Raw genomic sequence first — 183857 nt, 5'->3', positions numbered from 1 at the left:
GGGTGGCAACGCCGTCGCGGTGCTGGGTGATGCCAGCAGCACCGGCGCTGTGACCTCGTCGTCGCCCGCGCCTGCCACCCCCGGCGACGTCACCTCCGGCGAGGACTCCGTGGGCGGTGGTAACCAGGTCGGCCTTCCGGTCACCGCCCCCGTGACCATCGGCGGCACCGCGGTGTCGGTGGTCGGTGACGCCACGACCGAGGGCTCGACGACGGGACCCGGGGGCTCCACCCCGATGACTCCGACGGAACCGACGGTCCCGGGGGCTCCCACGGACCCGACCGTCCCGTCAGGGCCGACCAGTCCCACGGACCCATCCGACCCGGTCACTCCGTCCGACCCGACGCCGGGCCGTGACGACTCGGCCACGACGCCGAGCCGGGGCGGTGCAGCGACACGAGCTCCGCTCGCAACCGCCGCGAACTCGTCGATGGGCGAGCTGGCCCAGACGGGCACGGATGCGGCACTGCTGCTCGCCGCCGGCATGGCGCTCCTCGCGCTGGGCAGCCTGCTCCTCGCCGGGGCGGGCCGACGTCGGGCGGTCCTCGCCTGACGACGCGGGACTGGTGGGACGGCCACTGACCGTGGCCGACCTCGCCGGGGCCGGTGCCTCCCGCACCGGTCCCGGCTGTCCCCTGCCCGAAGCGACTCGGGCCTCAGCCCATGGTCTTCTGTCCGTCGAGGGCCTCGCGGATGATGTCGGCGTGGCCGGAGTGCTGGGCCGTCTCGGCGATGATGTGGAGGAAAGACCGGCGGGCGCTGCGTACGGCGCCGGGCTCGAACCACGGGGCCTTCGGGAGCGGTTGGGTGGCGTCGAGGTCGGGCAGCGTCTCGACGAGCGCGTCGGTGCGGGCGGCCACCTGTTCGTAGCCCGCGAGAAGCCCTGACAACGTCTCCGTCTCGGTCATCCGGTGCGAGTCCATGAAGGCCTTGACCTCCGGTGGCGGGTTGGTCCAGTCGACGCTGCCCCAGTCGATGTCGGGTGTCTCGCGAGGGCCCTCGACGATGAACCTCGCCCACTCGTCCTCGGTGGCCGCGACGTGCTTGATGAGGCCTCCGAGGGTCAGCTCGCTCACCGTCGTGCGTTCGCGGGCCTGGTCGTCGGTGATGTCCTGGACGGTGAACCTCAGGAACCGTCGGTGCTGTCGGAGGGACTCGAGGAGGTCGGAACGTTCAGTGTCCATGACCGGACGCTACCGGCGAGCGGCGACGTCGTCACGGGACGACGACACGGGTGAAGGGAGCTGGGGAGGAAGAGCAGGATCGCCCCGGCGACGCACCGGGGCTCGAGGTCGTCGTCGGCTGACCCGGAGTCAGTGCTGGGCCAGGTCGACGACGTCGCCGATGACGACGACCGCCGGTGACTCGACCCGCCGGAAGAGTGCGGTGTCGGCGATGTCGTCGAGCGTGCCGATCGTGACCCGCTGGTCGGGGAGGAAGCCCCGCTCGATGATCGCGACCGGGCAGGTGCCGGGGCGACCGTGGGCCATGAGGATGTCGGCGGTGGAGCGCAGCGTCGACACCCCCATGAGCAGGACGAGCGTGTGGTCGGTCCCCGGCGGCAGCGTCGGGATCTGCTCGTGCCCGGACACGACGGTGAACGCCTTGGCGACGCCGCGGTGGGTGAGCGGGATGCCGGCCGCGGCGGGCACCGCGACGGCACTCGTCACGCCCGGGACGACCTCGCACGGTATGCCGTGTGCCTCGCACGCGAGGCGCTCCTCGCCTCCGCGACCGAGGACGTATGGGTCCCCTCCCTTGAGCCGGACCACGCCGTGGCCGCGGGCGGCCTCCTCGACGAGGATCTCGTTGATCCGGTGCTGGGGGACGGGGTGGTGGCCGGGGGTCTTGCCCACGTCGATGACGCGCACCGACTCGGGCAGGCGCGCGACGACGCCGCGGGGCGCCAGCCGGTCGATGACGACGACGTCGGCGGACGCGAGGAGCTCGTGACCGCGGGTCGTGAGCAGCCCGTCGGCGCCGGGTCCGCCCCCGACGAGGGCCACCCAGCCGGTGTCGCGTGCACGGTGCGACCGGAGGTCGAGGCCGCCCGTCCGCAGGGCGAGGTCGATGCCGTCGCGCACGGTGTCGGCGAGGGTCGTGTCGGCACCCGCGTCGACGGCGACCGTGACAGTGCCGTCAAGGGTGTCGACACGGGTGAGAGCGGGGAGGCGTGCTGCTCCCGCGCCCGCGTCGTGGCCGTCGACGCACCAGATCCGCAGGGCGTCGGCCTCGCCGCGGACCGCGGCGTCGACCAGCGGGTCACCGGTGGCGGTGTGGACCAGCCAGGCGCCGTCGAGGTCGCCGGGTCCGTCGTGGTCGCGCCGGACCCAGGTCAGCCGTTCGGGGTGCTCGGCGAGGAGGTCCTGCACCTCTTCGCAGACCCAGGGGGAGACGACGCGGACGTCGGCGCCCTCGTGGAGGAACGAGCGGAGCGGGCCGGCCGTGACCGGGCCGCCGCCGAACGCGACGACGAGTCGGCCGGTGAGGTCGAGGACGACGGGCAGGCTGCCCGGTGCAGTCGTCAGATGTCCCATGCCTCGTCGCCTTCGGGAGTGGTCGGCGCATCGGCGGCCGTGGGGAGGGTGGCGCCGACCATGCCGGCGGCCACGGTGCGGCCGTCGTGCGCGTCGATGAGGAGGAACGAGCCGCCACGGCGTGACGTGGCGTAGTCCTCGACCGGGACCGGAGAGGCCAGGCGGAGGGACACGAGCCCGATGTCGTTGAGCGACAGCGCTTCTGACGGGACGGCGTGCAGGTCGTCGAGGTCGAGCGACCCGTTGATCGTGCGCACCGCGGTCTGCACCGTGCGCGACCCGTGCTTGAGGAGGTAGCGCTGACCCGGACGCAGCGGCGCGTCGCCGAGCCAGCACACGACGGCCTCGAGGTCCTGCGTGGGCACGGGGGCGTCGGCCGCTGCGGCGATGACGTCACCGCGCGAGATGTCGACCTCGTCGGCGAGGCGCAGGGTCACCGATTGCGGTGCGAACGCCTCGTCGAGGCTCCGCTCACCGAGGTCGATGCCGGTGACCGTCGATCGGGTCCCGGAGGGGAGCACGACGACCTCGTCGCCGAGGCGCACGACGCCCGAGGCGACCTGGCCGGCATACCCCCGGTAGTCGCGGTGAGCCTCGTCGCGCGCGGCGCCCTGCGGGCGGATGACGAGCTGGACCGGCATGCGGAAGGCCTCGTGCGCGGGGTCGTCCGACGGGGGGATCTCCTCGAGGAGCTCGAGGAGGGTGGGCCCGGCATACCAAGAGGTGCGCGTGGAGCGTTCGGCGACGTTGTCGCCGTCGAGGGCGCTCACCGGGATCGCGGTGGCCTCCTCGACGCCGAGCTCGCGTGCGACCTGCTGGACCTCGGCGTTGACCCGCTCGAAGACCTCCTGCGAGAAGTCGACGAGGTCGATCTTGTTGACCGCGACGACGACGTGGGGGACGCGCAGGAGTGCGGTGACGGCGAGGTGGCGGCGGGTCTGCTCGAGGACGCCCTTGCGCGCGTCGACGAGGAGCACGACGACGTCGGCGGTGCTCGAGCCGGTCACGGTGTTGCGGGTGTACTGCACGTGGCCCGGGCAGTCGGCCAGGACGAACGAGCGTCGGGCCGTGGCGAAGTAGCGGTAGGCCACGTCGATGGTGATGCCCTGCTCGCGCTCGGCGCGCAGGCCGTCGGTGAGGAGCGCGAGATCGGCTGCGGTGAGCCCGCGTTCACGCGAGACACGCTCGACGGCGGCGAGCTGGTCCGAGAGGACCGACTTCGTGTCGTGGAGCAGGCGCCCGACGAGCGTGGACTTGCCGTCGTCGACGGAGCCGGCGGTGGCGAGGCGGAGGAGGGTTCCCGTGGCTGGAACTGCGGTGGCAGGAACTGCGGTGGCGGACGGTGCCATCAGAAATAGCCTTCCTTCTTGCGGTCCTCCATGGCGGCCTCGGAGATCCGGTCGTCGGCGCGGGTGGCGCCGCGTTCGGTGAGGGTCGAGGCGGCCACCTCGAGCACGATCTCGGCGTTGCTGCGGGCGGGCGACTCGACCGCGCCGGTGCACGACATGTCGCCGACGGTCCGGTAGCGCACGAGGCGCGTCTCGACCGTCTCGTCGTCGCGCGGCTGGCTGCAGGGCCCGACGGCGAGCCACATGCCGTCGCGCTGGAAGACCTCGCGCTCGTGGGCGTAGTAGAGCGAGGCCAGGGGGATGTCCTCGCGCTCGATGTAGCTCCAGACGTCGAGCTCGGTCCAGTTGCTGATGGGGAAGGCGCGCACGTGCTCGCCCGGGCGGTGCCGCGGGTTGTAGAGGTTCCAGAGCTCGGGGCGCTGGTTCTTGGGGTCCCACTGGCCGAACTCGTCACGCAGCGACACGATCCGCTCCTTGGCGCGGGCCTTCTCCTCGTCGCGCCGGCCACCGCCGAAGACGCCGTCGAAGCGGTGCTCGTTGATCGCGTCGAGTAGCGGCTGGGTCTGCAAGGCGTTGCGCAGCCCGTCGGCGCGCTCCCGCAGGCGCCCGTCGTCGAGGTAGTCCTGGACGCTGGCGACCTCGAGCCGGAGACCGAGGCGCTCGACGGTGGCGTCGCGGTACTCGAGGACCTCGGGGAAGTTGTGGCCCGTGTCGACGTGGAGCACGGGGAAGGGGATCGGCGCCGGCCAGAAGGCCTTGGTCGCGAGGTGGAGCATGACGACCGAGTCCTTGCCGCCGCTGAACAGCAGGACGGGACGCTCGAGCTCGCCGACGACCTCACGGATGATGAGGATGGCCTCGGCCTCGAGCGCGTCGAGCTGGCTCAGGGTGTGCGCGTCGTCGGAGACGGCGGGCGTCGCCAGGCGGTCGGTGAGGGAGGCGCTCATGTGTGGATCCCGCATTCGGTCTTGGACAGGCCCGACCAGCGGCCGGCGCGAGGGTCCTCGCCGGGGGCGACCCGACGGGTGCACGGCTCGCAGCCGATCGACGGGTAGCCGTCGGAGAGAAGGAGGTTGACGGGGACGCCGTGCTCGATGGCGTAGTCGGTGACGTCGTCCAGCGACCAGGTGACGAGGGGGTTGACCTTGACGAGGCCATGCTTCTCGTCGAACGTCACCAGGGGCGTGTGGGTGCGGGTCGGCGCCTCGTCGCGACGCACGCCGGTGACCCACGCCTCGTAGCCGCCGAGGGTGCGGGCGAGGGGCTCCATCTTGCGCATCGCGCAGCACAGCGCCGGGTCGCGGTCGTGGAGGCGCGGGCCGTACTTCGCGTCCTGCTCGGCGACGGTGAGCTCGGGCAGGACATCGACGACGGTGACGTCGAGCTCGTCGGCGACGCGGGCGCGAGTGCCGAGGGTGTCGGCGAAGTGGTAGCCGGTCTCGAGGAAGAGGACGTCGACGCCCGGCGCGTGCTGCGAGACGAGGTGCGGGAGAACGCCTTCGGCCATGCTGCACGCGACGGCCAAGGTGCCGGGGAAGGTCTCGGCGGCCCACTTCGCCACGGCGACGGCGTCAGTGTCGTCCAGCGCCGCGCCCTCGAGTGCGAGCGCCCGGAGCTCCTCCTCGCTGCGCCTGGTGCCGGCTCGGGTCAGGGTGCTCATGTCAGCTCCTCGTCGTCGACGCGATGGGCCCAGGTGGCGAAGGACTCGCTGTCGACCCGCTGCTCGAGGAAGCGGCGGGTGATGCGCTCGACGTAGTCGGCAAGGTCGGTCGCGAGCACCCGGAGGCCACGGACCGTGCGCCCCAGACCGGCCTCGTCACGCTCGGTGGAGGCGAGGCCACCACCGAGGTGGACCTGGAAGCCGGGCACGTTCGCGCCGGCGTCGTCGGTGGTGATGAGGCCCTTGAGGCCGATGTCGGCGGTCTGGATGCGGGCGCACGAGTTCGGGCACCCGTTGACGTGCAGCGAGATCGGGGTGTCGAGCTCGATGCCCGCGAGACGCTCCTCGAGCTCGGCGATGACGGCCGTCGCGGTGTCCTTGGTGTCGACGATCGCGAGCTTGCAGTACTCGATGCCGGTGCAGGCCATCGTCGACCGGCGGAACGGGCTGGGCGTCGCGGTGAGCCCGAGCTCCTCGATGCCGGCGACGAGCTCGTCGACGCCGTCCTGCGGGACGCCGAGGATGACGAGCTTCTGGTGCGCGGTGAGCCGCACGCCGTCACCGCCGACGCGTTCGACGAGGTCGCCGAGACGGGTGAGGATGGTGCCGCTGATCCGGCCGACGACCGGGGCCGCACCGACGTAGAAGCGTCCGTCCTTCTGGGGGTGCACGCCGACGTGGTCACCCGGACCCCTGGCCGGCGCGGGTGCCGGGCCGTCGGGCAGGGCGCGACCGAGGTACTCGGTCTCCAGGACGTGGCGGAACTTCTCGGGGCCCCACTCGGCGAGGAGGAACTTGAGGCGGGCCTTGGTGCGCATCCGGCGGTAGCCGTAGTCGCGGAAGATCGAGATGACGCCGTGCCACACGTCGGGCGCGTCGGCCTCGGAGACGAAGACGCCGAGACGCTCGGCGAGGCGCGGGGCGGTCGAGAGCGCGCCACCGACCCAGAGGTCGAAGCCAGGGCCGAGCTCGGGGTGGACGACACCGACGAGCGAGATGTCGTTGATCTCGTGGACGACGTCGAGGCTCGGGTGCCCGGTGATCGCGGTCTTGAACTTGCGGGGCAGGTTGGACAGCTCGGTGTCGCCCAGCCAGCGCGACGTGATCTCGCGGATGACCGGGGTCGGGTCGATGATCTCGTCGGCGGCGACGCCGGCGACCGGGCTGCCGAGGAACCCGCGGGGGGTGTCGCCACAGGCCTCGGTCGTCTGGAGCCCGACGGCCTCGAGCCGGCGCCACACCTCGGGCACGCTCTCGATCGCGATCCAGTGGTACTGGACGTTCTGCCGGTCGCTGATGTCGGCGCTCTCACGCGCGAAGTCCGTGGAGATGCCGCCGAGGGCGCGCAGCTGTGCGGGGGAGAGGACCTGTCCGTCGGTACGCACCCGGAGCATGAAGAACTTGTCCTCGAGCTCGTGCGGCTCGAGCTGGGCGGTACGCCCGCCGTCGATGCCCGGCTTGCGCTGCGTGTAGAGGCCCCACCAGCGGAACCGGCCGTGCAGGTCGTCGCCGGGGATGGAGTCGAACCCCTCGACGGCGTAGGTCTGCTCGATCCGCTCACGGACGTTGAGACCGTTGTCCTCAGCCTTGAACGCCTCGTTGGGGTTGAGCGGCTCCTGGCCGTCGACGGCCCACTGGCCGTGCGACCGGCCGGTGCGTGGCGGCCGCAGTGCGCGACTGCCGGAGGCGACGCTCGTCATGGTTCCTCGATCCTCATTGGGTGCCAATGCTGATGGGAAGCATAAGAGCGGGTTATGGCTTGCGGTGAGGGTGGTCCACGATGTGACCCGCCCCGGACAGGTCCCCGCAGGGGATATCATCGAACACATGTTCGACCCATCGGCGCCGCCACCGTTGCGCCGTGCGGCGAGCCCGGGAGCACCCGGCGGGACGCGCCGACCCGGTCCGCCCGGGTGGCCCGACCGGGTGCCGCCTCCCGAGGCGCCCGGCTGGCAGGTGCCTGCGGTCGGGTGGCTGCTCGACCACTGTCCTTCGGACTACCGCATGTATGCCGTGTGGCGCCGTCACCCGATCGCCCTCGCCTGGGTGACCACGCACCACCTGGACGCGCAGCTGGGAGGGATGCGGACGGCATACCGGGGTCTTCGGGTGGACCTCGCCGAGCATGTCGACCCCGAGGGGATCGCGGCCTCGCTGGCGGCGCTCGAGGCCGAGGGGGCGCGGCTGCTCGCGGCGCGCCGGGCCGCCGGGCTGCTGCTCGAGGCGATGCAGGGGCACACCTTCGTCCCACGGCTCTGAGTCGATCTTGACCGAGGTATACGTTGAGTAAGAAGTTGTCCAAGTCCCTTCCGTGACGACGGAGCGAGCGGTTGTGATGAGGAGGTTGTGCCGCATCGCGCGGCGCTCTCGACACGACAAGGACCTCCTCATGCGTCGATCGCTCACCGCCCTCGCCTGCCTCGCCGCAGGCTCCGCAGCCCTGGCCACCGCAGTCCCCGCGGCCACCGCCCGCCCGGCCGACCCCGTGGGTCCGCTCCGCCAGCTCGACGTCTCCGCCGTCGGGGCCCGCGCCGAGCAGGCCCTGCGCGCGGCACCGGGTCTCGTCCGGCTCTCGTCCGGCGAGGACCTCGTCGCCACGAAGGCCGTCGGTGAGCGTTCGGGTGCGAGCCACGTCCGGATGGACCGCACCTACCGCGGCCTGCCCGTCCTCGGCGGTGACCTCGTCGCCCACCTCGGCGCCGACGGCGCCGTCGACTCGGTGAGCCAGACGCTGAAGGCTCCGGTGAGCATCTCGACGACACCCGGCATCAGCGCCGCGAAGGCCCGCACCGCGACCCGCGCCACGCCGCCCGCCGGCGTCTCCCTCGACAAGGCGGCGCCCACGCTGGCGGTCGACGCGACCGACGGCACGCCGCGCCTCGTCTGGGACGTGCGCAGCAGCGGGGTCCGCGCGAGCGGCACGCCGAGCCGGCTCCACACCTGGGTCGACGCCACGACCGGCCGGGTCGTCGGTGAGGCCGACGAGATCCACGAGGCCGACGGCAGCGGTGCCTCCCTCTACAGCGGCACGGTGACCATCCAGACGACCCAGTCGGGCTCGACCTTCCAGCTCAAGGACACGACGCGCGGCAGCTCGCAGGTCACCGACATGGCCAACAAGACCGACAGCGCCTTCTGCACCGTCGCCGGCATCGGCTGCTCCGCCGGCACGCTCTTCACCGACGCCGACAACGTCTGGGGCAACGGCACCAACGCCAACCGCCAGAGCGCGGCCGTCGACGCGGCATACGGGCAGGCTCGCACGTGGGACTACTTCAAGAACGCCCACGGCCGCAACGGCATCTGGAACACCGGGAAGGGCTCGCCGAGCCGCGTGCACTACGGCTCGAACTACGTCAACGCCTTCTGGGACGGCAAGCAGATGACCTACGGCGACGGTGACGGCACCTCGTTCGGTCCGCTCGTCTCGCTCGACGTCGCCGGCCACGAGATGAGCCACGGCGTCACCGAGAACTCCGCGAACCTCACCTACTCCAAGGAGTCGGGCGGTCTCAACGAGTCCACGAGCGACATTTTCGGCTCGATGGTCGAGTTCAGCGCCAACAACGCGAGCGACCCGGGCGACTACCTCATCGGTGAGGAGTTCGACCTCGCCAAGGGCCTCGGGTTCCGTCGCATGGACAACCCGAGCTCGGACGGCAAGTCGGTCAACTGCTGGAGCTCGTCGGTCGCGAACCTCGACGTGCACTACTCCTCGGGCGTCGGCAACCACTTCTTCTACCTGCTCGCCGAGGGCTCGGGCGCCAAGACGATCGGCGGGGTCGCGCACAGCTCGACGACCTGCAACGGTTCGACCGTCACCGGCATCGGCCGGGACGCGGCGGCGAAGATCTGGTACCGCGCGCTCACCGTCTACATGACCTCCTCGACGAACTACTCCGGCGCGCGTGCGGCGACCATCAAGGCGGCGGGCGACCTCTACGGCGCCTCGTCGACCCAGGCCGCGACGGTCGCCGCCGCATGGGACGCCGTGTCGGTGAAGTAGGCCCCTGCCGGCCCTGAGGCAGGCGGCGCACGGACCCCACATCTCGACGCGAGGTGTGGGGTTCGTGTGCGTCTGGTGAGAGTGTGTGGGGAGGAGCCGACCGTGCCCGGCGCGCCGCGCGCGAGCACCTAGACTCTTGCGGATGGACATCGGCACCGAGAGGGAGAGCGCGTGAGCGTGTTGGAGCGCATCCAGGGACCTGACGACCTCAAGGCCCTGACCCGACCCGAGCTGGACACCCTGGCCCGGGAGATCAGGACCTTCCTCGTCGACGAGGTCTCCCGCACCGGCGGTCACCTCGGCCCCAACCTCGGTGTCGTCGAGCTGACGATCGCGATCCACCGGGTGTTCTCCAGCCCGCGCGACGCCGTCGTCTTCGACACCGGCCACCAGTCCTACGTCCACAAGCTCCTCACCGGGCGCCACGACTTCTCCGGGCTGCGCAAGCAGGGCGGCCTGTCGGGCTACCCGAGCCGCGCCGAGTCCGAGCACGACGTCGTCGAGAGCTCGCACGCGTCGAGCTCGCTGTCGTGGGCCCACGGCATCGCCGCCGGACGCGTCGTCGCGGGGGAGCGCGACCGCCACACCATCGCCGTCATCGGTGACGGTGCGCTCACCGGGGGCATGGCCTGGGAGGCCATCAACAACATCGCCGCCGAGCGCGACCTGCCCCTCGTCATCGTCGTCAACGACAACGAGCGCTCCTACGCCCCGACCCGTGGCGGCCTCGCCGACCACCTCGCGACGCTGCGCACGACCCGCGGCTACGAGCGGTTCCTCGACTGGGGCAAGTCGACGCTGCACCGCACGCCCGTCGTCGGGGGAGCGATGTACGAGACGCTCCACGGCGTCAAGAAGGGGATCAAGGACATCGTCGCGCCGCAGGGTCTCTTCGAGGACCTCGGCCTCAAGTACATCGGTCCGGTCGACGGCCACGACGAGGCCGCGCTCGAGCAGGCGCTCCGCCGGGCCCGGTCCTTCGACGGGCCGGTCCTCGTCCACGTCATCACCCAGAAGGGCAAGGGCTACGACCCGGCCGTCAACGACGAGAGCGACCAGTTCCACGCCGTCGGCGTCATCAACCCCGAGACCGGCCTGCCGCTCGAGATCTCGGGCCGCAGCTGGACCGACGAGTTCAGCGATGCCCTCGTCCAGCTGGGGGAGGAGCGCGAGGACGTCGTCGCCATCACGGCCGCGATGATGATCCCCGTCGGGCTCGACGCCTTCGCGAAGCGCTTCCCCAAGCGCACGTTCGACGTCGGCATCGCCGAGCAGCACGCGACGACGATGGCCGCAGGACTCGCGTATGCCGGCCTGCACCCTGTCGTGGCGATCTATGCCACGTTCCTCAACCGGGCCTTCGACCAGCTCTTGATGGACTGCGCGCTGCACAAGGCCGGGGTGACGTTCGTGCTCGACCGCTCCGGTGTCACCGGCCCCGATGGCGCATCGCACCACGGCATGTGGGACATGTCGCTCGTGGGCGTCGTGCCGGGTCTGCACCTGGCGGCACCGCGTGACGGGCAGCAGATCCCTCTGGCCCTGCGTGCTGCCGTCGACATCTCCGATGCCCCGTCCGTGATCCGCTTCCCGAAGGGGTCGGCGGGTGACGCGATCGCCGCGGTCCGGTCGGTGGGTGGCGTCGACGTGCTGGCCGAGCCGGACGACGGTTCCGTCGACCTGCTGCTCGTCGGAGTCGGGTCGATGGCGGCGACGGCGCTGACCGTGGCCGACAAGCTCGGTGCCGAAGGGTTCCGCGTTCGGGTCGTCGACCCGGTGTGGGCGCTGCCCGTGAACCCGGTGCTCGGCGAGCTGGCCGACGCGGCCGGTCGGGTCGCCGTCGTCGAGGACAACTCGGTGTCCGGTGGAGTCGGGTCGCACGTCGTGCAGTCATTGCGCGACACCGGTTCCGACGTCCCCGTCGACCTGTTCGGTCTGCCGCGCGAGTTCCTCGACCACGGTTCGCGCGGGCAGGTGCTCGACCGTGTCGGGCTCACGCCCGAGGCCATTGCAGAGAAGCTCCACGACACGCTGCGCTGACGCTGGCCGGCGGCTCTCGTCGCGGGTCCGGTGGATCCGGACGTGCGTCGCCGAGCGAGGCGGTCCCGTGGCGCCTAGGCTCGCAGCCACGACATCGAGGGGGACGTCATGCCAGGACCAGAGAAGCGACTGCCGGGGCAGTCGAACGCCGACTACGAGCGACCGCGCCGCGATCCCAACGCCGAATTCCTCGGCACTCATGCGGTGTCGGGGGGCGGCGACCCGAGCCAGGTGATGCGCGTCGCCCAGCTCATCCTCGACTGGTTCGGACGTCGCAAGCGCTGAAGCGGATGATCCGCATTCGGCATGTCGCCCGACGGACAGCCGTAGCCTTGGAGTGACGACGCCACACGGCGTCAGGACCGGAGGTCGCCATGGCTGCTCCCTCACCTGCTGCACCGCCCCGCTTGGGGATGATGTGCGGGCTGGACCTCGACGAGCACCCGACCCATCCGGTCCGCGACCATCTGCAGGCGGCAGTGGTGCTGGTGCTCTTCGTCGCGGTCACGCTCCTCCTGCGTCCCTGAGCTGAACCTTGCCCGGACTCGGCGCGACTCTCGCGTCGGCTCCGGCAGTCGAATGCTGGGACTCGACCAATCGGGTGCACGCCTCGGTAGCCTCGGCCCATGGGCGAGACGTGGAGCATGCTCGACGACGAGCGCACCCTCGACGGAACCGAAGCCGCGGCTCTCGTCTCCGCACACGTCGACGGTGGCCGGCTGACGACGTACTTCCAGAGTGACCGCGGGCGGCTCCTGACCGTCGTGTCCAACGGCGTCCGCGCGATGGTCGTGCTGATGGATGGTGCGGGAGATGCCGGCGAGCACGCCGTGTCGCCGGGTGCGGCCGGCTCCAGCGACGGGTACGTCCTCGAGAACGGACAGGTGGACACCTACGAGGACTCGGACACCATCCCTCTTGCCGATGCCGTCGCAGCAGTGCGCTCGATCATCGACGACGGAGGGCCGCCCTCAGGCGCGTCGTGGAGCGTCGACCGATGATCGTCGGGACGTGGCCTGACCCGACTCCGGTCCAGGTCCCGGCGCGCGGGTGCACCAAGGCCTAACGTGGCCTCGTGAGACGCACCCGGATCCATCTGGCCGTGGCCGGAGCGCTCCTTCTCGTGGGCCTGCTGGTGCCTCTGCCGGCGGGTGCGCAGTGGCCCGCCCACCTGCTTGTGGGCTGGGTCGTGGGCGCCCTCGCCTTCTGCGTCCCCGTGCTCCGCATGGCCTTCCGCCTCGACGCGTCGGCGACGGCCGGGGCGCTCGAGGGCGCCGAGGGTGGGCGCACCGAGACCGATGTCATCGTGGTCATCGCCGCCCTCGCGAGCCTGGGGGCTGTGGGGCTCATGCTGCTCGGTGACGGCAGCGGGGGCCCTGCCTCGAGTCGCGGGTTCGAAGGGCTCCTCAGCGTCCTCGCCGTGGCTGCGGGCTGGTTGGCCCTGCACACGACCTACGTCCTGCGCTACGCCCGCCACTACCTGGTCAACGAGCCCGGCTGTATCGACTTCAACTCCGACGACCCGCCGCGCCTCTCCGACTTCGCATACCTGTCGTTCACCCTCGGGATGACCTACCAGGTCTCGGACACCGCGCTCAAGACCCCCGAGGTGCGACGCCTCGTGCTGCGGCACACCCTGCTCTCCTACCTGTTCGGCACCGTGATCGTCGCCGCCACCATCAACCTCGTGGTCGGACTCGCCAGCGCGAACTGACTGCCTGCCGCTAACCGGCCGTCACGAGTGGCCCGATGTCGGCTCACTCATTCCCGTTCCCCGTCCTCGATGAGGTGGGCGAACTCGTCCAGCACGCTCTCGACGTCGTATGCCGTGTAGCTGGGCCGTCGGTCCCTCTGGATACGCCCGAGGTCGTCCGGCACCTGCCAGGGAACCGCGGATGGGTCGCAGCGCGCCTCGGCCGCGCGGTAGGACTCCATCATCGGAACCGGGTTGGCTGGATGGAACCAGCCGACCTGGTTCGGCCGACACCAGGTCCCGTCGTCGGCGCGGAACCGGTGCCGACCGCTGATGACGGTGCGCAGCCGGTCACCAACGTTGCGCGGGTCGGACGCGTACAACCCGGCCTTCCAGCGCTGGAGCACCAGGTCGGCAAGATCGAACTCCTCTGAGTCGAGCTGCGCGCGGCCTGCGGACGTCGGCAGGAACGTCTCGGGTTGGCAGGTCCAGAAGATCAGCTGAGCCGTGGCGCGGGTGCAGGCAGTCTGCGATGCGACCCATTTCAGCAGCCAGGTGCCATCAGCCCAGTTCCAGTCCCGGACCACGCAGTACAGGAAGTCGGCGTCCTTCGTCGTCAAGAGGTCGAACAGGTCTTGTCGACTCGGTCGCTCGGCGGAACTGGACAATGGATGGATCCTCTCTCGGGGCTGGAGTATGCCGCCCCACGAAGCTCTCGCGGGAGAAATCGCGAGGCCAACTTCAGAAGCTCCGGGGCAGAGCCGGAGGACTGTCGGGCCCTTATCCGACGGGGACCGGAGAGGGCATCGCCTGCCGTTGCTGCCGCGTCCAGTGCCTGACGGCCGGAACGAGCATCACGCCCGACTGGACCAGGTAAGACACAAACAGCAAGGCGACTCGAGCCACGTCCACCGCACCGCCTGACCGCCATGGTGCTCCGAGAAGCACCCCGGTTCCGATGACGGAGACAACAAGGAAGATGCGGCGCGCCACGTCACCGCCCCGATACACGCGATAAAGCAGAAACAGCGAGATACCGCCCCAGAAGGCATGCTGAAATCCTTGCTCAGCGGAGTAGACCGTGAGTGCCTCCTGAACCATCACGGCGACGACGGCCAGCAACAGCCAGGTCCGTATGGAGGTGCTCGTACTCATGCCGGTGAGAGTAGCGATCACCCGCCCGCTCAGGTATCGCATGAGGAGGCGGCGGTGCCCAGGAATCGTGGAAGGTCGGCGATCGTGAGGTCGTGGGAGGCGAGCAAGTCATTGACCTCGATGGTTGGGGCGACCCATTGAGACGCGCCCTCAGAGGTGCATCCTGACTCTCGGAAGGCCACCCGCAAGTCGAGCAGTTCCTCCGCACCTGGCTCTAGCGACGAAGAGATCTCGGAGACGGCGTCGACTTCGTCGTTTCCAAGAACTGCCACATCCCCGATGTGCGTCACCTGGAAGCTCGAACCGGCACCGGGCCCGCTGACCGGGACCGTGACCTGGTGGAGCGTCACCTCTCGATGACCGTGGTTCATCACCTTGATCGTGAGGGTGCACACGAATTTGTCGGTCATCGGAATGGCCGCCTCCTCCAGGTTGCTCTCCGGATCAGTGACCGTGGTCACCTCGGTGCCCTCGCAGTGCGGGATGCCGGTGGATGCGCTCACCCGCAGAGTGGCCTGATGTCCGACCCACCAGATGGCGGCCGGCGTCAGTGTGAGTAGCGCTACGCCGCAGACGGCAAGTCTGCGGAGAGTGCGGGGAGGCGACGGATCGATCACAGCGGCATCCTGCCTTGACGCCCTGAGATGGATGCCAGTCCTGAAGCCATGGCCATACCTCCCCTTGCCCCGGCACGACCACATGGCCTCGCCGACTCACATGACTGAACAGAAGTATGTCGACGGTTCGGCGCCTTGACCGCATATTTCCTCAATGCGTGCCGATGACAGTTACGCCGCGCGGCAGGAGCTCGCATTGATGGGTCATTCTTCTCCAATGACGCTTGAGAGGCTCGTGACTCTCGGGGGGGTGCTGACTGAGGAGGTCGAAGCGCCCGACTACGCCGGTGAGGTGATCGGGCCGACGTTGCTCACCATCAGCGATCGCATTCAGCCGGAGATGCCTCGGCCCGATCCGTGGCGAGGCGACTGGTTCTAAACGCGCTCCCATCCGGCGAATCGGTCAATCAATGGACGGCCCGCCCGCATGTGCAACAAACCTTTGACCGTCAACGACTGAGGGGAGTACGTTGACCCGATCAGGCAGCCTCTTGACGTTTTGAGGTCGGGGGACAGCAACGCAGAGACTTCCGTCAGGAGAAATCAATGCACTTCTTCCGCGCGCGCAGAGTTGGCCTCATGACCTCATCCTTGGTGGCATTCGGGGTCGTGGTCACTGCAACTCCGGCCTTTGCCGCGAGCAGCTTCACCGGCTCCTATTTTGCACCGTCAGGCAAATGGGGTGGTGGGGGTGCGTTCAACACCAACAGCAACTACTGGAACATCACAGATGCCAAGGATGGCTATCACGTGGTGGCAAAGCTTCAATGGTCCCAGGCAGGTTCGGGCTTCTACACCTACTCGACCAAGACCATCAGCGACGGTGGCTCTGGGTCTTGGTACTCTCCGGAGCCTGAGGGTCGGGCTACAGGTCGGATCGAAGTGTGTTTCTACAACAGCAGTTGGAACCGCGTGGGCAGCTGCGACTACGGAATTTCAACCCGCATTTGATTCGCGGACTGCGCTGCACAGCGTTGTGACGGGCTCGTCGCGAACAGGCGGCAGGTCTTTGTTCGACCACGTCCTCGAACGTTGACACGGCAAGCCGCCGCTGCAATTGAGCACCAACAACCCAACCGCGCCACTGAGCGGCCGTCGGGCACCTCACCGTGAGCCTCGACGCAGGCAGGGAGGCGAGACACACACCTCTGGTTGGGATGTGGGGCCGGGACCCATGAGCGCAGGGGAGTGGGCGGCATACGGTGCTCGCCGGGGGCGGCGCCCGAGCCGGCCCGGGACGCGGAGGTGAGCCAGTGCGAGTCGACCCGGCCTTCACCGTGGAGGTGGACACCGGCACCCTGGCGGTGCACGACCTGACCCCGGGCGCCTCCCGCGCCGACGTGCCGGTCGTCCTCGCGCTGCACGGGGTCACGGCCAACGGCCTCGCCTGGCAGGCCCTGGCCGATGAGCTCGTCCGCCGGCACGGCGTCGGCAGCATCCGTGTCCTCGCACCCGACCTGCGCGGTCGCGCCGCGAGCAGCGGTGTGCCGGGCCCCTATGGCATCGCCGCGCACGCCGCAGACACCTCCGCCATTGCCTCGGCCTTCGGCGGCCACCCCGTCCTCGTCGGACATTCGATGGGTGCGTTCGTCGCCGCCTCGGCTGCCGCCAAGGACCCTGAGCGCTACCGCGGGCTCGTCCTCGTCGACGGTGGCCTCGGCTTCCCCGCCCCCGCCAGTCGTGACGTCGACGCCGCGCTCACCGCGGTCATCGGGCCGGCCATGACGCGGTTGTCGATGGTGTTCGACTCACCCGACGACCACCTCGCGTTCTGGCGACGTCACCCCGCGGTCGGGCCGCTGCTCGCCGGGCCGGGTGGGCTGTGGCTGCGCCGATACCTCGACCACGACCTCGTCGAGTCCCGCGACGGGTGGCACTCGAGCTGTGTGCTCGACGCCGTCCGGGCCGACGGGCGCGACGTCCTCGCCGACCCCGGCACGCTCTCGGCCGTCCACCGCGCGGTCGAGCAGGGAGTCGACACCGAGCTGCTCTGGGCGCAGCGCGGCCTCCTCGACGAACCCCAAGGCCTCTACGACCCGGCCCGCCTGCGCGCGCTCCAGCTCCCGACAGGGCTGCGGACGACGCCGGTCCCGGACTCGAACCACTACTCGGTCATCCTCGAGGCGTCCGCCATCACGTGCCTCGCGGACGCCGTCGACCGTCAGCTCGCGACGAGGTGACGCAGCCGCAGCGCGAGCTGCAGCTCGAGCGCCCGCTCGGGTGACTGCCAGCCGTCGCCGACGAGCCGCGTGATCCGCTCGAGCCGTTGGGCGACGGTGTTGGTGTGCACGTGCAGGCTCGTCGCCGCGTGCCGTGGGCTGGAGCCGGCGAGGAAGTACGCCTCGAGCGTCCCGACCAGGTCGGTGCCGCGCGCGTCGTCGTAGTCGACGAGCGACCCGAGCACCGAGTCGACGTATGCCGTGACCTCGGGTCGGGTGCCCACGATGAGTCCCGCGAACCCCAGGTCCGCAGCGGACGCGCCGTCGCCGCGACGGCCCAGCGCGACGAGGGCCTCGGCCGTCCGCACCGCCTCGGTGTGAGCCGCCGCGAGACCGGCGAGGACCGCTCCGTCGGACTCGACCACGGGTCCTGCCGCACCGACCGTCACGGAGTGGCTGCGGGAGAGTCGAGTCGCGAGCTCGCCTGCGAGAGAGCCGGGTTCGTCACCAGCGACGAGGGTGATGACGTGACCGTCAACCTCACCGACGAGCGCCTGACCTCCAAGGGCCGCGTTGACCGCGAGGACGAGGGAGCGGGCAGGTCCGCCGTCGTCGCGCCTCACGGCGAGCAGGCAGGTGGGCTCACGCAGGTCGAGGCCGGCCGAGCGTGCAGCCGGCACGAGGACACCGGCGTCGCCGTGCCCACCGACCAGGCCGGCCACGAGGTCGGTGCGCTGCTGCTGACGGGCCTCGGCGCGGTTGCGCTCACCGAGCAGCACGAGCGCCGTGACGACCGCGGCCCGCTCGACGGTCCGCTCGTCGGAGTCGTCCATCGTCGAGACGTCGCCGATGGCGAGGTAGCCGATGGGCTCGCCCGTCGCGGTGATGCCGATCGCCCAGACGTCGCCGTCGAGACGGGAGAGACGCACCCCGTCGGCGCGTTCGACGACCTCGGCGGCCAGCGCGTGCAGCGCGTCACCGGTCGGGGGAGTCTCGCCGGCCACGCTGCGCGGCACCCCGTCGTCGTCGAGCAGCAGGGCCCATCCGCCGAGGAGCTGGGAGAGCGACTGCGTGAGGTCGTCGACGCCGCCACCCTCGAGGACGATCTCGGCGAAGCGGTCGTGGGCCGCGGCAGCACGCTCGATCCCCGCGGCATACCGGCTCACGCTCTCGGTCGCCTCGGAGAGCGCGGCGAGCGTGCGCGAGGACTCCTCGACGGCACGCACCTGGACGATGGTCACCGCCGCGAGCGCCGCGAGCGAGCCGAGGAGGGCCACCTCGTCGTGGGTGAAGGGCCGCGGCGTGCGGTTCGAGGCGAAGAGCACGCCGACGAACTCGTCCTTGACGATGAGCGGAGTGCCGCAGATGGCGACGAGCCCCTCGTCGCCGACGGCGCCGTCGATCGAGTGCGTGTGCTTGAACCGGGCGTCGTCGAAGTAGTCGGCGGTCCAGTACGGCTTGCGCGACTGCGCGACGAGACCACCGAGCCCGGCGCCGAAGTCGAGCCGGACGACCTGGAACTGGGCGGACACCGAGCCGGCGGTGGCCCGCATGTAGGTGTCCTCGTGGGCGGGGTCGTAGAGCGTGAGGTAGGCGACGTCGGTGCCCATGAGCGCCCGGGCCCGGCGCACGATCGCGTCGAGCACGACAGAGGGGTCGCTCATCGACGCGAGCTCGCCGGCGGTGTCGACGAGGGCGGCGAGCTGCTGCTCGCGGCGACGCTGGACGTCGAAGGCGCCGGCGATCCGCAGGGCCAGGTCGCGGGCGTGCGGGTCCACGTCGAGGGCGGCGAGGTCGGCCGCCGAGGCTCCTCCGGCGAGCAGCTCGAGCAGGCGGGTTCCTGCATCCACGTCGTCGTGCATGTCGCCGATCCTAGGGGCCCGTTGCGCACGGTGCATGGTGCGGCGAGCCATGACCCTGGCAAGACAGTGGTGGGGGACCCCATGCGGTCGGCACGAGCCCCGCCCTAGGGTGATGCCTCACCGCCTGCAGAACTTCTGCGGTGCGGAGCACAAGGAGGTGCTGGTGAGTCCACGCGCATCGACGTCCGCGTCTACGACGGCGACGGCCGTGTCCACGTCCGGGACGACCATGCTCAGGACGGTCGACCTCACGAAGGACTTCCGCGGGTTCACCGCCGTCAACGCGGTCAACCTCGACGTCGCCGAGGGCATGATCCACGCCCTCGTCGGCCCCAACGGCGCCGGCAAGACGACGCTGTTCAACCTCCTCACCGGCTTCCTCTCGCCGACCTCCGGCCAGATCCTGCTGCGCGGCGACGACATCGCCGGCAAGCAGCCCGAGCAGATCGCCCACATGGGCGTCGCCCGCTCGTTCCAGATCACGAGCCTGTTCGAGCAGATGACGCTCCTCGAGCACCTCGAGCTGGCCCTGGCCTCGCCGACCGGCCTCGGCTACCGGTTCTGGTCCTCGCGCAAGCAGCTCAGCCGCTTCAAGGCGCGGGGCATGGAGCTCCTCGACGAGGTCGGCCTCGCCGACCGCAGCGGCGTCACCGCCGGCTCGCTCGCCTACGGGCAGAAGCGCGCCCTCGAGATCTCGCTCGCCCTGGCCAACGACCCCAGCCTGCTGCTCCTCGACGAGCCGACCGCCGGCATGGGGCTCGAGGACGTCGACCGCACCATCGCCCTGGTCAAGAAGGCGTCGCAGGGACGGACCGTCGTCTTCGTCGACCACAACATGCACGTCGTCGGCTCGCTGGCCGACAGCGTCACCGTGCTCCAGTCCGGCGAGGTGCTCGCCGAGGGCACCTACGACGAGGTCAGGAACGACGAGCGGGTCATCACGGCATACCTCGGGGACGCGGGAGGCGACCATGGCTGAGCAGACGACCACGACGACCACGACGTCGTCGGCGACCACGACCGCACCCCTGCTCACGGTCGAGAAGCTCTCGGCCTTCCACGGTGAGGCCCAGGCCCTGCGCGACGTCTCGCTCGACGTCGCACCCGGAGAGGTCGTCACCCTCGTCGGCCGCAACGGCGCCGGCAAGACGACGCTGCTGCGCTCGATCATGGGCCTGCACAGGAACGTCCGTGGCTCGGTGACCTTCGACGGCGCCACCCTCGACGGCAGGTCCGCCGACAAGCGCGCCCGCGCCGGCCTCGGCTGGGTGCCCGACGACCGCGGCATCTACGCCACCCTCACCGTCGCCGAGAACCTCAGCCTCCCGCCCGTCGTCGACAAGGACGCCGCGTGGAGCCTGGACCGGATCTACGAGCACTTCCCGGTGCTGCGCGAGCGACGCGACTTCCCCGGGACCAAGCTCTCCGGCGGTGAGCAGCAGATGCTCGCCATGGCCCGGCCGCTGCGGGCGGGCTCGCGCCTGCTCCTGCTCGACGAGCCGAGCGAGGGCCTCGCCCCCGTCATCGTCAACAAGATCGGCGAGATCATCCGCGACATCAAGAGCCAGGGCGTGGCGGTGCTGCTCGTCGAGCAGAACGTCAGCTTCGCGGGCACCGTGGCCGACCGCCACAACCTGCTCGCCCAGGGGGAGATCGTCGAGAGCCTCCCCAACGACGAGTTCCGCTCCCGCACCAAGGAGCTGCTCCAGCACCTCGGTATGTAGCCCCGAGTCCGCGCACCTCCGCGCACCTTCACGCAGCTGCGCATCCGCGCACCAGCTCACACCACACCCCGCGGCGCCGTACCCCTGCGGCAGGCCGCACCACACGACAACCGCACGACAACACAGACCGCCGGGCACGGCATACACACCCCAGGAGGGGAACATGCGACACACCAGAATGACCACCCTCGCGGCCATGGTGGCCGGCTCCGGTCTCCTGCTCACCGCCTGCGGCAGCGCCGGCGGCGGCCCGTCCACGGCCAGCGGCAAGATCAGCGACGACAAGATCGTCCTCGCCGTGCTCAACGACCAGTCCGGTGTCTACAAGGACCTCTCCGGCCCCAACTCGGTCGAGGCCGTGAAGATGGCCGTCGAGGACTGGAAGGCCAAGCACAAGGACGACGCGGTCTCCAAGAACATCGAGGTCGTCACCGCCGACCACCAGAACAAGCCCGACATCGCCAACACCAAGGCGCAGGAGCTGTACGACCGCCAGAAGGCCGACATCATCCTCGACGTCCCGACCTCGTCCGCGGCCCTCGCCGTCGCGACGCAGGCCAAGACGAAGAAGAAGGTCTACATCAACATCGGTGCCGGCACGACCGCCCTCACCGGTGCGCAGTGCAACAAGTACACGTTCCACTGGGCCTACGACACCTACATGCTCGCGCACGGCACCGGCGCCACTCTCACCAAGAACGGTGGCAAGAACTGGAACGTCGTCTACCCCGACTACGCCTTCGGCCAGGACATGACCAAGTCGTTCGACGGCCAGGTCACCGCCGCCGGCGGCACCGTCGGCCAGAAGATCCCGACGCCGTTCCCGAACGACAACTTCGCCACCTACATCACCAAGGCCGCGACGGGGAACCCGAACGTCATCGGCACCATGCACGCCGGTGGTGACCTCATCAACTTCGTCAAGCAGTACAACCAGGCCGGCATCAGCGACCAGATCAAGCTCGCCGTGGGCCTCATGTTCATCACCGACATCCACAGCCTCGGCGCCGACCAGTTCAAGGGCGTGACCTTCACCGACGCCTGGTACTGGAACTTCGACGAGCAGAACCGCAAGTGGGCCGACAAGTTCCAGGAGAAGACGAAGACCCGTCCGTCGTTCGCGCACGCCGCGAACTACTCGGCGGCCTTCAACTACCTCGAGGCCGTCCAGGAGGCCGGCTCCGACACCGGTGACGACGTCGTCGCCAAGCTCGAGGGCAAGAAGATCAACGACGTCTTCCTGCGCAACGGCGAGGTCCGCAAGGGCGACCACCGCGTCATCCACGACGTCTACCTCGCCGAGGTCAAGCCGCAGTCCGAGGTCAAGGAGGAGTGGGACTACGAGAAGATCGTCGCCACCATCCCCGCAGCGGAGGCCTTCAAGCCGGAGGCGGAGTCCGGCTGCTCCATGTGAGCCACGGACTCCACCGAACCGGAACTCCTAGAGGTCATCAGAGGTAGGCGATGAGTGCATTCATCCAGTACACGCTGCAGGGTCTGGCGACGGGCGGTTTCTACGCCCTCGCCGCCCTGGGGCTGGCCGTCATCTTCGGCGTCATGGGGGTGGTCAACTTCAGCCACGGCGCCATGTACATGCTCGGTGCCGTCGGTTCGGCCGTGCTCCTCGACGTCGCCGACGTGCCGTTCTGGGGTGCGCTCGTCATCGTGCCCATCCTGCTGTTCCTCTTCGGGATCCTCGTCGAGCGACTGCTCGTGCGATGGCTCCTCGGGCTCGACCCGCTCTACAACTTCCTCCTGACGTTCGGCCTCACGCTGCTCATCGTCGACCTGGTCAAGCGCCGCTACGGCGTCTCCGGGCTGCCGTACCAGCTGCCGGCCGGGCTCGAGGGGCGGATCAACCTGGGCGGGTTGAGCCTGTCGAGCTACCAGCTGTTCGCGGCGTTCTTCTCGGTGGTGCTCTGCGTGGCCGTGTGGCTGCTGCTCACGAAGACGCGGATCGGCATGATCGTGCGCGCCTCCACCGAGGACGCCGAGCGCACCCGTGCCCTCGGCATCAACGTGGGGCGCTGGGTCACGCCGGTGTTCGGCTTCGGCATCGCCCTGGCCGGTGTGGCGGGGGTCCTCGCGGCTCCGTTCCGCGCCATCACCGCCGACATGGGCAGCAACTTCATCATCATCCTGTTCGCCGTCGTCGTCATCGGCGGGCTCGGCTCGATCCTCGGCGCGGTCGTCGCCGGGTTCCTCGTCGGGCTCGTCGAGGCGTACGGCCAGGCCTACGCACCGTCCTTCGCGCAGGTCCTCATCTTCGTCCTCATGGCAGCGGTCGTCCTCGTCCGCCCGGCGGGACTCTTCGGCCGCGAGGAGGCCTCATGAGCGCCCAGCTCACCGACACCACGCGCGTCGAGACCGCGGCGTCGGCAGCACCCGACCGCAAGCTCAACCCGTTCGTGCGGGCCGGGCTGCTCGTCCTCGCGCTGCTCGTCGTGCTCGCCCTGCCCTGGTACATCTACCCGCCGGTGGCGATGGACATCCTCGCGTGGGGCCTGTTCGCCATCTCGGTCGACCTGCTCCTCGGCTTCACCGGCCTGCTGAGCTTCGGCCACGCAGCCTTCTGGGGCACGTCGGCCTACGTCACCGGTCTCATCGCGATCCGGCTGGGCCTGCCCTTCCCGGTCGCCGTCCTCGGTGGCGCCCTCGTCGCCATGCTGCTCGCCATCCCGACCGGCTACCTCGCGGTGCGGCGCACGGGCATCTACTTCGCGATGGTCACGCTGGCCTTCGCACAGATGCTCTTCTTCCTCGCCAACCAGGCGCGGGACATCACCGGCGGCGAGAACGGCCTCCAGGGCATCCCGAAGTCGTTCTTCGGGATCGAGCTCGTCGAGACCGACCCGTTCTACTTCTACTACGCCGCACTGCCGCTCATCCTGCTCGGGGCCTTCGCGGCCTGGCGCACGGTGTCGTCGCCGTTCGGCCGCGTCCTGCTCGCCATCCGTGACAACCCTGCGCGCGCCCGTGCCCTCGGCTACGACGTCGAGCGCTACAAGATCATGGTGTTCGTCATCTCCGCGGGCATCGCGGGACTGGCCGGCGGCGTCTTCTCGGTGAGCCACGGCTTCGCGTCGCTGCAGGAGCTCATCTGGCAGACGTCCGGCAAGGTCGTGCTCATCACCGTCCTCGGTGGTATCGGCACGCTCTGGGGTGGGCCGCTCGGCGCCGCCGTCGTCGTCCTCCTCGAGGACCAGCTCGCGTCGTCGGGCTTCAACGGCATCGGCATCATCACCGGCACGATCTTCGTGCTCATCGTCCTGCTCTTCCGCAAGGGCATCTGGGGCACGGGCGCCGACCTCATCGCCCGGCTGCGCGCCAGCCGCACGTCCTCGGGTCGACGCGATGCTTGACGGTCGCACCGCCCTCGTCACGGGGGCCGGCAGCGGCATCGGCGCGGCGGTCGTCGAGCGGTTCGCCTCCTCCGGGGCGAAGGTCCACGCCGTCGACATCGACGGTGCGGCGCTCGACGAGCTGGTCGCGCGCGTCGGCAGCGACCGCGTCATCCCGTGGGTGGTCGACCTGTCCGACCTCGGCGCGCACGAGCAGCTGCCCACCGACGTCGACGTCCTCGTCAACAACGCGGGCATCCAGCACGTCGCACCCGTCCACGAGTTCCCGGTCGAGGAGTTCGAGCGGATCCACCGGATCATGCTGCTCTCACCGTTCCGGCTCGTGCGTGCCTGCCTTCCTCACATGTATGCCGGGGGCTGGGGTCGCGTCGTCAACGTCTCGTCAGTGCACGGGCTGCGCGCGAGTGCCTACAAGGCGGCCTATGTCGCCGCCAAGCACGGCCTCGAGGGGCTGAGCAAGGTCGTGGCGCTGGAGTCCGGCGACAAGGGCGTCACGAGCAACTGCATCAACCCGGCCTACGTGCGTACCCCGCTCGTCGAGAAGCAGGTGGCCGACCAGGCCGCGGCACACGGCATACCGGAGTCCGACGTGCTCGAGAAGGTCATGCTCACGCCGGTCGCCGTCAAGCGGCTCATCGAGCCGGACGAGGTCGCCGACCTCGCCGCGTTCCTCTGCGGCCCGTCATCGGACTCGATCACGGGCAGCTCGTTCACGATGGACGGCGGCTGGACCGCGCACTGAGCCCGGTCAGGCGCGGCGGCGGCTCGACGTCACGGTGAACTTGCTCGTGCGCTGGACCTGCCGGGTCGAGCCGATGACCCTGTCGAGGATCGGGCGGTAGCCCAGCGACGAGTTCCAGACGCACCACAGCTCGCCACGCGGCTCGAGGGCGCGGGCGGCGTCGGTGAACAGCCGCTCGGCGAGCCCGGTGTGGACGGCGGCGCCGATGTGGAACGGCGGGTTGAGGACGATGAGCCGGGCCGAGGCCGAGGCGACCGTCTCGAGCCCGTCGGCACGCAGGGCCTCGACCCGGTCGCCCACCCCGTTGGCGGCCGCGGTCTCGCGGGTCGACGCCACCGCGGCGGCGGACTGGTCGGTGGCCAGGACGTGCAGACCCGGCCGGGCCAGGGCGAGCGCCGCGGCGACGACGCCGGTGCCGCTGGCCAGGTCGATGGCGCGCTCGGCCTGCGGCATCGACGGGATCTGCTCGAGGAGCAGGCGGGTGCCGATGTCGATGCCGGTCCCCGCGAACACGCCGCCGTGGGCGACGACGGTCAGGCCGGCGTCGTCGTGACGCTCACGGCGCGGCCAGGTCAGGGCCACACCCTCGCGCGGAGCGGAGGCGTGCAGCACCCGCGACTTCTGCCGGGCCAGGCTCGCCTGCACCTGCTGGAACGACTGTGCGAGAACGTCGTTCATCGCCCGTGTCATGTGCTTGACGCGACCACCGGCGACGACGCGGACCTCCGGGTCGGCGTGCGCCGCGACGAGCTGGGCGATCTCGTCGAGCTCGTCGAGCGAGCGGGGGAGCTGCAGCAGGACGAGCCGCGCCCCCGCGACCAGGGAGGCGTCGAGACGGTGGTGGGCGAACGGCATACCGGATCCGTCGTGGCCGAGACCACGACGCTGGGCGTTCGCGACGAGCGCACGCTCGCCCAGGACGCCGTCCTGGTGCACGCGCACCCGCGAGGCGCCGCGCTCGAGCGCTCCGAGCGTCAGCGCCCCGTGGGTGTCGCCGATGACGACGACGTCGTCGGGCCCGCCGGGCAGCGGACCGGCCTCGTCGAGGACGAGGCGGTCGGTCGCGTCCCACGCCTGGAGGTTGCTCGCCTCGACGTCGGGCCAGCGGCGCAGGTCGCTGAAGTCGATCTCGGTGGAGTCGCTCAACGCGGGGTCAGATGTCGCGGAAGATCTCGATGGTGGCGCCCAGGGCGTTGAGACGCTCGGCGAGGTCTTCGTAGCCGCGGTTGATGACATAGACGTTGCGCAGCACCGAGGTGCCGTTGGCGGCGAGCATCGCGAGGAGCACGACGACACCGGGGCGCAGCGCCGGCGGGCACATGACCTCGGCCGGACGCCACTTGGCGGTGCGGCCGGTGATCATGACGCGGTGCGGGTCGAGCAGCTGGACCTGGGCGCCGACCTTGGTGAGCTCGGTGAGGTAGATCGCACGGTTCTCGTAGACCCAGTCGTGGATCATCGTCGTGCCCTCGGCGCACGCCGCGATGAGCGCGAAGAACGGCAGGTTGTCGATGTTGAGGCCGGGGAAGGGCATCGGCGCGATCTTGTCGATCGGGGCCGTGAGCTGGCTCGGCAGGATCGTGATGTCGGCCAGCCGGGTGTGGCCGTTCTTGGCGAGGTACTCGTCGGAGAGCTCGTACTGCAGACCCATGCCGTCGAGGGTCGCGAGCTCGATCTCGAGGAACTCGATCGGCGCGCGCTCGATGGTGATCGAGGACTCCGTGACGACGGCCGCGGCGATGAGGCTCATGGCCTCGATCGGGTCCTCGCTGGGGGAGTAGTCGACGTCGACGTCGATCGACTCGCACCCGGTGACGGTGAGCGTCGTCGTGCCGATGCCCTGCACGTCGACGCCGAGGCGCTGGAGGAAGAAGCAGACGTCCTGGACCATGTAGTTCGACGAGGCGTTGCGGATCACCGTGGTGCCCGGGTGGAGGGCGGCGGCGAAGAGGACGTTCTCGGTGACGGTGTCGCCACGCTCGGTGAGGACGATGGCCTTCTCGGGGCGCGTGTTCTTGTCGACCTTGGCCTCGTAGAAGCCGTGCGTCGCGGCGACGTCGAGGCCGAACGACTGGAGGGTCATGAGGTGCGGCTCGACCGTGCGGGTGCCGAGGTCGCAGCCACCGGCGTAGGGCAGCGAGAACGAGTCGAACTGGTGCAGCAGCGGGCCGAGGAACATGATGACCGTGCGGGTGCGACGGGCCGCGGCCACGTCGATCGACGCGAGGTCGAGGGTCGCCGGCGGGATGATCTCGAGGTCGCTCGTGCCCTCGAGCCAGCGGACCTTGACGCCCATCGAGGTGAGCACCTCGATGATCCGGTTGACCTCCTCGATGCGCGCGAGGTTGCGCAGCGTCGTGCGGCCCTTGTTGAGCAGGGCGGCGCAGAGGAGGCCGACGGCGGCGTTCTTGGAGGTCTTGACGGGGATCGAGCCGGACAGCTTGGCGCCGCCGACGATCCGCAGGTGCTGGGGGCCGCTGTGGCCGAGGGAGACGAACTCGCTGCCGAGGGTCTCGCCGACGCGGGCGAGCATCTCGAGGCTGAGGTTCTGGCGTCCCTGCTCGATGCGGGCGACCGCGCTCTGGCTCGTGCCGAGCTTGTCGGCGAGCTCGTGCTGGGTGAGGCCCTGGTGGCGCCGGGCGTCCCGGATGAGGGTCCCGATTCGAGTGAGGTAGCTGGACTCAGTCATGCAATCCAGCGTATGTCAGATATGAGATAACGCAAGCCAGAGGGGCCTGTCGGAGGTGGGCGGACGGCATACCAGCAGGTCAGGTATGCCGTCCGCCCACCTCGCGTCGTCAGGCCGGGACGCTGGCCACTCCGGCCGGCAGGAGGCGTCGCCCGAGCACCTTCTCGGAGATGCCCTCACGGTCGAGCAGGGGGGTGATGCCACCGTTCCAGAACTGGAAGCCGGCACCCGTGATGAGCGCGAGGTCGATGTCCATCGGAGCCTGCGCCACGCCCTCCTGGAGCATGAGCCCGACCTCCTCGGCGAGGACCGACAGGATCCGCTCGCGGACCTCGGCGACGTCGAGCTCGACGGGGTTCTCGGGGGCGATGTGGGCCGCCTCGACCTCGGGGTCGACGACCGGGCGGCCGTCGACGAGCTGGTAGTAGCCCGGCTTGCCCATCTCGACGATCTTCCGCAGGTTCGGCGAGACGTGGAAGCGGTCACCGAAGGCCCCGTGCAGCGTCTCGCTGTTGTGCAGCGCGATGGCCGGGCCCACGAGGCCGAGCAGCACGAACGGCGGCATCGGCGCGAGACCGGCCACCGCCTTCTCGGCGACGGGCACGGGCGTGCCCTCGTCGACGATCCGGCTGAACTCGCCCATGAAGCGGCCCAGGAGACGGTTGACGATGAACGACGCCGAGTCCTTGACGAGGATCGTCGTCTTCTTCAGGCCCTTGCCGGTGGCGAACGCCGTGGCGAGCGCCGCGTCGTCGGTCCGCTCGCCGGGGATGATCTCGAGCAGCGGCATGACGGCGACGGGGTTGAAGAAGTGCAGGCCGACGACGCGCTCGGGGTGCTGGAGGTCGGCCGCCATCTCGGTGATCGACAGCGAGCTCGTGTTGGAGGCGAGGACGCACTCGGGCGAGACGACGGCCTCGACCTCGGCCCACACCTGCTTCTTGACCGACATCTCCTCGAAGACGGCCTCGATGACGAGGTCGGCGTCGGCGAAGCCGTCCTTGGAGGTCGAGCCGGTGACGAGCCCGGTGAGGTGGTTGGCTCGGTCCCGCCCGATCTTGCCGGCCTCGAGGCTCTTGGCGATCTCGCCGTGGACCCAGGAGACGCCCTTGGCCACGCGCTCCTCGTCGAGGTCGGTCATGACGACCGGCACCCTGAGGTTGCGGGCGAAGAGCAGGGCGAGCTGGCTGGCCATGAGGCCGGCGCCGACGACGCCCACCTTGGTGACCTTGCGGGCCAGGGCCTTGTCGGGTGCGCCGGCGGGGCGCTTGGCGCGCTTCTGCACGAGGTCGAACGAGTAGAGCCCGGCGCGCAGCTCGTCGCTCATGAGGAGGTCGGCCAGCGCCTCGTCCTCGGCGGCGAAGGCCTCGTCACGGGTGGCGGTGCGCGCCGCCTCGACGAGCGCGAGGGCGCGCAGAGGGCCGGGGGAGCGGCCGGCGGTCTTGGCCAGGACGAGTCCCTTGGCCGCCTTGAGGGCCGCTGCCCACTCGGCCTCGTCGCGCGAGACCTCGGGGCGCTCGACGGTGGTCTCACCGGAGATGACGCGGGCGGCCCACGCGATCGACTCCTCGAGGAAGTCGGCCGGCTCGAGGAGCACGTCACCGAGACCCAGCTTCGCGGCGGCGGGGCCCGAGAGCATGCGGTTGGTGTTCATCGGGTTCTCGATGATGACCTTGAGCGCGTTGGCGGGGCCGACGAGGTTGGGGAGCAGGTAGCACCCACCCCAGCCCGGCACGAGCCCGAGGAACGTCTCGGGCAGGGCGATGGCCGGGACGCCGGCGCTGATCGTCCGGTAGTCGCAGGAGAGCGCGACCTCGACGCCGCCCCCCATGGCGGCACCGTTGACGAACGCGAACGTCGGGACGGGCAGGTCCATGATCGCGGCGAACGCGGCGTGGCCGGCCCGGGCGATCTCCAGCGCCTGGTCGCGGCTGCTCACCGTGGGGACGCCGGAGAGGTCGGCGCCGACGGCGAAGATGAACGGCTTGCCGGTGATGCCGACCGCCTGGATCTCGCCGGCCTCGGCGCGCTGGCGGAGGGTGTCGACGGCGGCGTGGAGGCCGGCGATGCCCTCGGGGCCGAAGGTGTTGGGCTTGGTGTGGTCGAAGCCGTTGTCGAGCGTGATGAGGGCGAGGATCCCGGCGTCTCCGGCGAGGGCGACGTCCTGGACGAGGGCGCGGGTGACGACCTCGCCCCGCGGTGCGCGCTCGGCGGACGCCGGTGCGTCGAGAGTGGTGGTGTCGGCCATGTCAGGCGTCCTTCCCGTAGTCGGCGTGGTGCGGGTTCTCCCAGATGACGGAGCCACCCATGCCGATGCCGATGCACATCGCGGTGAGCCCGTAGCGGACCTCCGGGTGCTCCTCGAACTGGCGCGCGAGCTGGGTCATGAGGCGCACGCCGGAGGAGGCGAGTGGGTGGCCGGTGGCGATGGCGCCGCCGTACTCGTTGACGCGCGGGTCGTCGTCGGCGATGCCGAAGTGGTCGAGGAAGGCGAGCACCTGCACGGCGAACGCCTCGTTGAGCTCGAACAGCCCGATGTCCTCGATGGTGAGCCCGGCCTTGGCCAGGGCCTTCTCGGTGGCGGGGACCGGGCCGATGCCCATGACCTCGGGCTCCACGCCGACGAAGCCGTAGGTCACGAGTCGCATCTTCACCGGGAGGCCGAGCTCCTCGGCGGCGGTCTCGGAGGCGAGGATGCACGCGGTCGCGCCGTCGTTGAGACCCGCGGCGTTGCCCGCGGTCACGGCGCCGTGCGGACGGAACGGGGTCTTGAGCCCGGCGAGCTCCTCGACGGTGGTGCCGGGGCGCGGCGGCTCGTCCTTGGTGGCCAGACCGGCGCCGCGCTCGGAGTGGCGGGTCGCCATCGGCACGAGGTCGGGTTGGATCTTGCCCGCCTCGTAGGCCTTCGCGAGCTTGGTCTGGCTGCCCACGGCATACGCGTCGGAACGCTCCTTGGTGAGCTGCGGGAACCGGTCGTGGAGGTTCTCGGCGGTGTTGCCCATCGAGAGCGCGGACTGGTCGACGAGCTTCTCGGCGAGGAGGCGCGGGTTGGGGTCGATGCCCTCACCCATGGGGTGGCGGCCCATGTGCTCGACGCCGCCGGCGATGGCGATGTCGTAGGCGCCGAAGCCGATCGAGCTCGCGACGTTGGTCACCGCGGTCATCGCGCCGGCGCACATGCGGTCGACGGAGTAGCCCGGGGTCGTGTTGGGCAGGCCGGAGAGCAGGGCGGCGAGGCGGCCGAGCGTGAGGCCCTGGTCGCCGGTCTGGGTGGTCGCGGCGATGGCGACCTCCTCGACGCGGTCCTTGGGGAGCTGGGGGTTCCTGTTGAGCAGCTCGCGGATGCAGCGGATGACGAGGTCGTCGGCGCGGGTCTGGGCGTACATGCCCTTCTCGCCGGCTTTGCCGAACGGCGTACGCACGCCGTCGACGAAGACGACCTCATTCAGGGTGCGGGGCACGGTGGGGCCTCTCTGGTCGGAGATGTCGGTGGTGCTCCGCTCAGGCTACTAAGCGCCCGCTTAGTCGGGTATGCCGGTCGGCCGTGAGAGCCGTCACCTCACGGGTCCGGGCCACGTGCGTCTGCGACTTCGGTTGCTAGAGCCACCACTTCCGCAGACGCAGCCAGGCCGGTGCGCGACTGATTGCCCGTGTGGGACACCTCGCAGGCGCTCGGCGTCCCACACGGGCAATCAGTCGCGGCGTCAGTCGGCGTCGGGGTGGGCCTCGACGGCCCGGGCGAGCATCGGCGCGACGATGTCGGCCTGCCACTGGCGCACACCGAGCCCGAGCAGGGCCTCGGTGAAGCCGTCGGCGTCCGGCGTGGTCGGCGGTCGCCACAGGACCCGGCGCAGGGGGTCGGGCGAGCAGACGTTCTCGACGGGGATCTCGTGCTGCTCGGCGTATGCCGTGAGCTCGGCTCGCGCGTCCGTCAGCCGGGCCGCGGCCACCGGGTCCTTGTCGGCCCAAGAGCGTGCGGGCGGCGGGCCGTCGGAGCGCAGGGTGCGCTGAGGCAGGTCGGCCTCGTCGATGGCCTCGGCGCGCTTGACAGCTGCGACCCACTGGCGGCCGTAGCGGTTGATGGCGCGGTGACCGCTCGGCAGGTCCGACACCGAGGTCGGCGCGGCGGCGGCGATCGAGATGAGCCCGGCGTCGGGCAGCACCCGGCCGGGCGAGGTGTCGCGGTCCTGGGCGATGTCGTCGCGGGTGAACCAGAGCTCGCGCACGACGGCGATGCCGCGGCGGCTGCGGATGGTGTTCATGCCGCTGGTGCGCCGCCAGGGGTCGACCTTCTCGGTCGGCTTCCACGACAGCAGCGACTCGAACTCCTGACGTGCCCACTCGGACTTGTCCTGACGGGCGAGGTCGACACCCATGAGGTTGCGCAGCTCGGTGAGGACCTCGACGTCGAGCGCGGCGTAGCGCAGCCACGGCTCGGGCAGGGGGCGGGTCGACCAGTCGACGGCCGAGTGCTCCTTGGCCAGGGCGAGACCAAGGTAGTGCTCGACCACGGCGGCGAGCCCGACGCGGGGGAGGCCGAGCAGGCGTGCGGCGAGCTCGGTGTCGAAGAGCTGGCGCGGGCGCAGGCCCACCTCGGCGAGGCAGGCGAGGTCCTGGGTCGCGGCGTGCAGGATCCACTCGGCGCGTCCGATCGCGTCGTCGAGCGGGCTGAGGTCGGGGCAGGCGATGGGGTCGATGAGCCATGTGCCCGAGCCCTCGCGCCGCACCTGGACGAGGTAGGCGCGCTGGCCGTAGCGGTAGCCCGACGCGCGCTCGGCGTCGACGGCGACGGGACCCTCACCGGCGGCGATGGCGGCGGCCGCCTCGCTCAGGCCGCGCTCGGTCTCGACGACGTGGGGCACACCCTCGGCCGGCTCGTCGAGCGGGATCGGCGGCGGGGACTGGGGAGCAGGCGGCTGCGCCTCGGCGTCGGTCGCGTCGACGACGTCGGACGCGTCGACGACGTCGGACGAGCCCGTGTCGTCGGGCCCGGTGGAGTCGGGGCCCATCAGCGCCGGGGCCCGGGGAGGGCCACGACACCCTCGGGCAGCGGGGGGAGACCCGCGATCGTGCAGAGGAGGTCTGACCACGCCAGCAGGTGGGTGCCGGCGTCGGGACCGATCGGGGTCCACGACGCGCGGACCTCCATCTCGACGCTGGCCGGGCGGTCGGACAGCCCGGCGAAGCTCTGGCTCACGACCCGCGTCACGGTGCCGGCCTCGGCCGTCGCCTCGACCCCGCGACCCGCGAGGGCGTCGACGAGCCAGGTCCAGCCCACCTCACCGAGGAGGGGGTCGGCGGCGAGCTCCGGCTCGAGCTCGGCGCGGGCGAACGTCACCGCGCGCCACTCGCCACCCCACGGCTCGGGCGCCGACGGGTCGTGCAGGAGGACGAACCGACCGGATGCGAGCTCCTCGTCGTCGCCGGCGGAGCCGAGCACGTCGGCGGTGAGCGCGACGGCATACGGAGCGATGCGCTGGGGTGCGGGCACCTCGGTGATCCGGACCTCCGGACGCAGCCGGACGTGCCTCAGGGCCTCGAGCGCCGCGGTGAACTCCGGGGACTCGCGGCCGGGAAGGGAGCGGGTTGCCACCCCATGAGGGTATGCCGGGAGGCCGGGTTTCGCGGGGAAGGCCACGCCGACGTGGGCCTAGGCTGCGTTGGTGCTCTCCCTCCTCGCCCTCGCGTCCTCGGCGGTGTGGGGCACGTCGGACTTCTTCGGCGGGCTCGTCGCGAAGCGGCTGCCGGCGATCGCCGTGGTCGGTGTGACGCAGGGGCTGGCGTTCGTCCTGCTGTCGACGATCGTGCTCGTCCGCCTCGGGCTGGGTCACCCGCCGGAGTGGGGGGCGTGGTTGGGCTGGGCGATGCTCGCCGGCACCGCGGGCGCGAGTGGGCTCGTCGCGTTCTACACCGCGCTCGCCAGCGGGACCATGGGTGTCGTCGCGCCCATCGCCTCGATGGGCGTCGTCGTCCCCGTCGTGCTCGGTGTCGCGTCGGGGGAGACCCCCACGCCGTGGGTGTGGCTCGGCATCCTCGTCGCGGTCGTCGGCATCGTCCTGGCCTCGGGACCCGAGCTGTCCGGGGCCGTGTCCCCGAGGCCGGTGCTGCTCGCCGGTGTCGCGGCGGTCTGCTTCGGCACCGCGCTGTTCTCCCTGGACCGTGCCGCGCGTGAGTCCCTGCTCATGGCGCTCTGGGGGATGCGCGCCACCTCGGTGACGATGTTCGTCATCGCCGCGCTCCTGCTGCGGTCCGTCGGTGGCACGTCTCGACGCGACCTCCCGCAGCTCGCCCTCATCGGCTTCGCGGACCTGCTCGCGAACGCCCTCTTCGCCACCGCGTCGTCGCGTGGACAGGTGAGCATCGCGGCGGTGCTCGGCTCGCTCTACCCGGTCGCGACGATCCTGCTCGCCCGGCTCGTGCTGGGGGAGCGGTTGCGCCGGATCCAACAGGTCGGTGTGCTCTGCGCGCTCGCGGGCGCCGCCGTGATCTCCCTCTGACCCCTTCTGTCCCCCCACTGATTGCCCTAGGGCGAGGGCCCATGTGGGGTGTCGCCTCGTCGTGGGGCCATCAGTCGGGGTGATGTGTGGGGTGACGCCTCGCCGTGGGGCAATCAGACGGGGCGATGTGTGGGGTGACGCCTCGTCGTGGGGCAATCAGTCGGGATTCGGGGGGCCGGCGCGCGGATGAGAGACTGCGGCCGTGATCGCCGACAGCCCGCTCGTCCTTGCCGCCACCCGCCAGCCCGTCCCGCACACCCCCGTGTGGTTCATGCGCCAGGCCGGTCGCTCGCTGCCCGAGTACCGCGAGCTGCGCGAGGGCACGGACATGCTCGACGCCTGCCGCACGCCCGACCTCGTCACCGAGATCACGCTCCAGCCGGTGCGGCGCCACAAGGTCGACGCCGCGATCTTCTTCAGCGACATCGTCGTGCCGGTCGCAGCGGTGGGCGTCGACCTCAGCATCGTCCCCGGCACCGGCCCGGTCGTCGCCGAGCCCTTCCGGACCCGCGCCGACCTCGACCGGCTGCCCGACCTCACGCCGGACATGATCCCGGACATCACCGAGTCGGTCCGGCGTCTCGTCGGCGAGCTCGGCAGCACCCCGCTCATCGGCTTCGCGGGCGCGCCCTTCACCCTCGCGTCCTACCTCGTCGAGGGCGGCCCCTCCAAGACGCACGAGCGGACCAAGGCGCTCATGCACGGCGACCCGCAGTTGTGGAACGACCTGTGCGAGCGGCTCGCCCAGATCTCCGGCGCCTTCCTGCGCGTCCAGGTCGAGGCCGGGGCCAGCGCCGTCCAGCTCTTCGACTCCTGGGTGGGCGCGCTCCCGCGAGCCGACTACACGGCATACGTGCAGAAGCACTCGACCGCAGCGCTCGCGGCGGTGGCCGACCTCGGTGTGCCGCGCATCCACTTCGGTGTCGGCACCGGCGAGCTGCTCGACCTCATGGGCGAGGCCGGCGCGGACGTCGTGGGCGTGGACTACCGCGTCTCGCTCACCGATGCCGTCGCCCGCCTCGGTGACGCGTATGCCGTGCAGGGCAACCTCGACCCGGCTCTCCTCGGTGCCCCGTGGGAGGTCCTCGAGGCCCGGGTGCGCGCCATCGTCGACGAGGGTCGCAACGCGCCCGGGCACATCTTCAACCTCGGCCACGGCGTGCCGCCGCACGCCGACCCCGACGTCCTCACGAGGATCGTCGAGGTCGTGCACGAGCACTCAGCCCGCTGACGCGGGAGGCATCGGGCCGGCGGGGCCGGCCGGTGCGACGGGTGCGACGAGCGGGGCCGGGTGCGTCCGGCGACGGCGCACCCACCAGATGACGGGCACGAGCACGAGAGCGATCGCGACCCCGAAGGGCAGGACGGCGCCGACGACCGTGGCGAGGACGGCGGCCGAGGTGACGAAGGCCTTCCAGCCCGACCGCAGTCCGGACAGGAACCCGCCTGCCGCGACCGGCTCGTAGTCGTCGGTCGACAGCGTGATCGAGATCGGCGACATCGACACCGAGTCCTTGAGGCTGTCGAGCTGCGCGGTGAGCGAGTCGAGCTCGGCCTGGCGCTGCGAGAGCTCGTTCTCGAGGGCGACGAGGTCGTTGACGCTGGACGCCTTGGCGAGCAGGTCGCGGATGCGCGCCACGCTCGCCGTCATCGAGGTCACGCGCGCCTGGGTGTCGACGTAGGTCCCCGTAACGTCCTCGCTCGAGCTGTTGCGGAACTGGACGTCGCCGACCTTCTCGATGAGCGAGATCGTCGCCTCGAGCGAGCTCGCCGGGACGCTGATCGTGATGGCGCCGGAGGTGTCGCCGTGCTCACCGGAGTACAGCTCCTCGGTGACGACGACGCCGCTCTGCTGGGCGGCGATCGAGCGGATCCGCTCGGCCGCACCCGGGAGCGAGCCGACCTTGAGCTGGAGGTGGGCGCGACGGACGAGCTTCTGCCCGGCGCTCGCCCGGGCGGACTCGGGGGAGACGGCGCCGACCGCTCGGTCCCCGTCGGCCGGCTTGGCGGCGGAGTCCTGCGCGGCACTGCTGCCGCTGTCGCCGCCGCTGGTGTCGTTGCCGCCGCCGCCACACGCGGACAGGGCGCCGAGGGCGAGGAGCCCGGCGAGGGCCACGCCGACGACGCGGCGAGCGGGGTGCTGTCCTCGAGTGCTCATGGTGGCTCTCTCTTCCTCCGGGCTGCCCCGGCACGGCGGTGTGCCTGTCGAGAGTGAGACTCCTCCCGGGCGGTCACCGGTTCCGCTCATCCGGGTCACGATGTGGTGACGGCCGGTGAGAGAGTGGCGAGGTGACCCCAGAGAGCAGCACCGGCCCCACGGTCCGCACCGTCGTCGTCATCGGGGGAGGTGTCGCCGGGCTCACCGCCGCGCGCGACCTGCTCGTCCGCCGACCGGGCACCCGCGTCGTCGTCCTCGACGCGTCCGACCGGGTCGGCGGCAAGCTGCGCCGCGAGTCGGTCGGCGGCCACCTCGTCGACGTCGGCGCCGAGGCCATGCTCGCCGTGCGCCACGAGGCGGTCGACCTGCTGGCCGAGCTCGCCGACCCCTCCGACGTCGTGAGCCCGACGACCACGTCGGCCCGCGTGTGGTCGCGGGGGGCGCTGCATGCGTTGCCACGCACCCGGATCGGCGTGCCCTACGCGGACTCCGACGTCTTGGGCCTGCTCACCGACGAGGAGGCCGCGCGGATGCGGGCGGAGTCTCCGGCGCCCGAGGTCGGCAGCGACATCTCGGTGGGCGACTACGTCGCCTCTCGCCTCGGTGACGCGGTCGTCGACCGTCTCGTCGAGCCGCTCCTCGGCGGTGTGTATGCCGGCCGGTCCCGTGAGCTGTCCCTGCGCGCGACGATGCCCGCGGTCTGGGCCACGGCCACGGCGGGAGGCTCCCTGCTGGCGTCCCCGCCTGTGGACCCGCAGGCCGGTGCGACGCGCCCGCCGTTCGTCGGGCTGCGCGGGGGAGTCGGGCGGCTGCCCGAGCTCCTCGCCGCGGACGTCGAGCGCCGGGGTGGGGTCATCGAGTCCGGGGTCGTCGCACGCGGCATCGAGCGCACCCCCGACGGCTGGTCGGTCCTCACCGGCCCGACGACCCAGCCACGTCTCGTCGAGGCGGACGCCGTGGTGGTAGCGGTCCCGCCGCCCGCGGCCGCCCGGCTGCTCGGTCCGGTGGCGCCCGGTGCGGCCTCCGTGGTGGGTGGCATCGAGATGGCGTCCGTCGCGGTCATCACGCTGGCCGTCCCCGCGGCCCAGGTGGCGTCGTGGCCGGGCTCGGGCTTCCTCGTCCCCCCGGTCGACGGCCGGGGCATCAAGGCCAGCACCTTCAGCTCGGCCAAGTGGGGCTGGCTCGCTGCGGAAGGTGCGGACACGGCATACGTGAGGGCGTCCGTCGGGCGAGCGGGCGAGAACGCGACACTCCAGCGCGACGACACCGACCTCGTCGCCCTCGCCGCCCTCGAGATCGCCGAGGCCGTCGGCGCACCTCCGCTCACCGTCGTCGACAGCCACGTCCAGCGGTGGGGTGGCGGGCTGCCGCAGTACACCGTCGGGCACGTCGACCGGGTCGCGCGCGTGCGTGCCGCCCTCGCCGAGGTGCCGGGGATCGAGGTGGCGGGCGCGGCCTACGACGGCGTCGGTATCCCGGCCGTCATCGCGTCGGCCCGGCTCGCCGCGGACGCGACCGCCACCCACCTCGAACGCCCCGCGGGTCGAGCGGGAGAATGACCCCATGAGCACCCCGACCGGTCGTCCCGCCCCGAGCAAGCCCAGCCCCGCGCGGATGCGCGAGATCAACGAGTCGATCCGCTACACGATGTGGTCGGTCTTCGAGGTCACCGAGCGGCTCGGCGACGGCGACCGTGCGGCGATGACCGCCGAGGTCGAGGAGCTCGTCGCCGAGCTCGAGTCGCGCGACGTCGTCGTGCGCGGGTTCTACGACGTCGCCGGGCTGCGCGGCGACGCCGACCTCATGGTGTGGTGGCACGCGGAGCGCATCGAGGACCTCCAGGACGCCTACCACCGGCTGCTGCGCACCGAGTTCGGCGGACACCTGTCGTCGGTGTGGTCCAACGCGGCGCTGCACCGCCCGGCGGAGTTCAACAAGAGCCACGTGCCGGCGTTCCTCGCCGGTGAGGAGCCGCGCGACTACGTCTGCGTCTACCCGTTCGTGCGGTCCTACGAGTGGTACCTCCTCGAGGACGCCGAGCGTCGAGACATGCTGCGCGAGCACGGCCAGATGGCGCGCGACTACCCCGACGTCCGGGCCAACACCATCTCGTCGTTCGCGCTCGGCGACTACGAGTGGATCCTCGCGTTCGAGGCCGACGAGCTGCACCGCATCGTCGACCTCATGCGCGACCTGCGGCCCTCCCGGGCGCGGTTGCACGTGCGCGAGGAGGTCCCGTTCTTCACGGGTCCGCGCGTCGAGGTTGCGGACCTCATCACCCGCCAGCGCTGAGTCCCGGCCCGCCGGGGGCGGGGCGGCGCGACCGGCACGACCGGCGCAGAACGTGACGAGGGCCGCACCCATGGGTGCGCCCCTCGTCATGCTGTGCGCCGCTCACCGCGACGGCTGGTGGGTCAGGCCTGGTCGGTCTCGCCCTCCGCGGGGCGCAGCGTGAGCGCGATGCTGTTCATGCAGAACCGCTGGTCGGTCGGGGTGTCGTAGCCCTCGCCCTCGAAGACGTGGCCGAGGTGGCTGCCGCAGGTGGCGCAGCGGACCTCGGTGCGCGGACGGCCGGGGAGCGACGCGTCCTCGAGGAACTGGACCGAGTCGCCGGCGAGCGGTGAGTAGAAGGACGGCCAGCCGCAGTGGCTGTCGAACTTGGTCTCCGAGGTGAACAGCTTGGCGCCACAGGCGCGGCACGAGTAGACGCCCTCGGTCTTGGCGTCGGTGTACTCGCCCGTGTAGGGGCGTTCGGTTCCGGCCTGGCGCAGGACGGCGTACTCCTCCGGGCTGAGCTCGGAGCGCCACTCCTCGTCGGACTTGGTGACGGCATACGTGTGGTTGGTGGACTCCATGTCATGAGCAAACCACGAGAGCGCCGGGATCGTTCCCGGGGGCTCGTCGTCCGGGCGCGCGAGGCCACGATGTCGTGGCGGCTCACTAGGGTGTGGCCATGACGGGCGCGACGACGATCGAGATCGACGGACCCGAGGGCACCCGGGAGGTCCGGCTCTCCAGCCCGGACCGGCTCATGTGGCCCGGTGAGGGGATCACCAAGGGCGACCTCGCGGCATACGTCGTGGCTGTGGGGGACCCGCTGGTCCGCGCGATCGGCGACCGGCCGGTGACGCTGCAACGGTTCCCGGAGGGGATCGACGGCGAGGAGTTCTACCAGAAGAACCCACCGAAGGGGATGCCCGACTGGATCCGTACGGTCTCGTGCCGCTACCCCTCGGGGAGGCGGCACGCGCAGCTCGTCGTCGACGAGGTCGCGGCGGCGGTGTGGGCCGTGCAGATGAACACCGTCACCTTCCACCCGTGGCCCGTGCGGACGGCCGACAACGACAACCCCGACGAGCTGCGGATCGACCTCGACCCCCAGCCCGGGCGCGGCTTCCCGGACGCCGTCGAGGCCGCTCTCGCGCTGCGCGAGGTGCTGGCGGAGCTCGGGCTCACCGGCTGGGCCAAGACCTCGGGCAACCGCGGCGTGCACGTCTTCGCGCGGGTGAGGCCGACGCACGAGTTCCTCGACGTCCGGCACGGTGTCATCGGCATCGCCCGTGAGCTCGAGCGGCGCCTGCCCGACCTCGTCACGACGTCGTGGTGGAAGGAGGAGCGCGGCGAGCGGGTGTTCGTCGACTTCAACCAGGCCTGCCGCGACCGCACCATCGCGTCGGCCTACAGCCCCCGGCCGTTGCCGGGCGCGCCGGTGTCGATGCCGGTCACCTGGGACGAGCTCGCGTCGGTCTCGCCGTCGGACTTCACCGTGCTCACGGTCCCCGGGATCCTCGCCGACCGTGGCGACGCGTGGGCCGACATGGGGGAGAGCGTCGGTGACATCGCCCCGGCGCTCGCGCTGTGGGACGCCGACGTCGAGCGCGGCCTCGGCGAGCTGAACTTCCCGCCGGACTACCCGAAGATGCCCGGCGAGCCGCCGCGGGTGCAGCCGAGCAAGCGCCGCACCGACCGCGCCGACGAGGACTACATGAAGCCCAAGGCCGAGCGCGACGCGGAGGTGCGCGAGCAGTGGGGGATGCCGGTCGTGCCGCCGATCCCGCCCATGCTCGCCAAGCCGTCGAAGAAGCTCGTCGAGGGCGAGGTGAGCTACGAGCCCAAGTGGGACGGCTTCCGGTCGATCATCTACCGCTCCGGCGACCAGGTCGAGATCGGCAGCCGCAACGAGAAGCCGATGACCCGCTACTTCCCCGACGTCGTCGAGGCGGTGCTCGCCAACTTCCCCGACAAGTGCGTCGTCGACGGCGAGATCATCCTCGTGCGGCCCGGTGAGGACCGGCTCGACTTCGACCTGCTCCAGCAGCGCATCCACCCGGCGGCCTCGCGCGTCAAGAAGCTCGCGGCCGAGACGCCGGCGAGCTTCGTGGCCTTCGACCTGTTGGCGCTGGGGGAGCGTGACCTCATGGGCGAGCCGTTCGAGGTGCGACGTGCCGAGCTCGAGAAGGCGTTCGCCGAGGTCGAGGCGCCGATCCACCTGACCCGGGCCACGCGGGATCCCGTCGAGGCGCGGGAGTGGTTCGAGCAGTTCGAGGGCGCCGGGCTCGACGGCGTCATGGTCAAGCCGCTCGACGGCACCTACGAGCCCGACAAGCGCACCATGCACAAGTTCAAGCACGAGCGCACCGCCGACTGCGTCGTCGCCGGCTACCGCACCCACAAGAGCGGCGACGACCTCATCGGCTCGCTGCTCCTCGGGCTCTACGACGACGAGGGCACGCTCGCGAGCGTCGGTGTCATCGGCGCGTTCCCGATGGCGCGGCGCAAGGAGCTCTTCGAGGAGCTCCAGCCGCTCGTCACCGACTTCGACGAGCACCCGTGGGCGTGGGCCAAGCAGGAGGAGGGCAACCGGACCCCGCAGAACGCCGCCGGCTCCCGCTGGGCGGCGGGCAAGGACCTGTCGTTCACCCCGCTGCGTCCCGAGCGGGTCGTCGAGGTGCGCTACGACCACATGGAGGGCGTGCGTTTCCGGCACACCGCGCAGTTCGTGCGGTGGCGCGAGGACCGTGAGCCCGAGTCGTGCACCTACTCCCAGCTCGAGGAGCCCGTGTCCTACGACCTCGCCGACGTCCTCGATGGCTGAGGGGCGCGGGCTGCGCCGGGCCGCCGTCACGGCGGCCGCCGTGGGGGCTACGACGACGCTGGCGAGCGCGGCCGGCTCGCTGGCCGCCGCGGCATACTTCGCTCGTCGAGTCCTCACCCCCGAAAGGGAACGCCCCGACGACACCGAGATCCTCGAGGTCCGGGGCGATCGGATCCTCCTCACGGCGACGGCCGAGACGGTCGTGCCCGGGCGCTACGGGCTCTGGCTCGACGGCGGTCTCGGGCACGTCCGCATCGGTGACCTCACCTCGACCGACGTCGCCGCCGACACCGTCGAGCGCGAGGTCCTCGGGGTCGACGTCGGCGAGCTGCGCACCGGCGGCGCGCGGTTCAACGGCTACCACTACGTCGGGACTCCCGAGCAGGCGCTGGGGCTGCGGACCGAGGCCGTCGACTTCGCCGGCGAGCTGGGGCGGATGCCGGCCTGGGTCGTCCCGGCACCGAGCGGGCGCGGGTCGCGGTGGGCGGTCTGCGTCCACGGCCGCGGCGCCCAGCGGCAGGAGACCCTGCGAGCACTTCCCGCCCTGCACGACGCCGGCTGGACGTCGCTCGTGCCGACCTACCGCAACGACGAGGACGTGCCCGCCGGTCCCGACGGGCGTTACAACCTCGGTCTATCCGAGTGGCGCGACCTCGAGGCGGCAGTCGAGTATGCCGTCCGGTCCGGCGCGCAGGAGGTCCTCCTCGTCGGGTGGTCCATGGGGGGAGCGATCGTGCTCCAGTTCCTCGACCGCTCGCCACTCGCCGACGTGGTCTCGCGGGTCGTGCTCGACGGGCCGGTCATCGACTGGGGCGACGTGCTCGACCACCACGCCCGGCTGCACCGTCTGCCCAAGGGGGTCGGGACGCTGTCGCGCTCGATGATGGGCCGCGGCTGGGGCAAGCGGTTCGTCGGGGTGCACGAGTCGGTGGACGTCGCCCGTACCGACTGGGTGAGCCGGGCCGACGAGCTGCACCACCCGATCCTGCTCATCCACTCGGCCGACGACGAGTTCGTGCCCGTCGGCCCGTCGCGCGCGTTGGCCCGGCACCGGCCCGACCTCGTGACGTTCGAGGAGTGGCGGGTGGCGCGGCACTGCAAGGAGTGGAACACCGACCCCGAGCGGTGGGAACGCGTCGTCGGCGATTTCGTCCGCGGGGAATAGTTCCGCGGCGGCCCCGGTTGCCGCCACTGTGTGCACCCCGACGATGACTCCTGCCCTGTGGCGGCGTCTGCATGTGGACCTGAGGCTCGACGCCAGCGACCGTTGTCGCCGCTGACCGCCTCCGCCCCCACATCCCCTTCCTGCTCAGGAGTCCGTCATGTCCCGCACCACCCCTGACTCGGCCGCACCCGAGGCCGAACCCTCGTCACCGCGTCGTCGGATCGGCCTGCCCTTCTGGGCCCAGGTCTTCGTCGGCCTCGCACTCGGCGTCGTCCTCGGCTTCGTGGCCCGCCAGTTCGACCAAGCCTGGCTCGCCGAGACGCTCAAGACCGTCGGCGGCATCTTCGTCCAGCTGCTCAAGGTCATCGTCGTCCCGCTCGTGCTCGCCGCGATCATCGTCTCGATCGCCAACCTCCGCCAGGTGACCAACGCGGCCCGGCTCGCGGGGGAGACCCTCGTGTGGTTCGCGGTCACCGCCGCCGCCTCCGTCGTCGTCGGCATTACGCTCGGCCTCGTCACCAACCCCGGGGCCAACGCCACGCTCGACACCTCGGCCGGCGCCGCGCCCGACCACACGGGCAGCTGGCTCGACTTCCTCACCTCGATCGTGCCGGGCAACTTCCTCGGCCTCGAGGTCTCGACCTCCGCCGACGACGGCGGCGCGCTGAGCTCCAGCCCGTCGTTCAACATCCTCCAGCTCGTCGTCCTCGGGCTCGCCATCGGCGCCGCGGCCCTCGCCGTGGGTGCCAAGGCCGAGCCGTTCGTCGACCTGACCCGCAGCGCCCTCGAGATCTTCAGCAAGCTCGTCTGGTGGGTCATCAAGCTCTCGCCGCTCGGCACCGCCGCCCTCATCGGCTCGGCCGTCGCCAACTACGGCTGGGACCTCATCGGGCCGCTGGCGATCTTCACCGCCGACGTCTACATCGGCTGCGCCATCGTGCTGCTCGTCATCTACCCGATCGTGGCTCGTGCCAACGGACTCAACCCGGTGAAGTTCTTCGCCGGGGCGTGGCCCGCGATCCAGTTCGCGTTCGTCTCGCGGTCGTCCATCGGCACCCTCCCGCTCACGCAGCGCGTCGTGACGCACAACCTCGGCGTCTCGCGTGACTACGCCTCGTTCGCCGTGCCGATCGGTGCGACGACCAAGATGGACGGCTGCGCCGCGATCTACCCGGCTCTCGCCGCGATCACCGTCGCGCAGCTCTTCGGCGTCGACCTCGGCATCACCGACTACCTCCTCATCGCTTTCGTGTCGATCGTCGGCTCCGCGGCCACGGCCGGTCTCACCGGCGCGGTCGTCATGCTGACCCTCACCCTGTCGACCCTGGGCCTCCCGCTCGAGGGCGTCGGGCTGCTCCTCGCGATCGACCCGATCATCGACATGATCCGCACCGCCACCAACGTGGCCGGCCAGGCGCTCATCCCGACGATCGTGGCCAAGCGCAACGGGTTGCTCGACCAGTCGGTCTACGACGCCAACACCTTCGGCGGCGCCGACACCCGGCTCCAGCTCGACGAGGACGAGACCGACAGCGTCGAGTCGCGCGACGAGACCCGTGTGGCGGTCCCCGCGTGAGCCCCGCAGGACCGCGGCTCTCGCTGCTCGACCTCGCCACGGTGGGCCGCGACCAGCCCATCGGCGCGGCCCTCGAGACGAGCGTGACGCTCGCGCAGAAGGCCGACTCGCTGGGCACGTTCGAGCGGCTCTGGTTCGCCGAGCACCACAACATGCCCTCGATCGCCTCCGCGGCGACCGCGGTCCTGCTCGCGCACGTCGCTGCCCGGACCGAACGCATCCGCGTCGGTTCGGGCGGCGTCATGCTGCCGAACCACTCACCGCTCGTCATCGCCGAGCAGTTCGGCACGCTCGCCGAGCTGCACCCGGACCGGATCGACCTCGGTCTCGGACGTGCACCCGGCACCGACCAGGTGACGATGCGTGCGCTGCGGGCCGACCCGCGGGCCTCGGAGCGGTTCCCCGACGACGTGCTCGAGCTCCAGGGCTACCTCTCCGACGAGAGCCTCGTGCCGACGATCAACGCCATCCCGGGGCGGGGCACCAAGGTGCCGCTGTACATCCTGGGCAGCTCGCTCTTCGGCGCCCAGCTTGCCGCCCGGTTCGGCCTGCCCTACGCGTTCGCGAGCCACTTCGCCCCTGATGCGCTCCAGCAGGCCGTCGAGGTCTACCGGCGTGAGTTCCGGCCGTCCGCGCAGCTCGCCGAGCCGTACGCCATCGCCGCGCTCAACGTCGTCGTCGCCGACGAGCAGGACCACGCAGAGGCGCTGGCCGCCTCCGTGCTCCGCTCACGCGTGCGTTCGCTCGCCTCCCGCGTCCCGGCGTATGCCGGCCGCCTCGACGAGGCTGCCCTCGACGCCCTCATGGACTCGCCGGTGGCCGCCCAGGCCCGGCACATGATGACGTACTCGGCCGTCGGCGACATCACGACGGTGCGCGACTACCTCGAGCGCTTCGCCGAGCACGCGCAGGCCGACGAGCTCATGGTGACGAACGCCGCGCCCGGGCTCGACAACCGTCTCCGCGCCCTCGAGCTCCTCGCCTCCTGACCTGGCCGCGGCATTTCGTGACCTATTGGTCACGAAGTGTCGGGTTCGAGCTGCCGACGTTCGTGACCTTGTGGCCTCGTGGCCGAAAGCCGTCGCAGGCCCCCGCCCCGCCCCCGCCCCTGTGGCGAACTCACCAATTCCTCCCCGTAGCCACACACGACGCCGTGGCTACGGGGAGGAATTGGTGAGTTGATCACCGGGGGAGGCGCCAGAGGGTGAGGAGCGAGCCGTCCTCCTCGAGGAGGTGGACGAGCTCGGTCGCGAGGCCGGAGGCACCGTCGAGCGGGGTGCCCGCGACGACCCGGGTGGCGTCGCCACCGACCAGTCGCGGGGCCAGCGTGAGCGCCAGCTCGTCGACCAGCCCTGCGGCGAGGAGGTCGTGGAAGAGCGAGGGTCCGCCCTCGGCGAGGACGCACGGCATACCGGCATCGTGGAGGCGCGCCACGACGGCGCGCAGGTCGACCTCGTCCTCGCCCTCGACCCAGACGTCGTCGCTCGGCTCGAGCCCGGAGGACGCGCACGTCACGAGGACGACGTCACCCTCTCCGGAGGTGAGCGTCTCGGGCAGGTGGCCGCGACCACTCACGACGAAGATCGGGGTGGCGCCGGGCCGATAGCCCTCTGCGCGAGCGGTCCCCGCCCCCACGAGGACGCAGTCGGCGAGCTCGCGCTGCAGGTGGAAGACGCGACCGTCGGCCTCGGTGTTGATCGACCCGCTGCGGCCGTCGCCGCCGGCGGCCGAGCCGTCGAGGGTGCTGACGAAGTTGGCGCGGACACCGCCTCCCTCTGGCCAGGCGTAGAGCCGGGTGAGGTCGTCGTCGCCGACCTCACCGAGCGCGGTGGTGGGGCTTGCAGGGGACCGGGAGTCGAGGAGCAGACGCACGACGTCGAGTCTGTCACCCCACGGCGCGCCCGACGGCTGACAGGATGCCGGGATGGCGAAGAAGAGCAGCGGCGCGACGTCCGGCAAGGGCAAGGACAAGGGCAGCGGCGAGGAGCCAGCGACCTTCACGCAGGCGCTGCGTGCTGGTGAGGGCTTTGACCTCGCCGCCCTCAGCCCGCGCGCGACGCCGGGCTTCGACGGGGACAAGGCCGACGGGGAGAAGGCGATGGAGGGTCTGGGCGACCGGCTCTCCGAGCTCCAGGAGCGGCTCTATGCCGAGTCGCGCGGTGGCGGCAGCCGGTCGGTGCTGCTCGTCATCCAGGGCATGGACACCTCGGGCAAGGGCGGCATCATGCGCCACGTCGTCGGGTCCTTCGACCCGCAGGGCGTGGCGATCACGGCGTTCAAGGCGCCGAGTGACGAGGAGAAGAAGCACCCGTTCCTCTGGCGCATCCGCAACGCGCTGCCTGGCCCGGGCGACATCGGTGTCTTCGACCGGTCGCACTACGAGGACGTCCTCATCGTCCGGGTCCACGACCTGGTGCCGCAGAGCCAGTGGTCGCGCCGCTACACGCAGATCAACGACTTCGAGGCGAAGGTCGTCGAGTCCGGGACGACGGTCGTCAAGGTCATGCTCCACATCTCCAGCGACGAGCAGAAGGCGCGTCTGGCGGAGCGTCTGGACCGACCGGACAAGCACTGGAAGTACAACCCCGGCGACCTCGACGAGCGGGCGCGCTGGGCCGACTACCAGGAGGCCTACCAAGTCGCCATCGAGAAGTGCTCGACCGACGTCGCGCCGTGGTTCGTCGTCCCCGCCGACCGCAAGTGGTACGCCCGGCTCGCCGTGACCAACCTCGTCCTCGAGCACCTCGAGGCGCTCGACCCGCAGTGGCCCGAGGCGGACTTCGACGTCGAGGCCGAGCAGAGGCGTCTGTCCCTGATGCCCTGAGCCCCGGCGCTTCTACGCCCAGGTGCGGTCGAGGATCTGCGTGACCTCGGCCGCACCGACGTCGTCGAGCGAGCCGAACGTCGCGCCGTGCCCGTCCGCGTCGAGCCGCCCCGCGATGAACGCCTCGGACACGACGGTGGGGGAGTGCTGGGTGAGCAGCGAGGCCTGCAGGGTCACCGCGAGGTGCTCGACGATCCTGCGCGCCTGCCACGGGCCCCGGTCGGTGGCCGCGGTCGCGACGAGCTCCGGCACGGCGTCGATCGCCCGGTCCAGCATGCGGTCGTGGCCGCGCGCGGCGGACAGCTCCTTGTCGAGGGCGGCGACCGTCGCCGGCTCACGCGTCATGGCGCGCAGGACGTCGAGGGCGCCGACGTTGCCCGAACCCTCCCAGATCGAGTTGAGCGGCGCCTCGCGGTAGAGACGGGCCAGGCCGTTCTCCTCGACGTAGCCCGCGCCCCCGAGGCACTCGAGCGCCTCGGCCACGACCGGTGGCGTGCGCTTGCACACCCAGAACTTGCCCAGCGCCACTCCCAGCCGGGCGAGGTCGCCCTCGCCGGCGTCGACGGCGTGCGCCATCCTCAGCCCGAGGAGCTCGGCGGCCTCGACCTCGAGGGCGAGGTCGGCGAGGACGTTGCGCATGAGGGGCTGCTCCACGAGCCGCGCACCGAACGCCGACCGGTGCCGGGCGTGGTGCAGGGCGCGGGTCACCGACTCCCGCATCGTGGCCGAGGAGCCGAGGATGCAGTCCAGACGCGTGGAGGAGACCATGTCGAGGATGGTGCGGATGCCGCGGCCGTCCTCGCCGACCCGCACCGCCCACGCCTCCTCGAGCTCGACCTCGGAGGAGGCGTTCGAGCGGTTGCCCAGCTTGTCCTTGAGACGCTGGAGGCGCAGCGCGTTGCGGCTGCCGTCGTCGAGCACCCGCGGCACGAGGAAGCACGTCACCCCGGCGGGCGTGGTCGCCAGGACGAGGAAGACGTCGCTCATCGGCGCCGAGAAGAACCACTTGTGCCCGGTGAGCCGGTAGGTCTCGCCACCCTCGACGGCCCCGTCCGCCACTGCCTCGGCCCGAGTGACGTTGGCGCGGACGTCGGACCCTCCCTGCTTCTCCGTCATCCCCATCCCGGCGATGGCGCTGTGCCGCTGACCGAACGGCCGCAGCACCGGGTCGTACTCCCGCGAGGCGAGCAGAGGGACCCAGCGGTCCGCGAGGGTCGGGTTCGAGCGCAGGGCGGGCGCCGCGGCATACGTCATCGAGACCGGGCAGAGGTGCCCGGCCTCGGCACGCGACCACGTGACGAAGCCGGCGGCACGTCGCAGGTGTGCACCGCTGTCGGCCGGCTGGGTCCAGGCCTCGGCGGTGAGCCCGTGGCCGACGGCGACACGCATGAGGTCGTGGTAGCTGCGGGCGTAGTCGACCTCGTCGACGCGCTGACCGGTGCGGTTGTGGGTCCGCAGCCGCGGGGTGTCGCGGTGCGCGTCGTCGGCCCACGACTGGGTCACGGTGCTCCCGGCGAGGCGCCCGAGGGCGGTGAGCCCGGCGACGTCCTCGGGGCGCCCCCACCGCTGCAGCGCCTCGACGGCCACGGCGTCGGTGCCGAAGGAGTCGTGCCCGGAGAAGTCGGGAACCTGGTTGACGACGTCGTGGGTCTGCACGGCCCGAACGCTAGCCCGTGCCACGAGGCGCCCGGGGCAGATGTGACCGGCTCGTGTCCGCCTCCGCACCGTGTCACGGGCAGGTCGGCGCAGCGTGGGCGGCTAGCGTGAACGGGTGGTGACCGACGCGAAGCGACGCCTCCGGCGCTGGCTGGCGCGGTTCCCTGCCGTCGAGGCGCTGGCCAGGCTCACGGTGGAGACGATCCGGATCTGCCTGCGCTACCGCGTCACGGGGCTCGCCTCCGAGGCCGGCTTCTTCGCGCTGCTGTCCCTGCCGCCGCTCGTCCTCGGGCTCTTCGGAGGGGTCGGCTACGTCGGCCGGTGGCTGGGCACGGGCACCGTCGAGACCGTGCGCAACGGGATCACGGAGTTCGCCGGCCGCTTCCTCACCACCGACGTCATCTCCTCGACGCTGGCACCGACGGTGGACGACGTCTTCACGGCCGGGCGCTTCGACCTCATCTCGGTCGGCTTCGTGCTGTCGCTGTGGTCGGGCTCCCGGGCGCTCAACGTCCTCGTCGACACCGTCTCGATCATGTACGGCCAGTCGGGCGTGCGCGGCATCGTCCCCACCCGGGTGCTGAGCTTCTCGCTCTACGTCGTCGCGCTCGTCGTCGGCATCGTCACGATCCCGCTCGTCCTCATCGGACCCACGCTGCTCGGACAGTTCCTGCCGGAGCGGCTGGACTTCCTCACGCTCCTCTACTGGCCCGTGGTCTCCCTGCTCGTCATCGCGGCCTTCACGAGCCTGTACCACGTGTCCACGCCCGTGCGGAGCCCGTGGACCCATGACGTCCCCGGAGCCGTGCTCACGCTCCTCATCTGGGTCGTGGCGTCCTTCGCCGTTCGGGGCTCGATCGCGGCCTCGCTCGGCGGCACGTCGATCTACGGGCCGCTCAGCGCGCCGATCGTGCTCCTCATCTGGCTCTACATGCTCGCCATCGCCGTCCTCATCGGCGCAGCCCTCAACGCCGGCATCCGCAACCTCTGGCCGTCCGAGGACCAGCGCAGCCTGCGGGCCCGCGTCGCGAGCTGGCTGCGGCCCCAGCACGGCGGTGCGGCGGCGCCCGCGTCGTCCACTGCTGCGGCCGGTCCCGGGGGAGTGGACGACGACGTGGAGCCCGCCGACGGCGACGTGGACGACGACCTCGACCTGGACGGCATACGGCAGGCAGCACGTCGCCCGCTCACCCCGATCAGCGAGGACGAGACGCTCGTCATCCCTCGTATCCGGGTCGGTTCCGGACGCTGACGGAGCCGGTTTGGAGTTCACGCGCAGGATCGGTTAAGTTTCTCTCCGCACGCACGAAGGAAACTTCGAGCAGCGCGCGGATGTAGCTCAGTTGGTAGAGCGCAACCTTGCCAAGGTTGAGGTCGCCGGTTCGAACCCGGTCATCCGCTCGGAGGGTTAGCCACCCCTCAATGGTGGAGTGGCCGAGAGGCGAGGCAGCGGCCTGCAAAGCCGTTTACACGGGTTCAAATCCCGTCTCCACCTCGAGTAGTACCCCTCACGGGCGATTGGCGCAGTGGTAGCGCGCTTCCCTGACACGGAAGAGGTCACTGGTTCAAACCCAGTATCGCCCACCAGCACGACGAAGGCCCCGGACCGCGAGAGCGATCCGGGGCCTTCGTCGTGCGTATGCCGTGTCGCGTCAGATCTTGTACGTCACCCAGGCCGTCGTCGCCGTGCGCCGGTAGATGGCGTTGGAGTCGGGCTTGTAGGTGTAGCGCGGGATCTCCACGCTGAAGGTGTAGGTCGGGCGGCCCACGGTGACCTTCTGCTCGAAGGCTGTCTCCACGTAGGGAGTGCTGCCGGCGAACGGGGTGTACCAACCGGCCGAGAGCCCGCGCAGGGCGCCCCGGGTGATGGTCTGACCCGAGCACGCCACGATCGGGGTCGAGGCGGAGAAGCCCACGACACCGATACCGGCGCTGATGCCGACATCGACCTGGCGACTGCAGTCGACGTTGGACGTGTAGGTCCTCGTGCCGCCGTAGTCGTTGTCGACGGCCCACTTCGAGGAGGTGATGTACTGACCCATCTCGGCGTCGTGGGTGCGGGTGCCTGCGGTGCGGTTCCACCGGGTCTCGACCGTCGCGGCGTACCAGTCGTAGGTCTTGTTGACGTCGCTGAACTTGTAGACGGCGTAGCAGACGACGACGGTGCCCCGGGGTCGCGTGTCGTAGTTGGCGATGTGGGTGTACTGCGGCTCGCCCCCCGTCCAGCTCAGGGGCGAGCTGCACTTCCGGTCGACGATCGAGGCGCTGGCCGAGACCAGGGTTGCGCTGGCCGCAGGTGCGGTGGTGACCAAAAGGCCGACGGCGACCGCTCCGGTCGCGAGACTTCTCAGCTTCATGTGTGCCCTCCGTGCTCGTGGGAAATCGTGCAGGCCCCGGCGACGGGCACTGCATGCACACCCGAAACGAGCGACTGGACGACATCCCCCGTGCCGTGGTCCTGCCTGCCCCCGACCTCCGAGGCGCCTCAACCTAGAGCCGTGGGGTTCTCGTCCGCAGCCGAATGCGCGATCCGGGCTTCCCCCTGCGTATGCCGTGGAGCGGCTCGGTTCTCGTGGGCACCCGGGCGGCGCACCGGTGTCAGGGCTGCTCGTCCTCCCAGGCGAGGGCGCTGATCCGCCAGCCGTCGGTGGTGCGGACGAGCTGAACCGTCTTGTGCCCGCGCCCGGTGAAGGCCAGGCCCTCCTGTTCACCGGCCTTGGCATAGGTGCACCAGTGGTGGGCGATGCTCCCCGAGACCTCGGTGTGCCCCGACTCCTCCCACTCGTGGAAGTGGCTCAACCTGCCGTCGGTCAGCAGGGCCAGCCGCGGGGTGATGAACCGGTCGACGTCGAGCACCGTGGGGGTGTCTCCCGCGATGACGATCGTGGCACCGGGCAGGAAGAGGTCGTGCAGGTCCGTGAGGCGCTCGGCGACGTCGGGACCCGACGTGAACGCGGAGAAGAACGTGCGGAGCACGTGCGCGATCTCGGCGTGGTGGTCGTGCTGCTCCGGGTCGCCTGCTCGCATGTGCCGCACCCTACGGCTCGAGGCCTCGTCGCCGATCTCGCCGATCTCGCCGAACTCGCCGACCTCGCCGAAGGACCAACGTCCCCTCCCGTGCCGGATGCCCGGGTGGATGCTGGAGGGGAGAGGAGATGGTCGAGATGTCGGAGTCGACGCGAGACCTGACGGGTGGAACGACCGATGACGAGCGTGAGCTGAGGGAGCGGGCCGTCAAGCGGCTGCAGGACAAACGGGCGCTCACGGCGCACGTGCTGGCCTACGTCATGGTCAACGTGCTCCTCGTGGGCATCTGGTACTCCACGGGGGCCGGCTTCTTCTGGCCGGTCTTCCCCCTGCTCGGCTGGGGGATCGGGCTGGTCTTCCACGCCTGGGACGTCCTGTCGCCGGAGCCCGGGCCCGGCCGGATCGCGGCCGAGATGGACCGGCTGCGTCGGCGCGACCGCATGGCCTGACGTGAGGAGCTGCTCGGGCCGCACGTAGCCTGAGCCCCATGACCGACCGTGACAGCGTGAGCGTCGAACGCCTCATCCCCGCCCCCGCCGGCGAGATCTTCGACCTGCTGGTCGACCCGGCCCGGCACCTCGACATCGACGGCTCGGGCACGGTGCAGCGGGCACGCTCGGGCGGGCGGCGGCTGCGGCTGGGCGACTCGTTCGGGATGGACATGAAGCTGGGCGCGAGGTACTCGACGCGCAACGAGGTGGTCGAGCTCGTCGACGACCGTCGCATCGCCTGGCGCACCCTCGCGCCGTTCCCTCTCTCGCTGCTGTTCACCGGGCGGACGTGGCGCTACGAGCTCGAGCCCGTCGAGGCCGGCACTCTCGTCCGGGAGACGTGGGACATCAGCACCGAGGCGTGGCCAGGTCGGCCGGCGGTCCGGCGGATGGCGACGACGACCCGGCGCAACATGGAGAGGACGCTCGAGCGGATCGAGGACCTCGTCACCGACTGAGGCTTCGTCCGGACCCGGGCGGCCGTGCGGGCACCGCCCTACGATCGGTGCATGGCAGCGCCCCCGCGAGACGCCGGATCCCTCAGCACCACGGCATACGAGGCCGAGCTGCTCCGCCTCCAGGCCGAGCTGGTCAAGGTGCAGGAGTGGGTCAAGGCCGAGGGCCTCCGCATCGTCGTGATCTTCGAGGGACGTGACGCCGCGGGCAAGGGCGGCACCATCCAGCGGATCGCCGAGTACCTCAGCCCACGCAACGTCCGGATCGCCGCGCTGCCGAGGCCGACCGAGCGGGAGCAGAGCCAGTGGTACTTCCAGCGCTACATCGAGCACCTGCCCGCCGCCGGTGAGATCACGCTGTTCGACCGGTCCTGGTACAACCGCGCCGGGGTGGAGCGCGTCATGGGCTACTGCACGCCGGACGACTACCGCCGGTTCCTGCACCAGTGCCCGATCTTCGAACGGTTGCTGGTCGAGGACGGGATCCTCCTGCGCAAGTACTGGTTCTCGGTGAGCGACGCCGAGCAGCAGCGGCGCTTCAGGTCCAGGCTGAGCGACCCGATGCGCCAGTGGAAGCTCTCACCGATGGACCTCGAGTCGATCACCCGCTGGGAGGACTACTCCCGCGCCAAGGACGAGATGATGGTGCACACCGACATCCCCGAGGCACCTTGGTACGTCGTCGAGTCCGACTCCAAGAAGCGCGCCCGGCTCAACATGATCGCGCACCTGCTCTCGACGATCCCGTACGTCGAGGTGCCGCCGCCGACGCTGGTGCTGCCCGACCGCCCGGCGCCGCGGGGCTACGAGCGCCCGCCCCGTGAGCAGACGACCTACGTGCCCGACCACAGCTCCACCCTGGGGTGAGGCGCCGTGGTCGCGCCGGCTCAGATGAAGAGCAGCTGGGCGCCCTCGGTCTTCTCGATGAAGTCGCTGGCACTGATGATGGCCTCGACCTCGTTGTAGAGGTCATCCTCGGTGAGGTGGTTCATGTCCGCGGACATCCGGCAGCCCCAGAGGTGGCCGCCCGAGGCGACGATCTGCTCGAGGAACTCGGGGACCTCGGGCACGTCGAGGTCGGCGATCGACTTCTTGAGCTTCGAGGTGGCCATGTGGGTGACGCCGGGGATCCCGCCGAGCCCCTGCGGCATGTGGGTCGCGGTGTTGCCGAGCGGGGTGAACTTGAGGTCACCCATCGTCTTCTTGTTGATGATGTCGAAGCCCCAGAACGTGAAGAACATGTGGGTCTCCACGCCTTCGCCCAGCGCGGCGTTGGCCAGGATCAGCCCCGGGTAGGCCATGTCGAGACTGCCCTTGGAGCAGATGATCGCCAGCTTGCGACCGGTGCTCGACGGGGTGTCGAAGCTCGGGACGATGGCGGGTGCGGTGTCGGTGGCGGTCATGGTGTGCCTTTCGGTCGGGTGGGTGGTGTCGGCGCACTCAGACGCAGCCGTGCGGCTTGGGCAGGCCGGCGACGTAGGCGAGCTTCTTGGCGGGCTTGCTCGGGAAGAGCCGGAACAGGTCCTTGGTCGGTATGCCGCCCGCGACCGTGACGCGTCGCAGCGTCGGGGTCTCGCCGCGGGTCGCGTAGTCCTCGCGCAGGAAGCGGATCGCCTTCCAGTGCTCGTCACCGAGCTCGAGGCCGATCTGGGCGGCCAGGGCGGTGCCCAACGACTCGTCCCACTCGGCGGGCTCGGTGAGGAAGCCCTCCTCGTTGACGTGCACCGGTCGGTTGTCGATGGTCGTGACGGGCATCGTGCTCACTCCTTGGATGCAGCTGTGGTGGGGGTGTCGACCGGCGCGACCTTGCCGGCCATGGACATGAGGGCCGGTAGCGGCAGGGGCCGGCCGGGGAGGAGGACGTTCCAGTAGACCCAGCGGAAGGCGAGCTTCCCGAGGTGGTTGGCCCGGGTCTCCTTGAGCAGGCCGAGCGGCCCGACCACGGGCAGCGGGTACCTGCCGGGAAGGGGCTGCGTGTCGTAGTTGAAGTCGATGAGCAGGCCCTTGCCGTGGCCTGACTCCACGAAGCAGTTGGCGTGCCCGTCGAACGACCCGGTCATCGGCTTGCCGTCGATGAGCTGGAGGAAGTTCTTGACGAAGACCTCGACGGAGAAGTGGGCGACGGATCCGGCCTTCGAGGCAGGAATGTTCGAGGCGTCGCCGAGGGCGAACACGTTGGCGTGGGCGGTGGACCGGAGCGTGCCCTTGTCGACCGAGACGTAGTTGAGCTCGTCGCCCAGACCTGACCGCGCGACGAAGTCCGCGCCCATGTTGAGCGGGATCGTCACGAGCAGGTCGAACGGGATCTCGCGTTCGTCGAAGGAGACGATGGACTTCCGGTCGTTGTCGACGCGCTCGATCATGAAGTCGGGCTCGACGAGGATCTTGCGCTCCTCGAGCATGGCGCCGAGGTGCTGGGCCGCGATGGGCTGGGTGAACGCCTCAGAGAGTGGGGTCACGTAGACGAGCTCGACGCGGTCACGCACGCCGCGCTTGCGGAGCCAGGAGTCCGCGAGGAAGGCGAACTCGAGGGGAGCCACCGGGCACTTGATCGGCATCTCGGTGATGTGGACGACGAGGCGTCCGTGGTCGAAGGCCGGCAGTGCGTGGGCGAGTGCGCGGGCTCCCTCGAAGGTGTAGAAGTCGAACACGCTGCGGCGCCACTGCTCGCCGAGCATCCCCGGCGTCTGGTCGGGCCGGGGAGTCGTCCCCGTAGCGATGACGAGGTAGTCGTAGGGGAGGGCGCGCCCGTCCTCGAGGTGCACCGTGTCGGCCTCGGCCTCGACCCGGTCGATCTCCGCGAGCACCATCTCGACCCCGTCGGGGATGAGCGTGTGGCGCTTCCGCCCCACCATGTCGGCGGAGTAGGTGCCGAACGGCAGGAACAGGTAGCCGGGCTGGTAGCGCTGCTCGTCGTCACGGTCGACGACGGTGATCTCCCACTCCGACACCGGGAGCCGGCGTCTCAGCTTGTTGACGACCATCGTCCCGGCCGTTCCTCCGCCGAGCACCAGTAGCTTCTTCACCTTGACCTGCTCCCTTCGTCTGCACTGTCGACGCTACGAGCCCGGGGGAGTGGCCCACAGGGCACTAGGTCCCGCGCAGGCGCGGCCAGTCGCGGCGCGCGAGCCAACCGAGCAGCACGTTGGCGGGGACGGCATACAGCCAGAAGCCCCAACCGAAGAGGAGCAGCAGTGCGTGGAAGACGAGCACGCCGACCCAACCCAGGCGCGCGACGCGACCACCGCTGAGCAGGAGTGCGCCGAGGGTGGCCTCACCCGCCGCGAGGGCGTAGATCCACGAGCGCGGCGAGGCCATGACGACGTCGGTCCACCCCGAACGGACGAACGCGAACAGCCCTCTCTCGGCGAAGGATCGGTAGACCGTGGGGTCCGCGCTCACCAGTCCCACGTGGCTGCCCGCGGCGACGAGGTAGAGCGCGCCGACCACGGTGGTGGCGCGGGGCGGGCGACGGTCCTCCCACTCACCCACGGTCGACAACCTTCTTCCCTGAGGTCTCGCGGCGCCGGGACGAGCCCGCACCGGCGCGGGCCGTCGACCCGAAGGCGATCGACACCCCGACCATGAAGCCGAAGTCGTACCAGGCACCCGAGTTGCGCACCTCGTAGATCCCGACGTCGTCGCGGAACAGCGAGACGAGGAAGGTGATCGGGCTGATCAGCCCGTGCCACAGCCCCGGCCAGAAGTTCGGCTGCCCGGCCGCGGTCCCTGCGCTCTCGTTGCCCGACGCCGCACAGGCGCCGAGGAGCAGCAGCACGACGGCTCCGACACACACGGCTCGCCATCTCGCACTCATGTCATCGACCTCCACGACCAGTGGACCGCGAGGCCGTGCCTCGACGACAGGGCGAAGGTCCCGGGCACGCGAAAGGCCCCGGCGCGCGGGGTGCGCGCCAGGGGCCGCTCGCGGTGGTGGACCTGTCGGTGTCAGCCGGCCGCGCCGGGGGCCAGACCGCCGGCCTCACCGGCGAACGTGCCCTCCGGACCGGCGGGCACGGGCAGCGTGAACGCCGGTCCCGGCACCTTCTGGCCGCGCACGCCGTTCACGGACTCCGTCGAGTACGCGAAGGTGAGCATGGCGAAGGCGATGAGGTCGCTGTTGACCTCGAGTGCGTGCAGGTCCACGTTGGCGTACGTGTCGCAGGCCGCGTGGTAGCACGGGTCGAACGCCTCGCCGGCCGTGCCGCCCCAGATCGCCTGTTGCGCAGGCGACTTGATCTCCTCGGCGCCGGTGAAGAGGCCACTCGACGGGATCCCTGCGTTGATGAAGGCCTCGTAGTCGCTGCGACCCGAGAACTCGGTGTCGTCGTAGGGCACACCCAGCTTCGTGTAGAAGGACTCGTAGACGTCCTCGATGGCCGCCGAGCCTGCCGGCACCGGCACGGGTGCCTCGAACGTCGACTCGTCGGCGTCGTAGACCATGAAGATGGAGTTGGGCGACCCGACCATGTCGTAGTTCATGTACATGGCGATCCGGCCGCGTTCCTTGGCGGAGAGCCCGGTGACGTAGTCGGCCGAACCGACGAGTCCCTGCTCCTCGGCCGCCCACCAGCCGAACCGCACCGTGTTCTCGGGCTTGAGCTTGGCCATCTTCAGTGCGGTCTCGAGCAGCGCGGCGGACCCGGAGCCGTTGTCGTTGATGCCGGGCCCCTCGATCACGCTGTCGAGGTGGGCACCCGCCATGACGACGTTGTCCGTGTTCCTGCCCGGCAGCTCCGCGATGACGTTGACGTCGCTGCGCGTCTCCGCCGGCAGGACCTGCACGTATGCCGTCGAGCCGGGTCGCGCGAGCAGCTCACCGTCGGCGAAGCTCGCCCCGACGACGGGGATGCCGTGCGTCACCGGTCCGGGGGCGCCGGGGATGGGGTCGTCCACGCTCGTGGCGTCGGCCACGATGAGTCCTGAGCGGTCCGGGGTGTTGCCCTGGTTCATGATGACGACGGCCTCGGCGCCGGCCTGCTCGGCGTAGTAGGCCTTCGTCCCGAAGAAGCAGGTCCCGCGCTGGACGAGGGCGATGTCCCGGGGGCCGCTGAAGTCGAGCCCCACGAAGTCGGCGGCCTCGCAGCCACTGGTCGAGGCCCGTGGCGGGGTGAGGTGGACGTCGACGGGGATGACGGTGCCCTGCACCTCACCCGAGCCGCTGCCCGTGAAGACGCCGGTCTCGTAGTCGGCCGCCGGCGCCGGGGTCAGCTGACGCAGCTTGGCTGGGAAGTTGAAGGTGATGTCGACCGGGTCCAGCGTCACCTGGTAGCCGGCCCCGCGAAGGAGACCGGCGACGTAGTCGACGCTGCGGTCGTAGCCGACCGTCCCCGCGGCGCGCGTCCCCGGGTAGACGGGGTCGTCGCTGTTGTCGGCGATCTTCTGCAGTGCGGCCTGGTGCGCACGAACGCCGTCGAGGGTGACGCACTCGAGGAGCTTCTCGTAGGTGTTGTTGTTGCGGTTCGCGCACGACTCCGACGGCTTCGCCGACGCGGTCTGCGCCGACAGTGCCGTGGTGAGTGCGGCGACGGCCACCAGGGCCGCCAGGCGGATCGTGCGGGTCCGGGCTCGACGCGGTTCGCTCATGATCATCCACTCCGTTGTGGGGGCGGACACGGGGCCCGACCCTGATCTCCTTCACGCTAGGACACGCGGTCAGGGTGCGGCCATAGCCCGACGGGCCCTTTGTCCCGTGACGTGGGGCGTCGCGAGGAGGACCGTGGTGCCATGACCAGTGCCGCCCCACCCTCGGACCTCGCCATCGCCCGGGCCGCCCACCTCGAGCCGATCGACGCGGTCGCCCGCGTGGCCGGCATACCCCTCGAGAGGCTGGAGCCCTACGGACGGCACGTCGCCAAAATCCAGCTGGCGGCCGAGCAGGACCTGGCCGACCGTCCGCGGGCGCGCTACGTCGTCATCACGGCCATCACCCCGACGCCACTCGGGGAGGGCAAGACGACGACGGCGGTCGGGCTGGCACAGGGGCTCGCCCAGCTCGGGCACCGCGCGACCCTCGCCCTGCGGCAGCCGTCGATGGGGCCGACCTTCGGGATCAAGGGTGGCGCCGCGGGTGCCGGGTTCAGCCAGGTCCTGCCGATGGAGTCGCTCAACCTGCACCTCACCGGGGACTTCCACGCCGTGACGGCCGCTCACAACCTGCTTGCCGCCATGCTCGACAACTCCCTGCACCACGGCAACGAGCTCGACATCGACCCCCGCAACATCTCGTGGCGCCGGGTGCTCGACGTCAACGACCGCGCGCTTCGCAGCGTCGTCGAGGGGCTCGGCGCCCGGATCGACGGCGTGCCGCGGCAGTCCGGGTTCGACATCACGGCCGCGAGCGAGGTCATGGTGGTGCTGTCGCTCGCGTCGTCGCTGGCCGACCTGCGGGAGCGGCTCGGCCGCATCGTCGTCGGCTTCACCTTCGGCGGCCGACCCGTCACGGCCGAGGACCTCCACGCCGCCGGCGCGATGGCGGTCATCCTCAAGGACGCGCTCATGCCGAACCTCCTGCAGACCACCGAGAACACCCCGGTCCTCGTCCACACCGGACCGTTCGGCAACATCGCCACGGGCAACTCGTCGGTCGTCGCCGACCGCATCGGGATCCACACAGGCGACTACCTGCTCACCGAGGCGGGCTTCGGCTCGGACATGGGCGCCGAGAGGTTCGTCAACCTCAAGTGCCGGGTCTCGGGCCTGGCGCCCGACGCCGCCGTTCTCGTCGCGACCGTGCGCTCGCTCAAGGCGCACTCCGGCCGCTTCACCGTCGTGGCCGGTCGCCCACTGCCACCGGAGATGGTGCTCGAGGACCCCGACGCGGTGCGTGCCGGCACGGCCAACCTGCGCCGGCACATCGAGATCGTCCGGTCCTTCGGCATCCCTCCCGTCGTCGCCGTCAACGCCTTCCCGACCGACCACGACTCCGAGCTCGCCGTCGTCGCCGAGATCGCGCAGGAGATGGGGGCCCGGGTCGCCGTCTCCACCCACGTCCTCGACGGGGGCAAGGGCGCCACCGACCTCGCCGCCGTCGTCGCCGAGGCCTGCGAGGACCCGCACGAGCTCCGCCACACCTACGAGCTCGACGCGCCGCTGCGCGACAAGATCGAGGCCGTCGCGACCCGGGTCTACGGCGCGGACGGCGTGGACTTCTCCGACGTCGCCGCCAAGGACCTCGCGCGGTTCGAGGTGCTCGGCTACGGCGCCTTCCCGGTCGTCATCGCCAAGACGCACCTGTCGATCTCGTCGGACCCGACACTGCGCGGGGATCCGCGCGGCTGGCGCATGCCGGTGCGCGAGGTCCGGGTCGCGGCCGGAGCCGGCTACGTCTATGCGATCAGCGGTGAGATGCGCACCATGCCCGGGCTGCCGAAGCACCCCGCTGCGGCCTCCATCGACCTCGACGCCGACGGCAACGTCGTCGGGCTCTTCTGACGCGTCGTGCGCACGACCCTGAGCAGCTACGACCGGTCGTGGCTCAGAGGTGACGTCGTCGCGGGAGTGACGGTCGCGGCATACCTCGTCCCCCAGGTCATGGCGTATGCCGGCGTCGCCGGTCTGCCTGCCGTCGCGGGGCTGTGGGCGGCCGGGACCGCGATCGTCGTCTATGCGCTCGTGGGCTCCTCGCGGCTGCTCTCGGTCGGACCCGAGTCGACGACGGCGCTCATGACCGCCGTGGCGCTCGGTGGACTCGCCCGGGGTGAGCCGGCCAGGTACGCCGCCCTCGCCGCGGGTCTCGCCATGCTCGTCGGCGGGATCTGTCTGCTGTCGTGGGCGCTGCGCCTCGGCTTCCTCGCCGAGCTGCTGTCGCGGCCGGTGCTCGTGGGCTACATGGCGGGGGTGGCGGTGCTCATGGTCGTGAGCCAGCTCGGCAAGGTGACCGGGCTCGCCGTGACCGGCGACAGCACGGTGGCCGAGGTGGGGTCGGTGCTCGAGCACCTCGGCGAGGTGCACGCGCCGACGGTGGTGCTGGCTGCCGCGGTGCTGGCGTTCCTCCTCGCCGTGTCGCGGCTCGTGCCGCGGGCGCCGGCCCCGCTGCTCGGGGTGCTCGGTTCCGCGGCGGCCGTCGTCGTCCTGCACCTCGAGGACCGAGGCGTCGCCGTCGTCGGGCCGGTGCCGCGCGCGCTGCCGACGCCGCGGCTGCCCGACCTCGACCTGGTCGACCTGCGCTCGCTGCTGCCCGCGGCCCTGGGCATCGCGGTCGTCGCCTACACCGACAACGTCCTCACCGGGCGGGCGTTCGAGCCGCGGCACGAGGCAGGTCTGGACGCGAAGCAGGAGCTGCTCGCACTCGGCGCCGCCAACCTCGCCGCTGGTGTGGCACAGGGGTTCCCGGTGAGCAGCAGCGGCAGCCGCACGGCGATCGTGTCGGCCAGCGGCGGTCGCAGCCAAGTGAACTCGCTGGCAGCACTCGTGGCCGTCGTCCTCGCGATCCTCGTGGCCAACCCGGTGCTCGCGCACTTCCCGACGGCTGCCCTCGGAGCCATCGTCGTCTATGCCGCGATGCGCCTCGTCGACCTGCCGGAGTTCCGGCGGATCTTCGCCTTCCGCCGCACCGAGGGACTGCTCGCCCTCGGGACGACCACGGCGGTGCTCGTCGTCGGCATCCTGCCCGGGGTGCTCGTCGCGATCGTCCTGTCGCTGCTCGACCTGCTGCACCGCGTCACGCGCCCGCACGACGGGGTCCTCGGCTACGTCCCCGGGGTCGCGGGCATGCACGACGTCGACGACTACCCGACGGCCCGGCCGGTCCCCGGGCTCGTCGTCTACCGCTACGACTCACCGCTGTTCTTCGCCAACGCGCACGACTTCATCACCCGTGCCCTCGCCGCCGTCGACAGGGCACCGACACCCACCCGGTGGCTGCTGCTCAACATGGAGGCCAACGTCACCGTCGACGTCACGGCCGCGGACACCCTCGAGACACTGCGCCTCGAGCTCGAGCGCCGCGGCATCGTCCTCGCGCTCAGCCGCGTCAAGCAGGAGCTGCGTGACGACCTGCGGCGAAGCGGCTTCGTCGACCGGGTGGGGGAGGACCGCATCTTCATGACGCTGCCGTTCGCGGTGCAGGGGTATGCCGCGTGGTCGGCCGAGTGGGAGCAGTCCGGCTGAGCGTCACCACAGGGCCGGGTGGGCAGGTCGTCGACCTGCCCACCCGGCCCCGTCGCGTCGTCGTCACGGCGTGAGGACGACCTTGAGGGCGTGCGTGTCGGCGGCGGCCGAGAACACGTCGTAGGCCTCCATGAAGTCGGCCATGGCGAACCGGTGCGTGACGAACCGCGCGAGGTCGATCTGGTGGCTCGCGACGAGCTTGAGCAGCGTGGGGGTCGAGTACGTGTCCACCAGGCCGGTGGTGATGGTGACGTCCTTGATCCACAGCTCCTCGAGGTGCAGCGTGGCCGGGACTCCGTGGACGCCGGCGTTGGCGACCATGCCGCCCGGCCTCACGAGCGCGGTGCACTGCTCGAACGACTCGGGGACGCCCACCGCCTCGACGGCGACGTCGGCACCCAGACCGTCGGTCATGCCCCGGACGATCTCGACCGCGTCCTCACGCGAAGGGTTGATCGTCACGTCGGCGCCGAACTGCTTGGCGGCCTCGAGCCGTGAGTCGGCGAGGTCCACCGCCACGATCCGCGCCGGGCTGAAGAGCTTGGCGCCCATGATCACCGAGAGCCCGATGGGGCCCGCACCCACGACGACGACGGTGTCACCGGGGGAGATGCGCCCGTTGAGCACGCCCACCTCGTATCCCGTCGGGCCGATGTCGGCCAGCATGAGCACCTCCTCGTCGCTCACTCCCTCGGGGATGGCGAAGGTCGAGGTGTCCGCGAAGGGCACCCGGACGAACTCGGCCTGGGTGCCATCGATGAGGTGGCCGAGGATCCAGCCACCGCCGCCGAGGCACTGGCCGTAGCGGCCCTCCCGGCAGAAGCGGCAGGCACCGCAGGACGTGATGCACGAGACGAGGACGCGGTCGCCGGGCTTGACGTTGCGCACGCTCGAGCCGACCTCGATGACCGTGCCGACCGCCTCGTGGCCGAGGGTCCTCCCGTCGGTGACGGCGGGCACGTCGCCCTTGAGGATGTGCAGGTCGGTGCCGCAGATGGTCACGGCATCGACCCGGACCACCGCGTCGGTGTCATCGACGATCGTGGGGTCGGGGACCTCTTCCCAGGCCTTCTGTCCGGGGCCGTGGTAGACGAGTGCCTTCATGGTCGTTCGCTCCTTCCGGGGCGGCCGAGGTGCCGCCGCACTCCCAGTCCACGCCGGCTCGCGGCCACCGGACAGGGTCGGAGGTCCCGGGCGGGCGAGCCGGAGCGGCGCACGGAGGTGGGCGGACGGCATACGGCGTGGTGTCGGTCGAACCGCGACGCACGCGCGAGGGCACCGCATAGGATCGCGGCGTGACTGGATCCGCGTCGCCCACGGGGGAATCCACGGCTGGCGACGCCTCCGGGACCGCACAGCGGTGGCCGCTCTCCTCCCTCGAGCTCGACGACCTCGTCGAGGAGCTGCGGGCCAGGGCCGACAGCGCCCGCGTGTCCCAGCAGCGTCTCGGCTCGCTGCTCGACGCCGTCATCGCCGTGAGCTCCGACCTCGAGCTGGCCGAGGTGCTCCGTCGGATCGTCGTCGGTGCGTGCACGCTCGTCGACGCGACCTACGGCGCCCTCGGTGTCCTCGGGCCCAGTGGTGAGGAGCTCGTCGAGTTCGTCACGCACGGCGTCAGCGACGAGGAGCGGGCGGCGATCGGCCCGCTCCCGCGGGGGCACGGGCTGCTCGGCATGATCATCACCAGTCCGCGCCCGCAGCGGGTGGGCCACATCGCCGAGCACCCGGACTCGTACGGCTTCCCACCGCACCACCCACCGATGACGAGCTTCCTCGGTGCGCCAGTGCGGATCCGGGACCAGGTGTTCGGCAACCTCTATCTCACCGACAAGCGGTCCGCCCCGGAGTTCAGCGACGAGGACGAGGCGATCCTCATCGCCCTGGCCGCGGCCGCCGGTGTGGCGATCGACAACGCGCGGCTCTACGAGCACGCCCGCACCCAGCAGCTCTGGGGAGAGGTTCTCGGTGACGCCACCCAGGCGCTCCTGGCCGGGACCGCGCAGGACGAGGTCCTCGCCGAGGTCACCGCACACGTCCGGCGACTCGCGAAGGCGGACTCGTGCGCGGTGGCGCTGCGGCGCGGTTCCGACGTCGTGGTGGTGGCCACCTCGGAGTCCGAGGGAGTCGACATGTCGGAGGGGTCCGAGTCCGTGCACCCGGCGTTCGAGAAGGGGGAGGTGGTGCGGGACCCGGCGGTGCTGGCGGCCATGCTCGGTCCCGCTCGGATCGAGCCCACGGGTCCGGACGGGAGCCGCGCCACGGTGCCGGTGGCCCTGGGTGAGACACCGACCGGCGTCCTCGTCGTCGACTGGGCGCACGAGGTGCACTCGGACCTGCTCGTCCACGTCGAGCCCTTCGGGCGCAACCTCGCCGTGTCGCTGGGGGCCGCGAGCGCCCGCAGCGACAGGGCCCGCTCGGAGCTGCTCGAGGACCGTGACCGCATCGCCCGCGACATGCACGACAACGTCATCCAACGGCTGTTCGCGACGGGGATGTCGTTGCAGTCCGCGGCACCGATGAGCCCTCCGGAGGTGCGCGCCAAGCTCGACCGCGCCGTCGACGAGCTGGACGCGGCGATCAGCGACATCCGGCACACGATCTTCGCGCTCCATCGGGTGCCCGGAAGCCGGCCGCTCAGTGCCGAGATCGCCACGCTGTGCGGCGACGCCGCGGTCACCCTGGGCTTCTCACCGGAGCTGCGGATCTCGGGGCCCGTCGCCGACGTCCCCGAGGCCGTGGCCCCCGAGCTGCTCGCCGTGGTGCGCGAGGCCTTGAGCAACGTGGCCCGGCACGCCTCGGCCTCGTCGGTCACGGTGACGGTCGTGGTCGACGACGGCGCAGGCGACGAGGGGGACGAGGGGGACGCCGACGGCGGCGACGTGCGGGTGGTCGTCACCGACGACGGCCGGGGCATCCCCGACGGCGCCGTCCGCTCGGGGCTGGGGAACCTCGCTCGCCGGGCCGAGAGCCGTGGCGGCACCTTCCGGGTCGCTTCCGCAACGGGTTCGGGGGCCACGCTCGAGTGGCGGGTGCCCCTCGTCGAGCCGCGGGGGTGACCGGGACCTAGTTCCCTGTCGCCGGGACCGAGCTCGTCGCAGAGTCGTGCCATGGCTGAGCTGCACCCCACCCCCGTCCTCGCCACCCACGGCCAGGTGCGCAGCGCGCCCGCGGGAACCGTCGTCGTGGGCTACGACGCGACCCCCGAGGCGGCCGCGGCCCTGGTCTGGGCGGCCGACTGGGCCGACCGGCAGGGCTGCCGGCTCATGGTCGCGTGCGCCGTCGACCCGCTGCTGCCCGCCGTTCCCGACCTCCGCCACGGTCCCGACGTCGGCGCCCTGCGGCACGCCGTCGGCCGGGTCGCCGGCCGGGGCGCGGAGCTCGCGCGCCGCGCGCACGAGGACCTCGACGTCCGCAGCGTCGGGGCGGTCGGGCGGCCATCGGCCGAGCTGGTCGCGATGTCGGAGTCGGCGGAGCTGGTCGTCGTCGGCCGCCGGACGAGGCGGGAGCACCCGACGGCCAGCCTGGGGTCGGTCTCGTTCGCCCTGAGCGCCCACGCGCGCTGCCCCGTGGTCGTGGTCCAGGGAGAGCGGCGGCTGGGTCAGGGAGGACCGGTCGTCGTGGGCGTGGACACCTCACGGGCGTCCCTGCGAGCGGTCGAGTTCGCGGCGCGAGCGGCGGAGACGGCCGGCGTCGGGCTCGTCATCGTCTCGGCGTGGTCCGGACACGAGGTCGAGCCGTGGCTCGCCGAGCTCTGGGACGAGTCGACCCCCGGTGCCGACCTGGCCGGGGAGGAGTACGACCGCGCCGCGGCCAGCGTCGCGGCCGCCGAGGACCACGTCGCCCGGAACCACCCGGGGGTGCCGACGTCCGCGCGCACGCCCCAGGGCAGCCCTCCCGACGTCCTGCTGGCCGAGGCGCGCGACGCCGGCCTGCTCGTGGTCGGGGCACGCGGCGGCGGTGGCTTCGTGGGGCTCATGCTCGGCTCGGTGAGCCGCGGCGTCCTCCGCCAGGCCGAGCTGCCGGTCGCCGTGGTGCGAAGCGGTGCGATCTGACCGGTGCCCGGTCCTACGATGAGCCCAACCGCTCAAGGAGGGTGTCGATGATCCGCGTCTACCTGCTGGACGACCACGAGGTGGTCCGTCGAGGGCTGCGCGAGCTGCTCGAGGTCGAGGAGGACATCGAGGTCGTGGGCGAGTCGGCCTCCGCGGCCGAGGCGACCCGACGGATCCCGGCGCTGCGGCCCCACGTCATGGTCCTCGACGCCCGTCTGCCCGACGGATCGGGGATCGACGTGTGCCGTGACGTGCGTTCCGTGGACCCGACCGTCGCCGGCCTGGTGCTCACGTCGTTCGACGACGACGAGGCGCTGCGGGCCGCGGTGATGGCGGGCGCGGCGGGCTACCTGCTCAAGGACATCCGTGGCACCCAGCTCGTGGACTCCATCCGCCGGGTCGCCGCGGGCGAGACGCTGCTCGACGAGGGTGTCGTCGCCCGGCTGCGCAAGCAGTGGGGCCACGACGTCGAGGACCCGCGGCTCTCCGAGCTCTCCCCGCAGGAGCGGCGCATCCTCCAGCACATCGCCGAGGGGCTGACCAACCGCCAGATCGGCGAGACGATGTCGCTGGCGGAGAAGACGGTCAAGAACTACGTGACATCGGTGCTCGCCAAGATGGGCCTGGAGCGTCGCACCCAAGCCGCCGTCTACGTCGCGAAGCACGGGTCGGCCGCGCCGGACGGTCGCTGAGGGCGGGCCCGACGGGGCACCTGCTTCGGGACCTAGGGCCCTGTGGCCGGTGCCGGGGAATGGCGACGCTGGGAACGGAGAACCCGACACCAGCGCAGGAGGAGCCATGAACGCCCAGACCACCCGCCCCGTCGTCGTCGGCTACGACGACTCGCCGGACGGTGAGATCGCCCTCGAGTGGGCCGTGAGGGAGGCGGAGCGGCTCGACCGCCCGCTCAAGGTCGTCGTGGCCCGGGGGATGCTGTGGTCGACGGCCCCCGGCTTCGGGCCGGCTGCCCCGTGGCCGGAGGACCTCGACCGCGAGACCGTGGTGAGGGCGCGGGAGCGAGTCTCCGCCCTCTCGCCGACCGTCGAGATCGTCACGGAGTCCGTGGTCGGCACCCCCGCGGCCGTGCTCGTGACCGCCGCTGACGGCGCGGAGATGGTCGTCGTCGGTCGTCACCACCACTCGGTGCTCGGTGAGCTCGTCGAGGGCTCCACGTCGGCCCAGGTCGCGGCCCACGCCACCTGTCCCGTGGTCGTCGCCGACCGGCCCAGCGGCAGCGACCCGCACGCCCCGATCGTGGTCGCCGTGGACGGCTCGACGCCCAACGACGCCGCGCTCGCCTTCGCCTTCGAGCGCGCCGCCCGACTGGGCACCCCGCTCGTGGCGGTCCACGCGTGGACGCTCGACGTGCCTGACACCTTCGACACCACCTGGCTCAGCCCCGAGCACATCGTCGAGCTCGAGCGACACCACCAGTCGGTGCTGGACGAGGCGGTCGCCCCGTGGGCCGCGAAGTTCCCCGACGTCGAGCTCCGCACGGTGCTGCGGCGCAACCTGCCCGTCGAGGCGGTCCTCGAGCACTGCGAGGGCGCCCAGCTCATCGTCGTCGGCAGCCGTGGTCACGGCGGCTTCGTCGGTCTGCTCATCGGGTCCGTGAGCCAGGGCCTCATCCACCACGACCGCCCGTGCCCGATCGCCGTGATCCACACCGAGCGAGGGGAGGCGTGATGGACGTCGGCGCCGCCACCGACCACAGCGGCCTCCGGGTCATGGGCACCGACGAGTGCCTCGGGCGGCTGGGCTCCTCCGTCATCGGGCGGGTGGCCTTCGTCCACGACGGGGAGGTCGTCCTGCTGCCGGTGCACCACGTCATGCACGGCAGCGACGTGTGCTTCCGCACGAGCGGCAGCAGCAAGATCGAGGCCGCCGCCGACCACGACCCCATGAGCTACGAGGTGGACGAGTACGACGTCGGGACCCGCTCCGGGTGGAGCGTGGCGGTCACCGGGACCGCCTCGCTGCTCGACGACGACGACGTCGTCGCCGAGGTCGAGGCCAGCGACGGGGCGCCGTGGACCATCGGTGACCCCACCATGTCGGTGTGGGTCCGGATCCGCCCGACCACGATCACGGGCCGGGAGCTGCGACCCGCCTGATCGGAGCATTGGCCGGCGGTCAGCCGAGCCGCACGCTCCGCACCCCGGGCACGGTCTGGACGACTGCGACGACCGCGTCGTCCAGGCCGTCGTCGGCCGGCGACACCACGACGTGACCGGACTGCACCGAGATGGCGCGCTCCGGCATACCCGCGGAGGTGAAGGCGCGGGAGACGGCTGAGGCGAGCGAGGAGTTCGAGACCGACATCGCGCGCAGGATGTCGCTGCGGCTCACGACGCCGACGAGCACGTCGTCGTCGACGACCGGCATGCTCTTGAACCCCGACCGCGCGAAGAGGGCGGCGACCTCGGCGCAGTCGTCGGTCGACGCCACGCACGTGGGGTTCACCGTCATGACCTCGTCCAGGGTGCGCGACGGGCCGCCGGATGCCGGTGGCGTCCACATGTGGGCCCGCGGGTCACGCGGGAGCGGCTCGGTGAGCACGTCGGCCTCGGAGACGATCCCGACACACCGACCGGCGTCGTCGACCACCGGCACCGCGCTGATCCCCGAGCCGCCGAGCAGCTCGACGACGTCGTCGAGGGTGGCGGTGCTCGGGAGCGACAGCGCGGGAGAGGTCATGACCTCGGACACCAGCATCGCGGTTCCTTCCTTCGGAGGTGTGCTTCGCGGCGCCTGCTGCGTTGGGCGTGCGCTGCGGGTGTGCCCAGCCTGCTGGTCTCAGGCCTGTGGGGACAAGGCCCTGGCACCGGTGCGTCGGAGCCCGCCGAGGCCGAGCCCGTCGGCCTCCTCCCACAGCTCGTCGCGGATCGACGGGTGCGCGGCCTCGTCGATGAGGTGCTGGGCCTGCGCCTGCGAGTCCCACCCGCAGATCTCGGCGATGCCCTGCTCGGTGACGACGGCGGTGTGCTGGAACGACGTCACCGGCGCCTCGAGCAGCCCGACGATCGAGGACACCGCGGCCCGCGGGTGCCACGAGCGCAGCGCCATGATCGACTGCCCGCCCGGCGAGCTCATCGCGCCGACGACGAAGTCGCACTGGCCTCCGAAGCCCGAGTACAGGCTGGAGCCGATGTGGCTCGCGTTCGCCTGGTCGAAGAGGTCGACCGAGAGCGCCGTGTTGACGCTCGTCATCGCCGGGTTGGCGGCGATCCGCCCGGGGTCGTTGACCGTCTCCGTCCGCAGCATGCGCACCCGCGGGTTCTCGTGCAGCCAGGCCATGAGCCGCGGGCTGCCGGCGGCGAAGGACGTCACGACCTGCCGCTGCGGGTCCAGCGCCCCGGCGTCGTCGAGGTCGAGGATGCCGTCCGAGACCATCTCGCTCCACACACCGAGCCCGTGGAGGTGGGCGAGCCGCGGGACGACGGCGTCGGGGATGGTGCCGATGCCGAGCTGCAGGGTGGCGCCGCAGGAGATCCGCGACGCGACGTGCCCACCGATGAGCTCCACGTCGGGGTCGGGTGGTGCCGCCACGCGCGCCGCGGCCCGTGGTGCGGCGACCGAGACGACGACGTCGAGGTCGGCCAGCGTGGTCTCGGAGTCGCCGAACGTGTAGGGCACGTCCGCTCGCGACTCGGCCACGACGAGACCGCCGGTGGCCCGGCACACGTCGATGGCAGCAGGGAGCAGGTTGACCTCGGCGCCGAGCGAGACCTCACCACCACCGCGCGGCGGCGACACGGTGACGAGAACGACGTCGGGTACGAAGCTCCAGCGGAACAGCGCCGGCACGTGTGAGAGCCGCGCCGGCAGGTAGGAGAGCCCGGGCGCACCGCGCATGCCGGGCCCGACGAAGGGGGTGACGTAGGTGACTCCGGGACGAGCCGGTATGCCGTGCGGCGCGTTGAGCATGAACAGCTCGTACTCGTGCACGGACTCGTCCAGCACCCGCAGCAGCGTCCAGGGCACGGAGGCGTTGCCGCCGGCGACGACGCGCAGAGGACGGTCGAGGCGCCAGGCCGCACGTCGCAGTGCAGCTGACAGGGCGGTCGTCGTCGAGGCGATCACGCGCGGCGCACCCCGCCGACGACGTGGATGCGGCGTCCGGTGACCGTGTCCGGCAGCAGCCGGATGAGGTGCGGCTTCGAGCCCTCGGCCCAGGGGAGCAGGGGCAGGGCCATGACGGCGATCGAGTCGTCGACGTCCTTGACCTCGACGGCGCGGCCGCGTGCAACGACGCTCCACGCCTCGACGTCGTCGAGGTCGTAGCCGTCGACCTCGAACGCCACGAGCTGGTTGCGCGCCGACTCGTACTTCGTGCCACGCGCGGTGCGCAGGACGATCGTGCCGTGGTCGACGACGTAGTTCACCGGGAAGATGTCGGGCGCACCGTCGTGCACCACGGCGAGCCGGCCGATGACCGCCTGGCGCAGCAGGTCCCACGACTCCTCGGTGCTCAGCGCGCGCGTGCCACCGCTGGTCCCCGCTGCTGCACCCTCGATTCCGTCGGTGTCCATGCCCCCATGCTGCTGGTGGCGGCGGACGTCCCACAGGGCCCAAGGTCCCGGTCCGCGCGCCTGCGGAGGTCGTGGGTCGGTCCCGCGGTTCGGGGCTCGGGTCAACCGACGCGGCGCACGAGCATGGCGACGCCCTGGCCGCCGCCGACGGCGATGGCGGCGAGTCCCAGCTCGGGCCCGTCGTGCCGCACCATCTGGCTGAAGAGCCGGACGGCGAGGACCGCACCGGAGGCGCCCCACGGGTGCCCGAGGGCCAGCGCGCCGCCCTCGACGCAGACCCGCTCCTCGTCGAGGGCGAGCTCGTCGCAGCACGCGAGCACCTGTGCCGCGAAGGCCTCGTTCACCTCGATGACGCCGACGTCGTCGAGGGTGATGGCGTTGCGCCGCAGCAGCTTCCGGATCGCCGGGACCGGACCGACCCCGGGCAGGTTGGGGTCGACCCCCATGGTCTCCCAGTCGACACAGGCCAGACCCGGTATGCCGTCCGCCCGCCTGCGTCCCTCGCTCACGACCGCGACCGCTGCGGCGCCGTCGTTGATCCCGCAGGCGTTGCCCGCGGTGACGGTGCCGCCGCTGGTGAAGGCGGCGGGCAGCCGCCCGAGCGTGGTGGCGCTGAGGGTGCTCCGCACGCGCTCGTCACGGTCCAGCCGGGGGAGCGCGACCAGCTCGTCGTCGAACCGGCCGGCTGCGCGAGCCGCGGCGGCACGCGAGTGGGAGCGGACGGCATACGCGTCCTGTCGTTCGCGGGATATGCCCCAGCGCGCGGCGACGGCGTCGGCAGCCGCTCCCATCTCGGGGTCGCCGATGTGGGCCGGGGCGAAGGGGGCACGCGAGTAGCGCTGTGGCGCAGCGCCATCGGCCGGTGGCCACATGCGCCACGGCGCCGTGCTCGCACTCTCGACGCCACCGGCGAGGACGAGGTCCGCCGTGCCCGAGCGGACGAACGCCGCCGCCGTGGTGATGGCGGCGAGGCCGCTGCCGCACTGGAGGTCGACGGTGAGCGCCGGGACGCCGACGTCGAAGCCGGCCGCGAGAGAGGCGACGCGAGCGACGTTGCCACCCGCGCCCACGCAGTTGCCGAGGACGACCTGGTCGGGGGTGTGGTCGTGACCGAGGTCGTCGTGGAGCCTGCCGAGCACCGGGGCGGCGAGCCCGGTCGTGTCGACGTCCTTGAGCGCCAGTCCGGCCGTGCCGATCGGGGTGCGCCTCGCCGCGATGATGACGGGGGTGCTGTCGTTCATGCCGTCTCCTCGGGTCGTCGCGCGGCGAGCCGGGCGCGCACCTCGGCGCGGTCGAGCTTGCCCGCTGCGGTGAGGGGGAGCGCGTCCCACTGGTGCCAGCGTCGGGGCAGGTGGCTGCGCTCGACGAGGGAAGAGGCCCGGTCGTGCATGGCAGGGAGGTCGAGGTCGTCGGTGCCGACCACGACCGCCTCGACCACCTCGCCGAGCGTGGGGTGCGGGGTCCCGACGACGGCCACCGCCCTGACCTCGGGGAGCGAGAGCAGAGCGTTCTCGACGTCGGCGCAGAGCACCGTCACCCCTCCGGTCGTCACGACGTCGTCCCCGCGACCGAGCACGACGAGCCCGAGGTCCGGGTCGTGGGCGCCGCGGTCACCGACGGTCGCGAAGCCGTCGGCGTCCCGCCGCAGGGGACCGGTCTGCCCGGGCGCGTAGCCGTCGGCGAGCCACGGGCTGCGCGCCCAGACGACGCCGTCGCGCAGGTCCAGCTCGACCTCGGGGAACGCCTCGAGCCGCGTCCCGACGCGCATCGCGACGAAGCTCAGCTCGGCGGCGCCGTAGTAGTCGACGACCGTGAGACCCCTGTCACGGGCGAGGTGCCGCACGGACTCGGGCAGCGTGGCGCCGGCGCAGACGACGGTGCGCAGTGCTGCGAGGTCGCGGTCGAGCAGGGCCTCGAGCATGGCCGGGGTGAGGTGCGCGGCGGTGCAGGTCTCGAGGGCCGCGGAGGCCGCGGCGACGCTCCAGCGGGCGAGCGCGACGACCTCGGCGCCGACATGCGCAGCGTGCGCGTGGGCGAACGCGAACATCGACCCGGTCGGCGGTGCGGGCACGAGCACCCGGTCCTCGGCGCCGACCCCGGTCAGCCGGCTCACGTGCTCGAAGCTGTCCTCCCACGACGCGAGCGAGCGGACGACGGTGCGCGGCGACGTGGTAGTGCCGGACGTCGTGAGCTCGAGCCAGGAGCGCCCGTCGCGCTCGTGCAGCACGCCCATCGCTCGCAGGGCCGCCCGGGCCTCCGTCTCACGCACGGCGCCACGGTCTCACACGCGGGGCACCCCCTACGATCGACGCCGTGGCGTGGGCGAGGTTCAGCTCCCTGGACGGGGGCATCATCGAGGCGAGCGGCATCGACGCCGTCACCTCCGACATCGACGACGTCACGTCGGGGTTCTGGGCCGTCGTCATCACCTTCGAGGGCGCCTTCACGGCCGTCCGCATGCCCTCCGTCGCCCGTCACCCGTCGCCCACCCCGGCCGTCGGCTGGACCGGGGTCGAGGGGGAGTGGACCGGGAGCCTGGACGACACGGCATACGTCGAGGGGGTCGAGGAGGTCCGCGAGCGGATCGCGCGCGGCACCGTCTACCAGGTCAACGTCTGCCGCGTCCTCAGCTGCTCCGTCGGTCCGGAGATGAGCATTCGTGCGCTGGGCGGCGTTCTCGCACAGGGGAACCCGGCGCCGTATGCCGCGACGATCGACATCCCGGAGGCTGCGCTCGAGATCGCGTGCGCCTCGCCGGAGGCCTATCTCGAGCGACGTGGTCGCACGGTGCGCTCGAGCCCGATCAAGGGGACCGCGCCGACGGTCGAGGAGATGCTGCCGAAGGACTACGCGGAGAACGTCATGATCGTGGACCTCGTCCGCAACGACCTCCAGCACGTATGCCGTCCCGGCACCGTCCGCGTCGACGACCTGTGCCGCGTCGAGCAGCACCCCGGGCTGGTGCACCTCGTGTCGGACGTCTCGGGGGAGCTGCGCGACGGTGCGTCGTGGCGCGAGCTGCTCGACGCGTCGTTCCCGCCGGGCTCGGTGTCGGGCACGCCCAAGCACACGGCGCTGCAGGCGATCGCGGACCTCGAGCCGGTGCCGCGCGGTCCCTACTGCGGGGCGATCGGCTGGATCGACGCCGACCGCGACGAGGCGCTGCTCGCGGTCGGCATCCGGACGTTCTGGGTCGAGCGAGGGGCGGCGGGTGGTGGCGGCGGCAAGCTCCGGTTCGGGACCGGCGCCGGCATCACGTGGGGCTCGGACGCGATGGGCGAGCTGCACGAGACCGAGCTCAAGGCGAAGCGGCTCATGGCGCTGGCGAGCGGTCGGGTCCGTCCGGCGACTCGCGGCTGACTCGCGCCTCGGTTGCGGCTGACTCGGGTGGGCTCCGGGATGTCCTCATGGGAGGCGCACGCCCCATCTGCAATGCTCGGACCCATGAGCGATATCCGGGTATGGGTGGACGGTCAGGTCGTGGACGCGGACGTCCCGTCGATACGAGCGCTGGACCACGGGGTGACGGTCGGGGACGGGGCCTTCGAGACGTGCAAGATCGTCGATGGCGAGGCGTTCGCGATGACGCGGCACCTGCGTCGGCTGGGGCGCACGTTGTCGGGGCTGGGGCTGCCCCAGGTCGACGACGCGCGGGTGCGTGAGGGTGTCAAGGAGGTGCTGTCGCTGGGTGACCCGATTGCCTTCGGTCGCGTCCGGATCACCGTGACCGGCGGCGCCGGCCCGCTGAGCTCGGACCGGCACGACTCCCCGCCCACCATCGTCATCGCGTCGACGCCGTCGTCGCCGCACGCGCCGTCGGCGGCGGTCGTCACCGTGCCGTGGGTGCGCAACGAGCGCGCCGCGACGGCGGGCCTCAAGACGACGTCGTACGCCGAGAACGTCATCGCCATCACCCACGCCCGCGCCCGCGGTGCCGAGGAGGCGCTGCTCGCCAACACGCGCGGGGAGCTCTGCGAGGGCACCGCGTCCAACGTCTTCGTCGTCACCGACGGTGTCCTGCGCACTCCGCCGCTCGACAGCGGCTGCCTCGCCGGCATCACCCGCGAGCTTGCGATCGAGTGGTGCCGAGAGGCCGGTCTCGAGGTCGTCGAGGAGGTGCTGCCCTTCGACGTGCTGCAGACGGCCGACGAGGTCATCATCAGCAACTCCTCGCGCGACGTGCAGGGCGTCCACCTCGTCGACGACCGCGAGCTCTCACCGGCCCCCGGCCCGGTCACGGCACGCATGGTCGAGATCTGGCGCACCGCCGAGGCCGACCTCGGTATGGACCCGTGAGCGGGTCGCCCCTGCGCGACGAGCTCCCGGATCCCGCCGAGGGCGCTGAGCGGCGCCTTGGAGACCCAGACCATCCGGACCACCCGGATCACCCGGACCACGCAGACCACCACGTCTTCCTCGACGCCGAGGACGACGACTGGGCCTGGCGGCGTCGGATCCGCGCCAACCCCACGTCGGCCAAGGTCTACCGCGTCGGCGTGTTCATCCTCGGGCTCGTCGTCGTGATCCTCGGCATCCTGCTCATCCCGTTCCCCGGCCCCGGCTGGCTCGTCGTCATCGGTGGGCTCGCCATCTGGGCCACCGAATTCGAGCGGGCGCAGCGGGTGCTCGAGTTCGTCAAGCGGCACGTGCGTGCATGGGAGTCGTGGATCAAGCGCCAGAACCCCTTCGTCAAGGCCGTGGTCGGGATCGTCGGCCTCGCCTTCATCGCGACGGTGCTGTGGCTGACGTTCCACTACTCCGGGATCCCGGGGTTCTTCCCCGACGGGCTCGAGCAGTGGATGCGCACCACCGCCCGCGTCTGAGTGCACGACTGATGGCCCGTTGGGGCAATCAGTCGTGACGTGGCGGCCCCGATTTCGTCGAGGGGAGAGGCGCCGGGTATCCTCATCCAGCCCGCCTCGCGGTGGGCGCCGGACGTGTAGCTCAGCTGGTTAGAGCGCTCGCCTCACACGCGAGAGGTCAGGGGTTCGAGTCCCTTCACGTCCACCCTCACAAGCTCGGGCGCCCGTGTTGAGGCCCGCCTTCACGTCCACCCTCACAAGCTAGGGCGCCCATGTTGAGGCCCGCCTTCACCTCCACCCGTCGCAGGACCTGCAGGCGCACCGGCCCCAGCAGGTCCTTCTCGTCAGTGCGGTCGGTGCCCTTCACGTGAACCAGCAACCGCGATATCAATGGGCATGCGTTTCACAATGGACGGCGAGTCATTCGAGTTGAGTGCTGACGTTGTCCGGGCGCGGCTCACGGGCCAGGTTCCAGAAGTCGTCCGTGAGTACTGGGTCGAGATCGACGGTCGACGTTGGCCCGTCAAGCAGGTGATCTCGCTCGCGACGGGGGTTTCCGATCGCCAGCGGTTCCAGTCCCAGTCAGCTCGACGGTGGTTGCAGAACCTCGGCTTCGTGATCAACAGCGAGGGGAACGCCGGAGCCTTGGTCAGAGTGCCTCGCCCGGTCAAGGCGGAAACCCCCTCGAACGACGTCACGGACCGGGCTGGTCGGGTCGCTGACAGCGTGCTTGTGGGGTGCGTGAAGTCCAAGCTCGGTCACGGGGCACCTGCCAAGGACCTCTACACCTCGGACTACTTCCTGAAGATGCGGAAGTACGCCGAGGGCGCCGGCCGACCGTGGTTCATTCTCTCGGCGGAGCACGGGCTCGTCAGGCCCGACCAGTGGGTCGAGCCCTACGAGCGCTACCTGCCCGACTTCTCGCGGGCAGAGAGGGCGATGTGGGGAGAAAGGGTGGCCCAACAGTTGGAGGAGGCGGCGGGATCACTCGCTGACGTCGTGTTTGACGTTCATGCGGGGGCGGCCTACGTCGAGGCCGTACGTGGGGCCGTCGTTCCTCGTGGGGCTCACGTTCGCGAGCCGCTTGCGGGGCTGTCCTTCGGCAGACGTTTGGCCTGGTATCTCCAGCGTGAGTCCCAGCACTCGTCAAGGACGTCCGACGTCCTCGCTCAGCTCGTGGACGAGAAGTTGGCCCGACCGCTACAGGACATCGTGGCAAGCGGTGGATCGGCGCTCCGTGTGCCTGGCATGTACAGCTGGTGGGTCGACGAGCCGGGTGCCGCAGACCTCAGTCGGGGATTGGAGCATGACATCGAGCCGGGTCTGATCTATGCCGGCCTCGCTGGCGCAACACGAAGTGGTGGCAAGCCATCCTCGAACACGCTTTGGGGGCGCATCGCGACGATGCACTTGGGGAAGAAGCATGAGTTCTCGACTCTTCGACGTAGTTTGGGATCGGTACTCGCGAAGGCCCATGGGCGGCACACCATCGACGAGGAAGCGCTGACTCAATGGATGCATGCGCACCTCCGCGTGAACACAGTGCCAGTCCCCGACGTCACCACGCTGGAGCAGTTGGAAGCCGAAGTACTCACCCAGCTGGACCCGCCGCTGAACCTCGCCAAGGTCGCCAGGACACCACGTCGAGCGCAGCTGTCCCTTTTGAGGAAGACATACGGTCAGGAGCGATGACGACGTACACGCTCGTCGGGCGGGACGGCCGGCCCCACGCGTCGCCGACTCCGGGCACGCTCGGTGGTCACCGGAGGACGAAGGTCTACGGCCGGCTCGACTGTCCAGGGGCTCTGCGCTGGATCGCCAAGGGCAAGTACGTCACGCACCGAGTCTTCTTCGCCGACGAGGACACGGCCATCGCCGCCGGCTTCCGCCCGTGCCACACCTGCCTGCCCGATCAGTACCGCGTCTGGCGTGACGCCACCACCTGACCGGGCCGATCCCACAGCACGGCGCAGGGGCGGACGGCATACGAGTGTCCGCCCTGCGGGAAGTCGGCAGACGGGTGTCGCACCACAGGCGTAACGTGCGGAACATGGAGCGCACCCTCCCCGCCCCCGCACGCACGAGCGGGGAGCAGCGGCTGCTCGACAGCTTCGCGGCCATCCCGCCGACCGAGCGGGTCCGCCTGGCCAAGCGCACCTCCAACCTCTTCCGCGAACGCACGAGCACACGCACCCGGGGCCTCGACACCACTGGTCTCACCGGCGTCCGCGTCGTCGACGTCGGCCGGCAGACCGCAGAGGTCGACGGCATGTGCACCTACGAGGACCTCGTCGCGGCCACCCTGCCGCACGGGCTCATGCCGCTCGTCGTGCCGCAGCTGCGCACCATCACGCTCGGCGGGGCGGTGACCGGGCTCGGCATCGAGTCGTCGTCGTTCCGCAACGGGCTCCCGCACGAGTCGGTCCTCGAGATGGACATCCTGACCGGCAGCGGCGAGATCGTCACGGCCACGCCCGACAACGAGCACGCCGACCTCTTCCGCGGGTTCCCCAACTCCTACGGCTCGCTGGGCTACGCCACACGGCTGCGCATCGAGCTCGAACCCGTCCAGCGGCACGTCGCCCTGCGCCACGTGCGGTTCCACGACCTCGACGCCCTCTGCGCCGTCATCGCCGACGTCGTCGCGACCCGCGAGCACGAGGGGGAGCGGGTCGACTTCGTCGACGGCGTCGTCTTCAGCGCCGACGAGGCCTACCTCACCCTCGCCCGTCACAGCGACGACGACGGCCCGACGAGTGACTACACCGGGCAGCAGGTCTACTACCGCTCGATCCAGCACGACGAGCCGCAGCCGAAGCGCGACCTGCTCACGACGCTCGACTACCTCTGGCGCTGGGACACCGACTGGTTCTGGTGCTCGCGCGCCTTCGGTGCCCAGAACCCTCGCGTCCGCCGCCTGTGGCCGAAGCGCTGGCGACGCTCCAGCGCCTACTGGAAGCTCGTCGCCCTCGACCAACGCACGCACTTCTCCGACCGCATGGAGGCCCGCAAGGGCAACCCGCCGCGCGAGCGCGTCGTCCAGGACGTCGAGATCCCGCTCGAGCACACCGCCGAGTTCCTCCACTGGTTCCTCGACACCGTCCCGATCGAGCCGATCTGGCTGTGCCCGTTGCGTCTTCGCGGCGAGCGGACCTGGGACCTCTACCCACTGCGCCCCGACGAGACCTACGTCAACATCGGCTTCTGGTCCAGCGTCCCCGGGGGCGAGCGCGGCGCCACCAACCGTGCGATCGAGCGTCGCGTCGACGAGCTCGCCGGCCACAAGTCCCTCTACTCCGAGTCCTTCTACTCCCGCGAGCAGTTCGACGCCCTCTACGGCGGAGACACGTATGCCGTCCTCAAGGCGACGCACGACCCCGACGGACGCTTCCCCCACCTCTACGACAAGGCGGTGCGACACGCATGACCAGTACGACCCGAGAGCCCCGGACGATCGCTGACCTCGTGGACGAGGTGGTGACGGGGCCGCTCCCGGTGCGCATCACGGCATACGACGGGTCCAAGACCGGACCGGACAGCGCACAACGAAGTCTCCACATCGCGAACCACCGTGCGGTCTCCTACCTCGCGACCGCGCCGGGCGACCTCGGGATGGCCCGGGCCTACACGACCGGAGACCTCGTCGTCGAGGGCGTGCACCCCGGCAACCCCTACGACGTGCTCGTCGACCTTGAACGGCTGCACTTCCGCCGTCCGGACCCGCGGCTCGTCCTCGACCTCGCCCGCGTCCTCGGGCCGAGAGGCCTCACCCCGCCGCCCCCACCGCCGCAGGAGGCGCTCCCGCGGTGGCGGCGCGTGACCGAAGGGCTGCGGCACTCGTTCACCCGTGACCGCGAGGCGATCCAGCACCACTACGACGTCTCGAACCGGTTCTACGAGCACGTGCTCGGGCCGACGATGACCTACACCTGCGCCGTCTTCCCGGACCGCGCGACCGACCTGGACGCCGCGCAGGACAACAAGTACCGCCTCGTCTTCGACAAGCTCGGGCTCAAGGCCGGTGACCGGCTGCTCGACATCGGCTGCGGCTGGGGCGGGATGGTCCGCTACGCCGCCCGCCGCGGTGTCCACGCAATCGGCGTCACCCTCTCCAAGGAGCAGGCGGTCTGGGCGCAGGAGGCCATCGAGCGCGAGGGCCTGACCCACCTCGCCTCGGTGCGGCACGACGACTACCGCAACGTCACCGAGAGCGGCTTCGACGCCATCTCGTCGATCGGCATCACCGAGCACATCGGGGTGCGCAACTACCCGGCGTACTTCCGCTGGATGCTCACCCACGTCAAGGAAGGCGGACTCGTGCTCAACCACTGCATCACCCGGCCCGACAACCGGCCCAAGAGCACCGGTGCGTTCATCGACCGCTACATCTTCCCCGACGGTGAGCTCACCGGCTCCGGGCGGATCATCACGACGATGCAGGACACCGGCTTCGAGGTGTTGCACGAGGAGAACCTGCGCGAGCACTACGCCCTGACCCTCACGGGGTGGAGCGAGAACCTCGTGGACCACTGGGGCGAGTGCGTCGACGAGGTCGGCGAGGGCACCGCCAAGGTGTGGGGTCTCTACCTCGCAGGCTGCCGCCGCGGCTTCGAGCGCAACGTCGTCCAGCTCCACCAGGTGCTCGCCGTCCGCCCCGACGAGTCCGCGCTGCCACGGGTGCCGCTGCGGCAGTGGTGGGCGTCATGAGCGTCGTCATCGTGGGTGCCGGCCTCGCCGGTGCCAAGACCGCCGAGGCCCTGCGCGAGCGCGACTACGACGGCGAGATCGTCCTGTTCGGCGTCGAGGAGCACCTGCCCTACGAGCGCCCACCGCTGAGCAAGGCCGTCCTCCTCGGCGACAAGGAGGTCGACTCGGCCTACGTCCACGACGACGCCTGGTGGCGTGAGCACGACGTCGACGTCCGCACCGGCGTCGAGGTCCAGTCGATCGACCTCGCCGGGCGACGGGTCGTCACCAGCTCAGGCGAACAGCCCTACGAGTGGCTGGTGCTCGCCACCGGCTCCGAGCCGCGCCACCTCCGTCTCGCCGACGAGGCGGGCCGGCCGGTGCACTACCTGCGCACGGTCGAGGACTCGCTCGCGCTCAAGGCGTCACTCACGAGCGACGCCAGGGTGGCGGTCATCGGTGCCGGCTGGATCGGGCTCGAGGTCGCCTCCGCGGCCCGGGCCGCGGGCGCGGCCGTCACCGTCCACGAGAGCGCGGACCTGCCGCTGCTCGCGGTGCTCGGGCCGGAGGTCGCCCAGCACTTCGCCGACCTGCACCGTGCGCACGGGGTGGACCTGCGTCTCGGCACGTCGGTGACTGCGGAGGACCTCGCCGAGGCCGACCTCGTCGTCGTCGGAATCGGCGCCTCGCCCCGGACCGCGCTGGCCGAGGCGGCCGGGCTCGAGGTCGACAACGGTGTCCTCGTCGACGAGCTGCTGCGGACCTCCGACGAGCATGTCCTCGCCGTCGGCGACATCGCCAACGAGCAGCACCCCGTGCTCGGCCGCCGCGTGCGGGTCGAGCACTGGGACAACGCGATCGAGCAGGGCAAGGCCGCCGCCGCGACCATCATCGGCGCGGCCGAACCCTACGACCGGATGCCCTACTTCTTCACCGACCAGTACGACCTCGGCATGGAGTACTTCGGACACACCGGACCAGACGGCTACGACCGCGTCATCACCCGTGGCGACTTCAGCGGGCCGTTCCGGGCCTGGTGGGTCCGAGACGACACGGTGGTCGCGGCCATGCAGGCCAACGACTGGGACGCCTCCGACGAGATGCGCGCCAGCGTCGGTCAGGCGCCCCCCGCCGAGTGAGCGCCCCGAGGTGAGCCGGCGACGCTGAGCAGCCACACGGCATACTCCGCGTTCGTCGGGTGCAGCTCGTAGCTGCCCGCGTGCAGGTCCACGACGAGCCCCGCTGCCTCGACGTCCCGCCGGAACTCCTCGGGCGGATAGCTGCGGCTGCCCGCCGGACCCGCCGACAGGTGGAAGCCGATGAGCATCCGCCCGCCGGGGGCGAGCAGGTCGCGCAGCATCGTCAGCGCACACTGCTCGGTGTCCTCGGCGAGCAGGATGAAGACGTTGCCGACCGCGACGACGAGCTCGTATGCCGTGGCTCGCCCGTGCGCCGAGAGCACCTCGGGCGTCGTCTCGAGGATGTCGAGGGGGAGCAGGTCGATGCCGGGGTAGGTCTGCTCGGACTGGGCGACCAGCGAGGGGTCCGGCTCGATGCCCGTGACGTCGTGCCCGCGCAGGCGCAGGGCAGCGGTGACGCGGCCCATGCCGGCGCCGGCGTCGAGGATCCGGGCGCCACGGGGAGCGATCGCGTCGACGAGGCGGGCCTCGCCGTCGACGTCCTCCCCACCGGCGACGAGCTCCGCGAAGCGCGGGCCGTAGCCGTGGGTGCCCTCACCGGCCAGCGCCCACCGGCTGGGTGGGATCGCCGACTCCTCGCTCACGCGCCGGCGTCCGGGTCCTGGCCGGCCGAGGACCCCAACGGCTCGAGCAGCCCGGGAGCCCCCAGCCAGGCGTCGGGGATCGCGAAGGCGTCGACGAGGGTGCGGGCGTGCGGGGCCAGGTCCTTGCACAGCACTCCGACGTCGTGGATGACGGCCTTGGAGTGGACCGGGGTGAGCCGGCCGTGCTCGAGGTACCACGCGCGGTGCCCCTCGATCGTCGACAGCGCGAAGAGGTCGGTGACGTCGTCGAGCAGGTCCTTGGTCGGGCCCACCTCGCACTCCTCGACCGCGGCACACAGGGCCTCGAGCAGGACGCGGTCGATGTGCGCCTCGGCCGCGGCGAGCAGGTGGTCCTGCGCGTTGTTGAAGATCCGGAACGCGTCCGCGGGCTCGGCCTTGGCCGCCTTGGACAGCCGCAGCGCGACGCCCTCGAGGAGGTGCTTCTCGCGGTCGACGAAGAGCGAGACCTGACGGCCACGGTGGCGCTCGGCGCCGTCCTCGTCGCTGCTGGGGGCACGCGACATGAGCTTGGAGATGAGGCCCGCGGCCGGCGTCTTCTCGAGGATCGAGGAGGCCGTGAAGCGCGAGGCGAACGCGATCATCGCCAGCGGCGAGTTGTCCTCGAACGTCTCCTGGAACTCGGTGAGCAGCCCCTTGGCGACGAGCTGGAGCAGGACCGTGTTGTCGCCCTCGAACGTCGTGAACACGTCGGTGTCCGCCTTGAGGGCGGTGAGCCGGTTGTCGGCCATGTAGCCCGCTCCACCGCACGCCTCACGACACATCTGGATCGCGTCGGTGGCGTGGCGGGTGGCGGCCACCTTGATGCCCGCCGCGCGCGCCTCGAGCTCACGCTGGTGCTCCTCGGGAGCGGTGCCCTCATGACCCGCGACCTCGTGCATCATCGCGACGAGGTCGTTCTGGGCGAGCATGAGCGCATAGCTGCGCGCGATCGCCGGGAGCAGCTTGCGCTGGTGCGCGCGGTAGCTCATGAGCGTGAGCTCCTCGGCGCCTCCCGGTGCGGCGAACTGCCGACGGTGCAGGGCGTAGCGCGTCGCCAGGGTGAGGGCCGACCGCGTCGCCGCGCCCGCCCCGCCCGCGACCGAGACGCGCCCGCGCACGAGGGTGCCGAGCATCGTGAAGAAGCGCCGTGAGGTGTTGTCGATCGGCGAGGTGTAGGTGCCGTCGGGGGAGATGTCGCCGTAGCGGTTGAGCAGGTTCCACCGGGGCACCCGGACGGAGTCGAACTCGAGGGTCCCGTTGTCGACACCGGGCAGCCCGCCCTTGGCGCCGCAGTCGCCGATGGTCACGCCCGGCATCGGCCGACCGCTCTCGTCACGGATCGGGACGAGGACGCAGTGGACGCCGTGGGACTCGCCGTCGGCGGTGACGAGCTGGGCGAACACGGCTGCCATCCGGCCGTCGCGTGCGGCGTTGCCGATGTAGTTCTTCTGCGCCCCGGGGGTGGGGGAGTGGATGACGAGCTCGTCGGTCGTGGGGTCGTGCGTCGCCGTCGTCTCGAGGTGCTGCACGTTGGAACCGTGGCCGGTCTCGGTCATCGCGAAGCAGCCCAGGAGCGAGCCGTCCAACATGCCGGGCACGTATGCCGTGTGGTGCCGCTGGGTGCCCAGGTTGGCGAGCGCGCCTCCGAACAGCCCGAACTGGACGCCGGCCTTGACGAGGAGGGAGAGGTCGCCGTGGCCGAGCATCTCGAAGGCCGTGACGGAGGCCCCGAAGTCGCCGGTGCCACCCATGCCCTTGGCCAGGCCGGCCGACGCGAAGTCCTCACCCGTGAGGGCGAGCAGCTGGCGCGTGGTGTGGGCGCGGTGCTCCTCCATCGACAGCGGGCCGTCCGGCGGTGCGAACCGCGAGACGTCGTCGTGCGCCCGCAGTCGCCGACGCACGTCGCCCCAGCGTCCGTCGAGGATCCGGGTCAGCTCGGTGGTGAGGTCGCCGGTGGGGTCGGCAGGTGCACGCTCGGCTGCACGGGTGCCGGACTGGTCCGGGTTGAGGTCGTCCACGGTCACTCCTTGTCGGGGGTGGCGGGCTCGGTCGGCCACGCCGACGAGAGACCGCCCCAGATGAGCTCGGTGAGGTGTTCGTTGAGGGTGGCACGCGAGGTGCCCGAGGTGGCCGCTCCGGAGCGGAGCCATTCGTCACCGGCCGCGCGGACCATGCCGACGACGGCGTGGCCCCACGTCTCGGCAGGCTCGGTGCTGCGTCCGGCGCCGGCGAGCGTCACGGCGATGAGGGCCCCGATCTGCACGCCCATGGCGCGGCTCACCGTCGACGCGAGGTCGATGGTCTCGGTCCGCTCGGACGGCGGGACCAGGGGAGCGGCGACGATGAAGCGGTAGACCTCGGGGTCGGTCTCGACGAGGGACAGGTAGGCGTCGACCGCGGCCCCGAGCAGGGCCCGAGGCTCCGTCGAACGCTGGGAAGCGCTGCCGGAGAACGCACTGAGGTCGCCGACGGCCTTGGTGATGTCGCGCAGGATGATCCGGTTGACCCGCTCCGCCACGGCCGAGTAGAGGCCGGCGCGGTCGGTGAAGTGACGGTAGAAGACCGTCTTGGACGTGCCCGCGCTGCTCGCGATGTCGTCCATGCCGACCCCGGCGCCGCGCGCACGGATGGCACGCAGGGTCGCCTCGACAAGCTCGGTCCGACGACGGGCGCGGTGGCTCTCCCACCGACTGCTCCGTCCGTCCACCGCCTCGTCGCGCTGCGTCTTCGTGGTGCCGGTCACAAGATCGGACCGTAGCAGGTGGAAGGCGATACCTGCTACCGTCAGTACCGGATATGTGGCGCGTCCCACGCGACCACGTCGTCCTCCCTCCGACAGACCTTCAGGAGTCCCCAGTGACACCAACCAGTCCCCGCCGCGCCGCGATCCTCGGCGGCAACCGCATCCCCTTCGCCCGGCAGTTCGGGCCCTATGCGAACGCGTCGAACCAGGACATGTTCACGGCCGCCCTCGAGGGCCTCGTCGCCCGTCACGGGCTCGGTGGCGAGCGGCTCGGCGAGGTCGTCGGCGGTGCCGTCATCAAGCACAGCCGCGACTTCAACCTGACGCGCGAAGCGGTCCTCGGGTCGAGCCTGGCACCGGAGACCACGGCATACGACGTCCAGCAGGCGTGCGGCACCGGCCTCGAGAACGCGCTCCTCGTCTCCAACAAGATCAAGCTCGGCCAGATCGAGTCGGGAATCGCCGGTGGCGTCGACACCGCCTCGGACGCGCCGATCATGGTGACCGAGAAGCTGCGTCGCAAGCTGCTGCGGATCAACCGCTCCAAGACCACGGTCGACATGGCCAAGAGTGCGCTGCGGATCCGGCCCGGCGACTTCGGCATCGAGACGCCCGCCAACACCGAGCCCCGCACCGGGCTGTCGATGGGCGAGCACATGGCGATCACGGCCAAGAAGTGGGGCATCACGCGTGAGGCGCAGGACGAGCTGGCGGCGCTGAGCCACCAGAACCTCGCCGCGGCCTACGAGCGCGGCTTCTTCGACGACCTCATGACGTCCTACCTCGGCCTGGCCAAGGACCAGAACCTGCGCGCCGACTCCACGGTCGAGAAGCTCGCGAAGCTCAAGCCGGTCTTCGGCAAGGGCGAGGGCGCGACGATGACGGCGGGCAACTCCACGCCCCTCACCGACGGCGCCTCCGCCGTCCTCCTCGGCAGCGAGGAGTGGGCCGCCGAGCACAACCTCCCCGTCCAGGCGTGGCTCGTCGACGGCGAGGTCGCCGCGGTCGACTACGTCCACGGCGACGAGGGCCTGCTCATGGCCCCCGCGTATGCCGTGCCGCGCCTTCTCGCGCGCCAGGGCCTCTCGCTCCAGGACTTCGACTACTACGAGATCCACGAGGCGTTCGCGTCCACCGTCCTGTCGACGATGAAGGCCTGGGAGGACGAGGACTTCTGCCGCGACCGGCTCGGTCTCGAGAAGCCGCTCGGCTCGATCGATCGCAGCAAGCTCAACGTCAACGGCAGCTCGCTCGCCGCCGGCCACCCGTTCGCGGCCACCGGTGGCCGCATCGTCGCCTCGCTCGCCAAGATGCTGCACGAGAAGGGCCCGGGCAGCCGCGGCCTCATCTCGATCTGCGCCGCCGGTGGCCAGGGCGTCGTCGCGATCCTCGAAGGAGCCTGACCCATGGCGTTCAACTACGGACAGTTCGTCAGCGGTGGCATCGGCAAGCAGCTCGCCACCACGCTGGGCCTGCCGCGACCCTCGCGGCTGCGCCGTCACAAGCTCGGCGGCTCGCTCGTCCCGAGCGAGGTGCTCGTCGCGGGCCACGGCGACGCCCCCGTCGCCGAGCGGGTCCGCCACCTGCTCGCCGACGCCGGTGTCACGGTTGCCTCGCAGCCGTCGACGTCGGTGGCCGGGGTCGTCCTCGACCTCACCGCGATCGAGACGCCGGCCGACCTCGAGACCCTGCGTGCGGTCGTCTCGCCGGCACTCAAGACGCTCGCCCCCACGGGTCGTGTCATCGTCGTCGGGCGCCCGCCGGAGTCCGCGACCTCGGTCGCCCAGGCTGCGGCCCGCCGCGCCGTCGAGGGCATCGTCCGGTCGATCGGCAAGGAGATGCGCGGCGGCGGTACGGCCAACACCGTCCTCGTCGCCGAGGGTGCCGACGCCGGTGTCGACGCCACCGTGCGCTTCCTGCTCTCTGGTCGTTCGGCCTACGTCTCGGCGCAGGTCTTCCACGTCAGCGAGCCGGTGGGTGACGTCGCCGCCCCGGCCGACTGGGACCAGCCCCTCGCCGGCAAGGTCGCGGTCGTCACGGGCGCCGCGCGCGGCATCGGTGCCGCCATCGCCGAGACCCTGGCTCGTGATGGCGCCACGATCATCGCCGTCGACGTTCCCGCGGCCGGTGGCCCTCTCGCCGAGGTGGCGAACCGTCTCGGTGGCACCGCGCTCCAGCTCGACGTCACGGCTGAGGACGCCGGAGCCAAGATCGTCGAGCACGCAGCGGCGCGTCACGGCGGGTTCGACATCGTCGTGCACAACGCCGGGATCACCCGCGACAAGCTGCTCGCCAACACCGAGGCCGACCGGTGGGACTCCGTGCTCCAGGTCAACCTCCTGTCGATCCTGCGGATGAACGAGGCGCTCGTCCCGGCGATCAACGACGGCGGGCACATCGTCAACGTGTCGTCGATCGCGGGCATCGCCGGCAACCGCGGGCAGACCAACTACGCCGCCTCCAAGGCCGGGGTCATCGGCATGACGTCGGCCCTCGCCGCCGACAAGCGGGTCCTCGACAAGGGCGTCACCGTCAACGCGGTCGCGCCGGGCTTCATCGAGACCGAGATGACCGCCAAGGTTCCGCTCGCCACGCGCGAGGTCGGTCGCCTCATGAACTCGCTGTCGCAGGGGGGCCTGCCCGTCGACGTCGCCGAGACCATCGGCTACTTCGCGTGGGACGCCAACCGCGCCGTCACGGGCAACACCGTGCGCGTCTGCGGCCAGATGCTCATGGGCGCCTGATGGGCCGGCAGGAGACGTTCTCGTCCGCGCCGTCCCTGGCCAAGGTCTTCGTGCGCGCCGCCGTGGCCGGCAAGAAGTCGGGCTCGACCCTGCCCACCAGCGAGCTCGTCCTCGCGGGTCATGCGGTCGACCGGGCGCACCTCATGGACTACCAGCGGCTGTGCGGGTTCGGCGTCGACGACGTCCTGCCGCACACCTACCCGCACATCCTCGGGTTCCCGCTCCAGGCCGAGCTCATGGCGCGCAAGGCGTTCCCGCTGCCGCTCGTGGGCCTCGTCCACGTCGAGAACACGATCACCGTGCGGCGCACGCTCACCGCGGACGACGTCCTCGACGTGGCCGTCCACGCCGAGGCGCTGCGTGAGCACCCCAAGGGCCGTCAGGTCGACCTCGTCACCGAGGTCACCGTCGCCGGCGAGTCCGTGTGGAGCGGTCGTTCGACCTACCTCGCGCGCGGCCGGGGCAACCCCGATGCCGAGCGTGGCGCCGAGCCGCCGGCCATCCCCACGGGCGTGGCCGCGGCCCAGTGGTCGCTACCCGGCGACCTCGGCCGGCAGTACGCCGCCGTCTCGGGTGACGTGAACCCGATCCACCTGCACGCGCTCACGGCGAAGGCGATGGGGTTCCCCAAGGCCATCGCCCACGGCATGTGGACGTCGGCGCGCGTGCTCGCCGCGCTCGGCCGCTCGGTCAACGGGCCGAGCACGTCGCACGTGTGGTTCAAGAAGCCGGTGCTGCTGCCGGGCAGGGTCGACCTCGTCGTCGACCGCACGCAGTCACCGGTCGTGGCGGGTCTGCGCGCGACGCGCAGGCCCGAGACCGAGCACCTCGTGCTCACCCTCGATACCCGGGCCTGACTCCACTTCTTCCTTACCCCACTGATTGCCCCGTTGGGCCGCCTCGGCAGTCCGTGCCGGCACGCTGGCAGGGCCCAACGGGGCAATCAGTGGGAGTTGGGGGTGAAGCCGAGGACCCGGCCGTAGAAGGCGAGCTCGCGGGTCAGCGAGTCCTCGATCGCCGACGCCGCGCGGAAGCCGTGGCCCTCGTCCGGATAGATGACGAGCTCGACCTCCTCGCCGGCGGCGCGCATCCCGGCCGCCATCACCTCGGCCTGCGCCTGCGGCACGACCTCGTCGGCCCCGCCCTGGAGCAGGAGCACCGCGCCCTGCACCTCGTCGGCGTGGTGCACGGGGGAGCGTTCGACGTAGACGTCCTTGGCCTCGGGGTAGGGACCGACCATCCGGTCGAGGTAGCGCGACTCGAATTTGTGCGTGTCCGTGGCCAGCGCCTCGAGGTCCGCGACGCCGAAGTAGCTCGTGCCCGCGGCGAAGGCGTCGCTCGTCGTGAGCGCGCGCAGCACGGTGTAGCCACCGGCGCTGCCCCCGCGGATCGCGAGCCGGTTGCCGTCGACCCGGGCGTACTCCGCGAGCGAGCGGGCCCCGGTGACGACGTCGTCGATGTCGATGACGCCCCACTGGCCGAGCAGGCGGTCGCGGTAGGCCCGGCCGTGCCCGGTGCTCCCCGAGTAGTTGACGTCGAGGACGGCGAACCCGCGCGTCGTCCAGAAGGCCCGAGCGAGCTGCAGGCCCGCCTCGGTCGCCGAGGTCGGCCCGCCGTGCACGAAGACGAGCAGCGGCGGCAGCTCGCCCTCGGGTCCGGTGGCCTCGGGGTGCGTGGGCGCGAGGAAGACTCCGTGGACCGGGTCGCCGTTGCTGTTCGGCCAGGTCCAGGGCTCCGCCCTGCTCGCGTATGCCGGGTCGAGACCCTCGTCGCGGCTGCGCCTGATCGGCGTGAAGGCCCCGTCGAACGTGCCGCGGAAGATGACGGGCAGGTCCGACAGGGTGCCGACGCGCAGGGCGACCTCGTCGCCGACGGCCTGGAGGTGGTCGAACTGCACGCCCTCGATGTCCACGTCGGCGATCTCGCCCGAGGCCGGGTCGAGCACCCCGAGGCGGCCGACGCCACGGGCCCACCAGTGGACGAGCACTCGTCCGTCGCCGAGGAAGGCGAAGTCCCTCATGCCCAGGACCCACTGCGGCGTCATGAGGTCGGCCTCGACGCGGTGCACCGCCTCGACGCCGGAAGCGGTGTGCCGCTTGAGGTTCCACCATCCCGACTCGTCCGAGGCGAACCACAGCGCACCGTCCGCGGCGAACTGCGGCTGGCCCACCGACACGTCCTCGTTGCCGGCGACGACGACCCAGTCGAGAGGCCCCGCTGCAGCCGCGCCACCCGCACCACCTGCGTCGGACGCAGAGTCGAGGTCGGCCAGGCGCAGCGTCGTCGTGTCCCACGGCATGTTCGGGTGGTCCCACGTGACGACCGCGACCCGCGAGCCGTCGGCCGACAGCGCCGGACGTGAGACGAAGTCCGAGCCCTCCCAGAGCACGCGCCCACCATCGGCGTTGTCGCCGAGGTCGAGGCGCACGAGCGTGTTGACCGGCTCGCCGTCACCGGAGTGGTCCTCGCGCACGGCGAGGACGAACCCGTCGCCGAGCACGAGCCCGCCGTAGCGGAAGCCGCCCTCAGGCGTGATCGCCCGCAGCGAGCCGTCACCGGTCACGACGTGCACGCGCAGGTCCGGCATCGTCGTGACGACGACGGTCCCGGAGCGGACGGCATACGCACCGCCGCCGTACTCGTGGACCCGGGAGCGCACGTTGACGCCCTCGCTGACCACGTCCTCGACGTCACCGGTCGCGCCGACGTGGCGCACGAGCGCGACCCGTCCGCCCTCCCACGGGCGCGACTCGAGCCAGTAGGTGTCAGCGCCGTCGACCCGGACCTCGTCGAGGCCACGGGTGGCCGCGGTGAGGGCGGCGGGGGACAGGGGCGAGGGCCAGGAGCCGAAGGGCAGAGCGGTCATGACGCACAACCTAGGACGTCAGATGCGGTGGTGCACCCAGACACCCGGCTCGACGTAGACCGCGTGGTCGTGCTCGACGCTGACGTGGACCGGGTTGAGCGCGAACGGCACCTCGACATCACCGCTCTCGTCGAACGGCAGCCCCGTCCAGCGACGCCACTCCGTCAGCGTGCCGGAGATCGTCATGGCGCGGGGGCACACGCCGACGACCTCGGCGCCCATGCGGACGTGCAGGCGCAGCCAGGGGTCCTCGGGCAGGCCGTCCTCGCGCAGCCGCCGGACGTAGTCGGCCATGGGGAGGCGCGGGACGAGGTGCTTGCGGCTCGGGCGGACCGGTGCGACCAGATCGGTGAACCCGTGACGAGCAGCGTTCTCCCGCTTGGCCTCCAGCATCCGCGACGCGAGACCGGTGCCCTGCAGGTCCGGCCGGATGGCGACCTCGAGGGCCGAGACGTGCGTGGGCTCGCGGCCGGCGACCTCGTCGTACCAGGCCCACCCGATGACGCCGTCCCACCCGTCGTCAGGCAGCTCGGTGCGCCCGAGGTCCTCGCCCATCGCGAACGGGATCGAGTGCGACTTGGCGACGAGCCGGCCCGGGTCGGCGGCGTCCCAGGCCACGAGGGTCCACGCGGCGAACGTCGTCGCTGCCCGCGAGTAGTACTGGTCGCTCACCGGGTCCCACTTCATGAACTCGGGCCAGGGGTCCTCGAACGTCCGCAGCAGCGGTGCGAGGTCCGGCCGGTCGGCGAGGCTGGCGACGACGAGGTCCATGCCCCGACGGTAGGGCCGCGAGGACCTCGGGCGCACCCGGTTTTGCGGTGTCCACGCACCCCGCCGGGGACGGCTCAGTCGCGGTCGACGGCCATCTCGCCGAGCTCGGACCACTCGGTGCCCGGGACGGTGGCGTTGACGATGCGCGGCGTCTCCGCGAGGTGCGGCGGCAGCTGCTCCTGGGCGGCGCGGAAGTGCTCGGACCCGACGTGTGCCGCACCGGCCTCGCCGTCACGGAACGCCTCGACGAGGACGTACTCGTTGCTGTCGTCGAGGCTGCGCGACCAGTCGAACCACAGGCAGCCCGGCTCGGCGCGGGTGGCCTCGGTGAAGGCCCGCGAGATCTCGGGCCACTGGTCGGCGTGCTCGGGGCGGACGCGGAAACGTGCGGTGATGAAGATCAACGGGTTCCTCCTGCGATCGGTCGCGGGTCGTGCAGCGCCGGCGAGCCTACCGAGCCCGCCCGGAACTGCGTCGCGCCCGTGGAATTCCGGCGGATAGCATCGGTATGCCGGGTCGGGACGTCCGCACACGGCATACCTTCCGCAGTTCCCACCCCAGGAGAAGCCTGTGTCATCCCAGATCAGTGTCCACGTCGCCGGAGACGAGCGATCGGTGGAGCCGGGGACGACGGCGGGCGACCTCTTCGAGGGCCGGCGCGACGTGCTCGTCGCCCGGGTCGGTGGCGAGCTGCGCGACCTCGCCCACGTCCTCGCCGACGGTGACGAGGTCGAGCCGGTGACGGCGCAGGAGCAGGACGGGCTGGATGTGCTGCGGCACAGCGCCGCCCACGTCCTCGCCCAGGCCGTGCAGCAGGTCAACCCGGACGCCAAGCTCGGCATCGGGCCGCCCGTGCGCGACGGCTTCTACTACGACTTCGACGTGGCCGAGCCCTTCACCCCGGACGACCTCAAGGCGCTCGAGAAGGTCATGCAGAAGATCGTCAACGAGGGCCAGACCTTCGTGCGGCGCGAGATCAGCGACGACGACGCGCTCACCGAGCTGAGCGACGAGCCCTACAAGTGCGAGCTCATCGGTCTCAAGGGCGGCTCCGCAGGCGACAAGGCCGAGGGCGCCGACGTCGAGGTCGGTGGAGCCCAGCTCACGATCTACGACAACGTCCGCCGTGACGGCACCCGCGCGTGGGGCGACCTGTGCCGTGGCCCGCACGTGCCCACCACCAAGGTGCTCGGCAACGCGTTCAAGGTCATGCGCAGCGCCGCCGCCTACTGGCGCGGGTCCGAGAAGAACCCGCAGCTGCAGCGCATCTACGGCACCGCCTGGCCGACCAAGGACGACCTCAAGGCCTACCTCGACCGGCTGGCCGAGGCCGAGAAGCGCGACCACCGCAAGCTCGGCGCCGAGCTCGACCTCTACTCGTTCCCCGACGAGATCGGCTCGGGCATGGCCGTCTTCCACCCCAAGGGTGGCGTCATCAAGCGCGAGATGGAGGACTACGTCCGCCGTCGCCACATCGAGGAGGGCTTCGACTACGTCGGCACCCCGCACATCAGCAAGGACGGGCTGTTCCACACCTCGGGACACCTGCCCTACTACGCCGACACGATGTTCCCGCCGATGGAGCTCGAGCACGCGGAGTACCGCCTCAAGGCGATGAACTGCCCGATGCACAACCTCATCTTCCGGTCGCGCGGACGCTCCTACCGCGAGCTGCCGCTGCGGTTCTTCGAGTTCGGGTCGGTCTACCGCTACGAGAAGTCCGGCGTCGTCCACGGCCTGACCCGCGTGCGCGCGATGACCCAGGACGACTCGCACTCGTACGTCACCCCCGAGCAGGCACCTGCCGAGGTCGAGCACCTCCTCGACTTCGTCACCGGGCTGCTCAGGGACTTCGGCCTCGACGACTACTACTTCGAGCTCTCCACCCGTGACGAGGACGGCGAGAAGGCCGACAAGTTCATCGGGTCGGCGGAGCAGTGGGAGACCGCGACCAAGGTCCTCGAGGAGACCGCCGGCAAGTACGGCGTCGACCTCGTCCCCGACCCGGGCGGTGCGGCGTTCTACGGCCCGAAGATCTCGGTGCAGGCACGTGACGCCATCGGGCGCACCTGGCAGATGTCGACGATCCAGTACGACTTCAACCAGCCCGAGCGCTTCGGCCTCGAGTACCAGGCCTCGGACGGCTCGCGCCAGCAGCCGGTGATGATCCACTCGGCCAAGTTCGGGTCGATCGAGCGGTTCATCGGTGTCCTCGTCGAGCACTACGCCGGCGCGTTCCCGGTGTGGCTCAGCCCCGTGCAGGTGCTGGCGATCCCCGTCGCCGACGAGTACAACGACTACCTCTGGGACGTCCTCTCGCAGATGAAGGCCAAGGGCATCCGGATCGAACTCGACGAGAGCGACGACCGGTTCCCGAAGAAGATCCGCAACGCGAGCAAGTCCAAGGTGCCGTTCATCCTCATCGCCGGCGAGGAGGACCGGGCCGCTGGTGCGGTCTCGTTCCGCTACCGCGACGGCTCGCAGAAGAACGGCGTGCCGATCGCCGACGCCATCGCCGAGGTGCTCGCCGCCGTCGAGTCCCGCGCCCAGGTCTGAGCCGGGGGTCGGCGAGGTGGGTCGAGTGGAGGACGTCGCGATCCGCCTCGCCGAGCCCCGTGACGCCTTCGCCGTCGCGGCGCTGACACTGCAGGACGACCGCGAGTGCGGCGCGGCGGTCGCGCCCGGCTTCCTCGACACCTTCGCCGACGCGTGGCTCGCCGACCGGGCCCGGGTCACCCTCCTCGCCGAGGCGGTGGACGGCCGACCGCTCGGTGTGGTGACGGCCGCGGTGGTCACCAAGCTGCCGAGCTCGCGGCGTCCGGTCTCGCGCTGGCTGCACGTCTCGCTGCTCTTCGTCACGGCGGACGCGCGTGGTGGCGGGCTGGGGGCGCGGCTGCTCGACGCGCTGCGGGAGTGGTGCTCGCAGAACGACGTCCAGCGGGTGCAGCTCAACGCCGCCCCGAGGGCGCGGTCGCTCTACGTGCGGGCCGGGTTCGGCGCCCCCGCGGACGGCCTCATGGAGTGGCGGGCGGACGAGCGCGTCGAGCAGCGCGCTGACCAGCGCCCCGACCAGACCTGACCCCGGCTGGCGACAAGCGCCAACGGATCGGCCGTCCTGCGGCAGAACTCCACAGACCGAGGGAATCTCGCTCCTGGCGACAACCTCTGGGCGCGCTGCGCCGTCTGAGGTGGTGAAGGGGTTCGGCGTTCCGGTGCAGGGGTCGGGGCGCCGCGCCCCCTCGCCAGGTGACGAACCCCTCGCCAGGCGACGAACCCCACGCCACGCGACGGCCTCCTCGGGCTCGCCAGCGGTCCTGTCTAGGATCGGTGCATGACCGACCAGCGCCCCGGAGACGGCATCCCGACCGAGGCCGAGCACGAGCTCGTCGGCGTCCCGGACGGGTTCGACAGGCTCTGGACGCCGCACCGCATGGCCTACATCACGGGGGAGCGGCCCTCGCGTGCCGCCGGGGACGGGTGCCCGTTCTGCACCGCGCCCGAGCGCGACGACGAGGACGGCCTCATCGTCCACCGCGGTGAGCACTGCTATGTCGTCATGAACCTCTTCCCCTACAACCCGGGCCACGTCCTCGTCTGCCCCTACCGGCACGTGTCGCTCTACGTCGACCTCACCGACGACGAGACCAGCGAGTTCACCTCGTTGACGAAGTCGGCGATCCGGGCCCTGCAGGAGTCGTCCGGCCCGCAGGGCTTCAACATCGGCATGAACCAGGGCGACGTCGCCGGGGCCGGCGTCGCGGCCCACCTGCACCAGCACATCGTCCCGCGCTGGGGCGGCGACATGAACTTCCTGCCCGTCATCGGGCAGACCAAGGCGCTGCCCGTCCTGCTCGAGGACGCGCGCTCCCGACTCGCAGCGGCCTGGCCGGGGGAGTGAGCGGCGCCCACTAGGCTGACGCCACCATGCTCAACAAGTACGCGCGCCCGTTCTTCACCCAGCTCTTCACCCCGCTCGCCTCGCTCCTGCTCAGGCTCGGGGTGAGCCCTGACGTCGTGACGATCGTGGGCACGCTCGGCGTCAGCCTCGGCGCGCTGGTCTTCTACCCGCAGGGCGAGTTCCTCATCGGGACCCTCGTCATCACGGCCTTCGTCTTCTCCGACACCGTCGACGGCATCATGGCCCGCCGCTCGGGGCGGTCCAGCACGTGGGGAGCCTTCCTCGACTCGACGCTCGACCGGGTGGCCGACGCGTCCATCTTCGGCGGCCTCGTCCTCTTCTACGCCGGGGGTCAGCACCTCCGGTCCGACGGCTGGCTCCAGGTGCGGCCCGGGGTCATGGCCGCCCTCGCCCTCGCCTGCCTCATCCTGGGCATGGTCGTGTCCTACGCCAAGGCGCGCGCCGAGGGCCTGGGGATGACGGCCAACGTCGGCATCGCCGAGCGTGCCGAGCGCCTCGTCGCCGTCCTCGTCATCACGGGGTTCGTCGGCTGGTTCGTGCCCGAGATCTTCCTCACCGTCGTCCTCGCGCTGCTGGCCCTCGCGAGCTTCATCACCGTCGTGCAGCGGATGCTCGAGGTCCGCCGGCAGGCCCTCGACGTCGCGTGAGCCACTTCCCCGCAGCCGCGGTCTCCCGAGCCACCGACGTCGTGACCGTGGCCGGATTCCGGGTCGGCTGGTCCCTCATCCGACGTATGCCGGAGCGCACGGCATACGCGCTCTTCGACCGGATCGCCGACCTCACCGTCGCCCGCGGTGGCGGCGCGCGGATGCGCGCCAACTACGCCACGGTGCGGCCCGAGCTCGGCGACGCCGAGCTCGACACCCTGGTGCGGCAGGGGATGCGCGCCTACATGCGCTACTACTGCGAGGCGTTCCGGCTGCCGGTACTCACGTCCGACGAGCTCGCCGCCCGGGTGCGGGTCGAGGGCGACGGGCCCGTCCGTGAGGTGCTCGACGCCGGGGGCTCGGTCGTCTGCTTCCTCGGACACCTCGGCAACTGGGACCTCGCCGGTGCCTGGGGGGCCGTGCACCTCGGACCGGTGACGACGGTGGCCGAGCGCCTCGAGCCCGAGGAGGTCTTCGAGGAGTTCCTCGAGTTCCGCACCGGGCTCGGCATGACGATCCACCCGCTCACCGGCGGGCCACCGCCCTTCCCGTTGCTGCGCGAGGCCGCCCGCGAGCGCGGGCTCATCCCGCTGCTGTCCGACCGCGACCTCTCGCGCGACGGGGTCGAGGTCGTGTTCTGCGGCGAGCCCGCGCGGATGGCCGCGGGGCCCGCCGCCCTCGCCCTCGCCGGTCGCCGACCGCTCCACCCGGTCTCGATCCGGCACGAGCGACGAGGCCACGGCTGGGGGATCGTCATCACCTTCCACGACGCCGTGGCCGTCCCGCAGTCGGGCACCACCCGCGAGAAGGTCGCCGCCATGACCCAGTCCTGCGCCGACGCCCTCGGCGAGACCGTGCGCACCTCCACCGCGGACTGGCACATGCTCCAGCCGGTCTTCACCAAGGACCTCGACCTCGAGCGCCTCGCCCGGGCGGGTGCGTCATGAGGATCGGCCTCGTCTGCCCCTACGCCTTCGACGTGCCCGGGGGTGTGCAGTTCCACGTGCGCGACCTCGCCGAGTTCTTCCTCGCCGAGGGCCACGAGGTCCGCGTCCTCGCGCCGGTCGACGACCCCGAAGCCGACCTTCCGGCATACGTCACGTCGTGCGGCCGCGCGGTCCCGGTGCGCTACAACGGCTCCGTGGCGCGACTGACCTTCGGGCCCGTCACGTCGTCGCGGGTGAGCCGGTGGCTCGAGGACGGTGACTTCGACGTGCTGCACCTGCACGAGCCGATCACGCCGAGCGCCTCACTCATGGCGCTGTGGGCGTCGTCCGAGCCGGTGGTCGCGACGTTCCACACGGCCAACCTGCGCTCCCGGGCGATGCACGCGGCCAACCCGCTGCTGCGCCCCTCGACCGAGAAGATCCGGGCCCGCATCGCGGTCTCCGAGGAGGCACGGCAGACGGTGCGCCGTCACCTCGGCGGCGACGCCTACATCATCCCCAACGGCGTCGACACGAGCCGGTTCACCCCTGACGGGGCGACGACGCGGTGGTCAGGCACGCCCGAGCGCCCGACCCTGGCGTTCCTGGGCCGGATCGACGAGCCCCGCAAGGGCCTGGCCGTCGTCGTGGCGGCGATGCCCCACATCCTCGACGCCCTGCCCGGTGCCCGGCTCGTCGTCGCCGGTCCGGGAGAGGTCGACGAGATCGCTGCGGCCCTCGACCCTCGCGTGCGGGCCGCCACCGAGTTCCTCGGTGCGGTCTCCGAGGACGACAAGGTGGCGCTGCTGCGCTCGGCCGACCTCTACGTCGCGCCGCACACGGGAGGAGAGAGCTTCGGGATCGTCCTCGTCGAGGCGATGGCCGCCGGTGCGCCCGTGCTCGCGAGCGACCTCGAGGCGTTCGTGGCCGTCCTCGGCGACGGCCCTGCCGGTCTGACCTTCCCCGTGGGGGACAGCGAGGCCCTGGCCCGCGCGGTCATCGAGCTCGTGCGACACCCGGGCGAGCGGCACCGGCTGCGCGACCTCGGGCTGCGGCGGGCGCGCTCGTTCGACTGGAACGTCGTGGCCCAGCGGGTCATGGCCGTCTACGAGACCGTCATCGAGGGCGCCGACAACTCCCCGACCGAGTCCCTGGTGCGTGGCGGGCTGTTGGGCCGTCTGCGCTGGCCGACGAGAGGTGAAGCCTGATGAGCGACATCGACATCCTCCAGGTCGCGACGATCATCGCGCTCGTGGTCCTCGGAGCCGCCTGGTACCTCTCGTACTCCGCCTCGCGCCTCGACCGGCTCCACGCCAAGGTCGAGGGTGCCGTGTCGGCTCTCGACGCCCAGCTCGTGCGGCGGGCCGAGGCCAGTCTCGAGCTCGCGACGAGCGGGGCGGTCGACCCGGCCACGTCGCTCCTGCTCGCCGACGCCGCCAGCGAGGCGCTCGAGCGTCACACCCACCAGCCGCTGAGCCACGACCCGCTCGACGGCCAGACCTTCGCGGGGCGTGAGGGGACCGAGACCAACCTCACCGAAGCGCTGCGGGCGGTGCTCACGGCCGAGACCGTCGAGGAGCTGCGCACCGACGCCGACGGCCCGGGGGCACTGAGTCTGGCGCGGGTCGAGTCGACCGCCCTGCGGGTGCAGCTGGCCCGCCGGTTCCACAACGACGCGGTCCGTGAGGTGCGTCGCGTGCGCGGCAAGGCGGTGGTGCGGGTGTTCCGCCTGGCAGGTCACGCAGCCCTCCCGCACCCCGTCGACTTCGACGACGACCTTCCCCCTGCAGTGGTCGACTGAGCCGGTCCTACACTTGCGCGCATGAGTGAGACCACCACCCCCGCCGCTGCCTCCCGGACCACCTCCCACACCGGTACCGACCGGGTGAAGCGCGGCATGGCCGAGATGCTCAAGGGCGGCGTCATCATGGACGTCGTCAACGCCGAGCAGGCCAAGATCGCCGAGGAGGCCGGCGCCGTCGCCGTCATGGCCCTCGAGCGTGTCCCCGCCGACATCCGGGCCCAGGGTGGCGTGTCCCGCATGTCCGACCCCGACATGATCGACGGCATCATCGACGCCGTCTCCATCCCGGTCATGGCCAAGGCCCGCATCGGCCACTTCGTCGAGGCCCAGGTCCTCCAGTCGCTCGGTGTCGACTACATCGACGAGTCCGAGGTCCTCACCCCGGCCGACTACACCAACCACATCGACAAGTGGAACTTCACCGTTCCCTTCGTCTGTGGCGCGACCAACCTCGGCGAGGCGCTGCGCCGCATCACCGAGGGCGCGGCGATGATCCGCTCCAAGGGCGAGGCCGGCACGGGCGACGTCTCCAACGCCACGACCCACATGCGCAAGATCCGCGCCGAGATCTCCCGGCTCCACGGGATGCCCGAGGACGAGCTCTACGTCGCGGCCAAGGAGCTGCAGGCGCCGTTCGACCTCGTCAAGGAGGTCGCGCAGGCCGGCAAGCTCCCCGTCGTGCTCTTCACCGCCGGTGGCATCGCCACCCCGGCCGACGCCGCGATGATGATGCAGCTCGGCGCAGAGGGTGTCTTCGTGGGCTCGGGCATCTTCAAGTCCGGCAACCCGGCCGAGCGCGCCGAGGCGATCGTCAAGGCGACGACCTTCCACGACGACCCCGACGTCATCGCCAAGGTGTCCCGCGGTCTCGGCGAGGCCATGGTCGGTCTCAACGTCGACGAGATCCCCGAGCCGCACCGCCTGTCCGAGCGCGGCTGGTGAGCACGGGCGGTCCGAACAGGACCGCCCCCGCGACCTCGTCGACCGCCGTCGCCGTCCCTTCCGGGAGGCGGCGGCGGTCGCCGTTTCCCCGGAGTCGTCCAAACGCCGGAACCGTGGTCGGCTCGCCGCTACCCTCTGCCCATGACGACGCTGGACACCGAGTTCGACGGGGTCTCGCTGCCCCACCCGGCCGAGTGGCTCTTCGGCGGGGTCGGCCTCTTCGGCACCCTGCTGCCCGTCGTCGTCGGACTGGGCCTGCTCGCGCTCTACGTCCGCTCGCGGGTACCCCGGGTGCCGCTGACGACGACGTCGTCGGGGGCATGGGCCGCGGGACGCCTCGCGTCACCGGTGGGGGTGAGCCCCGTGGGCCAGTGGAACGCCCGGGTCACCCCTCAGGGCCACCGCGAGCAGGACGGGACGAGCGGGGTCGTGCACCTGGAGAACGGCTGGCTCGGCTTCCACGTGGCCGGGGTCGCGACGCCGACCTGGCTGGTCCCCGTCACCCACCTGAGGGCCGGGTTGCACAGCGTGTTCTCGCAGGCCGAGGTGTGGATCGACTCGGAGCAGACAGGACGGCTCAACCTCTCGGTGAGCACCGAGCCCATCGAGATCCCCCTGGGCAACGACCTGCGCAACGCGGGCCAGCGCCGTCACGCGGACGAGCTGCTCTGGTTGCTCCACCGGGCCGGGGCGCAGATCGACCCCGGCTGAGCCACAACCGGGCGGGTGAGTTGGCCGGCGCCGGCGGCGTGCACGGTGCACGTGCCCACCGGCGCAGAGCCACGTCACCGGCGCACCCAGGGCTGCGCCGGCGGCCACGTTGAGCGCCGCTGGTGCCATCTCGTCAGTGCGGGATGCGGTGCGAGTGGGTGTAGAGGTTCATCCGCCGCTCGCGAGCGAACGCCACCAGCGTGACGCCGAGCCGGTCGGCGGCCTCGATCGCCAACGACGACGGCGCCGAGACGCACGCCAGCACGGAGACGCCCGACACCGCAGCCTTCTGCACGATCTCGAAGCTCGCCCGGCTCGACACGACGAGCAGCGCGCCCTCAGTCGCGACGCCAGTGACGAGCGCGGCACCGAGCACCTTGTCGACGGCGTTGTGCCGTCCGATGTCCTCGCGCACCAGGTCCAGACGTGCGAACGGCTCCGCACCCTGCGCGTCCTGCACCGCCTCGCCGCCCGCACCGGACGCACCGGACGCATCGGACGCGCCGGGCGTATCGGACGCAGCGACGGCGAGCCCGGCACCATGCACCCCACCGGTCTTGGCAAAGACGGTCTGTCGCGACCTCAGGTCGTCCAGCGCAGCGACCACCGTCGCCGCTTCCCACACGATCTCCGGGGGTCGGCGCGCGACGACGGCGTCGACCGCGTCCACGGCGGTGGTGCCGCACAGCCCGCACCCGCCGAGCGCGGCCAGGTTGCGGGTGGAGGTCACGGCGAGCTCGGCGCCACGGCCCGGGACGTCGAGGTTGAGCACGTTGAGGGTGTCGAGGTCGGAGCAGAACCGCGCCCCGAGGACGTCCTCACGGCGGGAGATGACGCCCTCGGCGCGCAGCAGCCCGTGGGCCAGGTCGACGTCGTTCCCCGGCGTGCGCATCGTCACGGTGAAGGTCGAGCCGTTGACCCGGATCTCGAGCGGCTCCTCGCCGGCGACCGTGTCGATCGAGCGCGTGGCCTCGCCGCCGAGGTCGATCCGCACGACCTTGTGGCGCGACGTGACCCGGCCCATCAGCGGGCCTCGAGCCGGACGACGACCGACTTCGACGTGGGCGTGTTGCTGCCCCGGGCGGTCGAGTCGAGCGGGACGAGCACGTTGGTCTCGGGGAAGTAGGCGGCGGCGCAGCCTCGCGCCGTCGGGTACCCGACGACCCGGAACTCCTCGGCCCGCCGCTCGGTCAGGTCGGCCTCACCGTCGAGACCGCGCCACTCGGACACGATGTCGACGACCTGCCCGTCGACGAGCCCGAGGTCGGCGAGGTCAGCAGGGTTGACGAAGACGACGCGACGCCCGCCCTTGACGCCGCGGTAGTGGTCGTCGAGGCCGTAGATCGTGGTGTTGTACTGGTCGTGGCTGCGGACGGTCTGGAGCAGCAGCCGGCCCGGGGGGCACGCGGGGTACTCGAGCGGGTGCACGGTGAACCTCGCCCGGCCGCCGTCGACCTGGAACTCACGCTGGCGGGGCGGGATCGGAAGCTGGAAGCCGCCGGGCTCGGCGATGCGCTCCTCGAACCGGTCGAACCCCGGCACGACACGCGAGATGTGGCCACGGATCCGGCGGTAGTCGCCGCGCAGCCCGGACCAGTCCACCCGCGACTCGGGCAGGGTCCGACGCGCGAGCTCGCAGACGATGGCGACCTCGCTGAGCAGGGTGTCGCTGGCAGGCGCCAACCGCCCGCGCGAGGCGTGGACCATCGCCATCGAGTCCTCGACGGTCACGACCTGCTCACCGGCGAGCTGGTCGTCGCGCTCGGTGCGGCCGAGCGTCGGCAGGATGAGCGCCTCCCGCCCGGTCACGGTGTGCGAGCGGTTGAGCTTGGTCGAGACGTGGCAGGTGAGCTCGGCCGTCTCGAGCGCCGACTCCGTGACGTCGGAGTCGGACATGGCCCGCACGAAGTTGCCACCCATCGCGAAGAAGACCTTGGCCCGCCCGTCCCGCAGCGCCCGGACCGTGTCGACCGCGTCGACGCCGTGCTCGCGTGGGGCACGGATCCCGAACTCGGCGTCGAGCGAGTCGAGGAACCCGGCGGCGGGCCGCTCGAAGATCCCCATGGTGCGGTCACCCTGGACGTTGGAGTGGCCCCGCACGGGGCACACCCCCGCACCCTCGCGCCCGATGTGCCCGCCGAGCAGCAGCACGTTGAGCATGTCCTGGATCGTCGCGACCGCGTGCCGGTGCTGGGTGATCCCCATGGCCCAGCAGACGACGACGCGTGAGGCAGCGGCGACGTCGTCGGCGAGCGCGCGGATCTCCGCCTCGGTGAGGCCGGTGGCGGCCACCGTCGTCGGCCAGTCCACGGAGGCGCGCGCCGCGGCATACGCCTCGAAGCCCGTCGTGTGCTCCGCGACGAACGCCTCGTCGACCGCACCACGCTCGATGAGCAGGTGGCCCACGGCCTGGAAGAGCGCTTGGTCGCCGCCGAGCCGGACGCCGAGGTGGCGGTCGGCGAGCGGGGTACCCGTGCCGACGACACCGCGCACGGTCTGCGGGTTGCGGAACGTCATGAGCCCGGCCTCGGGGAGCGGGTTGATCGAGACGATCCGCGCGCCGTTGCCCTTGGCCTGCTCCAGCGTCGACAGCATCCGCGGGTGGTTGGTGCCCGGGTTCTGGCCGGCAATGAGGATGAGGTCCGCCGAGGTGAGGTCGTCGAGCGTCACCGTGCCCTTGCCGATGCCGATCGTCTCGAGCAGCGCCGTGCCGCTGGACTCGTGGCACATGTTGGAGCAGTCCGGCAGGTTGTTGGTGCCGAGCTCACGCACGAACAGCTGGTAGACGAACGCCGCCTCGTTGCTCGTGCGACCGGAGGTGTAGAAGATCGCCTCGTCGGGGTCGTCGAGCTCGCGCAGGTGACGGGCGACGATCCCGAGCGCTCGCTCCCACGTCACCGGCTCGTAGTGCGCCGCCCCCTCGGGCTTGTGCATCGGCGTCGTGAGCCGGCCCTGCTGTCCGAGCCAGTGGTCGGACCGCTCCCTCAAGGACTCGATCGAGTGCTCGGCGAAGAACTCCGGGGTGACCCGGCGCAGGGTCGCCTCCTCGGCCACGGCCTTGGCGCCGTTCTCGCAGAACTCGGCGACGTGGCGCGCGCCCGGAGCCGGGTCCGGCCAGGCACACCCCGGGCAGTCGAAACCCTTGTCCTGGTTGAGCCGCAGCAGGGTGCGTGCGGTGCGGACCGTGCCCATCTGCTCGACCGAGATCCGCATCGCCCGGCCGACGGCGGGCACGCCGGCGGCGGTCGTCCGTCGGCCCTCGACCTCGAGGTCGGTGTCGCCGACGTCCTCCAGCGGTGCCTTGCGTCCCATGACTCCATCCTCTCCCGGTCAGGTGACAGCCGCACGCGTCGCGAACTCGGCGCGCTCGAACTCGCGCCCGTCGACCACGTCGCGCAGGTGGACGGCCGCCGCGAGCACGTCGGCGTGCGACAGGTAGAGCGGGGCGAACCCGAGCCGCACGATGTCGGGCTCACGGAAGTCCCCGATGACGCCACGCGCGATGAGCGCCTGCACCACGGCATACGCGTCGGGGTGCCGCAGGCTGACCTGCGAGCCGCGCGACTCGTCGCGAGGCGTGACGACCGGCAGGTCGATGCCGAGACCGTCGAGGCATTCGACAAAGAACGCGGTGAGCGACAGCGAGCGTCGTCGCACGTCCGCGACGTCCAACCCGTCGTATGCCGTGAGCGCACCTTCCAGCGCGGCGATCCCGAGCACCGGGGGAGTCCCGACGCGGGCCCGGGTGATGCCGTCGGCGGGCACGTGCTCGGGCGACATCGCGAAGGGCGTCGCGTGGCCGTTCCAGCCGAGGATCGGGTTGGTGAAGGCGGCGATGTGCTCGGGCGCGACGAAGATGAAGGCCGGGGCGCCGGGGCCGCCGCTGAGGTACTTGTAGCCGCACCCCACCGCGAAGTCGGCCCCTCCGGCGGTGAGGCCCACCTCGACGACGCCCGCCGAGTGGCACAGGTCCCAGCACGCGAGCGCGCCGGCGTCGTGGGCCGCCGAGGTGATCGCGGCGAGGTCCCACAGCTCGCCGGTGCGGTAGTCGACCTGCGAGTACGACGCGAGCGCGACGTCGTCGCTGCCGTCGAGCCGCGCGACGGCGTCACCGGGCGACACGAGCTCGAGCGTCAGCCCGAGCTGGTCGCAGACGCCGCGCGTGACGTGGACGTCGGTGGGAAAGGAATCGGGGTCGGTGAGGACGACGGAGCGTCCGGGCCGCAGCCGGGCGGCGGAGTGCACGGCCTTGTAGAGGCTGACGGTCGTCGAGTCGCCGACGACGACCGAGCCGGCGGGGGCGCCCACGAGCTCGGCGATGCGGTCGCCCACGCGTTCGGGCGCGGACCACCACGACGACTCGTTCCAGGCGCGGATGAGCTGCTCGCCCCACTGGCGCGAGACGGCGTTGGCCGTGGCATCGCGGGCAGCGACCGACAGGGCGCCGAGCGAGTTGCCGTCGAGGTAGATGACTCCCTCGGGCAGGAGGAAGGCGTCGCGCCGGTCGGTGGAGGCGTGGGCGGCGTCGAGCTCGGCCGCGCGGGCTCGCAGGGTGTCCGGCGAGGAGGGCGTCGTTGCGGTGTCGCTCATGGTTCGAGCCTCTCATCCTCGAGGAGCATGAACGCGAGGTCGGGCCGGTGGTCCGGGAGCCAGGGCGGCCGGGCCCGACCGACGGTGCGCCAGCCACGACGCCGGTAGAACAGGCCGGCGCTCGTGTCCTCGCCGACCACGTCGAGCATCGGCGTCAGGCCGCGCCCGCGGATCTCGGCCATCGCCGTGTCGAGAAGCATCCCTCCGATGCCGGCGCCGTGGCGCCCACCCGCGACGAAGAGCACGGACACCTCGGCCACGCCGTCGGACGGGAGCCCGGTCGCCTCGACCCAGTCGGCGGCCATCCGGCCGTCGGTGAGCGCGGTGACGGAGACGTGGCCCACGACCTCGCCGTCGTCCAGCGCCACCCACGCCGCCAGCTCGCCCGGCCGGACGATGAACTCCTCGGCGGGATAGGGGAGCGGCCACCGCTGCGGGTAGGACGTCGCCGGCTGCTGCTCGCCGAGGAGGGTGACGAGCACGGGCAGGTCGTCGGGTTGGCGTTCGCGGATCGTCACGGTCACGCCCTCACGGTAGGCGTCGGGACCGACGGGTCGGCGACCTGGCCGCGGGGGCCCGTACGATTCCCGGCGTGAAGGCGCATCCCACCATCGGAGTCCTCGCCGTCCAGGGCGACGTGAGGGAGCACCTGCGCGCCCTCGAGTCAGCCGGTGCGGACGCCATCGCGGTGCGCCGGCCGAGCGAGGTCGAGGCGATCGACGGGCTCGTCATCCCCGGCGGTGAGTCGACGACGATGGACAAGCTCTGCCGCATCTTCGAGCTGCGCGACCCGCTCGTCGAGCGCCTGCGCGCCGGCATGCCGGCCTACGGGTCCTGCGCCGGGATGATCATGCTCGCCGACCGCATCCTCGACGGGCACCGCGACCAGCAGACCCTCGGCGGTCTCGACATCACCGTGCGCCGCAATGCGTTCGGCCGACAGGTCCACTCCTTCGAGGACGACCTGCGCATCCGCGAGCTCGGCCCCGAGCCGGTGCGCGCCGTGTTCATCCGCGCCCCGTGGGTCGAGGAGGTGGGCGAGGGCGTCCAGGTCCTCGCCAGCGTGCACGTCGGGGGAGCCGACCACCCCGTCGCCGTCCGCCAGGGCAACCTCCTCGCCACGAGCTTCCACCCCGAGGTCACCGGCGACCACCGCGTCCACGCCTTCTTCGCCGACGTCGTCCGCCGCGCCTGACCCGTCACACCCCGTGCGTCCGGCAGGGCAGTGGGTATGCCGTCGGCGCGCCGGACACGGTGGAGGCCGGGCGTCGCGACGGGACTCCACGGCATACGACATAGGATCGACGCCGAGTCCTGCACGTTCACAGCACGAGGAGACACCTTGTCCGGCCACTCCAAATGGGCGACCACGAAGCACAAGAAGGCCGCCATCGACGCCAAGCGCGGCAAGCTCTTCGCCAAGCTCATCAAGAACATCGAGGTCGCGGCCCGCACCGGCGGCGGCGACGTCACCGGCAACCCGACGCTCTACGACGCCATCCAGAAGGCCAAGAAGAGCTCGGTGCCCAACAACAACATCGACAACGCGGTCAAGCGCGGCTCGGGCGCCACGGCCGGCGGCGCCGACTGGGAGACCATCACCTACGAGGGCTACGCGCCCGGTGGTGTCGCCATCCTCATCGAGTGCCTCACCGACAACCGCAACCGCGCCGCCGCCGAGGTGCGCACCGCGCTGACCCGCAACGGCGGCCAGCTCGGTGACCCCGGCTCGGTGGCCTACATCTTCGACCGCAAGGGCGTCGTCGTCGTGCCCAAGGGCGACAAGACCGAGGACGACATCCTCGAGGTCGTGCTCGAGGCCGGCGCCGACGAGGTCAACGACCTCGGCGAGTCCTTCGAGATCATCTCCGAGGCCACCGACTTCGTCGCCGTCCGCAAGGCCATCCAGGACGCCGGCATCGACTACGACTCGGCCGAGGCCTCGTGGGTCCCGAACCTCCAGGTGCCGCTCGACCTCGACGGCGCCAAGAAGATGATCCGCGTCATCGAGGCCCTCGAGGACTCCGACGACGTCCAGGACGTCTTCGCCAACGGCGACATCCCCGATGACGTCCTCGCGGAGCTCAACGACGAGGAGTGACCTGCGTGTTGCTGCGCGCCGCCCTCCGTCACGCTGTGTAGCGTGGCACCGAACACCTGTTCGGTTCTCTTGGAAGGCGGCGCGCGTGCGCGTTCTCGGCATGGATCCCGGCCTCACCCGGTGCGGGCTCGGCGTCGTCGACGGGCGCGCCGGCCGGGCCACGATGGTCGCGGTGGGCGTCGTGCGCACCCCCTCTGATGCCGAGGCCTCGCAGCGGCTCATGTTCCTCGAGCGTGAGCTCGACGGGTGGCTCGACCGGTTCGAGCCCGACGTCGTCGCCGTCGAGCGCGTCTTCGCCGACACCAACGTCACCCAGGTCATGAACACCGCACACGCCACCGCCATCGCCCTGCTCACCGCCGGCAAGCGTGACATCCCCGTCGTCTTCCACACCCCCACTGAGGTCAAGGCCTCGGTCACGGGCTCCGGCCGCGCCGACAAGGCCCAGGTGACGATGATGGTGACCCGCATCCTCAAGCTCGCCTCGCCGCCCAAGCCGGCCGATGCCGCCGACGCGCTCGCCCTGGCGATCTGCCACCTCTGGCGCGGCGCGGCGACCGCTCGGCTCGAGGCCCTCGCCAAGGCGGGTGCCCGATGATCGCCTCGCTGTCGGGCCGCCTGGCCCACGTCGGTCTCGACCGTCTCGTCGTCGAGGTCGGGGGAGTCGGGATGCTCGTCCACACGACGCCGCGCACGGCGGCCGACCTGCGCACCGGCGCCGAGGTCACGGTGTCGACGACGCTCGTCGTGCGCGAGGACTCGCTCACCCTCTTCGGGTTCGGGTCGGCGGGCGAGCGGGACATGTTCGAGACGGTCCAGACCGTGTCGGGCGTCGGTCCCCGCCTGGCGCTGGCCATGCTCTCGGTGCTCACCCCCGACGAGGTCAGCGCGGCGCTGCGTGCCGGTGACCTCGCGACCCTGACCAAGATCCCCGGCGTGGGCAAGAAGAGCGCCGAGCGTCTGGTCCTCGAGCTCAAGGACAAGGTCGGTATGCCGTCCGGTCCGGCCGGTGCCGACGTCGCGACCGCGACGGCCCCCACCGGCGACGCGCGTCGCGACCAGGTGGCCGAGGCCCTCGTCGGTCTCGGCTGGTCGAGCAAGCAGGCCGCCGACGCCGTCTCCACCGTCTCCTCCTCCGCCGACCCCGACGCCTCCGTGGCCGCGCTGCTGCGCATGGCCCTGCGTGAGCTCGGCCGATGACGGGTGCAGCGATGAGACCGACCGCCACGAGCGAGGACGACCTGGGCGGGAGCGTGCGCGGCTTCCGGTCCGACATCGTCGAGGCCACCGACGCAGGTGAGGTGGACGAGTTGAGTCGCTACGGCGACGGTTCGCTCGACGCCACCGCGAGGATCGTCGACGCCGGGGCCGACAGCGACGACGAGCGCGTCGTCGAGGCTGCCCTGCGGCCCAAGCGGCTGTCGGAGTTCCCGGGTCAGACCCGTGTGCGCGACCAGCTCTCGCTCGTCCTCGAGGCGGCGAGGCGCCGGGGGAGCGTGCCCGACCACATCCTGCTGTCCGGTCCGCCCGGGCTGGGCAAGACGACGCTCGCCCTCATCGTCGCGGCCGAGCTCGAGCGCCCGATCCGGATCACGTCGGGCCCCGCGATCCAGCACGCCGGCGACCTCGCGGCGGTGCTGTCCTCGCTCGACGAGGGCGAGGTGCTCTTCCTCGACGAGATCCACCGCATGTCCCGGTCGGCCGAGGAGATGCTCTACCTCGCCATGGAGGACTTCCGGGTCGACGTCATCGTCGGCAAGGGTCCGGGTGCGACGGCGATCCCGCTCGAGCTCCCGCCGTTCACCGTCGTGGGTGCGACGACGCGCTCGGGCCTGCTGCCCGCACCGCTGCGGGACCGCTTCGGCTTCACTGGGCACCTCGACTACTACGACGCGAGCGACCTCACGACGATCCTGCGCCGCTCCGCCGGGCTGCTCGGCGTCGACGCCGACGAGTCCGGGATCAGCGAGATCGCCGGCCGCTCCCGCGGCACACCCCGAATCGCCAACCGACTGCTGCGACGGGTCCGGGACTGGGCCCAGGTGCACGGGTCGGGCCACGTCGACCTCGAGGCGGCACACCAGGCGCTGCGCCTGTTCGACGTCGACGACGCGGGGCTCGACCGTCTCGACCGCGCCGTGCTCGACGCGCTCTGCCGCCGGTTCGGCGGCGGACCCGTGGGGCTCTCGACGCTGGCCATCGCGGTCGGCGAGGAGTCCGACACCGTCGAGACCGTGGCCGAGCCCTACCTCGTGCGCGAGGGGTTCATGGTGCGCACGCCGCGCGGCCGTGCTGCTGCACCCAAGGCCTGGGCGCACCTCGGCCTCACGCCACCACGCGACCTCGCGACCCAGGACGCCCTCCCGCTCAACGAGGGGCCCGGACGCCTCGGCGGCTGAGCACACGGCATACGGGGGTCGTCGTTGTGCGACCCGCCTTCGGCCGTCCTCTCGGCGGACGCGGAACGTGCCCACCCGGGACGTGTCTTTGCCCCACCTGCCGGAGCAAAGACACCCCCATTCGCTCCCGCTGGTGACGCAACCGCGGGTTGCGTCGGGATCGCGCAGCAAATGGGGGTGTCTTTGCGTCGTGGTCGGGAGCAAAGACACGTCTCCGCGCGGATAGGTGCCGGAGCGGGCACCACGGGGGAGTGTCACGCGTTGGCGAGAGTGACCACGTCACCTATGCTGACCCGGTTGCCCGGCCTCGTCCGGGCGGCTGACGCGCCCGGCCCCGACGAGGGCCCGCACCCACACTCGAAGGACTCTCATGAATTCCGGTGCCGGCTTCGGCAACCTGCTCGTGCTCGCCCTGCCGCTGTTGCTGCTGGCGTTCCTCATGTTCACCCAGCGCAAGCGCGGGCGTGAGGTCCAGACCTTCCAGTCGGGCCTGGCCGTGGGCGACGCGGTCGTCCTGACCTCGGGCCTCTACGGCACGATCCTCACGCTCGACGACGCGGTGGTGACCCTCGAGATCGCCCCCGGCGTCCAGGTCACCGTCGACCGTCGCGCCGTCGGCATGAAGCAGCCGGGCGCCGAGCACCCCGCTGGCGCCGACGTGACGCCGCGCGACCCCGACACCACCCCCGAGGTCGACTGACATGGCGCGCATGAGCCAGCTGAGCTTCGCGCGCCGTGCCCTCGCCGGCATGGCCGTGCTCGCCATCGCCCTCATGGGCCTGCTCTTCGGAGCCAACCAGTTCAGCGACGGCAGCTACGCGCCCAAGCTCGGCCTCGACCTCGAGGGCGGCACGCAGATCATCCTCGAGCCCCGGGTCACCGGCGGCAAGACGGTCTCGGCCCAGCAGATCGCCCAGGCCCGCGACATCATCGTCCAGCGCGTCGACGCCGGTGGCGTCGCCGGTGCCGAGGTCACCACGCAGGGTGGCCGCAACATCGTCGTGAGCATGCCGGGCACGCCCGACAAGCGCACCGAGGACGCGATCCGCCGCTCCTCGCAGCTCCAGTTCCGCCCTGTCCTCGCGATCGCGGCCGGATCCCCGCAGGCAGAGCCCTCGGCCTCGCCGAGCGGCTCGCCCAGCCCGAGCCCGACCGGCTCCGCGGTCCCGGTGCCCTCGCCGTCGGCCAGCGTCCCCGCCGCCAGCCCGGCGCCGTCGGCGACCAACAACTCCGCGCTGCCCGGTGCCTTCACGACCGAGGCCAGCCCGTCACCCTCGGCCAGCCCGAGCGCCAGCCCCAGCCCCAGCGCCTCGCCGAGCCCCAGCCCGAGCGCCAGCGCCGGCGGTGCCGCGGTCAAGGACCCGCTGAGCCTGGAGCAGATCACCCCCGAGCTCACCGCCGCGTTCACCGCCCTCGACTGCTCCAAGGAGGACGCGCTCGCCAACCTCGTCGACGACGACAGCAAGCCGCTCGTCACCTGCGACGCGGACGGCGCGGCCAAGTACATCCTCGGCCCGGTCGTGGTCTCCGGCGACAAGATCTCCGACGCCAGCGCCGGGTACCAGGTCGGCCAGAACGGCCAGCAGACCAGCACCGTCGAGATCCAGCTGGCCCTCAACGGTGAGGGCGCCAAGCAGTACGCCGACATCTCCCGCAAGATGGTGCCGCTGCAGCAGCCGCAGAACCAGCTCGCCGCCACCCTCGACTCGCGCGTCATCGTCGCACCGAGCTTCAACGAGGCCATCCCCAACGGCAAGGCGAGCATCACCGGCGGCTTCGGCATCACCGAGGCCCGCGACCTCGCCCAGCAGCTCAAGTTCGGCGCCCTGCCGATCTCGTTCGACCTGCAGACGCGCGAGCAGATCAGCCCCACCCTCGGTGGCGAGCAGCTCCGCTACGGCTTCTACGCCGGCCTCATCGGTCTGCTCCTCGTGACGATCTACTCGCTGTTCCAGTACCGCGTGCTCGGGTTCGTCACCATCGCCTCGATCCTCGCGGCGGGTCTGCTCACCTACCTGTCGATCACGATCCTGGGCTGGTCGCACAACTACCGCCTCGACATGGCCGGCGTCACCGGCCTCATCGTCGCCATCGGCTTCACCGCGGACTCGTTCATCGTCTACTTCGAACGCATCCGTGACGAGCTGCGTGAGGGCCGCTCCCTCGAGAGCGCCGTCGCCACCGGCTGGGACCGCGCCAAGCGCACGATCCTCATCGCCGACGGCGTGAACTTCCTCGCCGCGATCGTGCTCTACGTCCTCGCGAGCTCGAGCGTGCGCGGCTTCGCGTTCACCCTCGGTCTCACGACCCTGCTCGACATCCTCATCGTGTTCCTCTTCACGCACCCGCTCGTGACCCTGCTCGCACGCCGGAAGTTCTTCCGCGGCGGGCACCCGATGTCGGGTCTCGACCCGGACAAGCTCGGCGCCGTGAAGAAGACCTCGTATGCCGGCCGTGGCCGGTTCACGACGAACCCGCCCCGTGTCGCGGGCAACGAAGGGAGTGCGTCGTGATCAACTTCGCCGACCTCGGCAACGACCTCTACACCGGCAAGAAGTCCATCCCGGTCGTCCGCCAGCGCAGGACCTACTACATCGTCTCGCTGGTCCTCATGGCCATCGCGATCGCCGGGCTGGGCATCAACAAGCTCAACCTCGGCCTCGAGTTCAGCGGTGGCTCCGAGTTCCGTGTGACGAGCTCCTCCGTCCCCAGCGACTACGAGTTCAAGGCACGTGACGCGCTCGGAGCCGCGGAGGACAGCACCGGAGTGCGTGTCTCGAAGCTCGGCGCCGGCACGGTGCGCGTCCAGACCGAGCGCCTCGACGACGCCGAGAGCGCCAACGTGCGCACCCAGCTCGCCAAGACGTTCTCCGTGAAGGAGGACCAGGTCAGCGCGACCTTCATCGGCCCCTCGTGGGGTGACTCCGTCACCAAGCAGGCGCTGCGCGCGCTCATCATCTTCCTCGTGCTCGTCGCCGGCGTGCTCGCGATCTACTTCCGCAACTGGAAGATGGCCGCAGCGGCGCTCATCGCCCTCGTGCACGACCTCATCATCACCGTCGGCATCTACTCGTTCAGCAAGTTCGAGGTGTCTCCCGCGACGATGATCGGCTTCCTCACCGTCCTCGGCTACTCGATCTACGACACGGTCGTCGTCTTCGACAAGGTGCGTGAGAACACCAACGAGGCATTCGCCAACGGGCGGATGAGCTTCGCCAAGGCAGCGAACCTCGCCGTGAACCAGACGCTCGTCCGGTCGATCAACACCACGGTCATCGGTGTCCTGCCGATCCTCGCGGTGCTCGTCGTCGGCGTCCTGTTCCTCGGACCCGGCACGCTCCTCGACCTGGCCCTCGTGCTCTTCATCGGCATCCTCGTCGGTGCGTACTCGTCGATCTTCCTCGCGACGCCGCTCCTCGTGAGCCTGCGCAGCAAGGACCCCGCGGTCGTCGACCTCGACAAGCGCTCGTCGCGCTCCGAGGCCAAGCGCGCCAAGGAGATGGCCGCGGCCCCCGTCGGCGCCGGTGCCTCCAGTACCGCGGCCGCCGCGTCAGGCGCCTCGGTCGACGGCGTCACCTCGTCGGGTGCCCCCATGGCCACCGACGAGGAGTCGGCCACGATCACCGGCCGCCAGGTCCACAAGTACGCCCAGGCGGGCCCGCGCAACCAGCCCAAGCGCGCGCCCAAGTCGCGTCGCAAGTAGTCGATGACCGACGCGAAGGCCATCAGCGACCTCGTCGCGAGCCGGCTGCGGGACGTCGCCGACTTCCCCAAGCCGGGAGTGGTGTTCAAGGACATCACGCCCCTGCTCGGTGACGCCGACGCGTTCGGTGACGTGGTGCGGGCGCTGGCGGCACGGCATACCGGATCCGTCGAGGGCCTCGACGGTCTCGACGCCGTCGCCGGCGTCGAGGCGCGCGGCTTCATCATCGGCGCGGCGCTGGCGCTCGAGCTCGGCGTCGGGTTCGTGCCCGTGCGCAAGGCGGGCAAGCTGCCCGGCGAGACCGTCCAGCGGACCTACGACCTCGAGTACGGCACGGCCACCATCGAGGTCCACGCCGACGCGGTCACCGCAGGTCAGCGGGTGCTCCTCGTCGACGACGTCCTCGCCACCGGTGGCACCGCGATCGCCGCGTGGGACCTGCTCAGCGACTGCGGCGCCGACGTGGTCGAGCTCGCCACGGTCGTCGAGCTGGCGTTCCTCGGCGGACGCGAGGCGCTGGGGGAGCGTGCGGTGCACTCCCTCCATGTCGTCGGTGGCGTGGGGGACGCCTAGACTCCGTTCATGGCAGAGGAGACCACGCCGATCCCGGTGCGCAGTGGGGCAGCTGGCTCCAACCGCGCCCGCGCGCGTGCCCGCCTCGCACGGTTCGGTTCCGCCCGGCCCTCGGCGCACCCGGTCCTCGAGCCGCTGCTCACCTCGGTCCGGCTGACCCACCCCAAGGCCGACGTCTCGGTCATCGAGCGTGCCTACGAGGTCGCAGAGCGCGCCCACGAGGGGCAGATGCGCAAGAGCGGGGACGCCTACATCACGCACCCGCTCGCCGTCACGACGATCCTCGCCGAGCTCGGCATGACGCCACCCACCCTCGCGGCGGCGCTGCTCCACGACACGGTCGAGGACACCGACTACGGCCTGGACCAGCTCGAGAAGGACTTCGGCGCCGAGATCGCCATGCTCGTCGACGGCGTGACCAAGCTCGACAAGGTCACCTACGGCCAGGCCGCGCAGTCCGAGACCGTGCGCAAGATGGTCGTCGCCATGGCGCGCGACATCCGCGTCCTCGTCATCAAGCTCGCCGACCGGCTGCACAACGCTCGCACCTGGCGCTACGTCTCCAAGGAGTCGGCCCAGCGCAAGGCGCGCGAGACCCTCGAGATCTATGCCCCGCTGGCGCACCGGCTCGGCATGAACACGATCAAGTGGGAGCTCGAGGACCTGTCGTTCCAGACCCTTTACCCGAAGGTCTACGACGAGATCGTCCGGCTCGTCGCCGAGCGCGCCCCGGCCCGCGAGGAGTACCTCGCCACCGTGCGCGAGAGCGTCGAGTCCGACCTGCGCACCGCCCGGCTCAAGGCGACGGTCACCGGCCGGCCCAAGCACTACTACTCCGTCTACCAGAAGATGATCGTGGGCGGTCGCGACTTCGACGAGATCTACGACCTCGTCGCCGTCCGCGTGCTCGTCGACACGGTGCGCGACTGCTACGCCGCGCTCGGCGCGATGCACGCCCGCTGGACGCCGGTGCCGGGGCGGTTCAAGGACTACATCGCCACGCCGAAGTTCAACATGTACCAGTCGCTCCACACGACGGTCATCGGGCCCGAGGGCAAGCCGGTCGAGATCCAGATCCGCACCCACACGATGCACCGCCGCGCCGAGTACGGCGTCGCCGCCCACTGGAAGTACAAGGAGAAGGGCCCGGCCGGCACCGACAGCCCGTCGACGAGCAACACCGGTGCCAACGACATGGCGTGGCTGCGTCAGCTGCTCGACTGGCAGAAGGAGACCGCCGACCCGGGCGAGTTCCTCGAGTCGCTGCGCTTCGAGATCAACGCCAGCGAGGTCTACGTCTTCACGCCCAAGGGGCAGCTCGTCGGTCTGCCCGCCGGGTCGACGCCCGTCGACTTCGCGTATGCCGTGCACACCGAGGTCGGCCACCGCACCATCGGTGCCAAGGTCAACGGCCGGCTCGTGCCGCTGGAGTCCCGTCTCGACAACGGTGACACGGTCGACGTGCTCACCTCCAAGGCCGACGGGGCCGGACCCTCACGCGACTGGCTGAGCTTCGTGAAGTCGGCCCGGGCCCGCAACAAGATCCGTCACTGGTTCACCCGCGAGCGTCGCGAGGAGATGATCGACCAGGGCAAGGACGCGCTCGTCAAGGCGATGCGCAAGCGCAGCCTGCCGCTCTCACGCCTGTCGTCGGTCGAGTCCCTCACCGGGGTCGCCGAGGAGCTGCGGCTCAGTGGGATCGACGGTCTGTATGCCGCGATCGGCGAGGGTCACGTCAGTGCGCAGCACGTCGTCGCCCGGCTCGTCGCCGCCCAGGGCGGTGAGGAGTCCAGCGACGACCTCGCCGAGGTCACCATGCCCCGCCCGATCTCGAACCGCCGCCGCCGCGCCGGCGACCCGGGCGTCGTCGTCAAGGGCATGTCGGATGTGTGGATCAAGCTCGCCCGCTGCTGCACCCCGGTGCCCGGCGACGACATCCTCGGCTTCGTCACCCGCGGCATGGGTGTCTCCGTGCACCGCCGCGACTGCACCAACGCCGGCGAGCTGCTGCGCCAGCAGGACAAGATCATCGACGTCGAGTGGGCGCCCACGTCCAACAGCGTCTTCCTCGTCCAGCTCCAGGTCGAGGCCCTCGACCGCTCGGCCCTGCTCTCCGACGTCACGCGCGTTCTCTCCGAGAGCGGCGTCAACATCCTCAGCGCCTCGGTCCAGACCTCACGCGACCGCGTCGCCGCCCTCAAGTTCACCTTCGAGATGGGCGACCCGAGCCACCTCGACCACGTCATCAAGTCCGTGCGCAACGTCGGCGGCGTCTTCGACGCCTACCGCATCACCCAGACCTGACGCGCCCGCCCGGGGAGTCCCGGGCGTCAGCAGCGCCTGTGGCGTCGTTCGGGACGTGCGTCGGACCGCAGCCCGCGCGCCCAGGACACGACGTCAGTCAGGTACGAAGGCGGCGCGCGGGCGGAGGTTCGCTAGCGCGGCACGGACGACGCGAGGGCGCGCACCAGCCGAAGCCGGGGCGCGCCCTCTGCGTGCCGTTCAGGCGCTCAGGAGCCGAACTCGTCGCCGGCGGCCTCGGCCGACCGGAGCCATGCCTGCTGCGACTCGAGCTTGGCCGTGAGCTCCTTGACCTTCTTGTCGTTGCCGGCAGCTGTGGCCTTGGCGAGGTCGGCCTCGATCGACTCGATCGACGAGCGGAGCTGGGTGACCATCGAGTTGGCGCGGGCGGCGACCTCGGGGTTGGAGGACTTCCACTTCTTGTCCTCCTGCTCCCGCACGGCCGTCTCGATCCGGCGGATGGCCTTCTCGGTGCGGTCGATGTCGGCGCGGGGGACCTTGCCGGCGGCGTCCCACTTGTCCTGGATGACGCGGAGCTGGGACTTGGCCTGCTCGAGGTCGGTGATCGGGAGGATCTGCTCGGCCTCCTTGAGCAGCTCCTCCTTGACGGCGAGGTTCGCGCGGAACTCCTCGTCCTCGGCGGCCGAGACCTCGTCCTTGGCGTTGAAGAAGGCGTCCTGCGCCGCCTTGAAGCGCTCCCAGAGGGCGTCGTCCTCGGAGCGGGACGCGCGGCCGGCCTGACGCCACTGGTCCATGAGGTTCTTGAAGGCGCGGGCCGTGGGACCCCAGTCCTTGCTCGAGGACAGCGCCTCGGCCTCGGCGACGAGCGACTCCTTGGTGCCGCGTGCCTCGGCGCGCGAGGAGTCGAGCTGTGCGAAGTAGCTGCGCCGGCCCTTGTCGAAGTGGTTGCGGGCGTGGCTGAACCGCTGCCACAGCGCGTTCTCGGTGGGCTTGTCGAGCTTGGCGCCACCCCGCTGGTGCTGCTTCCACTGGTCGAGCAGCGCGCGCATGCGCTCACCGCTCTGCTTCCACTGGGTCTGCTCGGGGTCCTGGCCGGAGATCGCCTCGGCCTCGGCGACGATGGCCTCGCGCTCGGCGGCAGCGGCGGCGCGGGCCTCGGCACGGGCGGCCTGCTCGGTCTCGCGCTTGGTGACGAGCGCCGCCTCGATGCCGGCGACACGGGTGTCGAGGGCGGCGAGGTCACCGACGACGTGCGCCTCGGCGATGTGCTCCTTGAGGGTGTTGAGACCCTCGCCCACCTCCTTGGCGGAGACGTCGGGGTTGGCCAGCCGCTGCTCGAGCAGCTCGGCGGAGGCGGCGATCTCGTCGTACTTGCGGGCGAAGTACTGCAGGGCCTCGTCGGGCGTGGCGCCGGGGTACGAACCGACCTCACGCTCCTCGTCGCCAACGGTGACGAAGACGTGTCCCTCGTCGTCGACCCGGCCGAAGCGCGCTGACTCGGAGTGCGCGTGGACGACGGGCGTCACGGACGGGGCGGGCCTGGCGGCCATCCGCGAGGCGAGGGCGGCGGGGGAGGGTGCCGCGGGCTTGGGCGCCGACGGGGCGGGCGCCGGGGTCGCGGGCGTGGGCAGTGAGGTGGCGGGCTCCGGGTCCACAGCGGGGGCAGGCACGGTCGCAGCCGGCTCGCTCTCGACGACGGGCTCGGCAGCCGCGGGCTCATCAGCCGCGGGCTCATCAGCCGCGGGCTCGGTCGAGGCCGTCTCAGCGGGGGCAGCAGCCTCGTCAGCGGGGGCAGCAGCCTCCTCGACGGGAGCAGCAGTCTCCTCGACAGCCGCAGCCGGCTCCTCCGTCACGGCCGGAGCCTCGTCGGTCACCGGCATCTCGGGCTCGGGGGCGGCAGCGTGCGCCGACGCCTGTGCCGGCTCCTCCACGGGTGCGTCCGCGGTGGTGTTGCTCGTCGTCTCGTCGCTCACGGCTATGCCTTCTTCTCAGTCACCGCAACCCGAAGGATGCTGATGGGTGCCTCGGGGGCACCGGTGGTCTCCGACTCGCCGCCGGGTTGGACCCCCGCTGCGGCGACCTTGTCGACGATATCCAAACCCTTGGTGATCGTGCCGAAGATCGTGTATCCATTCGGGTCCGGCAGGCTCGTCTCGCCGTTGACGAGGAAGAACTGGCCGCCGTTGCCCTTGACCGGGTCCGGGGTGCGCGCCATCGCGACGGTGCCCCTGGGGTAGGTCCCGTCCTTCGGCGCGTTCTCGACGCCGAAGCCGTAGCCGGGGTTGCCCTGGCCGGTGCCCGTCGGGTCGCCGCACTGGAGCAGCTTGAAGCCGTCACCGATGCCGAGCCGCTGGCAGGGGGAGTTGAGCCAGTAGTCGGCCTTGGCGAGCTGGATGAACGAGGCGACCGCCTGCGGTGCCTTCGCGCCGTCGAGGTCGAGGACGATGTCGCCGCAGTTCGTCGTCAGCGTGGCCGTCCAGGTCGCGCCCTTGGCGGTCGCCTTGTCGGGGAGCTCGAGCTTGGCCGCGGTGCCCATCGGCTGGGGCGGCTGCTCACAGCCGGCAGCCGTCGCCTGCGGCTTGGCGGGCCCCTCCGGCTTGAGCGCGATGGCGAGGCCACCGACGAGGGCAGCCACGACGGCGACGGTCGCGACGATCGCCGCGACCCGCCTCGTCCGGTCGCGCTTGGCGGCCCTGGCCGCCTGCGTGGCCTGCTGCTTCTCCCACCGGCGGCGGGCGCGGTCACGTTCCTGCTTCTTGGTCACCCGCGGAAGTCTAGGGAGCCGGTATGCCGTCCGCGCACCCGACTAGGGTTCTGCGGTGTGTTGACCATCGCCTTCCCTGCCGCAGCCTTCGGGACCAACTGCTACGTCCTCGCGACGGGGGAGGGCGAGGAGTGCGTCGTCGTCGACCCGGGCATCGGCATCGAGGAGACCCTGCGCGAGGTCCTCACCGAGCACCGTCTCAAGCCGACCGCGGTCCTGCTCACCCACGGTCACATCGACCACGTCTACTCGGTGACACCGGTCTGCGGAGGCGACACCGCGGCATACATCCACTCCGACGACCGTTACCGGCTGGCTGACCCGCTCGGGTCCGCGAGCCCCGGGATCGTCGGGATGCTCGAGCAGCAGTTCGGCTCGAGGGCCACGTGGACCGAGCCGAGCCAGGTCGTCGAGGTGACCGACCGGCAGTCGCTCACCCTCGCCGGCCTCGACCTCGACGTGCTCCACGCTCCCGGTCACACCGAGGGGTCGGTGATGTTCGGCTTCGACCGGCTGCCCGACGGTGTCCGCGCCCCCGAGGAGCTCGACCGCACGATGATCTCCGGCGACGTCCTCTTCGCCGGGTCGATCGGGCGCACCGACCTGCCCGGCGGTGACGGCTCCGCGATGGAGCGGTCGCTGCGCGACGTCGTGCTGCCGCTGCCCGACTCCACGCTCGTCCTCCCGGGGCACGGCCAGGCCACGACGATGCGCCGTGAACGCAGCACCAACCCCTACCTGCAAGGATTGAGCGCGTGAAGGTCACCAGGCTCAGCGGCTTCCCCGAGTACCTCCCCTCTGAGCGCATCGTCGAGCAGCACTTCCTCGACGTCATCCGCGAGACCTTCGAGCTGCACGGGTTCACCTCGCTCGAGACGCGCGCGGTCGAGCCGGTCGAGCGGCTCCTCGGCAAGGGCGGCGACGCCGACAAGGAGATCTACGGCGTGACCCGGCTCGCCGACTCCGGCGCCGAGCGCTCCTCGCGCGAGCCCGAGCTCGGCCTGCACTTCGACCTCACCGTGCCCTTCGCCCGGTTCGTGCTCGAGAACGCCGGCAAGCTCGCGTTCCCCTACCGGCGCTACCAGATCCAGAAGGTGTGGCGCGGCGAGCGGCCCCAGGAGGGGCGCTACCGCGAGTTCACCCAGGCCGACATCGACGTCGTCGACGTCGGCGAGCTGGCGCCACACTTCGAGGCCGAGATGCCGCTCGTCATCGCCGAGGTCTTCGCGCGGCTGCCGATCGGCCGGATGACGATCCAGGTCAACAACCGCAAGATCCCCGAAGGCTTCTACCAGGGGATCGGAATCGGCATCGACGACGTCACAGAGATTCAGGACACCCTGCGGATCGTCGACAAGCTCGACAAGATCGGTGCCGACAAGGTCCGGACGTTGCTCGTCGAGGCCGGTCGCACGCCCGAGCAGGCCGACCAGTGCCTGGCGCTGGCCGAGATCCGCACCGAGGACCTGTCGTTCGTCGACCGGGTGCGCGCACTCGGCGTCCAGCACCCGACCCTCGACGAGGGCCTCGACGCCCTCGCCGCCGTGATCCGCAGCGGGCTCGAGCACGCCCCAGGGGCGATGGTCGCCGACCTCAAGATCGCCCGCGGCCTCGACTACTACACCGGGACCGTCTACGAGACCCAGCTCGAGGGCCACGAGTCGTGGGGCTCGTTCTGCTCGGGCGGCCGCTACGACGCCCTCGCCAGCGACGGGAGGACGACCTACCCGGGTGTCGGGATCTCGATCGGCGTGTCGCGCCTGCTCGGCCTGCTGCTCTCCAAGGGCCTCGTCGCCGCCTCCCGCGCCACCCCGGCAGCGGTGCTCGTCGCCGTCGTCGAGGAGGACTCGCGCGCCGAGTCGGCGGCCGTCGCCAGGGCGCTGCGGGCGCGTGGCATCCCGTGCGAGGTGGCGCCGAGCGCCGCGAAGTTCGGCAAGCAGATCCGCTACGCCGACCGGCGCGGGATCCCGTTCGTCTGGTTCCCGGGGGCCGGCGACGTCGAGCACCAGGTCAAGGACATCCGGTCCGGCGACCAGGTCGACGCGGACCCGCAGTCGTGGCAGCCGCCGGCGCAGGACCTCAGGCCGTCCGTGGAGGCCGTAGTCCCGAGTCCCTGAGCTCGAGCATCGCCAGGGCCCGGATCGTCTCGCGGTCACCGCGGCGCCAGGCGCCGCTCGGGTCGGCCGACACCTTCGCGAGCGAGGCCATCGGCTGGTTGGCCATGGCCCGCAGCGCGAAGAGGTCGAGGTCGTCGTCGGCGTCGATGAAGCGCTGTGCGGCCGACGCCCGGCGCACGAACCGCGCCCGTGCGATCGCCCACCAGATGCCGACGATGAGGATCGGCACGAGGGCCGTCGTCCACCCCAGCAGGACCGCGAACCGCTCGACGGCGCCGACGAGGTCGGTGCCGGCCCTCTCGATGTCGGTCCCGGCGCCCGCGGCGGAGCGGAACGGGCCGGCGATGCGGTCGTCGAGGACCGGCAGGTTGTCGACGCCGTCGCCGGCGGCGTTGAGCTTCTCGCGGAAGCCCGCACCCGCTCCCTGGAGCCGGCGGCCCGGTTCTGCGAGCGCCATCGTCACGTCGTGGACGCGGCGTCCCACCCAGGTCCACAGGACCAGCCAGGCCACGAGGCCGACGTCGGCGAGGATCTGGGCGAGGCGACGTCCGGGCAGGTCTGCATAGAGCTTCACCCGCCCTAGACTCGCACTGCGGCACATCGACCGCGACCACGACGAAGGAGTCATCGGTGCGCATCGGCATTCCCAGCGAAGTCAAGAACAACGAGTTCCGGGTCGGCATCACACCGGTCGGTGTGCACGAGCTCGTGGGTCATGGGCACGAGGTGCTCATCCAGAAGGGCGCCGGCCTCGGGTCCTCGATCACCGACGACGAGTTCGTCTCGCAGGGTGCCCGGATCGTCGACGACGCCGACGACGTGTGGGGCGACGCCGAGATGGTCATGAAGGTCAAGGAGCCCGTCGCCGAGGAGTACCACCGGCTGCGCGAGGACCTCACCCTCTTCACCTACCTCCACCTCGCCGCCGACGAGCCGCTCACCAAGGAGCTCGTCGCCAAGCGCACGACCTCCATCGCCTACGAGACGGTCCAGCTGCCCTCCGGCGGTCTCCCGCTGCTCTACCCGATGTCCGAGGTCGCGGGCTGTCTCGCGCCCCAGGTCGGCGCCTACTCGCTCACCAAGCCGCAGGGCGGCCGCGGGGTCCTCATGGGCGGTGTCGGTGGCGTCGCCAACGCCAAGGTCGTCATCATCGGCGCCGGTGTCTCGGGCCAGAACGCCGCCAACATCGCGCTCGGCATGGGCGCGGACGTCACGCTCCTCGACACCGACCTCGACAAGCTCCGGATGAGCTTCTGGCGCTACAACAACCGCGTCCACGGGCTCGCCTCGTCGACCCTCGCGATCCGCCAGCAGGTCATGGAGGCCGACATGGTCATCGGCGCGGTGCTCGTCCCCGGTGCCAAGGCCCCGACGCTCGTCTCGAACGAGCTCGTCTCCCAGATGAAGCCGGGCTCGGTGCTCGTCGACATCGCCGTCGACCAGGGCGGCTGCTTCGAGGACACCCACGCGACGACCCACGCGGACCCCACCTACGAGGTCCACAACTCGGTCTTCTACTGCGTCGCCAACATGCCCGGTGCCGTGCCCAACACCTCGACCTGGGCCCTCACCAACGCCACCCTCCCGTATGCCGTGCGCCTCGCCGACCAGGGATGGCTCGACGCCTCGCGCCGCGACCCCGGGCTCGCCCTGGGCATCAACACCCACGCCGGCGACATCGTCTGCGCTCCCGTCGCCGAGGCTCACGGGCTCGGCCACCGCGAGCTCGCCGAGGTGCTCGGCTGAGCCGGGTCGACCGCGCCGTCCGCGCCTGGCTGACCCACCTCGACGTCGAGCGGGGGGTCTCGGCCAACACGCTCAAGGCCTACCGGCGCGACCTCGGGCGATGGACGGCATACCTCGTCTCGATCGGTGTCGACGACCCCGCGAAGGTGGGCGAGCGGCACGTGAGCGAGTTCCTCGCGCGGCTGCGCGAGGGCGACGACGAGCACCCGCCGCTCGCGGCGAACTCGGCCGCACGCACCCTCGTGGCCGTGCGGGGGCTGCACCGCTTCCTCGCGCTCGAGGGTGAGGTCGAGACCGACCCCGCCGCCGCGGTGAGCCCGCCGCCACCGCCGTCCCGCCTGCCCAAGGCGATCAGCCTGGGGGAGGTGGAGCGGCTCCTCGACGCCGCTGCGGTGGGGGACACCCCCGCGTCGCTGCGCGACAAGGCGCTCCTCGAGGTGCTCTACGGCACCGGTGCGCGCATCTCCGAGGCCATCGGGCTCGACATCGACGACGTCGACCTCGACGCCGGCGTGGTGCGCCTCGAGGGCAAGGGCGGCAAGCAGCGCCTCGTGCCGCTCGGTTCGTACGCGCGAGAGGCGCTCACGGCATACCTCGTGCGGGGGAGGGGCACCTTCTCGAGCAAGGGCAGGGGGACCCCGGCGATCTTCCTCAACCAGCGGGGCTCCCGGCTCTCGCGGCAGAGCGCCTGGACCATCCTGCGGGCGGCCGCGGAGCGGGCCCAGCTGAGGGGCCACCTGTCGCCGCACACCCTGCGGCACTCGTTCGCGACCCACCTGCTGGAGGGCGGCGCCGACGTCCGCGTCGTGCAGGAGCTGCTCGGGCACGCCTCGGTCACGACGACGCAGGTCTACACGCTCGTCACCGTGCAGCAGCTGCGCGAGGTCTACGCACAGAGCCACCCCCGTGCCCGCTGATAGTGTCGTCCCGATCAGCGGGATGCTGACCGCCTGCACGCCAGTTCCGGGAGAGAGATGTATTCGTCAGACATCGATGCCGTGGTGACCTCACGAGACGGGTCCGTCGACACCGGGACCCGCGACCAGGGTGACACCGCGAGTCGCAACGGACACCTGCCCGGGACGGAGGACGCAGCCGTCGGCACCGTCGGACCGACCGGTCGCCCTCTGCCGACCTTCCCCGAGCCGGCGCCCCTGGCCAGCCACGGCCCCGCCCGGGTCATCGCCATGTGCAACCAGAAGGGTGGCGTCGGCAAGACCACGACGACGATCAACCTCGGTGCGGCCCTGGCCGAGTACGGCCGACGCGTGCTCCTCGTCGACTTCGACCCGCAGGGCGCCCTGTCGGTCGGTCTGGGCATCCCCGCCCACGAGCTCGACGTCACCGTCTACAACCTGCTGACCGAGCGTGGGCACGACGTCCGCGACGTCATCCAGAAGACCAAGGTCGCGAACCTCGACGTCATCCCGGCCAACATCGACCTGTCGGCTGCCGAGGTCCAGCTCGTCGGCGAGGTGGCCCGCGAGCAGATCCTCGCCCGGGTCCTGCGACCGGTGCTCGACGAGTACGACGTCGTCCTCATCGACTGCCAGCCCTCGCTCGGCCTGCTCACCGTCAACGCCCTCACGGCAGCCCACGGGGTGCTCATCCCGCTCGAGTGCGAGTTCTTCGCCATGCGCGGCGTGGCGCTGCTCGTCGAGACGATCGAGAAGATCACCGACCGGCTCAACCCGCGCCTGGAGGTCGACGGCATCCTCGCGACGATGTACGACAGCCGCACCCTGCACTCCAAGGAGGTCGTGGCCAGCGTCGTCGAGCACTTCGGTGAGCGCGTCTTCCACACGGTCATCAGCCGCACGGTGAAGTTCCCGGACGCGTCGCTCGCTGCCGAGCCGATCACCACCTACGACTCCACCCACAAGGGAGCCGGTGCCTACCGTCAGCTCGCAAGGGAGCTCATCGCCCGTGGCGGAGCAGCCTGACACCATGACCGAGGCCCCCGGCGGCGTTCTCACGAGGCGGGCAGCGACGACGGCCTTCGAGGTCCACCTCGACGTCTTCTCGGGTCCGTTCGACCTGCTCCTCGGTCTCATCTCCAAGCACAAGCTCGACATCACCGAGATCGCCCTGGCCAAGGTCACCGACGAGTTCATCGCGCACATCCGGACCGAGCAGGCCAAGGGTGGCGACAGCTGGGACCTCTCGCAGGCCTCGGAGTTCGTCCTCGTCGCGGCCACCCTGCTCGACATCAAGGCTGCTCGGCTGCTGCCGCAGGTGGGCCCCGAGGACGAGGAGGACCTCGCCCTCATCGAGGCGCGCGACCTCCTCTTCGCCCGCCTGCTGCAGTACCGCGCGTTCAAGGACATCGCCCGCACCTTCGACGAGCGGATGTCGACGGCGTCGCGGATGACGGCGCGCCAGGCCGGGCTCGAGCCGCAGTTCGCCAAGCTGCTTCCCGAGCTCATCATGACGATCACGCCCGAGCAGCTCGCGATGATCGCCGCGGGTGCGCTCACCCCCAAGGTCGCCGACACCGTCGGACTGACCCATCTGCACGCGCCCGCCGTGAGCGTGCGCGAGCAGGCCACGATCATCGGCGAGCGGCTGCGTCGTGACGGGACGTCGTCGTTCCGCGCGCTCGTGCGCGACGCCGACAACACGCTCGTCATCGTCGCCCGCTTCCTCGCGCTGCTCGAGCTGTTCCGCGAGTCGGCCATCACCTTCGAGCAGGCCGAGGCGCTCGGCGAGCTCACCGTCCGCTGGACCGGGTCGATGGAGGGTGACATCCGTGTCGACGACGAGTTCGACGACGCCGCACCCGCCGAGGACGCCGCAGTGCCCGCCGCCACGCTCCCGGACGACGCCGTGCCGGCCGCCGAGGCCGCGTCCGCCGAGGACGCACCGACCACCGATCAGCGAGAGGCTGACCATGAGTGACACAGACCTGACCGACCCGGTGCCCGAGGGCGCCGTCGAGCCGGGACCCCTCGAGGAGGGCGTCGTCGAGGAGGTCCCCCAGGACCAGCTCGCCTTCGACGTCGGCGACTTCCCCGGCGGTCTGCGCAGCGCCGTCGAGGCCGTCCTCATGGTCGTCGACGAACCCGTGACCGAGCTCGCCCTCGCCTCGGCCCTCGAGGTGCCCGTCCCCGACGTCGAGGCAGCCCTCGCCGAGCTCGAGGAGGGGTATGCCGCGCAGCTGCGGGGCTTCACCCTCCGGCAGGTGGGTGGCGGGTGGCGCGTCTACAGCCGTTCCGACTATGCCCCCGTCGTGAGCAAGTTCCTCCTCGACGGGCAGCAGGCCAAGCTCACCCAGGCCTCGCTCGAGACCCTCGCGGTCATCGCCTACCGCCAGCCGGTCTCGCGTTCGCGCGTGGCCGCCGTGCGCGGAGTCAACGTCGACGGTGTCATCCGCACCCTCCTCACCCGTGGCCTCATCGAGGAGGTCGGGTCCGAGGAGGACTCGACCGCCAACCTCTACGGCACGACGTCCTACTTCCTCGAGCGGCTCGGCCTGCAGTCGCTCGATGACCTACCAGCCCTTGCTCCCTACCTCCCGGAGGTCGACGTGCTCGACGAGATCGCAGAGAGCGGCCGGTCATGACCCCGCCGCAGAGCCGACGCGGCGGACCCGCGAAGAAGCCGTCCGGCGGTGGCCGTGGCCGCACCCCCGGTGGTGCCGCCGCAGGTGGCCGTGGCGCCGGCGGGCCCGCCGGTGGTGGACGTCCCCGCGGAGTCGGGACGACCAAGAAGAGCCAGCCCACCGCCCTGCCCAACCGCCCCAAGGCGAAGCCGGTCGACGTCCACGACCCCGACGGCATACGACTGCAGAAGCTCCTCGCGTCGGCCGGCGTGGGGTCGCGGCGGGTGTGCGAGCAGCTCATCTCCGAGGGCCGGGTCGAGGTCGACGGCCAGGTCGTCACCGAGCTCGGCGTCCGGATCAACGCCGACCAGGTCGTCCACGTCGACGGTGTGCGCGTCACGCTCGACGAGTCGCGGGTCTACCTCGCGTTCAACAAGCCGCTCAACGTCGTCACCTCGATGAACGACGACCTCGGCCGGATCGACATCGGCGACTACTTCGGGGACCGCAAGGAGCGCCTGTTCCACGTCGGGCGCCTCGACGCCGACACCGAGGGACTGCTGCTGCTCACCAACGACGGCGACCTCGCACACCGGCTCCAGCACCCCAAGTACGGCGTCCTCAAGACCTATCTCGCCCAGATCCGTGGGCCGGTCCCGCGCGACCTCGGCAAGCGGCTGCGCGAGGGCATCGAGCTCGAGGACGGGCCCGTCAAGGTCGACTCGTTCCGCGTCGTCGACAGCCAGCCCGGCAAGGCGATCGTCGAGGTGATCCTCCACGAGGGTCGCAAGCACATCGTCCGCCGGATGCTCGCCGAGGCGGGCCACCCGGTGCTGTCGCTCGTGCGCACCCAGGTGGGTCCGATCCGGCTCGGCGACACCAAGCCCGGCAAGTTCCGGCGGCTCACCAAGGGTGAGGTCGGCGACCTCTACTCCGCGGCGGGGATGTGACCGAGCCGGCTCCGGCCCGGGTCCACGTCGTCGGCACCGGGCTCATCGGGACGAGTCTGGGGCTGGCCCTGACGCGCGCCGGTGGCGTGGTGACGCTCGAGGACATCTCGAGCACCAACGCGGCCCTCGCGCGCGACCTCGGCGCGGGCGAGACCTCGAGCGCCATCCCGGGCGAGGGTGACGGTGACGTCCACCCCGACCTCGTCGTCGTCGCGACCCCGCCAGACGTCACGGCGGCGTGCGTCGCGGAGGCCCTCGAGCGCTGGCCCGAGGCCGTCGTCACCGACGTCGCCTCCGTCAAGGTCGCCATCATCGACGCGCTCCGGGCCCGCGGTGCGGACCTGTCGCGCTTCTGCGGCTCGCACCCCATGGCGGGGCGCGAGCGCAACGGCGCCGTCGCGGGTCGGCACGACCTCTTCCACGGTCGCGCCTGGGTGCTCACCCCCACCGACGAGACGGCCGACTCCGCGGTGGCCCTCGTGCGCTCCGTGGCGTCGAGCGTCGGCGCAGCGGTCGTCACCCTCGACCCTGCGGACCACGACGCGGCCGTGGCATCGGTCTCCCACGTGCCACAGCTCATCGCCAGCCTCGTCGCCGCCCGGCTCGAGCACCTCGCCGACTCGTCGGTGGCTCTGGCCGGGCAGGGGCTGCGGGACGTCACCCGGATCGCCGCGAGCGACCCGCACCTGTGGACCCAGATCCTCTCCGGCAACGCGCACGCCGTGCGCGACGTCCTCGCCGCGCTGGCCACCGACCTCGAGGGCGTCATCGGCGCCCTCGACGCGCTCGGCAGCGACGACGACGCGCCCGGTGCGCGAGGCACCCTGGCCCGGGCCATCGCCGCGGGCAACGCCGGCCACGCGCGGATCCCCGGCAAGCACGGAGCCGCGCCGACGGCATACACGACCGTCCGGGTGCTCATTCCGGACGAGCCCGGACAGCTCGGGCGGCTCTTCGCCGACGTCGGCTCCATCGGCACCAACATCGAGGAGTTCCACCTCGACCACGGGCTGGGGCAGGCCTTCGGTCTGGCCGAGATCGACGTCGTCCCCGGATCCGCGGCGGCGCTGTCGGAGGGGCTCGAGGAGCGCGGCTGGCGCCTCCACGGCTGAGGCCTCGTGGGTGGCATCCGGGAGACGGAGTGGCCTGCGCGACCGCCTAGGCTGACCGCCATGACGCGCGAGACCGGCCCCCTGACCATCGCCATCGACGGACCCTCCGGCTCCGGCAAGTCGAGCGTCTCGAAGGCGGTGGCCGCCGAGCTGGGCGTGGGCTACCTCGACACCGGCGCGATGTACCGCGCGCTCACGTGGTGGTGCCTGGACCAGGGGGTCGACCTCACCGACGAGGGCGCGGTGGTCGCTGCGGCCGAGGTGCTGCCGCTCGAGCTCTCGACGGACCCGCAGGACCAGCGGGTCGTCGTCGGCGGGACAGACGTCACGGCCGAGATCCGCACCACCGCGATCAGCTCCGAGGTCTCCAAGGTCGCCACCAACACGGGGGTGCGGCCGATCCTCCAGCAGGCCCAGCGCGACCGCATGGCCGCCATCGCGCGGGAGACCGGGGGAGTCGTCGCCGAGGGGCGCGACATCACGACCGTCGTCGCGCCCGATGCACTCGTGCGCCTGCTGCTCACCGCCAGCGAGGAGGCCCGGCTGCGCCGCCGGTCCGCCGAGGTCCACGGCAGTGCCGACGAGGAGGCCATCGCCGCGACCCGCGACCAGGTCCTGCGTCGTGACCGCGACGACTCGGCCGTCTCGCAGTTCACCGTCGCGGCCGACGGCGTCGTCACCGTCGACACCTCCGACCTCGACTTCGACGAGAGCGTCGAGGCGGTCCTCGCCGTCGTCGCCTCGCTCGCTGGCCACGCCCGCGACTGACCCGCCCGATCCGGCTCGCGAGCGGTGCGACCTCGGCTAGGGTCACCGCCCGTGACGCACGAGAAGCTCGCTCCCGCGCCGTGGCGGGCCACGCTCGGCCACCGCGTCGGTCAGGGTCTCGTCCGCTCCCTGTATGCCGCGCAGGCGTCAGGCGCGCAGCGGGTCCCCTCGACGGGTCCGGTGATTCTGGCGGCCAACCACACCGGCTACCTCGACGGCGCGGTCGTCCTCGCGATGGCACCCCGCCCGGCCCACTTCCTCGTGCTGGCCTCGACCTTCGAGCTCGGCGTCGGGCCACTGCTCCACCTCACCGGCCAGATCCCGCTGGAGCAGGGGCGGGGTGACCGTGCCGCACTCACGTCGGCGCTCGGGGTGCTCGAGCGCGGGGGAGTGGTCGGCATCTTCCCCGAGGGCGGACGCGGCCGCGGTGACCTCGAGAAGGCGGGCAAGGGCGTCGCCTGGCTGGCGCTGCAGGGACACGCCCCCGTCGTGCCGGTGGCCTGCCTCGGCACCCGGGCCACCGGGCAGCTCGCGGACTCGTGGCCCAGGCTGCGCAGCCGGCTCGTCGTCGACTTCGGTGAGCCGGTCGCGGTGTCGCGGGAGCGGGACCCACGCTCTGCGGGGGCCGGCATACCGGGTCGCGTCCGGCTGGAGCGGGCGGCGGAGGAGATCCGATCCTCACTCGCGTCGCACGTCCGCGAGGCGAGCGAGCGGCACGGCATCGAGCTGCCGCGCGACGTCCCTCCCGACCTCTGGGACTGACGGGACCGGCGACGGACGGAGCATGACGCGATCTCTGGGAGAATGGATGCCATGAACACCCCCGAGACCGACGAGACCGTGACCGACGACGGGTCACTGGACGAGTCCGTCACGCATGCCCTGCGTGTTGGCCTGGACGACTTCGAGCTGGACGACGAGGACCTCGCGCTCGTCGACCGCGCCGACGGCTCGGTCGACGACGACGAGTTCGAGGGGGCCGTGCCGGTCGTGGCGGTTGTCGGTCGCCCCAACGTCGGCAAGTCCACGCTCGTCAACCGCATCATCGGCCGCCGCGAGGCCGTGGTCGAGGACGTGCCGGGTGTGACCCGTGACCGTGTCGCCTACGACGCCGAGTGGACCGGCACCCGATTCACCCTCGTCGACACCGGCGGCTGGGCGATCGACGCCAAGGGGATCCACCTGCGCGTGGCCGAGCAGGCCGAGATCGCCGTGGAGCTCGCCGACGCCGTCCTCTTCGTCGTCGACGCCGTCGTCGGTGCGACCGATGACGACGCCGCGGTCGTCAAGCTGCTGCGTCGCTCCGGCAAGCCGGTCATCCTCGTCGCCAACAAGGTCGACGACCAGCGCACCGAGGCCGACGCCGCGGCGCTGTGGAACCTCGGGCTCGGTCAGCCGTGGCCGGTGTCCGCGCTGCACGGCCGCGGCAGCGGTGACGTGCTCGACGCCATCCTCGACGTGCTCCCCGAGAAGTCCGCGGTCGGCGCCTACCAGCGTGGTGGGCCCCGTCGCGTGGCGCTGCTCGGGCGGCCCAACGTGGGCAAGTCCTCGATGCTCAACAAGCTCGCGAAGTCGGACCGCGTCGTCGTCGACGACGTGGCGGGCACGACCCGCGACCCCGTCGACGAGTTCATCGAGCTCGGCGGCAAGACGTGGCGCTTCGTCGACACGGCCGGCATCCGCCGTCGGGTGCACCAGACCCGCGGCGCCGACTTCTATGCCTCGCTGCGCACCCAGACCGCGCTCGAGAAGGCCGAGGTCGCGGTCGTGCTCGTCGACGCGTCCACCCAGATCACCGAGCAGGACATCCGCGTCGTCCAGCAGGTCGTCGACTCCGGCCGCTCGCTCGTCATCGCCTACAACAAGTGGGACCTCACCGACGAGGAGCGCCGCCACTTCCTCGAGCGCGAGATCGAGCGTGAGCTCGTGCAGATCCCGTGGGCCCCGCGCGTCAACGTCTCCGCCGCCACCGGCCGGCACATGGACCGCCTCGTGCCCGCGCTCGAGCAGGCGCTGGAGTCGTGGGACACCCGTGTCCCCACCGGTCGCCTCAACGCCTTCCTCGGCGAGGTCGTCGCGGGGCACCCGCACCCCGTGCGTGGCGGCAAGCAGCCGCGCATCCTCTTCGCGACCCAGGCCTCGACGCGACCGCCGCGGTTCGTGCTCTTCGCCTCCGGGTTCATCGAGGCCGGCTACCGCCGCTTCATCGAGCGCCGCCTGCGTGAGGAGTTCGGCTTCGAGGGCACGCCGCTCGAGATCTCGGTCCGGGTGCGCGAGAAGCGCTCGCGTCGCTGACCCACCCCGTGGGGCGGCCTGGGACTCGCCGCTCGTGGAATGATCAATCACCTGTGCCTGACTAGTCATGGGCTATACGCTGGTGACTCGACGAGAGGGGTACGCGTGACACCGACAGCGGTGCAGGTAGTGGTGGCGGATGACGACGACGACATCCGTGACCTGGTCGAGCTCAAGCTCACCCAGTCGGGCTACACCGTCCGGGCGTGTGCCAACGGGGTCGAGGCGCTGGACGAGATCCGGCGCGACCCGCCGACCCTCGCGGTGCTCGACGTCATGATGCCGGGCCTGTCGGGTATCGACGTGCTGCGCGAGGTCCGGGCCGACGAGGCGCTCAAGGGCGTCCTGGTGGTCCTCCTCACGGCTCGCTCACGCGACACCGACGTGGACATGGGCTTCTCGACGGGGGCCGACGACTACCTCATCAAGCCCTTCAGCCCCCGGGAGCTGGTGCATCGCGTGTCGGCCCTCGTCTCCCGCTCTCAGTGACCGACCAGCCGCCGGTCTCGCTCGCCTTCCTCGACGAGGTGCTCGTCGGGGTCCTCGTCCTGTGTGTCGTGCTGGCCCTCGTCGTGGTGCTGAGCCGCATCCGGATCGCCCGTCGGCGCGAGACGGTCAAGCAGCGGCTCGCACCCCTGCGCCACGACCTGCTCGCGGTCGGGGCCGGTGAGGACGAGTCCGGGCAGGCCCGAAGCCGGCTGGCCCAAGACCGTGAGGCGGGCACCGATCTCGACCGGGCCGTCGTCGATCTCCTCACCAAGGTCCGCGGCACGCCCGCCGACGACCTCGTGAGCGTGCTGCGCGAGCGGGACGCCGTCGCCAAGGCGCGCCGCGCCCTCGGGTCACGCTCGAGCGTGAAGCGGGCACGGGCGACGCGAACCCTCGGCCTGCTGCGCGATCCCGCGCTCACCCTCGACCTCGTCAGGATGCTCGACGACCGCTCCGGCGAGGTGCGCATCGTGGCGGCGCGCTCCGTCGGTGCCCTCGGCCCGGAGGCGGGTCCGTCGGCGGCCGCGAGCGTGCTGCGTGCCGTCCGCAGCCGCAGGTCGGCGCCGGGCGTCCCCGCGACGGTCGCGATGGGCACGCTCACCCAGCTCGGGGTCCAGTCCGAGCCAGCCGTGGCGCTCGGGCTCACCGACGAGGACGCCGGGGTGCGCAACGTCGCCGCCGCCGTCGCCGGGCACAGTCTCTTCCTCAGCTGCACCCCGCGCCTCACCGAGCTCGCGGCCCACGACCCCGACCGCATGGTCAGGGTCAGCGCGACCGAGGCGCTGGGTTCCGTCGGGCGTCCCGCCGACGTCGAGCCCATCGCCCGGCTGCTCGCACCGCACGAGCCTCCTGCTGTGCGACGCGCGGCGGCTCGTGCCCTCGGCGAGCTGGGGGGCCAGATGGCCGTCGACGCCATGGTCCGGGTGCTCGCCGATGACGACCGCTCCCTGGCCGTGACCTCCGCGACGGCCCTGTCCCAGTCCGAGCACGGGCGCAGCGCCATCCGCGCCGTCTCCCTCGACGACGACGCGGCTCCGACTGCGAGGTCGGCGGTGGCCGGGGTGCTCCAGATGCTCGACCTGCGTGACACCGGACGAGGAGCCCGATGAGCCCCGACGACATCATCCCCGGGCTGCGGGAGGTCGTCATCGACGTGCTGGCCGCGGTGCAGTGGCCGGTCCTCGTCTACTTCGTCCTCATCAACACCTCCTACCTCATCTTCATCGGGCTGGCCGCGTGGGACTTCGTGCACCACCTGCGCCGGGTCGAGCAGACCGGCCGGCAGGAGCGTGTCGCCAGCGAGTTCGTGCCGCCGGTGACGCTCGTCGTCCCGATGTACAACGAGGCCGCCGGCATCGTGCAGTCCATCCAGTCCCTGTTGTCGCTGCGCTATCCCCACCACGACGTCGTGGGTGTCGACGACGGGAGCAGCGACGACACGTTCGCCGTGCTCAAGGAGGCCTTCGACCTCGTCGAGGTCGACCGCGAGATCCCCGCCGACCTGCCCGTCAAGGCCGAGGTCCTCTCCGTCCACGTCCCGCGCAACGGGCGGACGCCGCTGACGATCATCCGCAAGACGAACTCGGGGCGGTCCGACGCCGTCAACCTCGGCATCAACGCTGCCGGGGGCGAGCTGCTCGTCTTCGTCGACGCCGACTCGATCCTCGACCCCGACGCTCTCATGACGGTGACGGTGCCCTTCGCGGACGACCCGACGCGCATGGTCGCCACCGGTGGGGTCATCCGTGCCGCCAACGGCAGCCGCGTCGTCGCGGGTCGTCTCGTCGAGCCCCGGATGCCACGCCAGCTCCTGCCGCGCATCCAGGTCGTCGAGTACCTCCGGGCGTTCCTCATCGGCCGTGCCGGGTGGTCCCGTCTCGGGGCGCTCGTCCTCATCTCGGGGGCGTTCGGTGTCTTCCGCCGCGACATCCTCGTCGAGGTCGGCGGTCTCGACACCGACAGCATCGGCGAGGACTTCGAGGTGCTCATGCGCGTGCACCAGCACCTCAAGCGCGAGGGCCGTGACTACCGCGTGAAGTTCGTCGGTGAGCCGGTGTGCTGGACCGAGGTGCCGTCGACGGCCAAGGTGCTCCAGAAGCAGCGGGCCCGCTGGCACCGCGGCCTGTGGGAGACCCTCTGGAAGTACAAGCACATGATGTTCAACCCGCGCTACGGCAAGGTCGGCATGCTCGCGGTGCCCTACTACTGGTTCTTCGAGCTCATCGCGCCGCTGCTCGAGTTCGTGGGCCTGCTCCTCGTGGTCCTCGGTCTCGTGCTCGACGTCATCAACGTCCCCTTCGCCATCCTCTTCATGCTCGTCGCCTACGGCTACGCCATCCTCGTGACGCTCGCGGCCATGACGCTCGAGGAGATGACCTTCCGCAAGTACGCCCGGTGGCGGGACCTGGGCACGATGCTCCTCGCGGCCATCGCCGAGAACATCGGCTACCGCCAGCTCACCGCGTGGTGGCGCCTCCAGGGCTGGTGGGCCAGCCTGCGCGGGCAGAAGCAGGTGTGGGGGACCATGACCCGAGTGGGCCTGGGCGGCGAGGAGGGCAAGACGTGACCATCTCGTCGATCGTCTCGTCGGACCTCACGGTCACCCAGAGGCTGCGTCGGCTCGTGTTCACCCTCGTGGGGCTCATGCTCCTCGCGCTCATCACCGGCACGGTCGCCGTGGTCGGTGCCTCACGACAGGTCGACCGGCTCGCCACGGTCCTCGGCCCCGCCGCCGACGCGAACTCCGCGCTGCTCCAGACGCTCACCGACGCCGAGACCGGCCTGCGCGCCTACGACGCCACCGCGGACCCGGTCCTGCTGCAGCCGTTCAACGGTGCCGAGGCACGCTCGCGGGCCTACCAGGCCGGACTGCGCCAGGCGCTCTCACCCGACATCGGCCAGTGGTCGGCCCGGCTCGACGCCCAGTCCGAGGCCGTCGCCGCGTGGTGGGAGTACGCCGACGCCTCGCGCTCCCGCCTCGCCGCCGGGGGCAACCTCGACCTCATGACCGGCAAGCAGCTCTTCGACCGGGTGCGGACGACGAACGACGCGCTCGGCTACGACCTGCGCGCGCAGCGGGTCCAGGCCCGCGAGAACTCGACGGGGCAGCTCAGCCGCGCCCTGTCCCTGCTCGTCGTCGGGGCGCTCGTGTCGTCGGGGCTCGCGCTCTGGGGAGGGTGGCGGATCGCCCGGGCGCTCAGCGGGTCGATCGAGGACCTGCGCGAGGTCGTGCACCAGCAGCGCCTCGGCCACCGCGACGCCCGGGCCGACGAGGACGAGGGGCCGCTCGACGTGCGCGCGCTCGCCGCCGACTTCAACCACCTCACCGAGACGACCGCCGTGCTGGAGGCCGACCAGCGCGAGGCGATCCGGATGCGCGAGGTCACCCTCGGGCTCGCCACCCGGCTGCGAAGCCGCGTCACCGGCCAGGAGGCACTCGGCATCATGGCCGAGGCGCTGGGGGAAGCGACCGGGACGGTGGCGCTGATCTTCACCACCCCGATGTCCGACCACGACGGCACCACGTGGCGTCTCGCGGCGTCGTGGCCCCTGGGTGCCATCGACGAGTCGAAGATGATCCTCGAGCCTCCCGTCTCGCGCGAGAGCATCGCCCAGGGCCTGTGGCTCTCGGGGCGCCTGCTCGAGACCCCTGACCTGGAGCACGACGAGCTGCGCCACTGGCCGTTCATCGGCAGCATCGCCGAGCAGGTGCCGGCCGGCGCGCTGCTCGGCACCCCGTTCGGTGTGGGCGACGGCGTCATCGGGGCGATGCTGCTCGTCGCGCCCGAGCCCCGGACCTGGACGACGCACGAGCGCACGGCGCTGCAGCAGGCGACCGCCCACACGGCACGGGCCTTCGTGGCCGAGGAGCGTCAGGCCCAGCAGATCGAGCACGTCGAGCGGCTCGAGGCCCTCGACCGGCAGAAGGATGAGTTCGTCGGCACCGTCAGCCACGAGCTGCGCACCCCCCTGACCTCGATCGCGGGCTACCTCGAGATGCTCGAGGACGGCGATCTCGGCGAGCTCGAGCCCGCGCAGCTCAAGGCACTCGCGGTCATCGAGCGCAACACCAAGCGCCTGCGCGGTCTCATCGAGGACGTCCTCGTGCTCAACCGGATCGAGACCCGGGGCCTGGACCCGAGCTTCGTCCCGGTCGACCTCTCGGTGCTCGTGGCCGACGTCGTCCAGGACCTCCAGCCCCAGGCCGGCGACAACCGGGTCGGGCTCGACATCCTCGACATGCCCGAGTCCTGCGTCGTCTCGGGTGACCCCCTGCAGCTCGGGCGCGCCCTCACCAACGTCATCGGCAACGCCGTGAAGTTCTCGCGGGCGGGGGGATCGGTCACGGTCTCGGCCGTCGTCGAGGCCACCAGGGTGCGCGTCCAGTGTCGCGACGACGGGATCGGGATCCCGGAGGCCGACATGCAGCGGATGTTCTCGCGGTTCTTCCGGGCGAGCAACGCCACGGCGCAGGCCATCCCCGGGACCGGGCTCGGCCTGGCCATCGTCAAGGCGATCGTCGAGGCCCACCACGGCGAGCTCGAGCTGCACTCGGTCGAGGGCGAGGGGACGACGGTCGTCCTCGTGCTCCCGCTCGGCACCGCCGCGGACGCCGACGCCGTGGCCTGACAGCGAGCAGGCAGGGCCGGGTCGACTGGACCCGGCACATGCACGAGGGCGGCCCTTCCGACTCTGTCGGAGGACCGCCCTCTGTGCGTCGGGCTGACAGGATTTGAACCTGCGACCCCTTGACCCCCAGTCAAGTGCGCTACCAAGCTGCGCCACAGCCCGTGGCTCGCCCGTGCGTTTCCGCGCGAGCGAACGAAACCATATCCCATGCCCTGCACCCGGACCGAATCGGTTCCGTCCGGGCGCGACGAGGTCAGTAGTCGTGCCGCCGGCGCAGCTCGAAGGGACGCCCGTCGGGGTCTCCGAGCAGGCGCTGCGGGACCTCGAGCACGCGCCGCGGCCACCGGCCGATGTCGGGCTCGCTCACCGTCCGCAGGCGTCCGGTCGGGCGTGGCCCGAGCATGCCGCCGTCGTGCCAGGCCTGAAGCCTCGCGGCGGTCTCGGCATAGGCCGCGAAGAGGCCCTCGGCAGGGATGCAGTCCGCGAGCGCCGTGTCGTGCTCCGGGCCCGACAGCGGGCGGTCGAGGTGTTCCGCGGCCAGACGCAGACGCAGTGAGCGGGCGTAGGGGGAGTGGTCGGCCCCGGCATCGTCGACGACGAGGGCGGCGAGCTCGGAGTCGTGGCCCCACGACCGACGGTTGATGTTGTCCGACCCGATCGTCGCGTACCAGTCGTCGATGACGACGACCTTGGCGTGGACGTAGACCGGCCAGCCCTCGTGGTTCTCGATCCCGTATGCCGCGAAGCGGTCCGGTGCCGCCTCGGTGAACTGCTGGATCGCCTCGTACCGGCCCTCGAGCTGGAGGAGCTCGGCCATGCCGCTCAGGTCCGGGCGGTGGGGGAGGACGGCGACGAGGTGCAGCCCCGGGTTGTCGCGCAGTGCGTCGGCGAGCGCCCGCGTCACCGTCGAGGACCAGAGGTACTGGTCCTCGATGTAGATGAGGCGGCGCGCCTGGGCGATGGCCTTGAGGTGGGCCCGGGCGATCGAGCGCTCACCCCGGGGCGCGAACGGGTAGGCACGCCCCAGGTGCCGGTGCGGGTAGGTGCGCAGCACCTGGACGACGTGCGTGCCGCCCTCGACCGGGTCGGGAGCAGGGCGCCGGGGCGGCAGGGGAGTCGGCTCGTGCTGGACGCGGCTCAACCGGTCACGCAGCCGGGAGTGCAGGGCGGGGGTGAGGGGGGAGGGGTCCTCCCACCGCTCCCGGAAGACCGTCTCGACGTCGGCGACCGCTGGACCGGTGATCGCGCAGTGGACGTCGTGCCAGCCCGGGCTCGGGCCGTACTCGTCGGCGAGCGCCTGCTGCTGGGGGTCGCCGTGGTGCTCGGAGGTGTCCCGGCGCGAGTGCGCGACGTCGATGCCGCCGACGAACGCGACGTCGCGCGAGGGGTCGTTGTGGTGGCGCACGACGACGAACTTCTGGTGGTGGGCCCCGCCGCGCCTCACCCGCATGTCGAGCAGGACCTCGGCGTGCTCGTCGTCGTCGTCGGCGAGCTCCTCGGCGACCGCGCGGTTCTCCTCGGCGGAGAAGTCGAGCTGCTCGGTGTGCGAGCGCCAGATGAGCACGCGGACGTTGACCCTGCGGTTCTCGGCGCGGTCGAGGACCGCGAGCAGCCGGCTGTCGGGGTCGTCGGTGAGCTGCTCGTCGCCGTCGATCCGCCACCCGGCGAACATCACGAGGTCTCCCTCGACGGTGGCCTCGAGGACGCGGTGCAGCTCGGCGAAGTAGGTGGCGCCGTCGACCAGGGGGCGGACGAGGTTGCCCGTCGACCAGGCCCGGTCGCCGGGGTGGTGGTCGTCGATCGTCGTGTGGGGGTTGTCGCGCTCGTCGGCCGTGAGCAGCCAGCGCGTGACGTCGGTGTCCGGGGTCGTGCCCGGGTCGCGGTGCTCGCTCATGCCACTGCCCCCGCCATGCGGTCGACGGCCTCGGTGAGGATCGCCGGCGACGTGGCGAGGTTGACCCGCACGAAGCCGCGCCCCGACTCGCCGAAGGACGGGCCCGAGGAGAAGGCCACCTGCCCCCGCTCCCTGAACACGGCGGCGGGGTCGTCGCCCAGCCCGAGCCCGCGGCAGTCGAGCCACGCGAGGTAGGTGGCGGCAGGGACGGCATACCCGACCTGCGGGAGGCGGTCGGCGAGAAGGCGCGCGAGCAGGCTGCGGTTCGCGTCGATCTCGGCGGTCACGGTGGTGAGCCAGTCGCGACCGTGGGTCCAGGCCGCGATGCCGGCGATCTGGCCCAGGTGGCTGGCGCCGTGCGAGTGGACCTCGTGCAGCGTGGCGCCCGGCGGCGCCTCGTCCCCGGTGACGACGAGGGCGGCCTTGAGGCCGGCGAGGTTCCACGCCTTCGACGGGGAGAGCAGGCTCACGCCGCGTTCGCCGCCGGCCACGGTGAGGTAGGGCGTGAACGTGCCGTCGTGGACGATCGGCGCGTGGATCTCGTCCGCGATGACGGTGACCCCGTGGCGCGCGGCGAGGGTGGCCAGGGTCTCGAGCTCGTCGCGGGTGTGGACCGTGCCGGTGGGGTTCTGCGGGTTGCACAGCAGGTATGCCGGCCGCCCACCTCCCGCGCGTGCCTCGGTGAACGCCCGGTCCAGCGCCTCGGCATCGAGCCGCCCGGCCGGCGTGAGGGGAGCGTCGACGACGACCCGACCGGCCATGTCGACGAAGTCGAAGAAGGCGTTGTAGACGGGCGACGACACGACCACAGGGCCACCCGGGTCGGTCACCTCGCGCAGCACCTCGGTGAGCCCGATCATGACGTCGGCCACGGGGGAGGCGCGCGTCTGGTCGAGGGGCCACGACCACGTGTCCACGGCATACGCGGCTCCTGCCTCGACGAACTCGCCGCCGAGGGGGTAGCCCGTGTCGCCACGCGACATGGCGGCGGTCACGGCCTCGACCACGGGCCGGCAGGGCTCGGCATCCATCTCGGCGACCCACAGCGGGAGGACGTCCGAGTCGTAGAGACCCCACTTGACGCCGGTCCGCCGAGGTCGCCAGGTCGTCGCGTCGCCCGTGAGGAGAGTGGAACTCATGACCTGACTGTAGACACGACCACATAGGCTGAGGACATGACTGCCGGTGAGAGTTTGCGGGGGACCGACAGCGCCCCCGTCGACCGCGTCCTCACGCTGCCCAACGCGCTCTCGGCGCTCCGGCTGCTCGGCGTCCCCGTGTTCATCTGGGCGATCGCGAGCAAGCACGACGCGCTCGCCCTCGTCATCCTCATGGCGTCCGGGATCACCGACTACCTCGACGGCAAGATCGCCCGGCACTACGGCCTCGTCTCGCGGGTGGGGCAGCTGCTCGACCCCATCGCCGACCGCCTCTACATCGTCACGACGCTGCTCGGCCTGGCATGGCGCGACATCATCCCGTGGTGGCTCGTCGCGGTGATCTTCGCGCGCGAGGCCTTCATGGGTGTCGTCGTGCTCATCGCCAAGCGCCACGGCTGGACCGGGCTGCCCGTCCACTTCATCGGCAAGGCCGCGACCTTCAACCTGCTCTACGCGTTCCCGGCGCTCCTCATGGCCGACGGCGACGGCTGGCTCGCGTCGTTCATGCGTCCGGTCGGGTGGGGCTTCGCGTGGTGGGGCACGGTCCTCTACTGGGTGGCGGGGGTCCTGTATGCCGTCCAGCTGCGTCGTCTCATCGCGGACCGGGGTGCCCCGTGAGTGCGGTGCCACCGCGTCCGGCCAGGCGGCCCGACGCGTCGATGACCCTCATCACCTCGATGCTCGAGCGTCCCCTCGACCCCGGGTACGCCGCAGCCGCCGAGAGGCGCGAGAAGGCAGGTCTGCCCCGCGCCAAGGGCCTGCGGTCACCGGCCCTCATCGTCTTCGCCGTCGTCATCGGTGTCCTCGTGGGGATCGCCGCCATGCAGCTGCGTGGCGGCGAGACCACCAAGCAGCGCACCAAGACCAGCCTCATCGAGCGCATCGAGCGTCAGCAGAAGGCCGTCGACACCCAGGCCGCCCAGGCCGGTGCGCTCCGCTCCGAGATCGCCGGGCTGGACGCCGAGACGCTGCGCAACGTCAGTGAGGCGCTGGCCCAGCGGGTCGAGCGCCTCTCGCTCGTGGCCGGCGCCGTCCCCGTCCAGGGACCGGGGTTCGTCGTCACGGTCGACGACGCCGTGACCAACCAGGGGCAGGGCACGAACTCGGACCCGCGCGGTGACAGCGGACCGACCGACGGCAAGGTCATTGCGCGTGACCTGCAGATCCTCACCAACAGCCTCTGGGAGGCCGGCGCCGAGGCTGTCTCGGTCAACGGGCAGCGCCTCACCACCACCGCAGCGATCCGCTTCGCCGGCGAGGCGATCCTCGTCGACTACCGGCCGCTCAAGCGGCCCTACGTCATCACCGCCATCGGCAACCCCGGCAAGATGCCCGCGAGCTTCGCCGACGGCAGCGGGGGCACCTACCTGTCCACCCTCAAGAGCTCGTTCGGCATCCGCGTCAGCACCGTGGTGCGCAAACAGGTCACGATCCCTGCGTCGGCGACGCTGGGGACACGGGCCGCGACCCCCGCGGTTAGGCTCGACGGCGCAGCCACGCCCTCGTCCGAAGGAGAACCCTCGTGATCCCCGCCCTGGGTCTCGTCATCGGCGTGTTCGTCGGTGTCCTGTTGCAGCCCGAAGTGCCGCTGTGGCTCCAGCCCTACCTCCCGATCGCCGTCATCGCGGCGCTCGACGCGGTGTTCGGTGCCGTCCGCGCCGTGCTCGACGGCATCTTCAACGACAAGGTCTTCGTGATCTCGTTCCTGTCCAACGTCGTCGTCGCGGCCTTCATCGTCTTCCTCGGCGACCAGCTCGGCGTGGGCAGCCAGCTCTCCACCGGCGTCGTGGTCGTCCTCGGCGTCCGGATCTTCTCCAACGTCGCCTCGATCCGTCGTCACCTCTTCAACGCGTGAGCCGCCCGTCGTGAGTGCCAAGAAGAAGAAGTCCAAGGCCCCCCGTCGACAGGGGAGCCCTGCTCCCGCACGTCCGGAGGTCGTGGCGCAGCCGGAGGGCCCGACGTCCGCTCCGGCCGAGACCCGGGAGATGGACCGGGCCGTGTCGGTCCCGGTGGTGCCGTCGTACTTCGACCGCGTCGACGAGCCCGAGGTCGTCGAGGAGCCCGCGCTCGAAGAGCCTGCGGCGCTCGAGGAGCCCACGCTTGGAGAGCCTGCGGCGCTCGAGGAGCCCACGCTTGGAGAGCCTGCGGCGCTCGAGGAGCCCGCCCGCGCCGAGACCACCCCGGATGCCGCCGACCCTGCCGAGGCGGCTCCCGTCGACGCACCCGGTCCGGAACCCGTCGAGGCTCCGGCGCCCGTGCCGGCACCCGCCGCACCGAGGACGTCCGGGACGGAGCCGTGGCACGCCCGGCACGCGAAGCCGTCCGCACCGGAGCCCGAGCCGGTCGACGACTCGCAGCCCTATCCCGGCCGGCCCGGTCCGGCGGTGACCTCGCAGCGGGCGTGGCGGCGGCTCATCCGTGCCGGTCGTCCCCGTGCCACCAAGGCCAACGTCCTGGCCACCCTCCTCGCGATCGGCCTCGGGTTCGCCATCGCCGCCCAGGTGCGCCAGACCTCCATCGAGGGCCTCGAGGACCTCCGCGAGGACGAGCTCATCCGCATCCTCGACACCGTCGACCAGGACGGCAACCGGCTCGCCGAGGAGATCCAGACGCTGCGCTTCTCGCGCGACCGGCTGCAGAGCGACACGACGAGCCTCTCTGAGGCACGCACGGCGGCCCAGCAGCGGCTCGACTCGCTCGCCATCCTCACCGGGACGGCCCCCGCGCGTGGACCCGGCATCGTGCTCACCATCCGCGACCCCGAGTTCGGCGTCACCGCGCCGATGCTGCTCGACACCGTGCAGGAGCTGCGCGACGCGGGCGCCGAGGCGGTCGAGATCAACGACGTGCGGATCGTGGCCAACACATACTTCACCGACGGTGAGGGTGGGATCTCGATCTCGGGCAAGGAGGTGTCGGCTCCCTACGTCATCACGGCGATCGGTGACGGCTCCACCCTGGCGTCCGCGATGGAGATCCCCGGAGGCGTCACCAACACCGTCCGCAGCGTCGGCGGCGAGGCCGGTGTCGAGACCAAGGACGAGGTCACCGTGTCCGCATTGCAGAGCGTTTCCGAGCCTCAGTACGCTCGACCCATTCCCAGTCCCACCAAGTCCTGACCGGACCAGAAGGAGTTCACCGATGAGCGACCTCGAGTACCCCAGCGACCTGCGATACACGGCCGAGCACGAGTGGGTGCGCTCCGCCGAGGGTGACACCGTCCGGATCGGGATCACCTCGTTCGCCCAGGACGCTCTCGGTGACGTGGTCTACGTGTCGCTCCCCGCCGTCGGTGACACCGTGGCCGTGGGTGACGCCTGTGGTGAGGTCGAGTCGACCAAGTCCGTCAGCGACCTCTACGCCCCGCTGGCCGGCGAGGTCACCGCAGTCAACGCATCGCTCGACGCGACGCCCGAGCTCGTCAACACCGACCCCTACGGCGAGGGCTGGATGTACGAGATGCGTCCGAGCGACTCGAGCGCCGTCGACGGCCTGCTCGACGTCGAGGCCTACCAGCAACAGCTCAGCTGATTCCCAGCCCGCGTGGCGGGCACATGCCTAGTCATCCCTCGAGTGGTCATCTAGGGTGAGTGCTCCAGACGACACGAGGAGCCGCACAGATGAGTGACCAGAGTCGCGACACGCCCGATCGCGCGTCGGAGCCGAACCCGAACCCCGGGGAGTCGGCGCCTGCCCGCGAGATGGAGTCGTCGACGACGATGCAGTTCCAGGCGGTGCCCGGGCTCGAGCAGTCCGACATCGTCCACGAGAGCGAGCATGTCCTCACGCGGGCCGACCAGGCGACGGTCGAGGCGCTCCGCCCCGGTACCGCCCTCCTCGTGGTCCTGCGCGGTCCCAACACGGGAGCCCGGTTCCTCCTTGACGACGACGTCGTCACCTCGGGGCGCCACCCCGAGAGCGACATCTTCCTCGACGACGTGACGGTCTCGCGCCAGCACGCCACGTTCGAGCGCACCGACGGGCGCTTCGTCGTCAAGGACGCCGGCTCGCTCAACGGCACCTACGTCAACCGTGAGCGCATCGACGACTCGACGCTCCAGACCGGCGACGAGGTGCAGATCGGCAAGTACCGCCTGGTCTTCTATGCCGCAAAGCAGGCCTGACCGGCCGCTGACCATCGGGAAGGTCCTCGACGCCCTGCGTGAGGAGTTCCCGGAGATCAGCATCTCCAAGATCCGCTTCCTCGAGACCGAGGGTCTCGTCGAGCCGGCCCGCACGCCCGCGGGCTACCGCACATATGCCGTGAGCGACGTCGAGCGCCTGCGCTACGTCCTGCGTGCCCAGCGCGACCGGTTCTGGCCGCTCAAGGTGATCCGCGAGTCGCTCGACGCCATCGACCGTGGGCTCGAGCCGGCGCCCGACAGCGACGCGCGGCCGCAGGCACCCCGGCCAGTTGCCGACCCGGACGTTCCCGACGCGTCGGACCTGAGGACCGAGCGCGTCGTCCGGCTCACGCGTGACGAGCTGGCCGACGCGACCGGTCTCGAGCCCGCCGTCATCACCTCGCTCGAGGGCTTCGGGGTGCTCACCGCCGACGCCGACGGCCACTTCTCGGCCGCGGACCTGCAGGCGGCGCACGCGGCAGCCGGCCTTGCGGCATACGGGATCGAGGCGCGACACCTGCGACCGTTCCGTACGGCAGCCGACCGTGAGGTCGGGCTCGTGGAGCAGGCGATGAGCACGCGACGGGCCGGCGGCCGCGCCGCCGACCAGGCCCAGGTGGCCCGGCTCTGCCTCCAGCTGCACGCGGCCCTGGTCAAGGGTGGTCTGGCCCGACCCTGACGACGTACGGTGGAGCAGTGAAGCCACTGGACGTTCTCGGGGTCCGTGTCGAGATGCCGACGAACCAGCCCATCGTCCTGCTCCGTGAGCGTGACGGCAGCCGTTACCTGCCCATCTGGGTCGGCGCCGCCGAGGCCGCGGCGATCGCCTACGCCCAGCAGGGCGTGGTGCCGCCGAGGCCGCTGACCCACGACCTGCTCAAGAACGTCCTCACCGACCTCGGTCACACGATCGACCGCGTGCGGATCATCTCGCTGGAGGACGGTGTCTTCCACGCGGTGCTCGACATCGACGGCGGAGCCAGCGGTGGCGGGCAGAGCATCGACTCCCGGTCGTCCGACGCGATCGCCCTCGCCCTGCGGGCCGGTGTCGAGATCGTCACCTCCGAGGACCTGCTCGACCAGGCCGGTGTGGCCATGGCGGGGGAGCAGGAGGACGACGAGGTCGAGAAGTTCAAGGAGTTCCTCGACCACGTCTCGGCGGACGACTTCGACACGGGACAACAACCGTCAAGTTGAGCCTGAGTGTTACTGGTGTTACTCACGACACGCATGAGGTTAGGGTCGAGTGGTAGTTGACCCGTGCCCCGCTGCCCCCTAGCGTCGCCCTCAAGAGAACGACGACCATGTAGTTACAGCGCATTCGTGGAGCAGCAGGAGGACGGCGTGAACGCCATCGAAGAGAACCCCAAGGGGCATGTGCCGGTCGCGGCCCAGGGTCTGCTGTTCACCGACGACCTCCCCGAGCTCGACGAGGAGCTGGGCTACCGCGGTCCCACGGCCTGCAAGGCGGCCGGGATCACCTACCGGCAGCTCGACTACTGGGCGCGCACCGCGCTCGTCGAGCCGTCGGTGCGTGGCGCCGCGGGCTCCGGGTCGCAGCGCCTCTACGGCTTCCGCGACATCCTCGCTCTCAAGGTCGTCAAGCGGCTGCTCGACACGGGCGTCTCGCTCCAGCAGATCCGTGGCGCCGTGCAGGTGCTGCGCGACCGCGGTGTCGACGACCTCGCCCAGATCACGCTGATGAGCGACGGCGCGTCCGTCTACGAGTGCACCTCGAACGAGGAGGTCATCGACCTGCTCCAGGGTGGCCAGGGTGTCTTCGGCATCGCCGTCGGCAAGGTGTGGCGCGAGGTCGAGGGCGACCTCTCGCACCTGCCCGGTGAGCGTGCGAGCGACGAGACCCCGGCGGCGCACCCGGACGACGAGCTGAGCGCCCGTCGCGCGGCCCGGCTCGCCTGACGCCCGACCTGATCCACCCGACGGTGCGTGCCCTCCGGGGCGCGCACCGTTTTGTTACCCTGAGCGGGCCGCAAACACCGTGCGGGAGAGTCCTCGGCCCGTCAGGGACCGGGGCGCCGAAGGGGCAAACTCCCCGGAACCTCTCAGGCGCAAAGGACCGCACGGATCAGGCACCTCTGAGACGGCTCAGGCCGCGACAGATGGGGAGGCCCGTGCCCGTCCCGTGCGCCAGGAGCCTCACTTCATGACCGACACCACGCTCAGCCCGACCGACCTGCCCGCCTTCGCCGGCCGCCACATCGGGCCCGATGACGAGGCCGTGGCGCAGATGCTCGCCGCCATCGGTCGCTCGAGCCTCGACGACCTCACCTCGACCGCCGTCCCCGACGCGATCCGCGCGACGCAGTCCATGGACATCGCCCCGGCCGAGTCCGAGGCCGCCGTCGTCAAGGAGCTGCGCGCCCTCGCGGGTCGCAACTCGGTGCTCACCTCGATGATCGGGCTGGGCTACTACGGCACCGTCGTCCCGGCCGTCATCCAGCGCAACGTCCTCGAGAACCCGGCCTGGTACACGGCATACACGCCCTACCAGCCGGAGATCTCGCAGGGACGTCTCGAGGCCCTGCTCAACTTCCAGACCGTCGTCAGCGACCTCACCGGGCTGAGCACGTCGGGTGCCTCGCTGCTCGACGAGGCCACCGCCGCCGCCGAGGCGATGACGCTGATGCGCCGCTCGAGCAAGGCCGCCGCCGACGCCGTGCTCCTCGTCGACGAGGCCGTCTTCCCGCAGACCCTCGCGGTCATGCGGACCCGGGCCCTGCCGCTCGGCATCGAGATCGTTGTCGCGGACCTGTCCGGGGTCACCTCGGCCGACGCGCTCGGCGAGTCTGCCGGCGGTCGCGCCGTCTTCGGCCTCCTGGTCCAGTTCCCCGACCTCCACGGCCGGCTGCGCGACCACCGCGCCCTGGCCGCTGCTGCCCACGACGCGGGTGCGCTCGTCACCGCGTCGGCGGACCTCATGGCCCTGACCCTCGCGACCTCACCGGGGGAGTGGGGCGCCGACATCGCGGTCGGGACGACGCAGCGCTTCGGCGTCCCGATGGCCTTCGGCGGCCCACACGCCGGCTACATGTCGGTCCGTGCCGGCCTCGAGCGCACGCTGCCCGGTCGCCTCGTGGGCGTGTCGGTCGACGTCACCGGCGCCCCGGCCTACCGGCTCGCGCTCCAGACCCGCGAGCAGCACATCCGTCGCGAGAAGGCGACGTCCAACATCTGTACGGCCCAGGTGCTCCTGGCCGTCATGGCGAGCATGTATGCCGTCTACCACGGCCCGCGTGGGCTGCGTGCGATCGCCCTGCGCATCCACGCCCACGCCGAGGCGCTGGCCGGTGCCCTGGGGGAGGGTGGGGTCGACGTCGCCGATGGTGCCCGCTTCGACACGCTGTCCGTGAGCGTGCCCGGGCGTGCGGACGAGGTCGTCGCCACGGCGCTGGCCGAGGGCACGAACGTCTGGCGGCACGACGCCGACACCGTCATCGTGTCGGTCGACGAGACGACGGACCTGCACGACATCGCCACAGTGTGCCGGGCGTTCGGTGTCGCCGAGCCCGGTCGCGTCGAGATCGCCGAGCCGGGCTGGGGCGAGGCGCTCGACCGCACGTCGGACTACCTCACGCACCCGGTCTTCTCGAGCCACCACAGCGAGACCGCGATGCTGCGCTACCTGCGCCGGCTCTCGGACCGTGACTTCGCGCTCGACCGCGGCATGATCCCGCTCGGGTCCTGCACGATGAAGCTCAACGCGACGACCGAGATGCTCGCCATCACATGGCCTGAGTTCGCCAACCTCCACCCGTTCGCGCCGCTCGACCAGACCGAGGGCATCCGCGCGCTCGTCAGCGAGCTCGAGCAGTGGCTCTGCGACATCACCGGCTACGACGCCGTCTCCCTCCAGCCCAACGCCGGCTCGCAGGGTGAGTTCGCGGGTCTGCTGGCCATCGCGGCCTACCACCGCTCGCGGGGCGAGGCCGAGCGCAACATCTGTCTCATTCCGGCGAGTGCCCACGGCACCAACGCCGCCAGCGCGGTCATGGCCGGCATGAAGGTCGTCGTCGTCAAGACCGACACGATCACCGGCAACGTCGACATGGACGACCTCAAGGCCAAGGTCGAGGAGCACCGCGACGACCTCGCCGCGATCATGGTGACCTACCCGTCGACCCACGGCGTCTTCGAGGACACCATCAAGGACCTGTGCGCGATGGTGCACGACGCCGGCGGCCAGGTCTACGTCGACGGCGCCAACCTCAACGCCCTCGTCGGGCTCGCGCAGCCCGGGCGGTTCGGCGCGGACGTGTCGCACCTCAACCTGCACAAGACCTTCTGCATCCCGCACGGCGGCGGCGGCCCCGGTGTCGGTCCGGTGGCACTGCGCGAGCACCTCGCGCCGTTCCTGCCCAACCACCCGCTCGACCCCGAGGCCGGACCCGAGACCGGCGTCGGTCCGGTGTCGGCCGCGCCCTACGGCTCAGCCGGCATCCTGCCGATCTCGTGGGCCTACGTGCGGCTCATGGGCGGGGCGGGTCTGCGCCGGGCGACCGAGGTCGCGGTCCTCAACGCCAACTACGTCGCCGCCCGGCTGCGCGACTCCTACCCGGTGCTCTACTCCGGTGAGGACGGCCTCGTCGCCCACGAGTGCATCCTCGACGTCCGTCCGCTCACGAAGGCGACGGGGGTGAGCGTCGACGACATCGCCAAGCGGCTCATCGACTACGGCTTCCACGCTCCGACCATGTCGTTCCCGGTCGCGGGCACGCTCATGGTCGAGCCGACCGAGAGCGAGGACAAGACCGAGCTCGACCGCTTCTGCGACGCGATGATCGCGATCCGGAGCGAGATCGACGCCGTGGGCGCGGCCGGCAACGCCGCCACGAGCGTCCTGCGCGGCGCTCCGCACACCGCCCTGTCACTGGCAGGGGAGTGGGACGTCGACTACTCGCGCGAAGAGGCGGCCTTCCCCAAGGGAGTCGACCCGCTCGCGAAGTACTGGCCGCCCGTCCGCCGCATCGACGGCGCCTACGGCGACCGCCACCTCGTCTGCTCGTGCCCCCCGCCGGAGGCGTTCGAGGACTGACCTGAACCACGGCGTATGCCGTGTGCTCGCGCCGCGTGACCCGCTCGGGTCGCGCGGCGCGTCGCTTGCAGTTGAGGGGAGCCAGGCGCGGGGTGTGGGCTCCCTACGGCGGCTGGGGTCGCTGGTTCTCAGGTCAGGCGGCGCTCTCCGCGCCGGGTGCGGAGACGGCCACCGTGCTGCCGCTTGCGGTCTTGCGGACGGCGAGCTGGCTCGTGATCCGGCTGCGGAGCTCACCGACGTGGGACACGACGCCGACTGCTCGCCCGCCCTCGCGCAGCGAGTCGAGCACCGAGATGACCTGCTCGAGGCTCTCGTCGTCGAGCGTGCCGAAGCCCTCGTCGACGAACAGCGTGCCCAGGTCGAAGCCGCCGGCCTCCTCACGCACGGCATCGGCGAGACCGAGGGCGAGGGCGAGGGATGCCATGAAGGCCTCTCCGCCCGACAGCGTCGAGGTCTCGCGGGTCACACCGGTCCACTGGTCGAGCACCCGGAGCCCCAGGCCGCTGCGGGCGCCGCGGGCTGCGAGCCGGTCGGAGTGCTCGAGCCGGTAGCGGCCGTCGCCCATGATGCGCAGGCGCTCGTTGGCCAGCTGGGCGACCTTGTCGAGCCGGGCCGCGAGGACGTAGGAGGTGAGCCGCATCCGGAGGGTGTTGTTGACCCCGCCCCCGGCGAAGGTGTCGGCGAGGTCCTTGACCCGGTGGTGGCGCTCGAGCGTGGGCCCGGCGGCGTCGAGACCGGCCACGAGGCTGGTGCGCACCGTCGAGAACGACGACGCGGCGGCAGCGACCCGGGTCTGCGCGGACTGAGCCTCGAGCAGGGCGCTCCTGGCCTGCTGGGCCGCGAGTGTCACGGCCTCGAGGTCGGGCTCGGGGGCGGACTCTGCCTCACGCACTGCGGCGTCGTCGAGGACGGCGAGTGCGGCCGCTCGGGCGCGGTCGTGGTCACGGACACGGTCACCGAGTCGCTCGAGGGCGGCCTGAGGGACCAGGGCCGCGGTGGCCGACTCCAACGAGTCGAAGCCGGCCTCGGTCGTCGCCTCGACGGCAACAGCGGTGGACTCGGCGAGCCGGGTGTGGGCGGTCTCGCGGTGCTCGAGCGCGGCGAGCCAGGCGGTGGCGGCGGTGACGAGCCGGTCGTGCCGACGCGACAGCTCGCGGGCGGACGACGAGACCGGGGGCGAGCCCTCCGCTGCGTCATCGTCGCCCGCGCCGGTGCCTCCGCCCCGAGCGGCTCCACCGGTCGTCGTCGGGGTGCACGGGCAGAGGTCGTGGACCGCCTCGAGCTCTCGAACGGCCGCCTGGTCCGCAGCCTCGGCCGCGAGCTCCTGCTCGGCGACCGTCGTCGCGCGTGCGAGGTCGCGTCGAGCCTCGGTGACCGAGGCGTCGATCCGGGCGACCTCCGCGCGCAGGCCGGCCAGGGCGCGCTCGTGGGCCTCCTGCTGACCCGCACGGCGACGGATGTCGGTGTGCCGGCTCTCGGCCTCGCTCGCGGCGGCACGCTCGGCACCGAGGTCGACCTCGCGCACCGATGCGACCTCGAGCGTCTCGAGGCCGTCGGCCAGCAGGGCCGCGGCGCTCGCTGCCTCTGACTCGGCCTGCTGGTGCTGGAGGACCAGCGTGGCGTGCCGGGCGCGGGCGCGGTCCAGCTCGACCGGGGTGACCCGGTCGGCGTCGATGGCGGGGGCAGGGTGCTCGTGGGAGCCGCAGACCGGGCACGAGTCCCCGTCGACCAGACCCTCGGCGAGCTCGGCCGCCATCTGGCCCAGACGGCGTGCGACGAGGTCCTGCTCGTGATCGCGTGCGTCCTGTGCGGCGGTCCTCGCCGTGGCTGCGGCCTCGGCGAGGGCCCCGACCGTGACCTCGCTGGCGACGACCCGCTCGGCGAGGCGCAGGCGCTGTCGTGCGGCCTGCGCCGCCGCGGCGGCACCCTCCAGCGCGGCGGCGGCCTCGAGCGTGTCGGCGAGCAGAGCCTCCACCTCGAGGGCCCGCTGCTCGGCGGCCGCGCGGTCGGCGTCGGCGGTCTCGAGGACGGTGCCGGCGTGGTCGACGGCGAGCTGGTGCGTGCGGACCCGCTCTGCGCGGGCCGCCGACTGGGCCTCGAGCCGGACCAGCTCACGCACGGTGTCGTCGTGGGCGCGGAGCCGGGCGACGAGGTCTGCCGGGTCGTCGGCGTCGGCGTCTTCTTCGGCGTTGCGAGCGGCGGGGACGAGGGCCGCAGCCTGCTGGCGAGCGAGGTCGAGCCGGGAGTCATGCTGCGCCGCCTCGGTCGTGGCGCGCTGGACCGTGTCGAGGTGACCGCGCACCCCGGAGGCGCGGCGTGCGTCGTCGTGGGTCCGCCGCACGGTGGCGATGTCGTCCTCGACGGCGTCGAGGGCAGCGAGTGTCGAGCGGGCGGAGGTCGCGCGCGCCCGCAGGGCGACGGCCGTCCGAGCGTGCTCTGCACGCACCGATGCCAGGGCCTCGGCGCTGACCGCCACGTCGAGCGCCACCATCGCCTCGGAGAGCTGGGCGTCGAGCTGCGTGCCGATGGCGTCGAGCCGGGCGCGCACCGCCTCGGGGGAGTCCGACGATGCGGCGAGCCGGTCGTCGAGGTGCTCGGAGCCGCTGTCCGCGGGGTCGTCCACCAGACCGACGGCCGCCACGACGTCGCCGAGCCGGGCCAGGTCGGTGTCGACACCCGAGCGCACCGCAGCGACCGCCGCCTCGCTCTCGCGTCGCTGGGCCACGAGCCAGTCCTCGACGTCGGCGAAGCGCGAGATGTCGAAGAGCTTCTCGAGCAGGGCGCGCCGGTCGTCGTCCTTGGCCGTGAGGAAGGCGGCGAACTCGCCCTGGGGCAGCATGGCCACCTTGGCGAACTGCTCCTTGCCCATCCCGAGCACGTCGTGGATGACCTCCGCGGCCTCGTCGTTGCGGTTGGACACCACGCGCCAGCCGGCGCCGTCGTGCTCGGAGAGCGTCACCGTCGCGGGGTTCTCGATGGTGCCGGTGCCGCGCTTCTTGGGCCGGGTGTGTGCGGGGGAGCGGTAGAGGCTGAACCGGCGGGTGCCGCAGGTGAACTCGAGCTCGACCGACGGGGTGGCGGTCGGCGCCGCGTGGTCGCTGACGATGCCGCGGCGGTCACGCACCCCAGGGACGTCGGCGAAGAGCGCGAAGCAGATCGCGTCGAGCAGGCTCGTCTTGCCGGCACCCGTCGGGCCGTGGATGAGGAAGAGCCCCGCGGCGGTGAGGGTGTCGAAGTCGACGGTGACCTCGTCGGGGAACGGCCCGAAGGCGGTGGCTCGCAGCCGGTGGATCCTCATGCCGCTCCCGACCGGCGCGAGGTGGTCGACCCGGTCTCGCCGTCGGCGGCGGACCGGCGCAGCCGAGCGCCCTCGACGGCCTCCTCGAGCAGCGCGCGCTCGGCGTCGTCGGCACCGTGCCCACCCCGCACGTGGGTGAGGAAGTCGCAGCACACGCTGAGGTCGGAGCGCTCGGTGAGCGAGGCGGCATACGCGCTCATGGTCGTGACCGCGCCCGTGGGCGCGAAACGGAGGTCGAGGGTGTGGGGGAAACGCACGCGGAGGCGCTCCATGGCACCGAGGGGGCGCACGGGGTCGGTGAGCGTCACCTGGCACCACGCGCCCTCGGCCGCGTCGTGCCTGCGGTCGGAGAGCAGGTCCTCGAGGGTGCCGCTGAGCAGCGCCATCGGTCGCTCGACGGGCGCTGCGACGAACTCCACGCAGGGCTCGTCGGTGGAGAGGTCGACGAGCCACGAGCCCTTGGTGTGGCACGCCTCGCTGAACGACATGGCGACCGGGGAGCCGGAGTAGCGGACACCCTCGGCGACCTCCTGCCGGCCGTGCAGGTGGCCCAGGGCGGCGTAGTCGACGCCGTCGAACACCTCGGGCGGGACGGCCGCGACGCCACCCACGGAGATGTCGCGCTCGGACTCGCTCGTGGCCCCGCCGGTGACGAAGGCGTGGGCCATGACCACGGAGCGCTCGTGGGCACTCTCGGCGAGCGAGGCGCGCACGCGGTCCATGGCGGCGCGCAGGACCCCGGCATGGGTGCGCTCGGACGCGCCGAGCGCACCGGCCGTGAGGGACGGCTCGAGGTAGGGGAGGGGGTGCACAGCCACGCCCTTGACGACGACGGGGCGCCCGATGTCGTCGAGGCTCGTGCGGATGTGCAGACCCGACCGCTCGAGGAGACGGGACGCGAAGCCGAGCCGGATGGCTGAGTCGTGGTTGCCGCTGGAGAGCACCACCGCGGCGCCCGCGTCGATGATCCGCTCGACGGCGTCGGAGAGGAGGCCGACGGTGTCGGGAGCGGGCAGCGCGCGGTCGTAGACGTCGCCCGAGACGAGGACGGCGTCGACGGACTCGGAGCGCACCACCTCGACGAGGGAGTCGAGGAAGGCCGACTGGGCGCCGTGCAGCCCCACCTGGTGGAACGCCCGTCCCAGGTGCCAGTCGGAGGTGTGGATCATGCGCACGTCACCGAGGCTAGGTGGGTCCACCGACAGGACCGATGACCGAAACGCGGATTCGCGACGTTCGCACTCGCGCGCCGTGCTCGGATGGTGATTGAGTGGGGCCCCACGGCGGGCGACGCCGACCAACAGTGAGGTGATGGGCGTGGGTGCTGAGGTCAGCGCGCAGAGCTACACACGCGAGGAGCGTCAGCGCTACCGCGAGAAGGTGCGGCAGAACCTCGACGTGTTCGAGCGGATGCTCACGCAGGACCAGTTCGAGTTCGACCGGCCGATGACTGGTCTCGAGATCGAGCTCAACCTCGTCAACGGGGACTACGACCCGCACTTCGCCAACGCCGAGGTCCTCCAGGCGATCGCCGACCCGGGCTACCAGACCGAGCTCGCGCAGTACAACATCGAGCTCAACGTGCCACCGCGCCCACTGCCCGGCGACTCCGCCCTCGAGCTCGAGGAGGACCTCAGGGCCTCGCTCAACGCCGCCGACGCTAAGGCGCGCGAGGTGGGCTCCCGGCTCGTCTCGATCGGCATCCTGCCCACGATCATGCCCGAGCACTACGAGGGCGAGTGGATCAGCGACAACAACCGCTACACCGCCCTCAACGACTCGATCTTCGTCGCCCGCGGCGAGGACATCTACCTCGACATCCACGGCCCGCACGGGGAGCGGGTCGCGACCTACTGCAACTCGATCGCCCCCGAGTCCGCGTGCACGAGCGTGCAGCTCCACCTCCAGGTGACGCCTGCGGACTTCGCCGACCACTGGAACGCCGCCCAGGCGCTGTCACCGGTCCAGGTGGCGCTGGCCGCCAACTCACCGTTCTTCTTCGGGCAGCGACTGCACGCCGAGACGCGGATCGAGCTGTTCAAGCAGGCCACGGACACGCGGCCGATCGAGCTCAAGAACCAGGGGGTGCGGCCCCGTGTGTTCTTCGGGGAGCGGTGGATCACGAGCATCTTCGACCTGTTCGAGGAGAACTCCCGCTACTTCCCGGCGCTGCTGGCCGAGACCACCGACGAGGACCCGATGGCCCGGCTCGAGGCGGGGGAGGCGCCCGACCTCGCCGAGCTGCGGCTGCACAACGGCACGGTCTACCGCTGGAACCGTCCGATCTACGACATCGTCAAGGGCCGCCCCCACCTCCGCGTCGAGAACCGCGTGCTGCCGGCCGGGCCGACGATCGCGGACACCCTGGCCAACGCGGCGTTCTACTACGGCGCGGTCCGCAAGCTCGCCTCCACCGAGCGCCCCGTGTGGACCAAGATGAGCTTCGCCGCGTGCGAGGAGAACTTCCACCGTGGCGCGCGCGACGGCATCGAGTCGCGCCTGTACTGGCCCGGCTTCGGCGAGGTCGGCGCCGACGAGCTCGTCCTGCGCCACCTCCTGCCGCTCGCCCACGAGGGGCTCGAGGAGTGGGGCGTCTCGCAAGCCGTGCGCGACCGCTTCCTCGGGATCATCGAGGACCGCGCTCGGGCCGGGGTCAACGGGGCCACGTGGCAGACCGAGGCGGTCCGCCGCTTCGAGGACAGGGGGAGCGACCGGCGCACGGCGCTGCACCAGATGCTGGCGGTCTACAGCGAGCACATGGCGAGCAACGAGCCGGTGCACACCTGGCCGCTGCCCTGAGCCTGCTGACGCCCGGAGCGTCGGGACACGCGGGCGTCCTCAGCCCAGGCTGTTCCAGAGCTTGATCGCGGGCTGCTCCCGCTCGTACTCGAGCACGCTCACCGACCCTGCGTCGAGGAGCAGCTTGGCCGCTCCCCGGGGCTGCTCGCGCAGGAACACGGTGGCGAGCACCCGCAGCGCGTGCCCGTGCCCGAAGAGCAGCACGTCGCGCGAGCGGAGGACGGGCGCCGCCCGCAGCAGGACGCGGGAGGCGCGCGCAGCGACCTCCTCGACGGTCTCTCCGGGGGTCGCCCCCGGGACGACGCCGTCCTCGAAGACCGCCCAGTCGTAGCCGAGCTCGGCCCGGATGTCCTTGGTGGTGCGGCCCTCGTAGGCGCCGTAGTCCCACTCGACGAGGTTGTCGTCGACCTCGGCCCGCTCGCCGAAGCCGGCGATCTCCGCGGTGCGCAGGGCCCGCTGCATCGGCGACGACAGGACGAGACCGACGTCGAACGGGGAGAGCCGCTCGGCGAGCGTCGCGGCGTCCGCCTCGCCCTGCTCGGTCAGCGGCAGGTCGGTGGTCCCGGTGTGCTGCCCGGACTCGCTCCACTCGGTCTTGCCGTGGCGGACGAGGACGATGCGTCCCTCGGGGACAGCGGGTGCGCCGGTCATGGTCGTCACTCTGGCAGGATCCCGGTATGCCGCGCCACCTGGCCTTCCTGAGGGCCGTCAACCTCGGTCCGACCCGCAAGGTGCCCATGGCCGAGCTGCGCGAACGCCTCGGGGCAGCCGGGTTCACGGACGTCGAGACCCACATCCAGACCGGCAACATCGCCCTGACGTCGAGGATGCGCTCGCAGGCCAAGGTCGAGGCCGCCATCGAGGAGCTGCTCCTGGAGTGGCGCGACTTCGAGGTGCCGACGATGGTGCGGTCGCCGGCCGAGCTCGCGGGCCTGCGCAGGGCGGTCGACGCCACTGCGCCCCTCCTCGCCGAGGGCGCCCGGCGCTACGTCGCGTTCGCCAAGGGCGAGGTCGGCACGGACGCGCGGGCCGCGCTCACGGCATACGGGGACACGCCGGAGCGTTCACGCGTCGTGGGGCGCGACATCCTCCTGGAGATCGACAGCGAGTTCCACACGGCCAAGCTGGCCGGGGCCAAGCTCGAACGGCTCGCCGGAACGCCCCTCACGGCGCGCGACCTCAAGGTCGTCCGCGCCCTCGACGAGAAATGGAGCACCACATGACCGACACGGAGCACGGCGTCGCGCAGGAGACGGGCGGCACGGGCACGGGCCACCGCTCGGTGACGATGACGCGGACCTCGCACGGCGAGTTCGACGTGACCAACGTGCGTGGCGGGACGATCCACATCGGCACGGGGGAGAGCGACGACTTCACGCCCGTGGAGCTGCTGCTCACCGCGATCGCCGGGTGCAGCGCCGTCGACGTCGACTTCATCACGAGCAAGCGCGCGGAGCCCACCGAGTTCACCGCCACGAGCGCCGGGGTCAAGGCCAAGGACCCGGTCAAGGGCAACCACATGACCGACCTCGAGGTGACCTTCCGCGTCCGCTTCCCCGAGGGTCCCGAGGGTGACAAGGCCCGCGAAATGCTGCCGCGTGCGATCGCCCAGTCGCACGACCGCCTGTGCACCGTCTCCAGGTCGGTCCAGCTCGGCACGCCGATCACGATGCGGGAGGACTGAGCGGTGGCCCGCTACCTCGACGTCCACCCCGTCGACCCGCAGCCCCGCTCGATCGGCCAGGCCGTGGCCACGCTCAGGGAGGGCGGTCTCATCGCCTACCCGACGGACTCCGGCTACGCGCTCGGCGCGGCACTGGGCAACCAGTCGGCCAAGGACCGCATCCGCGACATCCGCAAGCTCGACGACAAGCACCACTACACCCTGGTGTGCGCCGACTTCGCCCAGCTGGGGCACTTCGTCCACGTCGACAACTCGGTCTTCCGCGCGGTCAAGGCGTCCACGCCGGGGCCGTACACGTTCATCCTCCCGGCGACCGGCGAGGTGCCGCGCAGGCTGCTCCACGCCAAGAAGAAGACCGTCGGCGTCCGCATCCCCGAGCACCCCGTCGTGCGGGCCCTGCTCGCCGAGCTGGGCGAGCCGATGCTCACGTCGACCCTCATCCTCCCGGGCGAGAGCGAGCCGATGACCGACGGCTGGCAGGTCAAGGAGGAGCTCGACCACGTCGTCGACGTCGTCATCGACTCGGGGGAGTGCGGCAGCGAGCCCACCACCGTCGTCGACCTCTCCGGCGACGTCCCCGAGGTCGTGCGCGTGGGTGCCGGCGACCCGAGCCGCTTCGAGGAGTGACCGCGCCGGTGACGCCGGAGCCACCGTTCCCCGGGCTCGTCATGCGGGCGATGACCCGTCACGGCGTCGTCCCGAGCCGGGGCTACGTCACGCTCGAGCACGACGAGGCGCTCGTCAGCCACTACCCAGCCGAGCCCGACCGGCCCTTCGTCGTGCACTGGACCCACTCCGAGCGCGAGCCCGCCGACGTCTTCGGTGACCTCACGGCACACCTCGTCGAGCACGGAGCGCGCAGCACCGAGTGGTGGTTCCGCGACGACTCGACCCCGGTGGGTCTCGAGGAGCTCGTGCTCGGCGCCGGAGCGGTGACGACCGAGGACCAGGTGTGCGTGGCGCGTGCCGTCGGCGGCACGGTGCCGGCGTTCGCCCCGGGTGTCCGGGTGACCCTCGTCCAGGACGCGGCGGGCCTCGACGCCGTCGTCGCCATCGGTGCCGAGGTCTTCGGCAACCCGGTCCCGCCCGACCGTGAGGCCCACCTCGCCGAGGTTCTCGACGACCTCGAGAACGCGCGCAGCGCCTGGGTCGTGGGCTGGCTCGACGACGAGCCCGTCGGACGTGCCAGCGTCGGCTTCGAGTGGCAGGTCGCACCGCTCGTCGGGGCCGCGGTCCTGCCGCACGCGCGACGACGGGGCGTGTATGCCGCGATGCTCGCCGCCCGTCTCGACCTCGCGGCGACGGCGCGGTGCCACACGGCGATCACCAAGGCGCGGCGCACCGAGTCGCTCCCGCTGCTGCTGCGCGAGGGGTTCCAGCCGATCGGCCACGAGCGCGCCCACCTGCTCCACGTCACTCCCTGACGTGCGTCACCCCCACCGGCTCAGAGCCCCTGGATGCCGGTGGGGGTGACTGCGGACCTCCCGGGAGGAATCGGGCGGTCGTCGCGCTGCCGGGACGAACTCCCTGATCACCCGGTCGGCAACGCAGGACCAACCTAGGAAGGCGCGGGTCAGCATCGGGTCTGACGCCAGTCAAGACTTGGTATGCCGGGTCAGGGCTGTGTGTCCTCCGCAGGTCCTACGGTGGTCGCCATGGGTGCGTCGGACGTCGTCGAGCTCGCCTTCGAGGCCGAGGTGTGGGAGTGGCGCGGCCCGGCGCCCTACCACTTCGTGTCCGTCCCGGACGAGCTCTGTGACGAGGTGCGCGACGCCGCCGAGGTCGTGAGCTACGGATGGGGGATGGTGCCCGTCGCGGTGAGCATCGGCGACACGTCGTGGACGACGTCGCTCTGGCCCAAGGACGGCGGCTACGTCGTCCCGCTCAAGGACAGGGTGCGGCGTGCCGAGCAGGTCGAGCTCGGCGACGTCGTGGCCGTGGAGCTGCGGGTCGACCTGGTGGTCTGAGCACCGATGACGGCGGGTCGCGTTGTGCCGCAACGGTTTTCGACTAGCTGACGCTCTCACTGAGGACGAAGACGCGCACCCGCCTGCGGTCGTTGATGCGCGAGCGGTAGCGGCGGTAGCCGTCGTAGAACGTCGCGGCCCGGGCGAAGACCTCCTCGACCTCGGCGGGGGTGGCGGGGCGTGCCTGCGCCCGGATGCTGCGTCCCCGGTAGGTCAGCGTGCACTCCGGGTCTGCCTCGAGGTTGAGGACCCAGGCGGGGGTGGACTCCTGGCCGAAGTTCGTGCCGAGCAGGGCGAGGTCACCGGCCAGGGGAGTGGCGATGAGGTGGCTCGTGCGTCGTGCTCCGGAGCGCCGCCCGGTCGTGGTGACGGTGAGGACGGCGATCCCCGTCAGGAGGCCGGGTGCGCTGTGTCGGCCACCGGTGAGGCGTGAGACCGCGGTGTCGAGGTGGCGCAGGGTGCGTGAGAACACCCAGCCGCCGGCGCGGGTCCCGCCGAGCCATCGCACCGCGGCCTGCGCGGGGTTGGCCGTGCTGTGGTGGTAGCCGAGGTCGCTCGCCAGCCCCACGGCTCAGCTCACCGGCTCGAGCCGACGGCTGACGACCCACGCGTGCTTGCCGACCTGCCGCACCCGGGTGAAGCCGAGGTCCTCGAAGAGCTCGAGGGTGGCACTGAAGAGGAACCGGCCGGGGGCGTCTCTCCCCGCTGTCATCTCGGGGATGGCCTCGACCACACCGCCGCCCGCCCTCGCGATGAGGTCCACCGCACCCTCGACCGTCTGCCGGGCCACGCCCTGCCCGCGGTGCCGCTTGTCGACGAAGACGCACGTGATCCGCCAGTCCGGCACCGGGGGAGGGTCCTGCTCGTAGGCCCTGCGGTGCTTGATCCCGGGCAGCTCCTCGACGTCACCGAACTGCGCCCAGCCCTGGACGGCGCCGTCGTCGTCGACGACGAGGGCCGCGTGGGCGCGGTCGGTGAGCACCCGCTCGTGCTTGGCCTCGCGGTGGTCGACGGTGCGCTCACCACGGTCGAGGTGGAAGCCGATGCACCAGCAGCCACCGAAGATGCCGTTGTTGCGGTCGACGAGGTCGGCGAAGCCGTCCCACGAGTCAGGTCCCAGGGGGATGACACGGAAGCCCATAGGCTTGACGATATGGCTGATCTCACCGAACCGTGCCCGAACTGCGGCCGTCTCATGCGATGGGAGACCTCCCACGAGCGCTGTGACGGGTGCGGTTACATCCGCCCGTGCTGCGAGGGTGCGCCGTGCCCGATCCCCTGAGGTCCCGGCTGAGCCCGCGCCAGCTGGGGTTGCTCGACGCGTGGCTGCCCGGTGCGCAGGTCGTGCGGGACCACAGCTGGGGGCTCACGAGCACGGTCGTGCTCGAGGTCGCGGTCGACGACAGGACGTATGCCGTCAAGGCTGCGGCACCGGACGACCACCACCTCGTGCATGAGCTCCGGGCCCACGCGCAGTGGCTCGAGCCGTGGACCTCGGTGGGGGCGGGGCCGATCCTGCGGTTCGGTGACGAGAGCGCGCGCATCCTCGTCACCGAGTGGGTGCCGGGGTCGTTGGTGCAGGGGAGTGGCGCAGAGGGGGAGACCGAGACCTACCGACAGGCCGGTGCGCTGCTGGCCCGGATGCACGGCCAGAGTGCCGTCGAGGACCCCGGTCACGAGGGGCGGGAGACGGCCCGGATGCTCGCCTGGCTCGACCGTCCGCACGGGATCCCGGGGGACCAGGTCGAGCGCGTGCGTGCCGAGGTCGAGCGCTGGCCCGACGACGTCGCCGTGCTCGTGCCGACGCACGGCGACTGGCAGCCGCGCAACTGGGTGGTCGACGACGGCACCGTCCGGGTCATCGACCTCGGCCGGGCCGACCTCCGTCCGGCGTACACAGACTGGGCCCGGCTGGCCGTCCAGCAGTTCGTCGGGAGACCGGACCTCGAGCGCGCGTTCGTCGAGGGCTACGGCTCGGACCCGAGGGAGCCCCGGGCCTGGCGTCGACAGCTCCTGCGTGAGGCCGTCTCGACCGCAGCCTGGGCCCACCAGGTCGGTGACGAGGGTTTCGAGGCGCAGGGGCTGAGGATGCTCGTGGCCGCGCTCCAGCACGACGACTCGACGCAGGAGGTGTCATGAACGGCTCGGCTGCCGTCCCGGGCGACGACGAGGTGGAGGTCAGCGCGCTGGCGATCAACGTCACCGTTCCCGAGTCGCTCCAGTGGCACGACTCGCGCCGCGGCGAGCAGTTCCTGCTGACCTCGATCAACGTGCGGTTGCTGCCCGACGGGCACGTCGCCGCCAAAGCGTACGGCCGACCGGTCGCCGGTGGTCGCGGCGGCTACACGTCGTTCCGCGTTCCGGACCGGCCCGAGCTCGCAGCACTCATCCACGCCGCGGCCACCCGTGCCAGCGGCATGTGGGGATCGCACCGCGGTCTGGGCTGAGGCGGTGAGGGGGAGGTTCCGTGGGCGCTTCCCTGACGTCTACTTGACATAATGTTGATTATCGGCGTAATTCATGAGGTGCGAGAGGGGGTGCTCTCACACGGTGAAGACGCCCCAGCAGAGGTCGTTGCGCAGACGCTGGTCGTCGAGCACGAGCTCGCGGATGCGCTCCGGCAGCTGCTCGCGCTGCCACGCACACTCCCGTCGTCCGAGCTCGAGACCTGTGTCGCCCGGAGCCGTCTCGCGCACCGCCTTGATGGCGTATGCCGCGGCGCCCAGCTCGTGTGCCGCCACGTGGGCCACGCATCCGGCCTGACCCGCCGCGTAGGCCGCGTTCCTGGCGGCTCCGCCGATCGGCCGCGCTGCTCCCATGGCGTGCCCACCCAGCGCCCGGGCGTCCATCATCGCGACCTCACCGCGGGCCCACGCCCGGATGCCGTCGATGGCCGTGCGTGGACGCCGGTCGTCAGGCTGGTCGGACTCGAACAGCTCGAGCACGTGTTCGGCGCAGTCTGCGGCCCAGAGCGCCAGCAGCCGGTGGTCGTCGTCGGTGAGCGTCCCGCCACGACGGATCGTCGTGAACCGTGGATCTCGCGTCCCCGGCAGGATCATCGACGCCACGCACCCTCGAGCATGGCTCGACCCTAGACGTGACCTCCGGCGGCGCGGGACCCGGAGAGAACTGCGTTGCGGCGCCGTCGCAGCCGTCCCTACGGTGGCTCCATGACCTCAAGGTTCCACGGCATCAACATCGAGGCGCACGACCCGAGCCGGGTGGGCCGCTTCTGGGCCGGGGTGCTCGGTTGGGAGCTGGTCGAACACCTGTCCGGGGAGGTGGTGGCGCTCCCCCACGACGGGACGGCATACCGGATCGCGTTCCGCGCCGCGGACACTCCCAAGCTCGACCAGAACCGGATCCACCTCGACCTCACGAGCGCCTCGGACGAGGAGATGTCGGCAACGGTCGCGCGAGCGCTCGACCTCGGGGGCCGGCACATCGACATCGGTCAGACGCCGGACGACGGCCACGTCGTCCTCGCCGACCCCGAGGGCAACGAGCTCTGCGTCATCGAGCCCGGGAACTCCTTCCTCGCAGACACCGGCGTCATCGGTGCGGTGAACTGCGACGGGTCGCAGGCGGTGGGCTACTTCTGGAGCGAGGTGCTCGGCTGGCCGCTCGTCTGGGACCAGGACGAGGAGACCGCGATCCAGTCGCCCGCTGGGGGTTCGAAGATCACCTGGAGCGGTCCACCGCTGATGCCGCGGCTGGGCCGGGACCGGATGCACCTCGAGCTCGAGGTCCCACCCGCCGACGACCTCGGTGCCGAGGTGGACCGTCTCGTCTCGCTGGGCGCCACCGTGCAGACGCGCCCGACGGGGGCCGAGGGTGCCGCCGTGCTCACCGACCCCGACGGCAACGAGTTCCGCATCCTCACGCTCTGACAGGCCGCTCCCCCGGCGTCGAACGGACTCGATGGAGCCCGAACCCGGTGTGCCGCAACAGAAGAAGGACGCCGAGGCGTCCTTCCACTTCCAAGGTATAGCGCACAGGGGGCCTTGTGGCAAGCGGCTGCTCGTGTCCAGAATTGACGGTCGTGGCCGGACGTCCCGGCCGATCGGAGCGCCGCGTGACCCCCACGACCACCAGCTTTTTCGACCTCCCCGACCGCCTCTCCCCCAAGGCCGAACCGTCCCTGATCGCTGCTGACGAGAGGCACTTCCGCGCCATCTCGCAGAGCCTCGACGAGACCGTGACCGAGCTCCGTGAGCGCCTTCGAGCCAGCCGCAGGGCACCCGGCGGGGCGGGGCGGGCCGCGATGGACCGAGACCTCGAGACCCACCGCCTCACCGGCCGCCTGCACACCCTCGGCCGCTACGGCGTGGACCTGTGCCTGGGCCGCATCGTCCTCGCCGACGAGCCCGAGCCGATCCACGTCGGCCGTCTCGGACTGACCGACGCGGACGGCAACGTCCTGCTCGTGGACTGGCGCTCGCCCGTGGCCGAGGCCTTCTTCGGCGCGACGCACGCCAACCCCATGGGACTGGAGAGCAGGCGCCGCTACCGCTGGAGCAAAGGGCGGGTCACCGACTACTGGGACGAGGTGTTCACTCCGGACGGGCTCGAGAGCCGCGCGGCCCTCGACGACCAGTCGGCGTTCCTCGCCAGCCTGGCGACGAACCGGTCCGAGCACATGCGGGACGTCCTCGGGACGATCCAGGCCGACCAGGACGCCATCGTCCGAGCGGGCTCGAAGGGCGCCCTCGTCGTCGACGGCGGGCCGGGGACCGGCAAGACGGTCGTCGCACTGCACCGGACGGCATACCTGCTGTACTCCGACCCCCGGTTGGGGCACCGCAGGGGCGGGGTGCTCGTCGTCGGCCCGCACCTGCCGTACCTGTCCTACGTCTCGGGCGTCCTGCCCAGCCTGGGTGAGGAGGGTGTCCTCACGTGCACGGTGCGTGACCTCGTGTCCGAGGGGGCCGAGGCGCTGCCGGAGTGCGACGACGCGGTGGCCGCGCTCAAGGCGACGGCGATGATGGTGGGTGCCATCGAGCCGGCGGTCCGGCTCTACGAGGAGCCGCCGCGGGACGGCATGACGGTGCAGACGCCGTGGGCCGACGTCTGGCTCGATCCGGACGACTGGGCCGTGGCCTTCGACGCGCCGGCCCCGGGCACGCCGCACAACGACGGGCGCGACGAGGTCTGGGAGGAGCTCGTCACGATCCTCGTGGACAAGCACGACGAGCTGGAGGCGGACGCTCCCGACGACCTGCTGCGGCGCACCCTGCACCAGGACGCCGAGCTCGTCGAGACCTTCTCCCGGGCCTGGCCCCTGCTCGACGCCGACGACCTCGTCGGCGACCTCTGGACCGTCCCGGCCTACCTGCGGCGGTGTGCCCCCTGGCTCGCGCCGGACGAGGTGCGGCTCCTGCAACGGGAGGACCCCACGGCGTGGACGGTGTCGGACCTGCCGCTGCTCGACGCCGCCCGACGCCGCTTGGGCGACCCCGAGGCCTCGCTCCGGCGGCGTCGCCGGCTGGCCGCGGCACAGGCCGAACGCGACCAGGTGGCGACGGTCATCGACGACCTCATCGCGGCCGACGACGACGGCGAGGGGCTCGTGACGATGCTGCGTCACCCGGACATCCGCGAGAACCTCGTCGACGAGGAGGCGCTGGTGCGTACTGGGCCGGAGACGCTCGCGGGACCGTTCGCCCACATCGTCGTCGACGAGGCGCAGGAGCTCACCGACGCCGAGTGGCAGACGCTCCTCGCCCGCTGCCCGTCGAGGAGCCTGACGATCGTCGGGGATCGCGCGCAGGCCCGGGAGGGGTTCCCGGAGTCGTGGGAGGACCGGCTGCGGCGGGTGGGGCTCAGCCACGTCGAGCTCGCGTCGTTGAGCATCAACTACCGCACCCCCGAGGAGGTCATGGCGCAGGCGGCTCCGGTGATCCGTGCGGCCCTGCCCGACGCCAACGTGCCGACGTCGATCCGGAGCACGGGCATCCCCGTGCGGCACGAGGCGGTCACGCGGTGCGACTCGGTGGTCGACGCGTGGCTCGACGAGCACGCCGAGGGGGTCGCCTGCGTCGTCGGCGACCCGACGTTCGCCGCCATGCCACGGGTGCGCTCGCTCGCGCCCGAGCTCACCAAGGGCCTCGAGTTCGACCTCGTCGTCCTTGTCGACCCGCACACGTGGGGTGACGAGGGCCGGGCGTCGGACGTCCGGGGTGCCGTCGACCGCTACGTCGCGATGACGCGGGCCACCCAGCAGCTCGTCGTGCTCACGACGCCTGGTTGATCCTCACGTGGTTGCCGGCGGGGTCGCGGAAGGCGCAGTCGCGCACTCCCCACGGCTGGTCCGTGGGCTCCTGCGTCACCTCGGCCCCGCTCGCCTGGACCGTGTCGAAGGTCCCCTCGAGGTCGGGGGTCGAGAGCACGATCGTGGCGAAGGTGCCCTTGGCCATCATCTCGGCGATCGTCGTGCGCTCCTCCTCGGTGATGCCGGGGTCGGCGGCCGGAGGGTTGAGCACGATCGAGGGCGTCGTGCTGCCCGCCGGTGCGATGGTGATCCAGCGCATCGCGCCCTGACCGACGTCGGCGAGGACGTCGAAGCCGAGGGTGTCGCGGTAGAAGGCCAGGGAGGCCTCGGGGTCGGTGTGCGGGAGGAACGTGTGGTGGATGCTGATGTCCATGCCGCCGACGTTAGTTCGACGGCGGCTGCGGTGCTTCTCGATTCCTGATCGGTCGCGTGACGGCCTTGGTGACGCACGAGGGCAGCTCGCCGTCGGACTGCTCGGCCCGCCGGCGGTAGGCGCTCGGCGACATCCCCACGAGCTCGGTGAACCGGGTGCTGAACGTCCCGAGCGACGACAAGCCGACCGTGAAGCAGACGTCGGTGACGTTGAGGTCGCCGCGACGGAAGAGCGCCATCGCCCGCTCGATCCGACGCGTCATGAGATAGCTGTAGGGCGACTCCCCGTAGGCAGCCCTGAAGGACCGGCTCAGGTGGCCCGAGGACATGTGCACGTCGCGCGCGAGGGACTCGACGTCGAGGGGCAGGTGGAACTCGCGGTCCATGCGGTCGCGCACCCGTCTCAGCAGCGCGAGGTCGCGCAACCGGTCTGCGTTCACCGAGGAGTCGCTCACACCCCAGATCTTGCACCGTCTCCCCGACGGACGCGGTCCACCACCCGGCTACGCTCGGGTGGTGGACGTGGCTCGGCTCGCTGGCACCGGTGACGAGTTCCGTTCTGCAGCAGTGCTGTTCGCCGACTTCAACCGTGAGTACGACGACCCGGTGCCGGACGTCGACGTGATGACCGGTCACCTCGCCCGACTCGTCGACGGGGGCGACACCAGCGTCCTGCTCGCCGGCGACCCCGCCGTGGCCCTGGCGATCGTGCGCTTCCGCACCGCGACCTGGGCCGACGAGACCGAGGCCTATGTCGCAGAGCTCTACGTCGCACCGGACTCCCGCAACCAGGGGCTCGGTCGGCGCTTCCTCACCGACGTCCTCGACCACTGCCGGACCCGCGGCGCGACCTACGTCGACCTCAACACCTCCGAGGACGACGAGGCTGCGCGTCACCTCTACGAGTCGTTCGGGTTCGACTGCCACGAGGGGCGTGGCGAGGGTCCGCTCGCGATCTACTACGAGAAGCAGCTCTGACGCCGCACACCCGAGTCGTCGGTGGTTTGCCGCCCACTCCCCCGTGTGAGACGCTCACGGCAGAGCCTGGTTCCGGGCTCCCGGACGAGGGGCGCCGTACCTGGCAACGCGACAAGACGGCCCGCAGGAGCTGTTCATCATGTCGTGGTTCGTCCTCGTCCTCTCCGGTGTCCTCGAAGCAGTGTGGGCGACCGCCCTCGGCCGTTCCGAGGGCTTCACCAGGCTCGCGCCCACGGTCACCTTCGGCGTCGCCCTCGTCCTGAGCATGGGCGGTCTCGCGTACGCGATGCGTGACCTCCCGGTCGGGACGGCGTATGCCGTGTGGGTCGGGATCGGTGCCGTCGGCACGGTCGGCTGGGCCATGGCCACCGGTCAGGAGCCCGCATCACTCGTCCGGATCCTGCTCGTCGGGATGATCGTCGCCGGCGTCGTGGGGCTCAAGCTCACGCACTGACCCGGCGACGGGACAGGGTGGCCACCTCGACCTCGTAGCGGCTCGCGGCGCCACCGGGAGTTCTGAAGAACCGTCGGCGCAGTGCCCCCGTGACGTGCACGTGGTCGCCGTCAGTCAGCCGCGCCGCGGACCGGCGGGCGGAACGCGACCAGCAGGCGAGGTCGATCGTGTCGACCGGACCTCCCGCCGGGCGGGCGACGACGAGTCGCAGCGTGACGAGGTCGTCACCGCTGGGCAGCACACGCGACTCCGGCTCCCCGCTCACCCGCCCGGCGAGCTCGACGCTGTTGACGCTGGCCTGCGCCGGGGCCTCCTCGGGAGTACTGCGTGCTCGAGCTGGCATGTCCGTCCCCTCTCCGGGGTCGGCGGCTCCGACGCCCGCCCGAACAGGATGGGATCCGGGGGCACCGCGTCGCCACCTCCGAAGGCGACGCTGTGGACGAGGACCCGCGCCGTCACGTCCTGTGGACAACCGCGGCGGACCGGCAACGACAGGCGACGACCGGTGCCGGGGCCCCGCCGGACACGGCACGGCCCCGGGACCCGAGGGTCCCGGGGCCGCAGGACGTCAGTTGGTGGGGCTGCAGAAGGACTTGCCGGCACACATGTACTGCGGGGCCGCCTGCGCTCCCTGGGCGCCGATGATGCCGACGGCGGCCATGACGGCGAGGCCAACGAGGTAACGACGGGTGTTGCGCATGGGTGTCTCCTTTGACGTGGTGCGACCCGGACGCCGGTGTGCGGCCGAGCCTTCCGTGCGGCACTCGCCGGGGCGAGGTCCGTGGCGGGAGTTTCCCGCCGGACCCACCCAACGCGATCGGCTCGGGTGCCGCCCGGCTGCTGCAGGAAGCTGCAGCAGCGCTGCGCGGACGGTCTCGACGTGGCAGGGACCGCCCGCCCCTCGGGGCACGCAGCGCAGTGGCCTGCCCGGCGTCGTCCACGCCGGGCAGGCCACCGTGCCTCACGTCACTGGAGAGTGAGCGCGTACACCTCGAACCGCGGGTCGGTCGGCAGGGTGACCGACCGCAGCTGCTTGCTGCCGTCCGTCGCACCCGACGCCGCGAACAGCTGCACCGGCGGCCCGTCGACGCCCTGGCCGGCGCGGATCCGGTGGTCCATGGCGATGGCGACGGTGTTGCCGTTGCGTCCGCTCCCGGCAGCCCAGTCGGTGAGCGAGACGGGGACGTCCGCCACCGAGCCGTCGGTGTAGGTCACGCGCAGCGCCGTCGAGACGTCACCGCCGTGCGAGGCGCCGACGAGCCGGAGCGTGGACCGCTCCCCCGGCGGCAGGAGCAGGGTCTGTCCGCGGGCCTCCACGAAGTTCGCGGCGGTCCCGGAGGGTGAGGGGACGGCATAGGTCACGCCGTCGTGCACCCACGAGCCGGCAGCCGGGAGCAGCGCTGCGTCGAAGCTCCAGCCGCCGCCGTCGAAGTTGCCCTCGGTCGAGGCCGACACCGTGGCGGTCCCGTCGTGGTTGCGCTCGCCGGCGAGGTCGACCGCGCACGGCGTCGTCGCACCGGCGCAGGCCAGCGGCACCTGGAACCGGACCGGGAGCGTGCGGACGACGTCGGGCACGCCCGGCGCGGACGCGGTGACGACGACCTCGTGGTCACCGGTTGCACCGGCCGGCACCGTGAGCGTCACCGGCACGGACCTCGACGCCGGGACGCTGTTGCTCTTGAGGACGGTGCTCGTCGACGCGGCGGTGGCCTTCCACCCGGCCGGGGCCGTGACCTCCACGCTCACGGGCAGGCTCTTCTGCGCCTGACCCAGGAGGTCGACGACGAACGTCCCGGACGTGTCGCCCTTCGCGAGCACGAGCGGGCTGGGCTTGACCGACATGCTCAGCGACACCGCCTTCGAGCCCTTGGACGTCGACACCGACGGCGGCACGTCCGACGGGCGGGTGCCCCACGAGCTCGGGGTCTCACCGACGACGTGCTCGATCGAGCCACCCGAGCGCAGCGCGTCCCAGTCGACCCAGCTCTTCGTCGACTTCTTGCCGTCGACCGTCAGCGACTGCACGTAGCGGCGGTCGTCCGAGACGCCGGGAGCCGTGATCGTGAGGTGCCCACCCTGGCGCTCCGTCCCGGTCTCGGGCCGTCCCACCGTGATGTCGGTCCGCTCGAACTGCGGGCTCGACACGACGAAGTAGTTCGCGCCGCTCATCGGCGGGTGCAGACCCCACGACGACATGACGTACCAGGCCGACATCGTGCCGAGGTCGTCGTTGCCGGTCATGCCGTCGGGTCCGGGGTTGAACAGCGTGTATGCCGCCCGCGTCACCGTCGCGGTCTTGGCCGGCTCCCGTACCCATGCGTACATGTAGGGAGCGAGGAGGTCGGGCTCGTTGTTCGGGTTGTAGGTGGGCTTGCTGTAGTAGGCGTAGGTCGCCTCGATCCAGTCGGTGCGCACCGTGCCCTCGGGGTCGGTGAGCAGCTTGTCGTAGGCGAAGAACCGGTCGAGCCGCTCGGCCGTGGCCGCGCGCCCGCCCATGAGCTCGACGAGGTCGGCCGGGTCCTGCGGGACGAGCCACTGGTACTGGTAGGCACCACCTTCGTGGAACGCGTGCGACGCGGCGACGGGCTCGTACGGGTCGAGCCAGGTGCCGTCCGCGAGACGAGGCCTGAAGGTGCCGGTCTGGCTGTCGTAGAGGTTGCGGTAGCTGCGACCGCGCTCGTCGAACATCGCGGCGTCGGCCTTCTTGCCCAGCGCCTTGGCCATGATCGCGAGCGAGGCGTCGGCGGCGGCGTACTCGAGCGTCGCCGAGGCGGGGTGGACGCAGTCGTTGTCTCCACCCTTGTGGTCGCAGTCCTTGCCGAGCTCGAGCCCGAACGGGATGTAGCCGAGCTTCTCGTAGTAGTGCTGCCCGCTGCGGCCGTTGTACTGGCTGTCGGTCGGCGGCCGTTCGGTGGCGTTCTGGCGCAGGAGCGCGTAGGCCTCCTTCTCGTGGCCGGCGAGGAAGCCCTTGGACCAGCCCTCGACGAGGAACGGCGTCACGGGGTCACCGGTCATGATGTTGGTCTCACTGTTGGCGAGCGCCCAGCGGGGCAGCCAGCCACCCTCGCGCCCGATCGCGAGGACCGAGAGGTAGGAGTCGCGGGCGACGTCGGGAGCGAGGATCTCGAGGAGCTGGTTCTGCGGACGGTAGGTGTCCCACAGCGAGAAGTTCTGGCGGGCGGTCCAGCCGTCGGAGGTGTGGACCTTGCCGTCCCAGCCGAAGTAGCGCCCGTCGACGTCCTCGGCGAGGTTCGGGTGGAGCAGCGCGTGGTAGAGCGCGGTGTAGTACGCCGTGCGCCGCGGCTCGGTGCCACCGGTGATGCGCGCCTTGCCGAGCTCCTTCTCCCAGCGCTGGGTCAGCGCCGCGCGCGTGGCGTCGAAGTCGAACGAGTCCTTGGTCTCGGCCTCGAGGTTGGCGCGCGCGCCGGCCACGCCGGTGTAGCTCAGGCCGACCTTGAGGGTGCTGCTCGTCGTGCCCTCGGGCAGGGTCACCCAGGCGCCGTTCGCGCCGCCCTTGGTCGAGGCGTCGCGCGCGCCCGGCGTCCGGGTCGAGCCGGACCACGTGCCGAACGACGCGAACGGCTTCTCGAACTGCGCGGAGAAGTAGATCGTGTGCTCGTCCTTGCCGGCACAGAAGTTGCCGTTGTGGATGCGGCCCTCGATCGTCCGGTCGCCGACGACGTGGATCTCGGAGTCGAAGACCGTGCTGTTGGCCTTCGCGGTGTTGAACAGGACGTTGGCCTGCTTGCCCTCGGGGAAGGTGTAGCGCTGCCATCCGGTCCGGTCCGTGGCCGTCAGCTCGGCGTCCACGTCGTACTTCGTGAGCCCCACGCGGTAGTAGCCCGGTGTCGCCTCCTCGTCGTCGTGCGTGAAACCGCTCCGGTATGCCGTGGAGTCCGTCGTCGTGACCGCTCCCGTCGTGGGCATGACGGGCAGCTCGCCCACGACCGGACAGCCGACACCGGACAGGTGGGTCTGGCTGAAGCCGTGGATGAGCGACTGCGAGTAGTCGTAGCCACCCTCTCCCCCGGTGTCCGGGCTGACCTGGACCATCCCGAAGGGGGCACTCGGCCCGGGGAACGTGTTGCCGTTGTCCTGGGTGCCGACGAACGGGTTGACCGATGACGTCAACGGGGCTGCCGCCTCGGCGGTGGGCAGGGTTCGGCCGCTGACCGCGGGAGCGGTGAGCGCGAGCGCCGCAGCGACCGGCAGGAGGGACAGGGATCTGGCGAGGCGATGGCGCATGGGAACTCCTGGTGGGGCGACGGTGGTCCACGGGATGCAGCCAGCCTCTCGGCGCCCGCCACCCCCGGCAACCGCTGGCGGGCCCTTGTCCGGTTCCGGCGACCCACCGGACAAGGCGACATAGCAGCACTCCACGTGGGGGCGCGTGGAACACTGCACGACATGAATGACCGACTCCAGAACGGTGCTCTTGCCGGGCTCCTCGTCCTGACACTCGTCCTCGTCGGTTTCTCCCTCCGCAGCCGCGGCTCCTCGCCGGCCACCACGCAGGCCCGTCCCACGACGTCGTCGGCCAGCGCGACACCCACCCCCACGCCGACCAAGGCCGCGGGACCGGTCGTGTTCCTCGGCGACTCGGTGACCGAGGGCAAGAGCGCCACGACGCCGGCGAAGCGCTGGACCGCCCTCGTGGCACGCTCGCTCGGCCTCAAGGAGGTCAACCTCGGCCACGCCCGCACGGGCTACCTGCGGGTCGGGCCCGACGGGTCGTGCGGCGACGCGGCGTGCCCGAGCTTCAAGGACTCGATCAAGGCGGTCGTGGCCGCTGCGCCGTCGACGGTCATCGTCACCGGTGGTGGCAACGACACCGGGCTGCCCGCCGACGAGGTGTCCGACGCGGTGACGGCCACCCTGTCCGGGCTGCGCAAGGCGCTGCCGGACGCCACGATCTACGTCGTCAACCCGTGGTGGGACCTGCGGCCGCTGCCCGACACGCTCGGCGAGCTCACGACGACGGTGTCCAAGGCGGCGACCGCGGCCGATCTGACCTACCTCGACACCGAGCAGCCGCTCGTGGGCAAGCCCGACCTCATGGTCGCCTCAGGCACCAACCCCAACGACGCCGGCCACGCCGCGCTGGCCAAGGCCGTGACCGAGGCCATGAAGCCGTAGCGGCTGACAGGTGGGGAGGCCTCCTCTAGGCTGAAGCCCACCGACAGGCGGGTTCATGACCCGTCGGCGCAGGGAGCGCGCGGTGCGTACCCGGGAAGTGGATCACGATGCCAAGCAACATGCTGTCGCGAGTCGCGGCAGGCGCGGTCGCCAGTGCGGCCGCTGTTGCGCTGACCTTCGGCGTGGCCTCCGCCGAGCCGGTCCTCCCGACCAACCCGGTGCCAGCCGAGCCCACGACGCCCCCGACGCCGACCCCCGAGCCCACGCCGACGACGCAGGCTCCCACGCCGACCCCGCCACCGACGACCGTGCCGCCGACCCCGACGAGCACCACCACGCCGACGCCGGGCACGACGACTCCCCCACCGTCGACGAGCACCCCGCGGCCCACGTCGACCCCGCGCCCCACTCCGCGCCTGCCGTGGCAGCCACCGGCTCCCGGCCAGTCCAACGACGGCCCGCGGTCCTTCGACCCCGACGTCACCCTGAGCACCACCCAGCTCGCCGAGCAGGTGTCCGCCGCCGAGCAGATCTGGAGCCAGATCACCGCGTCCAACACCGGACTGGCCGTGGCGCTCAAGGAGCTCCAGACCATCGCCTCGCAGTCCAACACGCTTCTCGAGTCGCTGACCGAGGCGCGTGCGGCGGAGGCGGCCGCGACCACCTCCGCGGCGCAGGCCAAGGTCGAGCTCGGTGTGCTGCAGGCGCGTCTCGAGCGCGCCCGGGCGATCGTGCGCGAGTGGGCCTTCCAGGCCTACTCCGAGGGTGGGAGCAGCGGCGAGATGCTCTCGGTCCTCGACGCGATGAAGGCCGAGGAGGCCAAGGTCGGTGACCCTCTGGGCGACCTGTCCTACCTCACCGACCAGCGTGTCCGTGCCGTCGACGAGGTGCGCACCCTCACGGCACGTCAGAACCAGCTCACCGAGGTCCGGGCGGACGCCCAGGCGGCGGCGACGACCGCGGCCGCGACCATCGTGCGCGAGAAGGCCCAGCTCGACGTCCTGCTCAAGACCCAGCAGACCAAGCTCACCGCGCTGCAGAAGTCGCACGCCGCCGACGTCGCGAAGGCCGGTCCCATCGCGGCCTACCTCGCCGGCATACAGACGCCGGAGGCCAAGGCGGCCTACACCAAGCTCGTCGGCGTGCTGGGTTCGGCCATCACGACCTCCGGCATCGGCAAGCCGTGCAGCACCGCCTCCACGAGCTACCCCAACGGTCTGTTCCCCACGAGCGCGCTCTGCCCGCTGTGGCAGGCGTCGGGCGAGATGCTCTCCCCTCGTGCCGCAGCCGCGTTCAACGCGATGAGCCAGGCCTACGCCAAGCAGACCGGCAGCCCGATCTGCGTCACCGACTCCTACCGGTCGCTGAGCCAGCAGTACGTCACCAAGGCCAAGCGCGGTCGCTTCGCGGCCCGTCCGGGCACGAGCCGCCACGGCCTGGGCATGGCGCTCGACCTCTGCGGCGGGATCAACAACTTCGGCTCCCCCGCCCACCTCTGGATGAAGCAGAACGCCCCGCTCTACGGCTGGTTCCACCCCAGCTGGGCCGCTCCGGGCGGGGCGACTCCCGAACCGTGGCACTGGGAGTTCGCGGGCTGAGGACGACACGTCCTCGGTGAGTAGTGATACTCGCCCCCTCGTCGTGCCTCATGTGCGAAAGTTCGGCACATGACGACGCAGTCGGCCGCTCCCGCCATCGACGAGTACGCGGACACCGCCCGGTACCAACGGCCCTGGTACTGGTACGACTGGGCCAACTCGGCCTTCGTCACGACCACGGCCACCGTCCTCTTCGGGCCCTACCTCACCGCCATCGCGAAGGAGGCCGCCTGCCCCGGTCTGGCCGACGGCGCCAGGTGCACCACGGACCTCGACGTGCTGGGGCTCCCGATCGACCCGGGCTCGCTGCACCCCTACACCGTCGGGCTCTCGACCTTCGTCGGGGCCCTGCTCCTCATCTTCGTCGGCGCCATCGCCGACCGGGTCACGCGCCCGGCCCGGCTCATGGCCCTCTTCGCGGGCATAGGGTCGGTCGCGGCCTCGCTGATGTTCTTCGTCGAGGGCACCAACTGGCAGCTCGGCGTCGCGCTGCTCATGGTCGCGAGCATCGCGCTCGGCGCCTCGCTCGTCGTCTACGACGCGATCCTCGTGCGGATCGCCCACCCCGACGACCGCGACAAGGTGTCGTCGAGGGGGTGGGCGCTGGGCTACCTCGGCGGTGGTCTCCTGCTCGCCGTGAACTTCCTCATGCTCAGCAACGAGGAGACGTTCGGTGGGACCGGGCAGACGGTGCGGATCTCCATGCTCATGGCCGGTCTGTGGTGGGGGCTGTTCACGCTCATCCCGGTCCTGGGCATGTGGCAGATGCGCGGCGTCGAGAAGCCTGCCGTCGCCGCCAAGGCCGGTGTCGTCGGCGGGACGTTCCGCCAGCTGTCGGACACGTTCAGGCACCTCCTCGGGCTGCGCCAAACGCTGCTGTTCCTCGTCGCCTACATGTTCTTCAACGACGGCATCCAGACGGTCATCGGCCAGTCGAGCCTCTACGGCACCGCCGAGCTCGGCTTCTCCGAGACGACGATGCTCACGCTCTTCCTCATGGTCCAGTTCGTCGCGTTCGGTGGCGCGCTGATCTTCGGTCAGGTGGCCCGCCGGCTCGGCGCGTGGCGCACCGTCCTCGGCGGCATCATCATGTGGGTCCTCGTCATCGTCGCGGCCTTCTTCGTCCCCGAGAAGGCCCTGGCGGCGCTCTTCGCCCTCGGCGTGGGCATCGGCCTCGTCATGGGCGGCACCCAGGCGCTGAGCCGCTCGATGTACTCGCAGCTGGTCCCCCGCGACCGTGAGGCCGAGTTCTTCAGCCTCTACCAGGCGCTCGAGCGCGGCACGAGCTGGTTCGGTGCCGTGATCTTCGGTGTCGTCCACCAGCTCACCGACTCCTACCGCCCCGCGATCCTCGCCCTCATCGTCTTCTTCGTCCTCGGTGGAGTCCTCCTCGCCAAGGTCGACATGCGCCGGGGCATCCGTGAGGCGGGCAACGAGGTGCCAGCAGTCGTCTAGATCCGCTAGACTGATATGTCGCGTCCTCACGGGCGTGCTCAGTCACACGGGGGAAACGAGCCCTGCCAGGCGGGCCGCGAAGTCTTCGCTGCTCTCGGAACAACGAGTGTTCCTCATCCGTTTCACCCTGTGACACCCGGCGCACCCATCACCCGCCGGGATCCACGAATTCGTTGGGAGTAACCCCATGGCAGAACGCAGCCTGCGCGGCAGCCGACTCGGCGCCCTCAGCATGGAGACGGACGAGAACGTCGTCCCGAGCGAGCGGCAGATCACCACCTACCTGTGCCCGCAGGGCCACAAGATCGAGCTCCCGTTCTCGATCGAGGCCGAGATCCCCCACGTGTGGGAGTGCCGCTGCGGCGAGGAGGCCAAGCTCCAGGGCGGTGGCCCCGAGCCCGAGGCCAAGCCGGTCAAGCACGTCCGCACCCACTGGGACATGCTGCTCGAGCGCCGCTCCATCCCCGAGCTCGAGGAGCTCCTCGAGGAGCGCCTCACCCTCCTTCGCGCCTCGCGCGGCGAGAAGCCGGGCAAGAAGAAGTCCGCCTGACGGGGTTCACCCTCCCAGAAGCGCGTATGCCGTGTGCCCACCTCGGGCACACGGCATACGTGCGTTCCGGGCCGGCCACTGACGGCCCCACCACGAGTCGGTTCCCCCAACTGATGGCCCCACGGCGAGGCGGTACGCCTCGCCGTGGGGCCATCAGTCGTGTGGTGTGGGTGTGGGTGTGGCCCGTGGCGTCAGTCGACGACCTCGCCCTGGATGGTGCCCTGCGGGCCCGGGCTGCCCGGACCCCTGCCGGGGAACGGCACGGCCACGAGGACCCGGCTCGCGACGAAGGCCTCGAGCAGCCGGCGCGCGAAGACGCGGGTGAACGGCATCACGAAGAACAGGCCGATGATGTCGCTGACGAACCCGGGCAGGAGCAGGAACGCGCCTCCGATGAGGACGAGTGCGCTGTCGGCGATCTCGCGGCTCGGCATCCTGCCGGTCCGCGAGGCCTCGCGCAGCGCCCTCCAGGTCCGTGAGCCCTCGCGACGCATGAGCCACGTGCCCAGCAGGGTGAGCACGAGCAGGGCGACGATCGTCCACCCGATGCCGATCGTCTTCCCCACGAGCACGAGGACCGTGATCTCGATGATGGGGGCCAGGACGAGGCCCACCAGCACGTAGGTCAGCCAGCGCGGACGCCGCCGCCGTGCATAGGGGGTGGAGCCGATCGGGGTGTTCACAACCTGTGCCAACGCGCACGCGACGCGAGCCGTTCCCTCACCTGCTCGCTGCGACGCTGCACTCCCCACACCGTGATCCGGCCGAGCGACTCGCGCACGATGCTCTGGTCCATCTTGGACTGCCCGATCTCGCGCTCGACGAAGGTGATCGGCACCTCGACCACCTCGAGCCCGGCGAGGACGGCGCGACGGGTGAGGTCGACCTGGAAGCAGTAGCCGGCCGACTCGACGCTGGCGAGGTCGAGGTCGCGCAGGGCCTCGGCGCGGTAGACGCGGTAGCCCGCGGTGGCGTCGTTGACGTCCATGCCGAGCAGGACGCGGGTGTAGATGTTGCCGCCCACGCTCAGCACCTTGCGGTGGGTGGGCCAGTTGACGACCTTGCCACCGGGGACCCAGCGGGAGCCGATGACGAGGTCGGCGCGGTCGGCGGCGTCGAGGAGCCGGCGCAGGTCCTCGGGCCGGTGCGACCCGTCGGCGTCCATCTCGACGACGGCGTCGTAGCCCTGCTCGAGCGCCCAGGCGAACCCGTGGAGGTATGCCGCCCCGAGACCCTCCTTGCCGGCGCGGTGCAGGACGTGGACCTGGTCGTCGGCGGCGGCGAGGTCGTCGGCGACGCGTCCCGTCCCGTCGGGCGAGTTGTCGTCGAGCACGCAGATGTCGACCTCGGGGACGGCGCTGCGCACGCGTCCGACGATGGTCGGGAGGTTCTCGCGCTCGTTGTAGGTCGGGATGAGCACGACAACGCGGTCGAGGGGTGGACGCTCAGTCAACGGGGTCCTTCGTGGTTCGCGTCGAATCGGGTCGGTTGACCCTATCCCGCCGTGCCCGGAGCACGGCAGCGGCACACAGGCCGAGGAGGACGAGGACCGCGAGGCGCTCCGGCCACGGCCCGAGCGTGTCCGAGAGCGTCCGGTCGGTGCGGATCGCCACGGACCCGATCCGCTGCTCGGCCGTGAAGAGCCCGGTCTTTCCGCTGACCGAGCCGTCGGGTCCGATGAACCCCGAGACGCCGACGGTCGAGACGTGCGCGACCGAACGGCCGTGCTCGATGGCCCGGATCCGCGAGATCGCGAACTGCTGCTCGGACTCCGCGGTGTAGCCGAACGTCGCGTTGTTGGTCTGGACGAGGATGAGTCCCGCGTCCTTGCCGGGCTGGGTCACCGACTCGCGCATGAGACCGTCGTAGGCCACCTCGAAGCAGATCGTGGGCAGGGCCCAGTAGGCGCCGGACGGGGCGTCGATCCGGAAGGCGCCGAGCTCGGTCCCCTGGGTGAAGTCCTTGGTGACGAGGTCGACCTTGTCGCTGAAGTTCCGGAAGAACGACCGGTAGGGGATGTACTCGGCGAAGGGCACCGGGTGGTTCTTCACGTAGCGCTCGGGCTCCGCTCCCCCGGGCCGGTAGAGCAGCGAGACGTTGGAGACCTCGGGCTGTGGCTCCTGGAGCACCGCGCCGACGATGACGGGGACGCCGACCGCCGAGATCGCCCGCTGCACCTGCGCGGCCGCGTCGAGGTTGCGGATGGGGTCGATGTCGGAGGAGTTCTCGGGCCAGACGACCAGGCTCAGCGGCTCGGTGAGGCGCTCCCCGAGGTCCGCCGACCGCATCTGCTCCGCCACGAGCTCGGTGCCGCGGACGTGGTTGTCGAGGACGGCGCGACGCTCGGCGTTGAAGTCGAGACCGGGTCGCGGGACGTTGCCCTGGACCATGGCCACGGTGACCCGTCGTCCGCTGATCTCCGGCGTCGACAGCCCGGCCAGCACGAGGACGGTGGCCGCGGCGACGATCGACGCCACGGCCACCCGGCCGTGGGACCGCACCGTCGTGGCGGCCAGCAGCAGTGCGGTGCCGACGAGGGCCACCGCGAAGGTCACACCCGGCGCGCCGAACCACTGCGCCACGTTGGCGAGCGGGCTGTCCGCCTGGCTGAACGCGAGCCGGGCCCACGGGAAGCCGCCGAACGGTGTCGTCCCCCGGGCCATCTCCTGCGCCACCCACGCGAGGGGGATGACGGCATACGTGGCGTCGCCCCAGCGCGGGCGGAGGCGCCGGCCCACGAAGCCGACGACGGCGCACATCGCGGCGAGGTAGACCGCCTCGAGGGTCGCGAGCGCGAACCACGGGACCTTGCCGACATAGACGCCGGACCACGACAGGACCGGGACGAAGAAGGCCCACCCGGCCACGAGCCCGAGCACGAAGCCGCGCCGCCCACCGACGCCGACCGTCACCCCGCCGAGCAGCGCGACGGCGACCGGTGCCAGCCACCAGAGGTCGTGCGTGGGGAACGCCAGCCACAGGAGCACACCCGAGACGAGCGCGCCGAGGAGGCGGACGGCATACGGGATTCGCGGCGGCACGCAGCCACCGTAGGTCACCGACCTCAGCGCGGCGGCACCACCACGACGCCACGGGCAGTCGTCGCGACGACGGGCGGGTCGAGGACGTCGGCGGCGGACTCGCCACGCTCCGGGTTGCCGCGGGCGACGACCCGCACGGCGAACTCCATCTCGCGGCTGCGGGTGCCGACGCGCACGAGCGTGGCCTCGATCTCGATGCAGTCGCCGGCCCGAACCGGGGCGAGGAACTGGACGTCGCTGTAGGACGCGAACAGGCCCTCGTCGCCGTCGGTGACGATGCACATCTCGGTCGCGACGTCACCGAACGCGGCGAGCGAGTAGGCGCCGTCGACGAGGTTGCCGGCGTAGTGGGCGTGGCTGTAGGGGACGTAGCGGCGGTGGGTGACGGTGCGGCCCACGGTGGCGGCGGTCTCGCTCATGGCGCTCATGCTCCCTTGCTGTGGCTCGTGGCGGCACCCTGCGGCACGAGGGCGTGCACGAGGTAGCTCGCGACCTCGCCGGGCGTCGTGCCGCGGCCGAAGATGCGGTCGACGCCCAGGGTGGCGGCCGAGCCCTCCTCGAAGCGCGGCCCGCCGACGACGAGCAGCGGCACCTTGCCCGCGGGGAACGCCTCGCGGAACGCCGCCGACATCGCGGTGGTGTTGTGGATGTGGGCATCGCGCTGGGTGACGACCTGGCTGACGAGGACGGCGTCGGCCTTCTCGGCGCGCGCCCGCTCGACGAGGTCGGGGACGAGGACCTGGGCGCCGAGGTTCACGACCTTGATCTCGCGGTGGTACTCCAGGCCCTTCTCCCCCGCGAACCCCTTGATGTTGAGGATCGCGTCGATGCCGACGGTGTGCGCGTCGGTGCCGATGCACGCGCCGACGACGACGAGCTTGCGGCGGAGGTGGCGCTTGATCGCGGTGTTGATCTCCTTGCCGGACAGCAGCGGGAACTCCCGCTCGACGACCTCGACGAGGCCGGGCTCGACGAGGTGCTTGACCGAGCCGTAGACGACGAAGAAGGTGAAGCCGTCACCGATGGGCTTGGCGTGCACGAGCAGGGCGGGCTCGATGCCCATCTTGCCGGCGAGCTGCAGCGCCGCGCCCTCGGCGCGCTTGTCGTGCGGCAGCGGCAGGGTGAACGACACCTGCACCATGCCGTCGCCGGTCTGGTCGCCGTAGGGACGCACGACCTTCGGGATCTCGGCGACGTCGGGGAAGTCGGTGACGGCAGGCGTGGAGGTGGGAGTCATCGGGTGGCCCCTGTCTCGAGGAGGGTGATCGCGGGGTTGTCGTAGCCGTCGGCGCGCTCGACGACGCCGTCGAGCCCCTTGCCGGCCGTCGCCGGACGCTTCATCTCACCGAAGGTGCCGTCGGCGATCGCCTCGAGCAGCGGTGCCCTGCCCGGCTCGTCGGTGATCTGCTGGAGCAGGTCGATGGCCTCGCCGAGCACCTGGCGGGCGCGGGTCTGGATGAAGCCGTCGCGCGGCGGGTGGAAGTCCTCGGTGAGCCCGCCGGCGGCGTTGAGGACGTAGCGGACGTTCTGCAGGGCGATGTCGCGGTCCGAGATCCAGGGCGTGACGACGGCCTCGGTCATCATCCCGACGAGCAGGATGCCCTGACCGGTGAGCGCCCCGACGAGGTTGAAGAAGCCGTCGAGGAGGTTGCCCTTGAAGACGTCGCCGGTCATGTGCTTGGTCGGCGGCATCCACTTGAGCGGCGCGTCCGGGAAGAGCGTGCGGGCGAGCAGCGCGTGCGCGAGCTCCATCCGGAACGAGTCGTGCAGGTCGGGGTTGATCTCGAACGCGTGGCCGAGACCGAGCTGCCAGTCCTCGAGCCCGGCCTCCTTGGCGAAGTACTCGTTGAGCAGCTGGCTCACCGTCACGGTGTGCGCCGCCTCGACGGCGTCGCTCGTCGTGAGGTAGTTGTCCTCGCCGGTGTTGATGATGATCCCGGCGCGGGCGTGGACCTGCCGGCTGAACCGCTGGTCGACGAACGTGCGGATCGGGTTGATGTCGCGGAAGAGGATGCCGTACATCGAGTCGTTGAGCATCATGTCGAGCCGCTCCATGCCCGCGAGCGCCGCGATCTCGGGCATGCACAGTCCACTCGCGTAGTTGGTCAGGCGGATGTAGCGCCCGACCTCCTTGCTCGTCTCGTCGAGCGCGGCCCGCATGAGGCGGAAGTTCTCCTGGGTGGCGTAGGTGCCGGCATACCCCTCGCGGGTCGCGCCCTCTGGCACGTAGTCGAGCAGGCTCTGCCCGGTCGAGCGGATGACCGCGATGACGTCGGCGCCCTCGCGGGCGGCGGCCTGCGCCTGCGGGATGTCCTCGTAGATGTCGCCGGTGGCGACGATGAGGTAGATCCAGGGCCGCTGTTCGGGGTCACCGTGGCGCTTGACGAGCCGCTCACGCGCGGCGCGCTGTCGGTCGATCGTGCGTATGCCGTGTGCCACCGCCGTGCGCGACTGCTTGCCGGCCGCCGTGGCGTCCTTGCCCTCCGGGATGCGGAAGTCGACCGACCGGCTGCTCGCCATCTGCGCCAGCGTGAGCAGGTCGGGTGCAGCGCCGCGACGCAGCGCGTCCCAGACGGGCAGGGTCACCCCGTGCTCGAGACCGACTCCCTCACGGACGGCGTCGACGAGGTGGTTGACCCACGGCACCCGCTCGTGGTCGGCGCCGGAGAGACCGGCGAGACGCAGGGTGGCCCGCTCGACCGACACCGTCGTGTGCTGGTTGGCAATCCTGACGACGGGCCTGCCGACCGAACGGGCGAGCTGGCGGGCCCGGCGGACGTCGGCCCGGTCGAGCTCGAGGAGGGGGCGCTGGCGTGAAGACACGACGGCAGGCTACCAACGACACCGCCGATCTTGCGGCCAGCCTCGCCCCACGCCGCAAGATCGGCAGGTCGGCTCGGCCGGTCGCCATCAATGCGGTTGCTCCGTGACCTGCGAGTCGCAAGGCTCGTGCCATGACCCTCGACCTGACCCGGCTGGACCACCTCACCCAGGACGAGCTGTGGGACGAGCAGGCAGCCGCCTCCTACGACACCCCCGGCATCGGCATGTCGTCCGACGAGGTCCTCGGGCCGACGCTCGACCGCCTCGTCGCGCTCGCCGGGGACGGTCGGGCGCTCGAGCTGGCCGTCGGCACGGGCCGGGTGGCGATCCCGCTGGCCCGCAGAGGGGTCCCCGTCACCGGGATCGAGCTGAGCCGGCCGATGCTCGACCAGCTCGGCCGCACCGACGGTTCCGACGCCGTCACCGCCGTCCACGGCGACATGGCGACGACGCGGGTGGAGGGTGAGTTCTCGCTCGTCTACCTCGTCTACAACACGATCGCGAACCTGCTCACCCAGGAGGCGCAGGTCCGGTGCTTCCGCAACGCCGCCGCGCACCTCCGCCCCGGTGGGCACTTCCTCATCGAGCTCTGGGTCCCGGACCTGCGAGCCGTCTCGCCGTCGGCGCCCGCCCAGGTCTTCGCGGTCCGGGACGGCTACCTCGGCCTCGACGCGATCGACACCGCGACCCAGCGACTCATGTCGCACCACGTGACCTTCGACCCGGGCACCGACGGACCCGACCGGCGGTCGGCGCGCATCGGCTTCACCCCGCACCGCTACATCTGGCCCTCCGAGCTGGACCTCATGGGTGAGCTCGCGGGGTTCGAGCTGGCCTCGCGCGACGCCGACTGGTCCGGCGCGCCGTTCACGTCGGAGTCGCGCTCGCACGTCTCGGTCTACCGGCTGCGCTGACCCTCGACCACGGCGAGGCAGGCCTGCGCGATCTCGAGCTCCTCGTTGGTCGGGACGACCCAGACCGGGATGGCGCTGCGGGACGTCGTCACGAGGCGCTCGGGCGCCCCGCCCTCGTTGGCGTCGCGGTCGAGCTCGACACCGAGGATGCCGAGGCCGTCGAGGACCTCGCCGCGCACGAGGCTGCTGTTCTCGCCGATCCCACCCGTGAAGGCGATGGCGTCGACGCGACCCAGCACCACGGCATACGCACCGACGTACTTGCGCAGGCGGTGGACCATGACGTCGAGCGCGAGCGCGGCGTCCTCGTCCCCCGCCTCCCTCCGGGACTCCACCTCACGCAGGTCGGAGACACCGGCGAGCCCCAGGAGCCCGCTGGCCTTGTTGAGGGCCTCGTCGTATGCCGTCCCGTCCAGACCCGCGACCCGCTGCAGGTAGGCGCCCAGCGCCGGGTCGACGTCGCCGGAGCGGGTGCCCATGACGAGGCCCTCGAGCGGGGAGAGCCCCATGGAGGTGTCGACGCTCTCGCCTCCGCGGACGGCGCAGGCGCTGGCGCCGTTGCCGAGGTGCAGGACGATGACGTTGGTGTCCGCCGGCTCGCGCCCGAGGAGCTGGGCAGTGCGCCGCGACACGTAGCGGTGCGAGGTGCCGTGGAAGCCGTAGCGACGGACGCGGTGGCGGTCGCGCCACTCCGCAGGCACGGCATACGTGTGCGCCGCAGGCGGGAGGCTCTGGTGGAAGGCGGTGTCGAAGACGGCGACCTGGGGCACGTCGGGGAAGGTCGTGCGGGAGCCGCGGATGCCTTCCAGGTTGGCGGGGTTGTGCAGCGGGGCGAGCGGGACGAGCTCCTCGATCGCGGCGATGACGTCGTCGTCGACGAGGACGGGCTCGGTGAACTGCGGGCCGCCGTGGACGACGCGGTGGCCGACGGCGAAGAGCCCGAGGGTCGCGAGGTCGGGTCCGTGCTCCCTCAGGGCGGTGCGGGCGGCGTCGAGCGCCTCGGTGTGGTCCGTGCACGTGACGTCCTGCTCGTGGGTCGCTCCCCCGCTCGTGTGCCTGAGGTGCCCGGCTCCGCCGATCCGCTCGACGATGCCCGAGGCCGCGGTCTCACCGGACTCGGCGTCGAGCACCTGGTACTTGAGCGACGACGAGCCCGCGTTGACGACGAGGACGGGACGGCCCTGGTCGGTCGTGCCGGTGGGCATCAGGAGCCTGCCTGGACCGCGGTGATCGCAACGGTGTTGACGATGTCGCGCACCAGCGCTCCTCTGGACAGGTCGTTGACCGGCTGGTTGAGGCCCTGGAGGACCGGTCCGATCGCCACGGCCGACGCGCTGCGCTGGACCGCCTTGTAGGTGTTGTTGCCGGTGTTGAGGTCGGGGAAGACGAGGACGGTGGCGCGACCCGCGACCGGGCTGTCCTTGAGCTTCGTCGCCGCGACGTGGGGGTCGACGGCGGCGTCGTACTGGATCGGGCCCTCGACGAGCAGCTCCGGGGCCCGCTCCCTGACGAGGGCGGTCGCCGCACGCACCTTGTCGACGTCGGCGCCGCTCCCCGACTCCCCCGTCGAGTACGACAGCATCGCCACCCGCGGCTCGATCCCGAACCGCTGCGCGGTGCGGGCCGACGAGATCGCGATGTCGGCGAGCTGCTCGGCCGTGGGGTCGGGGTTGACCGCGCAGTCGCCGTAGACGAGCACGCGGTCGGCGAGGCACATGAGGAAGACGCTCGACACGACCGAGACGTCGGGGGCGGTGCGGACGATCTCGAGCGCGGGGCGGATCGTGTGCGCCGTGGTCGTGATGCTCCCCGACACCATCCCGTCCACGAGGCCGGCGTGGACCATCATCGTCCCGAAGTACGACGGGTCGAGGACGCGGTCGCGCGCCTCGTCGAGGGTGACGCCCTTGTGGCTGCGCAGCTCGGCGTAGGTGCTGGCGAACTGCTCGCGCAGGGCGCTGGTGGCCGGGTCGATGACGTCTGCGGCCGAGATGTCCACCCCGAGGCGGGCCGCGTGCGCCGCGACCGTGTCGGGGTCGCCCAGCAGGGTGAGCCGGGCGATGCGCCGCGACAGGACCGTGTCGGCGGCGAGCAGGATCCGGTCCTCGGCCCCCTCGGGCAGCACGATGTGCGACCCGGCGGCGCGGGCGGCGTCGACGAGGCGGTGCTCGAACATCAGCGGGGTGACGACGCCACCGTCGGCCGGCTCGACGTGGCCGAGCAGCTCCTCGGCGTCGACGCCGTGCTCGACCATCGCCACGGCCGCCGCGAGCTTGCGCGCGGACCCGGGCGTGAGCCGGCCCCGGGCGGACCCGAGCCGGGTCGCGGTCGACATCGTGCCGCCGTCCGTCGCGATGACGGGGAGGACGACGTCGAGTCCCTCGATGAGCCGCTCGACCTGGGCCGGCAGCGGGAACCCGCCGTTGAGCACGATCCCCGACAGGGTCGGGAAGGTCATCGAGCGATGCGCCAGCAGGACTCCGATGACGACGTCCTCGCGGTCGCCGGGCACGATGACGACCCCGCCCTCGATGAGCCGGTCGAGGACGTGCGGCATCGTCATCGCCGCGACGACGAGACCCATGCACTCGCGGTCCAGGAACGCGGGGTCACCGTGGACCAGCCGTCCGTCACAGGCGGCCATGAGGTCGGCGACGGTGGGCGCGCGG

Annotated in this window: 178 protein-coding genes, 5 tRNA genes and 2 riboswitches (1 of these 185 running past the window's edge); of the genes, 114 read left to right on the top strand and 69 right to left on the bottom strand. The window is 71.4% G+C overall.

Features of this window, described 5'->3' with window-relative positions; all coding sequences use genetic code 11:
• Nucleotides 1-553: LPXTG cell wall anchor domain-containing protein (locus tag KLO01_RS13800; protein WP_222611982.1), on the top strand; the 553-nt coding region annotated here is incomplete at its 5' end.
• Nucleotides 554-656: 103 nt separating this feature from the next.
• On the opposite strand, the gene KLO01_RS13795 is transcribed toward KLO01_RS13800, so the two are convergent.
• From KLO01_RS13795 to KLO01_RS13770, 6 genes are all read right to left on the bottom strand, one after another.
• The gene (locus KLO01_RS13795; RefSeq protein ID WP_147066052.1) at nucleotides 657-1184 is read right to left on the bottom strand and encodes a DinB family protein; all 528 of its coding nucleotides are present in this window, start codon (nucleotides 1182-1184) and stop codon (nucleotides 657-659) included.
• Between the two features lie 129 nt (nucleotides 1185-1313).
• On the bottom strand, nucleotides 1314-2537 hold the full coding sequence (cobA, locus tag KLO01_RS13790; protein WP_147066050.1) for a uroporphyrinogen-III C-methyltransferase: 1224 nt from the start codon (nucleotides 2535-2537) through the stop codon (nucleotides 1314-1316).
• Nucleotides 2525-3886 (bottom strand): sulfate adenylyltransferase subunit 1, encoded by a 1362-nt coding sequence (locus tag KLO01_RS13785; RefSeq protein ID WP_147066049.1) that lies wholly within the window; start codon nucleotides 3884-3886, stop codon nucleotides 2525-2527. Before KLO01_RS13785 ends, cobA begins: the two co-directional genes overlap by 13 nt.
• Complete coding sequence (cysD, locus tag KLO01_RS13780; protein ID WP_147066047.1) at nucleotides 3886-4833, bottom strand: sulfate adenylyltransferase subunit CysD; 948 nt, start codon at nucleotides 4831-4833, stop codon at nucleotides 3886-3888. The genes KLO01_RS13785 and cysD overlap by 1 nt, the downstream gene beginning before the upstream one ends.
• Complete coding sequence (locus tag KLO01_RS13775; RefSeq protein ID WP_147066045.1) at nucleotides 4830-5546, bottom strand: phosphoadenylyl-sulfate reductase; 717 nt, start codon at nucleotides 5544-5546, stop codon at nucleotides 4830-4832. Before KLO01_RS13775 ends, cysD begins: the two co-directional genes overlap by 4 nt.
• The gene (locus KLO01_RS13770; RefSeq protein ID WP_147066044.1) at nucleotides 5543-7246 is read right to left on the bottom strand and encodes a nitrite/sulfite reductase; all 1704 of its coding nucleotides are present in this window, start codon (nucleotides 7244-7246) and stop codon (nucleotides 5543-5545) included. Before KLO01_RS13770 ends, KLO01_RS13775 begins: the two co-directional genes overlap by 4 nt.
• A gap of 127 nt (nucleotides 7247-7373) precedes the next feature.
• On the opposite strand from KLO01_RS13770, the gene KLO01_RS13765 reads away from it, so the two are divergent.
• The 7 genes from KLO01_RS13765 (at nucleotide 7374) to KLO01_RS13745 (ending at nucleotide 13306) form a co-directional block, all read left to right on the top strand.
• Nucleotides 7374-7805 (top strand): hypothetical protein, encoded by a 432-nt coding sequence (locus KLO01_RS13765; RefSeq protein ID WP_246136217.1) that lies wholly within the window; start codon nucleotides 7374-7376, stop codon nucleotides 7803-7805.
• A 130-nt stretch (nucleotides 7806-7935) separates the two neighbouring features.
• Complete coding sequence (locus KLO01_RS13760; RefSeq protein WP_246136216.1) at nucleotides 7936-9552, top strand: M4 family metallopeptidase; 1617 nt, start codon at nucleotides 7936-7938, stop codon at nucleotides 9550-9552.
• Nucleotides 9553-9723: 171 nt separating this feature from the next.
• Nucleotides 9724-11592, top strand: a complete 1869-nt coding sequence (gene dxs / locus KLO01_RS13755) for a 1-deoxy-D-xylulose-5-phosphate synthase (protein WP_147066040.1) — start codon at nucleotides 9724-9726, stop codon at nucleotides 11590-11592.
• A gap of 108 nt (nucleotides 11593-11700) precedes the next feature.
• Nucleotides 11701-11877, top strand: coding sequence for a hypothetical protein (locus KLO01_RS17220; RefSeq protein ID WP_186828056.1), 177 nt, complete (start codon nucleotides 11701-11703; stop codon nucleotides 11875-11877).
• Nucleotides 11878-11966: 89 nt separating this feature from the next.
• Complete coding sequence (locus tag KLO01_RS17215; RefSeq protein WP_186828055.1) at nucleotides 11967-12119, top strand: hypothetical protein; 153 nt, start codon at nucleotides 11967-11969, stop codon at nucleotides 12117-12119.
• A 99-nt stretch (nucleotides 12120-12218) separates the two neighbouring features.
• Nucleotides 12219-12593 (top strand): hypothetical protein, encoded by a 375-nt coding sequence (locus tag KLO01_RS13750; protein WP_147066038.1) that lies wholly within the window; start codon nucleotides 12219-12221, stop codon nucleotides 12591-12593.
• Nucleotides 12594-12667: 74 nt separating this feature from the next.
• Nucleotides 12668-13306 carry a DUF1345 domain-containing protein gene (locus KLO01_RS13745; protein ID WP_147066036.1) on the top strand — a complete coding sequence of 213 codons (639 nt, stop codon included), beginning with the start codon at nucleotides 12668-12670 and terminating at the stop codon, nucleotides 13304-13306.
• Between the two features lie 47 nt (nucleotides 13307-13353).
• On the opposite strand, the gene KLO01_RS13740 is transcribed toward KLO01_RS13745, so the two are convergent.
• The 3 genes from KLO01_RS13740 to KLO01_RS13730 form a co-directional block, all read right to left on the bottom strand.
• Nucleotides 13354-13953, bottom strand: coding sequence for a DUF4274 domain-containing protein (locus KLO01_RS13740; protein WP_186828054.1), 600 nt, complete (start codon nucleotides 13951-13953; stop codon nucleotides 13354-13356).
• 112 nt (nucleotides 13954-14065) lie between these two features.
• A complete protein-coding gene (locus tag KLO01_RS13735) occupies nucleotides 14066-14440 on the bottom strand; it encodes a hypothetical protein (protein ID WP_147066032.1) in 375 nt (124 codons plus the stop codon).
• A gap of 29 nt (nucleotides 14441-14469) precedes the next feature.
• Nucleotides 14470-15057: a hypothetical protein gene (locus KLO01_RS13730; RefSeq protein ID WP_186828053.1), complete on the bottom strand. Its 588-nt coding sequence runs from the start codon at nucleotides 15055-15057 to the stop codon at nucleotides 14470-14472.
• A gap of 154 nt (nucleotides 15058-15211) precedes the next feature.
• On the opposite strand from KLO01_RS13730, the gene KLO01_RS13725 reads away from it, so the two are divergent.
• The 3 genes from KLO01_RS13725 (at nucleotide 15212) to KLO01_RS13715 (ending at nucleotide 17237) form a co-directional block, all read left to right on the top strand.
• Nucleotides 15212-15436, top strand: coding sequence for a hypothetical protein (locus KLO01_RS13725; protein WP_147066029.1), 225 nt, complete (start codon nucleotides 15212-15214; stop codon nucleotides 15434-15436).
• Nucleotides 15437-15636: 200 nt separating this feature from the next.
• A complete protein-coding gene (locus KLO01_RS13720; protein ID WP_186828052.1) occupies nucleotides 15637-16008 on the top strand; it encodes a hypothetical protein in 372 nt (123 codons plus the stop codon).
• Nucleotides 16009-16310: 302 nt separating this feature from the next.
• The gene (locus tag KLO01_RS13715; protein ID WP_147066025.1) at nucleotides 16311-17237 is read left to right on the top strand and encodes an alpha/beta hydrolase; all 927 of its coding nucleotides are present in this window, start codon (nucleotides 16311-16313) and stop codon (nucleotides 17235-17237) included.
• Here the strand turns inward: KLO01_RS13715 and KLO01_RS13710 are convergent.
• Nucleotides 17219-19078 carry a helix-turn-helix domain-containing protein gene (locus KLO01_RS13710; RefSeq protein WP_147066023.1) on the bottom strand — a complete coding sequence of 620 codons (1860 nt, stop codon included), beginning with the start codon at nucleotides 19076-19078 and terminating at the stop codon, nucleotides 17219-17221. The genes KLO01_RS13715 and KLO01_RS13710 overlap by 19 nt on opposite strands.
• Before the next feature lie 163 nt (nucleotides 19079-19241).
• Between KLO01_RS13710 and KLO01_RS13705 the strand changes: the two genes are divergently transcribed.
• From KLO01_RS13705 to KLO01_RS13680, 6 genes are all read left to right on the top strand, one after another.
• Nucleotides 19242-20057 (top strand): ABC transporter ATP-binding protein, encoded by an 816-nt coding sequence (locus KLO01_RS13705; protein WP_246136215.1) that lies wholly within the window; start codon nucleotides 19242-19244, stop codon nucleotides 20055-20057.
• A complete protein-coding gene (locus KLO01_RS13700) occupies nucleotides 20050-20802 on the top strand; it encodes an ABC transporter ATP-binding protein (protein ID WP_222611981.1) in 753 nt (250 codons plus the stop codon). Before KLO01_RS13705 ends, KLO01_RS13700 begins: the two co-directional genes overlap by 8 nt.
• A gap of 163 nt (nucleotides 20803-20965) precedes the next feature.
• On the top strand, nucleotides 20966-22216 hold the full coding sequence (locus KLO01_RS13695; RefSeq protein ID WP_222611980.1) for an ABC transporter substrate-binding protein: 1251 nt from the start codon (nucleotides 20966-20968) through the stop codon (nucleotides 22214-22216).
• A 50-nt stretch (nucleotides 22217-22266) separates the two neighbouring features.
• Nucleotides 22267-23136 (top strand): branched-chain amino acid ABC transporter permease, encoded by an 870-nt coding sequence (locus tag KLO01_RS13690; RefSeq protein ID WP_147066019.1) that lies wholly within the window; start codon nucleotides 22267-22269, stop codon nucleotides 23134-23136.
• The gene (locus tag KLO01_RS13685) at nucleotides 23133-24164 is read left to right on the top strand and encodes a branched-chain amino acid ABC transporter permease (protein WP_147066017.1); all 1032 of its coding nucleotides are present in this window, start codon (nucleotides 23133-23135) and stop codon (nucleotides 24162-24164) included. The genes KLO01_RS13690 and KLO01_RS13685 overlap by 4 nt, the downstream gene beginning before the upstream one ends.
• Nucleotides 24157-24906 (top strand): 3-hydroxybutyrate dehydrogenase, encoded by a 750-nt coding sequence (locus tag KLO01_RS13680; protein ID WP_147066015.1) that lies wholly within the window; start codon nucleotides 24157-24159, stop codon nucleotides 24904-24906. Before KLO01_RS13685 ends, KLO01_RS13680 begins: the two co-directional genes overlap by 8 nt.
• Before the next feature lie 6 nt (nucleotides 24907-24912).
• Here the strand turns inward: KLO01_RS13680 and KLO01_RS13675 are convergent, their stop codons facing one another.
• The 6 genes from KLO01_RS13675 to KLO01_RS13650 all read right to left on the bottom strand — a co-directional run bounded on the left by KLO01_RS13675 (nucleotide 24913) and on the right by KLO01_RS13650 (nucleotide 33188).
• Nucleotides 24913-26052, bottom strand: a complete 1140-nt coding sequence (locus KLO01_RS13675) for a class I SAM-dependent methyltransferase (RefSeq protein WP_246136214.1) — start codon at nucleotides 26050-26052, stop codon at nucleotides 24913-24915.
• A 7-nt stretch (nucleotides 26053-26059) separates the two neighbouring features.
• Nucleotides 26060-27595, bottom strand: a complete 1536-nt coding sequence (locus KLO01_RS13670) for a helix-turn-helix domain-containing protein (protein ID WP_147066011.1) — start codon at nucleotides 27593-27595, stop codon at nucleotides 26060-26062.
• A 109-nt stretch (nucleotides 27596-27704) separates the two neighbouring features.
• Nucleotides 27705-29843 (bottom strand): 3-hydroxyacyl-CoA dehydrogenase NAD-binding domain-containing protein, encoded by a 2139-nt coding sequence (locus tag KLO01_RS13665; RefSeq protein WP_147066009.1) that lies wholly within the window; start codon nucleotides 29841-29843, stop codon nucleotides 27705-27707.
• Nucleotide 29844: 1 nt separating this feature from the next.
• Nucleotides 29845-31056, bottom strand: a complete 1212-nt coding sequence (locus KLO01_RS13660) for a thiolase family protein (protein ID WP_147066007.1) — start codon at nucleotides 31054-31056, stop codon at nucleotides 29845-29847.
• Nucleotides 31057-31299: 243 nt separating this feature from the next.
• Nucleotides 31300-32604, bottom strand: coding sequence for an HRDC domain-containing protein (locus KLO01_RS13655; protein ID WP_147066005.1), 1305 nt, complete (start codon nucleotides 32602-32604; stop codon nucleotides 31300-31302).
• Nucleotides 32604-33188, bottom strand: coding sequence for a DUF3000 domain-containing protein (locus KLO01_RS13650; RefSeq protein WP_147066004.1), 585 nt, complete (start codon nucleotides 33186-33188; stop codon nucleotides 32604-32606). Before KLO01_RS13650 ends, KLO01_RS13655 begins: the two co-directional genes overlap by 1 nt.
• Nucleotides 33189-33258: 70 nt before the next feature.
• Here KLO01_RS13650 and KLO01_RS13645 point away from each other — a divergent pair, with 70 nt between their 5' ends.
• Nucleotides 33259-34092 (top strand): DMT family transporter, encoded by an 834-nt coding sequence (locus tag KLO01_RS13645; protein WP_147066002.1) that lies wholly within the window; start codon nucleotides 33259-33261, stop codon nucleotides 34090-34092.
• A 202-nt stretch (nucleotides 34093-34294) separates the two neighbouring features.
• Complete coding sequence (hemE, locus tag KLO01_RS13640; RefSeq protein ID WP_147066000.1) at nucleotides 34295-35323, top strand: uroporphyrinogen decarboxylase; 1029 nt, start codon at nucleotides 34295-34297, stop codon at nucleotides 35321-35323.
• Here hemE and KLO01_RS13635 read toward each other — a convergent pair.
• Nucleotides 35312-36250, bottom strand: a complete 939-nt coding sequence (locus tag KLO01_RS13635) for a DUF4349 domain-containing protein (protein ID WP_186828051.1) — start codon at nucleotides 36248-36250, stop codon at nucleotides 35312-35314. The two genes, hemE and KLO01_RS13635, sit on opposite strands and share 12 nt — an antisense overlap.
• 131 nt (nucleotides 36251-36381) lie before the next feature.
• On the opposite strand from KLO01_RS13635, the gene hemG reads away from it, so the two are divergent.
• Nucleotides 36382-37809, top strand: a complete 1428-nt coding sequence (hemG, locus tag KLO01_RS13630; RefSeq protein ID WP_147065996.1) for a protoporphyrinogen oxidase — start codon at nucleotides 36382-36384, stop codon at nucleotides 37807-37809.
• Nucleotides 37810-37813: 4 nt separating this feature from the next.
• The gene (gene hemQ / locus KLO01_RS13625; RefSeq protein ID WP_147065994.1) at nucleotides 37814-38542 is read left to right on the top strand and encodes a hydrogen peroxide-dependent heme synthase; all 729 of its coding nucleotides are present in this window, start codon (nucleotides 37814-37816) and stop codon (nucleotides 38540-38542) included.
• A 122-nt stretch (nucleotides 38543-38664) separates the two neighbouring features.
• Here the strand turns inward: hemQ and msrB are convergent, their stop codons facing one another.
• Complete coding sequence (msrB, locus tag KLO01_RS13620) at nucleotides 38665-39105, bottom strand: peptide-methionine (R)-S-oxide reductase MsrB (RefSeq protein WP_147065992.1); 441 nt, start codon at nucleotides 39103-39105, stop codon at nucleotides 38665-38667.
• A 98-nt stretch (nucleotides 39106-39203) separates the two neighbouring features.
• Between msrB and KLO01_RS13615 the strand changes: the two genes are divergently transcribed.
• From KLO01_RS13615 to KLO01_RS13600, 4 genes are all read left to right on the top strand, one after another.
• A complete protein-coding gene (locus KLO01_RS13615; protein WP_147065989.1) occupies nucleotides 39204-41345 on the top strand; it encodes an ATP-dependent DNA ligase in 2142 nt (713 codons plus the stop codon).
• Nucleotides 41338-42510, top strand: coding sequence for an alpha/beta hydrolase family protein (locus KLO01_RS13610; RefSeq protein ID WP_147065987.1), 1173 nt, complete (start codon nucleotides 41338-41340; stop codon nucleotides 42508-42510). The genes KLO01_RS13615 and KLO01_RS13610 overlap by 8 nt, the downstream gene beginning before the upstream one ends.
• A gap of 157 nt (nucleotides 42511-42667) precedes the next feature.
• The gene (locus KLO01_RS13605) at nucleotides 42668-44086 is read left to right on the top strand and encodes a dicarboxylate/amino acid:cation symporter (RefSeq protein ID WP_147065985.1); all 1419 of its coding nucleotides are present in this window, start codon (nucleotides 42668-42670) and stop codon (nucleotides 44084-44086) included.
• Entirely contained in the window at nucleotides 44083-45075 is a 993-nt protein-coding gene (locus KLO01_RS13600) for an LLM class flavin-dependent oxidoreductase (protein ID WP_147065983.1), read from the top strand. Before KLO01_RS13605 ends, KLO01_RS13600 begins: the two co-directional genes overlap by 4 nt.
• 193 nt (nucleotides 45076-45268) lie before the next feature.
• Here KLO01_RS13600 and KLO01_RS13595 read toward each other — a convergent pair whose 3' ends face one another.
• On the bottom strand, nucleotides 45269-45958 hold the full coding sequence (locus tag KLO01_RS13595; protein ID WP_147065979.1) for a dihydrofolate reductase family protein: 690 nt from the start codon (nucleotides 45956-45958) through the stop codon (nucleotides 45269-45271).
• Nucleotides 45959-46010: 52 nt separating this feature from the next.
• On the opposite strand from KLO01_RS13595, the gene KLO01_RS13590 reads away from it, so the two are divergent.
• Entirely contained in the window at nucleotides 46011-46910 is a 900-nt protein-coding gene (locus KLO01_RS13590) for a polyphosphate kinase 2 family protein (protein ID WP_147065977.1), read from the top strand.
• 12 nt (nucleotides 46911-46922) lie between these two features.
• Here the strand turns inward: KLO01_RS13590 and KLO01_RS13585 are convergent, their stop codons facing one another.
• Nucleotides 46923-48566 carry an acyl-CoA dehydrogenase family protein gene (locus KLO01_RS13585; protein ID WP_147065975.1) on the bottom strand — a complete coding sequence of 548 codons (1644 nt, stop codon included), beginning with the start codon at nucleotides 48564-48566 and terminating at the stop codon, nucleotides 46923-46925.
• Between the two features lie 115 nt (nucleotides 48567-48681).
• On the opposite strand from KLO01_RS13585, the gene KLO01_RS13580 reads away from it, so the two are divergent.
• From KLO01_RS13580 to KLO01_RS13565, 4 genes are all read left to right on the top strand, one after another.
• Nucleotides 48682-49818: a YihY/virulence factor BrkB family protein gene (locus KLO01_RS13580; protein WP_246136213.1), complete on the top strand. Its 1137-nt coding sequence runs from the start codon at nucleotides 48682-48684 to the stop codon at nucleotides 49816-49818.
• 76 nt (nucleotides 49819-49894) lie between these two features.
• Nucleotides 49895-49967: transfer RNA gene (locus KLO01_RS13575), tRNA-Gly, on the top strand.
• 23 nt (nucleotides 49968-49990) lie between these two features.
• Nucleotides 49991-50061, top strand: a tRNA-Cys gene (locus tag KLO01_RS13570).
• A gap of 17 nt (nucleotides 50062-50078) precedes the next feature.
• Nucleotides 50079-50153 (top strand) — tRNA-Val (locus KLO01_RS13565).
• 65 nt (nucleotides 50154-50218) lie between these two features.
• Here KLO01_RS13565 and KLO01_RS13560 read toward each other — a convergent pair.
• A complete protein-coding gene (locus KLO01_RS13560; RefSeq protein ID WP_147065973.1) occupies nucleotides 50219-50923 on the bottom strand; it encodes a hypothetical protein in 705 nt (234 codons plus the stop codon).
• A 241-nt stretch (nucleotides 50924-51164) separates the two neighbouring features.
• Nucleotides 51165-51593, bottom strand: coding sequence for a DUF4440 domain-containing protein (locus KLO01_RS13555; RefSeq protein ID WP_147065970.1), 429 nt, complete (start codon nucleotides 51591-51593; stop codon nucleotides 51165-51167).
• Between the two features lie 128 nt (nucleotides 51594-51721).
• On the opposite strand from KLO01_RS13555, the gene KLO01_RS13550 reads away from it, so the two are divergent.
• From KLO01_RS13550 to ppk2, 3 genes are read left to right on the top strand one after another with little or no spacing between them, the layout of a single operon-like run.
• Entirely contained in the window at nucleotides 51722-52042 is a 321-nt protein-coding gene (locus KLO01_RS13550; protein WP_222611979.1) for a 2TM domain-containing protein, read from the top strand.
• A 38-nt stretch (nucleotides 52043-52080) separates the two neighbouring features.
• The gene (locus tag KLO01_RS13545) at nucleotides 52081-52542 is read left to right on the top strand and encodes an SRPBCC family protein (protein ID WP_147065968.1); all 462 of its coding nucleotides are present in this window, start codon (nucleotides 52081-52083) and stop codon (nucleotides 52540-52542) included.
• A 51-nt stretch (nucleotides 52543-52593) separates the two neighbouring features.
• Entirely contained in the window at nucleotides 52594-53406 is an 813-nt protein-coding gene (gene ppk2, locus KLO01_RS13540; protein WP_147065966.1) for a polyphosphate kinase 2, read from the top strand.
• Between the two features lie 20 nt (nucleotides 53407-53426).
• On the opposite strand, the gene KLO01_RS13535 is transcribed toward ppk2, so the two are convergent.
• The 6 genes from KLO01_RS13535 to KLO01_RS13510 form a co-directional block, all read right to left on the bottom strand.
• The gene (locus KLO01_RS13535; protein ID WP_147065964.1) at nucleotides 53427-53942 is read right to left on the bottom strand and encodes a DsrE/DsrF/DrsH-like family protein; all 516 of its coding nucleotides are present in this window, start codon (nucleotides 53940-53942) and stop codon (nucleotides 53427-53429) included.
• A 37-nt stretch (nucleotides 53943-53979) separates the two neighbouring features.
• Nucleotides 53980-54294, bottom strand: coding sequence for a TusE/DsrC/DsvC family sulfur relay protein (locus tag KLO01_RS13530; protein ID WP_147065962.1), 315 nt, complete (start codon nucleotides 54292-54294; stop codon nucleotides 53980-53982).
• 5 nt (nucleotides 54295-54299) lie between these two features.
• Entirely contained in the window at nucleotides 54300-55565 is a 1266-nt protein-coding gene (gene sqr / locus KLO01_RS13525; protein ID WP_147065960.1) for a type III sulfide quinone reductase, selenoprotein subtype, read from the bottom strand.
• A 64-nt stretch (nucleotides 55566-55629) separates the two neighbouring features.
• Complete coding sequence (locus KLO01_RS13520; protein WP_147065958.1) at nucleotides 55630-56031, bottom strand: hypothetical protein; 402 nt, start codon at nucleotides 56029-56031, stop codon at nucleotides 55630-55632.
• On the bottom strand, nucleotides 56024-56356 hold the full coding sequence (locus tag KLO01_RS13515; RefSeq protein ID WP_147065957.1) for a hypothetical protein: 333 nt from the start codon (nucleotides 56354-56356) through the stop codon (nucleotides 56024-56026). Before KLO01_RS13515 ends, KLO01_RS13520 begins: the two co-directional genes overlap by 8 nt.
• Nucleotides 56357-56487: 131 nt before the next feature.
• Nucleotides 56488-58125, bottom strand: a complete 1638-nt coding sequence (locus tag KLO01_RS13510; RefSeq protein ID WP_147065955.1) for a M28 family metallopeptidase — start codon at nucleotides 58123-58125, stop codon at nucleotides 56488-56490.
• Between the two features lie 141 nt (nucleotides 58126-58266).
• On the opposite strand from KLO01_RS13510, the gene KLO01_RS13505 reads away from it, so the two are divergent.
• Complete coding sequence (locus tag KLO01_RS13505) at nucleotides 58267-59973, top strand: formate--tetrahydrofolate ligase (protein ID WP_147065953.1); 1707 nt, start codon at nucleotides 58267-58269, stop codon at nucleotides 59971-59973.
• A gap of 6 nt (nucleotides 59974-59979) precedes the next feature.
• On the top strand, nucleotides 59980-61650 hold the full coding sequence (locus KLO01_RS13500; protein ID WP_147065951.1) for a SulP family inorganic anion transporter: 1671 nt from the start codon (nucleotides 59980-59982) through the stop codon (nucleotides 61648-61650).
• A gap of 63 nt (nucleotides 61651-61713) precedes the next feature.
• Here KLO01_RS13500 and KLO01_RS13495 read toward each other — a convergent pair whose 3' ends face one another.
• Entirely contained in the window at nucleotides 61714-62754 is a 1041-nt protein-coding gene (locus KLO01_RS13495) for a zinc-dependent alcohol dehydrogenase family protein (protein ID WP_147065949.1), read from the bottom strand.
• Nucleotides 62755-62945: 191 nt separating this feature from the next.
• On the opposite strand from KLO01_RS13495, the gene KLO01_RS13490 reads away from it, so the two are divergent.
• The 5 genes from KLO01_RS13490 (at nucleotide 62946) to KLO01_RS13470 (ending at nucleotide 67816) form a co-directional block, all read left to right on the top strand.
• Nucleotides 62946-64706, top strand: coding sequence for a GAF domain-containing sensor histidine kinase (locus tag KLO01_RS13490; RefSeq protein ID WP_147065947.1), 1761 nt, complete (start codon nucleotides 62946-62948; stop codon nucleotides 64704-64706).
• Nucleotides 64707-64757: 51 nt separating this feature from the next.
• A complete protein-coding gene (locus tag KLO01_RS13485) occupies nucleotides 64758-65702 on the top strand; it encodes a universal stress protein (protein WP_147065945.1) in 945 nt (314 codons plus the stop codon).
• A gap of 47 nt (nucleotides 65703-65749) precedes the next feature.
• Complete coding sequence (locus tag KLO01_RS13480) at nucleotides 65750-66394, top strand: response regulator (protein ID WP_147065943.1); 645 nt, start codon at nucleotides 65750-65752, stop codon at nucleotides 66392-66394.
• 106 nt (nucleotides 66395-66500) lie between these two features.
• A complete protein-coding gene (locus KLO01_RS13475) occupies nucleotides 66501-67388 on the top strand; it encodes a universal stress protein (protein ID WP_147065941.1) in 888 nt (295 codons plus the stop codon).
• Nucleotides 67388-67816: a pyridoxamine 5'-phosphate oxidase family protein gene (locus KLO01_RS13470; RefSeq protein WP_147065939.1), complete on the top strand. Its 429-nt coding sequence runs from the start codon at nucleotides 67388-67390 to the stop codon at nucleotides 67814-67816. The genes KLO01_RS13475 and KLO01_RS13470 overlap by 1 nt, the downstream gene beginning before the upstream one ends.
• 19 nt (nucleotides 67817-67835) lie before the next feature.
• Here KLO01_RS13470 and KLO01_RS13465 read toward each other — a convergent pair whose 3' ends face one another.
• The 5 genes from KLO01_RS13465 to KLO01_RS13445 all read right to left on the bottom strand — a co-directional run bounded on the left by KLO01_RS13465 (nucleotide 67836) and on the right by KLO01_RS13445 (nucleotide 72503).
• On the bottom strand, nucleotides 67836-68417 hold the full coding sequence (locus KLO01_RS13465; protein WP_147065937.1) for a CBS domain-containing protein: 582 nt from the start codon (nucleotides 68415-68417) through the stop codon (nucleotides 67836-67838).
• Nucleotides 68418-68498: 81 nt separating this feature from the next.
• Nucleotides 68499-69785 (bottom strand): acetyl-CoA hydrolase/transferase family protein, encoded by a 1287-nt coding sequence (locus tag KLO01_RS13460; protein WP_147065935.1) that lies wholly within the window; start codon nucleotides 69783-69785, stop codon nucleotides 68499-68501.
• Complete coding sequence (locus KLO01_RS13455) at nucleotides 69782-70234, bottom strand: pyridoxamine 5'-phosphate oxidase family protein (RefSeq protein ID WP_147065933.1); 453 nt, start codon at nucleotides 70232-70234, stop codon at nucleotides 69782-69784. The genes KLO01_RS13460 and KLO01_RS13455 overlap by 4 nt, the downstream gene beginning before the upstream one ends.
• A gap of 101 nt (nucleotides 70235-70335) precedes the next feature.
• On the bottom strand, nucleotides 70336-71475 hold the full coding sequence (locus tag KLO01_RS13450; RefSeq protein WP_147065932.1) for a thiolase family protein: 1140 nt from the start codon (nucleotides 71473-71475) through the stop codon (nucleotides 70336-70338).
• A complete protein-coding gene (locus KLO01_RS13445; RefSeq protein WP_147065929.1) occupies nucleotides 71472-72503 on the bottom strand; it encodes a class I adenylate-forming enzyme family protein in 1032 nt (343 codons plus the stop codon). The genes KLO01_RS13450 and KLO01_RS13445 overlap by 4 nt, the downstream gene beginning before the upstream one ends.
• A 44-nt stretch (nucleotides 72504-72547) precedes the next feature.
• On the opposite strand from KLO01_RS13445, the gene KLO01_RS13440 reads away from it, so the two are divergent.
• The 9 genes from KLO01_RS13440 to KLO01_RS13400 all read left to right on the top strand — a co-directional run bounded on the left by KLO01_RS13440 (nucleotide 72548) and on the right by KLO01_RS13400 (nucleotide 80861).
• The gene (locus tag KLO01_RS13440; RefSeq protein ID WP_147065928.1) at nucleotides 72548-73594 is read left to right on the top strand and encodes a chorismate-binding protein; all 1047 of its coding nucleotides are present in this window, start codon (nucleotides 72548-72550) and stop codon (nucleotides 73592-73594) included.
• 84 nt (nucleotides 73595-73678) lie between these two features.
• Nucleotides 73679-74530 (top strand): aminotransferase class IV, encoded by an 852-nt coding sequence (locus tag KLO01_RS13435; protein ID WP_222611978.1) that lies wholly within the window; start codon nucleotides 73679-73681, stop codon nucleotides 74528-74530.
• A complete protein-coding gene (locus KLO01_RS13430) occupies nucleotides 74527-75057 on the top strand; it encodes a TIGR02611 family protein (protein ID WP_246136212.1) in 531 nt (176 codons plus the stop codon). Before KLO01_RS13435 ends, KLO01_RS13430 begins: the two co-directional genes overlap by 4 nt.
• Nucleotides 75058-75167: 110 nt before the next feature.
• Nucleotides 75168-75241, top strand: a tRNA-Val gene (locus tag KLO01_RS13425).
• Nucleotides 75242-75432: 191 nt separating this feature from the next.
• Nucleotides 75433-76728 carry a DUF6884 domain-containing protein gene (locus KLO01_RS13420; protein ID WP_222611977.1) on the top strand — a complete coding sequence of 432 codons (1296 nt, stop codon included), beginning with the start codon at nucleotides 75433-75435 and terminating at the stop codon, nucleotides 76726-76728.
• Entirely contained in the window at nucleotides 76725-76982 is a 258-nt protein-coding gene (locus KLO01_RS13415; protein WP_147065926.1) for an Ada metal-binding domain-containing protein, read from the top strand. Before KLO01_RS13420 ends, KLO01_RS13415 begins: the two co-directional genes overlap by 4 nt.
• 104 nt (nucleotides 76983-77086) lie before the next feature.
• Nucleotides 77087-78463: an FAD-binding oxidoreductase gene (locus KLO01_RS13410; protein ID WP_147065924.1), complete on the top strand. Its 1377-nt coding sequence runs from the start codon at nucleotides 77087-77089 to the stop codon at nucleotides 78461-78463.
• A complete protein-coding gene (locus tag KLO01_RS13405; RefSeq protein WP_147065921.1) occupies nucleotides 78460-79743 on the top strand; it encodes a class I SAM-dependent methyltransferase in 1284 nt (427 codons plus the stop codon). Before KLO01_RS13410 ends, KLO01_RS13405 begins: the two co-directional genes overlap by 4 nt.
• Entirely contained in the window at nucleotides 79740-80861 is a 1122-nt protein-coding gene (locus tag KLO01_RS13400; RefSeq protein ID WP_147065920.1) for an NAD(P)/FAD-dependent oxidoreductase, read from the top strand. Before KLO01_RS13405 ends, KLO01_RS13400 begins: the two co-directional genes overlap by 4 nt.
• On the opposite strand, the gene KLO01_RS13395 is transcribed toward KLO01_RS13400, so the two are convergent.
• The 3 genes from KLO01_RS13395 to KLO01_RS13385 are packed head-to-tail and all read right to left on the bottom strand — an operon-like array spanning nucleotide 80840 to nucleotide 84248.
• Complete coding sequence (locus tag KLO01_RS13395) at nucleotides 80840-81505, bottom strand: class I SAM-dependent methyltransferase (RefSeq protein WP_147065918.1); 666 nt, start codon at nucleotides 81503-81505, stop codon at nucleotides 80840-80842. The two genes, KLO01_RS13400 and KLO01_RS13395, sit on opposite strands and share 22 nt — an antisense overlap.
• Nucleotides 81502-83523: an acyl-CoA dehydrogenase family protein gene (locus tag KLO01_RS13390; protein WP_246136211.1), complete on the bottom strand. Its 2022-nt coding sequence runs from the start codon at nucleotides 83521-83523 to the stop codon at nucleotides 81502-81504. Before KLO01_RS13390 ends, KLO01_RS13395 begins: the two co-directional genes overlap by 4 nt.
• A gap of 2 nt (nucleotides 83524-83525) precedes the next feature.
• A complete protein-coding gene (locus KLO01_RS13385) occupies nucleotides 83526-84248 on the bottom strand; it encodes a TetR family transcriptional regulator (protein ID WP_246136210.1) in 723 nt (240 codons plus the stop codon).
• 113 nt (nucleotides 84249-84361) lie between these two features.
• Here KLO01_RS13385 and KLO01_RS13380 point away from each other — a divergent pair, with 113 nt between their 5' ends.
• From KLO01_RS13380 to KLO01_RS13370, 3 genes are read left to right on the top strand one after another with little or no spacing between them, the layout of a single operon-like run.
• A complete protein-coding gene (locus tag KLO01_RS13380; RefSeq protein WP_147065916.1) occupies nucleotides 84362-85651 on the top strand; it encodes an acetyl-CoA C-acetyltransferase in 1290 nt (429 codons plus the stop codon).
• 3 nt (nucleotides 85652-85654) lie between these two features.
• Nucleotides 85655-86992 (top strand): 3-oxoacyl-ACP reductase, encoded by a 1338-nt coding sequence (locus tag KLO01_RS13375; protein WP_147065914.1) that lies wholly within the window; start codon nucleotides 85655-85657, stop codon nucleotides 86990-86992.
• Entirely contained in the window at nucleotides 86992-87849 is an 858-nt protein-coding gene (locus KLO01_RS13370) for a MaoC/PaaZ C-terminal domain-containing protein (RefSeq protein WP_147065912.1), read from the top strand. Before KLO01_RS13375 ends, KLO01_RS13370 begins: the two co-directional genes overlap by 1 nt.
• A gap of 86 nt (nucleotides 87850-87935) precedes the next feature.
• Here the strand turns inward: KLO01_RS13370 and KLO01_RS13365 are convergent, their stop codons facing one another.
• From KLO01_RS13365 to KLO01_RS13355, 3 genes are all read right to left on the bottom strand, one after another.
• Nucleotides 87936-89858, bottom strand: a complete 1923-nt coding sequence (locus KLO01_RS13365) for an alpha/beta hydrolase family protein (RefSeq protein ID WP_246136209.1) — start codon at nucleotides 89856-89858, stop codon at nucleotides 87936-87938.
• Between the two features lie 18 nt (nucleotides 89859-89876).
• Complete coding sequence (locus KLO01_RS13360) at nucleotides 89877-90629, bottom strand: GNAT family N-acetyltransferase (RefSeq protein ID WP_147065909.1); 753 nt, start codon at nucleotides 90627-90629, stop codon at nucleotides 89877-89879.
• A 74-nt stretch (nucleotides 90630-90703) separates the two neighbouring features.
• Nucleotides 90704-91033, bottom strand: a complete 330-nt coding sequence (locus KLO01_RS13355) for a putative quinol monooxygenase (RefSeq protein ID WP_147065907.1) — start codon at nucleotides 91031-91033, stop codon at nucleotides 90704-90706.
• Nucleotides 91034-91199: 166 nt separating this feature from the next.
• Here KLO01_RS13355 and thrS point away from each other — a divergent pair, with 166 nt between their 5' ends.
• From thrS to KLO01_RS13310, 9 genes are all read left to right on the top strand, one after another.
• Nucleotides 91200-93185 carry a threonine--tRNA ligase gene (gene thrS, locus KLO01_RS13350; protein ID WP_147065905.1) on the top strand — a complete coding sequence of 662 codons (1986 nt, stop codon included), beginning with the start codon at nucleotides 91200-91202 and terminating at the stop codon, nucleotides 93183-93185.
• 25 nt (nucleotides 93186-93210) lie between these two features.
• Nucleotides 93211-93708 carry a GNAT family N-acetyltransferase gene (locus KLO01_RS13345; RefSeq protein ID WP_186828050.1) on the top strand — a complete coding sequence of 166 codons (498 nt, stop codon included), beginning with the start codon at nucleotides 93211-93213 and terminating at the stop codon, nucleotides 93706-93708.
• Nucleotides 93709-93960: 252 nt separating this feature from the next.
• Nucleotides 93961-94527 (top strand): HIT family protein, encoded by a 567-nt coding sequence (locus tag KLO01_RS13340; protein WP_147065902.1) that lies wholly within the window; start codon nucleotides 93961-93963, stop codon nucleotides 94525-94527.
• Nucleotides 94528-94553: 26 nt separating this feature from the next.
• Nucleotides 94554-95195, top strand: a complete 642-nt coding sequence (gene pgsA / locus KLO01_RS13335; RefSeq protein ID WP_147065901.1) for a phosphatidylinositol phosphate synthase — start codon at nucleotides 94554-94556, stop codon at nucleotides 95193-95195.
• Complete coding sequence (locus KLO01_RS13330) at nucleotides 95192-96142, top strand: phosphatidylinositol mannoside acyltransferase (protein WP_147065899.1); 951 nt, start codon at nucleotides 95192-95194, stop codon at nucleotides 96140-96142. Before pgsA ends, KLO01_RS13330 begins: the two co-directional genes overlap by 4 nt.
• Complete coding sequence (locus KLO01_RS13325; protein ID WP_147065897.1) at nucleotides 96139-97329, top strand: glycosyltransferase family 4 protein; 1191 nt, start codon at nucleotides 96139-96141, stop codon at nucleotides 97327-97329. The genes KLO01_RS13330 and KLO01_RS13325 overlap by 4 nt, the downstream gene beginning before the upstream one ends.
• Entirely contained in the window at nucleotides 97329-97922 is a 594-nt protein-coding gene (locus tag KLO01_RS13320) for a LemA family protein (RefSeq protein ID WP_186828049.1), read from the top strand. The genes KLO01_RS13325 and KLO01_RS13320 overlap by 1 nt, the downstream gene beginning before the upstream one ends.
• 21 nt (nucleotides 97923-97943) lie before the next feature.
• Nucleotides 97944-98867 (top strand): pyridoxal 5'-phosphate synthase lyase subunit PdxS, encoded by a 924-nt coding sequence (pdxS, locus tag KLO01_RS13315; protein ID WP_147065892.1) that lies wholly within the window; start codon nucleotides 97944-97946, stop codon nucleotides 98865-98867.
• Nucleotides 98868-99008: 141 nt separating this feature from the next.
• Complete coding sequence (locus KLO01_RS13310; RefSeq protein ID WP_147065891.1) at nucleotides 99009-99578, top strand: hypothetical protein; 570 nt, start codon at nucleotides 99009-99011, stop codon at nucleotides 99576-99578.
• Nucleotides 99579-99711: 133 nt separating this feature from the next.
• Here KLO01_RS13310 and KLO01_RS13305 read toward each other — a convergent pair whose 3' ends face one another.
• From KLO01_RS13305 to KLO01_RS13290, 4 genes are read right to left on the bottom strand one after another with little or no spacing between them, the layout of a single operon-like run.
• The gene (locus KLO01_RS13305; RefSeq protein WP_147065889.1) at nucleotides 99712-100602 is read right to left on the bottom strand and encodes a formate dehydrogenase accessory sulfurtransferase FdhD; all 891 of its coding nucleotides are present in this window, start codon (nucleotides 100600-100602) and stop codon (nucleotides 99712-99714) included.
• On the bottom strand, nucleotides 100602-102890 hold the full coding sequence (locus KLO01_RS13300; RefSeq protein ID WP_147065887.1) for an FdhF/YdeP family oxidoreductase: 2289 nt from the start codon (nucleotides 102888-102890) through the stop codon (nucleotides 100602-100604). Before KLO01_RS13300 ends, KLO01_RS13305 begins: the two co-directional genes overlap by 1 nt.
• Before the next feature lie 18 nt (nucleotides 102891-102908).
• Nucleotides 102909-104168, bottom strand: coding sequence for a kynureninase (locus KLO01_RS13295; protein ID WP_147065885.1), 1260 nt, complete (start codon nucleotides 104166-104168; stop codon nucleotides 102909-102911).
• Nucleotides 104165-104692 (bottom strand): GNAT family N-acetyltransferase, encoded by a 528-nt coding sequence (locus KLO01_RS13290; protein ID WP_246136208.1) that lies wholly within the window; start codon nucleotides 104690-104692, stop codon nucleotides 104165-104167. Before KLO01_RS13290 ends, KLO01_RS13295 begins: the two co-directional genes overlap by 4 nt.
• Nucleotides 104693-104760: 68 nt before the next feature.
• On the opposite strand from KLO01_RS13290, the gene pdxT reads away from it, so the two are divergent.
• The 10 genes from pdxT (at nucleotide 104761) to KLO01_RS13240 (ending at nucleotide 115248) form a co-directional block, all read left to right on the top strand.
• Nucleotides 104761-105363, top strand: coding sequence for a pyridoxal 5'-phosphate synthase glutaminase subunit PdxT (gene pdxT, locus KLO01_RS13285; protein WP_147065883.1), 603 nt, complete (start codon nucleotides 104761-104763; stop codon nucleotides 105361-105363).
• A gap of 147 nt (nucleotides 105364-105510) precedes the next feature.
• Nucleotides 105511-106269 (top strand): YebC/PmpR family DNA-binding transcriptional regulator, encoded by a 759-nt coding sequence (locus KLO01_RS13280; RefSeq protein ID WP_147065881.1) that lies wholly within the window; start codon nucleotides 105511-105513, stop codon nucleotides 106267-106269.
• An 85-nt stretch (nucleotides 106270-106354) separates the two neighbouring features.
• Complete coding sequence (gene ruvC, locus KLO01_RS13275; RefSeq protein ID WP_186828048.1) at nucleotides 106355-106867, top strand: crossover junction endodeoxyribonuclease RuvC; 513 nt, start codon at nucleotides 106355-106357, stop codon at nucleotides 106865-106867.
• Nucleotides 106864-107469, top strand: coding sequence for a Holliday junction branch migration protein RuvA (gene ruvA / locus KLO01_RS13270; protein WP_147065879.1), 606 nt, complete (start codon nucleotides 106864-106866; stop codon nucleotides 107467-107469). Before ruvC ends, ruvA begins: the two co-directional genes overlap by 4 nt.
• 11 nt (nucleotides 107470-107480) lie before the next feature.
• A complete protein-coding gene (gene ruvB / locus KLO01_RS13265) occupies nucleotides 107481-108668 on the top strand; it encodes a Holliday junction branch migration DNA helicase RuvB (RefSeq protein ID WP_246136207.1) in 1188 nt (395 codons plus the stop codon).
• 370 nt (nucleotides 108669-109038) lie between these two features.
• Nucleotides 109039-109368, top strand: a complete 330-nt coding sequence (gene yajC / locus KLO01_RS13260) for a preprotein translocase subunit YajC (RefSeq protein ID WP_147065878.1) — start codon at nucleotides 109039-109041, stop codon at nucleotides 109366-109368.
• A 10-nt stretch (nucleotides 109369-109378) separates the two neighbouring features.
• Entirely contained in the window at nucleotides 109379-111181 is a 1803-nt protein-coding gene (gene secD / locus KLO01_RS13255) for a protein translocase subunit SecD (RefSeq protein ID WP_246136206.1), read from the top strand.
• Entirely contained in the window at nucleotides 111181-112371 is a 1191-nt protein-coding gene (gene secF / locus KLO01_RS13250) for a protein translocase subunit SecF (RefSeq protein ID WP_147066122.1), read from the top strand. The genes secD and secF overlap by 1 nt, the downstream gene beginning before the upstream one ends.
• A gap of 3 nt (nucleotides 112372-112374) precedes the next feature.
• Entirely contained in the window at nucleotides 112375-112944 is a 570-nt protein-coding gene (locus tag KLO01_RS13245; RefSeq protein WP_147065875.1) for an adenine phosphoribosyltransferase, read from the top strand.
• Between the two features lie 9 nt (nucleotides 112945-112953).
• Entirely contained in the window at nucleotides 112954-115248 is a 2295-nt protein-coding gene (locus tag KLO01_RS13240) for a RelA/SpoT family protein (RefSeq protein WP_147065873.1), read from the top strand.
• Nucleotides 115249-115454: 206 nt separating this feature from the next.
• Here KLO01_RS13240 and KLO01_RS13235 read toward each other — a convergent pair whose 3' ends face one another.
• A complete protein-coding gene (locus KLO01_RS13235; protein ID WP_147065871.1) occupies nucleotides 115455-117179 on the bottom strand; it encodes a DUF349 domain-containing protein in 1725 nt (574 codons plus the stop codon).
• 2 nt (nucleotides 117180-117181) lie between these two features.
• Nucleotides 117182-117970 (bottom strand): peptidylprolyl isomerase, encoded by a 789-nt coding sequence (locus tag KLO01_RS13230; RefSeq protein WP_147065869.1) that lies wholly within the window; start codon nucleotides 117968-117970, stop codon nucleotides 117182-117184.
• Between the two features lie 57 nt (nucleotides 117971-118027).
• Here KLO01_RS13230 and KLO01_RS13225 point away from each other — a divergent pair, with 57 nt between their 5' ends.
• Both KLO01_RS13225 and hisS read left to right on the top strand, forming a co-directional pair.
• Complete coding sequence (locus KLO01_RS13225) at nucleotides 118028-118729, top strand: MBL fold metallo-hydrolase (protein ID WP_147065868.1); 702 nt, start codon at nucleotides 118028-118030, stop codon at nucleotides 118727-118729.
• Nucleotides 118726-120087, top strand: a complete 1362-nt coding sequence (gene hisS, locus KLO01_RS13220; RefSeq protein WP_147065866.1) for a histidine--tRNA ligase — start codon at nucleotides 118726-118728, stop codon at nucleotides 120085-120087. Before KLO01_RS13225 ends, hisS begins: the two co-directional genes overlap by 4 nt.
• Here hisS and KLO01_RS13215 read toward each other — a convergent pair.
• Complete coding sequence (locus KLO01_RS13215; protein ID WP_147065864.1) at nucleotides 120050-120661, bottom strand: hypothetical protein; 612 nt, start codon at nucleotides 120659-120661, stop codon at nucleotides 120050-120052. The two genes, hisS and KLO01_RS13215, sit on opposite strands and share 38 nt — an antisense overlap.
• Nucleotides 120662-120717: 56 nt before the next feature.
• Here KLO01_RS13215 and ald point away from each other — a divergent pair, with 56 nt between their 5' ends.
• The 14 genes from ald (at nucleotide 120718) to KLO01_RS13145 (ending at nucleotide 135617) form a co-directional block, all read left to right on the top strand.
• Nucleotides 120718-121833 (top strand): alanine dehydrogenase, encoded by a 1116-nt coding sequence (gene ald / locus KLO01_RS13210; protein ID WP_147065862.1) that lies wholly within the window; start codon nucleotides 120718-120720, stop codon nucleotides 121831-121833.
• Nucleotides 121830-122750 carry a site-specific tyrosine recombinase XerD gene (gene xerD / locus KLO01_RS13205; protein WP_147066121.1) on the top strand — a complete coding sequence of 307 codons (921 nt, stop codon included), beginning with the start codon at nucleotides 121830-121832 and terminating at the stop codon, nucleotides 122748-122750. The genes ald and xerD overlap by 4 nt, the downstream gene beginning before the upstream one ends.
• Nucleotides 122751-122807: 57 nt before the next feature.
• A complete protein-coding gene (locus KLO01_RS13200) occupies nucleotides 122808-123776 on the top strand; it encodes a ParA family protein (protein WP_147065860.1) in 969 nt (322 codons plus the stop codon).
• 4 nt (nucleotides 123777-123780) lie between these two features.
• On the top strand, nucleotides 123781-124731 hold the full coding sequence (locus tag KLO01_RS13195; RefSeq protein ID WP_147065858.1) for a segregation and condensation protein A: 951 nt from the start codon (nucleotides 123781-123783) through the stop codon (nucleotides 124729-124731).
• Nucleotides 124724-125395: an SMC-Scp complex subunit ScpB gene (gene scpB, locus KLO01_RS13190; protein WP_147065856.1), complete on the top strand. Its 672-nt coding sequence runs from the start codon at nucleotides 124724-124726 to the stop codon at nucleotides 125393-125395. Before KLO01_RS13195 ends, scpB begins: the two co-directional genes overlap by 8 nt.
• The gene (locus KLO01_RS13185; protein WP_147065854.1) at nucleotides 125392-126324 is read left to right on the top strand and encodes a pseudouridine synthase; all 933 of its coding nucleotides are present in this window, start codon (nucleotides 125392-125394) and stop codon (nucleotides 126322-126324) included. The genes scpB and KLO01_RS13185 overlap by 4 nt, the downstream gene beginning before the upstream one ends.
• Entirely contained in the window at nucleotides 126321-127436 is a 1116-nt protein-coding gene (locus KLO01_RS13180; protein WP_147065852.1) for a prephenate dehydrogenase, read from the top strand. Before KLO01_RS13185 ends, KLO01_RS13180 begins: the two co-directional genes overlap by 4 nt.
• A gap of 60 nt (nucleotides 127437-127496) precedes the next feature.
• Nucleotides 127497-128204 (top strand): (d)CMP kinase, encoded by a 708-nt coding sequence (gene cmk / locus KLO01_RS13175; RefSeq protein WP_147065850.1) that lies wholly within the window; start codon nucleotides 127497-127499, stop codon nucleotides 128202-128204.
• 51 nt (nucleotides 128205-128255) lie between these two features.
• On the top strand, nucleotides 128256-128966 hold the full coding sequence (locus tag KLO01_RS13170) for a lysophospholipid acyltransferase family protein (RefSeq protein WP_147065848.1): 711 nt from the start codon (nucleotides 128256-128258) through the stop codon (nucleotides 128964-128966).
• A gap of 42 nt (nucleotides 128967-129008) precedes the next feature.
• On the top strand, nucleotides 129009-130499 hold the full coding sequence (gene der, locus KLO01_RS13165; protein ID WP_147065846.1) for a ribosome biogenesis GTPase Der: 1491 nt from the start codon (nucleotides 129009-129011) through the stop codon (nucleotides 130497-130499).
• A gap of 105 nt (nucleotides 130500-130604) precedes the next feature.
• On the top strand, nucleotides 130605-130988 hold the full coding sequence (locus KLO01_RS13160) for a response regulator transcription factor (RefSeq protein WP_246136205.1): 384 nt from the start codon (nucleotides 130605-130607) through the stop codon (nucleotides 130986-130988).
• Nucleotides 130985-132097, top strand: coding sequence for a HEAT repeat domain-containing protein (locus KLO01_RS13155; protein WP_147065842.1), 1113 nt, complete (start codon nucleotides 130985-130987; stop codon nucleotides 132095-132097). The genes KLO01_RS13160 and KLO01_RS13155 overlap by 4 nt, the downstream gene beginning before the upstream one ends.
• A complete protein-coding gene (locus KLO01_RS13150) occupies nucleotides 132094-133554 on the top strand; it encodes a glycosyltransferase family 2 protein (RefSeq protein WP_147065840.1) in 1461 nt (486 codons plus the stop codon). Before KLO01_RS13155 ends, KLO01_RS13150 begins: the two co-directional genes overlap by 4 nt.
• Complete coding sequence (locus KLO01_RS13145; RefSeq protein WP_147065838.1) at nucleotides 133551-135617, top strand: ATP-binding protein; 2067 nt, start codon at nucleotides 133551-133553, stop codon at nucleotides 135615-135617. The genes KLO01_RS13150 and KLO01_RS13145 overlap by 4 nt, the downstream gene beginning before the upstream one ends.
• An 88-nt stretch (nucleotides 135618-135705) precedes the next feature.
• Here the strand turns inward: KLO01_RS13145 and KLO01_RS13140 are convergent.
• The 3 genes from KLO01_RS13140 to KLO01_RS13130 form a co-directional block, all read right to left on the bottom strand.
• Nucleotides 135706-135779: transfer RNA gene (locus KLO01_RS13140), tRNA-Pro, on the bottom strand.
• A gap of 91 nt (nucleotides 135780-135870) precedes the next feature.
• On the bottom strand, nucleotides 135871-137511 hold the full coding sequence (locus KLO01_RS13135; RefSeq protein WP_147065836.1) for a phospholipase D family protein: 1641 nt from the start codon (nucleotides 137509-137511) through the stop codon (nucleotides 135871-135873).
• Complete coding sequence (locus KLO01_RS13130) at nucleotides 137508-138650, bottom strand: MalY/PatB family protein (RefSeq protein WP_147065834.1); 1143 nt, start codon at nucleotides 138648-138650, stop codon at nucleotides 137508-137510. The genes KLO01_RS13135 and KLO01_RS13130 overlap by 4 nt, the downstream gene beginning before the upstream one ends.
• A gap of 36 nt (nucleotides 138651-138686) precedes the next feature.
• Between KLO01_RS13130 and clsA the strand changes: the two genes are divergently transcribed.
• The 10 genes from clsA to gcvP all read left to right on the top strand — a co-directional run bounded on the left by clsA (nucleotide 138687) and on the right by gcvP (nucleotide 147848).
• Entirely contained in the window at nucleotides 138687-139289 is a 603-nt protein-coding gene (gene clsA / locus KLO01_RS13125) for a cardiolipin synthase ClsA (protein WP_147065832.1), read from the top strand.
• Nucleotides 139286-140197, top strand: coding sequence for a DUF881 domain-containing protein (locus KLO01_RS13120; protein WP_246136204.1), 912 nt, complete (start codon nucleotides 139286-139288; stop codon nucleotides 140195-140197). Before clsA ends, KLO01_RS13120 begins: the two co-directional genes overlap by 4 nt.
• A complete protein-coding gene (locus KLO01_RS13115) occupies nucleotides 140194-140526 on the top strand; it encodes a small basic family protein (RefSeq protein WP_147065830.1) in 333 nt (110 codons plus the stop codon). The genes KLO01_RS13120 and KLO01_RS13115 overlap by 4 nt, the downstream gene beginning before the upstream one ends.
• Nucleotides 140527-140536: 10 nt before the next feature.
• Nucleotides 140537-141790, top strand: a complete 1254-nt coding sequence (locus tag KLO01_RS17435; protein ID WP_246136203.1) for a DUF881 domain-containing protein — start codon at nucleotides 140537-140539, stop codon at nucleotides 141788-141790.
• A 22-nt stretch (nucleotides 141791-141812) separates the two neighbouring features.
• Nucleotides 141813-142202: a glycine cleavage system protein GcvH gene (gene gcvH / locus KLO01_RS13105; protein WP_147065828.1), complete on the top strand. Its 390-nt coding sequence runs from the start codon at nucleotides 141813-141815 to the stop codon at nucleotides 142200-142202.
• An 89-nt stretch (nucleotides 142203-142291) separates the two neighbouring features.
• A complete protein-coding gene (locus tag KLO01_RS13100; RefSeq protein ID WP_147065826.1) occupies nucleotides 142292-142795 on the top strand; it encodes an FHA domain-containing protein in 504 nt (167 codons plus the stop codon).
• On the top strand, nucleotides 142776-143474 hold the full coding sequence (gene ftsR / locus KLO01_RS13095) for a transcriptional regulator FtsR (protein WP_147065824.1): 699 nt from the start codon (nucleotides 142776-142778) through the stop codon (nucleotides 143472-143474). Before KLO01_RS13100 ends, ftsR begins: the two co-directional genes overlap by 20 nt.
• Before the next feature lie 17 nt (nucleotides 143475-143491).
• Complete coding sequence (locus tag KLO01_RS13090) at nucleotides 143492-143992, top strand: bifunctional nuclease family protein (protein ID WP_147065822.1); 501 nt, start codon at nucleotides 143492-143494, stop codon at nucleotides 143990-143992.
• A 147-nt stretch (nucleotides 143993-144139) separates the two neighbouring features.
• The gene (locus KLO01_RS13085) at nucleotides 144140-144715 is read left to right on the top strand and encodes a MerR family transcriptional regulator (RefSeq protein ID WP_186828046.1); all 576 of its coding nucleotides are present in this window, start codon (nucleotides 144140-144142) and stop codon (nucleotides 144713-144715) included.
• A 72-nt stretch (nucleotides 144716-144787) separates the two neighbouring features.
• Nucleotides 144788-144885, top strand: a riboswitch (glycine riboswitch).
• 74 nt (nucleotides 144886-144959) lie between these two features.
• The gene (gene gcvP, locus KLO01_RS13080; RefSeq protein ID WP_147065817.1) at nucleotides 144960-147848 is read left to right on the top strand and encodes an aminomethyl-transferring glycine dehydrogenase; all 2889 of its coding nucleotides are present in this window, start codon (nucleotides 144960-144962) and stop codon (nucleotides 147846-147848) included.
• A gap of 133 nt (nucleotides 147849-147981) precedes the next feature.
• Here gcvP and KLO01_RS13075 read toward each other — a convergent pair whose 3' ends face one another.
• A complete protein-coding gene (locus KLO01_RS13075) occupies nucleotides 147982-151146 on the bottom strand; it encodes an AAA family ATPase (RefSeq protein ID WP_147065815.1) in 3165 nt (1054 codons plus the stop codon).
• Nucleotides 151143-152321 (bottom strand): exonuclease SbcCD subunit D, encoded by a 1179-nt coding sequence (locus KLO01_RS13070; protein ID WP_222611976.1) that lies wholly within the window; start codon nucleotides 152319-152321, stop codon nucleotides 151143-151145. Before KLO01_RS13070 ends, KLO01_RS13075 begins: the two co-directional genes overlap by 4 nt.
• 136 nt (nucleotides 152322-152457) lie before the next feature.
• On the opposite strand from KLO01_RS13070, the gene KLO01_RS13065 reads away from it, so the two are divergent.
• Nucleotides 152458-153945 carry a glutamate-cysteine ligase family protein gene (locus KLO01_RS13065; RefSeq protein WP_147065814.1) on the top strand — a complete coding sequence of 496 codons (1488 nt, stop codon included), beginning with the start codon at nucleotides 152458-152460 and terminating at the stop codon, nucleotides 153943-153945.
• Between the two features lie 39 nt (nucleotides 153946-153984).
• Here the strand turns inward: KLO01_RS13065 and KLO01_RS13060 are convergent, their stop codons facing one another.
• A complete protein-coding gene (locus KLO01_RS13060; protein ID WP_186828044.1) occupies nucleotides 153985-154596 on the bottom strand; it encodes a histidine phosphatase family protein in 612 nt (203 codons plus the stop codon).
• Nucleotides 154597-154622: 26 nt separating this feature from the next.
• On the opposite strand from KLO01_RS13060, the gene KLO01_RS13055 reads away from it, so the two are divergent.
• The 5 genes from KLO01_RS13055 (at nucleotide 154623) to KLO01_RS13035 (ending at nucleotide 157596) form a co-directional block, all read left to right on the top strand.
• Nucleotides 154623-155168, top strand: coding sequence for a DUF1697 domain-containing protein (locus tag KLO01_RS13055; protein WP_147065810.1), 546 nt, complete (start codon nucleotides 154623-154625; stop codon nucleotides 155166-155168).
• On the top strand, nucleotides 155165-155629 hold the full coding sequence (locus KLO01_RS13050; protein WP_246136202.1) for an OsmC family protein: 465 nt from the start codon (nucleotides 155165-155167) through the stop codon (nucleotides 155627-155629). Before KLO01_RS13055 ends, KLO01_RS13050 begins: the two co-directional genes overlap by 4 nt.
• A 3-nt stretch (nucleotides 155630-155632) precedes the next feature.
• Complete coding sequence (locus KLO01_RS13045; RefSeq protein WP_147065806.1) at nucleotides 155633-156256, top strand: L-threonylcarbamoyladenylate synthase; 624 nt, start codon at nucleotides 155633-155635, stop codon at nucleotides 156254-156256.
• Between the two features lie 8 nt (nucleotides 156257-156264).
• Nucleotides 156265-157053, top strand: coding sequence for a GNAT family N-acetyltransferase (locus KLO01_RS13040; protein ID WP_147065804.1), 789 nt, complete (start codon nucleotides 156265-156267; stop codon nucleotides 157051-157053).
• 231 nt (nucleotides 157054-157284) lie between these two features.
• On the top strand, nucleotides 157285-157596 hold the full coding sequence (locus KLO01_RS13035) for a DUF1905 domain-containing protein (RefSeq protein ID WP_147065802.1): 312 nt from the start codon (nucleotides 157285-157287) through the stop codon (nucleotides 157594-157596).
• Between the two features lie 43 nt (nucleotides 157597-157639).
• On the opposite strand, the gene KLO01_RS13030 is transcribed toward KLO01_RS13035, so the two are convergent.
• Together KLO01_RS13030 and KLO01_RS13025 are read right to left on the bottom strand one after the other, a co-directional pair.
• On the bottom strand, nucleotides 157640-158164 hold the full coding sequence (locus tag KLO01_RS13030) for a nitroreductase family deazaflavin-dependent oxidoreductase (RefSeq protein WP_147065800.1): 525 nt from the start codon (nucleotides 158162-158164) through the stop codon (nucleotides 157640-157642).
• Nucleotides 158165-158167: 3 nt separating this feature from the next.
• Entirely contained in the window at nucleotides 158168-158737 is a 570-nt protein-coding gene (locus tag KLO01_RS13025; protein ID WP_186828043.1) for a GNAT family N-acetyltransferase, read from the bottom strand.
• 125 nt (nucleotides 158738-158862) lie between these two features.
• Here KLO01_RS13025 and KLO01_RS13020 point away from each other — a divergent pair, with 125 nt between their 5' ends.
• Nucleotides 158863-159735 (top strand): protein kinase family protein, encoded by an 873-nt coding sequence (locus tag KLO01_RS13020; protein ID WP_147065798.1) that lies wholly within the window; start codon nucleotides 158863-158865, stop codon nucleotides 159733-159735.
• On the top strand, nucleotides 159732-160043 hold the full coding sequence (locus KLO01_RS13015; RefSeq protein WP_147065796.1) for a hypothetical protein: 312 nt from the start codon (nucleotides 159732-159734) through the stop codon (nucleotides 160041-160043). The genes KLO01_RS13020 and KLO01_RS13015 overlap by 4 nt, the downstream gene beginning before the upstream one ends.
• A gap of 96 nt (nucleotides 160044-160139) precedes the next feature.
• Here KLO01_RS13015 and KLO01_RS13010 read toward each other — a convergent pair whose 3' ends face one another.
• Entirely contained in the window at nucleotides 160140-160655 is a 516-nt protein-coding gene (locus KLO01_RS13010) for a putative immunity protein (protein WP_147066111.1), read from the bottom strand.
• Nucleotides 160656-160766: 111 nt separating this feature from the next.
• Between KLO01_RS13010 and KLO01_RS13005 the strand changes: the two genes are divergently transcribed.
• Complete coding sequence (locus KLO01_RS13005) at nucleotides 160767-161486, top strand: VOC family protein (RefSeq protein ID WP_147065794.1); 720 nt, start codon at nucleotides 160767-160769, stop codon at nucleotides 161484-161486.
• Between the two features lie 185 nt (nucleotides 161487-161671).
• Nucleotides 161672-163846 carry an RNA polymerase recycling motor ATPase HelR gene (gene helR / locus KLO01_RS13000; protein ID WP_147065792.1) on the top strand — a complete coding sequence of 725 codons (2175 nt, stop codon included), beginning with the start codon at nucleotides 161672-161674 and terminating at the stop codon, nucleotides 163844-163846.
• Here helR and KLO01_RS12995 read toward each other — a convergent pair.
• Together KLO01_RS12995 and KLO01_RS12990 are read right to left on the bottom strand one after the other, a co-directional pair.
• Nucleotides 163830-164240 carry a VOC family protein gene (locus KLO01_RS12995; RefSeq protein WP_147065790.1) on the bottom strand — a complete coding sequence of 137 codons (411 nt, stop codon included), beginning with the start codon at nucleotides 164238-164240 and terminating at the stop codon, nucleotides 163830-163832. The two genes, helR and KLO01_RS12995, sit on opposite strands and share 17 nt — an antisense overlap.
• A gap of 10 nt (nucleotides 164241-164250) precedes the next feature.
• Nucleotides 164251-164694: a helix-turn-helix transcriptional regulator gene (locus KLO01_RS12990; protein ID WP_246136201.1), complete on the bottom strand. Its 444-nt coding sequence runs from the start codon at nucleotides 164692-164694 to the stop codon at nucleotides 164251-164253.
• A gap of 67 nt (nucleotides 164695-164761) precedes the next feature.
• Here KLO01_RS12990 and KLO01_RS12985 point away from each other — a divergent pair, with 67 nt between their 5' ends.
• Both KLO01_RS12985 and KLO01_RS12980 read left to right on the top strand, forming a co-directional pair.
• The gene (locus KLO01_RS12985) at nucleotides 164762-165217 is read left to right on the top strand and encodes a GNAT family N-acetyltransferase (RefSeq protein WP_246136200.1); all 456 of its coding nucleotides are present in this window, start codon (nucleotides 164762-164764) and stop codon (nucleotides 165215-165217) included.
• A gap of 59 nt (nucleotides 165218-165276) precedes the next feature.
• Nucleotides 165277-165343: riboswitch (guanidine-III (ykkC-III) riboswitch) on the top strand.
• Between the two features lie 13 nt (nucleotides 165344-165356).
• Nucleotides 165357-165671 (top strand): DMT family transporter, encoded by a 315-nt coding sequence (locus tag KLO01_RS12980; RefSeq protein WP_147065785.1) that lies wholly within the window; start codon nucleotides 165357-165359, stop codon nucleotides 165669-165671.
• On the opposite strand, the gene KLO01_RS12975 is transcribed toward KLO01_RS12980, so the two are convergent.
• The 3 genes from KLO01_RS12975 to KLO01_RS12970 all read right to left on the bottom strand — a co-directional run bounded on the left by KLO01_RS12975 (nucleotide 165661) and on the right by KLO01_RS12970 (nucleotide 169916).
• Nucleotides 165661-166014 carry a single-stranded DNA-binding protein gene (locus KLO01_RS12975; protein ID WP_147065784.1) on the bottom strand — a complete coding sequence of 118 codons (354 nt, stop codon included), beginning with the start codon at nucleotides 166012-166014 and terminating at the stop codon, nucleotides 165661-165663. The two genes, KLO01_RS12980 and KLO01_RS12975, sit on opposite strands and share 11 nt — an antisense overlap.
• Nucleotides 166015-166239: 225 nt before the next feature.
• Nucleotides 166240-166371 (bottom strand): hypothetical protein, encoded by a 132-nt coding sequence (locus tag KLO01_RS17515; RefSeq protein WP_275938380.1) that lies wholly within the window; start codon nucleotides 166369-166371, stop codon nucleotides 166240-166242.
• Between the two features lie 266 nt (nucleotides 166372-166637).
• Complete coding sequence (locus tag KLO01_RS12970) at nucleotides 166638-169916, bottom strand: GH92 family glycosyl hydrolase (RefSeq protein WP_147065782.1); 3279 nt, start codon at nucleotides 169914-169916, stop codon at nucleotides 166638-166640.
• A 162-nt stretch (nucleotides 169917-170078) separates the two neighbouring features.
• On the opposite strand from KLO01_RS12970, the gene KLO01_RS12965 reads away from it, so the two are divergent.
• The 4 genes from KLO01_RS12965 to KLO01_RS12950 all read left to right on the top strand — a co-directional run bounded on the left by KLO01_RS12965 (nucleotide 170079) and on the right by KLO01_RS12950 (nucleotide 174410).
• Nucleotides 170079-170807, top strand: a complete 729-nt coding sequence (locus KLO01_RS12965) for an SGNH/GDSL hydrolase family protein (RefSeq protein ID WP_186828042.1) — start codon at nucleotides 170079-170081, stop codon at nucleotides 170805-170807.
• Between the two features lie 107 nt (nucleotides 170808-170914).
• A complete protein-coding gene (locus tag KLO01_RS12960) occupies nucleotides 170915-172405 on the top strand; it encodes a M15 family metallopeptidase (protein ID WP_147065777.1) in 1491 nt (496 codons plus the stop codon).
• A gap of 69 nt (nucleotides 172406-172474) precedes the next feature.
• Complete coding sequence (locus KLO01_RS12955) at nucleotides 172475-173860, top strand: MFS transporter (RefSeq protein ID WP_147065775.1); 1386 nt, start codon at nucleotides 172475-172477, stop codon at nucleotides 173858-173860.
• Between the two features lie 187 nt (nucleotides 173861-174047).
• Nucleotides 174048-174410 (top strand): RNA polymerase-binding protein RbpA, encoded by a 363-nt coding sequence (locus tag KLO01_RS12950; protein WP_147065773.1) that lies wholly within the window; start codon nucleotides 174048-174050, stop codon nucleotides 174408-174410.
• A gap of 191 nt (nucleotides 174411-174601) precedes the next feature.
• Here KLO01_RS12950 and KLO01_RS12945 read toward each other — a convergent pair whose 3' ends face one another.
• From KLO01_RS12945 to kamD, 6 genes are read right to left on the bottom strand one after another with little or no spacing between them, the layout of a single operon-like run.
• The gene (locus KLO01_RS12945) at nucleotides 174602-175093 is read right to left on the bottom strand and encodes an FxsA family protein (RefSeq protein WP_246136199.1); all 492 of its coding nucleotides are present in this window, start codon (nucleotides 175091-175093) and stop codon (nucleotides 174602-174604) included.
• Nucleotides 175090-175863: a polyprenol monophosphomannose synthase gene (locus KLO01_RS12940; RefSeq protein ID WP_246136198.1), complete on the bottom strand. Its 774-nt coding sequence runs from the start codon at nucleotides 175861-175863 to the stop codon at nucleotides 175090-175092. The genes KLO01_RS12945 and KLO01_RS12940 overlap by 4 nt, the downstream gene beginning before the upstream one ends.
• Nucleotides 175856-177451, bottom strand: a complete 1596-nt coding sequence (gene lnt / locus KLO01_RS12935) for an apolipoprotein N-acyltransferase (RefSeq protein ID WP_246136197.1) — start codon at nucleotides 177449-177451, stop codon at nucleotides 175856-175858. The genes KLO01_RS12940 and lnt overlap by 8 nt, the downstream gene beginning before the upstream one ends.
• Nucleotides 177452-177474: 23 nt before the next feature.
• On the bottom strand, nucleotides 177475-177870 hold the full coding sequence (gene kal, locus KLO01_RS12930) for a 3-aminobutyryl-CoA ammonia lyase (protein ID WP_147065769.1): 396 nt from the start codon (nucleotides 177868-177870) through the stop codon (nucleotides 177475-177477).
• 5 nt (nucleotides 177871-177875) lie between these two features.
• The gene (gene kamE, locus KLO01_RS12925; protein ID WP_147065768.1) at nucleotides 177876-178688 is read right to left on the bottom strand and encodes a lysine 5,6-aminomutase subunit beta; all 813 of its coding nucleotides are present in this window, start codon (nucleotides 178686-178688) and stop codon (nucleotides 177876-177878) included.
• Complete coding sequence (kamD, locus tag KLO01_RS12920; RefSeq protein WP_147065766.1) at nucleotides 178685-180274, bottom strand: lysine 5,6-aminomutase subunit alpha; 1590 nt, start codon at nucleotides 180272-180274, stop codon at nucleotides 178685-178687. The genes kamE and kamD overlap by 4 nt, the downstream gene beginning before the upstream one ends.
• Nucleotides 180275-180405: 131 nt before the next feature.
• Here kamD and KLO01_RS12915 point away from each other — a divergent pair, with 131 nt between their 5' ends.
• Nucleotides 180406-181188, top strand: a complete 783-nt coding sequence (locus KLO01_RS12915) for a class I SAM-dependent DNA methyltransferase (RefSeq protein ID WP_147065764.1) — start codon at nucleotides 180406-180408, stop codon at nucleotides 181186-181188.
• Here the strand turns inward: KLO01_RS12915 and KLO01_RS12910 are convergent.
• Together KLO01_RS12910 and pta are read right to left on the bottom strand one after the other, a co-directional pair.
• A complete protein-coding gene (locus tag KLO01_RS12910) occupies nucleotides 181173-182393 on the bottom strand; it encodes an acetate/propionate family kinase (protein WP_147065762.1) in 1221 nt (406 codons plus the stop codon). The genes KLO01_RS12915 and KLO01_RS12910 overlap by 16 nt on opposite strands.
• On the bottom strand, nucleotides 182393-183857 hold the 3' portion of the coding sequence (gene pta, locus KLO01_RS12905; protein ID WP_147065760.1) for a phosphate acetyltransferase. The gene runs 593 nt beyond the window's last position; 1465 of the gene's 2058 nt are visible here — the last part of the coding sequence; its start codon lies off the right edge, out of view; the stop codon is at nucleotides 182393-182395. The genes KLO01_RS12910 and pta overlap by 1 nt, the downstream gene beginning before the upstream one ends.

It is taken from the genome of Knoellia locipacati, from assembly GCF_007992835.1.
Taxonomy (GTDB): Bacteria; Actinomycetota; Actinomycetes; order Actinomycetales; family Dermatophilaceae; genus Knoellia; species Knoellia locipacati.
The sequence above is the reverse complement of the archived record's forward strand: the minus strand, read 5'-3'. Positions and strand labels throughout refer to the sequence as shown.

Coding starts and splice junctions, on each gene's coding strand:
- KLO01_RS13795 (WP_147066052.1), bottom strand. CDS start 1,184: ATGGACACTGAACGTTCCGACCTCCTCGAGTCCCTCCGACAGCACCGA.
- cobA (WP_147066050.1), bottom strand. CDS start 2,537: ATGGGACATCTGACGACTGCACCGGGCAGCCTGCCCGTCGTCCTCGAC.
- KLO01_RS13785 (WP_147066049.1), bottom strand. CDS start 3,886: ATGGCACCGTCCGCCACCGCAGTTCCTGCCACCGCAGTTCCAGCCACG.
- cysD (WP_147066047.1), bottom strand. CDS start 4,833: ATGAGCGCCTCCCTCACCGACCGCCTGGCGACGCCCGCCGTCTCCGAC.
- KLO01_RS13775 (WP_147066045.1), bottom strand. CDS start 5,546: ATGAGCACCCTGACCCGAGCCGGCACCAGGCGCAGCGAGGAGGAGCTC.
- KLO01_RS13770 (WP_147066044.1), bottom strand. CDS start 7,246: ATGACGAGCGTCGCCTCCGGCAGTCGCGCACTGCGGCCGCCACGCACC.
- KLO01_RS13765 (WP_246136217.1), top strand. CDS start 7,374: ATGTTCGACCCATCGGCGCCGCCACCGTTGCGCCGTGCGGCGAGCCCG.
- KLO01_RS13760 (WP_246136216.1), top strand. CDS start 7,936: ATGCGTCGATCGCTCACCGCCCTCGCCTGCCTCGCCGCAGGCTCCGCA.
- KLO01_RS17220 (WP_186828056.1), top strand. CDS start 11,701: ATGCCAGGACCAGAGAAGCGACTGCCGGGGCAGTCGAACGCCGACTAC.
- KLO01_RS17215 (WP_186828055.1), top strand. CDS start 11,967: ATGGCTGCTCCCTCACCTGCTGCACCGCCCCGCTTGGGGATGATGTGC.
- KLO01_RS13750 (WP_147066038.1), top strand. CDS start 12,219: ATGGGCGAGACGTGGAGCATGCTCGACGACGAGCGCACCCTCGACGGA.
- KLO01_RS13735 (WP_147066032.1), bottom strand. CDS start 14,440: ATGAGTACGAGCACCTCCATACGGACCTGGCTGTTGCTGGCCGTCGTC.
- KLO01_RS13725 (WP_147066029.1), top strand. CDS start 15,212: ATGCGTGCCGATGACAGTTACGCCGCGCGGCAGGAGCTCGCATTGATG.
- KLO01_RS13720 (WP_186828052.1), top strand. CDS start 15,637: ATGACCTCATCCTTGGTGGCATTCGGGGTCGTGGTCACTGCAACTCCG.
- KLO01_RS13710 (WP_147066023.1), bottom strand. CDS start 19,078: ATGCACGACGACGTGGATGCAGGAACCCGCCTGCTCGAGCTGCTCGCC.
- KLO01_RS13700 (WP_222611981.1), top strand. CDS start 20,050: ATGGCTGAGCAGACGACCACGACGACCACGACGTCGTCGGCGACCACG.
- KLO01_RS13695 (WP_222611980.1), top strand. CDS start 20,966: ATGCGACACACCAGAATGACCACCCTCGCGGCCATGGTGGCCGGCTCC.
- KLO01_RS13690 (WP_147066019.1), top strand. CDS start 22,267: ATGAGTGCATTCATCCAGTACACGCTGCAGGGTCTGGCGACGGGCGGT.
- KLO01_RS13685 (WP_147066017.1), top strand. CDS start 23,133: ATGAGCGCCCAGCTCACCGACACCACGCGCGTCGAGACCGCGGCGTCG.
- KLO01_RS13680 (WP_147066015.1), top strand. CDS start 24,157: ATGCTTGACGGTCGCACCGCCCTCGTCACGGGGGCCGGCAGCGGCATC.
- KLO01_RS13670 (WP_147066011.1), bottom strand. CDS start 27,595: ATGACTGAGTCCAGCTACCTCACTCGAATCGGGACCCTCATCCGGGAC.
- KLO01_RS13665 (WP_147066009.1), bottom strand. CDS start 29,843: ATGGCCGACACCACCACTCTCGACGCACCGGCGTCCGCCGAGCGCGCA.
- KLO01_RS13655 (WP_147066005.1), bottom strand. CDS start 32,604: ATGGGCCCCGACTCCACCGGGCCCGACGACACGGGCTCGTCCGACGTC.
- KLO01_RS13635 (WP_186828051.1), bottom strand. CDS start 36,250: ATGAGCACTCGAGGACAGCACCCCGCTCGCCGCGTCGTCGGCGTGGCC.
- hemQ (WP_147065994.1), top strand. CDS start 37,814: ATGAGCACCCCGACCGGTCGTCCCGCCCCGAGCAAGCCCAGCCCCGCG.
- msrB (WP_147065992.1), bottom strand. CDS start 39,105: ATGGAGTCCACCAACCACACGTATGCCGTCACCAAGTCCGACGAGGAG.
- KLO01_RS13615 (WP_147065989.1), top strand. CDS start 39,204: ATGACGGGCGCGACGACGATCGAGATCGACGGACCCGAGGGCACCCGG.
- KLO01_RS13610 (WP_147065987.1), top strand. CDS start 41,338: ATGGCTGAGGGGCGCGGGCTGCGCCGGGCCGCCGTCACGGCGGCCGCC.
- KLO01_RS13605 (WP_147065985.1), top strand. CDS start 42,668: ATGTCCCGCACCACCCCTGACTCGGCCGCACCCGAGGCCGAACCCTCG.
- KLO01_RS13590 (WP_147065977.1), top strand. CDS start 46,011: ATGGCGAAGAAGAGCAGCGGCGCGACGTCCGGCAAGGGCAAGGACAAG.
- KLO01_RS13560 (WP_147065973.1), bottom strand. CDS start 50,923: ATGAAGCTGAGAAGTCTCGCGACCGGAGCGGTCGCCGTCGGCCTTTTG.
- KLO01_RS13555 (WP_147065970.1), bottom strand. CDS start 51,593: ATGCGAGCAGGCGACCCGGAGCAGCACGACCACCACGCCGAGATCGCG.
- KLO01_RS13550 (WP_222611979.1), top strand. CDS start 51,722: ATGGTCGAGATGTCGGAGTCGACGCGAGACCTGACGGGTGGAACGACC.
- KLO01_RS13545 (WP_147065968.1), top strand. CDS start 52,081: ATGACCGACCGTGACAGCGTGAGCGTCGAACGCCTCATCCCCGCCCCC.
- ppk2 (WP_147065966.1), top strand. CDS start 52,594: ATGGCAGCGCCCCCGCGAGACGCCGGATCCCTCAGCACCACGGCATAC.
- KLO01_RS13535 (WP_147065964.1), bottom strand. CDS start 53,942: ATGACCGCCACCGACACCGCACCCGCCATCGTCCCGAGCTTCGACACC.
- KLO01_RS13530 (WP_147065962.1), bottom strand. CDS start 54,294: ATGCCCGTCACGACCATCGACAACCGACCGGTGCACGTCAACGAGGAG.
- KLO01_RS13515 (WP_147065957.1), bottom strand. CDS start 56,356: ATGAGTGCGAGATGGCGAGCCGTGTGTGTCGGAGCCGTCGTGCTGCTG.
- KLO01_RS13510 (WP_147065955.1), bottom strand. CDS start 58,125: ATGAGCGAACCGCGTCGAGCCCGGACCCGCACGATCCGCCTGGCGGCC.
- KLO01_RS13505 (WP_147065953.1), top strand. CDS start 58,267: ATGACCAGTGCCGCCCCACCCTCGGACCTCGCCATCGCCCGGGCCGCC.
- KLO01_RS13495 (WP_147065949.1), bottom strand. CDS start 62,754: ATGAAGGCACTCGTCTACCACGGCCCCGGACAGAAGGCCTGGGAAGAG.
- KLO01_RS13485 (WP_147065945.1), top strand. CDS start 64,758: ATGGCTGAGCTGCACCCCACCCCCGTCCTCGCCACCCACGGCCAGGTG.
- KLO01_RS13480 (WP_147065943.1), top strand. CDS start 65,750: ATGATCCGCGTCTACCTGCTGGACGACCACGAGGTGGTCCGTCGAGGG.
- KLO01_RS13475 (WP_147065941.1), top strand. CDS start 66,501: ATGAACGCCCAGACCACCCGCCCCGTCGTCGTCGGCTACGACGACTCG.
- KLO01_RS13470 (WP_147065939.1), top strand. CDS start 67,388: ATGGACGTCGGCGCCGCCACCGACCACAGCGGCCTCCGGGTCATGGGC.
- KLO01_RS13465 (WP_147065937.1), bottom strand. CDS start 68,417: ATGCTGGTGTCCGAGGTCATGACCTCTCCCGCGCTGTCGCTCCCGAGC.
- KLO01_RS13455 (WP_147065933.1), bottom strand. CDS start 70,234: ATGGACACCGACGGAATCGAGGGTGCAGCAGCGGGGACCAGCGGTGGC.
- KLO01_RS13450 (WP_147065932.1), bottom strand. CDS start 71,475: ATGAACGACAGCACCCCCGTCATCATCGCGGCGAGGCGCACCCCGATC.
- KLO01_RS13435 (WP_222611978.1), top strand. CDS start 73,679: ATGAGCGATATCCGGGTATGGGTGGACGGTCAGGTCGTGGACGCGGAC.
- KLO01_RS13420 (WP_222611977.1), top strand. CDS start 75,433: ATGCGTTTCACAATGGACGGCGAGTCATTCGAGTTGAGTGCTGACGTT.
- KLO01_RS13415 (WP_147065926.1), top strand. CDS start 76,725: ATGACGACGTACACGCTCGTCGGGCGGGACGGCCGGCCCCACGCGTCG.
- KLO01_RS13410 (WP_147065924.1), top strand. CDS start 77,087: ATGGAGCGCACCCTCCCCGCCCCCGCACGCACGAGCGGGGAGCAGCGG.
- KLO01_RS13405 (WP_147065921.1), top strand. CDS start 78,460: ATGACCAGTACGACCCGAGAGCCCCGGACGATCGCTGACCTCGTGGAC.
- KLO01_RS13400 (WP_147065920.1), top strand. CDS start 79,740: ATGAGCGTCGTCATCGTGGGTGCCGGCCTCGCCGGTGCCAAGACCGCC.
- KLO01_RS13375 (WP_147065914.1), top strand. CDS start 85,655: ATGGCGTTCAACTACGGACAGTTCGTCAGCGGTGGCATCGGCAAGCAG.
- KLO01_RS13370 (WP_147065912.1), top strand. CDS start 86,992: ATGGGCCGGCAGGAGACGTTCTCGTCCGCGCCGTCCCTGGCCAAGGTC.
- KLO01_RS13365 (WP_246136209.1), bottom strand. CDS start 89,858: ATGACCGCTCTGCCCTTCGGCTCCTGGCCCTCGCCCCTGTCCCCCGCC.
- KLO01_RS13360 (WP_147065909.1), bottom strand. CDS start 90,629: ATGGACCTCGTCGTCGCCAGCCTCGCCGACCGGCCGGACCTCGCACCG.
- KLO01_RS13340 (WP_147065902.1), top strand. CDS start 93,961: ATGACCGACCAGCGCCCCGGAGACGGCATCCCGACCGAGGCCGAGCAC.
- pgsA (WP_147065901.1), top strand. CDS start 94,554: ATGCTCAACAAGTACGCGCGCCCGTTCTTCACCCAGCTCTTCACCCCG.
- KLO01_RS13325 (WP_147065897.1), top strand. CDS start 96,139: ATGAGGATCGGCCTCGTCTGCCCCTACGCCTTCGACGTGCCCGGGGGT.
- KLO01_RS13320 (WP_186828049.1), top strand. CDS start 97,329: ATGAGCGACATCGACATCCTCCAGGTCGCGACGATCATCGCGCTCGTG.
- pdxS (WP_147065892.1), top strand. CDS start 97,944: ATGAGTGAGACCACCACCCCCGCCGCTGCCTCCCGGACCACCTCCCAC.
- KLO01_RS13310 (WP_147065891.1), top strand. CDS start 99,009: ATGACGACGCTGGACACCGAGTTCGACGGGGTCTCGCTGCCCCACCCG.
- KLO01_RS13305 (WP_147065889.1), bottom strand. CDS start 100,602: ATGGGCCGGGTCACGTCGCGCCACAAGGTCGTGCGGATCGACCTCGGC.
- KLO01_RS13300 (WP_147065887.1), bottom strand. CDS start 102,890: ATGGGACGCAAGGCACCGCTGGAGGACGTCGGCGACACCGACCTCGAG.
- KLO01_RS13295 (WP_147065885.1), bottom strand. CDS start 104,168: ATGAGCGACACCGCAACGACGCCCTCCTCGCCGGACACCCTGCGAGCC.
- ruvA (WP_147065879.1), top strand. CDS start 106,864: ATGATCGCCTCGCTGTCGGGCCGCCTGGCCCACGTCGGTCTCGACCGT.
- ruvB (WP_246136207.1), top strand. CDS start 107,481: ATGAGACCGACCGCCACGAGCGAGGACGACCTGGGCGGGAGCGTGCGC.
- yajC (WP_147065878.1), top strand. CDS start 109,039: ATGAATTCCGGTGCCGGCTTCGGCAACCTGCTCGTGCTCGCCCTGCCG.
- secD (WP_246136206.1), top strand. CDS start 109,379: ATGAGCCAGCTGAGCTTCGCGCGCCGTGCCCTCGCCGGCATGGCCGTG.
- KLO01_RS13245 (WP_147065875.1), top strand. CDS start 112,375: ATGACCGACGCGAAGGCCATCAGCGACCTCGTCGCGAGCCGGCTGCGG.
- KLO01_RS13240 (WP_147065873.1), top strand. CDS start 112,954: ATGGCAGAGGAGACCACGCCGATCCCGGTGCGCAGTGGGGCAGCTGGC.
- KLO01_RS13200 (WP_147065860.1), top strand. CDS start 122,808: ATGTATTCGTCAGACATCGATGCCGTGGTGACCTCACGAGACGGGTCC.
- KLO01_RS13195 (WP_147065858.1), top strand. CDS start 123,781: ATGACCGAGGCCCCCGGCGGCGTTCTCACGAGGCGGGCAGCGACGACG.
- scpB (WP_147065856.1), top strand. CDS start 124,724: ATGAGTGACACAGACCTGACCGACCCGGTGCCCGAGGGCGCCGTCGAG.
- KLO01_RS13185 (WP_147065854.1), top strand. CDS start 125,392: ATGACCCCGCCGCAGAGCCGACGCGGCGGACCCGCGAAGAAGCCGTCC.
- cmk (WP_147065850.1), top strand. CDS start 127,497: ATGACGCGCGAGACCGGCCCCCTGACCATCGCCATCGACGGACCCTCC.
- der (WP_147065846.1), top strand. CDS start 129,009: ATGGATGCCATGAACACCCCCGAGACCGACGAGACCGTGACCGACGAC.
- KLO01_RS13150 (WP_147065840.1), top strand. CDS start 132,094: ATGAGCCCCGACGACATCATCCCCGGGCTGCGGGAGGTCGTCATCGAC.
- KLO01_RS13135 (WP_147065836.1), bottom strand. CDS start 137,511: ATGAGCGAGCACCGCGACCCGGGCACGACCCCGGACACCGACGTCACG.
- KLO01_RS13130 (WP_147065834.1), bottom strand. CDS start 138,650: ATGAGTTCCACTCTCCTCACGGGCGACGCGACGACCTGGCGACCTCGG.
- clsA (WP_147065832.1), top strand. CDS start 138,687: ATGACTGCCGGTGAGAGTTTGCGGGGGACCGACAGCGCCCCCGTCGAC.
- gcvH (WP_147065828.1), top strand. CDS start 141,813: ATGAGCGACCTCGAGTACCCCAGCGACCTGCGATACACGGCCGAGCAC.
- KLO01_RS13100 (WP_147065826.1), top strand. CDS start 142,292: ATGAGTGACCAGAGTCGCGACACGCCCGATCGCGCGTCGGAGCCGAAC.
- ftsR (WP_147065824.1), top strand. CDS start 142,776: ATGCCGCAAAGCAGGCCTGACCGGCCGCTGACCATCGGGAAGGTCCTC.
- gcvP (WP_147065817.1), top strand. CDS start 144,960: ATGACCGACACCACGCTCAGCCCGACCGACCTGCCCGCCTTCGCCGGC.
- KLO01_RS13075 (WP_147065815.1), bottom strand. CDS start 151,146: ATGAGGATCCACCGGCTGCGAGCCACCGCCTTCGGGCCGTTCCCCGAC.
- KLO01_RS13065 (WP_147065814.1), top strand. CDS start 152,458: ATGGGCGTGGGTGCTGAGGTCAGCGCGCAGAGCTACACACGCGAGGAG.
- KLO01_RS13060 (WP_186828044.1), bottom strand. CDS start 154,596: ATGACCGGCGCACCCGCTGTCCCCGAGGGACGCATCGTCCTCGTCCGC.
- KLO01_RS13055 (WP_147065810.1), top strand. CDS start 154,623: ATGCCGCGCCACCTGGCCTTCCTGAGGGCCGTCAACCTCGGTCCGACC.
- KLO01_RS13050 (WP_246136202.1), top strand. CDS start 155,165: ATGACCGACACGGAGCACGGCGTCGCGCAGGAGACGGGCGGCACGGGC.
- KLO01_RS13035 (WP_147065802.1), top strand. CDS start 157,285: ATGGGTGCGTCGGACGTCGTCGAGCTCGCCTTCGAGGCCGAGGTGTGG.
- KLO01_RS13025 (WP_186828043.1), bottom strand. CDS start 158,737: ATGGGCTTCCGTGTCATCCCCCTGGGACCTGACTCGTGGGACGGCTTC.
- KLO01_RS13015 (WP_147065796.1), top strand. CDS start 159,732: ATGAACGGCTCGGCTGCCGTCCCGGGCGACGACGAGGTGGAGGTCAGC.
- KLO01_RS13010 (WP_147066111.1), bottom strand. CDS start 160,655: ATGATCCTGCCGGGGACGCGAGATCCACGGTTCACGACGATCCGTCGT.
- KLO01_RS13005 (WP_147065794.1), top strand. CDS start 160,767: ATGACCTCAAGGTTCCACGGCATCAACATCGAGGCGCACGACCCGAGC.
- KLO01_RS12995 (WP_147065790.1), bottom strand. CDS start 164,240: ATGGACATCAGCATCCACCACACGTTCCTCCCGCACACCGACCCCGAG.
- KLO01_RS12980 (WP_147065785.1), top strand. CDS start 165,357: ATGTCGTGGTTCGTCCTCGTCCTCTCCGGTGTCCTCGAAGCAGTGTGG.
- KLO01_RS12975 (WP_147065784.1), bottom strand. CDS start 166,014: ATGCCAGCTCGAGCACGCAGTACTCCCGAGGAGGCCCCGGCGCAGGCC.
- KLO01_RS17515 (WP_275938380.1), bottom strand. CDS start 166,371: ATGCGCAACACCCGTCGTTACCTCGTTGGCCTCGCCGTCATGGCCGCC.
- KLO01_RS12970 (WP_147065782.1), bottom strand. CDS start 169,916: ATGCGCCATCGCCTCGCCAGATCCCTGTCCCTCCTGCCGGTCGCTGCG.
- KLO01_RS12965 (WP_186828042.1), top strand. CDS start 170,079: ATGAATGACCGACTCCAGAACGGTGCTCTTGCCGGGCTCCTCGTCCTG.
- KLO01_RS12960 (WP_147065777.1), top strand. CDS start 170,915: ATGCCAAGCAACATGCTGTCGCGAGTCGCGGCAGGCGCGGTCGCCAGT.
- KLO01_RS12955 (WP_147065775.1), top strand. CDS start 172,475: ATGACGACGCAGTCGGCCGCTCCCGCCATCGACGAGTACGCGGACACC.
- KLO01_RS12950 (WP_147065773.1), top strand. CDS start 174,048: ATGGCAGAACGCAGCCTGCGCGGCAGCCGACTCGGCGCCCTCAGCATG.
- kal (WP_147065769.1), bottom strand. CDS start 177,870: ATGAGCGAGACCGCCGCCACCGTGGGCCGCACCGTCACCCACCGCCGC.
- kamE (WP_147065768.1), bottom strand. CDS start 178,688: ATGACTCCCACCTCCACGCCTGCCGTCACCGACTTCCCCGACGTCGCC.
- KLO01_RS12915 (WP_147065764.1), top strand. CDS start 180,406: ATGACCCTCGACCTGACCCGGCTGGACCACCTCACCCAGGACGAGCTG.
- KLO01_RS12910 (WP_147065762.1), bottom strand. CDS start 182,393: ATGCCCACCGGCACGACCGACCAGGGCCGTCCCGTCCTCGTCGTCAAC.